At 62.3% G+C, this 168,171-nt stretch carries 165 protein-coding genes and 1 pseudogene; 86 read left to right on the top strand and 80 right to left on the bottom strand.

Annotated features, from left to right (window positions below; genetic code table 11):
• Window positions 1–204: 204 nt before the first annotated feature.
• A complete protein-coding gene (locus B7Y49_RS00830; protein WP_374125655.1) occupies window positions 205–870 on the top strand; it encodes a 2OG-Fe(II) oxygenase in 666 nt (221 codons plus the stop codon).
• A gap of 285 nt (window positions 871–1,155) precedes the next feature.
• Here the strand turns inward: B7Y49_RS00830 and B7Y49_RS00825 are convergent, their stop codons facing one another.
• Both B7Y49_RS00825 and B7Y49_RS00820 read right to left on the bottom strand, forming a co-directional pair.
• Complete coding sequence (locus B7Y49_RS00825; RefSeq protein WP_374125654.1) at window positions 1,156–1,320, bottom strand: hypothetical protein; 165 nt, start codon at window positions 1,318–1,320, stop codon at window positions 1,156–1,158.
• Window positions 1,321–1,585: 265 nt separating this feature from the next.
• Window positions 1,586–1,957, bottom strand: coding sequence for a hypothetical protein (locus tag B7Y49_RS00820; protein ID WP_374125653.1), 372 nt, complete (start codon window positions 1,955–1,957; stop codon window positions 1,586–1,588).
• 290 nt (window positions 1,958–2,247) lie between these two features.
• On the opposite strand from B7Y49_RS00820, the gene rmuC reads away from it, so the two are divergent.
• The gene (rmuC, locus tag B7Y49_RS00815) at window positions 2,248–3,645 is read left to right on the top strand and encodes a DNA recombination protein RmuC (protein WP_374125652.1); all 1,398 of its coding nucleotides are present in this window, start codon (window positions 2,248–2,250) and stop codon (window positions 3,643–3,645) included.
• A 19-nt stretch (window positions 3,646–3,664) separates the two neighbouring features.
• Here the strand turns inward: rmuC and B7Y49_RS00810 are convergent, their stop codons facing one another.
• Genes B7Y49_RS00810 through B7Y49_RS00780 form a run of 7 tightly spaced genes read right to left on the bottom strand, consistent with a single transcriptional unit; the run spans window position 3,665 to window position 8,855 of the window.
• A complete protein-coding gene (locus B7Y49_RS00810; protein ID WP_374125651.1) occupies window positions 3,665–4,465 on the bottom strand; it encodes an RNA methyltransferase in 801 nt (266 codons plus the stop codon).
• 8 nt (window positions 4,466–4,473) lie between these two features.
• Complete coding sequence (locus B7Y49_RS00805) at window positions 4,474–4,746, bottom strand: HPr family phosphocarrier protein (protein ID WP_374125650.1); 273 nt, start codon at window positions 4,744–4,746, stop codon at window positions 4,474–4,476.
• Entirely contained in the window at window positions 4,743–5,150 is a 408-nt protein-coding gene (locus B7Y49_RS00800; protein ID WP_374125649.1) for a PTS sugar transporter subunit IIA, read from the bottom strand. The genes B7Y49_RS00805 and B7Y49_RS00800 overlap by 4 nt, the downstream gene beginning before the upstream one ends.
• A gap of 51 nt (window positions 5,151–5,201) precedes the next feature.
• Window positions 5,202–6,089, bottom strand: a complete 888-nt coding sequence (rapZ, locus tag B7Y49_RS00795; RefSeq protein WP_374125664.1) for an RNase adapter RapZ — start codon at window positions 6,087–6,089, stop codon at window positions 5,202–5,204.
• Window positions 6,090–6,124: 35 nt separating this feature from the next.
• Complete coding sequence (locus B7Y49_RS00790; RefSeq protein WP_374125648.1) at window positions 6,125–6,562, bottom strand: HPr kinase/phosphorylase; 438 nt, start codon at window positions 6,560–6,562, stop codon at window positions 6,125–6,127.
• A gap of 42 nt (window positions 6,563–6,604) precedes the next feature.
• A complete protein-coding gene (locus B7Y49_RS00785) occupies window positions 6,605–8,179 on the bottom strand; it encodes an ATP-binding protein (protein ID WP_374125647.1) in 1,575 nt (524 codons plus the stop codon).
• Window positions 8,148–8,855 (bottom strand): response regulator transcription factor, encoded by a 708-nt coding sequence (locus B7Y49_RS00780; RefSeq protein ID WP_374125646.1) that lies wholly within the window; start codon window positions 8,853–8,855, stop codon window positions 8,148–8,150. The genes B7Y49_RS00785 and B7Y49_RS00780 overlap by 32 nt, the downstream gene beginning before the upstream one ends.
• A 165-nt stretch (window positions 8,856–9,020) precedes the next feature.
• Here B7Y49_RS00780 and B7Y49_RS00775 point away from each other — a divergent pair, with 165 nt between their 5' ends.
• Together B7Y49_RS00775 and B7Y49_RS00770 are read left to right on the top strand one after the other, a co-directional pair.
• On the top strand, window positions 9,021–10,634 hold the full coding sequence (locus B7Y49_RS00775) for a phosphoenolpyruvate carboxykinase (ATP) (RefSeq protein WP_374125645.1): 1,614 nt from the start codon (window positions 9,021–9,023) through the stop codon (window positions 10,632–10,634).
• A gap of 43 nt (window positions 10,635–10,677) precedes the next feature.
• The gene (locus B7Y49_RS00770; RefSeq protein WP_374125644.1) at window positions 10,678–11,121 is read left to right on the top strand and encodes a hypothetical protein; all 444 of its coding nucleotides are present in this window, start codon (window positions 10,678–10,680) and stop codon (window positions 11,119–11,121) included.
• Between the two features lie 789 nt (window positions 11,122–11,910).
• Here B7Y49_RS00770 and B7Y49_RS00765 read toward each other — a convergent pair.
• Window positions 11,911–13,734: pseudogene (locus B7Y49_RS00765) on the bottom strand (DUF885 family protein).
• A 138-nt stretch (window positions 13,735–13,872) separates the two neighbouring features.
• Here B7Y49_RS00765 and B7Y49_RS00760 point away from each other — a divergent pair.
• Window positions 13,873–14,241 (top strand): hypothetical protein, encoded by a 369-nt coding sequence (locus B7Y49_RS00760; protein ID WP_374125643.1) that lies wholly within the window; start codon window positions 13,873–13,875, stop codon window positions 14,239–14,241.
• 51 nt (window positions 14,242–14,292) lie between these two features.
• Here the strand turns inward: B7Y49_RS00760 and B7Y49_RS00755 are convergent, their stop codons facing one another.
• The 3 genes from B7Y49_RS00755 to B7Y49_RS00745 form a co-directional block, all read right to left on the bottom strand.
• A complete protein-coding gene (locus B7Y49_RS00755) occupies window positions 14,293–14,694 on the bottom strand; it encodes a DUF3597 domain-containing protein (RefSeq protein ID WP_374125642.1) in 402 nt (133 codons plus the stop codon).
• A gap of 87 nt (window positions 14,695–14,781) precedes the next feature.
• Complete coding sequence (locus B7Y49_RS00750) at window positions 14,782–15,243, bottom strand: NfeD family protein (protein ID WP_374125641.1); 462 nt, start codon at window positions 15,241–15,243, stop codon at window positions 14,782–14,784.
• Between the two features lie 9 nt (window positions 15,244–15,252).
• Window positions 15,253–16,221, bottom strand: coding sequence for an SPFH domain-containing protein (locus B7Y49_RS00745; protein WP_374125663.1), 969 nt, complete (start codon window positions 16,219–16,221; stop codon window positions 15,253–15,255).
• Between the two features lie 247 nt (window positions 16,222–16,468).
• On the opposite strand from B7Y49_RS00745, the gene guaB reads away from it, so the two are divergent.
• Genes guaB through B7Y49_RS00730 form a run of 3 tightly spaced genes read left to right on the top strand, consistent with a single transcriptional unit; the run spans window position 16,469 to window position 19,662 of the window.
• Complete coding sequence (gene guaB, locus B7Y49_RS00740; protein WP_374125640.1) at window positions 16,469–17,926, top strand: IMP dehydrogenase; 1,458 nt, start codon at window positions 16,469–16,471, stop codon at window positions 17,924–17,926.
• Between the two features lie 3 nt (window positions 17,927–17,929).
• Complete coding sequence (locus B7Y49_RS00735) at window positions 17,930–19,117, top strand: RsmB/NOP family class I SAM-dependent RNA methyltransferase (RefSeq protein WP_374125639.1); 1,188 nt, start codon at window positions 17,930–17,932, stop codon at window positions 19,115–19,117.
• Between the two features lie 44 nt (window positions 19,118–19,161).
• Window positions 19,162–19,662, top strand: coding sequence for a tetratricopeptide repeat protein (locus tag B7Y49_RS00730; RefSeq protein ID WP_374125638.1), 501 nt, complete (start codon window positions 19,162–19,164; stop codon window positions 19,660–19,662).
• 1 nt (window position 19,663) lies between these two features.
• Here B7Y49_RS00730 and rsmA read toward each other — a convergent pair whose 3' ends face one another.
• From rsmA to B7Y49_RS00710, 4 genes are all read right to left on the bottom strand, one after another.
• A complete protein-coding gene (rsmA, locus tag B7Y49_RS00725; RefSeq protein WP_374125637.1) occupies window positions 19,664–20,488 on the bottom strand; it encodes an rRNA adenine dimethyltransferase family protein in 825 nt (274 codons plus the stop codon).
• On the bottom strand, window positions 20,485–21,477 hold the full coding sequence (gene pdxA, locus B7Y49_RS00720) for a 4-hydroxythreonine-4-phosphate dehydrogenase PdxA (RefSeq protein WP_374125636.1): 993 nt from the start codon (window positions 21,475–21,477) through the stop codon (window positions 20,485–20,487). Before pdxA ends, rsmA begins: the two co-directional genes overlap by 4 nt.
• 7 nt (window positions 21,478–21,484) lie before the next feature.
• On the bottom strand, window positions 21,485–22,843 hold the full coding sequence (locus tag B7Y49_RS00715; protein ID WP_374125635.1) for a peptidylprolyl isomerase: 1,359 nt from the start codon (window positions 22,841–22,843) through the stop codon (window positions 21,485–21,487).
• Between the two features lie 75 nt (window positions 22,844–22,918).
• On the bottom strand, window positions 22,919–25,159 hold the full coding sequence (locus tag B7Y49_RS00710) for an LPS-assembly protein LptD (RefSeq protein WP_374125634.1): 2,241 nt from the start codon (window positions 25,157–25,159) through the stop codon (window positions 22,919–22,921).
• 207 nt (window positions 25,160–25,366) lie between these two features.
• On the opposite strand from B7Y49_RS00710, the gene B7Y49_RS00705 reads away from it, so the two are divergent.
• From B7Y49_RS00705 to ndk, 3 genes are all read left to right on the top strand, one after another.
• Window positions 25,367–26,845, top strand: a complete 1,479-nt coding sequence (locus tag B7Y49_RS00705; protein ID WP_374125633.1) for a leucyl aminopeptidase — start codon at window positions 25,367–25,369, stop codon at window positions 26,843–26,845.
• 14 nt (window positions 26,846–26,859) lie between these two features.
• Window positions 26,860–27,300: a DNA polymerase III subunit chi gene (locus B7Y49_RS00700; protein ID WP_374125632.1), complete on the top strand. Its 441-nt coding sequence runs from the start codon at window positions 26,860–26,862 to the stop codon at window positions 27,298–27,300.
• A 110-nt stretch (window positions 27,301–27,410) separates the two neighbouring features.
• The gene (ndk, locus tag B7Y49_RS00695; protein WP_374125631.1) at window positions 27,411–27,833 is read left to right on the top strand and encodes a nucleoside-diphosphate kinase; all 423 of its coding nucleotides are present in this window, start codon (window positions 27,411–27,413) and stop codon (window positions 27,831–27,833) included.
• Window positions 27,834–27,851: 18 nt separating this feature from the next.
• Here the strand turns inward: ndk and B7Y49_RS00690 are convergent, their stop codons facing one another.
• The 4 genes from B7Y49_RS00690 to purM are packed head-to-tail and all read right to left on the bottom strand — an operon-like array spanning window position 27,852 to window position 30,520.
• Entirely contained in the window at window positions 27,852–28,475 is a 624-nt protein-coding gene (locus B7Y49_RS00690) for a hypothetical protein (RefSeq protein ID WP_374125630.1), read from the bottom strand.
• Complete coding sequence (locus B7Y49_RS00685) at window positions 28,472–28,849, bottom strand: MmcQ/YjbR family DNA-binding protein (protein ID WP_374125629.1); 378 nt, start codon at window positions 28,847–28,849, stop codon at window positions 28,472–28,474. The genes B7Y49_RS00690 and B7Y49_RS00685 overlap by 4 nt, the downstream gene beginning before the upstream one ends.
• Window positions 28,846–29,409 (bottom strand): phosphoribosylglycinamide formyltransferase, encoded by a 564-nt coding sequence (gene purN, locus B7Y49_RS00680; protein ID WP_374125628.1) that lies wholly within the window; start codon window positions 29,407–29,409, stop codon window positions 28,846–28,848. Before purN ends, B7Y49_RS00685 begins: the two co-directional genes overlap by 4 nt.
• The gene (gene purM, locus B7Y49_RS00675; RefSeq protein WP_374125627.1) at window positions 29,402–30,520 is read right to left on the bottom strand and encodes a phosphoribosylformylglycinamidine cyclo-ligase; all 1,119 of its coding nucleotides are present in this window, start codon (window positions 30,518–30,520) and stop codon (window positions 29,402–29,404) included. Before purM ends, purN begins: the two co-directional genes overlap by 8 nt.
• Window positions 30,521–30,582: 62 nt before the next feature.
• Between purM and B7Y49_RS00670 the strand changes: the two genes are divergently transcribed.
• From B7Y49_RS00670 to B7Y49_RS00655, 4 genes are read left to right on the top strand one after another with little or no spacing between them, the layout of a single operon-like run.
• Window positions 30,583–31,842, top strand: a complete 1,260-nt coding sequence (locus B7Y49_RS00670; protein ID WP_374125626.1) for a heavy-metal-associated domain-containing protein — start codon at window positions 30,583–30,585, stop codon at window positions 31,840–31,842.
• Window positions 31,839–32,474, top strand: coding sequence for a chromosomal replication initiator DnaA (locus B7Y49_RS00665; protein ID WP_374125625.1), 636 nt, complete (start codon window positions 31,839–31,841; stop codon window positions 32,472–32,474). The genes B7Y49_RS00670 and B7Y49_RS00665 overlap by 4 nt, the downstream gene beginning before the upstream one ends.
• On the top strand, window positions 32,471–34,645 hold the full coding sequence (locus B7Y49_RS00660) for a polyphosphate kinase (protein ID WP_374125624.1): 2,175 nt from the start codon (window positions 32,471–32,473) through the stop codon (window positions 34,643–34,645). Before B7Y49_RS00665 ends, B7Y49_RS00660 begins: the two co-directional genes overlap by 4 nt.
• A 24-nt stretch (window positions 34,646–34,669) precedes the next feature.
• On the top strand, window positions 34,670–36,166 hold the full coding sequence (locus B7Y49_RS00655; protein ID WP_374125623.1) for a Ppx/GppA family phosphatase: 1,497 nt from the start codon (window positions 34,670–34,672) through the stop codon (window positions 36,164–36,166).
• A gap of 170 nt (window positions 36,167–36,336) precedes the next feature.
• On the opposite strand, the gene rnd is transcribed toward B7Y49_RS00655, so the two are convergent.
• Entirely contained in the window at window positions 36,337–37,512 is a 1,176-nt protein-coding gene (rnd, locus tag B7Y49_RS00650) for a ribonuclease D (protein ID WP_374125622.1), read from the bottom strand.
• Window positions 37,513–37,688: 176 nt separating this feature from the next.
• Here rnd and aspS point away from each other — a divergent pair, with 176 nt between their 5' ends.
• The 5 genes from aspS to B7Y49_RS00625 all read left to right on the top strand — a co-directional run bounded on the left by aspS (window position 37,689) and on the right by B7Y49_RS00625 (window position 44,360).
• Window positions 37,689–39,491: an aspartate--tRNA ligase gene (gene aspS, locus B7Y49_RS00645; RefSeq protein ID WP_374125621.1), complete on the top strand. Its 1,803-nt coding sequence runs from the start codon at window positions 37,689–37,691 to the stop codon at window positions 39,489–39,491.
• 39 nt (window positions 39,492–39,530) lie between these two features.
• Window positions 39,531–40,955 carry an APC family permease gene (locus tag B7Y49_RS00640; protein WP_374125620.1) on the top strand — a complete coding sequence of 475 codons (1,425 nt, stop codon included), beginning with the start codon at window positions 39,531–39,533 and terminating at the stop codon, window positions 40,953–40,955.
• Complete coding sequence (locus B7Y49_RS00635; protein WP_374125619.1) at window positions 40,952–41,728, top strand: polyphosphate kinase 2 family protein; 777 nt, start codon at window positions 40,952–40,954, stop codon at window positions 41,726–41,728. The genes B7Y49_RS00640 and B7Y49_RS00635 overlap by 4 nt, the downstream gene beginning before the upstream one ends.
• 10 nt (window positions 41,729–41,738) lie before the next feature.
• Window positions 41,739–42,875, top strand: coding sequence for a glycosyltransferase (locus tag B7Y49_RS00630; protein WP_374125618.1), 1,137 nt, complete (start codon window positions 41,739–41,741; stop codon window positions 42,873–42,875).
• 81 nt (window positions 42,876–42,956) lie between these two features.
• Window positions 42,957–44,360, top strand: coding sequence for a nitronate monooxygenase family protein (locus tag B7Y49_RS00625; protein ID WP_374125617.1), 1,404 nt, complete (start codon window positions 42,957–42,959; stop codon window positions 44,358–44,360).
• 140 nt (window positions 44,361–44,500) lie between these two features.
• Here the strand turns inward: B7Y49_RS00625 and B7Y49_RS00620 are convergent, their stop codons facing one another.
• Window positions 44,501–44,941: a phosphate-starvation-inducible protein PsiE gene (locus B7Y49_RS00620; protein WP_374125616.1), complete on the bottom strand. Its 441-nt coding sequence runs from the start codon at window positions 44,939–44,941 to the stop codon at window positions 44,501–44,503.
• Between the two features lie 20 nt (window positions 44,942–44,961).
• On the bottom strand, window positions 44,962–45,972 hold the full coding sequence (locus B7Y49_RS00615; RefSeq protein ID WP_374125615.1) for a D-glycerate dehydrogenase: 1,011 nt from the start codon (window positions 45,970–45,972) through the stop codon (window positions 44,962–44,964).
• 96 nt (window positions 45,973–46,068) lie between these two features.
• Here B7Y49_RS00615 and B7Y49_RS00610 point away from each other — a divergent pair, with 96 nt between their 5' ends.
• The 26 genes from B7Y49_RS00610 to B7Y49_RS00485 all read left to right on the top strand — a co-directional run bounded on the left by B7Y49_RS00610 (window position 46,069) and on the right by B7Y49_RS00485 (window position 67,522).
• Complete coding sequence (locus tag B7Y49_RS00610) at window positions 46,069–46,560, top strand: SH3 domain-containing protein (protein ID WP_374125614.1); 492 nt, start codon at window positions 46,069–46,071, stop codon at window positions 46,558–46,560.
• 52 nt (window positions 46,561–46,612) lie between these two features.
• Entirely contained in the window at window positions 46,613–47,554 is a 942-nt protein-coding gene (locus B7Y49_RS00605; protein ID WP_374125613.1) for a hypothetical protein, read from the top strand.
• Window positions 47,554–48,093 (top strand): GNAT family N-acetyltransferase, encoded by a 540-nt coding sequence (locus B7Y49_RS00600; protein ID WP_374125612.1) that lies wholly within the window; start codon window positions 47,554–47,556, stop codon window positions 48,091–48,093. The genes B7Y49_RS00605 and B7Y49_RS00600 overlap by 1 nt, the downstream gene beginning before the upstream one ends.
• Before the next feature lie 77 nt (window positions 48,094–48,170).
• Window positions 48,171–48,545 carry an NADH-quinone oxidoreductase subunit A gene (locus tag B7Y49_RS00595; RefSeq protein ID WP_374125611.1) on the top strand — a complete coding sequence of 125 codons (375 nt, stop codon included), beginning with the start codon at window positions 48,171–48,173 and terminating at the stop codon, window positions 48,543–48,545.
• The gene (locus tag B7Y49_RS00590) at window positions 48,536–49,075 is read left to right on the top strand and encodes an NADH-quinone oxidoreductase subunit B family protein (RefSeq protein ID WP_374125610.1); all 540 of its coding nucleotides are present in this window, start codon (window positions 48,536–48,538) and stop codon (window positions 49,073–49,075) included. The genes B7Y49_RS00595 and B7Y49_RS00590 overlap by 10 nt, the downstream gene beginning before the upstream one ends.
• Entirely contained in the window at window positions 49,072–49,857 is a 786-nt protein-coding gene (locus tag B7Y49_RS00585; protein WP_374125609.1) for an NADH-quinone oxidoreductase subunit C, read from the top strand. The genes B7Y49_RS00590 and B7Y49_RS00585 overlap by 4 nt, the downstream gene beginning before the upstream one ends.
• A complete protein-coding gene (locus B7Y49_RS00580; RefSeq protein WP_374125608.1) occupies window positions 49,850–51,085 on the top strand; it encodes an NADH-quinone oxidoreductase subunit D in 1,236 nt (411 codons plus the stop codon). The genes B7Y49_RS00585 and B7Y49_RS00580 overlap by 8 nt, the downstream gene beginning before the upstream one ends.
• Before the next feature lie 117 nt (window positions 51,086–51,202).
• Entirely contained in the window at window positions 51,203–51,520 is a 318-nt protein-coding gene (locus B7Y49_RS00575) for a hypothetical protein (protein WP_374125607.1), read from the top strand.
• Entirely contained in the window at window positions 51,513–52,181 is a 669-nt protein-coding gene (locus B7Y49_RS00570; protein WP_374125606.1) for an NAD(P)H-dependent oxidoreductase subunit E, read from the top strand. Before B7Y49_RS00575 ends, B7Y49_RS00570 begins: the two co-directional genes overlap by 8 nt.
• On the top strand, window positions 52,178–52,402 hold the full coding sequence (locus B7Y49_RS00565; RefSeq protein WP_374125605.1) for a hypothetical protein: 225 nt from the start codon (window positions 52,178–52,180) through the stop codon (window positions 52,400–52,402). Before B7Y49_RS00570 ends, B7Y49_RS00565 begins: the two co-directional genes overlap by 4 nt.
• 4 nt (window positions 52,403–52,406) lie before the next feature.
• Window positions 52,407–52,565 carry a hypothetical protein gene (locus B7Y49_RS00560; RefSeq protein ID WP_374125604.1) on the top strand — a complete coding sequence of 53 codons (159 nt, stop codon included), beginning with the start codon at window positions 52,407–52,409 and terminating at the stop codon, window positions 52,563–52,565.
• Window positions 52,566–52,567: 2 nt separating this feature from the next.
• Entirely contained in the window at window positions 52,568–52,789 is a 222-nt protein-coding gene (locus tag B7Y49_RS00555; RefSeq protein WP_374125603.1) for a hypothetical protein, read from the top strand.
• Window positions 52,790–52,819: 30 nt separating this feature from the next.
• Complete coding sequence (locus B7Y49_RS00550; RefSeq protein WP_374125602.1) at window positions 52,820–52,999, top strand: hypothetical protein; 180 nt, start codon at window positions 52,820–52,822, stop codon at window positions 52,997–52,999.
• Window positions 52,996–54,303 carry an NADH-quinone oxidoreductase subunit NuoF gene (gene nuoF, locus B7Y49_RS00545; protein WP_374125601.1) on the top strand — a complete coding sequence of 436 codons (1,308 nt, stop codon included), beginning with the start codon at window positions 52,996–52,998 and terminating at the stop codon, window positions 54,301–54,303. Before B7Y49_RS00550 ends, nuoF begins: the two co-directional genes overlap by 4 nt.
• Window positions 54,303–56,318, top strand: coding sequence for an NADH-quinone oxidoreductase subunit NuoG (gene nuoG, locus B7Y49_RS00540; RefSeq protein WP_374125600.1), 2,016 nt, complete (start codon window positions 54,303–54,305; stop codon window positions 56,316–56,318). Before nuoF ends, nuoG begins: the two co-directional genes overlap by 1 nt.
• Window positions 56,315–57,376, top strand: coding sequence for an NADH-quinone oxidoreductase subunit H (nuoH, locus tag B7Y49_RS00535; protein WP_374125599.1), 1,062 nt, complete (start codon window positions 56,315–56,317; stop codon window positions 57,374–57,376). The genes nuoG and nuoH overlap by 4 nt, the downstream gene beginning before the upstream one ends.
• Window positions 57,373–57,858 carry an NADH-quinone oxidoreductase subunit I gene (nuoI, locus tag B7Y49_RS00530; RefSeq protein WP_374125598.1) on the top strand — a complete coding sequence of 162 codons (486 nt, stop codon included), beginning with the start codon at window positions 57,373–57,375 and terminating at the stop codon, window positions 57,856–57,858. The genes nuoH and nuoI overlap by 4 nt, the downstream gene beginning before the upstream one ends.
• A 141-nt stretch (window positions 57,859–57,999) precedes the next feature.
• Window positions 58,000–58,611, top strand: a complete 612-nt coding sequence (locus tag B7Y49_RS00525) for an NADH-quinone oxidoreductase subunit J (protein ID WP_374125597.1) — start codon at window positions 58,000–58,002, stop codon at window positions 58,609–58,611.
• Window positions 58,608–58,913, top strand: coding sequence for an NADH-quinone oxidoreductase subunit NuoK (nuoK, locus tag B7Y49_RS00520; protein ID WP_374125596.1), 306 nt, complete (start codon window positions 58,608–58,610; stop codon window positions 58,911–58,913). Before B7Y49_RS00525 ends, nuoK begins: the two co-directional genes overlap by 4 nt.
• A gap of 6 nt (window positions 58,914–58,919) precedes the next feature.
• Entirely contained in the window at window positions 58,920–60,971 is a 2,052-nt protein-coding gene (gene nuoL / locus B7Y49_RS00515) for an NADH-quinone oxidoreductase subunit L (protein WP_374125595.1), read from the top strand.
• Between the two features lie 5 nt (window positions 60,972–60,976).
• A complete protein-coding gene (locus tag B7Y49_RS00510; RefSeq protein ID WP_374125594.1) occupies window positions 60,977–62,506 on the top strand; it encodes an NADH-quinone oxidoreductase subunit M in 1,530 nt (509 codons plus the stop codon).
• On the top strand, window positions 62,506–63,957 hold the full coding sequence (nuoN, locus tag B7Y49_RS00505) for an NADH-quinone oxidoreductase subunit N (RefSeq protein WP_374125593.1): 1,452 nt from the start codon (window positions 62,506–62,508) through the stop codon (window positions 63,955–63,957). Before B7Y49_RS00510 ends, nuoN begins: the two co-directional genes overlap by 1 nt.
• On the top strand, window positions 63,957–64,661 hold the full coding sequence (locus B7Y49_RS00500; RefSeq protein WP_374125662.1) for a biotin--[acetyl-CoA-carboxylase] ligase: 705 nt from the start codon (window positions 63,957–63,959) through the stop codon (window positions 64,659–64,661). The genes nuoN and B7Y49_RS00500 overlap by 1 nt, the downstream gene beginning before the upstream one ends.
• Window positions 64,662–64,674: 13 nt before the next feature.
• The gene (locus B7Y49_RS00495) at window positions 64,675–65,457 is read left to right on the top strand and encodes a type III pantothenate kinase (protein WP_374125592.1); all 783 of its coding nucleotides are present in this window, start codon (window positions 64,675–64,677) and stop codon (window positions 65,455–65,457) included.
• Window positions 65,458–65,658: 201 nt separating this feature from the next.
• Window positions 65,659–67,239 carry a ribonuclease J gene (locus B7Y49_RS00490; protein WP_374125661.1) on the top strand — a complete coding sequence of 527 codons (1,581 nt, stop codon included), beginning with the start codon at window positions 65,659–65,661 and terminating at the stop codon, window positions 67,237–67,239.
• 4 nt (window positions 67,240–67,243) lie between these two features.
• Entirely contained in the window at window positions 67,244–67,522 is a 279-nt protein-coding gene (locus tag B7Y49_RS00485) for a DUF1467 family protein (RefSeq protein ID WP_374125591.1), read from the top strand.
• A gap of 30 nt (window positions 67,523–67,552) precedes the next feature.
• Here B7Y49_RS00485 and B7Y49_RS00480 read toward each other — a convergent pair whose 3' ends face one another.
• Together B7Y49_RS00480 and B7Y49_RS00475 are read right to left on the bottom strand one after the other, a co-directional pair.
• On the bottom strand, window positions 67,553–68,170 hold the full coding sequence (locus B7Y49_RS00480) for a LuxR C-terminal-related transcriptional regulator (RefSeq protein WP_374125590.1): 618 nt from the start codon (window positions 68,168–68,170) through the stop codon (window positions 67,553–67,555).
• Window positions 68,155–69,522: a sensor histidine kinase gene (locus B7Y49_RS00475; RefSeq protein WP_374125589.1), complete on the bottom strand. Its 1,368-nt coding sequence runs from the start codon at window positions 69,520–69,522 to the stop codon at window positions 68,155–68,157. Before B7Y49_RS00475 ends, B7Y49_RS00480 begins: the two co-directional genes overlap by 16 nt.
• A gap of 102 nt (window positions 69,523–69,624) precedes the next feature.
• On the opposite strand from B7Y49_RS00475, the gene B7Y49_RS00470 reads away from it, so the two are divergent.
• The 5 genes from B7Y49_RS00470 to B7Y49_RS00450 all read left to right on the top strand — a co-directional run bounded on the left by B7Y49_RS00470 (window position 69,625) and on the right by B7Y49_RS00450 (window position 73,451).
• Entirely contained in the window at window positions 69,625–70,263 is a 639-nt protein-coding gene (locus B7Y49_RS00470; protein WP_374125588.1) for a hypothetical protein, read from the top strand.
• A gap of 148 nt (window positions 70,264–70,411) precedes the next feature.
• A complete protein-coding gene (locus B7Y49_RS00465; RefSeq protein ID WP_374125660.1) occupies window positions 70,412–70,639 on the top strand; it encodes a DUF1467 family protein in 228 nt (75 codons plus the stop codon).
• Window positions 70,640–70,786: 147 nt separating this feature from the next.
• Window positions 70,787–71,986, top strand: coding sequence for an FAD-binding domain-containing protein (locus tag B7Y49_RS00460; protein WP_374125587.1), 1,200 nt, complete (start codon window positions 70,787–70,789; stop codon window positions 71,984–71,986).
• Between the two features lie 241 nt (window positions 71,987–72,227).
• Complete coding sequence (locus B7Y49_RS00455) at window positions 72,228–72,680, top strand: DUF2141 domain-containing protein (protein ID WP_374125586.1); 453 nt, start codon at window positions 72,228–72,230, stop codon at window positions 72,678–72,680.
• A gap of 6 nt (window positions 72,681–72,686) precedes the next feature.
• Window positions 72,687–73,451, top strand: a complete 765-nt coding sequence (locus tag B7Y49_RS00450; RefSeq protein ID WP_374125585.1) for an SDR family oxidoreductase — start codon at window positions 72,687–72,689, stop codon at window positions 73,449–73,451.
• A 5-nt stretch (window positions 73,452–73,456) separates the two neighbouring features.
• Here the strand turns inward: B7Y49_RS00450 and B7Y49_RS00445 are convergent, their stop codons facing one another.
• The gene (locus tag B7Y49_RS00445; RefSeq protein ID WP_374125584.1) at window positions 73,457–74,335 is read right to left on the bottom strand and encodes an AraC family transcriptional regulator; all 879 of its coding nucleotides are present in this window, start codon (window positions 74,333–74,335) and stop codon (window positions 73,457–73,459) included.
• Between the two features lie 124 nt (window positions 74,336–74,459).
• Complete coding sequence (locus tag B7Y49_RS00440) at window positions 74,460–76,793, bottom strand: hypothetical protein (RefSeq protein ID WP_374125583.1); 2,334 nt, start codon at window positions 76,791–76,793, stop codon at window positions 74,460–74,462.
• An 82-nt stretch (window positions 76,794–76,875) separates the two neighbouring features.
• Here B7Y49_RS00440 and B7Y49_RS00435 point away from each other — a divergent pair, with 82 nt between their 5' ends.
• The 4 genes from B7Y49_RS00435 to B7Y49_RS00420 are packed head-to-tail and all read left to right on the top strand — an operon-like array spanning window position 76,876 to window position 80,912.
• Window positions 76,876–77,169, top strand: coding sequence for an Hpt domain-containing protein (locus B7Y49_RS00435; protein WP_374125582.1), 294 nt, complete (start codon window positions 76,876–76,878; stop codon window positions 77,167–77,169).
• A 40-nt stretch (window positions 77,170–77,209) separates the two neighbouring features.
• A complete protein-coding gene (locus B7Y49_RS00430) occupies window positions 77,210–78,391 on the top strand; it encodes a hypothetical protein (RefSeq protein WP_374125581.1) in 1,182 nt (393 codons plus the stop codon).
• A 35-nt stretch (window positions 78,392–78,426) separates the two neighbouring features.
• Entirely contained in the window at window positions 78,427–79,527 is a 1,101-nt protein-coding gene (locus B7Y49_RS00425; protein WP_374125580.1) for a DUF2336 domain-containing protein, read from the top strand.
• A complete protein-coding gene (locus tag B7Y49_RS00420) occupies window positions 79,524–80,912 on the top strand; it encodes a HAMP domain-containing sensor histidine kinase (RefSeq protein WP_374125579.1) in 1,389 nt (462 codons plus the stop codon). Before B7Y49_RS00425 ends, B7Y49_RS00420 begins: the two co-directional genes overlap by 4 nt.
• Before the next feature lie 46 nt (window positions 80,913–80,958).
• On the opposite strand, the gene B7Y49_RS00415 is transcribed toward B7Y49_RS00420, so the two are convergent.
• Together B7Y49_RS00415 and gltX are read right to left on the bottom strand one after the other, a co-directional pair.
• On the bottom strand, window positions 80,959–82,242 hold the full coding sequence (locus B7Y49_RS00415) for a type II citrate synthase (protein ID WP_374125578.1): 1,284 nt from the start codon (window positions 82,240–82,242) through the stop codon (window positions 80,959–80,961).
• A gap of 39 nt (window positions 82,243–82,281) precedes the next feature.
• The gene (gltX, locus tag B7Y49_RS00410) at window positions 82,282–83,730 is read right to left on the bottom strand and encodes a glutamate--tRNA ligase (RefSeq protein ID WP_374125577.1); all 1,449 of its coding nucleotides are present in this window, start codon (window positions 83,728–83,730) and stop codon (window positions 82,282–82,284) included.
• Window positions 83,731–83,788: 58 nt separating this feature from the next.
• On the opposite strand from gltX, the gene B7Y49_RS00405 reads away from it, so the two are divergent.
• Window positions 83,789–85,978, top strand: coding sequence for a ComEC/Rec2 family competence protein (locus B7Y49_RS00405; protein ID WP_374125576.1), 2,190 nt, complete (start codon window positions 83,789–83,791; stop codon window positions 85,976–85,978).
• Window positions 85,979–86,182: 204 nt separating this feature from the next.
• Here the strand turns inward: B7Y49_RS00405 and lexA are convergent, their stop codons facing one another.
• The 7 genes from lexA to B7Y49_RS00370 form a co-directional block, all read right to left on the bottom strand.
• The gene (gene lexA, locus B7Y49_RS00400; RefSeq protein ID WP_374125575.1) at window positions 86,183–86,863 is read right to left on the bottom strand and encodes a LexA family transcriptional regulator; all 681 of its coding nucleotides are present in this window, start codon (window positions 86,861–86,863) and stop codon (window positions 86,183–86,185) included.
• Between the two features lie 55 nt (window positions 86,864–86,918).
• Entirely contained in the window at window positions 86,919–88,103 is a 1,185-nt protein-coding gene (locus B7Y49_RS00395; protein ID WP_374125574.1) for a molybdopterin molybdotransferase MoeA, read from the bottom strand.
• A gap of 10 nt (window positions 88,104–88,113) precedes the next feature.
• Window positions 88,114–89,442 carry an NAD(P)/FAD-dependent oxidoreductase gene (locus B7Y49_RS00390; protein WP_374125573.1) on the bottom strand — a complete coding sequence of 443 codons (1,329 nt, stop codon included), beginning with the start codon at window positions 89,440–89,442 and terminating at the stop codon, window positions 88,114–88,116.
• A gap of 149 nt (window positions 89,443–89,591) precedes the next feature.
• Complete coding sequence (gene moaC, locus B7Y49_RS00385; RefSeq protein ID WP_374125572.1) at window positions 89,592–90,059, bottom strand: cyclic pyranopterin monophosphate synthase MoaC; 468 nt, start codon at window positions 90,057–90,059, stop codon at window positions 89,592–89,594.
• Window positions 90,056–90,844 (bottom strand): indole-3-glycerol-phosphate synthase, encoded by a 789-nt coding sequence (gene trpC / locus B7Y49_RS00380; RefSeq protein WP_374125571.1) that lies wholly within the window; start codon window positions 90,842–90,844, stop codon window positions 90,056–90,058. Before trpC ends, moaC begins: the two co-directional genes overlap by 4 nt.
• On the bottom strand, window positions 90,841–91,836 hold the full coding sequence (gene trpD, locus B7Y49_RS00375) for an anthranilate phosphoribosyltransferase (RefSeq protein WP_374125570.1): 996 nt from the start codon (window positions 91,834–91,836) through the stop codon (window positions 90,841–90,843). Before trpD ends, trpC begins: the two co-directional genes overlap by 4 nt.
• On the bottom strand, window positions 91,833–92,417 hold the full coding sequence (locus tag B7Y49_RS00370; protein WP_374125569.1) for an aminodeoxychorismate/anthranilate synthase component II: 585 nt from the start codon (window positions 92,415–92,417) through the stop codon (window positions 91,833–91,835). The genes trpD and B7Y49_RS00370 overlap by 4 nt, the downstream gene beginning before the upstream one ends.
• A 142-nt stretch (window positions 92,418–92,559) precedes the next feature.
• On the opposite strand from B7Y49_RS00370, the gene B7Y49_RS00365 reads away from it, so the two are divergent.
• Window positions 92,560–92,967 carry a hypothetical protein gene (locus B7Y49_RS00365; protein WP_374125568.1) on the top strand — a complete coding sequence of 136 codons (408 nt, stop codon included), beginning with the start codon at window positions 92,560–92,562 and terminating at the stop codon, window positions 92,965–92,967.
• Window positions 92,968–92,977: 10 nt separating this feature from the next.
• Here B7Y49_RS00365 and B7Y49_RS00360 read toward each other — a convergent pair whose 3' ends face one another.
• Entirely contained in the window at window positions 92,978–94,507 is a 1,530-nt protein-coding gene (locus B7Y49_RS00360) for an anthranilate synthase component I family protein (protein ID WP_374125567.1), read from the bottom strand.
• A gap of 8 nt (window positions 94,508–94,515) precedes the next feature.
• Complete coding sequence (locus B7Y49_RS00355) at window positions 94,516–96,453, bottom strand: peptidylprolyl isomerase (protein ID WP_374125566.1); 1,938 nt, start codon at window positions 96,451–96,453, stop codon at window positions 94,516–94,518.
• 160 nt (window positions 96,454–96,613) lie between these two features.
• Between B7Y49_RS00355 and tpiA the strand changes: the two genes are divergently transcribed.
• Window positions 96,614–97,351: a triose-phosphate isomerase gene (gene tpiA / locus B7Y49_RS00350; protein ID WP_374125565.1), complete on the top strand. Its 738-nt coding sequence runs from the start codon at window positions 96,614–96,616 to the stop codon at window positions 97,349–97,351.
• Here tpiA and B7Y49_RS00345 read toward each other — a convergent pair.
• The 3 genes from B7Y49_RS00345 to B7Y49_RS00335 all read right to left on the bottom strand — a co-directional run bounded on the left by B7Y49_RS00345 (window position 97,348) and on the right by B7Y49_RS00335 (window position 100,415).
• On the bottom strand, window positions 97,348–97,494 hold the full coding sequence (locus B7Y49_RS00345) for a lmo0937 family membrane protein (protein ID WP_374125564.1): 147 nt from the start codon (window positions 97,492–97,494) through the stop codon (window positions 97,348–97,350). The two genes, tpiA and B7Y49_RS00345, sit on opposite strands and share 4 nt — an antisense overlap.
• Window positions 97,495–97,623: 129 nt before the next feature.
• The gene (locus B7Y49_RS00340) at window positions 97,624–99,012 is read right to left on the bottom strand and encodes a M17 family metallopeptidase (RefSeq protein ID WP_374125563.1); all 1,389 of its coding nucleotides are present in this window, start codon (window positions 99,010–99,012) and stop codon (window positions 97,624–97,626) included.
• The gene (locus B7Y49_RS00335) at window positions 99,009–100,415 is read right to left on the bottom strand and encodes a serine hydrolase (RefSeq protein WP_374125562.1); all 1,407 of its coding nucleotides are present in this window, start codon (window positions 100,413–100,415) and stop codon (window positions 99,009–99,011) included. Before B7Y49_RS00335 ends, B7Y49_RS00340 begins: the two co-directional genes overlap by 4 nt.
• A gap of 141 nt (window positions 100,416–100,556) precedes the next feature.
• On the opposite strand from B7Y49_RS00335, the gene B7Y49_RS00330 reads away from it, so the two are divergent.
• Genes B7Y49_RS00330 through B7Y49_RS00320 form a run of 3 tightly spaced genes read left to right on the top strand, consistent with a single transcriptional unit; the run spans window position 100,557 to window position 102,454 of the window.
• Window positions 100,557–101,348 carry a ceramidase domain-containing protein gene (locus B7Y49_RS00330; protein ID WP_374125561.1) on the top strand — a complete coding sequence of 264 codons (792 nt, stop codon included), beginning with the start codon at window positions 100,557–100,559 and terminating at the stop codon, window positions 101,346–101,348.
• Between the two features lie 31 nt (window positions 101,349–101,379).
• Window positions 101,380–101,823 carry a MarR family winged helix-turn-helix transcriptional regulator gene (locus tag B7Y49_RS00325; RefSeq protein WP_374125560.1) on the top strand — a complete coding sequence of 148 codons (444 nt, stop codon included), beginning with the start codon at window positions 101,380–101,382 and terminating at the stop codon, window positions 101,821–101,823.
• 40 nt (window positions 101,824–101,863) lie between these two features.
• Complete coding sequence (locus B7Y49_RS00320) at window positions 101,864–102,454, top strand: hypothetical protein (RefSeq protein WP_374125559.1); 591 nt, start codon at window positions 101,864–101,866, stop codon at window positions 102,452–102,454.
• Here B7Y49_RS00320 and rimO read toward each other — a convergent pair.
• Window positions 102,451–103,782, bottom strand: a complete 1,332-nt coding sequence (gene rimO / locus B7Y49_RS00315) for a 30S ribosomal protein S12 methylthiotransferase RimO (protein ID WP_374125558.1) — start codon at window positions 103,780–103,782, stop codon at window positions 102,451–102,453. The genes B7Y49_RS00320 and rimO overlap by 4 nt on opposite strands.
• 100 nt (window positions 103,783–103,882) lie before the next feature.
• On the opposite strand from rimO, the gene B7Y49_RS00310 reads away from it, so the two are divergent.
• From B7Y49_RS00310 to B7Y49_RS00290, 5 genes are all read left to right on the top strand, one after another.
• On the top strand, window positions 103,883–104,290 hold the full coding sequence (locus B7Y49_RS00310) for a DUF1761 domain-containing protein (RefSeq protein WP_374125557.1): 408 nt from the start codon (window positions 103,883–103,885) through the stop codon (window positions 104,288–104,290).
• Window positions 104,291–104,368: 78 nt separating this feature from the next.
• Complete coding sequence (locus B7Y49_RS00305; RefSeq protein WP_374125659.1) at window positions 104,369–104,665, top strand: GIY-YIG nuclease family protein; 297 nt, start codon at window positions 104,369–104,371, stop codon at window positions 104,663–104,665.
• A gap of 43 nt (window positions 104,666–104,708) precedes the next feature.
• A complete protein-coding gene (locus tag B7Y49_RS00300; RefSeq protein ID WP_374125556.1) occupies window positions 104,709–105,248 on the top strand; it encodes a DOMON-like domain-containing protein in 540 nt (179 codons plus the stop codon).
• Between the two features lie 100 nt (window positions 105,249–105,348).
• Window positions 105,349–106,566 (top strand): exo-beta-N-acetylmuramidase NamZ domain-containing protein, encoded by a 1,218-nt coding sequence (locus tag B7Y49_RS00295; RefSeq protein WP_374125555.1) that lies wholly within the window; start codon window positions 105,349–105,351, stop codon window positions 106,564–106,566.
• Window positions 106,556–107,704, top strand: a complete 1,149-nt coding sequence (locus B7Y49_RS00290; protein ID WP_374125554.1) for an aspartyl/asparaginyl beta-hydroxylase domain-containing protein — start codon at window positions 106,556–106,558, stop codon at window positions 107,702–107,704. Before B7Y49_RS00295 ends, B7Y49_RS00290 begins: the two co-directional genes overlap by 11 nt.
• 9 nt (window positions 107,705–107,713) lie before the next feature.
• Here B7Y49_RS00290 and B7Y49_RS00285 read toward each other — a convergent pair whose 3' ends face one another.
• Window positions 107,714–108,151 (bottom strand): DUF2141 domain-containing protein, encoded by a 438-nt coding sequence (locus B7Y49_RS00285; protein ID WP_374125553.1) that lies wholly within the window; start codon window positions 108,149–108,151, stop codon window positions 107,714–107,716.
• A gap of 355 nt (window positions 108,152–108,506) precedes the next feature.
• Window positions 108,507–109,685, bottom strand: coding sequence for a VWA domain-containing protein (locus tag B7Y49_RS00280; protein ID WP_374125552.1), 1,179 nt, complete (start codon window positions 109,683–109,685; stop codon window positions 108,507–108,509).
• 131 nt (window positions 109,686–109,816) lie between these two features.
• Here B7Y49_RS00280 and B7Y49_RS00275 point away from each other — a divergent pair, with 131 nt between their 5' ends.
• Complete coding sequence (locus B7Y49_RS00275; protein ID WP_374125551.1) at window positions 109,817–111,295, top strand: methyl-accepting chemotaxis protein; 1,479 nt, start codon at window positions 109,817–109,819, stop codon at window positions 111,293–111,295.
• Between the two features lie 137 nt (window positions 111,296–111,432).
• Here B7Y49_RS00275 and B7Y49_RS00270 read toward each other — a convergent pair whose 3' ends face one another.
• The 6 genes from B7Y49_RS00270 to B7Y49_RS00245 form a co-directional block, all read right to left on the bottom strand.
• Window positions 111,433–111,972 carry a CHAP domain-containing protein gene (locus B7Y49_RS00270; RefSeq protein WP_374125658.1) on the bottom strand — a complete coding sequence of 180 codons (540 nt, stop codon included), beginning with the start codon at window positions 111,970–111,972 and terminating at the stop codon, window positions 111,433–111,435.
• A gap of 90 nt (window positions 111,973–112,062) precedes the next feature.
• On the bottom strand, window positions 112,063–113,409 hold the full coding sequence (locus tag B7Y49_RS00265) for a glycoside hydrolase family 1 protein (RefSeq protein WP_374125550.1): 1,347 nt from the start codon (window positions 113,407–113,409) through the stop codon (window positions 112,063–112,065).
• Between the two features lie 62 nt (window positions 113,410–113,471).
• Entirely contained in the window at window positions 113,472–114,335 is an 864-nt protein-coding gene (locus B7Y49_RS00260; RefSeq protein WP_374125549.1) for a DUF817 domain-containing protein, read from the bottom strand.
• Window positions 114,332–115,186: a MoxR family ATPase gene (locus B7Y49_RS00255; RefSeq protein WP_374125548.1), complete on the bottom strand. Its 855-nt coding sequence runs from the start codon at window positions 115,184–115,186 to the stop codon at window positions 114,332–114,334. The genes B7Y49_RS00260 and B7Y49_RS00255 overlap by 4 nt, the downstream gene beginning before the upstream one ends.
• 111 nt (window positions 115,187–115,297) lie before the next feature.
• Window positions 115,298–115,963, bottom strand: a complete 666-nt coding sequence (locus B7Y49_RS00250; RefSeq protein WP_374125547.1) for a hypothetical protein — start codon at window positions 115,961–115,963, stop codon at window positions 115,298–115,300.
• Between the two features lie 156 nt (window positions 115,964–116,119).
• Complete coding sequence (locus B7Y49_RS00245) at window positions 116,120–117,019, bottom strand: hypothetical protein (protein WP_374125546.1); 900 nt, start codon at window positions 117,017–117,019, stop codon at window positions 116,120–116,122.
• A 185-nt stretch (window positions 117,020–117,204) separates the two neighbouring features.
• Between B7Y49_RS00245 and B7Y49_RS00240 the strand changes: the two genes are divergently transcribed.
• Window positions 117,205–118,110 (top strand): hypothetical protein, encoded by a 906-nt coding sequence (locus tag B7Y49_RS00240; protein WP_374125545.1) that lies wholly within the window; start codon window positions 117,205–117,207, stop codon window positions 118,108–118,110.
• A gap of 4 nt (window positions 118,111–118,114) precedes the next feature.
• Here B7Y49_RS00240 and B7Y49_RS00235 read toward each other — a convergent pair whose 3' ends face one another.
• The 4 genes from B7Y49_RS00235 to B7Y49_RS00220 are packed head-to-tail and all read right to left on the bottom strand — an operon-like array spanning window position 118,115 to window position 122,932.
• Entirely contained in the window at window positions 118,115–118,513 is a 399-nt protein-coding gene (locus tag B7Y49_RS00235; RefSeq protein ID WP_374125544.1) for a RidA family protein, read from the bottom strand.
• A gap of 46 nt (window positions 118,514–118,559) precedes the next feature.
• Window positions 118,560–120,584: a sigma-70 family RNA polymerase sigma factor gene (gene rpoD, locus B7Y49_RS00230; RefSeq protein ID WP_374125543.1), complete on the bottom strand. Its 2,025-nt coding sequence runs from the start codon at window positions 120,582–120,584 to the stop codon at window positions 118,560–118,562.
• Window positions 120,584–122,479, bottom strand: coding sequence for a DNA primase (dnaG, locus tag B7Y49_RS00225; RefSeq protein WP_374125542.1), 1,896 nt, complete (start codon window positions 122,477–122,479; stop codon window positions 120,584–120,586). The genes rpoD and dnaG overlap by 1 nt, the downstream gene beginning before the upstream one ends.
• Complete coding sequence (locus tag B7Y49_RS00220) at window positions 122,480–122,932, bottom strand: GatB/YqeY domain-containing protein (RefSeq protein WP_374125541.1); 453 nt, start codon at window positions 122,930–122,932, stop codon at window positions 122,480–122,482.
• A 130-nt stretch (window positions 122,933–123,062) separates the two neighbouring features.
• Here B7Y49_RS00220 and carA point away from each other — a divergent pair, with 130 nt between their 5' ends.
• The 5 genes from carA to B7Y49_RS00195 all read left to right on the top strand — a co-directional run bounded on the left by carA (window position 123,063) and on the right by B7Y49_RS00195 (window position 129,101).
• Window positions 123,063–124,340 carry a carbamoyl-phosphate synthase small subunit gene (carA, locus tag B7Y49_RS00215; RefSeq protein ID WP_374125540.1) on the top strand — a complete coding sequence of 426 codons (1,278 nt, stop codon included), beginning with the start codon at window positions 123,063–123,065 and terminating at the stop codon, window positions 124,338–124,340.
• Window positions 124,340–124,567 (top strand): hypothetical protein, encoded by a 228-nt coding sequence (locus B7Y49_RS00210; protein ID WP_374125539.1) that lies wholly within the window; start codon window positions 124,340–124,342, stop codon window positions 124,565–124,567. Before carA ends, B7Y49_RS00210 begins: the two co-directional genes overlap by 1 nt.
• Window positions 124,567–127,902 (top strand): carbamoyl phosphate synthase large subunit, encoded by a 3,336-nt coding sequence (carB, locus tag B7Y49_RS00205; protein ID WP_374125538.1) that lies wholly within the window; start codon window positions 124,567–124,569, stop codon window positions 127,900–127,902. Before B7Y49_RS00210 ends, carB begins: the two co-directional genes overlap by 1 nt.
• 78 nt (window positions 127,903–127,980) lie before the next feature.
• Entirely contained in the window at window positions 127,981–128,457 is a 477-nt protein-coding gene (greA, locus tag B7Y49_RS00200) for a transcription elongation factor GreA (protein WP_374125537.1), read from the top strand.
• A gap of 53 nt (window positions 128,458–128,510) precedes the next feature.
• Complete coding sequence (locus B7Y49_RS00195; protein WP_374125657.1) at window positions 128,511–129,101, top strand: rhomboid family intramembrane serine protease; 591 nt, start codon at window positions 128,511–128,513, stop codon at window positions 129,099–129,101.
• Window positions 129,102–129,300: 199 nt separating this feature from the next.
• On the opposite strand, the gene B7Y49_RS00190 is transcribed toward B7Y49_RS00195, so the two are convergent.
• The 5 genes from B7Y49_RS00190 to B7Y49_RS00170 all read right to left on the bottom strand — a co-directional run bounded on the left by B7Y49_RS00190 (window position 129,301) and on the right by B7Y49_RS00170 (window position 131,482).
• Window positions 129,301–129,543: a DUF4170 domain-containing protein gene (locus tag B7Y49_RS00190; protein ID WP_374125536.1), complete on the bottom strand. Its 243-nt coding sequence runs from the start codon at window positions 129,541–129,543 to the stop codon at window positions 129,301–129,303.
• Between the two features lie 74 nt (window positions 129,544–129,617).
• The gene (locus B7Y49_RS00185) at window positions 129,618–130,079 is read right to left on the bottom strand and encodes a hypothetical protein (protein WP_374125535.1); all 462 of its coding nucleotides are present in this window, start codon (window positions 130,077–130,079) and stop codon (window positions 129,618–129,620) included.
• On the bottom strand, window positions 130,072–130,440 hold the full coding sequence (locus B7Y49_RS00180) for a DUF3618 domain-containing protein (RefSeq protein WP_374125534.1): 369 nt from the start codon (window positions 130,438–130,440) through the stop codon (window positions 130,072–130,074). Before B7Y49_RS00180 ends, B7Y49_RS00185 begins: the two co-directional genes overlap by 8 nt.
• Window positions 130,437–130,898, bottom strand: coding sequence for a phage holin family protein (locus B7Y49_RS00175; RefSeq protein WP_374125533.1), 462 nt, complete (start codon window positions 130,896–130,898; stop codon window positions 130,437–130,439). Before B7Y49_RS00175 ends, B7Y49_RS00180 begins: the two co-directional genes overlap by 4 nt.
• 17 nt (window positions 130,899–130,915) lie before the next feature.
• Window positions 130,916–131,482, bottom strand: a complete 567-nt coding sequence (locus B7Y49_RS00170) for a hypothetical protein (RefSeq protein WP_374125532.1) — start codon at window positions 131,480–131,482, stop codon at window positions 130,916–130,918.
• A 164-nt stretch (window positions 131,483–131,646) separates the two neighbouring features.
• On the opposite strand from B7Y49_RS00170, the gene eno reads away from it, so the two are divergent.
• The 4 genes from eno (at window position 131,647) to B7Y49_RS00150 (ending at window position 135,813) form a co-directional block, all read left to right on the top strand.
• A complete protein-coding gene (gene eno, locus B7Y49_RS00165) occupies window positions 131,647–132,927 on the top strand; it encodes a phosphopyruvate hydratase (protein ID WP_374125531.1) in 1,281 nt (426 codons plus the stop codon).
• Between the two features lie 67 nt (window positions 132,928–132,994).
• Window positions 132,995–133,291 (top strand): septum formation initiator family protein, encoded by a 297-nt coding sequence (locus B7Y49_RS00160; RefSeq protein WP_374125530.1) that lies wholly within the window; start codon window positions 132,995–132,997, stop codon window positions 133,289–133,291.
• Window positions 133,292–133,378: 87 nt separating this feature from the next.
• Window positions 133,379–134,437 (top strand): pyruvate dehydrogenase (acetyl-transferring) E1 component subunit alpha, encoded by a 1,059-nt coding sequence (pdhA, locus tag B7Y49_RS00155; protein ID WP_374125529.1) that lies wholly within the window; start codon window positions 133,379–133,381, stop codon window positions 134,435–134,437.
• A complete protein-coding gene (locus B7Y49_RS00150) occupies window positions 134,437–135,813 on the top strand; it encodes a pyruvate dehydrogenase complex E1 component subunit beta (RefSeq protein WP_374125528.1) in 1,377 nt (458 codons plus the stop codon). The genes pdhA and B7Y49_RS00150 overlap by 1 nt, the downstream gene beginning before the upstream one ends.
• Here B7Y49_RS00150 and B7Y49_RS00145 read toward each other — a convergent pair whose 3' ends face one another.
• The 4 genes from B7Y49_RS00145 to B7Y49_RS00130 all read right to left on the bottom strand — a co-directional run bounded on the left by B7Y49_RS00145 (window position 135,814) and on the right by B7Y49_RS00130 (window position 141,137).
• A complete protein-coding gene (locus B7Y49_RS00145; RefSeq protein WP_374125527.1) occupies window positions 135,814–136,470 on the bottom strand; it encodes a TadE/TadG family type IV pilus assembly protein in 657 nt (218 codons plus the stop codon).
• Window positions 136,467–137,093, bottom strand: coding sequence for a TadE/TadG family type IV pilus assembly protein (locus B7Y49_RS00140; protein WP_374125526.1), 627 nt, complete (start codon window positions 137,091–137,093; stop codon window positions 136,467–136,469). The genes B7Y49_RS00145 and B7Y49_RS00140 overlap by 4 nt, the downstream gene beginning before the upstream one ends.
• The gene (locus tag B7Y49_RS00135; RefSeq protein WP_374125525.1) at window positions 137,090–139,027 is read right to left on the bottom strand and encodes a pilus assembly protein; all 1,938 of its coding nucleotides are present in this window, start codon (window positions 139,025–139,027) and stop codon (window positions 137,090–137,092) included. The genes B7Y49_RS00140 and B7Y49_RS00135 overlap by 4 nt, the downstream gene beginning before the upstream one ends.
• 106 nt (window positions 139,028–139,133) lie before the next feature.
• Window positions 139,134–141,137: a pilus assembly protein gene (locus B7Y49_RS00130; RefSeq protein WP_374125524.1), complete on the bottom strand. Its 2,004-nt coding sequence runs from the start codon at window positions 141,135–141,137 to the stop codon at window positions 139,134–139,136.
• 86 nt (window positions 141,138–141,223) lie between these two features.
• Between B7Y49_RS00130 and B7Y49_RS00125 the strand changes: the two genes are divergently transcribed.
• On the top strand, window positions 141,224–141,919 hold the full coding sequence (locus tag B7Y49_RS00125; RefSeq protein ID WP_374125523.1) for a squalene/phytoene synthase family protein: 696 nt from the start codon (window positions 141,224–141,226) through the stop codon (window positions 141,917–141,919).
• Window positions 141,920–141,977: 58 nt separating this feature from the next.
• The gene (locus B7Y49_RS00120; protein WP_374125522.1) at window positions 141,978–142,448 is read left to right on the top strand and encodes an EF-hand domain-containing protein; all 471 of its coding nucleotides are present in this window, start codon (window positions 141,978–141,980) and stop codon (window positions 142,446–142,448) included.
• Here B7Y49_RS00120 and B7Y49_RS00115 read toward each other — a convergent pair.
• The 3 genes from B7Y49_RS00115 to B7Y49_RS00105 are packed head-to-tail and all read right to left on the bottom strand — an operon-like array spanning window position 142,445 to window position 144,646.
• Window positions 142,445–143,158: a hypothetical protein gene (locus B7Y49_RS00115; RefSeq protein WP_374125521.1), complete on the bottom strand. Its 714-nt coding sequence runs from the start codon at window positions 143,156–143,158 to the stop codon at window positions 142,445–142,447. The two genes, B7Y49_RS00120 and B7Y49_RS00115, sit on opposite strands and share 4 nt — an antisense overlap.
• A 10-nt stretch (window positions 143,159–143,168) precedes the next feature.
• Window positions 143,169–144,482 (bottom strand): methylenetetrahydrofolate--tRNA-(uracil(54)-C(5))-methyltransferase (FADH(2)-oxidizing) TrmFO, encoded by a 1,314-nt coding sequence (gene trmFO / locus B7Y49_RS00110; RefSeq protein WP_374125520.1) that lies wholly within the window; start codon window positions 144,480–144,482, stop codon window positions 143,169–143,171.
• Window positions 144,479–144,646 carry a hypothetical protein gene (locus B7Y49_RS00105; RefSeq protein ID WP_374125519.1) on the bottom strand — a complete coding sequence of 56 codons (168 nt, stop codon included), beginning with the start codon at window positions 144,644–144,646 and terminating at the stop codon, window positions 144,479–144,481. The genes trmFO and B7Y49_RS00105 overlap by 4 nt, the downstream gene beginning before the upstream one ends.
• A gap of 193 nt (window positions 144,647–144,839) precedes the next feature.
• On the opposite strand from B7Y49_RS00105, the gene B7Y49_RS00100 reads away from it, so the two are divergent.
• The gene (locus tag B7Y49_RS00100) at window positions 144,840–145,484 is read left to right on the top strand and encodes a lysoplasmalogenase family protein (RefSeq protein ID WP_374125518.1); all 645 of its coding nucleotides are present in this window, start codon (window positions 144,840–144,842) and stop codon (window positions 145,482–145,484) included.
• A 3-nt stretch (window positions 145,485–145,487) separates the two neighbouring features.
• On the opposite strand, the gene B7Y49_RS00095 is transcribed toward B7Y49_RS00100, so the two are convergent.
• The 6 genes from B7Y49_RS00095 to B7Y49_RS00070 all read right to left on the bottom strand — a co-directional run bounded on the left by B7Y49_RS00095 (window position 145,488) and on the right by B7Y49_RS00070 (window position 152,356).
• Window positions 145,488–145,697 (bottom strand): hypothetical protein, encoded by a 210-nt coding sequence (locus tag B7Y49_RS00095; RefSeq protein ID WP_374125517.1) that lies wholly within the window; start codon window positions 145,695–145,697, stop codon window positions 145,488–145,490.
• 125 nt (window positions 145,698–145,822) lie between these two features.
• Window positions 145,823–146,482 carry a peptidylprolyl isomerase gene (locus tag B7Y49_RS00090; protein ID WP_374125516.1) on the bottom strand — a complete coding sequence of 220 codons (660 nt, stop codon included), beginning with the start codon at window positions 146,480–146,482 and terminating at the stop codon, window positions 145,823–145,825.
• A 16-nt stretch (window positions 146,483–146,498) separates the two neighbouring features.
• The gene (locus B7Y49_RS00085; protein WP_374125515.1) at window positions 146,499–146,846 is read right to left on the bottom strand and encodes a DUF952 domain-containing protein; all 348 of its coding nucleotides are present in this window, start codon (window positions 146,844–146,846) and stop codon (window positions 146,499–146,501) included.
• A complete protein-coding gene (gene gyrA, locus B7Y49_RS00080; RefSeq protein WP_374125514.1) occupies window positions 146,843–149,620 on the bottom strand; it encodes a DNA gyrase subunit A in 2,778 nt (925 codons plus the stop codon). The genes B7Y49_RS00085 and gyrA overlap by 4 nt, the downstream gene beginning before the upstream one ends.
• Window positions 149,621–149,760: 140 nt before the next feature.
• Entirely contained in the window at window positions 149,761–151,053 is a 1,293-nt protein-coding gene (locus tag B7Y49_RS00075; protein ID WP_374125513.1) for a cyclopropane-fatty-acyl-phospholipid synthase family protein, read from the bottom strand.
• Window positions 151,054–151,111: 58 nt separating this feature from the next.
• Window positions 151,112–152,356, bottom strand: a complete 1,245-nt coding sequence (locus B7Y49_RS00070) for a TetR/AcrR family transcriptional regulator (RefSeq protein WP_374125512.1) — start codon at window positions 152,354–152,356, stop codon at window positions 151,112–151,114.
• Between the two features lie 164 nt (window positions 152,357–152,520).
• Between B7Y49_RS00070 and B7Y49_RS00065 the strand changes: the two genes are divergently transcribed.
• The 5 genes from B7Y49_RS00065 (at window position 152,521) to B7Y49_RS00045 (ending at window position 157,847) form a co-directional block, all read left to right on the top strand.
• Entirely contained in the window at window positions 152,521–153,798 is a 1,278-nt protein-coding gene (locus B7Y49_RS00065) for an acyl-CoA dehydrogenase family protein (protein WP_374125511.1), read from the top strand.
• Window positions 153,799–153,985: 187 nt separating this feature from the next.
• Window positions 153,986–155,071, top strand: a complete 1,086-nt coding sequence (locus B7Y49_RS00060; RefSeq protein ID WP_374125510.1) for a Zn-dependent alcohol dehydrogenase — start codon at window positions 153,986–153,988, stop codon at window positions 155,069–155,071.
• Window positions 155,071–156,132: a phosphotransferase family protein gene (locus B7Y49_RS00055; protein WP_374125509.1), complete on the top strand. Its 1,062-nt coding sequence runs from the start codon at window positions 155,071–155,073 to the stop codon at window positions 156,130–156,132. The genes B7Y49_RS00060 and B7Y49_RS00055 overlap by 1 nt, the downstream gene beginning before the upstream one ends.
• Before the next feature lie 105 nt (window positions 156,133–156,237).
• Window positions 156,238–157,002, top strand: coding sequence for an SDR family oxidoreductase (locus B7Y49_RS00050; protein WP_374125508.1), 765 nt, complete (start codon window positions 156,238–156,240; stop codon window positions 157,000–157,002).
• A gap of 44 nt (window positions 157,003–157,046) precedes the next feature.
• Window positions 157,047–157,847 (top strand): SDR family NAD(P)-dependent oxidoreductase, encoded by an 801-nt coding sequence (locus tag B7Y49_RS00045; protein ID WP_374125507.1) that lies wholly within the window; start codon window positions 157,047–157,049, stop codon window positions 157,845–157,847.
• On the opposite strand, the gene B7Y49_RS00040 is transcribed toward B7Y49_RS00045, so the two are convergent.
• The 7 genes from B7Y49_RS00040 to B7Y49_RS00010 form a co-directional block, all read right to left on the bottom strand.
• Window positions 157,844–158,647 (bottom strand): dienelactone hydrolase family protein, encoded by an 804-nt coding sequence (locus B7Y49_RS00040; protein WP_374125506.1) that lies wholly within the window; start codon window positions 158,645–158,647, stop codon window positions 157,844–157,846. The two genes, B7Y49_RS00045 and B7Y49_RS00040, sit on opposite strands and share 4 nt — an antisense overlap.
• Before the next feature lie 5 nt (window positions 158,648–158,652).
• The gene (locus B7Y49_RS00035) at window positions 158,653–159,534 is read right to left on the bottom strand and encodes an acyl-CoA thioesterase II (protein ID WP_374125505.1); all 882 of its coding nucleotides are present in this window, start codon (window positions 159,532–159,534) and stop codon (window positions 158,653–158,655) included.
• A complete protein-coding gene (locus B7Y49_RS00030; protein ID WP_374125504.1) occupies window positions 159,531–160,658 on the bottom strand; it encodes an acyl-CoA dehydrogenase family protein in 1,128 nt (375 codons plus the stop codon). Before B7Y49_RS00030 ends, B7Y49_RS00035 begins: the two co-directional genes overlap by 4 nt.
• Window positions 160,659–160,753: 95 nt before the next feature.
• Window positions 160,754–161,935 carry an acyl-CoA dehydrogenase family protein gene (locus tag B7Y49_RS00025; RefSeq protein ID WP_374125503.1) on the bottom strand — a complete coding sequence of 394 codons (1,182 nt, stop codon included), beginning with the start codon at window positions 161,933–161,935 and terminating at the stop codon, window positions 160,754–160,756.
• A 4-nt stretch (window positions 161,936–161,939) separates the two neighbouring features.
• The gene (locus B7Y49_RS00020; protein ID WP_374125502.1) at window positions 161,940–163,253 is read right to left on the bottom strand and encodes an amidase family protein; all 1,314 of its coding nucleotides are present in this window, start codon (window positions 163,251–163,253) and stop codon (window positions 161,940–161,942) included.
• A 121-nt stretch (window positions 163,254–163,374) separates the two neighbouring features.
• On the bottom strand, window positions 163,375–165,405 hold the full coding sequence (locus tag B7Y49_RS00015) for a 3-hydroxyacyl-CoA dehydrogenase NAD-binding domain-containing protein (protein WP_374125501.1): 2,031 nt from the start codon (window positions 165,403–165,405) through the stop codon (window positions 163,375–163,377).
• A 105-nt stretch (window positions 165,406–165,510) separates the two neighbouring features.
• On the bottom strand, window positions 165,511–166,731 hold the full coding sequence (locus tag B7Y49_RS00010; RefSeq protein ID WP_374125500.1) for a serine hydrolase: 1,221 nt from the start codon (window positions 166,729–166,731) through the stop codon (window positions 165,511–165,513).
• A 197-nt stretch (window positions 166,732–166,928) separates the two neighbouring features.
• Here B7Y49_RS00010 and B7Y49_RS00005 point away from each other — a divergent pair.
• The coding region (locus B7Y49_RS00005; RefSeq protein WP_374125656.1) for a class I adenylate-forming enzyme family protein at window positions 166,929–168,171 on the top strand (1,243 nt) is incomplete at its 3' end.

The following is a 168,171-nucleotide window of genomic DNA, read 5'->3' as shown; positions in this document are numbered from 1 at the left end:
CTATGATCTGCTCCTCGGTAAATCTGCTGCGCTTCATCGTCGTCCTCCTTCATGAAGGACTCTAGCTCAGACTGGCGGAGTTTCAGGGGAGCACGTCAGCGGCTTTTCCCTTGCTCCCCTGCTAGCCATGCTTGCACAGTGGAGCAGCGGTCAGCGGACTCTCAAGACGGTGGCGACAGCGGTTTGATTTCGGCAGGAGTGAGTATGCCCTTTGAAGAGCAGTTCGAGGACGACTCTGACGAAAAGGCCCTGCTCGATGTCGAGCGGCTTGGAAATCTGGCACCGGGGTTGGCTCTTGAGTGGGCGAGGTCGAAGCCCTTCCGCCACCTAATCATCGATGATTTTCTGGCTCCGTTCGCGGTCCGCAGGATGCAGGAGCGCTTTCCTCCGCCAGAGCATCCGGTCTGGCTCGACTGGAGGAAGCGATCCCCAAATCAGTACGGAAAGCAGGGAGCCGGCGACGACACGCGATTCGATACACTCGATCCAGTCTTCCGCGATGGCTTAGAACAGTTCAACGACCAACCGTTTCTGAACTTTCTACAATCTGTGACGGGGATTCCCGCCCTGTTGCCCGACGCGCACTTTACGGGCGGAGGAATGCATCAGATCTTGGCGGGCGGTATTTTGGACATTCATACCGACTTCAACTTTTACGACAGGTTGAAACTTTATAGACGTCTAAATGTCCTGCTTTATCTGACTTCAGAATGGCAGCCGGCGTATGGCGGAAGCCTCGAGCTGTGGACAGATGCCCCCTCAAGAGGGGGGCATTGTTTTCAAGACATACCGCCGGAATCACGCGTCGGTCTATCGCGCTTTACTATTATACCGCTCAACCTGCGAAGGGTAAGAACTACGACGATATAACCGATTTCGAGGGATATGTTAGCAAGCCCCTGCCAATGGATTGACGCGTTAGGCTGACCTGCATGCCGCTAGCAGGCTACCGAAAAACAGGGTGACGGGCCGACGTTGTGGGAATTTGTGTGGGAGCAATTCTCCGAGTCCAGAAAAAGCTAATTTATAATAGATAGTTATAGGTTATATTCTACGGACACCCTCTCCGCCATTTATCCAACAATTGGCGACACGTACGCACTCTCAATAAGGCGGTGCTTGTCGTTCAAGCTGGGTGTGGGCGGCTTCGGCCCATCAGTCGAGATCGTCGGCGAAGCGCGGGAAATTCTTTGCGAGTTGCGCGCCGCCATCACCCGTCGGTTGCGCGGCTTCATTAAGCGCCTTGGCAACCTGCCCCACAGTCAACGTGCTCGAAATCACGAGCATCCCCATTTCGGATAATGTGCCGTGCCACGCCATGCTCCCGCGCGCGCCGCCCAGCCGAATGGCTGGCAATCGCGGCGGGGGCAGAGCCGGGGGCATATTCCTTGTACATTTGATCGAGCATCGGCAGTTCGACGGCTTTCGCGTCTACTAGTTCGGCAGCGGCACCCCGTACGTTCACGCCATTGACGATGAAGTTGGCCAGGCGAATGCCCATTCGATCGGATCGGTACGAACCGTAGAGTACCAGAATTGAACTGCCCATGCTGACAATCCCAAATATCAAGGCGGCTTCCAATGGTCACCTAAATCGACTGCGGGATACCTTAGCCAAGACCTGAAGGGGCAGGACAATTGCAATGCCCAGCACGAACGGTATCCACAGGGGGGCCAGAACCCAAATCCATTCCCAATCGATGTATCCTGTTAGCTTCAAGCCGCTAAACAAAATCGCCAGCATACCGAAGAAGCTGAAACCGCCCGCGATAAATCTACTGCGAAATACCCTAGCCAAGACCAGATAGGGCAGGACAATTGCAATGCCCAGCGCGAACGGTACCCACAGGGGGGCCAGAACCCAAAGCCATTCCCAATCGATGTATCCTGTCAGCTTCAGGCCGATAAACAAAATCGCCAGCATACCGAAGAAACTGATACCGCCGCCATTGTTCATTTCGAAGGTCTTTCTGACTGATCGTTTTGAAAGCCGCGGCCTTCGTATGACAGAAGCTTTCGTTTAATCAATCGTTTGAAAGCGGTTCCGTTACGCGACGTGTTCGCTTTCTCACATTCGGAACGTGTTTCCCGTAAACCTCATTATGTTCGTTGATAGATCAGAAAAGCTTGTTTGGGCGCTTCCGGAAAAGAACGACCCGAGGATTGAAAAATGGCGCCCAAGTCGCCCTTGTCCTCGTTTGGCGAACTGGATAAGTTCGTGCTTCGTTCCCTCAAAAGGCAGGCCTTGTGGATCCATTGATCATCGTCGTCGTGATTGTGTCGCTGGTCATCGGCCTTGGCATCGGCTGGTTCCTCGGCGGGCGCGGTGCCGCGCAGGCGCGGGCGGAGCGTGATGCGCGGACCGAGGAGTTTCGCCGTGCGATCACTGATCTGGCCGGTGCCGAGGAGCGGGCCAGGGGCGTTGCCGACTTGGCCGCCACGCTAGAGCAGGTGCGGGCGGAGCGTGATACGGCGCGCACTGACCTGGCGACGCTGAAAGCGCAGGCAGGGGCCTTTGAACAGCGGTTGGCCGAGTTGCGCGAAGCGAAGGACGTGATGGCAGCGCAATTCGCCGATGTCTCCAACCGGCTGCTGAGCGAAGCACAGGAAACGTTCCTGCGCCGCGCCGACGAACGCTTCAAGCAATCCGAGGAAACCGCAGGGCAAAATCTGCGATCGATGCTCCAGCCGGTCAGCGATCGGCTGTCACGGTATGAGGAGACGGTGAAAAAGGTCGAGGTCGATCGCACCAGCGCGTTTGATCAGCTGAAGGGCCAGCTGGAGAGCTTGCGGGTTGGGCAGGAAAAAGTGTCGAGCGAGGCGGCCAAGCTCGTCAATTCACTTCGCAACGCCCCCAAATCGCGCGGGCGCTGGGGAGAGCAGCAGCTGAAGAATGTGCTCGAGACGTGTGGCCTTGCCGAGCACACTGATTTCCAGACCGAAGTGAGCGTTGCAGGCGGCGATGATGAGGGCGGGCGGTTGCGCCCCGATGCGATCGTGCGGGTGCCCGGCGGTCGGGCGCTGGTGATCGACGCCAAGGTCTCGCTTAACGCCTATCAGGACGCCTTTGGCGCGGTCGATGAGGCAGAACGGCTGAAAGGGCTGGCGCTTCACGCCGCATCAATGCGCGCGCATGTGAACGGGCTGGGCAACAAGGCCTATTGGAGCCAGTTCGCCGACGCGCCCGATTATGTGATCATGTTCGTACCGGGCGAGCATTTCCTGTCCGCCGCGCTCGAACATGATCCGACTTTATGGGATTTCGCGTTCGAAAAGCGCGTGCTGCTGGCGACCCCCACCAACCTGATCGCGATCGCGCGTACGGTGGCGGCGGTGTGGCGGCAGGAAAAACTCGCCAAGGAAGCGCGCCAGATCGGTGAACTCGGCAAGGAACTGTACGATCGGCTTGCCAAGGCGGCGGGCGATTTGCGCAAGGTGGGTGGCGGACTGACCAGCGCGGTCAACAATTACAACAGCTTCGTCTCCAGCTTCGAAAGCCGGGCGTTGGTGACGGCGCGCAAATTTCGCGATCTCAACATCGAAACCGGCGCGCGAGAGATTGAGGAAGTCCCCCCGGTGGAAGCACTTGCGCGTTATGGCGACGCCGTGCCGCTGATCGAAGATTTGGGGGAGGCGGCAGAATAGGGCGACCGATGCCGTTCGATTAGCGCTGTCCGCGCCCCAGCACTTCGTACGCCATCACCGCCGTTGCCACCGCCGCGTTGAGGCTATCGGCCTTACCCAGCATCGGGATCTTGACGAGCAAGTCGCATGCGGCGGCATAGTCATCGGGCATCCCCTGCGCTTCGTTGCCGGTCAGCAGAAAGGTGGGAGCGGTGTACCTGGCCGTCCGGTACGACGTTTCGGTGTCGAGGCTAAGGCCAATCAGCTGGCCAGGCCCGGCGCGAAGCCATGCCGTAAACTCGCTCCAGTCGCATTGCACCACCGGTACCGTGAACAGCGCGCCCATGCTGGCCCGCACCGCCTCTACCGAGAATGGATCGACGCAATCACCGATCAGGATCAGCGCGCCCGCCCCCACGGCATCGCCGGTGCGCAATATGGTGCCCAGATTGCCGGGGTCGCGTAGCCGTTCGGCCACCAGCCAGATGCCGGCGCTGGTCCGATCGAGCGAGTCGAGGGTGCGCGTGAATTCCGCGAATACGCCGACCACCGCCTGTGGATTATCCTTGCCCGATAGTTTTGACAGGATGTCGGGCACGGTCTCGATCGCTTCGCCGCCGGCCATTTCGACATCGGCGATGAGCGTATGGACCAACGGATGTTGTGCGCTTTCCCGCGCGTAAAACAGAAATTGCGGCAGGCGCCCAGTCTCGCGCGCTTCGGTGAGGATGCGAAGCCCTTCCGCCAGGAACAGCCCTTCGTCACGGCGATGGCGCTTGTCGCGCAGGTTGCGGACGCGCTTGATGAGCGGGTTGGAATAAGCGGTGATCTCACGCGGCATGGGCGCGCTCAATCCTCGCCGAACTTGGCCTCGACCAGTTCGGCCAGCGCGTCAACGGCTTGCTGTGCGCCATCGCCCTCGGCGCTGATCGTGATATGATCGCCCATGGCGGCGCCCAGCATCATCAGGCCCATGATCGACGTGCCGGTGACGGGCGATGCGTCCTTCACCACCGCGACTTCGACCGGCTGCGCTGAGGCGAGCGTCACGAATTTCGCGCTGGCCCGTGCATGCAGGCCGCGACGATTGGTAATGGTGACCGTGCGGAAAATTTTGCTCACGCTGCGGCTTCGCCCAGCACTTCGGACGCGACCGAGATGTACTTGCGACCCGCTTCGCGCGCGGCAGCGACAGCCTCTGTCACCTTCATTGATTTGCGGGCACCCTCAAGCCGGATCAGCATCGGCAGGTTGATGCCGGCGATCACCTCAACGCGCCCCGTTTCCATCAGCGAAATGGCAAGATTGGAAGGGGTGCCGCCAAACAGATCGGTCAGCACGATCACGCCTTGCCCGGTTTCGACTCCGGCAATGGCAGCGGCAATATCGGCACGGCGGCCTTCCATATCGTCCTCGGGGCCGATCGAGATCGTGGCAATACGCTCCTGCTTGCCCACGACATGCTCCATCGCCGTCACGAATTCCTCGGCCAGTCGGCCATGGGTCACGAGTACCAGCCCGATCATCGCCGCCCGTTCACTTCAGTATCGTCCCCGTCATTGTCACTTGCGTGGCCGCTATCCGATCACCGGTACCGTCGGCGCGCCCTCAAGCGAGTCCTGCGACGCCGCCGCCAAATCGCGGTGCGTAACCGTGGGCGAAAATCCTGCGGCGCGCAACTGCTTCGCCATGCGTTCGGCGACATGAACCGAGCGATGTCTACCCCCGGTACAGCCGAAGGCTATGGTAACATAGGATTTTCCTTCAGCCCTGTAGCGCGGGAGCAACAGCAGGATCAATGAATCAATCGCCGCCATGGCGGCGTCATAGGCCGGATCGGCGGCCACATAGGCGCTGACATCGGCATCCAGGCCGGTGCCGGGGCGGAGTGCATCGTCCCAATGCGGATTGCGCAGGAAGCGCATGTCGAGCACCAGATCGGCATCGCGCGGCAGCCCGCGCGCGAAGCCGAACGACATCACCGACAACGTCGGGGCGCTCAGCCCGTCGCGCGCGAAACTGGCGCGGATCTGCTGCGCGAGCGCGTTGCTCGATAAATCCGTGGTGTCGATCAGTCGGTTTGCCCAGCGTCGAAGCGGGGCGAGCAGCTCGCGCTCGCGGGCAATGCCGTCCGATGCCGGGCGATCAAGCGCGAGCGGGTGGCGACGCCGCGTTTCCGAATAGCGCCGCTCAAGCTCGCCGCCCGCGCAATCAAGGAACAGGGTGCTGATGTCATGGCCGTGGTCGGCTTGCAGCTTCTTGATCCGCTTGACGATCTTAACGGGATCGAACCCGCGCGTCTGCGCGCCAATGCCGATTGCGAGTGGGCGATCATCATCCCCCGATCCGGCTGGCAATTCGGTGGAGAGCAGCCGATCGAGCAGGAGCAGTGGCAGATTATCCACCACCTCCCAACCCAAATCCTCCAGCGTCTTGAGCGTCGTCGATTTGCCGGCGCCCGACATGCCGGTGACGAGCAGAATATCTTTTGGGGGTGCGGTCACGACCCGGCCTCGGCGATGCGCTTGAGCGCGAGTTCCACCTTGATGGGGCCCGAGGCATCATGCCCGTTCAGGATCACCACGGGCACCTCGATGCCGGCGATACGCCGGGTCTGCAGCTCGGCTGGCATCCGTTCGATCGCATCTTCGAGCTCAACAAGCAGCGCGACGGGCACGCGGTCACGGTGGGGCATTTCCAGGATCCCGAGCCCGCGCACTTCGATTTTGCCGGTGATCGTGGCAGGGGGCGTCGCAACCAATTGGCGTCCGGCGCGCATCAGCACGGTATAGTCATCGCTTACCAGGGCCGCACCACGATCGATAAGCCGCAGCGCCAGATCGGACTTGCCTGCGCCCGAGCGCCCCTCGATCAGCACGGCAAGATCCCCGATCGCAATGCAGGAAGCGTGGAGTGTTTCGGAAGAAACGATCGTCATCGAGGCTCCTGAATCCGAGTACATCTACCAGGGCGTTCATCATCAAAATGTTTCGGCACACGGCAAGCGTACGACGAAGCGGGCGCCGCGCATGGCGTCATCGCGCGATTCGACAGCAATTTCGCCTTGATGCCCCTCGACGATGGTCCGTGCAATGGCAAGGCCTAGCCCCGAATGCTTGCCAAATGCTTCATTTTCAGGCCGGATCGATTGGAATCGACGGAACACTTGATCGCGTGCCTCCGGCGGTACGCCGGGCCCGTCATCTTCCACAGCGACCATAATATCACGGCCGTCACGCTGCACGGCGATCGTGATGACTCCGTGATCGGGGGAAAAGGAGATCGCATTATCGATCAGATTCTCGAACACACGCTCCAGCCGACCGTCTTCGCCCATGATCACCACCGGACCATCGATGCGGCGGTCGACCCGCATCTGGACCCCGCGTTCGATGCCGCGTGCGGTGCGCGCGGCGAGCAGCGCATCAATCATCGCGCCGATATCGACGGGCTCGAACTTCGCACGGCTCAACTGCGCATCGAGGCGCGATGCTTCGGAGATATCGCTGATCAGCCGATCGAGCCGATGAACGTCATCGCGGACAATGGCCAGCAGCCGCGCCTGCAAATCGGGATCGTGGACGGTCCCCAACCCCTCGACAGCCGACCGCAGCGAGGCCAGCGGGTTTTTCATTTCATGCGTCACATCCGCAGCGAACGCCTCGGTCGCGTCGATCCGCGCCCGCAATGCCTGGCTCATGTCCGAAAGCGCGCGCGCGAGCATGCCGATTTCGTCACCGCGCGAGGGCAGGCGGGGCACCACCACTTCGCGCGCACGCCCCAGCCGTACCCGAACCGCTGCCCGCGCCAGCCGTCGCAGCGGACGGACAATCGTGCGCGCCAGGAACAGCGACAACAGGATCGATGCTATCGAGACAACGAGCAGCACGATGCTTAGTCGGAATCGCTCGATCCGCACCGTTTGAGTGATGTCACGCGCGTTGATGGCGGTCATCACTACCGCATTGCCCGGCAATGGTGCGGCGGCGGTGATGACCGGCGTACGATCAGGCGCCCGCCATACGGTTGCGACGGCCACAGCACTTTGCTGCGCCGCTGTCACATCTGGCCAGCCCCGCCCGGCACGGCGTTCACGATAGAGTGGCGCGCGCTCCGCACCGACCACGGTATCGATCATCGCATCGAGAAATCGGCCGGCCGTGGGCCCAAACCCCTCACGATCGGGATCGATCAGGATGAAGTTGCGCAGCCCCATGCCGCGCGTGTCCCATATCTGTTTGCCGCGTGCATCGAACAGGCGAATGCGGGTACCGGTGCTCTGCGCCAGCTCAATCGCGAGCGGCTGGCGCCGATCCGCACTCGCCGCCGCCAACGCTTCACCAATCAGGCGGGCTTCGCGCTTGGCTTGCGCAACCCTGCTGTCGACGATGCGACTGCGATAACTGTCGAGGTAAAAAAACCCGCCGGCCAACATCGCCAGTGCAAAAATGTTTACCGCAAGAATGCGCCTGGTGAGCGAAACGCGCCCGGACCAGCGCAGCGATAAGTCATTGTCGTTATCGTCACTCTTCCGAGAATCGATAACCTGCGCCATAAAGCGTCTCAATCGCATCGAATTCCGGAGCCACTTGGCGGAATTTGCGGCGAACGCGCTTGATGTGGCTGTCGATGGTTCGGTCGTCGACATAGATGTCGTCCTGATAAGCCGCGTCCATGAGCTGGTTGCGAGTCTTCACGATTCCCGGCCGCTGCGCCAGCGTTTCCAGGATGAGGAATTCGGTGACCGTCAGGGTAACCGGCAGGCCATCCCACGTCACCCGGTGGCGGGCGGGGTCCATCGCCAGCCGCCCGCGCTGCAGGATCTCGGTTGGCACAGCCTCCTCACCCGGCGCGACGGGCTGGTTGAGTTCGGTGCGGCGCAGGATGGCGCGGATACGCGCGATGAGCAGTCGCTGCGAGAATGGCTTTGCGATATAATCGTCGGCGCCCATCGCGAGGCCGAGTGCCTCGTCGAGCTCATCATCCTTGCTGGTGAGGAAAATCACCGGCATCGCGCTTTTTTCGCGCAGGCGGCGGAGCAGCTCCAGACCGTCCATGCGCGGCATCTTGATATCGAAAATCGCCAGATCGGGAGGATTATCGACCAGCGCCTTCAGCGCGGTTTCGCCGTCCGAATAGACGCGCGTCAGAAACCCTTCCGCCTGAAGCGCGATCGATACCGAGGTGAGGATGTTGCGATCGTCATCGACGAGCGCGATTGTGGCCGTCATCGGCAGCAAAATCCTTTGTTACGCAGAACTGGCCTAGGCCAAAGGGGCCATCGGCTCAACTGTCTGTGGCCATGTTCGGTGTTTGACCGGCTGCACGATGGGCGGTATGCGGCGGGACATTACCAAATATGGCCGCAAAGCGACCCCTTTCTAGGAGAGCAGATCGTGACCGAGCGTACCCCCCATAAGGGCCTGGAGGCCCAGGGTTTCGCCACCAATGCGCAGATTCACTGGAACCTCATCACCGCCCCGCTCGTCGAACATGCGATCGCTCGCGGTGAGGGGCATCTGGCCAATGGTGGCGCGTTGGTGGTGGCAACGGGTGCCAAGACCGGGCGATCGGCCACCGACAAGTTCATCGTGCGCGATGCGGAAACCGAAAACACCGTCTGGTGGGGCAAATCGAATGCGGCGATGACGCCAGCGCATTTCGCCGCGCTGAAAGCCGATTTCATTGCCGCGCTCGCCGATAAGGAAACGCTGTTCGTCCAGGATCTTTTCGGCGGATCACAGCCCGAACACCGCGTGCGGGTGCGCGTGATCAACGAGCTTGCCTGGCATAACCTGTTCATCCGCACGATGCTGGTGCGGCCCCACGAGGCCGACCTGCCGGGCTTTGACCCTGAATACACGATCATCGATCTGCCCAGCTTCCGCGCCGATCCGGCGCGTCATGGTTGCCGCAGTGAAACGGTGATCGCCGTCAACTTCACCGAAAAGCTGATCCTGATCGGCGGCACTGCCTATGCCGGCGAAATGAAGAAATCGGTGTTCGGGCTGCTCAACTACCTGCTGCCGGTCGACGGCATCATGCCGATGCATTGTTCGGCCAATATCGGCCCCAAGGGCGATACGGCAGTGTTTTTCGGCCTGTCGGGCACGGGCAAGACCACGCTGAGCGCCGATGCCAGCCGCACGCTGATCGGCGATGACGAGCATGGCTGGTCCGATACCGCCGTCTTCAATTTCGAGGGCGGCTGCTACGCCAAGATGATCCGCTTGTCCGCAGAGGCCGAGCCGGAAATTTATGCGACCACTAAGCGGTTCGGCACGGTGCTCGAAAATGTCGTGATGGATGCCGAAACGCGCGAGCTCGATCTCGACGATGCGACCTTGGCGGAAAACAGCCGGGGGTCGTACCCGATCGACTTCATCCCCAACGCGTCCGAGCATAATATGGGCCCAGTGCCCAAAAATATCGTGATGCTGACGGCGGATGCGTACGGCGTCCTCCCGCCCATCGCGAAGCTCACCCCTGATCAGGCCATGTACCATTTCCTGTCGGGCTATACCGCGCGCGTGGCGGGCACCGAGATCGGCGTAACCGAGCCCGACGCCACCTTCTCGACCTGCTTCGGCGCGCCGTTCATGCCGCGCCACCCCAGCGTCTATGGCAATTTGCTCAAGGAGCGGATCGCCAAGGGCGGGGTCGATTGCTGGCTGGTCAACACCGGCTGGACCGGCGGCAAGGCGACGATGCCGGGGATCAGCCGGATGCCGATCAAGGCCACGCGCGCACTGCTCAACGCCGCACTCGATGGCAGTCTGAACGATGCCGATTTCCGCACCGATCCCAATTTCGGGTTCAAAGTGCCGACCAGCGTGCCGGGTGTCGACAGCGCGATCCTCGATCCGCGCGAAGCCTGGGCGGACAAGCAAGCCTATGACGCGACCGCCGCCAAGTTGGTCGATCAATTTGTCGAAAATTTCGCGCAATTCGCGGACCATGTCGACGAAGGGGTCCGCCAATCGGCCCCCAAGGTAAGCCAGCCGGCCTGACCGGCCCGCTCCTCCGGGCCTTCGCATGAGAAAGCCCTGACCGATGACCGATCATAGGCCCCGCCTGTTCGATACCGATGCTGCCGTAAGGCACGTCGGTATCGGGCTGCTCAAACGCACCCTGCCGCGCCCCGAATGGACGCATGAAGCGCATTTGGCCGCAACGACCTGGCTGGTGGTCGAGCGCCCCGACATTGATCTCGACGCCGATCTGCGCGGGATCATCTCACGCTATAACGAGAGCGTCGGCGGGGTGAACGACGCGACCCAGGGGTATCATCACACGATCACCTGCTGCTTCCTGACGGCGGTGCGCGATCATGTGCGCGAGAGCGAGGGGCAGGGGCTGGCGCAATGCGTCAATGCGTTGCTGATGTCGCCCCGCGGCGCGCGGGACTGGCCATTGCGGTTCTATTCCCGCGAGCGATTGTTCTCGGTTGAAGCGCGGCTGGGGTGGGTTGCGCCCGATCTGGCAGCAAGCGATTGAAGTCGATTGACTGCTACCGCCCCAATAGCGGACGTTCCGGGTCATCGGAACGTCGGAAGATGAATTTTCTCTTTTGGCGGTTCTTCTATGTAGGAACAAGATGCATCATCTATTTCGGTCACACCCTTATATAAATCAAATCATCAAATAATAACAAAAAAGATACGAAATTAAAAAAATTTCTCAATAATTTGTCTTTATTTCAAATATCAAACTATTTATCGTCGTTAAAAATATAATAAATTTCTGTATTTTTGTTATTATTGTTAGGAGGGTTTGTAATTATAGCACGAACAAATAAGTACTCAATGAGCAAAGCGCTACAAAACAAACCAAAGAGCACGACCCATCCGCCGGATTGACTAAGGATTTTTTCTCCGAGGAATACGAGTAACGTAAAAAAAGCAATACCTACGAACGCCAAAGTTTTTGGTACGCAGAGCTCACATCCACACTGACGGCAAAGGAAAGGCTTACCGCGATTAAAGTGGGCTGCCGAAAATGGTATTGGCCTGCCGCAGGCGGGGCAGTGGGGTCTGATTTCAGTCATCATTACTCCAGCGGAACCCTGTTGCTATTGGGGCACTAACCATTTCAAATTTATACTGAACGGGAGGAGTTTGACACGTGTTAGTTTCGCGCAGGTCGAGCTATGTAGTTCGCCACACGGCGAGCAAACCAATGCCCTCTTCGGCAACTGCCCTCTCAAAAGTTGCCGGGCATCTAACCACCACAATCAGAAATTCACGAAACGGCTAGTCAGATCGTCAGTCGACAATCGCAACCCCGCTACCCCTTCCGCGCCGCAATATGCCGGTCGATCACGCCTTCCAGCACCGTCATCGGCACATTGCCGCCTAGCACCACCGCATCGTTGAACTTGCGGAAATCATAGCTTGGGCCGAGCGCGGCTTTGGCTTTGTCGCGGAGCTGGTTGATGCGGGTGTGGCCGAGCTTGTAGCCGCAAGCCTGGCCGGGCCAGGTGCAGTAACGCTCGACTTCGCTGCGGACTTCGATGGGGTTCGAGCCGTTCTCGGTGACGAAAAAGGCGATGCCCTCGTCGCGGGTCCAGCGCTTGGCGTGGATGCCGGTGTCGACCACCATCCGGCACGCGCGGAACGCGAGCGATTGCAGATAGCCGAGCCGCCCGGCGGGGAAATCATCATAGACTCCGAGTTCGTCGGCCAGCTGTTCGGCATATAGCCCCCAGCCTTCGCTATAGGCGTTGAACGACATCAGGGTGCGGATTAGCGGCTGTTTGAAGGTGTATTCGCCCTGCCAGGCATGGCCGGGGATCGCCTCATGATAGGCGAGATCGGGCAGGCTGTAGCGCGTCCAGCGTGATGTGTTGCCCAGGTTGATCCAGAAGCGGCCGGGTTCCTTGCCGTCGATCGATCCCGCACCGCCATAGGCGCCGGGGGCGCCGGGCTCGGCAGCGGGTGACATGCGCGTCACCTCGACAAAGCCGGGCACCAAAGTCTCGAACGCTTGTGGCATCCTGCTGCGGATATCCTTCAGCTTGTCGCGCAGATACGCCATGATCTCGGCGCGGCCCGGATCGCCTTCGGCAAACAGATAGCGGGGATCCTTGCCGAGCGCGGTCATCCGCGCGCCGACGGATCCTTGGGAATAGCCCTCCGCCTTCAGGATCACATCCATCCTAGCGTGCAGTCTCGCCAGTTCATCGCGGCCCATGGCGTGCACCTCGTCGGGCGACATCGTCGTTGTGGTCGCCGCCTGGAGCGCTCAGGCATAATAGGCATCGCCCTGTGGCAGCTTCCACACCCCGGCATCGCTGGTGGTCAACGCCCTTTGCGCCTCGAGCGCGGAGATCTGCGCGGCGAGCGCAGGGGCGATCCGGTCGGTGGCGATCTTGGCCGCCTTGACCGCGTAGTCGCCGGGCATCGAGGCGGTCCGCCTGGCGATCGAGGTGACGATGCCACATTGCTCGACCGGGCCACTGCGCGCGATCTCGAGCTGCTTCAGGCACTGGACCAGCGCAAAATCGGGCAGGCGGACGCCCATTGCACCGGCGGCGCGCACGCGCTCAGCCTCACCCTCGAGCTGCCCGGCATAGGCGATCATGCGCGCCAAATAGGCATCGGCATCGCCCGGCGTATCGATCCGGTGATCGACATCGAGCAGCTGCGGGATATCCAGATACGCGCCGACATTCTGGGCGACCACATAAGGCGAATTGCGCCATCCCGAGGTGAGCGTGGCGACATCACCATAGGGCAGTGCATAGCCATCGGTCGCGCGTTGATAGGCGGTCTGGACGACCTCGACATTGGTGCGCATGCCCGGGCTCAGCGCCGCGGTATCGATCTTGCGCAATTTGCCGAGCACCGCCTTGGCGTGGCTTGCTGCCGCCGCTTTGCCGGCGGGGCCGCGATCACTGAGCCGGTGCTTCAAAGCGGCGCGCTTGCCCTTGTCGAGTCCCAGCCCGGCAGCGGCTTCGGGGTAATCAGCGAAGATCGTCTCGGCGGTATCAGCGAGCAGCTTCGTGGCTGCCGAATCGGCGCCTGTCGCCCCAAATGCTGTTCCTGGGAGGATGGCTGCAAGCGCGGCCGCGCCGGTGCCTTGCAAAAGATCACGACGATTGAAGGGCATCCGAATTCTCCCAGAACATTGCCCTAACTTATGATCGTCACCATCGGGCTGCGCAACCGATCTGCTGTCGCTCGCGCGGGCGATCGGCTATGGTTGCCCGCGGGACGAACCTCTCGCCCGATCAGGAAGGATTATCCTATGTCGATGCTCGATGGATTGCTCGGTCAGGTCACGCAGAATGTCGATATCAAGAATTTGGCGGCCAAGGTCGGCCTAACGCCTGAACAGGTCGAAGCCGCCGTTGGTGCGCTCGGCAAGGCGCATCCGGCGCCCGGCGATACCGTGCAGACGGCCGCATCGGCGACTGGCCTGTCGCCCGATATCCTCCAGCAGATCGTTGGCCATATCGGCGGTGAGGGATCGCTGGCGCAGTTCGCGACGCTGCTCGGCGGGGCTGGCGCATCCGGCATGATGGGGCAGATCGGCGGGATGCTCGACCGCGATGGTGACGGCAATCCGATCAACGATCTTGCCGGGCTGGCGAGCGGGTTTTTCGGGAAGAAGTAAGCGCTTCGGCGAATCGGCGCGGGGCTGCGATTGGCCCCGCGCCGCTACGCATCAATGCGTCAGTTCTTCGGGGATCGTCCCGCCATTTTCGGCGAGCTTTTTCATCACCTGCTTGTGCAGCCAGATGTTCATCTCCGCGCTGCCGTCCTTTTCTCCCGTATAGCCGAGTTCGTCGGCGAGTTCCTTGCGGTTTGTAAGGCTCGAATCGAGTCCGATCAGCTTCATCAGATCGACGATCGAGGTGCGCCAGTTGAGCTTTTCGCTGTGATGCGACGCGATCTCGTCGAGCAACGCGGTGACGTCGACCTGGACGGGCGCGCTCGGCGCAGGGGTTGCGTCTACGGGTGCCGCGGCGGGGGCGCCTGCCGCAACAGGCGCGGGCGCCGGGGCTGGCGCGGTCTTGGCGGCGGCTTTGCCCCAGATGGCGTCCTTGATCATGCCGAAAATGCTCATGCGTCGTGCTCCTGTAGGCTAGGGGATTATCGATTACCCCCTCAACGTGACAGCACGGCGATGGTTGCCGCGCCATCGTCCGTCGGCTCAGCGCAGCGCCACTTGCGCCTCGACGACCAGCTTGCCGCCGCGCATGCCGGCAACCCGCAGCTTTGTTCCCACCGCAGCATCTGGGCCAAGCGCCGACCAGACACCGTCGCCGACCTGAACCCGTCCTTCGCCATCCGTAATCGCTTCAACCACCGTCACGACTTCGCCGATCATGCGCGCGCCGCGATCATTGAGCATGGGGTCTTCAGTGGCGACCGGATAATCATGATACCAGCGCCGTCCGATCAGGATCGATACGACGCTCCAGACCGCAAAAGCGAGCAATTGCAACGGCAAAGTGAGCGCCGGCAGCGCAAACACCGCCAAACCGGTAATCGCGGCCGCAATCGCGAGGAACACCAGAAACACGCCCGGGATCGCCAGTTCCGCCGCGCCGAGCAGGATTGCGGCGACAATCCAGAGCAGCGCGGCATTGGCAATCAAGTCGTCAACCGACATGCGCGATCCTCACTGGTCGCGCGGCTCGAACGGGCCGCGCACCTTGGCAGGCGGGGTGGGCGGAGACGCCGCATTCTCGCCCAGCGCCTCACGGGCCAGCGCGCCGATGCCGCCCAGCGTGCCGATCAGCTGGGTTGCCTCTACCGGGAACAGGATCGTCTTGGCATTGGGCGATGTCGCAAACTTGCCGACGGCTTCGACATATTTCTGCGCGATGAAATAATTGATCGCCTGCGGGCTGCCCTGTTCGATCGCGGTGGAGACGAGCTGAGTCGCCTTGGCTTCGGCCTCTGCCGCACGCTCGCGGGCTTCGGCGTCGCGAAACGCCGACTCGCGACGGCCCTCGGCTTCCAGGATCTGCGCCTGTTTCTGCCCTTCGGCGCGCAGAATTTCGGATGCGCGCGATCCTTCCGCTTCAAGGATGTTGGCGCGCTTTTCGCGCTCGGCCTTCATCTGGCGCGCCATGGCGTTGACGATATCGACCGGTGGGCGGATGTCCTTGATCTCTACCCGGGTGATCTTGACGCCCCAGGGATTGGTGGCGTGATCGACCACGCTGAGGAGCCGCGCGTTGATCTCATCGCGCTTGGACAGCAACTCGTCGAGATCCATCGATCCCATCACGGTACGCAGATTGGTGGTCGCCAACTGCATGATCGCGACGAACAGGTCGCTCACCTCATAAGCGGCCTTGGCGGCATCGAGCACCTGGAAGAACACCACCCCGTCGACCGCGACCATCGCGTTATCCTTGGTGATGATTTCCTGCTGCGGCACATCGAGCACCTGCTCCATCATGTTGATGCGCTGGCCGACGCCGTAGAAAAACGCGGGGTAGAAATTCAGCCCCGGCCGCGCGACCGTGGTGAAGCGCCCGAAATGCTCGATCGTGTATTGATAGCCCTGGCGCACCATCTTCACGCTCGCCAGCAGATAGCCGATCACCAGTACCAGCAGGCCACCGATCAGCCCCAACATCACTTCCATCACGTACACTCCTGTGCGCCGCGCCAAGTGGCGGCCCGTTTGTCGATCTCGAAGCGCATTTCTACCATTATTCCGGGCTGCTAACAGCGGAATGCGACATGGCGGCATTGTGGACGGCGCTGATGGTGCCAAATGGCATACAGTCCAAACGCGCCCTAGCGCCTTGGGGCAGCTTTGGTTACATGGGCCGCCACGTTACCCCCCGACGTTACCCTTAAGCCTTCAGGAACGGGCACTCATGGACATTCGCCTCGGCCTCACTTTTGATGACGTTCTGCTGTACCCGGCGGAAAGCGATATCGTGCCCAGCATGGCCGATCCGCGCACGCGGCTCACGCGCGGCATTTCGCTCAATATCCCGATGCTGTCATCGGCGATGGATACCGTGACCGAGGCCGATATGGCGATCGTGATGGCGCAATTGGGCGGCATCGGCGTGCTGCACCGCAATCTTTCGATCGAGCAGCAGGTTGCCGCCGTGCGGCAGGTAAAGCGCTTTGAATCAGGAATGGTCGTCAATCCGATCACGATCGATCCGCAAGCGACGCTGGCGGAGGCGCAGGCGTTGATGGCGCGGCACCGGATCAGCGGCATTCCCGTGGTGGAAAAAGGGGGGCGGCTGGTCGGCATCGTCACCAACCGCGATGTGCGCTTTGCCGAGAACCCCAAGCAGCCGGTTGCCGAGCTGATGACGCATGACAATCTCGCCACTGTGTCGCCGGGCGTGAGCCAGGAAGAGGCGCGTCGGCTGCTCCACCAACGTAGGATCGAAAAGCTGCTGGTGGTCGATGACGATTATCATTGCATCGGCCTGATCACCGTCAAGGACATCGAAAAGGCGGTGACCTATCCCGATGCCACCAAGGACGCGACCGGGCGGTTGCGCGTGGCGGCGGCGACGACGGTCGGCGATTCCGGATTTGAGCGGACGCGGGCACTGGTCGAAGCCGAGCTGGACCTCGTCGTGATCGACACGGCGCATGGCCATAACCGCGACGTGGCGCGCGCGGTCGAGCGGGTGAAGGCGCTAAGCAATTCCGTGCAGGTCGTCGCGGGCAATGTCGCCACCGCAGAGGCAACACGCGCATTGATCGATGCCGGCGCCGATGCGATCAAGGTCGGTATTGGGCCGGGTTCGATCTGCACCACGCGCGTTGTGGCAGGCGTCGGCGTGCCGCAGCTGACCGCGATCATGGACTGTGCAGAAGAAGCCGCCAAATCGGGCGTGCCGGTGATCGCCGATGGCGGCATCCGCACCTCGGGCGATGTGGCGAAAGCGCTCGCGGCGGGGGCATCGAGTGTGATGATCGGCTCGCTGCTCGCAGGGACCGAGGAAGCGCCGGGCGAGACGTTCCTGTATCAGGGCCGCGCCTATAAAGCCTATCGCGGCATGGGGTCGGTCGGCGCGATGGCGCGGGGATCGGCGGATCGCTATTTCCAGCAGGATATCAAGGATCAAATGAAGCTGGTGCCCGAGGGCATCGAGGGGCAGGTCCCGTTCAAGGGGCCTGCCAAGGACGTCATCCACCAGCTGGTCGGCGGTGTTCGCGCCGCGATGGGCTATACGGGGGCGCGGACGATCGAAGAGCTGCAAAAGCGCGCGCGCTTTGTGCAAATTACCAATGCCGGGCTGGCCGAAAGCCATGTCCATGACGTCTCGATCACAAGGGAAGCCCCCAATTACCCAACGCGTTAAATCATGACCCCGTCGGCCCGCGTCCAGGCGGCGATTGACCTGCTTGATCAAATCATCGTCGCCGCACGTGAAGGCGGTGCCGCCGCCGACACGCTGATCGCGCGCTATTTTTCAACGCGCCGCTATGCCGGCAGCAAGGATCGCCGCGCGGTGCGTGAGCTGGTGTACGCGGCGATCCGGCTGGCGGGCGAACGGCCTGCGCAAGGCCGGGCCGCGATGCTAGCGGTCGCGCGTACTGATCCAGACCTGGCAGCGCTGTTTGACGGATCGACGCATGCGCCCGCGCCGATCGGGTCGAGCGAGCATCCCGCTGCGGTCGGCGTTGCGCCGGGGTGGTTGCTCGGCAAGCTCTACGCATCGGGCATCGGTGATGAGGAACTGCCCGCGCTCGTGGATCGCGCGCCGCTCGACATTCGTGTCAACCGCGTGCGTGCCGATCCGGCAGCGGTGATCGCGGCGATCGACGGGGCGACGCCGTCGCCGCACGCGCCCGACGGTGTCCGCTTGCCCGCGGGAACGCAGATCGAGGCGCTCGACCTGTGGGCGGATGGCGCAATCGAAGTGCAGGACGAGGGCAGCCAGATTGTCGGCATGGCCGCTGCTGCACAGCCGGGGATGACCGTGATCGATCTCTGCGCGGGCGCTGGCGGCAAGACGCTCGCGCTCGCGGCGGCGATGCAAGGCAAGGGGCAGCTGATCGCATGCGACATCGATCGCGCCCGCCTGTCGCGCCTCGCGCCGCGTGCGGCGCGGGCCGGGATCGATTTCATCGATACGCGCTTGCTCGATCCGGGGCATGAAGCGGAAAGACTTGCTGATATGGCAGGGCTGGCCGATGTCGTGCTGATCGATGCGCCCTGTTCGGGCACCGGCACCTGGCGGCGCAATCCCGAGGCACGGTGGCGGCTGACGCCGACGCGGATCGAGCGATTAATGGCGAGCCAGCGGGGGCTGCTTGCCCTGGGTGCAAGCCTCGTCAAGCCGGGCGGCGCCCTGGTTTATATCGTCTGTTCGCTGCTTGATGAGGAAGGCGCGGACCAGATTGCTGGGTTTGTTGACGCCAATCCGGGCTGGGCGCTTGCCAGCCTGACACTGCCCGCTGGGCGTCCGCATGGGGGCGGCATGCGGCTAACGCCAGCATGGGACTCGACGGACGGCTTTTTTGTCGCAAGACTGCAATCGCCATGCTAGCCAAAGATGAAGTTCTGCCGAAACCATCGAAGTTGGAGACGTTGATGCGCATCTCGACCGTGTCTGTTGCTGTTGCTCTCACATTGGTGTCGCTGTCGACATCGTTGCACGGCCAGCGGCCTGACAGCCAGATTGACGCCAAATCGCTGTCACTCCTCGCGGCGGGTCGGGCGGCGCAGGCGGCGGGTAATCTGGATGGGGCAGCCGATACGCTAGAAACCGCGCTGGCGGTCGATCCGCGCAACCGGGCGGCATTTGTGGCGCTGGGCGATGTTTCCGAAGCGCGCGGCTTGCCCGGCAAGGCGATCCGTTTCTATCGTGAAGCGTTGCTGCTTGAACCGAATGACGTTGCCGCGCTGAAGGGGCAAGGTCAGGCTTTTATTGCCAAGGGGGCAATCGAACGTGCGCGCCAGAACCTCGCCAAGATCCGTAAGATCTGTGTGAAGGGCTGTGCCGAGGCGACATTGCTTGCGGCAGCGATTGCCAAGGGACCACCGGTCACCGTGGTTGCATCACAGCCTGCGAAGGTGTCTGCGGCGCAATAAACTAGCCGGGCGTCGCCAGCGCCCGCGCCAGCGCCACAAATTCCTCGACGCTCACGGTTTCCGCCCGCCGAGTCGGTTCGATTCCCATCGCTTCCAGCGCCTCCACCGCGCCGGGCACGCTTTTCAGGCTCTGGCGCAGCATCTTGCGGCGCTGACCGAAAGCGGCGGCGGTTATCCTTTCGAGCATAGCCAGCGGCACGCCTTCTGGGCTTTCAAGTGGGGTGAGGTGGACGACGGCCGACATCACTTTGGGCGGTGGCGTGAAGGCGGATCGGTGGACCCCCATCGCGATCCGTGCCGTAGTGCGCCACTGGGCCAACACGGCCAAGCGGCCATAATGTTCGCTGTCGACGGTTGCGACGATCCGGTCGGCGACTTCTTTCTGGAACATCAGCGTCAGGCTTTGCCACCACGGCGCCCAGGGGGCCGATAGCCAGTTGACCAGCAATGCCGTGCCGATGTTGTAGGGCAGGTTCGCCACGATATGCGGGCGCCCTTCGAACAAAGATGGCGCGTCGATCGCCATCGCATCTTCCTCAATCACCCGCAGTTTGCCGGGATAGGCATCTCCCAGCTCCGCGAGCGCGGGCATACACCGCCGATCGCGCTCAACAGCGGTAACGCGGGCACCAGCTGCCAGCAGCGCGCGGGTCAGGCCGCCCGGACCGGGGCCGACTTCGAACACCTCGGTGCCATCGAGATCGCCGGGGATGCGCGCGATCCGGCCGAGCAACTGGGCGTCGAGCAGGAAATTCTGGCCAAGCGCCTTGCTCGCCTGCAGCCCATGCCGGGCAATTACCTCGCGCAGCGGCGGTAGCGTCGTCACCCGTTTTCGGCGCGGCGGATGGCAGCGCTGGCGGCGAGCTGGATTGCAGCGATCATCGCGCCGGGTTCAGCGATATCCTGGCCGGCGATGTCGAAGGCGGTGCCGTGATCGGGCGAGGTGCGGACGATCGGCAGGCCAAGCGTCATGTTGACGCCGTCGTCGAAATGGAGCGTCTTCAGCGGAATCAGAGCCTGATCATGATAGCAGCACAAGGCCGCATCATAACGCGCGCGGGCGCGCGGGTGGAACATCGTGTCAGCTGGCAGCGGCCCGACTATGTCGATCCCTTCCTCCCGCAACAGCGCGATTGCCGGCAGCAGGAGATCGATCTCTTCGCGCCCCATCGATCCCTGTTCACCGGCATGCGGATTGAACCCGGCCAGAGCGAGGCGAGGATTCTCGATCCCGAAATTGCGGGTGAGCCCGCGTGCCGTAACGCGCGCCTTGGCGACGATCAGATCGATGTTGAGCAGCGCGGACACGTCTGCCAGTGCAACATGGGTGGTGATCGGCACCACGCGCAGCGTGGGCCCGGCGAGCATCATCACAGTGTTTTCGCGCGAGATGCCGCAGCGTTCGGCAACAAATTCGGTCTGCCCCGGATCAGTAAAGCCGATATGATAGAGCTGCGCCTTTGATACCGGCCCGGTCACCAGCGCGCCAGCGGCGCCTGACCGGGTAAGCCCGACCGCCAGTTCAAGCGCATGCAGCGCGCAGCGAGCGCCATCGACATCGGGATGGCCGGGATTGATCGAGCCGGCATCCTGAATCGACAGCACGGGCAGCGCCGTACCGAACAGCAAAGCTGCATCGCTTGGCTCGCTGACCCGTTCGACCGGGCCGTTCCATACCTTTTCGATCGCGCGCACGTCCCCCACAGCGAAGAACGGCGCCAGATCATGCTGGGCGCGCAGGGCCCAGGCCTTGGCGACAACCTCTGGCCCGATCCCTGCAGGATCGCCCATCGCAACGGCGATCGGCGCGATCATTGCCGGATCAGCGATATTCGACGACGGCGTCGCGCCGCAGATCGCGCAGCTTGTGATCAGCGCGCAGGTTTACCCCGCGCTGTTCCATCTGCGAGCGGACCTGTTCCATGCTTGGCAGGGCGGCCGATTTCGGATCGTCACGCCCGCACAACACCAGCGCGCGCACGCCGTCAGTCGGCGAACCGAATGGCGGTGTCGACTCGCCAATCTGAAGTGCGAGCATCAAATCCTGCAGCTGTGGCGGCAAATCGCGCACACGAACCGCATCGTTATCCACCACTTCGGCGCCAAAGGCCGCTGCGGCTTGGGCAACGTCGCCACATCCCTTGATGCCCTGGGTCATCTTGGCGAAAGCGGCGACCTTTTCGGTTGCTTCAGCCTGGGTGATGCCCGTTTTGAATGCCATGCTGATCTGCCGAAGGTTCAACACGGCATCGCGGGAATCAGCGGTCCCAACTTTGCGGGTGTCGACCAGATACAGGATCGAATAGCCACCAGGCACCGGCACCGGCCCGGCCAGCTGGTTGACCTTCATTTCGACTGCAGCCTGCGCCAGCGTTTCTGGCAGCTGCCCGGCGCGGACCCAGCCAAGATCGCCGCCAACGGCGCGCGTGGTGGCCTCCGACCGTTCCAGAGCAACCTGTTCAAACGGCTTTTCGCCGCGCTGGATGGTTCCCATCAGCGCCCGCGCTTCGGATACCACTTGCTGTTCGCGCTCGGCAGTGGCCGTCAGATAGATTTCCTTGACGTGGAACTCTTCCGATCCCTGATTGGCCTGCAGCCGCTTCAATATGCCCTCCACCTCGGTGTCGCCTACGTTGATGAAGGGTTCCACCTTACGGCGCAAATAGCGGCTCCACGCGAGCTCCGCTTCGATCTGGCGGCGAAGCGATCGCTCTGACGATCCGATCGCCCGAAGATAGATCTTCAATTCGGGGACGGGTTTGTTGAAACTGCGCGCCACACCAGAAAAGCCGCGATCAATTTCTTCCTTGGTGATCGTGACTTCGGCTGCCTTGGCTTCCTGAATCTGGAGCGTTTCATCAATCAGCCCGCTCAACACCTGGCGGCGCAGGCGCTCGCGTTCTTCGTCGGTTGGCTTCACGTTATTGGCCGCAATGATCAGCGCGACCCGGTGGTCGACATCGGTGCCGGTAATGACAGCATCGTTCACGATCGCCGTTGGCTTGCGGACATTGGGATCGAACTTGCCGAAGATCTGCAGATTTGATGGGATGTTCAAGCCGGTATCTGGCAGCTGATTGTCCGCCACCGTCTGCGCGATCGCGGCACTGGCAATCGCCATTCCGGTTGCAACAAGGGCCGAACGGCCGATCAGGCGCATCTTTACGAATGAATGAATCACGGTCTTCGAATTCCCACTAATCGATCGGATACAGGATCGCACGGGCCTGATCGGCCATCACAGCTGAACGCCAGCTTAGCGCCCGAGGTTCTTGAATGCCAGCGTCAAGAGGAAACTGTCCCCGCGCCGAGCGTCCCCGGTGTCCTGATAATCGCGCTTCCACGTCACGCCGAGGCGCAAACAATCATCTTCATAGGCAAAACCGATACGGTGGCGAACCGGATCAAAGCCGTTTGCCTGCGATGTGGGATCCTCGTTGCGATCGGTGAGGTTGACCACCGCCGATCCGAACAGTGACCAGAACCGTGCTACTTGTACGCGCCCGCCAACCCGCGCTTCTTCGCGGTCGCGCAGATCTTCGAGTGACGGGGCGATGTTGCGGTTGAGCCGCAGATAGCCGAGCAACAGATACGTGCCGCGTGTGCCAATCGTGGCGTCAACTTCGTTGCGGCGGATCGCCAGCCCATCCTTGTCGAGCCGGTAGCGGTGCGTAACCGAGATAAGGTCTTTATACCGGATGACGTTGCGGCCGACGATGTCTGACACGCGCTCGCTCAGCCCGGTTCCGTCGGGGAACAATGTGGTGCGCGAACTCAGACGATAGCTTTGGCCGATATTCGCATCGAAGGTGAAATCTGGCAGCGAATAAGCCCAATCGAGACCGTAAGTGACGCGCGTTCCATCCTCGAACCGGTCATAGCCGGGAAAGCGATTGATCGAGAAAAGGTTGGAATCCTCAAGATCAACCGCGCGCGAATCCTCGTTCGGTACGGCTAGATTGCTCAGCGTCGGCGTCGTCACCAACTGAACGCGGGGTGTCAGCCGCTGCGCGCCGCCCATAAACCGGCCGATCAGCGGCCATTTGATATCGATCGCTGCAGCGGCAATGGCCCGCCCGCGAAACCCGTCGCGTCCGCGATAGCTGACGACCGTGGTGTCGAGCGTATCATCGGCGTGGTACACGTCCCCGCGGGCCAGAGCGGTCAGTGTCACTTCCTGGCCGAGCGGCGTGATGCGGCGGAGATCCCATTTGGCGCTGGCAAAGGCGCGCTGCGTATCCTGACCAGCCGCTCGCCCGATCGCGAGCGAGTTCAGTTGAAGCTCGAGCCGCCCGCCATTGAGGCCGACATTCTCGACACGACGACGGTAATCAATTTCGGGGAGCGCAATCGGCTGAAGCCCCTGACGGTCGCCGACCCGCAACGTCTGTACCGCCCAGCCCGCGACCGAGAAATAGCTGTTCTCATCAATCCGCTCGAGTTTCACCGTGTTGCGCAGAATATCAACGCGCGAAATATCATAGCGACGAAGAAAGGTGCGATCGGTTGTGGCGCGCAATGATCCACTGATGCTCCAGTTCGGGGAGAGCTGGAATTTGCCAGTTGCGTCGATATAGCCGCGAAACACATCATTGGCGGTCTGCGGGTTAACGGCGAGGGTATCGGTGCGGTCGCTTACCGTTCCATAAGCGAGGATTCGATACGCGCCGGTCGACGTCAGCGCGCGATAATCGCCCTGCAGCATCGGCAGCACAGCGCTGTAGATGCGCGGGGTAATCGTCAGTCCGCGATTGGGCGCCAGCTTGAAATAATAGGGCAGGGCAAATTCGGCGCCATTGACGCGGCTATATTTCAAGTCAGGCGTCAGGAAGCCATTATCCGTCCCGTCACCGACCGGATTGGAAAAGGCTGGCAAGGGCAATGAGAAAAGGCCGAACACATTGACGCGCGCGCCCTGATAATAAATCCGCTTCTTGTCCGGATTATAGACAACCCGGATGGCGGTGATCTTCCATGATGGTTCCTTGGGGCAGTTGCTTGAATCGACCACCGAACACGGCGTGTAGGCAGCATCATCAAGTGTGACGATTCCGTTCTTACGGCTGCCACGATCAGCCGCGAGCCGCCCGCCCTGATCGAGCACGACCAGCATATTTTCAACCACGCCATCCTTCAGCGAATCGGTCAGTTCGATCGAATCGCCGTAAGCCGCATCGCCGCCCGGATTGGTGACGACGATGTTGCCGGTGGCGACGACCTGCCCGGATTTGCGGTTCCAGACGATCCGGTCGGCGCGCAACCGATCGCCCTGACGGAACATGCGAACATCGCCCGTGGCGGTGATGATGTCTGCGTTGCCGTCATATTCGATGCCTTCGGCACTGAACTGGACCTGATCACCGTCGGTGGGCACCGACGTTTCGCTGGGCGGTGGGATCTCGACAGGGCGGTCCTGCAAATCCTGTGCGGCGGCAGGGCTTGCCGCCATCATCATCGCTGCCAGCGCGCAGGAGGCAAGAAGTACGGAACGCTTCACGCAGGCACAGTCCCCGACTGGCGGAAACGGCCGCCGCCTTTTGCCGCCCTATCGCATTGCCGGGGCGGGCCTGCAATGTCGGTTCATACTTTGCCGCAACCGCTTCACCGATGGTGCTACCGGTGATCTGGGGCATAGCGGCTTTACCAGTTGGAGATCGAAGGCCTAAGGAGGCTGAACGTCCCCATCGACCCTGCAAGGATCACAATGCAAATTCAGTTCGCCGCTACCCGCCCCTCCACTGCGCACGTGCTCGCATTGCCGGTTGAAAAGGACGGGCTCGACCGGATCAATTTCGGCGCGATCACCGCCGATGCGCAACGCCTTGTTCGGGGTGCAGCACGCGCCGCCCGGTTCGAGGGGGAGGCCGGTGGCATCGTCGAGGCATTTTTCGCAGATGGCGATCATGTCGTTCAGCTGCTGCTAGTTGGCGTCGGACCGGGCGCCGAGGCAGATTACGAACGCGCTGGGGGTGCGCTGACAGCGCGACTGCTAACTTCCGGTGTACAGGAACTCGTTGTCGATTTTTCCAGTCTGGGCGGCGCACCCGCGGTCGGCGCGGTGGCGCGCTTCGCTGCGGCGGCGGTGCAGCGCGGCTGGCGGATCGATACCTATCGCACCAAACTGGCCGAAAAGGCCAAACCGACACTTACCACCATCACCCTCGTCGGTGCGCCCGCGGGTGCGGAAGATGCCTGGCACGGGCAGGACGCCGTGACCAAGGGGCTCGACCTCACCCGCACGCTCGTCGCGTTGCCGCCGAACATTCTTTACCCGGTAAGCTTCGTTGAGCGGGTGAAGGCTGATGTCGCGGGCCTCGGGCTCGAAATCAGCGTTCTGGGCGAAGCGGAAATGGCCGAACTCGGCATGGGCGCGCTGCTCGGGGTCAGCCAGGGTTCGGTGCGCGATGCGCAGCTGCTGGTGATGAAATGGAACGGCAAGGGGGCGGGTGATCCCGATCTGGCGCTGGTCGGCAAGGGCGTAACGTTCGACACCGGCGGTATCTCGCTCAAGCCCGGGCCGGGCATGGAAGACATGAAGTGGGACATGGGCGGCGCGGGTGCGGTTGCCGGCGCGATGAAGGCGCTGGCGCTGCGCAAGGCCAAGGCGAATGTGGTTGGCGTGTGTGGTCTGGTTGAGAATATGCCTGACGCCAACGCCCAGCGCCCCGGCGACATCGTGACCTCGATGTCGGGCCAGACGATCGAAATCCTGAACACCGATGCCGAAGGGCGGCTGGTGCTGTGCGACGCGATCACCTGGGTGCAGAAGAACCATCGCCCCAAGACGATCGTCGATCTCGCGACGCTGACGGGCGCGATGATCATCGCGCTGGGCAACGAACATGGCGGCATGTTCGCCAATGACGATGCGCTTGCCGAACAGCTGCTGGCGGCAGGCAAGTCCACCGGCGACATGTTGTGGCGCTTTCCGTTGTCCGATGCTTACAACAAGCTGATCGACAGCCCGATCGCCGACATGAAGAATGTCGGCCCGCGCGGCGCGGGTTCGATCACGGCAGCACAGTTCATCCAGCGCTTTGTCGACAAGGGCGTCCGCTGGGCGCATCTCGACATTGCCGGGATGGTCTGGGCCGACAAACCAGGCGCAACCTTTGACAAGGGCGCGACCGGCTATGGCGTGCGGCTGCTCGACCGGTTTGTCGCGGATAATTTCGAGGCTTGAGAAAAGGGGCGGGCGTGCAGGTCGATTTCTATCACTTGACCGTGCGCCCGCTCGACCGCGTGCTGCCGAAGATTGCCGAAAAGGTCATCGAAAGCGGCGGCCGACTGTTGATCGTGGCCGAGGAGCCCATGCGCCGCGCTGCGCTCGACAAGCTGCTCTGGAGCTACACGGCGGAGAGTTTTCTACCGCATGCGCAGGCGGGCGGTGCGAACGATGCTGCCCAGCCGGTGCTCATCGCGCCTGACGCGACCCCCGCCAATGGTGCGCGCAACATTGCCATTGCCGATTCCCGCTGGCGCGATGAAGCGTTGGAATTCGACCGTGCCTTCCACTTCTTCGACGACGACGCGATCGTCGAGGCGCGAGCGGCCTGGCGCGCGTTGGCCGACAAGCCCGGGGTCGAGCGCCGATACTGGAAGCAGGGCGAGGGCGGCGGCTGGGAACAGGCGGCCTAGGATTGGGACTCAGCGGCGGGACGGGCGTGGCTTGCCGATTGCAGCGCTCGCCGCTAAAGGCGCGGTCGATCTAATCCTACACCACTCCAGACACAGGAACCGCACCAGTCATGGCCGCGACACGCACCTTTTCGATCATCAAGCCCGATGCCACCCGCCGCAACCTGACCGGCGCAGTCACCAAGATGCTGGAGGAAGCCGGCCTGCGCGTCGTTGCGTCCAAGCGCATCCATATGAGCCGCGAACAGGCCGAGGAATTTTACGGCGTTCACCGTGAGCGGCCGTTCTTCAACGACCTAGTGTCGTTCATGATTTCCGGCCCTGTCGTCGTCCAGGTGCTTGAGGGCGAAAATGCCGTCCAGGCGAACCGCGACATCATGGGCGCGACCAACCCCGCGAACGCCGAACCCGGCACGATCCGCAAGGAACTTGCAGAATCGATCGAAGCCAATTCGGTCCATGGTTCGGACAGCGAAGAAAATGCCGCGATCGAAATCGCGTTTTTCTTCAAGCCCGAAGAAATCGTCGGTTGATGTAGCTGCTCGGCGCGCTCAGGGTTTGGTCCAGAGCGCGTCGAGCGTTGCTTGCCCGCCGCTGCCGGTGACGCGCTGGCGCATCACCATGCCGCGCAGTTTTAGGCTGCGCCCAAACAGACCGGGCTCGATCCGCCAGGCGATATCGTAGATCGCCGATTCCTGCCGGTTACCCTCTGGCCCCGTGCATAGACTGTCGATAAGCACCGGAAGGCGGCCCTGGCGCCGGTCATCGCCGCCATCGGTCAGCTTCAACAGCGGCCGCGCAATCCACGCCGCTTCGATCTCGTGTACCGTAACGGTGCTTTGAGCCGTTACGCCCAGTGCCTTGGGGAAGCGGATATCGGTTGATTGCAGCGCGCAATCGACGCCCTTGAACGCGATCTTGCTGCCATTCGCCTCGGTGGCGATCAAGCCGGTGCGGCGCGATGCGGCAAGCGCCGCCTCCCTTGCCGCCGCTCGTTCCTCAGCGCGGATTTCGCGCGCATCGCGGCGTTCCTCAAAGCTGTTCCAGAAGGTCAGCCCGCCGATGATGACCCCCGCGACCGCCACCGCTTCGCCCAGCGACAGCCAGCGGCGACGGATCGCGACTGTTTCGGCGGCTACTTCGGGGGCGGGGGGCGCAACTGGATCGTCGCTCATGTTAGTCCCTCCGTCAGCAACCGCTTTGGTGCAATCAGTGTCCAGCTGACCGTGATCCGGTCGGCCACGCGGTCCCAATCGGTATCGTCCAGATCGAGCCGCATGCCGATCCATCCGCTCGGCCCCAGATAAGGCGGGATGAAATAAAAATCGGGGTCCATCTCGATCAGCATTGCCTGTTCTTCGAACCCGCTGGTCTTTGTATGCACGGCGGTGATGCCGTCGTCGTGATGGTTATGCCAGAAATAGGCGAAGAACTTGCCTTTCGTGATGAAGAAGCCGGGCGAACCATGCGACAGCCGCTCATCGGCTTCCGGCAGCGCCAGGCAAATCGCGCGCACGCGGGCCAGCTCGATGGCGGGGTCAGGACTCATGGTGCGCAGAACGCGGCAAGGACCCGCGGGTACAGCTCATGCTCGGCAACCAGCACCCGGTTGGCGAGCGCCACGACATCCTCGCCGGGAATGATGGCCACCGGCGTTTGACCGAGCACTGGCCCATCGTCGAGCTTGGCGGTCACGAGATGGACAGAAGCGCCGGTATGGCTTTCGCCATCGATCATAGCGCGGGCGTGGGTGCGCAACCCCTTGTATTTGGGCAGCAGCGAAGGGTGGATGTTGAGAATCTTCCCCTCCCATCGTTCGACGAACCCCTCGCTCAGGATGCGCATAAACCCGGCGAGTGCAATGACGTCGATCTGCGCATGCACCAGCAGCCGATTAACCTCCGCCTCGAACAAAGCCTTGTCGTCGGCTGTGGGCGTGAAAACTGCAACATCCTCCGCGCGGGCGATGTTGAGCCCAGCAGCATCCGCCACGTCGCTGATCACCATCACGATTTCATAGGGACAGCCAGCGGCACGCGACGCGAATAACAGCGCGGCAAAATTGGTGCCGCGGCCTGACAGCAGAACGGCAACCCGTTTCTTAGCCATGATGCGTGGCCGACCAGTCGGCGCGCGCGCCCCAGCTTTCGGCAGGGCCATGGACGGTGCAACCGCGTTCGGCCGCGTCGATCCTTCCGATCGTGAAGACGGTTTCGCCTGCCGAAGTCAGCGCATCGCTGACGGTGCTCACCTGATCGGCGGCGACAATCGCGATCATGCCGATCCCGCAGTTGAAGGTGCGGGCCATTTCCTCAGGCTCGATATTGCCCTGCGCCTGCAGGAACGCCATCAGCCGGGGCTGTTCCCACGCTGCGGCACCGATCACGGCATGGGTGCCAGCGGGCAGCACACGCGGCACATTTTCCAGCAAGCCACCCCCGGTGATGTGTGCCAGCCCCTTCAGGCGGCGCTCGGCGAGCAGCGGCAACAGGCTTTTCACGTAAATCCGCGTGGGGGCCATCAGCGCGTCGATCAGCAGCACCTGCTGATCGAATAGCGCGGGTCGATCGAGCCGCCAGCCGCGATCGGCAGCGAGGCGGCGCACCAGCGAAAAGCCGTTCGAATGCACCCCCGATGATGCCAATCCCAGGATGACGTCGCCCGGCGCAATGGCCGCGCCCGTCAGCACCCGGTCACGTTCGACCGCGCCGACGCAGAAACCGGCGAGATCATAATCGCCCGGGGCATACATGCCGGGCATTTCCGCCGTTTCGCCACCGATCAGCGCGCAGCCGGCCTGCAGGCAGCCTTCGGCGATGGACGCGATCACGCGCTCGGCGATGTCGGGCACTAGTTTGGCGGTCGCGTAATAATCGAGGAAGAACAGGGGTTCCGCGCCCTGGACGATCAGGTCATTGGCGCACATCGCGACCAGATCGATACCGACACCGTCATGCGCGTTGTGCTCGATCGCGAGCTTTAGCTTGGTGCCGACGCCGTCATTGGCGGCAACGAGCAAAGGATCGACGAAACCCGCCGCCTTCAGATCGAAAAAGCCTCCGAAACCGCCCAGATCGGCGTCCGCGCCCTTACGCCGGGTTGCCTTTGCCATCGGCCCGATCGCGCGCACCAGCGCGTTGCCGGCCGCAATCGAAACGCCCGCCTGGGCATAGGTATAGCCGCCCGGTTCGCCCGATTTGTCGTCATGTGGATCGTTCATTGCTGCGGCCTAGCCATAACGCGCTTGGATTTCCACGTCTGCTTCGCCAAAAGGGCGCCGACATGGCCATCAACCGACCCCGTTTCGTGCCGACGACGCTCGCCATCGCCGCCTTGCTGGTGGCCGGGCTGATCAATGGCAGTAGCGTCGCGCAGGGCGATGCCGGCCAGCGCCGTTCGTCGCCGGGCGGTTCGGGGAGTTTTGAAGTAGGCGGGGTGGAGGTCGATACATCTGGCAAGACCGCCAATGCCGCTCGCTTGGCAGGGTGGCGCCTGGCGCAGCGCAAGGGCTGGCAGATGCTGTCGCGGCGGATGGGCGGCGGTGGCGGCAATCTCTCCGATTCGGCACTCGATTCGATCGTTTCGGGCATCGTCGTCGAAAATGAACAGATCGGCCCGAATCGCTATGTTGCGCGACTGGGGGTGATGTTCGATCGCAATCGGGCCGCATCGATTTTGGGCGTCGCGGGCAGCTTGTCTCGGTCGCCGCCGATGCTCGTGCTGCCGGTCGAATGGTCAGGCGGCGCAGCGCGCGTATTCGAACAGCGTACGGATTGGCACGAAGCCTGGGCACGGTTCCGCACCGGCAACAGCACGATCGATTATGTGCGCCCGTCGGGCACTGGCCCCGATTCGCTGTTGCTGAACGCCGGGCAGATCAACCGTCCGAGTCGTGGCTGGTGGCGGATGGTGCTTGAGCAATACGGCGCATCCGACGTGCTGATCCCGATCGTCCACCTGTTCCGGCAATATCCCGGCGGGCCGATCGTCGGGCAGTTTCAGGCGCGGTTCGGGCCCGACAACCGGTTGCTGACGCGTTTTTCGCTGCGGGTGGGAAGCGGTGATGCGCTGCCCGCGTTGCTCGACGCTGGCATCAAGCGGATTGACCAGGCCTATCAAAATGCCCTGTCCGCAGGCGTTCTTCGCGTTGATCCCGGTCTGCGGTTCCGCCCGCCGGGTCTCGACGAGGAAGACGAAGCGACCGTCGATGAGTCGGTCGCGGGCGACGAGGCTGTGATAGTCGATGGCGGGGCGGGCGCCATATCAGTGCAATTCGACACGCCCGGATCGGCGGCGGTCGAGGCGACCGAACGTGCGCTGCGCGGCATTCCCGGTGTGCGATCGGCGATCACGACCAGCCTGGCGCTTGGCGGCATATCGGTGATGCGCGTCGGCTATGACGGCGATGTAGCGGCGCTGAAGGCAGCGCTGGAAGCGCGCGGCTGGCAAGTGACGCTGGGGTCGGGCGCGATTCGCATTCAGCGGGCACGCACGCCATCGCCGCAACCTGTTGGGCAGGCCGAAAACGCGACGGCGGGATGAAGCAGCTTTCCCTGCCGCTACCCTATCCGGCGGATGCCCGCGAGGACGAGTTTCTGATCAGCGAATCGAACCAGCGCGCCGCCCAGTCGCTGAAGCGCTGGGGCGCATGGCCGGTGATGGCCGCGATGCTGGTCGGTCCGCGCAAATCAGGTCGCAGTCTGCTGGCGCGGATTTTTGCCGTCCAGAGCGGCGGTATTACAATCGACGATGCCGAGCGCGCGAGTGAGACGACCATTTTTCACGCCTGGAACGCCGCGCAAGCGAGTCGCCGCCCGCTGTTGATCGTCGCGGATGCACCGCCGCCGTCGTGGGACGTGACATTGCCCGATCTTCGGTCGCGATTGGCGGCAACGCCGATCCTGACACTCCATTCGCCCGACGATTCGCTGATGGAGGCGCTGTTCGCGCGCGAATTTGCGCGGCGCGGGCTCGATGCGCGGCCAGAATTGCTGCAATGGCTGGTTGCCCGCGTCGAACGCAGCCATGTCGCGCTGTTGCGGGCGGTCGATGCGCTCGATCAGGAGATCGGACAGAGCCGCAAACGCTTGTCGATTCCGCTCGCGCGGGGCACATTGGCGCCGCTGGGCCTGATCATCGATCGCGCCGTGATTACAGGGAATGATTCTGCATGAACCGCCCCGCCCATATTGCGGAAGTCGATGATGATGACCTGTTCGTCGGCACCAGCGCCGGCGACCGGTATTTCAACCGTGAGCTGTCGTGGCTTGCCTTCAACCGCCGCGTGCTGGAGGAGGCATGTAACCCTGCGCATCCCCTGCTGGAGCGGTTGCGGTTCCTCTCGATTTCTGGGTCGAACCTCGATGAGTTCTTTATGGTCCGCGTTGCCGGGCTGAAGGGGCAACAGCTGCAGGATGTCGACCGGCTGTCCGCCGATGGCCTGAATTCCAGCCAGCAATTGACCGCGATCGTGGCGGGGGCCGATGCTTTGGTCGAAAGCCAGCGCAATGTGTGGCGCGATTTGCGCCGGTTGCTCGGGGAAACCGGCATCGCCGTGCTCGGATCGAAGATGATTGACGAGGCATTGGTGCCTGCCGATCTGGCCTGGCTCGAAACCCATTTCCGCGAGCAGATTTTCCCGATTCTGACGCCCCAGGCGCTCGATCCTGCGCATCCGTTTCCGTTCATGCCCAACAAGGGGCTGGCGGTGATGTTCGATCTGGTGCGCTTGTCGGATGATCAACCGATCCAGGAACTGGTGATGCTGCCCGCGCCGATGCCGCGCTTCGTGCGCCTGCCGGGCGAATCGGCGCGTTACATCGCGGTCGAATCGCTGGTGAAGCGGTTCTCGTCGGTGATTTTCCCTGGCTACCGCGTCATCGGTGCCGCCGAATTCCGCGTGCTGCGCGACAGCGATATCGAGATCGAGGAAGAAGCCGAGGATCTGGTCCGCTACTTCGCCAATGCCATCAAGCGGCGTAGGCGCGGGCGGGTGATTCGGCTGGAACTTGAATCGGGGATGCCCGAACAGTTAAGCGCGGCACTGCGCGACGAATTGGGTGGTTCCGATGCGTTCGTGACCGATGGCGCGGCATTTCTGGGTGTCGGTGACCTTGAGGCCATCGTCGATGAGGATCGCCCAGACCTGAAATTCCCGCCCTATTCGCCCCGTTTCCCGGAGCGAATCCGCGAGTATAGCGGCGATTGTTTCGCGGCGATCCGGGCCAAAGATATCGTGGTCCACCACCCGTATGAAAGCTTCGACGTCGTCCTCGCTTTTCTGCGCCAGGCAGCGAGCGACCCCGATGTCGTCGCGATCAAGCAGACGCTGTACCGCGCCGGCAAGCAGCCAGCCGTCATCAACGCGCTGATCGCTGCCGCCGAGGCGGGCAAATCGGTGACCGCCGTGGTCGAACTGAAGGCGCGTTTCGACGAGGAGCAGAACCTGCTCTGGGCGTCGGCGCTTGAACGGGCAGGGGTGCAGGTCGTCTACGGCTTCATGGAGTGGAAAACCCACGCCAAGGTATCGATGGTCGTCCGGCGCGAGGGTGGGCAGTATCGTACCTACTGCCATTTCGGGACGGGCAATTATCACCCGATCACCGCGAAAATTTACACCGATCTTAGCTTCTTCACGGCGGATCCGCGGATCGGGCGCGATGCGGCGCAAATGTTCAATTACGTGACCGGCTATGTCGAGCCCGAGAATATGGCGCTGGTCAGCCTGTCCCCGCGCGATCTGCGCAAGCGGCTGGTGGATTGCGTCGATGCCGAGATCGCCTTTGCGCGTGCGGGCAAGCCGGGCTCCATCTGGGCGAAGATGAACTCGCTGGTCGATCCGGCAGTGATCGAAAAACTCTATGAGGCGAGCAATGCCGGGGTTGAGATTGACCTGGTCATTCGCGGCATTTGCTGCCTGAAGCCCGGCGTGCCGGATATGTCGGAGCATATCCGCGTCAAATCAGTGATCGGGCGTTTCCTGGAGCACAGCCGCATCTGGGCATTCGGCAATGGCAAGGCACTGCCGAATGACGGGGCGAAGCTGTTCATTTCGTCCGCCGATGCGATGCCGCGCAATTTCGATCGCCGGGTCGAGTATCTGCTGCCGATCGAGAACAAGACCGTGCACGATCAGGTGCTTGATCAGGTGATGGTCGCCAACTTGATCGATAATGAACAAAGCTGGGTGCTGCTGCCCGATGGTAACTATGAGCGCGTTGCGCCGGGTAGTCGCCCGTTCAATCTGCACCGCTATTTCATGACCAACCCGTCGCTGTCCGGGCGTGGAGCGGCACTGCAAGGCAGCGATTCGGTGCCGAAATTGTCGCTGCGGCGGCGTCATTAATGCCAGCTCGCGCGTTCTGACCTGATGGCCACATTGCTTTTCCGTAAACCGAAGGTTGATCCGATCGCGGAGCCGCGCACCGCGATTATCGATATCGGCTCCAATTCGATCCGCCTTGTGGTCTATCAGGGACCGGCGCGATTGCCCGCGATCCTGTTCAACGAAAAGGTGATGGCCGGGCTGGGGCGCGGCTTTGCCGAGACCGGGGCGATCGATGCGGAAGCGCTGCGCGTCGCGCGGATCGCGCTTGCCCGGTTCGCGGCGCTGGCGCGCGAGATGGAGGTGGCGCGGCTGCGCACCGTGGCGACGGCAGCGGTTCGCGATGCGACCAATGGCGATGTGCTGCTCGCGGATGCCCGTGCCATGGGGCTTGAGGTCGAGCTGCTGAGCGGTGAGCAGGAGGCGCTGGGGGCGGGGCTCGGCGTGCTTTCGGCCATTCCGCATGCCGACGGCATTGTCGGCGATCTGGGTGGCGGCAGCCTTGAGCTGGTGCGCGTATGCGGCGGGGAAGTGCATGAACGTGCCTCGTTCCCGCTCGGCGTATTGCGGCTTGGCGCGCTTAGATCAAAAGGGCTGCGGTCATTCGATCGTCGGGTCGGATCGATGATCGAGCAGTCGGGATGGACAGGCAAGGGCACCGGGCTCCCCCTTTATCTCGTCGGCGGATCGTGGCGCGCACTGGCGCGGCTCGACATGCACGTCACCGGCTATCCGCTGCCGGTGCTGCACCAATATGAAATGGCGCCCGCCGCGATTATCCGGAACGGTCGCACGCTCAGCCATATCGCCAAGGGCAAGCTGCGCGCGATCCCAACGCTGTCGTCCGCGCGGGTGCCGACATTGGGCGATGCGAATGCGCTGCTTGGGGTGCTGTTGCGGCATCTCGGCGCGCGTACGACGATCGTTTCGGCATTTGGGCTGCGCGAGGGGCTGTTGTTCGGGGCATTGTCGCCCGAGGAGCGGGCGCTGGACCCGCTGATCGTTGCCGCACGTGATGAAGGGCGGCGGCTTGGCCGTTTTGCCGAACATGGCGATCTGCTTGACGGCTGGATCGCGCCGCTATTCGCGGGCGAGCCGCCACAAATCGCGAGATTACGTCATGCCGCATGTCTGCTCGCTGATGTGGGCTGGCGCGCCAACCCTGAATTTCGCGCCGAACGCGGCGTCGAAATCGCGCTGCACGGCAACTGGGTGGCGATCGATGCGCATGGCCGCGCCTTGCTGGCGCAGGCGCTGTTCACGTCCCTTGGTGGCGGTACGGATGCGTCGCCGCTGATTCCCGCGCTTGCGACCCCCACCGAACTGAAACGCGCGACCGCCTGGGGTCTTGCCATGCGGCTGGGGCAGCGGATGAGCGGCGGGCTGGCCGGGCCGCTGCAGCGATCGCGGATCGATGATGACGGCGCGGCGGTGGCGCTCACCTTGGCGCCGGGCGATGGCGCGCTCTACAGCGAAGCGGTCGAGCGGCGGCACAAGGCGCTCGCCAATGCGCTCGGGCGTCAGGTCGCGTTGCGGGGGTAGGGGGCGTTCGTGTTCCGACCTGGAGGACGTTAGCCGTAGTCGACTCCTAATGCCCGTATGTTTCGAGCGAAGTCGAGAAACATGCCAAAAACGCTGCGCAGCGTGTCTCGACTTCGCTCGACACGAACGGTTAGTTTAAAATCACTAGACGCCAATGCCCACCAACGAGCTCAACCCTCGTCCTCCGCCCGCGTCATCTTCAGCTTGCCGTTCTTGACTGCAAAGGCCAGCCGCCCCTCGACCAGCGCGAGCGCGTCTTTGCCGAATTGTTCGAAACGCCAGCCTTCTAGGATGGCGAGCCCTTCGCGTTGCCCGGCGGCCAGTGCTTCGAGGTCCTCGGTTCGGGCGAGCAGTTTGGCGGCGACATCGATATCGCGCGCGCGGATTTTCAGCAGCAGCTTGAGCAGATCGGCGACCAGCGCGCCTTCCTTACCATTGCCTTGCTTGCGGTCTTCGCGCGCGGGCATGTCTGCCGCGCTCATCGGTTTGGCTGCTTCCAGCGCCGCCATCAGCCGTGCGCCGATATCGTTGTTTGCCCAGGCTGGCGACAGGCCGCGAACGCGCGCCAGATCAGCCTGTTTCTTGGGCGGCGTGCCAGCCAGATCGGCCAATGTTTCGTCCTTGATGATGCGCCCGCGCGGCAAATCCTTCGCCTGCGCCTCAAGCTCGCGCCATTTCGACAGTGCCTTCAGCCGACCAAGCACCTCTGGCTTGCGCCCGGCGATGCGCACGCGCTTCCAGGCTTCCTCGGGATCGTTCGCGTAGTTGGCGGGATTGGCGATCCGCTCCATTTCCTGATCGAGCCACGCGCCGCGACCGGTTTTGCGCAGGCGTTCGAGCATCTTGGGGAAGATCGTCGACAAATGGGTGACGTCACCGATCGCATATTCGATCTGGCGCTTGTCGAGCGGACGGCGGCTCCAATCGGTGAAGCGCGCGCCCTTGTCGACGCTGATCCCGAGATAGCTCTCGACGAGGTTCGAATAGCCGATCTGCTCGCCTTGCCCCAGCGCCATCGCCGCAACCTGGCTGTCAAACATCGGAAACGGCGTCTTGCCGGTCAGATTATAGACGATTTCGATATCCTGCCCGCCGGCATGGAATACCTTCAGCACCTCGTCATTCTCGGTCAGCAGATCGAGAAGCGGCTTCAGATCGATGCCCGGGGCCATCGGGTCGATTGCCGCGGCTTCGTTCGCATCGGCGATCTGGATCAGGCACAGCTCGGGCCAATAGCTGTTCTCACGCATGAACTCGGTATCGACCGCGACGAACGGCGATTGCGAAAGGCGGTGGCAAAGATTGGCGAGCGCGGCGGAATCGTCGATCAGGTCGTGAATGTGCATTCATGACGCCATAACGAGAGTCGTTCGTCTTGACAAAGCCGGGGTTGGCGGGGAAGCGCGGGCAACTGCCAAAGCCGTCATGCCGACGAAAGTCGGCGTGTTGCGGCAACCGGCGCGCCCTATCCCACAAGGCCCCAGCTTGCGCTGGGGCGACGCCAATTGAGAAGTTGCCCACCATGCACGCCTATCGCACCCACACTTGCGCTGAACTCCGTCCCGATCATGTCGGCCAGCAGGTCCGCGTGTCGGGCTGGGTGCACAAGAAACGCGATCATGGCGATCTGGTGTTCATCGATCTGCGCGATCATTATGGCATTACCCAGATCGTCACCGATGTGAGCGGCCCCGCCTTTGCCGTGATCGAGCGGCTGAAGAACGAGAGCGTTGTGACCATCACCGGCACCGTCATTGCGCGCGCGGCTGATGTGGTGAACCCCAATTTGCCGACCGGCGCGATCGAAATCCGCGCGACGGAGGCGGTGATCCAGAGCCATGCGCAGGAACTGCCAATGCCGGTCGCGGGTGATGCGGAATATCCCGAGGATATCCGCTTGCGCTACCGCTTCCTCGATCTGCGGCGCGAGCGGCTGCACGCCAATATCCTGTTGCGCTCGCACGTCATCTCATCACTGCGCCAGCGGATGATCGGGCAGGGCTTTACCGAGTTTCAAACGCCGATCCTGACCGCGTCGTCGCCCGAAGGCGCGCGCGATTATCTGGTGCCCAGCCGCGTGCATCCGGGCAAATTCTACGCGCTGCCGCAGGCACCGCAGATGTTCAAGCAGCTGCTCATGGTCGCAGGCTTCGACCGCTATTTCCAGATCGCGCCCTGCTTCCGCGATGAGGACGCGCGCGCTGATCGTTCGCCGGGCGAATTCTACCAGCTCGATTTCGAGATGAGTTTCGTCACGCAGGACGATGTGTTCGCGGCGATCGAACCCGTGCTGCACGGCGTGTTTGAAGAATTCGCTGACTGGCAGGGCAAGGGTCGGTCCGTGAGCGCGCTGCCGTTCCGGCGGATTCCTTACCGGGAATCGATGCTGAAATATGGCAATGACAAGCCCGATCTGCGTAACCCGTTGCTGATCACGGATGTGTCCGATCATTTCAAGGGATCAGGGTTCGGTCGGTTCGCGTCGATGGTCGAGGGTGGTGATGTCGTCCGCGCCGTCCCCGCGCCAGCGACCGCCGAAAAGAGCCGCAAATTCTTCGACGACATGAACGCCTGGGCGCAGAGCGAGGGCTTTCCGGGCCTTGGCTATGCCACGCAGAAGCAGGGCGTGTTCGGCGGGCCGATCGCCAACAATCACGGGCAGGAAGGGATGAAGGCGATCGCCGATGCGCTCGGCCTTGGCCCGGATGACGGCATCTTCTTCGCCGCCGGCAAGGAAGCACAGGCAGCGAAGCTGGCTGGATTGGCGCGCACCCGCGTTGCTGAACAGCTCGAGCTGATCGACCAGAGCCGCTTCGAATTCTGCTGGATCGTCGATTTCCCGATGTTCGAATATGACGAGGACGCCAAGAAGATCGATTTCAGCCATAACCCGTTCAGCATGCCGCAGGGCGAACTGGAGGCGCTGGAAACCAAGGATCCGCTCGATATTCTGGCCTATCAGTATGACATTGTCTGCAACGGCGTTGAGCTGTCATCGGGCGCGATCCGGAACCACCGCCCGGAAATCATGTACAAGGCGTTTGAAATCGCCGGGTACAGCCAGGCCGATGTCGACCGTGATTTTGCCGGCATGATCAACGCCTTCAAATTCGGTGCGCCGCCGCACGGGGGCTCGGCTCCTGGGGTTGACCGCATCGTCATGCTGCTCGCCGACGAGCCCAACATCCGCGAGGTCATCACCTTCCCGATGAACCAGAAGGCGGAGGACCTGATGATGGGTGCCCCGAATTTTGCGACGCCAAAGCAGTTGCGAGAACTTAATATCCGTACCGTAGAGGTTGCAGCGCCAAAGCCATCCGCATAGCCCAACGGGCTCGGGGCGACGTTTAGGGTAAGGGGAACGATGCTCGACCACCAGTTGCAACCACCCGAACCAACGGCGCTCGTGCGCAGCCTGGGGGTGGTTGGGGTGTTGTTTCTGACACTGTCGCTGACGAGCCCGGTATCGTCGTTGTTCGTGATCGTGCCGGGTATGCTCCGCGCGGCGGGTACGGGCGCGATCTGGGCGATGCTGCTCGCCGGGATGGTCTGCGTCGCAACCGCCTATATCTATGCCGAATTATCGTCGAAATGGCCGGTTGCGGGCGGTGAATATGTGATGGTGGCGCACACGCTGGGGCCGTTGCCCGGTTTCGTGATGCTGGGCGTCAACGTCTTCAACAACATCCTGTTTCCGCCCGCGCTCGCGCTGGGGCTGGCGGCGATATTGGGGATGGTGTTGCCCGGCATTCCCGCCGTGCCGCTCGCGGTCGCGGTGATTGCAGGCGCGATGCTGGTCGCCGTGCTGCAGATCCGGGTGAACGCCTGGGTGACGGGGGTTTTCCTGCTGGTCGAGGTGTTGGCGGTCGTCGCAGTCGTCTGGCTGGGGTTCGGCAACGCCGTGCGTCCGCTGGCGGACATGCTCGCCAACCCGGTGATGCTCGCCGCAAATGGTGCCACGCTGGAGCCCGCCTCCGCCGCTTCAATGGGGCTGGCGGCATCGATCGGCATCTTTGCGCTGAACGGCTACGGCGCGGCGGTCTATTTCGGCGAGGAAATGCACGAAGCGCCGCGCAAGATTGCGCATGCGATTTTCTGGGCTGTCGCGCTCACCTTGCTGCTCGAAATTCTGCCGATGCTCGCGCTGCTGGCGGGTACGCCGGATTTGAAAGCGGCCTTTGCCAGCGACGATCCGTTCGGGCTTTTGGTGAAGATGCGCGCGGGTGACACCACCGCTGCCTGGGTATCGATCGGCGTCGCGACGGCCGTCGTCAATGCGATCATCGCCTGTATCCTCGCCTGTGCGCGCTTCTTTTACGGCACGGCGCGTGATCGTTGCTGGGGCCGGCCAATGGACATCTGGCTTACGGCAATCCACCCGCGTTTCGCCTCGCCCTGGATCAGCACACTGATCGCGGGTGGGGCAGGGATCGCCTGCTGCTTCCTGTCGCTTGAGCTGCTGCTGGTGCTGAGCGGTACGGGACTGGTGGTGATCTATGCCGGAATCGCGCTGGCGATGATTGAGGGACGGCGCAAGGGCATGCTTGCCGATGCGCCGTTCAAGAGCCCGCTTTATCCGCTGATGCCCGTCGTTACCCTCATGGCGCTGGGCTATATCATCTGGCTCAACTGGCTTGATGTTGAGGAGGGGCGCCCCGGCCTGCTGATGACGGGCGCGCAAATTGGCTTGTCAGTGATCTATTATTTGCTGGTGTTGCGTCGCCGGGGGGCTTGGGACGTTCATGTCCCTGATCTGGGCCCAGACCTGGGAGAGGTGAAACCGGTATGACAATCAACCTCGCCGATTATGAAATTGGCGCAAAATATGACGGTGATTACGACGTCGATCTCGCCAAGGTTCAAGAGCGGCTCGCGCATATCCAGGCGGCGCATATCTGCCACCAAAAACGCGCGGCAATTGTATTTGAGGGTTGGGATGCAGCGGGAAAGGGCGGCATCATCCAGCGGCTGACCGCGGAATGGGACCCGCGTTATTTTCAGGTCTGGCCGATCGCAGCACCGAGCCCCGATGAGAAAGCGCGGCATTTCCTCTGGCGGTTCTGGCAGCGGTTGCCGCGTGATGGCGACATCGCGGTATTCGATCGCAGCTGGTACGGGCGCGTGCTCGTCGAACGGATCGAAGGCTATGCCAGCGAGGCCGATTGGCGGCGTGGCTATGATGAGATCAACGAATTCGAAGCGCAGCAGGCCGATTCGGGGACGACGATCGTCAAGCTATTCATCCATGTGACACAGGAGGCGCAGGACGAGCGGCTGAAGGAAAGGCTCGATCACCCCTGGAAGCGCTGGAAGACCGGGCTGGACGATTATCGTAACCGCGCGCGCCGCAACGAGTATCTGGATGCGATGGCCGAAATGTTTCGCCGGACCGATACGCGCTGGGGGCCTTGGCAGGTGATCGACGGCAACAACAAGAAAGCCGGCCGCATTGCTGCGCTGACCTATATCGCCGATCGGCTGGAAGCGACCGTGCCGATGGACCCGCCAAAGCTCGACCCCGAACTCGAGAAAGTCGCCCGCAAAGCGCTCGGAATCGGCTAGGGCGGCGCTGATGTCGCAGCGGCCGCATATCCTGCATCTACATTCCAGCTTCGATCTGGGGGGCAAGGAAGCGCGCGCCATCCGGCTGATGAACGCCTGGGGAGACCCGGTGCGCCATACGATCGTGTCTGGGGTGCCGAATGCGCTTGGGGCGCGGGATGCGATTGCGGCGGGCGTTCCTTATGAAATCGCGCAAGATCCGCCACCGCTCACCGGGCGGCCATCGGTGGCGCGCTATGAAGCGATTGCGCGCTATATGCGCCGCTTCGATCTGGTGCTGACCTATAACTGGGGCGCGATCGACGGTGTGATGGCGCGGCGCGTGTTCGGCAAGGGCGTGCCGCCGCTGGTGCACCATGAGGATGGGTTCAACGAAGATGAGGCGGGCGGGCTAAAGGCCGAACGCAACGCCTATCGACGCCTTGCGCTGGGGGCGGCGCACGCGCTGGTGGTACCCTCGCGCACGTTGGAAGGCATCGCGCTGGGCGTCTGGAAGCAACCGCCCGCGCGCGTTCACCGCATCGTTAACGGCATCGCGGTCGATCGGTACGCAGCCAAGTCCGAGCCTCGCGCTATCCCCGGCTTTCGCCGGAAGCCGGGTGAAGTGGTGATCGGCAGTCTGGCTGGTCTGCGCGCGGTAAAGGATTTTCCTATGTTGATGCGCGCGGCGGGTGGGCTTTCGGGCAAGTTTCGGCTGGTGATCGTGGGTGAGGGCCCCGAGCGCGCCAACATCGAGCAGGCAGCGCGCGCGATGGGAATCGCCGATCGGCTGCACTTGCCTGGGTTTCTGGCTGAGCCGAGCCGGTACATCGGCCTGTTCGATATCTTCGTTTTGTCATCGCGTAGCGAACAATTTCCAATCTCGGTCGTTGAAGCGATGGCATCGGGCTTGCCAATCGCCGCACCGCCGGTCGGCGATGTGCCGACGATGGTGTCCGACGCGAACCAGCCGGTGATTTGTTCGCATTATGGAGAGGTTTACCTGCGCGATGCGCTGCAAAAACTGGTCAATGATGCCGATCTTCGGCGCACGATCGGCGCGGCCAACCAGGCCAAGGCGCAGGCGGAATATGGCGAAGAAAAGATGATTTCGGCCTATGCTGGCCTCTATGCTGCCGCAATGGGCAAACCCGGAATGGGTGGCTGAGTCGCAATTTGCTCGCACCGGACGGAGCTTTCGCTATACTGGTATGTTCTTACGACGAGATGGCGGGATGGAGAGAGTGGCGTGTTCAAGGGCGTAAAGCCGATCATCTATGGCGGGCACGAAGTGTGGCCGCTCGTGGAAGGCGGCAAGGGCGTTGCTGCGACCAACCATGCGAGCGCGGGTGCGTGGGCCGCTGCGGGCGGGATTGGAACGGTATCGGCCGTCAATGCCGATAGCTATGATCCCGAAGGCAAGATCATTCCGCAAATCTATCGCGCATCGACGCGTCGGGAGCGCCACGAAGAACTGATCCAATACGCGATCGACGGTGCCGTCGAACAGGTGCGCCGCGCGGCCGAAATCGCAGGCGGCAAGGGCGCGATCAACATCAACGTATTGTGGGAAATGGGCGGCGCGCAGCGTATTTTGCACGGTGTGCTGGAACGGACGCGGGGCATGGTTTCGGGCGTCACCTGTGGCGCAGGAATGCCGTACAAGCTTTCGGAGATCGCCGCGTCATACGAGGTCAGCTACCTGCCGATCATCAGCTCGGCACGTGCCTTTCGGGCGCTTTGGAAGCGTGCTTATTCAAAGGCTTCAGACTGGTTGTCTGCGGTTGTGTATGAAGATCCCTGGCTGGCAGGTGGGCACAACGGCCTGTCGAACGCCGAAGACCCGCGCAAGCCCGAGGACCCCTATCCGCGCGTGAAAGCGCTGCGTGAAACGATGCGCGAAGGTGGTATTTCGGACGATGTGCCGATCGTGATGGCCGGCGGCGTCTGGTATCTGCGCGACTGGAGCAGCTGGATCGATAACCCCGAACTGGGCTCGATCGCCTTTCAGTTTGGCACGCGCCCGTTGCTGACCCAGGAAAGCCCGATCCCCCAGGGGTGGAAGGACAAGCTGACCCAGATCGAAGAGGGGGAGGTCCTGCTTCACCGTTTTTCGCCGACGGGTTTCTATTCGAGCGCGGTTCGCAATCCGTTCCTGCGCATGCTCGAAGCACGTTCCGAGCGGCAAATTCCCTATTCGACCGAAGTGGCGGGGGATCATCAATTCCAGCTCGACGTCGGTGTGCGCGGCAAGAATTTCTGGGTCACCAAAGGCGATTTGCTGCGCGCGCGCGCTTGGTACGGTGCCGGGTTCACCGATGCGCTCAAGACGCCGGACAATACGCTGGTGTTCGTCACGCCCGCCGAAAAGGCAGTGATCCGTCAGGACCAGTCGGATTGCATGGGCTGCTTAAGCCACTGTGCCTTCTCGTCATGGATGGACAGCGACACCAATTCCACCGGTCGCCTCGCTGATCCGCGCAGTTTCTGTATCCAGAAGACACTGCAGGACATCGCGCATGGCGGCGATACCGATCAGAATCTTATGTTCGCAGGCCACGGCGCGTATAACTTCAAGCGCGATCCCTTTTATTCGAACGGCTTCGTGCCGACGGTGAAGCAGCTGGTCGACCGGATCCTGACCGGGGATTGAGGCGGTTCTTCTTAGACCGTGTTCTGATGAAATGATCCGCCGATGTGCCCCTGCGAAGGAACGGGTCCGGGACGCCAACCGCAACGCATCAGGCTCTGGACCCCCGCGTTCGCGGGAGAACGTACCGTTTGATGTGAAGCTCAGTTCCCGAAATGCTTGTGCGATCGCAGGATGATCACCACTGCGAGCGACAGCAGCAGGATCGCGCTTGCCTCGAACACGATATTTTCGGGCTTCATGTTCTTGCCCTGCAGCACGATCAGCCGGGCCAGCGCGGTGATGGCGATGAAGATCGGGTACACAAAAGGCGCGACGGAGCCGCGGCCGTTGTAGAAGACCGCGATCATGCTGATCACTTCGGTGTAGAGGAACATCAGCAGGATATCGGCAAGCGTGATCGTCTGCGCGAGAATGACGGAGTTCACCTCCCGCGCCACCGCACCGAGCGTCAGCAGCGCGATGATGATGAGCAGTCCGTGCTCGATCAGCGTGAATCCGGCAAGGGTAAGGCTCTTTATCCGCGCCTCGGTCGGGTCGATGCTGGGGCCTTCCAATGGCATCTGATCACGTTCCCTCGCCATGGCGCCAATCAGAGGCGCAGTTAGATCCAGCCTTCGAGCACCTGATCGGGCGGGCGGTGGCCATCTGCCCAGACGCGGATATTGGTGATGACCTTGTCGCCCGTCGCCAGCCGCCCCTCATACGTCGCGGAGCCCATGTGCGGCAGCATGACGACATTGGGGAGAGCCAACAGGCGCGGATCGATCTGCGGTTCGTGCTTCCAAACGTCGAGCCCGGCCCCGGCGAGCCTGCCCGCTTCGAGCGCGTCGACCAGCGCGTCTTCATCGACAATGCCGCCGCGCGCAGCGTTGATCAGGAACACATGCGGGCGCAACAGCGCGATCCGGCGCGCGTCGAGCAAGCTCTCGCTATCGGCGTTGCGCGGGGTGTGGATGGTCAGAATGTCGACCGCTGCTAGCATCGCATCGAGCGATTCGTGCCAGGTTGCGGCCAGTTGCGCTTCCAGCACAGCGGGCAGGCGGTGGCGGTTATGGTAATGGATCGACAGGCCGAAGGCGCGCGCGCGCAAGGCGACCGCCTGGCCGATGCGGCCCATGCCAATGATCCCCAGCGCTTTGCCGCCAATCCGGTGGCCAAGCATCCCGCCCGGGCTCCACCCCTTCCACTGGCCCGAACGGACGAGCTTTTCGCCCTCCGCCAGCCGACGGGGGACGGAAACGATCAGCGCCATCGTCATGTCGGCGGTATCTTCCGTCAGCACGCCGGGCGTATTGGTGACGATAATCCCCCGCGCGCGGGCGGCTTTCAATGCGATATGGTTCACGCCTGCACCGAAATTGGCAATCAGGCGAAGCCGTTCACCCGCCCCCTCGATCAGGCCCGCATCGATATCATCGGTCACGGTGGGAACGAGCACGTCGCAATCGGCCATGGCCGCAGCAAGCTGATCGCGCGTCATCGGGATGTCCTGGCGGTTGTTCGTTGTGTCGAACAACTGCTCCATCCGGTCCATCACCTGATCGGAAAGCTCGCGCGTCACGATCACCTTGGGATGGGGCACCTTTGGCATGGGGCGTCTCATTTCGGGCATTTGTATCGATTGGCGGCTCACGATAGCGCCGTCAACGGTGTTGAAGGAACAGGCTGATTCAAGGTAAACGCCGATTAACCAAAAACGGGGGGCTGCATGCGATTCTTGGCTGGGGTGAAACTGATCACAGCGGTGCTGATACTGGCTGGCATCGCCCCCGATTCAGCCCAATCCCAAACGCGCAAGGCACCCTATTATGCCTCAATCGCGGCGTCAAAGGCCCGTATGCGCACCGGGCCGGGACGTAATTTCCCCGCCAGCTGGTTGTATCTGCGCGCCGACCTGCCGATCAAGATCGTCGACAGCTACAAGGAATGGCGCAAGATCGAGGATCCCGATGGGACGCAAGGCTGGATGCAGGGCAATCTGTTGAGCGATACACGGACCGGCATCATCATGGGTAGCACCGCCGATATGGTGGAAGCGCCTCGTTTCAATGCGCCCTTGCTCTGGCGGGCGGCCCCCGGTGTGGTCGGCCGGATCAGCAAATGTTCGCGCGGCTGGTGCTGGTTCGATGTGCGTGGCCGTGCCGGTTATGTCGAGGCGAACCGGCTTTGGGGCGTGGACAGCGGCGAACAGCTGCCATGATCGCGACGGTTGGCATGGTGCCAACGCGGCATACCCCGTCGGCTAAGGCCGCGTGATCGGTGTTATAACCGGACTGGCGGTAGCGGTGGCGATCAGCGCACCCCATGCAGTTGATACGCTACCCAAATCGTCAATCGTGCTTGAAGTCCCTGCGACGCACCGGTTGATCGAAGGAATCACCACCGATGGCGAAACAATCTGGCTGAGCAGCGTCGTCGATCGCCGAATTCTCGTCTGGCGCGGTACGAAATTGGTGCGCGTGCTGAAGATGCCGCGCGGAACCGCACGCCCGCTCGGAATGGCGTTCGATGCCAGCCGCGACTGGATCTGGATCGCCACGGATTGCCCCCGGATCGTCGCCAGCGATCCCTGCAGTGGTGGCGCCCTGATTGCGATCGATCGGCGGGGCAGGCTGAAGGCCAATCTGCGTCCTGCAGGTGCTGATCCGCATTTCGGAGATGTCTCGGTCCATAAGAGCACCGTGAATGTCAGCGATTCGATGAACGGCGCCGTCTATGCCTGTCGCAGCGATTGCCGTGCGCTCGATGTGGTGGTGCCTGTCGGCGTCGGACGCAGCGCCCAATCCACGGTGCGCTATGATGACGGACGCAGGCTGTTGGTCGCCGATTACAGCGCCGGCATCGCCAGTGTCGACGCGACCGGCGTCCGAACGCCGATCGTCCGGGAGGATGGCCGCCCGTTACGCGGGGTCGATGGCTTGGTGGGCGCGGGCGACTGGATGATCGGCATTCAGAACAGCCAGTCGCCGGGCGTTGTGCTGGTGTTCAAGCTGGCGGCGGATGGGCAGCACTTGGCGGCGCTGCAGGTGCTGGCGGGCGGCGCGGATTATCCCGATCCAACCCAGCTTGCCGTGTCGGGCGACCGCCTATTGATCGTCGCCGATGCCCAATGGGCTGCCTATGATGCCGCTAAGCCCGATGGTCGCCCGGCGCAGCACGTCACCCGCATTCTATCTGTGCCGATCCCGAAATGATGGCGGGAAGGGAAAGTGCCGATCGCGTTGAGGCCGAGGCGCGCGATTTCACCATCGTCCGCGACGACGCAACCGGCCCTGAAATCACCGCCCTGATCGCGCTTCACGTGACTGCCGCGCATGCAGGGACGCCGTCGCAATATGCCTATGCGCTGGGGATCGAGGCGCTGCGTGCGCCGGACATCACGATTTTCACGCTGTGGGAGGGGCAGGCGCTGCTCGGCTGTGCGGCGCTGAAAGATCTCGGGGGCGGCGAGGGCGAAGTGAAATCGATGCGCACCGACCCCGCACATCTGCGCCGCGGCGTCGCTGCCCGCTTGCTGGGGCATCTGATTGATCAAGCGCGGGGAAGGGGATGGCACCGCCTCAATCTCGAAACCGGCACGGTGCCGTCCTTTGATCCGGCCTATGCGCTGTATCGTCGCTTCGGTTTCACCGATTGTGGCCCCTATGCGGACTATGTCGAAAGCCCGCATAACCGGTTCATGACGCTGGCGTTGGGGGCCCAAAACGGATCGGACACGGGTCAGGCGGGATAATGATACCCGCCGCCCTTGCTCCCCCCATGGCATCGTCCTAAAGCCCGCTCCAGCGATTCCGCAGTTGCGAGGGACCCTTGGTCGATCTGTCACAATATCTGCCGATCCTGCTCTTTATCGGGGTGGCGCTCGTCCTGTCGGGGGTGTTCGTGTTCGCGCCGATGGCGGTGTCGCGGCTGACGGGTTCGCACAAGCCGACGCCCGAAAAACTGACCGAATATGAGTGCGGTTTCCCCGCGTTCGAGGATAGCCGCAGCCAGTTCGACGTGCGGTTTTACCTCGTCGCGATTCTGTTCATCATCTTCGATCTGGAAGCGGCATTCATTTACCCCTGGGCCGTTTCGGTGTTCAAGCTCGGCTGGGTGGCGTGGATTTCGATGATGATCTTCATCGCCGAACTGGCGCTGGGCCTTGCCTATGCGTGGAAAAAGGGAGCGCTCGATTGGGAGTAGAACTCGAACGGGCACCCGCGGCTGGCACGTTGCCGGACGTCGCGTTCCTCAACGACATCAACAGCGAACTGGGCGACAAGGGTTTCCTCGTCACCTCGACCGAAGAGCTGTTCCAATGGGCGCGCACCGGATCGCTCTGGTGGATGACGTTCGGGCTTGCCTGCTGCGCGGTCGAGATGATCCACGTCAACATGCCGCGCTATGACCTTGAGCGTTTCGGTGCCGCCCCGCGCGCGTCGCCGCGCCAGTCTGACGTGATGATCGTGGCGGGCACGCTCTGCAACAAGATGGCCCCGGCTTTGCGCCGCGTGTACGACCAGATGAGCGAGCCCAAATACGTCATCTCGATGGGCAGCTGCGCCAATGGCGGCGGCTATTACCATTACAGCTATTCGGTGGTACGCGGCTGTGACCGGATCGTCCCCGTGGACATCTACGTCCCCGGCTGTCCGCCAACCGCCGAAGCACTGCTATATGGTATCATGCAGCTGCAGCGGAAGATCCGTCGCGTCGGGACGATCGAACGGTGAAATCGGCAGCGCCCCGTTACGCGCCAAATGACGGCGTGATCGATGTCGCCCGCGCCGCGTTGGGCGGCATGATTATCGATACACTCGATGCGCATGGAGAGGTGACGCTGACGGTTGATCGCCTGCACTTGATCGATGCAATGGTGGCGTTGCGCGATACGCCGGGGCTTGAATATCAGCAGTTGATGGAGATTGCCGGGGTCGATTATCTCGACCGGGCCGAGCGCTTCGACGTCTGCTACCACCTGCTCAGCCTGACGCGGAACCACCGCATCCGCGTGCGCGTCACGACCGACGAGGAAAAGCCGGTGCCGTCAGTGACGGTGATGTGGCCGGTCGCTGGCTGGCTGGAGCGCGAGGTGTACGACATGTACGGCGTGCTGTTCGACGGCAACATGGATTTGCGCCGCATCCTCACCGATTACGGCTTTCGCGGGCACCCGCAGCGCAAGGATTTTCCGCTCTCGGGCTATGTCGAGCTGCGCTATTCGGAAGAAGCGAAGCGCGTGGTGTATGAGCCCGTCAAGCTCGCCCAGGATTTCCGCAGCTTCGATTTCATGAGCCCGTGGGAAGGCGCGGACTATATCCTGCCCGGTGACGAAAAAGCACCCGTGACGCCGCCCGCTGCCCCGCCGCCGCCGACACCCAAGACGACCGAAACGACCGCGCAGACCGGCGCGGGTAAGCCCGGTCCTGAGGCTGGCCCCAAGCCTGTCGACCCCGATGTGGTGAAAAAGCCGCGTGCGTCACGTGCCAAGAAGGCGAGCCCCGACAATGGCTGACTATATGGAAAAGCTCGCCGGGATCACCGATGCCGCCGATCCCACCACCGGCGATGTCGCGATCGAGAATTACACGATCAATTTCGGCCCGCAGCATCCTGCCGCACACGGCGTGCTGCGCCTCGTGATGGAGCTGGACGGCGAGATCGTCGAGCGGCTCGACCCGCATATCGGTCTGCTCCACCGCGGCACCGAAAAGCTGATCGAGCACAAGACCTATCTGCAGGCGCTCCCGTATTTCGACCGGCTCGATTATTGCTCGCCCTTGTGCATGGAGCATTCTTACGTGCTCGCGATCGAGAAACTGCTCGATCTCGAAGTGCCGCTGCGTGCGCAATATCTGCGGGTGTTCTTTGCTGAATTGACGCGCATTTCCAATCACATGCTCAACCTCGGCAGCCATATGATGGATGTCGGCGCGATGACGCCGAATCTGTGGCTGTTCGAAATTCGCGAGGATTGCCTGAACTTTTTCGAGCGCGTCTCGGGCGCGCGGATGCACTCAGCCTATTTCCGGCCGGGCGGCGTGCATCAGGATACGCCGCTTAAGCTGCTGACCGACATCGCCGACTGGCTCGACACCCGCCTGCCGCGCCTGTTCGAGGATGCGATCAGTCTGGTCGCCGACAACCGCATCTTCAAGCAGCGCAACGTCGATATCGCGGTAGTGAGCCGCGAGGATGCGATCAAATGGGGCTTTTCCGGCCCGATGATCCGGGGCGCGGGCATTGCGTGGGATCTGCGCAAGTCGCAGCCCTATGACGTGTATGACCGGATGAAGTTTGAGATCCCGGTCGGCACGCGCGGCGATTGCTATGACCGGTTCATGGTCCGCGTCGAGGAAGTTCGCCAGTCGATCAGGATCATGAAGCAGTGCCTGAACGAGATGCCCGAAGGGCCGATCGCGTCGCTGGATCGCAAGGTCGTGCCGCCCAAGCGTGGCGAGATGAAGCGATCGATGGAAGCGCTGATCCACCACTTCAAACTTTATACCGAAGGCTTCCACGTGCCCGCCGGCGAAGTTTATGTCGCGACCGAAAGCCCCAAGGGCGAATTCGGTGTCTATCTGGTAAGCGACGGGACCAACAAGCCATACCGCTGCAAGATCCGCCCGACGGCCTTCTCGCACCTGCAGGCGATGGATTTCATGAGCCGGGGGCACATGCTGGCCGATACGACAGCGATCCTGGGCGCGCTCGATATCGTTTTTGGCGAGTGCGACCGGTGAGCGCAGCTTCCTTCCCCCGTCATGCCGGACTTGATCCGGCATCCCGCTTCTTGTTTGTCGCCGCGTCGAAAGGCAGCGGGACCCCGGATCAAGTCCGGGGTGACGGAGTATATGGAAGTGAGTGAAGCGCACCGCATCCCAGCTGGCAGCGCACCTCGCGGGTTCAATCGCGTCGTCGACCTTGCCGACGACGTCGCGAACCGGTTTCGCGTGCCGTTGTCGATCCTGTCGGTCGGCCTGTTCGTGCTGACTTGTGCCGATTATGCTGGCTTTCTGCGACTGCCCAACGTCGTGGTCATCGGTGGGACGCCCGGCCTGATCGTCGCTGTTGCCTTCAACGCCATTTGGTGGGGTTTTCTCTATCCCCGCGCTGAAAAACGCCGCGCCGAACGCACCACCCACTCCCATCCGATGAAAGCCAAGGCAAATGGCTGATCACGCCCATATCCCCGACGAAGCCGAAACCCGCGCGCGTTGGGGCGATTTTGCCTGGACGCCGGAAAACGCCGCCAAGGCGAAGGAAATCGTCGGTCGTTATCCCCCCGGTCGCCAGCAATCGGCGTCGATCCCGTTCCTCGATCTCGCCCAGCGACAGGTCGGCGCGGCGACGCAGACACAGGGCTGGCTGCCGGTGCCCGTCATCGAGTTCGTCGCGCGCGAACTTAGTATGCCCTATATGCGGGTGTATGAAGTCGCGAGCTTCTACACGATGTTCAATCTCGCCCCTGTCGGTCGCTATCACGTGCAGGTGTGCGGGACGACGCCGTGCATGCTGGCGGGATCGGATGACGTGTTTGCCGCGTGCAAGAACCATGGCCTGATCAAGGGCAAGACGACGCCCGACGGCTTGTTTACGCTAACCGAGGTCGAGTGTCTCGGCACCTGCGCCAATGCGCCGATGGTCCAGATCAACGACGACAATTTCGAAGATCTCGACTATGATCGCATGACCAAAGTGCTCGAAGCGCTGGCGCGCGGAGAGGCGCCAACGCCTGGATCACAGATCGGGCGGCAGACGAGTTGCCCGGAGGGTGGCCCGACCAGCCTGAAGGACATGGTGACCGAGAACCACGATTATCGCGGGGAATGGGCATGACGGTTGAGGAAACGCGCTTCATTACCGAGAGGCTGCAAGGCATCCGGAGCGACACGAGCGACGTGAAATCGCGGATGACCAGCATGGAATTGCGCCAGACAGCGATGGAGCACCGGTTGCTTGGTATCGATACCCATCTGGCTGCAGTTCAGCACGATGTGAGTGCGCTGATCATTGATATGCGCCGCGTGAAGCAACGGCTCGAACTGGTGGAGGAATGACGGCATGAACATTCTGATCGCAATCGGCGTCGCGTTGCTCGCGCTGTTCGTCCTCGTCGCGCTGGTGAAGCTCGCCTTTGGGCTGATTGTGCTTGCGCTGATCCTCGGCACCGGTGTCGCCGCCTATTTCGTTGCCGAAAAGCTGATCGGGCAGGGGCGATGACAATGAATAACCGGTATTTGCTCTTGCGTGAGCGACCGATTCTTTCTGGGCTGATATGGTCGATGCTGACCATGGCGATCATTCTGGCGTTCGATGCTTGGTTCGATACCCCGAAGCAGTTTGATCATGCCGGATTCGAATTCGTGCTTTTGCTCATCGGCGGCCAAGTTTGGGCGTTTTGGCTCCGCCGCCACGAGGATGAGGTCGATACTCATGCTCGCTGACCGAGAAACATCCTGCTGGGGAGGGTGGTGATGCCCAATGCTGCAAAGACTGGCGTGCCGATCATTGGGATCATTTTCCTGTTGCTGGCCGTGTTCAGATTCATCAACGGCGATTCGTGGCTCGTCTGGGCCATTCTGGGCTTTCTGTTCGGCGGCTTCGGCATCTTTAACCGATCGGGTGGCGACAAGTCCGGGGGGGATAAGGCGTGAGCCTAGCGGACAAGGATCGGATTTTCACCAACGTCTATGGTTTCCAGTCGTGGCGGCTGGAGGCGGCGCTGAAGCGTGGCGATTGGGATAATACCAAGGCGTTGCTGGCGCTGGGGCCGGATGCGATCATCGATCAGATAAAGGCGTCGGGCCTGCGCGGGCGTGGCGGGGCGGGCTTTCCCACCGGCACGAAATGGAGCTTCATGCCAAAAGAGCCGAAGCCCGATCGGCCGAACTTCCTCGTCATCAATGCCGATGAGAGCGAGCCGGGCAGCTGCAAGGACCGCGAGATCATCCGCCACGATCCGCACAAGCTGATCGAGGGCGCGCTGGTCGCCGGTTTCGCGATGCGCGCGCGCGCCGCCTATATCTACATTCGCGGCGAGTATATCCGCGAGGCGGAGACACTTTTTGCGGCGATTGCAGAGGCTTATGACAAGGGTCTGATCGGCAAGAACGCCTGTGGCTCCGGCTATGATTTCGACGTGTTCTGCCACCGCGGCGCGGGCGCCTATATCTGCGGTGAAGAAACCGCGATGCTCGAAAGCCTGGAAGGCAAGAAGGGCCAGCCGCGCCTGAAGCCGCCCTTCCCGGCAGGGGCTGGGCTCTATGGCTGCCCGACCACGGTCAACAATGTCGAATCGATTGCGGTCGCGCCCACCATCCTGCGCCGATCGCCCGAATGGTTCTCCAGCTTCGGACGCGAGAACAACAAGGGCACGAAGCTGTTCCAGATCAGCGGCCATGTGAACAAGCCGTGCGTGGTCGAGGAAGCGATGAGCATACCGTTCCGCGAACTGATCGAGAAGCATTGCGGCGGTGTGCGCGGCGGGTGGGATAATCTGCTCGCGGTGATCCCCGGTGGCTCATCGGTACCCTTGGTGCCGGCCGCCGAGATCATGGACGCGCCGATGGATTTTGACGGGCTGAAGGCGCTCGGTTCGGGCCTCGGTACCGCTGCCGTGATCGTCATGGACAAATCGACCGATATCGTCCGCGCGATCAGCCGCCTGAGTTACTTCTACAAGCACGAAAGCTGCGGCCAGTGCACCCCTTGCCGCGAAGGCACCGGCTGGATGTGGCGCGTGATGGAGCGGATGCGCACCGGTGACGCCGACGTCAGCGAGATCGACACGCTCTACCAGGTGACCAAGCAGGTCGAAGGCCACACGATCTGCGCGCTGGGCGATGCGGCCGCCTGGCCGATCCAGGGCCTGATCAAGCATTTCCGCCCTGAGATGGAACGCCGCATTGCGGAGAGGCGCGGTGGTGACGCGGCACCGATGATGGAAGCTGCTGAATAATGCCTAAACTCAAAATCGACGGTATCGAGATCGAGGTGCCCCAGGGTGCCACCGTGCTGCAGGCGTGCGAGCTGGCGGGGAAGGAAATCCCGCGTTTCTGCTATCACGAACGCCTGAGCATCGCGGGCAATTGCCGCATGTGCCTGGTCGAGGTGAAGCCCGGCCCGCCAAAGCCGCAGGCTTCTTGCGCGCTGCCAGCGGCCGAAAATCAGGAGATTTTCACCAACTCGCCGATGGTGAAGAATGCGCGCGAAGGGGTGATGGAGTTTCTCCTCATCAACCACCCGCTTGATTGCCCGATCTGCGACCAGGGCGGGGAATGCGATCTGCAGGACCAGTCAGTCGCCTATGGCCGTGGATCGTCGCGCTATGACGAGAACAAGCGCGCGGTGACCGAGAAATATATGGGCCCGATCGTCAAGACGGTGATGACGCGCTGCATCCAGTGCACGCGCTGCGTCCGCTTTGCCGAGGAAGTCGCTGGCGTTGAGGAAATCGGCGCGATCGGGCGCGGCGAGAATATGCAGATCACCAGCTATCTCGAACATGCGGTGACAAGCGAGCTCAGCGGCAATGTGGTCGATCTCTGCCCGGTCGGTGCGCTTACCTCGAAGCCCTATGCGTTCGAGGCACGGCCCTGGGAGCTGAAAAAGACGCTAACGATTGATGTGATGGACGCGGTCGGCACCAATATCCGGCTCGACAGCCGCGGGCGCCAGGTGCTGCGCTGCCTGCCGCGCATCAACGAAGACGTGAACGAGGAGTGGGCGACCGACAAGACGCGCCACGCAATTGACGGGCTCGTGCGCAAGCGGCTCGATCGACCGTTCGTGCGCAAGGACGGCAAGCTCGTTGAGGCGAGCTGGGATGAGGCCTTCGCTGCAATTGCGGCAGTAAAGGCTGGCAAAAGTGTGGCGGCCATCGCTGGCGATCTGATCGATTGCGAAACAATGTTTGCGGCCAAGGCGCTGCTCGCGAAAATGGGTTCGTCGTTGCTCGAAGGGCGCCAGACCGGCATGGCCTATGACGTCACGTCGCTGGCGGCCGTTAACTTCAACACCACGATTGCGGGCGTTGAGCGCGCAGATGCGATCTTGCTGGTCGGCACCAATTTGCGCTGGGAAGCGCCACTGGTGAACACCCGGGTACGCAAGGCGATCAAGAAGGGGGCGAAGGTCTTCGCGATCGGGCCGGAGACGGACCTGACCTATAAGGTCGAATGGCTGGGCAATGGCCTGTCGGCGATGGGCAAGCTGCCTGAGGCGGCGGCGGAAGCGTTCAAGAATGCCCAGCGGCCGATGATCATCGTCGGCGGGGCTGCCCTGAAATCCGGGCATGGTGCCGCGCTGGCGTTCGCCAAGCAGCATAATCTGGTGCGCACGTTGGAGGACGGCACCGCCTGGAACGGCTTCAACGTCGTGCACATGGCGGCGGCGCGGATGGGCGGGCTGATGCTCGGCTATGCGCAACCGGGCGGCATTGCCGATATCGCCGCAGCAAAGCCCAAGCTGGTGTTCTTCCTGGGCGCGGATGAGGTCGATTTCTGGGACTTCGCCAAAAGCTTCAAGGTCTATATCGGCCATCACGGCGACAAGGGCGCGGCGCATGCCGATGTCGTCCTGCCGGGCGCAAGCTATGCCGAGAAATCGGGGACGTGGATGAACCTGGAAGGCCGCGTTCAGCGCGGCGAACAGGCGGTGTTCCCGCCCGGCGATGCGCGTGAAGACTGGACGATCCTGCGGGCACTTTCGGCGGTGATGGGCCACACGCTGCCGTTCGACACGATCGATCAACTACGCGCCGACATGGCCAAAGCTGTGCCTGAGCTCGGGCAGCTTGGGCTTGTGACGTTCGACTGGGCACCCGCCGCACTTGACGCAAAAGGCGAGGGCGAGATCGGCTATCCGATCAAGGATTTCTACCTCACCAACGCCATTTGCCGTGCCAGCCCGACGATGCAGCGCTGCTCGGCGGAACTGGTGCACGGCCAAAGCTTTGCGGAGGCGGCGGAATGACCTGGTGGTTCACCTATCTCGGCATGCCGTTTGAGGGCGCGTGGTTCCTCGCGACGCTGATCGACATCCTGCTGATCGCATTGCCGGTGATGCTCGCGGTCGCGCTGATCATCTATGCCGATCGCAAGATTTGGGCGGCGATGGCGCTGCGGCGGGGGCCAAACGTCGTCGGTCCGTTCGGCATTCTGCAATCGTTCGCAGATGGCCTGAAGGTGTTCCTGCAGGAAACGATCATCCCGTCGGGTGCCAACAAGGGCCTGTTCCTGCTTGCGCCGATCATCACCTTCACGGTCGCGCTGATCGTGTGGGCGGTGGTGCCGTTCCAGGCCGATCTCATCCTGTCGAACATCAATGTCGGGCTGCTGTATGTGCTCGCGGCGAGTTCGCTCGGCGTCTACGGCATCATCCTGGCGGGTTGGTCGTCCAATTCGAAATACCCGTTTTTCTCGGCCATCCGCGCGGCGGCGCAGATGGTTTCTTATGAAGTCGCGATCGGCTTTGTGCTGATTTCGGTGGTGCTGTGGTCGGGCACGTTCAACCTTGCCGGTATCGTCGACGCACAGAAGAATGTCTGGGGCTTTGCGGCATTCCCGGTGAATGGCTTCGCGTTCAACCCGTTGCTCTTCCCAATGGCGGTGGTGTTCTTCATTTCGTCGCTCGCGGAAACCCAACGTGCGCCGTTCGACCTGACCGAGGCTGAAAGCGAGCTCGTCGCGGGATACCAGACCGAATATTCCTCGATGGCATTCGCGCTCTACTGGCTGGGCGAATATGCCAACGTCATCCTGATGTGCGTGCTGAATGCGACGCTTTTCTGGGGTGGGTATCTGCCGCCGGTCGATTGGGCGCCGCTTTATTATGTGCCAGGCATCATCTGGCTGTTCGGCAAGATGCTGTTCTTCTTCTTCCTGTTCAGCTGGGTGAAGGCGACCGTTCCGCGTTACCGTTATGATCAGCTGATGCGGCTCGGCTGGAAGGTGTTCCTGCCGCTGTCGCTGATCTGGGTGTTTTTGGTGAGCGGCTATCTGATGCTCGTTCGCGTGGGAGTTCCAGCATGAATATCGGCCAGACCATCAAGGCCTTCACGCTGTGGGAGTTCGTTCGCGCCCATGCACTGACCCTGAAGTATTTCTTCAAGGCCAAGGCGACGATCAACTATCCCTACGAGAAGAACCCGATCTCGCCGCGGTTCCGGGGAGAGCATGCGCTGCGGCGCTATCCCAACGGCGAGGAGCGCTGCATCGCGTGCAAACTGTGCGAGGCGGTGTGCCCGGCACAGGCGATCACGATCGAGGCTGAGCCGCGCGACGACGGATCGCGCCGCACGACACGCTATGACATCGACATGACCAAGTGCATTTATTGCGGCCTTTGTGCGGAAGCGTGCCCGGTTGATGCGGTGGTCGAAGGGCCGAATTTCGAATTCGCGACCGAAACCCGGGAAGAACTGATCTACGACAAGGCGAAACTGCTCGATAATGGCGATCGGTGGGAGCGTGTGATCGCGGCAAACCTTGCCGCCGATGCCCCGTATCGCTAAGCGCGCTGTGACTTCAGGGACCATCATGATTCACCAACAACAGGTCACCCCGGCGAACGCCGGGGTCTCAAGCGGCTCGGGAGCGCTTCGCCTGTGCGCGACCCCCGTTTTCGCTGGCGTGACGGTTGCGGTGGCGCGCGCATGATCCAGATATTCGCCTTTTATCTGTTTGCCTCGATCGTCCTGATCTCCGGCGCGATGACGATTGCGTCGCGCAACCCGGTCCACTCGGTGCTGTGGCTGATTTTCGCCTTTTTCAACGCGGCCGGGCTGATGCTGCTGGTCGGGGCCGAATTCATCGCGATGCTGCTGGTGATCGTTTATGTCGGCGCCGTTTCGGTGCTGTTCCTGTTCGTCGTGATGATGCTCAACATCGATTTCGCCGAAATGCGGCAGGGCTATGTTCGCTATCTCTGGCCTGGTCTGGCGCTTGCGGTGGCATTGGCGGCGGAGCTGTTCGTGGCACTGGGCGCCTGGCAATCGGGCGGAATCGCGCTTGGTCGGCGGATCGCGCCGATGACGGGTGAGGTGCCCAATATCGAGGCGATCGGGAACCTGCTCTACACGCGGTATCTCTACATCTTCGAGGGTGCCGGGTTGGTGCTGCTCGTTGCGATGATCGGCGCGATCGTGCTCACGCACCGTCAGCGTGGCGGCGTGAAGCCACAAAATATCGCCCGCCAGGTCGCCCGCCGCCCGCGCGATGCGACGCGCAATGTCGATGCGCCCGTCGGCCAGGGGGTCGAGCTGTGATCGGTTTGGTCCATTACCTCGTGGTCGCGGCCATCCTGTTCACGATGGGGGTGCTCGGCATCTTCCTGAACCGGAAGAACATCATCGTCATTTTGATGGCGATCGAGCTGATCCTGCTCGCGGTGAACCTGAATTTCGTCGCCTTCTCCGCTTATCTCGGCGATCTGGTGGGGCAGGTGTTCGCGATGTTTGTGCTCACGGTCGCGGCGGGTGAAGCGGCGATCGGTCTCGCGATCCTTGTCATCTATTTCCGCGGCCGCGGCACGATTTCGGTCGACGATGTCAACCGGATGAAGGGTTAGTTTTCCGTGGGAGCATCGATCCTACTCATCGTTTTCCTGCCTTTGCTCGCGGCCATCGTCGCCGGGTTGGGCAACCGCGCGATCGGCAATGTGCCCGCGAAGGTGCTGACCACTGGCGCGCTGTTCGCCTCGGCAGCACTCAGCTGGCCGATCTTCCTTGGCTTTTTCGCTGGGACGGCCACCCCCAGCGTAACGCCGGTGTTCGACTGGATCCGATCGGGCAGTCTCGACATTGTGTGGTCGTTGCGCGTCGATGCGCTGACGAGTGTGATGCTGGTCGTCATCACCTCGGTCTCCGCGCTCGTCCATCTGTATAGCTGGGGCTATATGGAGGAGGACCCGGATCAACCGCGCTTCTTCGCCTATCTTTCGCTGTTCACCTTCGCGATGCTGATGCTGGTGACTGCCGATAACCTCGTCCAGATGTTCTTCGGCTGGGAAGGGGTGGGGCTCGCCTCCTACCTGCTGATCGGTTTCTGGTTTCGCAAGCCAAGCGCCAGCGCCGCAGCGATCAAGGCGTTCGTCGTCAACCGCGTCGGCGATCTGGGCTTCATGCTCGGCATTTTCGGCACCTATCTGGTTTTCAACACCGTCCAGATCGACGAAATCCTGCGGCTTGCACCCGGCATGGCGGGATCGACGATCGGTTTCCTGTGGTTCCGCGCCGATACGATGACGGTGTTGTGCCTGTTGCTGTTCGTCGGCGCGATGGGCAAATCGGCGCAGCTTGGCCTCCACACCTGGCTGCCCGACGCGATGGAGGGGCCGACGCCCGTTTCCGCGCTGATCCATGCCGCAACGATGGTGACCGCGGGCGTGTTCATGGTTTGCCGCCTGTCGCCGATGTTCGAGACGAGCCCGGTCGCACTGACAGTGGTGACGACGGTGGGGGCCGCAACTTGCTTCTTCGCCGCGACGATCGGGCTGGTGCAGACCGATATCAAGCGCGTGATCGCCTATTCTACCTGTTCGCAGCTGGGCTACATGTTTTTCGCGGCGGGCGTCGGTGCCTATGGCGCGGCGATGTTCCACTTGTTCACCCACGCTTTCTTCAAAGCGTTGTTGTTCCTGGGCGCGGGCAGCGTGATCCACGCGATGCACCATGAGCAGGATATGCGTTTCTATGGCGGCCTGCGGAAATCGATTCCGGTCACCTTCTGGGTGATGATGATGGGGACGCTCGCGATCACGGGTGTCGGTATCCCCGGCGTGATCGAAGGGCTGCCCGCGATCGGCTTTGCCGGCTTCCATTCCAAGGACGCGATCATCGAAGGGGCATGGGCATCGGGGCAGACCGGCGCGTCGATTGTTGGGATGATCGTGGCGCTTATCACCAGCTTCTATTCGTGGCGGCTGATGTATCTGACTTTCTATGGCAAGCCGCGCTGGGCGCAGTCCGAGCATATCCAGCATGCGATGCACGCGCATGACGATCACGGGCATCACGACGATTCTCATGCGCACCACACGCATGACGATCACGGCGACGGCACGGCCGGCTATCATCCGCATGAAAGCCCCTGGTCGATGCGGCTGCCGTTGTTGCTGCTATCGATCGGCGCGATCGCCGCCGGGTTCGTGTTCCACGGCGCGTTTATAGAGCCCGAGGCGGGTGAAGCTTTCTGGAAGGGCAGCATCGCGTTCCGTGAGCACCTGATGCACGAAATCCATGAAGTGCCGCTGTTGGTGAAACTGAGCGCGAGCATCGCGATGCTTGCAGGGCTGGGCGGGGCGTATCTTGCCTATATCGTCCGGCCGTCACTGCCCGGCCAATTCGCGCGCAGCTTCAGCGTCGTGTATGATTTCCTGCTCCACAAATGGTATTTCGACGAGCTGTACGACCTGTTGTTCGTGAAGCCCGCTTTCGTGCTCGGCCGGTTTTTCTGGCGGCAGGGCGATGAGCAGACAATCAACCGCTTCGGCCCGGACGGCGCGGCTTATGTCGTCGCGATGGGCAGCCGGATGGCTGGGCGCCTTCAGACCGGCTATATCTATACCTATGCGTTCGTGATGCTGATCGGGCTGACCGCGGTTGTTACCTGGGCGATTGCAAGCTGATGGCGATGACCGGCCTTCCCATCCTGACGATCATGATCGCGGTGCCCGCCATTGCAGCGGTGCTGTGCCTGTTCCTGAACGCCAGCGGCGCGCGCTGGCTGGCGCTGCTGGCGACGCTGATCGATTTCGCGCTCGGCGCCTATCTCTGGACCCATTTCGATATCGGCGGGCCGCAATGGCAGTTCGTCGAGCATGCCCAACTGCCGCTGTTCGGCCGGTTTGGCTGGGCACTGGGGATCGATGGTTTTGCGCTGTTGCTGATCATGCTCAGCGTGTTCCTGATGCCGATCTGCATCGGCGCGAGCTGGGAGACGATCCAGAAGCGCGTGCCTGAATATATGGCGGCGTTCCTCGTCACCGAAATGCTGATGATCGGCACGTTCGCGGCGCAGGATCTGTTCCTGTTCTACGTTTTCTTCGAAGCCGGGCTGATCCCGATGTACCTGATCATCGGCATCTGGGGCGGTGCGAACCGCATCTATGCGAGCTACAAATTCTTCCTCTACACTTTGCTCGGTTCGGTGCTGATGCTGATCGCGATGCTGTGGATGGCGCAATATGCGGGCACCACCGATATTCCGACATTGCTCAATACCGACTTCCCCGATTACGCGCAGACTTGGCTGTGGCTGGCGTTCTTCGCATCGTTCGCGGTGAAGATGCCGATGTGGCCGGTCCATACCTGGCTGCCCGACGCGCATGTGCAGGCACCCACCGCCGGATCGGTGATCCTCGCGGGCGTGCTGCTGAAGCTGGGCGGGTATGGCTTCCTGCGCTTCTCGGTGCCGATGTTCCCTGAAGCCTCGGCGCAATTGACCTGGCTGATCCTCGCCCTGTCGGCAGTGGCGGTGATCTACACGTCGCTCGTCGCGCTGGTGCAGTCCGACATGAAGAAGCTGATCGCCTATTCTTCCGTCGCGCATATGGCGATTGTGACGATCGGCCTGTTCGCGTTCAACCAGCAGGGCATCGAAGGCGCGATGATCGTGATGCTCAGCCACGGGCTGGTGTCCGCCGCGCTCTTCCTGTGCGTGGGTGTGATCTACGATCGGCTGCATACGCGCGAGATCGACCGGTACGGCGGCCTCAGCATCAACATGCCGCGCTATGCCGTGCTGTTCCTGCTGTTCACGATGGCCTCAGTCGGCTTGCCGGGGACGAGCGGCTTTGTCGGCGAGTTTTTGAGTCTCGCTGGCACCTATCAGGTATCGACCACCGCGACGTTGCTTTGCACGACCGGCATCATTCTGGGCGCTGGCTATATGCTCTATCTCTACCGCCGGATCGCCTTTGGCGAGATCGTGCATGACGATGTCCGCGCGATGCCTGATCTGAGTTTGCGTGAAATGGCGCTGCTGGTGCCAATCGCGGCGGCGGTGCTGTGGATGGGCGTTTACCCCGAAAGCTTTATCGCGCCGATGCGGGATGATGCCGCAACGCTGGTTGCGCGCGTTGCGCGCGCCACGCCAGAAGGCGATTCACAGCCAACAGCCGGTACGCCGGGCGCGGCCACGCCCCATGCGGAGGCGCATTAATGGATTATACCGCCAATCTGGTGATGACCTTGCCGGAGATCGTGCTGTCGATCGGTGCGCTGGTGTTGATGCTTGTCGCGGCCTGGGGCGGGCAGGCGGCATCGCGCGCGATTTCCTGGACCGCGGTGGCCGTACTGGTCGGTGCCGGCATCGCGCTGATCGGCCCCGCATCAAGTGGCGGGACGGCGTTTTACGGGCTGTACCACGCTGACGGCTTTGCCGCCTTTTCCAAGGTGCTGATCTACGGCGCGGCGGCCGTGGCGATCATCATCGCGCCGCGTTTCTTCGATTCGACCACCGGCGATAATCTGCGCCCTGAATATCCCGTACTGATCCTGCTCTCGGCCGTCGGCATGGGGATGATGGTGTCGGCGGGTGATCTGCTGACGCTTTATGTCGGCCTCGAACTGCAGAGCCTTGCCGCCTATGTGCTGGCGAGCTTCATGCGGCAGGATGCGCGATCGGCCGAGGCTGGCCTGAAGTATTTCGTGCTCGGTGCGCTCGCGAGCGGCATCCTGCTTTACGGCATGTCGCTGGTGTACGGCTTTTCGGGCACGACCGTGTTCAGTTCGATCGCAACGGCTTATGGCGAAGGGCATTCGAAGGGGCTGACCTTTGGTCTCGTGTTCGTGTTCGCCGGACTCGCCTTCAAGATGAGCGCAGTGCCGTTCCACATGTGGACGCCCGACGTTTATGAAGGCGCGCCGACCCCGGTCACCGCCTTTTTCGGCAGCGCACCCAAGGTGGCGGCGATCGCGCTGACGGTGCGCGTTGCAGTTGAGGCGATGGGGCCAGCCGTCCTTGAATGGCGGCAGATCGTGATCTTCGCTTCACTCGCTTCGATCGTGCTGGGCGCTGCGGGCGCCATCGGCCAGACCAACATCAAGCGGCTGCTGGCCTATTCGTCGATCAACAACGTCGGCTTTGCGCTGGTCGGCCTTGCCGCCGGATCGGCCGAGGGTGTAGCTGCGGTGCTCGTCTACCTCGCGATATATGTCGTGATGACGCTAGGGAGCTTTCTCATCGTCCTGCAGATGCGGGGCGTTGACGGACAGCCCATCGAGGCAATCGACAGTTTGTCGGGCCTTTCGCGTACCCAGCCGCGGCTGGCGCTGGCGATGGCGATCATGATGCTCTCGCTGGCGGGCATTCCGCCGCTGTTCGGCTTCTACGCCAAGCTCGCGGTGTTCTGGGCGGCGGTTGAGGCCGATCTGTTTGCCTTTGCCGCGATCGGTATCGCCGCGTCGGTAATTGGAGCCTATTATTATCTGCGGATCTTGAAGACCATGTATATCGACGAGCCTGCAGGTCCTGGCTTTGCGCCGATGCAGAGCAAGCTTGAAGGCGGGCTGATCCTTGCTTCCGCCGCGTTCCTTTCGCCGCTTGGATATCTCGCCATCCCTGCCATGGGGGTGTGGAGCATGGCCGCAGCCCAGGTGATGTTCCCATAATCACCATAAGATCGGTCGCCGAAACCGGATCGACCAATGCCGACATGATCGCGCTTGCCGCCTCGGGGGCCGAGGAAGGGCTGTGGTTGCGTGCCGAGCGCCAGACGGCGGGGCGCGGGCGGCAGGGGCGGGCGTGGCAATCGCCACTGGGTAATCTCTACGCGAGCACGCTGGTGCGGCTGCGCCCTGGTGATCCGCCCCCGGCGACGCTGGCGCTGGTGGCGGCCGTCGCGCTGGAGGAAGTGGTGAGCGCCTATTTCGGGCATCACAACGCCACGCTCAAATGGCCCAACGATTTGCTGCTCGGCGGCGCTAAGCTGTCGGGTATCCTGCTCGAGCGGGCCGGGGACGCGATTGTGATCGGGTTCGGCGTTAATCTGGCGCACCACCCGGTCGATCTCGATCGTCCCGCGACCAGCCTCGCCGCGCACGGGGTAACGCCGACGCCCGATGATTTTGTCAGCACTCTCGCCGACGCGCTCGCGCGCTGGATTGCGCGGTGGCGCGGGGAGGGGCTGGCCCCCGTGCGCGACCGATGGATGGCGCGCGCCCACACCCCCGGCACCGCGCTCACCGCGCGCTTGCCCGATGGCAGCGCGGTGGATGGCATTTTCGAACGGCTCGAGGGTGACGGCGCGCTGATCCTGCGCTTGGCGGACGGCACCGCGCGTGCCATTCACGCAGGCGATGTGTTTTTGATCTGAAGGGCTTTTGGCCATGCTGCTCGCGATCGATGCTGGAAATACCAATGTGGTTTTCGCCCTGCTGAAAGATCGGGCGATCGTCGCGCGTTGGCGCATCGCCACTGATCCGCGCCGCACGGCGGACGAATATGCCGTATGGCTGAGCCAGCTGCTTCAGCTGGAGGGGCATGATCGCAGCGACATTCACGGCGTTATCATCGCCACGGTCGTTCCCCGCGCGCTCCACAATCTGCAGACGCTGGCGCGCAAATATTTCGGTGGCGAGCCGCTGATCGCAGGGCAGTCGCCGGTCGAATGGGGGATCGAGATCGATGTCAAGGAACCCGGATCGCTGGGTGCCGACCGCGCGGTCAATACGATCGCTGCCCATGCGCTATATCCCGGCGACTTGATCGTCATCGATTTCGGCACCGCGACCACCTTTGATGTCGTCGATTATACCGGGGCGTATAAGGGTGGCATCATCTGTCCGGGTATCAACCTCTCGCTTGATGCGCTGGTGACGGCGGCGGCCAAGTTGCCCCGTATTGCCATTGAGGCACCTGCCGATATGAGTGTCATCGGCCGCGATACCGTCAGCCAGATGCATATCGGCATATACTGGGGCTATATCGCGATGATGGAAGGGCTGGTCGCGCGCCTGAAGGCGGAGGTCGGCCGACCGGTCAAGGTGATCGCCACGGGCGGTCTGGCGATCCTGTTCGAACGTCAAACCGATGTTTTTGATCATGTCGAACCCGATCTGACCATTCAGGGACTGGCGATGTTGTGGGATCGCGCCCATATAGCTGCCTAGAGCATATGGCAGCGCGTACCTGTTCGAGCACCGATCTGGCAGCGCCGCTTTCCCATTCTCTTCGAAATTCATGCGCCTGACCGCGCACTCCCATGGCCGTTCGCCACCGCGAGTGGCCGAAACAGAAAGAACAAGAACTTAGTGACTGTCCCGAAGAAAGAACTCCTGTTCCTGGCCCTGGGTGGGTCGGGCGAAATCGGCATGAACGTCAATCTCTATGGCTGTGATGGCAAATGGGTGATGGTCGATTGCGGCATCACCTTTGCCGATCCCAATTATCCGGGCGTCGACGTGATCCTGCCGGATCTGGCGTTCATTGAAGAGCGGATCGACGATCTGCTCGGCATCGTGCTGACGCATGGCCATGAAGACCATATCGGCGCGCTGCCCTATCTGGCCGAGGATCTGGGCGTGCCGTTGTTCGCGTCCCCCTTCACCGCCGGTCTGATCCGCGGCAAGCTGGACGAGGAAGGCATTGCCGACCGTGTAAAGCTCAACATCGTGAAGGCCGGCAAGGATTTCCAGCTCGGGCCGTTCGGCTTCCGCTTCGTGCCTGTGGCGCATTCCATTCCCGAGGGTAACGCCCTGTTGATCACCACGCCGTACGGCAAGGTATTCCACACCGGCGACTGGAAGCTCGATGACGAACCCGTCATCGGAGCGCCAGCGAGCGCCGAAGTGATGACCGCGATCGGTGACGAAGGCGTGCTCGCGCTCGTCTGCGATTCGACCAATGTGTTCAATCCCGAAGCCTCAGGCTCCGAAAGCAGCGTCCGCAAGGGGCTGTACGATGTCGTCTCCGCCGCCAAGGGCCGTGTGCTCGTCACTACCTTCGCGTCCAACGCCGCCCGCCTGAAAACGCTGGGCGAGGTTGCGCGCGATACGGGCCGCGCGATGTGTGTGGCAGGGCGCTCGCTCGATCGCATCCTGAAAGTCGCGCAGGCCACCGGCTACCTCACCGATTTCCCCGAAAGCGTCGATTGGGATGCGGCGATGCGCTTGCCGCGCGACAAGGTGCTGATCGTCGCGACCGGCGGGCAGGGGGAGGAACGCGCTGCGCTCGCCCGGGTTGCGTTCGGATCGCATCAGATTTCGCTCGATGCGGGCGATACCGTGGTCTTTTCGTCGAAACAGATCCCCGGTAACGAAGTCGCCATCGGCCGCATCCAGAATGCACTGGCGGCCAAAGGCGTGATCATGATCACCGATCGGCAGGCGCATGTGCACGTCTCGGGCCATCCCGGCCGCCCCGAACTGGCGACGATGTATGGCTGGATCCGCCCGGAACTGCTGATGCCCGTGCACGGTGAGATGCGGCACATGATGGAACATGCACGCTTCGGCCTGTCGCAGGGGGTGCCCCGCGCGCTGGTGCAAAGCGATGGCGATATCGTTCGGCTCGCGCCCGGCGCGCCCGAAAAGATCGGCCATGCACCGGTCGGTCGGCTCGTGCTCGATGGTGACGTGATCCTCCCGGCGGATGGCACCACCATCAACGAACGCCGCAAATTGGCGCTCAACGGCCAGATTTCGGTCGCAGTCGCGGTCGGCAAGAACGGGGCGCTGATGGGGCAGCCCCAGCTCAAGATTCAGGGGATACCGGTCGAGGAAGACCGGGAGCCTTTCCTCGACGAAGCGAGCGATGCCGCTGCCAAGGCCGTGCGCGACGGCGGCAAGGATCGCGACAAGACCCGCGAACAGGTGCGCCTTGCCGTGCGCCGCGTCGCGGGGCGCTGGACCGGCAAAAAGCCGATCGTCGACGTGCTGCTGATCGAGGCCTGATCCGATGCAGATCACTTCCATGCTCGCCATCTATTTCCTGATGTGGGCATTTTCGATCTTCCTCGTCCTGCCCTTCGGGGTGCGGACGGCGGAAGAGGCAGGGGTTGAGCGAATCCCGGGGCAAGCCGAAAGCGCGCCGCATCAATTCAGCTTCGGCAAGATCGCGCTGCGCACGACGATCGTTGCCACGGTGATGTTTGTGCTGTTCCTGCTGAACTATGAATTTGGCTGGGTGCGTGCGGAAACGTTCGATTTCTTCGGCGGGATGAAGCCGGTAACATAACGGCCCTGTCGGTCGCCGCGATCGTTGACGTTAGATCAGACCCATGTCGCGTGCTTTCATCGCGGCATCGGTTCGGTTCGCCGCCCCCAATGCCGCCAGCGCCTGAGCGATATGCGCTTTCACCGTCGATGGTGAAATCGCAAGCGTTCGGGCGATTTCCTTGTTCGTTTCGCCGTCACCGATTAGCCGCAGGACTTCAATCTGGCGCGGCGACAGACGCTCGGTCGACTTCTCCAACGGATTGGCAAACGTCGCCATCTCACCAATGCGTGGGGGCAGGTAACGCCCGCCGGCCAGGACCAGTTCGATGGCAGCGGCGATCATGGCGGTGTTGGCCGATTTGAAAATGAATCCGGCCACCCCGTCATCAAGCAGCGCGAGCATCAGCGCATCGTTCTGCGCTGCCGTGACGATCACGATCCGCGTATCGGGCGCGCGGTGCCTGATTTGGGCAATGCCCTCGCGTGGCAGGGATCCCGCCATGCCCAAATCAACCAGGCACAAATCGGGCTGACGCTCGGCAACCGCCCATGCCGATGGATAATCATCGGCCTGCCATATTGTCGCCAGGGGCCATTTCGTTTCCACCGACATCGCCAACGCATCGCGAACCAGGGCGTGATCATCGGCGATCAGGCAGCTTTCCACAGTCGCTCCTCGCGGGCAGATGGTGCCGCTGCCAGCCGCAGGCGAAAGGCGGCGCCGCGCTGCCATCGCTGATCCAGCATGATGTCACCCTGCATCAATTCCATCATCCGCCGCGATGACGACAGGCCGATTCCAAACCCGCCAACGGCCGCTCCATTACCGCTCCCTTGAACATAATCGTCGAACAGGCGCGGGATATCGTCAGCGCCGATCCCGCGTCCATCATCGATAACCCAGAGGACGATCGATTCTGCCTGTTGGCGCGCACCGAGCAAAATGCGCGCGCCGTTCGAATGCCGGATGGCGTTGCCGATCACGTTGTTCAGCGCTCTTTGCAGCATGGCCGCATCGGCCAACACCCATTTGCTGCTGGGCACCGCGATCAACCGAATTTTTGCGGCACTCGCGGCGGGCAGGTGATGCTCGATGATATTGGCAAACACTGCTTCGAGCGCGACGGGCTCGATCCGTGCCGTGACGGCCCCTGCCTCGAAGCGCAAATGATCCAGCATTGTTTCAAGCAGGGCATCGACCGCGGCAAATGCCCGGCGCGCACCCGTGGCAGCGCGTTCTCGAAGGCGCGGATCACCATCCGATAACGCTCGTTCGAAATACAGGGCAGCGGCCTGCACTGGCTGGCGAAGATCATGCGACGCGGCAGCGATGAACCGCGTCTTGGCATCGCGTTGCGTGGCGGCATCGGCCAAAGCTGCGGCCAGGGCGGTATTGGCACGCTCGGTATCGGCCCGGGCGCTGATCGCCGCCTGAATGGACTGATAGGTCATTCGGTGCAACCCGACCAGGCTGATGGCGACAGCGCCAAGCACAATGGCCAGCGGCACGGCGTAAGGCAGTTGATAGACGAGGACGAAGGCAATCGCGGATGCCATCACGGCCATTTGTTCCATCATCTGCCACGGGCCAGGATCGGCACCCAGCACCATCGCCACAAAAGTGGTGTACAACACCAGCATGACGTACTGCAGCGGCAGATCGGCATTGGGGAGCAGAATCCAGATACTCAAAGCGATCAACGCTGACATCGCAAAGGTCGTCAACCGCGATATCTTGGCATAGGGGCGAAGGGCAGCTTCAGTGCTCGGCCCCTGAATCGCAAATGCCACGGTCAGCAACATTGGAGAGGCGATAACGAGGCCCATTCCCGCCAGCCAAGGATTGAGCACTTCTGGCGCCACACGACCGTGAAACGTGATGCCGATGAAGATGATCGTCCCTGCCAGCGTAAACACGCCCAAAATCGCGCGCGACGCCCGAGCGGTCAGCTGGGTGGCATAAGCGCGCCCGGTTTCGTCGAAATTGCGGAGTAGCCAGCGTTCGAAGGCATCGATCATTGTTCTGGCCGCCTCCCCCATGCGGCCTATCCATGTGGTTGATAGCGAAGGCGGGAGATAAGCGTCTAGTCTGATTATTAAAGTTGGCGTGAAGGGCGGGTGATGGCCGTTGGACGGGTTCCCGATTCGACTGATCTGCGCGGTGCCGGCAATGTATTTGGTGGCTTTGACCCGATCGGCCCGAACACCCTGAATGCTATTTTGACCTGTGTTCAGGAAGTGCGCCGACGCTTGCCGCAGCGGCCCAAATGCAATTCTTCGACGCTGCTCATCCAATATGGCCAGCGCATCATTGCCGGGACAGCGCCAATTGACCGGCCGTTAACTCGCGATCAGCAGGCAACGGGGCTAGCAGATAAGGCGGCCGACAGCGACGCCGGCTTGGCTCTGTGCGTCGACCAACCCTCGCGGTCTGCGGTGGCGACCCTGCTGACGCTCAAGGCGAGTTTGGCAACGGGGCAGCCATTTGCCTTTCTTTTCCTGCAAGGCCATGATTCTCGATCGGTTGCGACGCCGGGCAGTCGGATCGATCGGCCATCTCCAGATGATGGTCGCGCCAATGCGCATACAGCCGTCGCTGTTGGGTATGACGACGCGCAGCAGGCCTTCATGATCATCGAGGCGTCACCCGAACGCACCCCAGCCGATGGCAATATTCTATTCCTGTCCTACGCCTATGTGACCCATCCGGTACTGGCACAGGATGTTTGGACGATCAGAACCCTGAACGGAGGCGCCTGACGACGACGGCGGTATCGTCGTTTCCGGTTTGAGAACGGTGTGCGCTGGATTGGCAAGAAGCCGATCGTTGATGTGCTGCTGATCGAGGCCTGATCCGATGCAGATCACCTCGATGATCGTCATCTATTTCCTGATGTAGGCATTCTCCATCTTCCTCGTCCTGCCGTTCGGGGTGCGGACGGCGGAAGAGACGGGGGCGGAGCGAATACCCGGCCAGGCCGAAAGCGCGCCGCATCAGTTCAGCTTCGGCAAAATCGCGCTGCGCACGACAATCGTTGCAACGGTGATGTTCGTGCTGTTCCTGCTGAACTACGAATATGGCTGGGTGCGCGCGGAAACATTCGACTTTTTTGGCGGGATGAAACCGGTCACCTGATCGCTCGGGCAGCGGCGCCTGATCGAAATGCCTTACTGACAGGGATGAGCGCCAAGCCTAGGGCCGCTGGATGACCAGCAACCCAACCCCAGCCGACACCGTCCGGTATCGACGCCATGGCTTGATCCGCATCGGCGGGGAAAAATCATGAGTTACAGCTTTCCGCCCACGCGTGCGGCAGGGATGCAGCGATTATCCGGCTTTTTGCCTCGATCGGGGAGGGATTACGCGGCGGGGCGCAATACCGATAACGGGCCCGACGGACACGCTCATACGTCGTTACTCTCCCCCTATCTGCGTCACCGGCTGATTGCCGAGCGCGAGGTCGTGCAGGCCGTGTTGGCGCGCCACGGGATCGCCACGGCGGAAAAATACATCCAGGAAGTGCTTTGGCGCACTTATTGGAAGGGCTGGCTGGAAATGCGGCCCAGTGTCTGGTCGCGCTTCCTTGAAGAACGCGATCACGCACGGCAACATTATCCCGATGCGCGCGCGATCGCTGCTGCTGAAAGCGGTACGACGGGCATTGATGGTTTTGACGATTGGGCACGCGAATTGGTCGCGACTGGCTATCTGCATAACCATGCCCGGATGTGGTTCGCGTCGATCTGGATCTTCACGCTTCGGTTGCCTTGGGCGCTCGGTGCGGATTTCTTTTTGCGGCATCTGATCGATGCCGATGCGGCCAGCAACACGCTATCATGGCGCTGGGTCGGCGGGCTGCAGACGGCGGGCAAGGTCTATCTCGCCAGCGCTGACAATATCGCGCGCTACACCGGCGGGCGGTATGCGCCCAAGGGGCTCGCGACCGAGGCATCAGCGCTGGTCGCGGCGCCGATTGCTACTCCTGCCGCGCTTGCTGAGCTGCCTGATCGTTATGAGGGTAAACCAGCGCTGCTCTTGGTGACGCCTGAGGACATGTCTCCCGAAAGCTGGATTGCCAGTAACACCCCGATCGCCGCCGTTGCGGTGACGACGGCGTCGAACCTTGCCTGGGGGGATCGATCAGCTCGATTTGTGGCCGGTGCCGCCGATGATGCTGCCCAGCGAATCGGTGCGCATTACCGATGCTCGGTCGATCGGCTCTCAATACTCGATGCCGATGCGGTGATCGCCGCCGCACAAAAGGCGAAGCTGCGCCACATCGTGATGCCCTATCCGCCAGTCGGCCCGGTGGCGACGGCGATGAAGGCCTTTGAGCCCGCCCTCGCAGATGCCGGCATGACGCTTCACGTGCTCCGCCGATCCTGGGATTCGCGGTTCTGGCCGCATGCAAAAAAGGGCTTTTTCGTCTTCAAGGAAGCCATCCCTGCCGAATTGCTGGCGGAAGGACTTGTCACTCGATAGGGCGCGGCGCCGACGGTCGTAGTCGGTTCGACCAATCCCCAATCTCCCAGGGCCATCCGATTTAATCGAGCCTGTTTCGGTGCCAGGTTTTGCCAGGCCTTGAGCGGGGTGGGTGCAGCGTGACGCGCTCCGCACAGGCGACCGCCGATTGCGCAAATGCGTTCAAGCCTTTCGGGATGATCACCGCCATATGCGCGGTACGTCGAAGCTCGCCGTGGCTGGAACAAAAAGGACATATGTCATGCAATTCAGGATGTTCTGCGCGGTAACCGCAGTCTTCGTTTCTGTCTTCGCGCCCAATACCGCCCAATCACAAGACGACCGCGCTCAAGCCGGAATCGTCATGCAGGTCGATGCGCTGAAGACAGGTGCAGGCTTAGTGTATTGCGATCTGTACAACACTGAAAAGGGTTTCCCCAACAAACCGGAGCGCGCCATCGCCCGCGTTAAAGTGAAGCCGACGGGGAAAAAGGCGGACTGCGTTTTCCGTGATGTGAAGGAGGGCCGATACGCTGTGGCGCTGTGGCATGATGTTGATGATGACGGCAAACTCGACACCAATTTTCTGGGCATCCCCCGCGAACCGGTCGGCAGTTCAAATAATGCGAAGGGGCGCTTTGGCCCCCCGAAGTTTCGCGACGCGGCCTTCGATTACAAGCCGCCTTTGTTGAAGCAGACCGTTCGACTGGAGTGACCGTCGATGAACATCAGCGGTAACACCGTGCTTGTGACGGGCGGGGGGGCTGGCATTGGCCTCGCCATTGCAACCGTGTTCGCGCGGCGTGGCAATGATGTCATCATTTGTGGTCGCGATGAGCGCAGGCTCCACGCCGCAAAGCAGGCCGTTCCGTCGCTTCACACCCTGGCCTGCGATGTTGCCGTTCGGTCAGAGCGTCATCGCCTGTTCGAATGGGTGACGACCGAATTTCCGAACGTCAACATGGTGATCAACAACGCTGGTATTCAGCGCGAGACCAGTTTTCTGACCGGCGCGCCTGAGCTGTTCGACGGTGAAAGCGAGATCGAGACGAACTTGACTGCGAGCATCGAACTGTCTGCGCTATTCGTCCCGCATTTTCTGACGCTGGACGGCAGAGCAGCGATCATCAATGTCACGTCGGGGCTGGCCTTCATTCCGCTCAAGTCCGTGCCGGTATATTGTGCGACAAAAGCGGGCTTGCACTCGTTTTCGATGTCGCTCCGGTCGCAGCTAGCGCCGACGAACATCAGCGTTTTTGAGCTCATCCCGCCGATTGTAAAAACCGAGTTGCATCGCAGTGACCAGTCACGAAAGCAGGCGACGAAACAAGGTATCGCCCCGGCGCGCGTCGCCAAGAAGCTGGTCAAAGCGATCCGGAACGACCGGTTTCAGATTCCCGTGGGACAGGGGGGCGACCTGATTTGGGCATCTCGGCTGGCGCCGCATTTTTTCCATCGGATGCTGAACAAGCTGGTCGATTCATGACGCGGTCATGCACCAAGCGTGGCGCCATCGGGAATCCCGAATGGTTCGGCCCCGGCGATCCGGCGTGACCATTGGGACGGTGCAATGCCATATTGCGCCCGAAAGGTTCGGCTGAGATGCGCTGTGTCGGAAAAACCGGCATTATGGGCTGCGGCCAGGACCGAGCTGCCGCTGGCAAGCGCCCGAGTGGCAAGCGCCAATCGTAATTGCTTGCGATAAAGCGCTGGCGTTAAACGGTAATAGGCTTTGAACTGTCGACTGAGTTCCGATCCGCTCAGGCCGACGGCATCGGCAATGTCGGTTATCCGCACCTGGTTCCGGTGATCGGCGCGAAGCATTGCCGCGGCACGCGCAGCCGCGTTGCCGTGTCCATTGACGGTTTCAAGTGGGGCAAAGGCAATGCCCACCCAATCGAGTATCGTATCGAGCAACGGCGCTTCGATTGATCGGGTCGAAACACCGTCGAGCAGGCAAATGGCAAACCGCATGAGCATCTGGGCGAGCGCCTGTGGTGCAGGCTGGGCTGCCGCACCGATCGGCGCAAGGTCGAGCGATGCGGCGAGAACATATTTGTCGGGGATGAAAACGGTGAGGAAGTCAGATCCGGGTAGATTGTCTCCACGATGGGCGAACCCGGCGTCGATCCACATCCAATCGCCGCTGCGCATTTGCAAATTTCCGCCGCCAAATTCGACCGCGCAACCACCGTCCCCCCAGGTCAATGTCAGGCTGGCGGATGGCGGAACGATCGACCAGCTCGTCACTTCTCGAAGATTACGGCCGATCATCACCCAGCAGTCGCTATCGCGGGATGCACCATAATGTCGGCCCGATGATAGGCCCATCAGGCGTGCCAACGCCGCATCGATCGCTTCATTCTCCAAGACGAAAGCTCAACGACATAAAGACTTAGCGCCACATGAATGCATCAATTCGTGCCAGCACGTCACCCCCGGCAACTCTCAGGATTGCGCCCCGATCCTGTTCAAATCGGCGTTGACGCAAACCCTAACTCCGGAGCCGCTCGATCGCCTGCGCCAGTGCCACATAGAGCTTGCCCATGTCGGACGACAGCAAGGTCACCCCCATCGGCGATCCGTCACGCTGGGCGAGCACGGTGCGCAGCATCGCTTCGAAATCATGGATGTAGCGGTTCACTTGTTCGCGGAAACCGCCGTCGTCATCATAAAGCCGGGCCACGTCCCGGGCCTCACCCGCATCGAGCAGCCGCACTGCGCGCCGCGTGAACACGCCGCGATCGCCCTTCAGATAAGCCGCCCAGGCGCTGTCGCTGACCTCGGTCGAGAAACTCTTGGCGATATCGATCGCGCCGGAGTTCAGCGCCTCGATCAGAAGCGACGCACGGCGCGCGAAACTGTCGCTGTCGGCCTTGTCGCGTTCGGCTCGGGCATCCTCGATGCGGTTTTCGACCAAGGACGTCGTCTCGGCGATGGTCAGCATCTGGCGCGTCAGGCGGTCGGAGGCGCGGGCTGCTGCCTCGACGGCATTGTCTGCCGCTTCGGCAATTGCGTTGACCTGCTTTTCTACGGCATTGCCCACCGCGCGCTGCATCGCCTGCGCACTGGCGAGTTCGAGCGACTTTGCTGCGTCCGGGATCACGGTCGATAGGGTTTCGCGGGCGCGGTCGGCAGCGGTGCTGGCGGTATCGCGCACCCTGATCAGCGCTTCGACAAGCCGGGGGGCAGCCTGTTCGGCAAAGTCGTGCGTCCGGCTGATCGCTTCGTCGAGCGTCCCGCCGATGGCGCTTGCCTTGTCGCGGCCATCCTCCAGCGTTTGCAACAGCAGGGCCGACAGTTGATCGAGCGTGTGGCGCTGCGTCTGGATGACCTGAGCAATTGCCTCGATCGCGTCATGCGTGCTTTCCGCCGCTGTCACCAGCGCGAGCAGTTCGGGCTTGGCGCCCGCAACGACGTTGCGGCTGCTGGCGATCCGAGCATCGAGCCGCGCGAGCGCCTCGGGCAGGGTTTCGTCGATTTCGCGCGCGGCGGCGTCCATCGAGACGAGCAGGTCCTCAGCGGTAGCAATCACCTTCCGCGCCATATTGTCGCCGATCTTCAGCGTCTCGGTCATCGCGTCGGTCGATCCACCGAGAGCGCTGATCGAAGCAGCAAGCATCTGGGTCCGCTCGATGCCGGTGCTGTGGAAAGTCGCGACCTTGGCTTCGACAGCGGTGAACCCGGTATCCACGTCGCTGACCAGCGCTTCGCTCGCTACGCGCTGCTCATTCAGGCGTTCGGCGATTCGATCGATCATCGTTTCGATCGAACCAATCCTGGCAGCAAGCGCCTCAACCGCCTCCTTGCCTGCGCTATGGAGCGTGGCCTGGTTGACCTCCGCCATGGCGATCATCGCTTCGCCCTGCGCGGCGATGCCCTTCCGTGCCTCATCAACGGCGGCAGCGGTGCGCTCGAGCAGATTGTCGACCGTGCCGGCCATCTCTGCGGTGACGGTTTCGAGTCGCGATCCGGCGGTTTCGCTCGTCGTTTCCATCCGCGCCATATGTGCGGCGAGTTTCTGTGCGGCCATGCCGGCAACGGCGTTGGCCTCGCGCCCGCGCTCGGCCAGTGCCGCCATTTGCGCATCGAGTGCGGCGGCATGATCACTGGCGACCAGCGCGGTCGCTTCCAGCGTCTTGGCCATACCGGCAGTCTCGCCATGCGCCTTGGGCAGCGACGACAGCAAGGTGGAGAGATTGTTCTGTGCGATCGTGATCGCTTCGGTCAGCTTGCGGGCTTGTTCATCAGCGGTTGCGATCTCATGTCCCATGCCGTTGCTGATCGCGACCAATCGTTCGCTGGCGCCGTCGCCCATCTTCATCAGATCATTGGTTTGTTGGGCAAGCGCCTGGCGATTGGCGTCGATCTGGCGCGAGACAATGGCGATCGTGCGCTCAAGCGCCGCGGCCTCAGCGCGCATCTGGCGAGCGGTGACGCCGAAACGGTGCGCTTCTGCGGTGCTCGATCGCATGGCGAGCAGCCACAAAATACCGACCAAGGCCGGGGGCACGCACAAGGCGGCGACGAATTGTACCAGATCAAGCGGCGCAAGCCCCAGCTCGAGCCGCGGCCAGCTGAGCCAGAGCATCGTGCCGAGCCAACCGGCGATCGCCAGGATTGCGACGGCGAGGCCAAGCGCGCGGCCAAGCCCGCCTGCCGGTGGCACTTCATCGATGGCCGTCACGTCTGCCAGATCCGCAGCGATCGGCGCGGTTGCTTCAGACAGGGGAGGGTCGACTGCCATGTTGGTAAGGACAACGTCTCCTTCGCCGGCTGCTGCCGCCGCGTTCAGCCGCAAATCGATAATGCGTGAGCCCCCGTTCATCGCCCTCGTTTACCACGATTTTGCGGGGCGCAAAGGAAATAGCATAACCTTGCCTTAAGGGTTGGGGGCTATCCTTAGGGCTATGGCATATGATCCCGGTGCAATTGATGCGACATTGGCGGCAGCAGTAGGGGACGAACCCGAGCTGATTGCCGAACTGCGTGAAGCGTTTGTCGATAGTGCGTATCGCGCCGTCAAGGCCATGGAAACATCGGTCGCACCGAGTGATTGGCGGGCTGCGGCGCTCCGGCTGAAGGGCCTGGCGGCCAGCTTTGGTGCGGTACGCCTGCTGGCAATCGCCACCGAGGCAAGCGAAAGCCTGCCCCACGCCCCGCAGATGCTGCAGCGCGTTCGCCGCGCCGTGGAACGCATTTAGCCCCTTTGCCAAGCCGTGCCGGAGGCCTTAAGCGCCTCAAATGCTTGCAGGGCTGATTTTCGCTACCGACGACGCACATGATCGTCCCGATATGCTTGCGGCGACGCTGCCGTTCGGCGGCGCGACGCTGATCGAGTTTCAGGCGCGGTTATTGATCGGCGCGGGCGCCGGGCAATTGATCATCGTTGTCACTCGGCTCAGCCCCGAAATGGTCGGTGCGGTATCGCGGATGAAGCGACGCGGCATCGCCGTTGATGTGGTGCGATCCGCGCGCGAAGCCGAGGCAAAGCTCCATCCCTTGGCGCGGGTGCTGGTTGTCGCCGACGGGTTGGTGACGACCGAGCCAATTATTGCGCTGCTGAGCGGGGAAGGCAGCGACACCCTGCTCGTCACGACCGATGCCGATGCCCTGCCGGGGCTCGAGCGGGTGGGGGGCGATGCGATTTGGGCGGGGCTCGCCCGCGTGGAGGCACAGCGCATCGCCGATGTCGCCGCGCTGCCGCGCGATTATGATTTCGAATCTACCCTGTTGCGCGTGACGGCGCAGGCCGGTGCTGATCATTTGTTGCTGCCCAGCGGGGATGCGCGCGAGGGGCACGGCGTCGAACGGGATTCCGCTCGCTTGCGGCTACGCAACGATGCGGTGGTTGCCGCATTCGTGTCGAATCGCCTTTCTTGGGTCGAGCGTTATGTCATCTCACCGATCGCGCGGCGACTGCTGCCGCCGCTGATCGCCCGGTCGACACCGTCGCTGGTGGTTGGAGGTGTGTCAGCTGGCTTGCTACTTGCGGGGCTTGGGGTGATCGGCTGGGGCTGGCCGTTTTTTGGCCTGTTGGCCGTGCTGGCATCGTTTCTGGGGCTGTCGATTGGTGCAGTTCTGGCATGGATGCGTGATGAGCAGCCGGCTGCCACGGTTTTGCGCGGCACGATCGCAGGGGGATCGGCGCTGACGATAGTGATGCTTGGCTTCGTCAACAGTGCCGCTGAGGGTACCGGCACCGGCATTGCGCTCGCCGGCGGGCTGACGGTGTTGGCGGGGCTGGCCGAGCGCGGTGCCAGCGATCGCATCCGCCGCCGCTGGTGGGGCAGCCCGGTTGCGTATCCGCTTGTGCTGCTGCCCTTTTATGTATGGGGCTATGCCCAGACCGGGCTGGCGCTGAGCGCCACCTACGCGGCATTGTCACTTGCAGCGGTTATTGAGGCTTTGCGAGAAAAGCCTTAGCTTGAATTTAACGCTACATGCTTACGTCGGGAACCATGTCGATCGACCCTTCCGACATGAACGATGGTACTCTTCGTGGTGCCAGCCAGCTGCTCGCGCGCGGAGCCGCTGATGACGTTTGCGCCGACCGCCGGGTTACGGCGGCGCTCGACGATTTTTTTGTGGAAGATCAGGCCCGACTCGATGATCGGGTGCGGGCGGCGCTGGCGGAATCACTTGCCGGACTGACGGCGGCAATCGAGGCTGAATTGCGCCAACATGCCGGGCGGTTGCTGATCGGGCGCGATGAGCCTGAGCTCGCCAACCGGTTGGTCGGCGATCCGCCCTGTGTCCATTCGGCGCTGTGCCGGGCGGGGTTGCTGCGCGATGATGAGCTGATGCGCGAGCTACTGGCCCGCGTTCGGCAAGAGATATTGTGTGAAGCGCTGGCTCCCGTCGCACCCGATGATCCAGATCGGCCAAGCTTTGTCGCGCGGCTGGTGAGTAGCCCCGATGGGATCGTTGCGGCGGCGGCAACCGCGCTGCTCGCAGCTGATGCACGCCGCCGTGCCGCGATCGAGCCCGGTGCCGCCCCGCGTAGCGATTTGCCGGCAGAATTGCACCACCGGCTCGTCTGGTGGGCGGCGGCCGCGCTGCGCCAATCGATGCCTGCATCGCCCGCGCTTGATCGCGCGCTCACTGAGGCGGCACTGCGCAGCCTCGCCGCGCATGACGAGGGCGACCGGCTGGAAGCATCGGCCATGCGCCTGGCAGCAGCCTTGGGCGCACAGCCCCACGAATTGCCCGATTTCCTGATCGAATCCTTGGGTGACAGGCGGATCGCGCTGTTCGTCGCATTGCTCGCGCATGCACTTGGTTTCGGCTATGCTTTGGCTCGTGATATTGTCCTCGATCCCGTTGCTGATCGGCTGTGGCTGGTCCTGCGCGCCGTGGCGCTAGAGCGCGCGTCAATCGCCGCGATCGGGCTGGCGCTGTGCGAGGCCGATCCGCGCCGTGATGTCGAAGGATTCGCGGATCAGCTCGATTCGATTATGGCCGTGTCGCCGCCCGACGCGCGCACCGCGCTGGCCGGGCTCAGCCTTCACCCTGATTTCCGCGATGCCCTGCTGGTGCTCGCCAAAGCGCAACCGCGATGAACGTGATCGATCCCGCCTTGCCGCCGGTGCGCGGTCTGGTCGACGCCGCCGGCCGGTTGATTGAGGCTGATTCGCGGCTGCATGATCTGAATGCGCGCGCGGGCGGAGCGATTGGCGCACCGATCGCGGTGCCACAACTGGCAACGCTCGTCCGACTGGTGCAGCGGCTCCGCATTCTGGTGTCACGCGCCGTGGTCGCCGCCGATGGCGATGACGATATCGATATGTGGGTCCGTGCCGATCCTGATCCCGACAGCGGCGGTGTTCGCCTGTCGATCACCGGATGGAAAGCGCGCCAGCCCTGGCAGCCCGTGGCCGATCGTGACGCGCGTGACCGCGATTTCGTTCGGAGTGCTGCCAACTGGCAGTGGGAGACCGATTCGGCGCTGCGACTTACTTATATCTCAGCCGATGCCGGCGCGCGCCACGGATTCGATGCTGGGCCGATGCTTGGCCAGCCGTTAACGCGCCTGTTCATTCTGGCAGAGGACGCCAGCGGGATGTTCCCGATCCTTGGCGCGCTCGCGATGCGGCAGCGTTTTGAAGACCAGCCCGCGCAGATCCGTGCCACCGGTCGCCCGGTACTCCTGTCGGCAGCGCCGCGTTCGGATTCGGCGGGTATTTTCGCCGGTTTTGCCGGTGCAACCCAGATGGTCGAAGCACAGCGACCGCCCGCGCCGATCGTGCCGCAAACCGCCGATCAGGGCCTGCCCGAAGCGTTCAGCACGCGGCTCGACAAAGCCCTGCGCGCTCCGCTGGGACGGATCATCGCCAATGCTGATAGCATTAACGCCCAATCCGAAGGGCCGTTGCGGCAGGATTATGCCGATTATGCCGCCGATATCGCAACTGCAGGGCGACATCTGCTCGGGCTGGTCGATGACCTTGTCGATCTGCAGGCGATCGAGCGGCCGGACTTTATCGTGGCGCATGAGGCGATTGATCTTGCCGATATTGCACGCCGTGCCGCCGGGCTGCTCGGCGTGCGTGCGGCAACGAACAATGTGCGGATCGATCGACCAAGCACACAGGAATCGCTGCCCGCGACCGGCGAGTTCCGCAGGGCATTGCAGGTTCTCGTGAATCTGATCGGCAATGCAGTGCGCTATTCGCCACAGGATGGCATGGTGTGGATCAGGGCGGAACGCGACGGCGATTTTGCGGCTGTTGTTGTCGCCGATCAGGGCAAGGGCATCGCCCTCGCCGATCAGGCACGCATCTTTGAAAAATTCGAACGCATCGACGTGACCGAACCCGGCGGCAGCGGCCTTGGTCTCTATATCGCCCGCCGCCTGGCGCGCGCGATGGGTGGCGACGTCACCGTCGACAGTGCCCCCGGGCAGGGCGCGCGGTTCGTGTTCACGCTGCCGTATCGAGGGAGCTGATCCGCGCGGCTTTCCCGCAGCGGACCAGTCCTTCTTATCGGCAGGATTAGCGCGCGCTGAGCGGCGGATAATCGCGGAACGTTGGCCCGGTATAGAGCTGGCGCGGGCGGCCGATCTTCTGCTCCGGGTCGGCGATCATTTCGTTCCACTGCGCGACCCAGCCGACGGTGCGGGCGAGCGCAAACAATGCGGTGAACATCGTGGTTGGGAAGCCGATGGCTGACAGGATCACGCCCGAATAGAAATCGACGTTCGGGAACAGCTTCTTTTCGATGAAGTACGGATCGTTGAGCGCCATTTCTTCGAGCTGGAGCGCGACATCGAAGATCGGATCGGTGACGCCAAGCGCGCCGAGCACTTCGCGGACGGTCTGCTGCATCACCGTCGCGCGCGGATCGTAATTTTTGTACACGCGGTGGCCAAAGCCCATCAGGCGGAACGGATCATTCTTGTCCTTGGCGCGCTCGATATAGTGCGGGATCCGGTCGGGCGTGCCGATTTCGCGCAGCATGTTGAGCGCAGCTTCGTTGGCGCGGCCATGCGCCGGGCCCCAGAGACAGGCGATGCCCGCCGCAATGCACGCAAACGGGTTCGCGCCCGACGAACCGGCGAGCCGCACGGTCGAGGTCGAGGCGTTCTGCTCGTGATCGGCATGCAGGATGAAGATGCGGTCGAGCGCCTTTTCGACGATCGGGTTCACTTCATATTCCTCGGCCGGCACCCCGAAGGTCATCCGCAGGAAGTTGCCGGTGTAGCTGAGCGAGTTCTTCGGATAGACGAAGGGCTGACCAACCGAATATTTATAGGCTGCGGCCGCAATCGTCGGCATTTTGGCGATCAACCGGTGGCTCGCGACCATGCGCTGATACGGATCGGTGATGTCGGTCGAGTCGTGATAGAAAGCACTAAGCGCGCCGACCACGCCGCACATGATCGCCATCGGATGCGCATCGCGGCGGAAGCCCCGGTAAAAGGTCATCAGCTGTTCGTGCAGCATCGTGTGCCGCGAGATGGTGTAGGTGAACTTGTCGAGTTCGTCGCTGCTCGGCAGTTCGCCGTTCAACAGCAGGTACGATACCTCCATGAAACTCGACTGCTCGGCCAGCTGGCCGATCGGATAGCCGCGGTGGAGCAGCACGCCCTCATCGCCATCGATATAAGTCAGGCCCGATTCGCAACTTGCGGTAGACGTAAAGCCGGGATCGAACGTGAACTTGCCGGTCTGCGCATAGAGCTTCCGGATATCGACCACTTGTGGCCCGACCGAGCCGGACACCACCTTGTAATCATGATCGGCCCCATCGACCGTGAGCTTTGCGATGTCAGTCATAGGTCCCTCTTCTTGCCTGATTTCTTACGCCCGAACTGATCAACCGCCATTGGCCGCCACAGCGGCCATCTGGTCAGCAATCCGGCCGAGACTTTCGGTCCGCCCCAACAGGACGAGTACGTCGAAAATCCCGGGTGATGTCTTACGCCCCGTCAATGCCGCGCGCAGCGGCTGCGCGACCGCGCCGAGCTTCACCCCGGCATCCTCGGCAACCTGCTTGACGGCAGTCTCGAGCACTTCCGTATCCCAGTCATTCACGGCGTCAAGCGCGGCGTGAACGCGGGCGAGCAGATCGGCCGCTTCGCCCGCCAGCAAGCCTTTTGCCGCCTCGTCCATCGTCAATGGCCGCGTGCGAAACAGGAAGCCGGCACCGTCGGCCAGTTCGAGCAAATTGGCGGCGCGCGGCTTGAGAAAGGGCATCGCCCGGCGGAGCAGATCGTGCCCCTCCGCGCCTACATCATGCCCCAGATGCGGGGCCACCAGATCGGCTAGTCGCGCATCATCAGCGATTCGGATGTAATGACCGTTCAGGTTCTCCAGCTTCTTCAAATCGAACCTGGATGGTGATTTGCCGACTCCGCTCAGGTCAAACCATTCGGTTGCCTGTTCGCGGCTGATGATCTCGTCGTCCCCATGTCCCCAGCCGAGCCGCAACAGATAATTGCCCAGCGCCTCGGGCAAGATGCCAAGCTCGTCACGATATGCATCGACCCCAACCGCGCCGTGCCGTTTCGACATCTTGGCACCATCCGTTCCGTGGATTAGCGGGATGTGAGCGTAGACGGGCGCAGGCCAACCACCCTCGATCGCATCCATCGCGTGCATGATCGGCAACTGGCGGAATGCGTTGTTCAGATGATCGTCGCCGCGGATCACATGGGTGACCCCCATATCGTGATCGTCGACCACGACGGCCAGCATATAGGTCGGCGTGCCATCCGACCGGAGCAGGACGAAATCGTCAATCTCCGCATTCTGGACGGTCACATCGCCCTGTACCTGATCGCTGATCGTCATCGCGCCCTCGCGCGGTGCTTTTAGCCGGACAACGAAGGGCGCGCCCTCTGGTGCTTCGGCCGGATCGCGGTCCCGCCACCGGCCATCATAGCGCAGCGGCTGCTTCGCTGCCTGCTGTGCCGCGCGCATTGCGGTCAATTCGTCAGCGGTCGCAAAGCACTTATAGGCGCGGCCCGCAGCGAGCATCTGGTGCGCGACTTCGGCATGGCGATCGGCGCGCGCGAACTGGAATGTCGCTTCCCCGTCCCAATCAAGCCCGAGCCACTGCATGCCATCGATAATGGCGTCGATCGCCGCCTGGGTCGAGCGGGCGCGATCGGTATCCTCGATCCGCAGCAGAAACTTGCCGCCATGCGCACGCGCAAACAACCAGTTGAACAGCGCGGTACGCGCGCCGCCGATGTGCAGGAAACCGGTGGGAGAGGGGGCAAATCGGGTGACGACCGGCAATGTGGCGGCGGGGGCATTCATGGCTGTAAAAATTTCAGAACTTGCGCCACGTTGCGGCTTCTCCCAGACTTGAAAATCGATGGCCAGTACAGCCTCGCGCGCCCCTAGCACGGTGATCGCCCCGCTTCAAACGGCGGCTTGGCGGCGCGCATCGTCTTTCATCGCTGCGGCAGCCAATCGCCTAGAACAATGGCTGGAGGCGGAGCGTGATCAGCTCGTGCTCTGGCTGCCGGTAATGCTCGGCACCGGCGCGGCCCTTTGGTTCATGTTACCCGATCCGAATGCCTGGGCGCTAATGGCTGGGGCGCTTACGGGCGTGATGCTCATCGCGCTGGCGGCGGGACGAGGCGGGCGTGCGACGCGAACGGTCTCGGTCGGGTGTGCGGCAATGGCGATCGGTCTTGGGCTGACCTGGTCGCGCGCCGAACGGGTCGCGAGTCCGCCGCTGGCGCGGCCGATGATCGTCCGGTTCGATGCGCGCGTCGAACGGGTCGATCCGCTGCCGTCGCGCGAGCTCGTGCGCCTTCGGTTGGCACCGCTTGCGATTGTCGAGAATATGGGGCGATCACGGGCGGGCAAACTCCCCTCGCTTGTGCGCGTCAACATTGCGACGGCGGATATACCCGCGGGCCTGTCGCGCGGGGCGGTGGTCCGGCTGGGTGCGCGGTTGATGCCGCCGCCGCCGCCATCGGTGCCGGGCGCGTATGACTTTGCCCGGGTGGCGTGGTTCGATCGGCTCGGCGCGACGGGGAGAGGTTTTGCGCCGATCACCGTCCTGTCGCCCGGTGATGTCGACCAGGGCGGGCTGCGCGCGCGCTTGTCGACGCATATTCGCGAACGGATTGGCGGCGCGCCCGGGGCGATTGCGGCGGCGCTGGCGACGGGCGACCAAGGGGCGATCCCGCCGGACGATGCGGAAGCGATGCGCCGGTCCGGGCTGGCGCATCTCCTCTCGGTCAGCGGGCTTCACATTACGGCGGTGGTGGGCGCCGTGATGTTCGTGATGTTGCGGCTGCTCGCGCTCAGCCCCTGGGCGGCGTTGCATCTACGCTTGCCGCTCATGGCGGCTGGAGCGGCGGCGCTGGCCGCGATCGGCTATACCGTGCTGACCGGGGCCGAAGTGCCGACAATCCGCTCCTGCGTCGCCGCGCTGATGGTGCTGCTGGCCATTGCGCTGGGGCGCGAAGCAATGACGCTGAGGCTGGTTGCATCCGGCGCCGTCATCGTGCTGCTGTTCTGGCCGGAAGCGCTGGCCGGGCCGAGTTTCCAGCTTTCTTTTGCCGCCATCACCGCGATTGTAGCGCTCCACGAGCATCCTCGCGTTCGCGCCTGGTTTGCACCGCGGGATGAAGGGCGCGGGAAGTGGCTGCTGCGGCAGCTTGCCGCACTTTTGATGAAGGGCATCGTCGTCGAGGCAGCGTTATCGCCCATCGCGCTTTATCATTTCCACAAGGCTGGATTGTACGGATCGCTCGCCAACATCGTCGCCATTCCGCTGACGACCTTCATCATCATGCCGCTGGAGGCGCTGGCATTAACGCTCGACCTGTTCGGCATCGGCGCGCCAATCTGGTGGCTGGTGGAGCTGGCGCTGCAATTGCTGCTGATGATCGCGCATGCCGTTTCAGCGGTGCCGGGAGCAGTGGCCACACTGCCGAGCATGCCCGGCGGGGCATTTGCGCTGATCGTCATCGGCGGGCTCTGGATTGCGCTGTGGCGCACCCGCGCGCGCTGGGCAGGCGTGCTGCCGCTGCTGATCGGCGCAGGCTGGAGCCTGATGACGCCGCCACCCGATCTGCTGATCACCGGCGACGGTCGGCATGTCGCGCTACGCACCGAAGAAGGCAATGTCGCGCTGCTGCGCGACCGCGCCGGGGATTATACACGGTCGATGTTGGCCGAGGCGAGTGGCGTAGACGGCGAACCTCTGCTGTTGTCGGAACAGCCTGATGCACGGTGCAGTCGCGATCTGTGCATTGCCGACCGGATAGCGGGCGGGCGGCGCTGGCGGATCGTGGCGACCCGCAGCCCCTATCGCATGTCCGTAGATGAGCTAATCGCGGCGTGTCGCAATGCCGATATAATCATCAGTGATCGCCGCTTGCCCCGACGCTGCACGCCACGCTGGCTGCGGCTCGATCGACCGGCGCTGTACCGGACTGGCGGGGTATCGATTACGCTCGGATCTGGCAGCGTTCGTACCGTGTTCCAGCCGGGTGACCGTCATCCCTGGCTACCGATGGCTGGTCGCGGTGCCAGCAACCGGTAACGGGGTTGTCCGTTAGAGCCTCATGACTTTGGATTGAATCACTACAACTTTCCGTTCGTGTCGAGCCCTTCGACTGGCTGGGAAGCCAGCCGCTCAGGACAGGCTTCAGCCCAAGGGGCTGAAGTCGAGACACCCTGCACACAGCTTATGGCATGTTTCTCGACTTCGCTCGAAACGAACGGGTCTACGTAAAGTCATCAGACTCTAGTCGTAGCGGCGGAGCAATCCGGCGAGCTTGCCCTGCACGCGCACCTGGCGCGGATCGTAACGCTGCGGATCATAAGCGCGGTTGGCGGGATCGAGCCGGACCATTGCGCCTTCGCGTCGGAAATATTTCAGCGTCGCTTCGCTTTCTTCGATCAGCGCGACCACGATCTCACCGTCGCGCGCCACATCGGTGCGGCGGATCAGCGCGTAATCGCCGTCGAGAATGCCGGCATCGACCATCGAATCGCCGGCTACTTCAAGCGCATAATGTTCGCCATTACCGAGCAATGCCGCAGGTACCGACAGCATCGAGTGGCCTTCGAACGCCTCGATCGGCACACCCGCCGCAATCCGGCCGTGCAGCGGGATTTCGATAACGTCGTTAGCCGGTTCGGGCATCGGACGGATATTGGCCGGGATCGTTGATGCGGTGCTCGGCTTGGCAGTGCGCGTATTTTCGGGGCGATCGGGCATCCGCAGCACTTCGAGCGCACGCGCGCGGTTGGGCAGGCGCCGGATGAACTGGCGCTCTTCAAGCGCGCTGATCAGCCGGTGCACACCCGACTTTGATTTCAGGTCGAGCGCTTCCTTCATTTCCTCAAACGAAGGCGAAACGCCGGTATCGGCAAGGCGATCATTGATGAAGCAAATCAACTCGTGCTGTTTGCGCGTGAGCATGGCGTTCCTCCGTCCAGAACAGACAACGAACGTTTAGGCAACGAAAACGATCAAGTCAAGCAAGGGGTATGATGTCAACGACATCGCCCGGTTCGGCTGCCAGGGCAAAGGGCGCACGCACGATTAGGCACGCCGCGTCCGCGAGCGTTTTCAGCATCGAACTATCCTGCTTGGTCGCGGCGATGACGCGCCCGTCCTCCCAGCGCGCGCGCAGATAATCCTGTCGCTGGTCATTGGCCGGGAGGGCGGTGCCAAGCGTAGCCGTAACTGTCGCGGCCAGGGGGGTACTCGCCCCGCCAATGGCGGCGATCAACGGACGCAGGAACAGGTGGGCCGTGACGAAGGCTGATACCGGATTGCCCGGCAGACCTAGGATCACGGATGAACCGATTTTGCCCGCCAGCATGGGCTTGCCTGGGCGAAGCGCGATTCGCCAGAAATCGATGCTGCCACCCGCCGCTTCGATCGCGGGGCGGATCAGGTCATGATCGCCGACTGACGCCCCCCCTATCGTTACGATGATATCGGCATCGATCGCGGCAATCGCGGCCGTGATCTGGTCGAGCCGATCGGGCTGGATCGGCGGTAGTGCGATGTCGACGGGCAAGTCGGCGAGATGGGCCGTCAACATTACCCCGTTCGCCTCGGGCACCTGGCCTGCCGCGATCGGCGCGCCGGGCGGCACCAGTTCGTCACCGGTCGTCAAAATGGCGATCCGCACCCGCCGGTTGACCGCGAGCGTGCCATGTCCCGCGATCGCTGCGAGCGCGATCCGCGCCGGGGTAAGCCGCGCACCGCGCGCAACCAGCAGTTCGCCCTCGTTGAAGTCGAGTCCGGCTGTGCGGACATTGCGCCCAAGCGCGGGTGGGCCTTCGCCGATCAGAAGCACGCAGTTGCCGTCGCGCGCTGCTTCCTCCTGCACCAGCACGGTATCGGTACCTCCGGGCATCGCCGCTCCCGTGAAAATCCGAACCGTCTCGCCGGAAGAAACGGTGCCTGCAAAGCCATGCCCGGCGGCGCTCTCTCCGATTAGCGTGAAAGGACCGGGCAGATCGGCAAAGCGTATCGCATAGCCGTCCATCGCCGACAGATCGGTCGCCGGTTGTGATCGGCGCGCTACGATATCGCTCGACGCCCAGCGACCAGCCGCAAGCGAAAGCGCTACCGTTTCGCTTTCCACCCGCCTTCCGAGCGCCAGCAGCCGCTCTTGCGCGTCGAGAACAGGCAGCAGGCCAGCCATGCCAGAGCGCCTAGTGCAGTTTCAGGCGCGGGCGGATGACCTGGTTGATCCTCCCCATCGCGATTAGCGCCACGCCCTTGATCCAGCCATGAATGGCGACGATGTGCATGCCATACAGCGACACATAGATGAGCCGCGCAATCCGCCCCTCCACCGCCATCCGCCCGCCGACCAGATTGCCCATCAGGCTGCCCACGGTAGAAAAGCGCGAGAGCGACACGAGCGATCCCTTGTCCTGATAGACGAACCCGCGCAGCTTGCCGCCGCCAATCAGCGCACACAGATTGTGGAACGCCGTTCCCGCCATCTGGTGTGCGGCCTGCGCACGAGGGGGAATGGGGCGCTCCTCGCCTTCGGGCACGAAGCGCGCGCAATCGCCGATCGCGAAGATGCGGTCGTCGCGGGTGGTTTGCATCGTCTTGGTCACGATCAGCTGGTTGCCCGGCGTCGTTTCCAGCCCGCCGATCCCTTGCAGGAAATCCGGCCCCTTCACGCCCGCGGCCCAGACCCGCAGATCGGCCGAAATGAACGTGCCGTCCGACGTCGCGATCCCTTCTTCTGTAATTTCAGTCACTTGCCGTCCGGTGAGCACGGTGACACCGATTGCCTCGAGTTCTTCGGTGGCGGCTTGGGACAGGTTTTCGGGCAGGGCAGGCAGGATGCGCGGACCGGCTTCCACGAGCGTCACATCCAGCCGCGTCTCGTCGAACACTTCCAGCCCGTAATAGGCCAGACCCTTGGCGGCGTTGAACAATTCAGCGGCAAGTTCGACCCCTGTCGCGCCCCCGCCGACGATCGCGACCCGCACGCGGGCATCGGCGGTCGGATCGGCGCTCATCGTCCGCGACACCCGCAGACATTGGTTGAGCAGCCGTTTGCGGAACCGGTCCGCCTGGGTGCGATCATCGAGGTAGATGGCGTTTTCGCGCACGCCCGGTGTACCGAAATCATTCGAGACAGAACCGACCGAAATGACGAGATAGTCATAGCGGATCCGGTGCCGCGCGACGATTTCGCGCCCGGTCTCATCCAGGATCGGCGCGATCACAACCTGCCGCGCCTCGCGGTCAATCGCCTCCAGTGATCCGTCAAAAAACCGGTAGTTCCAACGATAGGCATGGCTGCGATAGCCGACCTCGTCCAGATTGGCGTCGAGCGATCCGGCGGCGACTTCGTGCAGCAGCGGCTTCCAGATATGCGTCTGATTGCGATCGATCAGGATGATGTCGAACTTCTTGCGCCCGAATTTCTTGCCGAGCCGCGCGACAAGCCCGAGCCCGCCGGCACCGCCGCCGACCACGACGATCTGGATCTTTTTCGTTTTCTGCGTGTGAGTCACGGAGCTGGGCGAAGGCGCGGACGGCGCTGTCGCCACCGTCATCTCTTGGTCCCCTGCGGCATCAGCCATTGCCGTTCGATCCCTTGCTATCGCCTCGCGCAAAGCGTGCGCGATATTGCAGTGCAGCACCAGCGCTAAATTGCCGGTGGCTACGCGCGCCAGTCGCCTGATTTGCCGCCGCTCTTCTCGATCAGGCGAATCGGGCCGATCTCCATGCCGCGGTCGATCGCCTTGGCCATGTCGTAGATCGTTAGCAGCGTGACCGACACAGCCGTCATGGCCTCCATCTCGACACCGGTCTTGCCGGTCGTCGCGCACGTTGCGGTAACGGTTATGCCGGTCTCGTCTGGCAGGAGATCGACGGCAACGCGTGTGAGCGGTAGGGGGTGGCACAGCGGGATCAGATCGCTGGTGCGTTTGGCGGCCATGATGCCAGCCACACGCGCGACTGCCAGCACATCGCCCTTCTTCGCCGCACCGTCGCGAATGGCAGTAGCTGCCTCAGACGTCATCGTGATCCGCCCGCTTGCGACCGCCTGCCGCGCGGTATCTGCCTTGGCGCCGACATCGACCATGTGCGCGGCGCCCTGCGCATCGAGATGGGTCAGTTCGCTCATCCGCCGATCAGCGCCCGGGTTGCTGCCTCGACATCATCAGCGCGCATCAATGCTTCGCCGACAAGGAAGCAGCGCACGCCCTTTTCGGTCATCGCGTCGAGATCGGCGCGGGTCGATAGCCCGCTTTCAGCCACAAAAGTGCAGCTGGCCGGTGCCTTGGCGATCAGACTGTAGGTGTGCGAGAAATCGACCGAGAAATCGTGCAGATTGCGGTTGTTGACGCCAATCAGCCGCGATTTGAGCCTCATCGCGCGCTCAAGCTCCTTGGCATCGTGGACCTCGACCAACACGTCCATCCCGCACTCGATCGCCGCCGCCTCGATCTCGGCGAGCGCCTCGTCATCGAGCGCGGACATGATCAGCAGGATGGCATCGGCGCCAAGCGCGCGTGATTCGGGCACCTGCCAGGTGTCGATCATGAAATCCTTGCGGATCACCGGCAGCGTGACGACGTCGCGGGCTGCGGCCAGATAGGCATCCGCGCCCTGAAACCAATGCTCGTCAGTCAGCACAGACAGGCACGCGGCCCCGCCTGCCTGATAGGCGATGGCATGTGCGGGCGGATCGAAATGCTCGCGGATCAGGCCCTTGGAGGGGCTGGCCTTCTTGATTTCTGCGATCAACGCCGGACCATGCTCGGCACGCGCATCGAGCGCCGCTCGAAAGCCGCGCGGGGGCGTTTGCTCTGCAATCCGCGCATCAAGATCTGCAAGCGAGATGCACGCCTTGCGCGCCGCCACATCGGCACGTTTGGTCTCGAGGATACGGGTGAGAATCGTCGTCATGAATAGGCGATCCAGCAATCGAGCAGCGTGTTGGCAAGGCCGTTATCGAGCACTTCGCGCGCTTCCTCCACGCCCTCGGCCAGCGTCTCGACGCGGGCGGCTACCATCAGCGCGGCCGCCGCATTGAGCAATACGGCATCACGATACGCGCCGGTCTCCCCAAGCAACAGCCGCCGAAGCGCTGCCGCATTATGCGCGGGATCACCGCCGCGCAGTGCCGATATCGGGTGGCGGGGCAGCCCTGCATCTTCGGGCGAAACGCGTGACGGCAACGCGATGGCCCCGATGCTCTCGACGACGCTTGGCCCGGCACCGGAAAGTTCGTCCAGCCCTTCTTCGCCCGACACGACCAGTGCCGCCTCGGTGCCCAGTTGAGCCAATGCCTCGGCATAGACGGGCACATAATCGGGCCGCGCGATCCCGATCAGCTGACGCGATACGCCCGCCGGATTGGCGAGTGGCCCCATCAAGTTGAAAATCGTGCGCTTGCCGATCCGGCGGCGAATGGGCGTGATGCGCTTCATCGCCGGGTGGTGATTGGCAGCAAACAGGAATGCGATGCCCAGATCGCGCAGGCTTGCCTCGGCCAGCCGTCCGGCACGGTCCATGTCGAGCCCAAGCGCCTCGAGCGTATCGGCTGCACCGGCCTTGCTCGACGCTGCTCGGTTGCCGTGCTTAGCAACGGGCACGCCGGCGGCTGCCACCACCAGCGACACAGCGGTCGATACGTTGAGCGTATGGTGCCCGTCACCGCCAGTGCCGCAGACATCCACCGCGCTGCCGGGTGCCTCGATCGGGATCAGCCTTGCCCGCAGCGCGCGGGCGGCCTCTGCAATCTCGATGCTCGTTTCGCCGCGGTCACTCAGCGTGATCAGGAAATCGGCGATCGCGTCTTCGGATGTCCGCGCGTCGAGGATATCCGCAAAGGCCTGGGCGGCGACGTCCTGCGCCATCGGCGTCGCGGGGTCGGGCAGGCAGACGAGAACCGTCATGCCAGCGCCTTAGGCCGAAGCCCTGCTATGGCCATGAAATTAGCGAGCATGGCATGGCCGTGTTCTGTCGCGATGCTTTCGGGGTGAAATTGCACGCCGTGGATCGGCAGCGTGGCGTGGCGAAATCCCATCACCGATCCGTCGTCCGCCGTCGCGTTGACGACCAGATCGGCAGGAATATCCTGCACGATCAGCGAGTGATAGCGCGTCGCTGTGAAAGGCGAGGGGAGGCCCGCGAACAGCCCGGTGCCGTCATGCGTTACCGGCGATGTCTTGCCGTGCATCAGCCCGCCGCGCACCACTTGCCCGCCGAAATGCTGGCCGATCGCCTGATGGCCCAGACACACGCCGAGCAGGGGCTTGCCCGCATCAGCGCACGCCGCGACCAGATCGAGCGAGATGCCTGCCTCGGTTGGCGTCTTGGGGCCGGGCGAGATCAGAAACGCATGGGCATTGCTGGCGATCGCTTCCGCGGCTGTCAGCGCATCATTGCGGACGACGCGCACGTCGCTGCCCAGCTCCATCAGATAATGGACCAGGTTCCAGGTGAAGCTGTCATAATTGTCGATGACGAGGATCATGCGGCGGGCTTGTAGCCGATGCATTCCCCAGCGCAACCGGTTGACGCATCGTCGCAATAATGTGGACATCGAGCGGGACTATTGTAGGTCTTGATCATATCGGAAACGGATCGATTCTGTTCCAAATCTGGGAGTACGGAGTATGCGTCGTCGGATCATCCTAGCCCTGCTGTCACTGTCGTGCGGCAACGCAGCGCTCGCGCAGGACGCACCGATTACGAGTGCTCCGCCCGCCAAGATCCGCAGCATCACGCTGACTCCCGGCGCGACATGCCCCGAATCGACTAACGGTGAAATCGTTGTCTGCCAGACGATTGACGAGCCTTACCGGATCCCCAAGGAACTCCGCACACTGGCACCTTCCGCCAGCAACCGCGCATGGGCTAGCCGCGTTGCCGGCTTGGACGACGCATCGCGCGACGCAAGCGGCCTTCCAGACAGCTGCTCGACCACGGGTACTGGCGGCCAGACCGGCTGCACCCAGCAGCTGATCCAGCGCTGGTCCGCCGAGCGCCGTGAAGCCCAGCAGGATCGCCGCGAACCGCGCTGATCGCTTGACGTTACTGCCCGAAACCAGCGGATGAAGCGCGACTGATCGCCTCTCGGGCAGCCGCGAGCAAAGCGCCGGCCTTCGCCTCGCATTCGCGCTGTTCATAGGCAGGGTCGCTGTCAGCAACGATTCCGGCGCCTGCCTGGACGTGCATTACCCCATCCTTGACGATCGCGGTGCGCAGGACGATGCAGCTGTCCATTGACCCGTCGGGCGAGAAATAGCCGACACCGCCTGCATAGGCGCCGCGCACTTCAGGCTCCAGTTCGGCGATGATCTGGCAAGCGCGAACCTTGGGCGCGCCGGACACTGTGCCGGCAGGAAAACCGGCGAGCAGCGCGTCGATCGCATCATGCCGCGCATCCAGCCGCCCGATAACGTTGGAGACGATGTGCATGACATGGCTGTAGAATTCGACGGTATAGCTGTCGGTTACCCGCACGCTACCGGCTTCCGCGACACGCCCGGTATCGTTCCGGCCCAGATCGAGCAGCATCAAATGCTCGGCGCGTTCCTTGGGATCAGCGAGCAGGCTGGCGCGGTTCGCCTCGTCTTCAGCCGCCGTTTTGCCGCGGGGGCGGGTGCCGGCGATCGGGCGGATCGTGATTTCGCCATCGCGCACGCGCACGAGGATTTCTGGGCTTGATCCCGTAAGGGAAAATCCCGGCAGATCGAGATGGTACAGGAAAGGCGAGGGATTGATCCGGCGCAGCGCGCGGTAAAGCTCGAACGACGGGAGCGTGAAGGGCAGGGTGAAGCGCTGGGCAAGCACGACCTGAAAGATATCACCCGCGATAATGTAATCCTTCGCGGCCGCCACCATCTCGCCATAGCGCCCCGCGGGCAGCACCGGGGTCAGCGCGACGTCGCTGGGGCCACACCGCGCCGGGGCAGGCAATGACGCATTGGCAAGGCGCGCCGCGGTGCCTTCGATCCGGTCGATTGTCGCAGCGATGATCGCATCGGCGTTGTGCGAAGCATCGGGCCATACCGGTGCGACGATGAACAAGGCATCGGCGAGCCGATCAAAGATCAGGATCACCGTGGGCCGGACGAACATCATGTCGGGCAATCCCAGCGCATCGACATCCGGGCGGTTCAGCTTTTCGACAAGCCCTACGGTTTCATAGCCGAAATAACCGACCAGACATGCCAATGCGCGGGGCAATTCGGCGGGAACATCCATCAGGCAATCGGTTACCAGCCCGCGCAGCGCTGTCAGCGTCGGTTCGGCACATGGGCTAAAGGCGTCGCGATCGGTCTGCCAGTGCGGGTTGATCGCGGCCTGATCGCCATCGGCGCGAAACACCAGGTCGGGCGCCAGACCGATCAGGCTGTGGCGCCCTCGAATCGCGCCGCCTTCCACCGATTCGAGCAGAAAATCACCACGACCCGGCTCGATCAGCTTCAACGCGGCGGCGACCGGCGTGTCGGTATCGGCAATCTGGCGCCGCCAAAGCAAGGCGGGGCGACCAGCCGCAAGCGCGGTATGCGCCGCTTCGATTCCGGCGATTCCCGGTGTTACTGCGCCCAAGCCCATGCCTGTGCTCAGCGCTCGCCCAACAATTCCTTGCGGGTCTGGGCAATCATCGCATCGTTCTTCTTCACCCCGACATCCTTTTGGACGGCATTGGCGAATTGCCGGACGAATTCGCGACCGATCACCTTGCTCAGATCGCCCCGCATCGCCCGCAACAATTGCGGGTTGGTCACGGCGCCCGCGCGCTCGATCTGGTCGAGATAGATGACATAATAGCCCGACTGATTGGGGGCTTCGAGCAATTTGGCGGTTTTGCCGGCCATGCTGAACAGCAGCACCAGCGGCGGCGGTGCGCCCTTGGTATCCGCCGCAAGCTGGGCGCGCGAGGATGCGACCGGGCGAATATCGGGTAGCTTGATCGGTGATTGCGCAACGGCCTGAGCAAGCGGCACGCCCTTATTGGCTTTGGCGACGATATCCACGGCAATCGCCCGCGCCTTGCGGAGCGCGCGGCTGATCGCGAAATCACGAACCACCAAATTGGAAATCTTGGCGAGCGGCGGCGGCGCAGCGGGCAGAATGCGATCGAGCGAGACGACGGCAAAGCTGCCATCCTGGCCCACGGGTGCCAATTGCGGATCGTCGCCTTGTTCGGCGGCAAAACCGGCGACGACGACCTGGGCGAGTCGAGGGTCTGGCGTCACCGTGCTGTTTTCGGGATCACGGCCATCGGCGATGATCGGTACAGTGCTGGTTGCCTGCAACTTTTGGTCGCTGACAATTTCAGCGAATGTGGCATTGTCAGCGATCGCATCATCGATCCGGTCGCGCAGATCCGTCAGCATGGTGGCGAGCTTTTGCGCACCGATTTCCTTGGTCAGATCGGCGCGCGCCTGATCGAGCGATTTGGCCGCGATTTGCTGAACACTATCTACGCGTATAATCGTCCAGCCGAGCGGCGACTTGATCGGCCCGACGATGCTACCGCGTGCCGCAGCGAACACTGCATTGGCGATCTCGGTAGAGGTCTGGGCTGTATAGCCCGCTTTGTCGATGTCCTTCAGCGTGGCGGCTTCAAGGCCGGCCGCGCGGGCGGCGACATCGATGCCGACCCCGCTTTTGACCTTTGCGACCAGTGCATCGGCACCCGCTTTGTCGCCGATAACCACCTGTGCGAGCGATCGCTTTTCGCTGGCTGCAAAGCGTGCGGCCTGGGTCTTGTACGCGGCGGCAATTTCCGCCTCCGTGGGCGTGGCGGCTGCCTTGACGCGATCGGGGGTGATCATGGCGTAGCGGATCACGCGGCGCTCGGGCACGGTATATCGCGCGGCATTGCGCTTGTAATAGGTCGCAACCTCAGCCTCAGTGGGGCGGTCGCCGGGGCCGATGGCATTGGTTGGCACAAAGCCGACCAGCCCGGCGCGCTTTTCAAGCAGCAGCGCGGCATAGGGAGAGGCAAAGTTGAGCGGCACCTGGCCCGCGCCTTCGGTCGGGCTGATCAGTTGCTGGCCCAGGGTGCTGCGCACGATATCGGCACGGATCTGGGCATCGGTAATCCGGCGCTGGCTGAGCAGTGTTTCATATTTCGCCTGGCTGAACTTGCCGTCCGGCCCCTGCAGATCGGGGACACTGGCAATTTGGCCGTCGACCGCACGCTTGCTGACGACCATGCCGACCTTTTGGCCGAACTGCCCCAGCGCCACGGCGTCGATCAGCCGCTCAAGCGCAGCGTCATAGCCGCCGCCATTAACGAACTGGATGATATCCAGTGTCGGCTGGCGCTGGCGGAAATTCTGCATTTCATCTTGTGTGCGGCGCTTCACCTCATCGACGCTGACATCGGCCGTGCCGACCCGAGCAATGCCCGTGCCCGAAGCAACGCGTGTACCGCTCGACAAACCGGTCACATCACCAAGGGCAAAGGCAACCGCGATGATCGCCAGGAATGCGAAGGTGACGATCAGCCCCAGGCGCGAATTGATGAACCGGCGGAAAAAGCTAAGCATGCGTGGGGAAAACCGTTCATGGCCTGTGGAGATGTGGCAACGCTTTACGCAGCGTTGCGGGTCGCTTCAAGCTTGTGCGTCACTGTACGAGCGTTATCGAAGTGGTCAGGCAGTCCATGCCGAACTCGCACCATCGGTCCGTTGGGGAAAATAGCACGAAATGCGCAAGCTGATTGTCGGGAACTGGAAAATGAATGGCAGCCTAGCATCTCTGGCTGAAATCGATGCGATTGCACAGGCTGGACAGGACTATCCGAAGGTTGATGTCGGTCTCGCGCTGCCCGCCACGCTGATCGCACCTGCAGCGGCGCACGCGGGCGGTCTAATCATCGGGGCGCAGGATGTGCACGCCAGGCCATCGGGCGCCTTCACCGGATCACTGTCGGCCGCCATGCTGTGCGAGGCGGGCGCGCGGTTGACGATCGTCGGCCATAGTGAACGCCGCGCGATGCAGGGCGAAACCGATGCCGATGTGCAGGCCAAAGCGATGGCCGGCTTGGCGGCGGGCCTGCACGTCATCCTCTGCGTCGGCGAAACGCTGGCTGAGCGTGAAGCAGGCCATGCCGAGTCCGTTGTCGCTTCCCAGCTCGAACTGTCGCTGCCCGGCGATGCCGATCCTGCCAAACTTGCCATTGCTTATGAACCGATTTGGGCGATTGGTACGGGCAAGGTCGCCAGTGTCGCCGATGTCGCGGCAATGCACGCGGCGATCCGCGCTAAGCTGGCCGAGCTAACGGGACCGAGAGCGGCTCAATTTCGCCTGTTATATGGCGGGTCCGTCACTGCCGATAATGCGCCGGGCTTGCTGGCAACCGCTGATGTCGATGGTGCCCTGGTTGGCGGCGCCAGCCTGACCGCAGCGAATTTCGTCCCGATTATCGCTGCCGCTGCGCTCTAAACGGCGCGCCGACCCGTGATCAGACGAAACACGATCACGATCGCCGCAATCACCAGTAACAAATGGATCAAACCACCGGCAATGTGAAATCCGACGCCGAGCGCCCACAAAACGAACAGGATCAGTACCAGGGTCCACAGCATGTCGGTGCTCCTTCAATCGGCCGGGCGAATGCCGAGCGGGCGATGGAGGCTTAACCCGCCACGTTGCCAAAGCGTTCCTTCGGCGCAAAGGCCAATGACGCTTGGTCGTCTTCCGGCCAAACCGGTCGATTAGCCCCCCGAATATCGCGCCTTCAGCATTGCCCAGCTCGCCCGCAGGCCAAGCGCTTCGCCGCCCTTCGGCCGACCCGGCTTGGCCACGGGCCGCCACGCGAACGTGTCCAGATGCACCCAGGGTGTATCCTTCGGCACAAAGCGGCGCAGGAACAGCGCGGCGGTGATCGAGCCGGCAAACCCGCCTTCTGGCGCGTTGACCATGTCGGCGATGTCCGATTTCAGCATCTCGTCATACCCGTCCCACAGGGGCAGCCGCCAGAGCGGGTCGAGCACCTCTCGACCGGCCGCCAGCATCGCGTCGCCGATGGCGTCATCATTGGCGAAGGTGGCGGGCAAATCAGGGCCGAGCGCCACCCGCGCCGCGCCCGTCAGCGTCGCAAAATCGAGGATCAGATCGGGCTTTGCCTCCCCCGCCTTGGTCAGCGCATCGCCCATGATCAGGCGCCCCTCGGCATCGGTGTTGGTGTTTTCGACCGTCAAACCAGCGCGCGTCGGCAGGACATCGCCGGGGCGAAACGCATTGCCCGCGATCGCGTTCTCGACCGCCGGGATCAGCAAATGCAGCCGCACCTTCAGTCGGCTCCCCATGATCAGCCCGGCCAGCGCCAATGCGTGCGCAGCCCCGCCCATGTCCTTTTTCATCAGACGCATGCCCGCCGACGGTTTGATATCAAGCCCGCCCGAATCGAAGCATACGCCCTTGCCGATCACCGCCAGCCGGGGATGCGCAGGATCACCCCATTCGAGCTCGATCAGCCGGGGCGCGCGCTGTCGCGTTGCGGCCTGGCCGACGATGTGGATCATCGGAAAGCCTTGCGCGAGGGCATCCCCGCGCGTGACGGTGATCGTTGCGCCGTGCATCGCGGCGAGTGCTATCGCTTCGGCTTCGAGTTCGGCGGGCCCCATATCGGACGCACCGGTATTGACGAGATCGCGCACCTTCGCGGTTGCCTCAGCCAACCGCACGGTTTCCTCGATCCGTGCAGGATCACCGGTCAACAGCACGCGGGGCGCCTCTGGCTCGGGTTTGCGGTAACGATCGAACCGGTGCTGCGCGAGCATCCATCCGAGCCCCGCCGCGCCGACCGACCCGTCCTTCAGTCGATAGGTGCCCTCGGGCAGCACGTCACCCTGCGAAGCGATCCGCCAGGGCGAGTTTTCCGCCTCGTTACAGATTAGCAGCGCGTGCCAATCCTCCGGGCCGTCGCCGGGCAGCAATGCACGATTGCCCGGTTTGCCGGTAATCTTGTGTGCGCCCACCACGCTGCGGATGCGCGGCGGCTGTTTGGTAAGCCAGTTTTCGAATTGATCGGGGTGGACAACTTCGATGAACCGAGCAGGCTGGCCGCGATCGGGCTGAAGGAGCGCAGAAAAGTCCGTCATTGCGTGGGCATCACCAGAAACTGTTCGAACCGGCCATTCTCGCCGGGCTCGCTGTAGGTGATGATGTTGAGCGTCTGCCCGTCAAACACCACCCGATAATTGCGATTGATAAAGCCGCCACGCGCACGCGGCTTGCGAACCGCCTCGAACGACTTGGGTTCGCCAAGCGCGGTCAGCGACTGGCGGTAATCGCCCAGCGCGATATCGGTAAAATAGTAATTGGCATTCTCGGTCATCAGCTTGCGATCCAGGGTGCCGGTGCGCAGCATATCAAACAGCTTTCGTGCCGACGCCGTTTTGGTCGCTTCGGTGGTATCGACCGGGGCAGGCGGCAGGATCAGGTCAGTGACTTGTCCAGCGATGGCTGTGAAAGCGTTGCTGAAATCGCTGTTGACCAGCACCGTGATGGCGACCTTGTCGTCCGGAAAAACGATGTTTTCCGAAAGGAACCCCACCGCTTCACCGCTATGTTCGACGAAACGGTGGCCGTTGGCGGTACCGACGGTGACGCCCAATCCATAATTGGTGGCACTGCCATCGGCGAGTTTGGTCGGCGTTTCTTGCGCGGCCCAATCATCGGCGGGCAGCAGAGACCGGTTCATGCGGGCGATATTCCACTTCGCAAGATCAGTGGCCGACATCGACAATTCACCGGCCGCGAACAGCCAGCCGGCGGCGGCTGGTTTCTCGACACGCACCGGCCCCAGCGCGAATCGCTGATAGCCCTGCGGGTAATTGGGGCCGATCGCCACATCCTGGCTGATCACCTTCATCCCCAGCGGTTTGAAAACGTGTTTCTGGAGAAAATCGAGCATCGGCATGCCCGCCACCTTCTCGATGATCATGCCGGCCACGACATAGCCAGTGTTCGAATATTGCCACTGTGTGCCGGGCACATAATCGAGTGGCTTTTTCGCCCAGCGATCGACGATGCCTTGCGGGGTCGTTGGCGTTGCCATTGCGGCAAAGCTGTAATCCTGCGGCCAATAATCTTGCAGCCCCGATGTATGGTTCAGCAGCTGTCGCAGCGTGATCTTGTCGCCATCGCTGATGCCCGCCAAATACTGGCTGACCTTGTCATCAAGGCTAAGTTTCCCCTGATCCTCCAGCAGCAACAGCGCCGCGGCGGTAAATTGCTTTGAGACCGATGCGATCTGATAGGGCGCATCGATACGCGCCGTGCGGATCGTTTCGGATTGCTTGCCATAGGCTTTGGAGAACACGATCTCGCCGCCGCGAACAATCGCGATCGAGGCGGAAGGAACGCCGGTGCGCGATAGGCTCTGCGCGACGATGGCGTCGATCTTCGCGACTTCGGCAGGCGTAATCGGCTGGGCGTTCAGCGATGCGGGTAGGGCGGCAGCGAGCAGGGCAAGCGCTGGAATGGCAAAACGAAGACGCATGGGATGACACTTCCATGAAACGTTGACGGCGCGACCTTACAGATCACGCGGCCGCGCGCCAGAGGGACGCTTGTCGATCTGGCCGATAGCGCTACGCTGGTTGGGTGATCCCGTCATCGGGGCGAGAAACGAGGGGAATGAATGATGCAGCCGATCAGCGTGCGCCAGATGACGACCGCGCTTATTCTGGCGGCCGGCGCCGCGCTCGGCATTGTTACAATTCTGTCGGTGCTCGGGCCGAATTATGCGCAATATGCACCCGCCACCTGCACCACCACGCGCTGTTTCTGCGAAATGCCGCGCGTCGGTTCGCTGATCGTCCAGCCCGCGAACAGTTGGTCATCCTATGGCTATGTGTTTGCCGGTTTCTTGATGATCGTTCTGGCGAACGCGCGGCAATGGTCGTCCGCGATGCCGCGCAGCGCCGCGACGGTCTTCGGCATTACTGCGATTTCGGTGGGGTTGGGATCGGTGCTGCTCCATGCAACGCTGACGCTGTGGGGCCAGTTTTTCGATGTGCTCGGCATGTATCTGGTCGGGTCGTTCATGCTGGTGAGCGGGCTTTCGAAATGGCTACGAATCCCCGATAGTCGAGCGATCATGCTCTATGTGGCGCTATGCGCCGCGCTGGTCACGGCACTGATCGTCGAGCCCGAGGTCCGGCGCTGGCTGTTTCTGGTGCTGCTGGTATCGGCGATCATCGTAGAAATGGCGTTCGCGCGGCCGCGTCGCGCAGGAGTGATCATCGGTTTTTACATCGCGGGGATTGTTGCCAAGGCAGTGGCGTTCACGATCTGGAACCTCGATCAGAACGGCATCGTCTGCGCGCCCACGAGCCTGTTGCAGGGCCACGCAGTATGGCATTTGCTTGGCGCGACATCGATTTTCCTGACCTTCAGCTATTATCGCAGTGAGCGTCGCGGCGGGGCTTGAATCAACGTGTATATGCACCTAAATTGGGTGCATGGATGACCAAACCCTTCTAACGCCCCAGCAAATCGGCACCGATTGCGTTTGTTTGAACACCCAGCGTGCGGCGCGAGCCTTGGCGCGACGCTATGATGCGGCACTCCGGCCGATTGAACTGACATCGGGGCAGTTCGCCATCCTGGCGGGGCTCAATCAGGAGGGATCTGCGAGCATCGGTGCGCTGGCCGACGGGCTTGGGCTCGAAAGGACCACCCTGACGCGCAATCTGTTGCCACTCGAAGCGGACGGCTTGATCCGATCGGCACCGGGCGATGGGGATAAGCGGGTACGCGGCCTGACGTTGACCGCGCAGGGGCGCGCCAAGCTCGCGCTGGCAATGCCACTCTGGCGGGCCGCGCAAGCCGATACGATCGATCGTCTGGCCCCGCATGGTTGGGCCGATATCCGCCCGGCGCTTGATCAGCTGGCTTCGATCTAACTTTTTGTAAGCTGAAACGTGTAACTACAGGAGAATGACTATGGCGACTACCTACGAACGACCCCAACGGGCAGGGCAAATCATCCTTGTGGTGCTGCTGATATGGGCGGCGGCGATCTCGGCGGCGGCCATTGCCGGTTGGCTGACGGCGATGCCGAACATCGGGGTGCCGTTGATTACGGCGACCGGCATTACGCTGCCGATGATTGCCTATTCGACCAGCTCTGGCCTCCGCCGCTGGTTCGAGGAGGTCGGATTGAGGCGGCTCACCTTGTTCCACGCCTGGCGGATTGGTGCGGCGGGGCTGTTTTTCGTGTTCGGCGCCAATGGTGCGCTGCCGCCAACCCTTGTGCTCGATGGCGGGACGGGTGACTTGCTTGCGGGCATATTCGCGCTGATCGCACTGGCGCTGCCCTTCGTCCGCTGGCGGTACTGGGCAGTGCACTTGTTCGGCGCGATCGACCTGATCGTGGCGATGGCGACGGGCATCTTCTTCTCATTCACCGATCCGCCGTCGATGGCGAATGTCCGCTTGCTGCCCTTCGCGCTGATCCCGATGTTCGGCGTGAGTGTTACCTTCACCGCGCATCTGATCGCGTTCGACCTGCTGCGGCGGGGCAAGACGGCTTAAACCGGCACCCCGTACAAATCGTGCTCGTCGGCATCTTCAATGGCGACGGGCACGATATCGCCTTGCGCCAAATGTCCAGCATCGCGCAGATGAACCTCACCGTCGATTTCCGGCGCATCGGCCTTCGACCGGCCAGTAGCGCCGCCGGTCTCGTCATCGACCGCATCGATGATCACGTCGAGCGTGCGGCCGACTTTGGCCTGCAGCTTCTCGGCTGAAATGCGGGCGGTGAGTTCCATCAGCCGAGCATAGCGTTCTTCCTTGACTGCTTCCGGCACCGGATCGGGCAGGGCGTTGGCGCTGGCTCCTTCCACGGGTTCGAAGCGGAATGCACCGACCCGGTCGAGTTGCGCTTCCTCGAGCCATTCCATCAAATAGGCGAAGTCCGCTTCGGTTTCGCCGGGGAAGCCGACAACGAAGGTCGACCGGATCGCAATATCGGGGCAAATCGCACGCCAGTTGCGAATACGCTCGAGCACCTTGGCGTCGTTCGCCGGGCGCTTCATGGCGCGCAGCACATTGGGGCTGGCATGCTGGAAAGGGATGTCGAGATAAGGCGTCACCAGCCCCTCGGCCATCAGCGGGATTACCTGGTCGACATGCGGATAGGGGTAGACATAATGGAGCCGCACCCACGCCCCTAGCGACCCAAGCTCACGCGCCAGATCGGTCATGTGGGCACGCACCTCGCGGCCATACCATTCGCGCGGCTGATGGCGGATATCAAGCCCATAGGCCGATGTATCCTGGCTGATGACCAGCAGTTCGCGCGTGCCCGCTTCAACCAGCTTTTCTGCCTCGCGCAGGATCGCATCGGGGCGGCGGCTGACGAGATCTCCCCGGAGCGACGGGATGATGCAAAAGGCGCAGCGGTGGTTGCAGCCTTCGGAAATCTTCAGATAGCTGTAATGGCGCGGGGTGAGTTTCAGCCCGCTGTCTGGCACTAGGTTCAGGAAAGCGCTGGGCGGCATCGGCGCTGCCTCATGAACCGCGCCGACGACTTCCTCATATTGATGCGCCCCCGTGACGGCGAGCACGTTAGGGAATTTCGCGCGGATCATCGCCGCTTCTTTGCCCATGCAACCGGTGACGATCACTCGGCCATTCTCGGCGATCGCTTCACCGATCGCTTCCAGTGATTCCTCCTTGGCGGAATCGAGAAAGCCGCAGGTGTTGACCAGGACGACGTCGGCACCTGCATAATCGGCCGACATCGCATAGCCGTCGCTGCGCAGCTTGGTGAGGATCCGCTCGCTATCGACCAGATTCTTGGGACAGCCGAGCGAGACCATGCCAATTTTCGGCGGGGAGGGGAGAATTGTTGCCATGCGAAGCGGCGCACATAGGGGTTTGCGCGCGTTTTGAACAGGGCGCTTCCCGTCGCCGTTTCGTGCGGCTAGCTTTCATCGAGGCAAGGGGGAGAATAACATGGGAACGCCAATTCACTGGATCGCGATCTTGGTGGCCGCCGTCAGCGGTTTCCTGATCGGGGGCATTTGGTATGGGCCGCTGTTCGGCAAGGCATGGCAGGCGGAGCGAGGGTTGTCGGACGAGACCATGAAGAATGGCAATATGCCGCTGATCTTTGGACTTACTTTCGTGCTGAACCTGATCGCAGCGTTCATCCTCGATCACACGCTCGCAACCTATCCCGGCCTCGATTTTGCGACGAAGGTGATGATCGCATCGGGCGTGGCGCTTGGCTTCATCATCCCGGCGATCGGGGTGAATTACCTGTTCTCACGGCAGTCGCTGAAGCTGTTTCTGATCGATGGCGGATATTGGCTGGCGATTTACACGGTGATGGGCGTGGAGTTCGCGTTGATCGGGATGTGAGTGGTGGGCGGTTGACCCCTCAAAGATCCTTTCGGCTTCCCCGGCGAAGGCCGGGGTCCAGTAGCGAAAACGCTGATGATCAATGAGCAAGCCTATGTCTACATCATGGCCAGCCAACGCAACGGTACGCTATATCTCGGTTCGACCGACAATCTGGCACGGCGCGTTTGGGAACACCGCAACGGCATGGTCGAAGGCTTCACCAAACGCTACGGGTGCAAAATGCTGGTTTGGTACGAAGCGCACGAAGACCTGATGAGCGCCCGCCAGCGTGAATACCGGATGAAGGAATGGAAACGGGCTTGGAAGCTGCGCGAGATCGAGGGGCTCAACCCGGACTGGAACGATCTGTACGATCGGATCGCGCTGCCATGAACGGGGTCGCTACTGGGCCCCGGCCTTCGCCGGGGAAGCTGTGATGGGGGTTTATGAGCTAGTGCCTCATCCGGATTTTCCGAGCCGTGTGGTGCCTAGCGTTACGGTATCAACTCAGCAGTCGGCGGGCTCGTTATTGCTTCAGTATTCGGTTGCCGGAAGGTTGGATTTGCTGCGTTGGCCGGCCCCCGCAAGCCCTCTCCGGACTGACGAGCTTTGGAAGCATACGTGTTTCGAAGCCTTTATAGGGCATCCTCAAGCTGGCTATACCGAATACAACTTCTCGCCATCTGGCGCATGGGCTTCTTATTTTTTCGACTGGTATCGTAACGGGATGCGTGCAGCGACTTGGCTTCCCGATCCGGTAGTTCATGCCTCGCGAAACGGATTGTTCAAGCTGGGCACGGAAATTGATCTCACCGAACATTGGAAGGACGGCGCTTCCCATTTGGCGCTGTCCGCCGTCATCGAAGAGACCAATGGCACGAAATCATACTGGGCACTTGCGCATGCGTCCGGGGCTCCGGATTTCCACCACGCCGATGCTTTTGCGGTCGAATTGCCGAAAGCCGACCCCTCTTGACCCATCCCGCTTCCCCGGCGAAGGCCGGGGTCCAGCAGCGGGCCGGTCGCAATTGGGCCCCGGCCTTCGCCGGGGGAGCAGGGGAGTGTAAAACAGCACCATGAAATTCGGTATCGATCGCCTCCTCGCCGACCCCGCCCTTCGTAAACCGCTGGAGGGCGAGCGTGTTGCCCTGCTCGCGCATCCTGCTTCGGTCACTGAAAACTTGACCCATAGCTTGGATGCGCTTGTGGAGTGCGGCCTCAATGTCTCGGCGATGTTCGGGCCGCAGCACGGGGTGCGGGGCGATCTGCAGGATAACATGATGGAGTCGCCTGACTTCACCGATCCGACTTACAATATCCCCGTGTTCAGCCTGTATGGCGAGGTCCGCCGCCCGACCGGCCAGTCAATGAGCACCTTCGACGTGATGCTGGTCGACATGCAGGACCTCGGCACGCGCATCTACACCTTTGTGACGACGCTACTTTACGTGCTCGAAGCCGCCGCCGAACATGGCAAGTCGGTCTGGGTGCTCGATCGCCCAAACCCCATCGGCCGCCCGGTCGAGGGGTTGACGTTGCTCCCCGGCTGGGAAAGCTTTGTGGGCGCGGGGCCGATGCCGATGCGGCACGGGATGACGCTTGGGGAGCTCGGCCACTGGTTCATCGCGCACTACAAGCTCGACGTCGATTACCGGGTGATCGAGATGGAGGGCTGGGCGCCTGACGCCGCGCCGGGCTTCGGCTGGCCGACCGATCGGGTGTGGATCAACCCCAGCCCCAATGCGCCCAACGTCAACATGGCGCGTGGCTATCCCGGCACGGTGATGCTGGAAGGGACGACGCTGTCAGAAGGACGCGGCACGACGCGGCCGCTCGAGCTGTTCGGCGCGCCTGATATCGACGCCAAGGCGGTGATCGCGAAGATGCAAGCGCTTGCGCCCGAATGGTTGAGGGGCTGCATTCTGCGCGATATCTGGTTTCAGCCGACCTTTCACAAACATGTCGGCCAGCTCTGCAACGGTGTCCATATCCATGCCGAAGGGCCAGGGTACGATCACGCCGCCTTCCAGCCATGGCGGGTACAGGCGCTGGGCTTCAAGGCAATCCGCGCGCTTTACCCGGGTTACGACCTTTGGCGCGATTTTCCTTACGAGTATGAATTCGGCAAGCTCGCGATTGATGTCATCAATGGCGGGCCGGGCCTGCGCGAATGGGTGGATGATGCGGGTGCGAGTGCAACCGATCTCGATGCCCTCACGCTGCCCGATGAATTGGCTTGGGCCAGCCTACGCGCGCCTTTCCTGATCTATCCCGAGACGCTCGGTGGCGCTTGATATCGCCCAGATCGAATCGCTGGTCCGCAGCGCAGCGGCGTCGTTACAACGCGGCGATGCAGCGCAGGCGCGGCAGTCACTCGAACAGGTAACCGCAACGGGCCGGGGCAACATCCAGATCTGGCTGCTGCTTGCCCTGGCCTGCAAAGGCACCAACGATGTGGCAGCGGAAGAGCACGCGGTAGATTCTGCGCTAAAGATCGACCCCGCCAATATTCGCGCATTGATCCTGAAGGGCGATTGCTGCGCTGCCGGTAAAGACCCTAGGGGGGCGACAAGCTTTTACGAGCGCGCAATCGGCCTTGCACAGGGCAAGCAACTGCCCGCCGATCTGGCGCGCGAAGTGGAGCGGGCCGAAGCTCTCTCCAAGGCTGCGTCCGCCGAGTATCGCACCTATCTGGAGGATTGGATTGGTCGTGGTCCCGCAATTGGGGGGCAGCGGTTCCGCACGGCGCTCGACATCATGTTCGGCGATAAACAAATCTATCTTCAGCAGCCGACCATCTTTTACTTTCCGGGCTTGCCGCAGATCCAGTTTTACGAGCGGGAGCAGTTTGACTGGATTGCCGAGGTGGAAGCAGCAACCGACGCCATGCGCGAGGAACTGAGCGAGCTGCTTGCAACCGAAGAAGGGTTTCGCCCTTACCTCACCACCAGTGCCGACCGCCCGCGTACGGAATTTCATGGCCTGAACGATAACCCCGAATGGAGCACGATGCATCTGTTCGAGAATGGCGGGCCGGTGAACGTCAACGTCGCGCGGGCACCGCGCACTTATGAGACACTGATCAAGGCGCCATTGTGCCATATTACCACCCGCGCCCCAACGATCATGTTCTCGCTGCTGCGTGCGGGTGCCAGGATCCCGGCGCATACCGGGCAGATTAATACGCGGCTGATCTGCCACCTGCCGCTGATCGTGCCCGAGGGTTGCGCCTTTCGCGTCGGCAATGAGGTGCGCGAATGGGAGGTCGGCAAGACGATGATCTTCGACGACACGGTCGAGCATGAAGCCTGGAACGAAGGCCCGGATGACCGCGTCGTTGTGATTTTCGATATCTGGCGGCCCGAACTGACGCTCGACGAGCGCCAGGCGGTGGTGACGATGTTTGAAGGGATTGATCGTTACGGCGTCTAGCGGAGGCCGTTACCAGCCGGACCGATCCTCTGGATAGCTCATTGCGATCGTTACCGCCGTGCCCGAAGCTGGAATAGCAATCTTGTTGACTTCGAAGCTCGGCGGGCCACGCAATTGCTCGGCATTGGTGAGCGCGGTGCCTTCACCAAAGCGCCCATCGGTCATCGTCATTTTCTTGTCATCATTGGCGTCATGGAGCACCGACACGACATAGTCGCCCGCGGCCACATCCTTGATCGTGACGGTTACGTCTCCCGCTGCAGAAACTTTCGCTTCGCCGGCGAACGGTGGATTTGCGCGAAACAGCGTTGCCTTGTCATAAACGGCGACGAGCAGGTTGCCACCCTTTGCCTTTACGCCGGTAACCTTGACCGTCAAATCGCCTGCAAACGCGGGAGACGCTGATAGCAGCGAAGCCAGAACGCCAAAGGCCATAACAACACGCATCGCGTTCTCTCCAACCCAGTGTGTTGGTTGGATACTACAGTAAAGCGATCTGCGTCAATCGTGTTGATGCGCGCACGGAGCGCGGCTGGCATCATCAGCAGCGCTAAAGATACACCGCTCAGGATGGTTGGCTGCTCGCTTTGCCCCGACCGGCAAGGTCACGAACCGGGTGGTGTTGGATCCCGATCCAAGACGCTCACCAGCCCCAGGCTAAACATGAACGATACCATCGCGACGATGACCAGGTAAGCGTACCCATAGGTGACAAGATCAGGCATTTTTGCACTCCCTCGATGAAAGTCGGGGAATTTTTACCGCTGGGTTTCAATCGTTGCTTTGATCTCCGTCAATCTGATCACCGTTTCCGCGTCAGTTCCCGCATCGCGTCGTCCAACCCTGACAGGGTTAGCGGGTACATGCGGTCGGTCAGCAATTCCTTGATGATCCGTACGCTCTGCGAATAACCCCATTGCTCCTCAGGCACCGGGTTCAGCCACACTGCGGCGGGGTAGGTGGTCGTCATGCGGTGCAGCCAGATCGCACCGGATTCCTCGTTGAAATGCTCCACCGAACCGCCGGGATGGGTGATTTCATACGGGCTCATCGAAGCATCGCCGACGAACACCAGCTTGTAATCATGCCCGAATTTGTGGAGCACATCCCACATCGGCGTGCGTTCGGAAAAACGTCGGCGATTGTCCTTCCACACACCCTCATAAGGGCAATTGTGGAAGTAGAAGAATTCAAGATTCTTGAACTCGGTGGTGGCGGCAGAGAACAGTTCCTCGCAGAGCTTCACCCACGGGTCCATTGAACCGCCAACGTCGAGGAACAACAGCAGCTTCACCGCATTGCGGCGTTCGGAGCGCATAACCACGTCGAGCCAACCCTGCCGCGCGGTGCCATCGATCGTCGCATCGATATCGAGCTCGTCGGCGGCTCCTTCACGCGCGAACTTGCGCAGCCGCCGCAGCGCCACCTTGATGTTGCGGGTACCGAGTTCCTTGGTGTTGTCGAGATTGCGGAACTCGCGCTGATCCCAGACCTTCAATGCGCGCTTGTGCTTGCTCTCGCCGCCGATCCGCACGCCTTCGGGGTTATAACCCGAATTGCCGTAAGGGCTGGTGCCGCCGGTGCCGACCCATTTATTGCCGCCCTGGTGGCGACCCTGCTGCTCCTCGAGCCGCTTCTTCAGCGTCTCCATAATCTCGTCCCAGGAGCCGAGCGCCTTGATCGCCTCCATCTCCTCAGCGCTCAGGTATTTCTCGGCAACCGCCTTTAGCCAATCGGCAGGGATTTCCGCCGTTGTCTGGCCAAACGATGTGGCAATGCCACGGAAAACCTTGGCGAAGACCTGGTCGAACTTGTCGAGCAGTCCTTCATCTTTCACGTACACGGCACGCGACAGATAATAGAAATCCTCGGGCGTCCGGTCGATCACATCGCGGTCGAGCGCCTCGAGCAGAGTCAGATGCTCCTTCATACTGGCCGGAATCCCGGCGGCGCGGAGTTCATCGAGAAAATTGAGAAACATTGTCGTCTTGGTCCATCGCGGCTGAACTGCCGTTCCTGCTTACCCTAGCGAACCGTGCGCCCTGTTCAAAGTTAATCGAGCCTTAGGACTTTGGACATAATATCGGGCACGTTTGAGGAGCTACGGGCACGATGGATGAAGCCGTCAATGTGAAAGACATTGTGCGTGCTGTTGCGCGCAGTTGCGGCGCGCTTGTTATCGAATGTGCCGATGTAGGCGGCCATGTCGCCACGATCGCTCGGCGCAAAAACGCCCGCATTGCCGAACTGTCCCGGCTCGATGCGGTGACGGCGGCCCTGGCTCGCGATCAGGCGAACGTCGCCGCATCGATCGATCACGCCCGGCAATTGTCGCAGGAAGTGAAAGCAAAACTCACCGATGGGCGAACGGCGATCATCGATTCAGTGTCGGGCTTTACCGATTTGACCGATCTGGTGCTGCGGCTAAACGATCGGATGGAACGGATTGTCGAGGCACTTGCCGATGTGCAGGATGTTTCGCACCTGATCGGCGGTATTGCTCAACAGACCAATATGCTCGCGCTGAACGCCGCGATCGAAGCGGCGCGGGCGGGCGAGGCGGGGAGTGCCTTTGCGATTGTCGCCACCGAAGTGAAAAAGCTCGCGCAGCACACGCGCGATGCGACTCAGCGGATCAATGGCACTGTTGCCGCGCTGGCGGATCAGGCAACGGCCTTTGGCAATGAAATCGCCTGCGGCGTCGAGCAAAGTCGCATCGCCACCGCCAAATTCGAAGCGATCGAGCGCACCGTCGTTGATATCGGCTCGATCGTATCCCTGGTCGATCACCAGACCCATGGGATCGGCGAAAGTGCCGGGCAGATGGAACACAGTATCGCTGCGGTGCAGGAAGAAATGAAGGTTTCGGCAGCGGCGACCCGGTCGACCGGGGCCGCGTTGAACGACGTTCACGCCCGGCTCGAAAAGCTTGAGGTTGTGGCCAATAGCATGCTCGATCAGCTGGCCGGCAGCGGTATTCGCATCGATGATACTGATAATATCGTCACCGCCCAACAGGTGGCCGCCGAGATCACCGCATTGGTGGAAGGCGCGCTGCAACGCGGCGACTTGACTGAATCAGCGCTATTCGATTTTCACTATCAGCCCGTGGCCGGTACCAATCCGCCGCAGTTCACCACGCGCTTCAACGCCTTTGCCGATCGGCATATCCGGCCAATCCTTGATCGAATGAAATATGAAGGGCAGCAGGCAATCGGGTCAGTCATCAGCGATATCAACGGCTATCTGCCGACGCATTTGAAGCTTCGGTCCCAGCCGCAGCGGGCCGATATTTCCTGGAACAACACCTGGTGCCGCAATCGTAGAATCATGATGGATGATTGTACGCGCCGCGCAGTGGCCAACGAATCACCCTTCATGCTCAACTGCTATCGGATGACGCTCGGCGAGGGCGAATTCCTGCCGCTCAAAAGCGTCTTTGTACCGTTGCGCTTCAACGGCAGACGCTGGGGCAATTACGAATTCGCTTATGTCGATGCGATGTCAGCCACGGCCGAAATGCTCTCGCCGGCAGATATCGATGCCGCTTTGGCGAAATTCGAGACTATTGAGGCACGGAACGCCGCTTAGAGTGCGTTGACTTTACTTTGAATCAACTCCCACGCCGTTCGCCCTGAGCGAAGTCGAAGGGCAAGCGCGGCGCCTGGACTTCGACTTCGCTCAGCCCGAACGGAGGGTGAGGTTCAATCGACTAAAGGCATCCAGCTTTAGCGGGCGTACACGTCAATCAATGCGCCGACATAATCGGGGCTGCGGTTCGTCAACTCGGGGGCTTCGCGCCCGCCATAGATGAACCCGTCGACCGGGTAGCTCGTCGATCCAAGCCCCGATGTGCCCCGATACCAAACGCGCACTGCGCTCCAATCGCCTGCATCGGAAACATCGGTTAGTGTTACGTCCTGCTCGACACGACCGCGCACACCGTCGATCCGCGACCAGTTGGCGTGGGTTACCATCACCACGCGGTCGTCGATCACTCTGCTGATCACGGCGACATGTCCCAGTGGCAGCCGCGCCGATCGGGCAAAGACGATTACCGCGCCCTCAAGGGGCACATAGCCGCGGCGATATTTGCCTGCGGCCTTTTCCCACCACGTCCAAGCATCGCCATAGATTTGGATGCCCGATGCAGCACGCGCAAAGGGCACGCACTCGCCGACATAATCGAGCAGCGACGCCTGTGCCGGGACACTGGCGAGCAACGCTGCGGCGGCGAGGGCAGCGAGGGGGCGGAATAGCGCAAGCATCGGCACGGCATGCACCGCAGCCTGTGGAGAAAGCGTGCTACCCCGTGGTTTATGCGGCGTTTACTCACCCGATAGACGGGCAGGCCTCGCCTACTTGCCGAGCCGCCGACTGGACCGGGCCATCGCGCCGAGATGTAGCGCGCTCGGTTTGGGCGTCCTTTTGAACGTCTTCAGGTCCACCGCCACGAGCCCGAAGCGTTGCTTATACCCAAACACCCATTCGTAATTGTCGAGCAGCGACCAGTGAAGGTAGCCGCGCACATCAATGCCATCGTCGATGCACGCCCGCATGCTTGCAACTGCGCGATCGATATAGGCGATGCGCCGCGTATCATCGTCTGTGCCGATCCCGTTCTCGGTAACGTAAATCGGACGACCGGTCTTGCGCGCGGCATAGCGGATGGTTGCGCCGAGTGCCTCTGGGTAGAATTCATAGCCAGCAGCGGTCAGTTCAGCGCCTTTGGGCGTTGGCATAATGCCGTTCGCGTCGACGCGGATCCGGGTATAGGTTTGCACACCGACAAAATCGGCCTTCGCCGCTTGCGCGATCCAGGGCCCGTAGATCTGATCCTCGATCTCGGTTGCCCGGTGCCCTTCACCCACGCCTTGCACATCCTGCATACTAATCGTCACGCCAACCGGAAAATTCCCCGGCCCGGCCTTGATCGCCTGGAAAGCCTGTTCATGCGCCGCGACCTGATTGGCCTCGCTTTTTGCCAGATCGGCGAAGAGAACCGAGGCGAAGCGATCCGATCCACTGGCCTTGGCGCATGCCGCCAGCATGGCGCGCACGGCAGGCCCGATCAGCTTGGATTCGGGCCGCGCCTGAATGAGGCGCGCGATATTGGCTTCGTTGAAGGTTGATGCCGCCGCCATCAATGGCCCCAGCTTCGCCGTCGCCCGCTCGGCGAAGCGGGCGAACAGGGCGGGGCTGTCAGGATGCTCGAACCCGCCCATCGCCGCGAACCAGCGCGGCACCGTCCAGTGGCTGAAGGTAATGACAGGGGCCAGGCCCTTGGCATGGCAGGCTTCCATCACCCGCTGATAATGGTCGAGCGCGGCGGCGCTGAACTTGCCGGGTTCGGGTTCGATCCGTGCCCATTCGATGCCGAAACGGTGCGCGTTGAACCCGAGCTTGGCGGCCAGTGCAATGTCCTCGCCATAACGATGATAGCTGTCACAGGCATCCAGCGACGGTTCCTGAAACAAGGTCGGCTTTACATTCTCCGCGAGCCAGAAGTCCGAATTCGTGTTGTTGCCTTCGATCTGGTGTGCGGCCGTCGCGGTTCCCCACCAAAATCCATTCGGTAAGGTTTTGCGCGCTGCAGTTGCACGCCCAGGCGCAGCCGCGATTGATGATGCCGCTGCAAGGCCCAGCCCGGCAGTAACCAGCGTTCGGCGTGATAGATCGGTTTGCTCGGCTACCGGCTTGGTCATCGTCGCTCTCCCGTCGTTGCTAGGTCCGCAATTTTGGCGGCCTGATTTGGCGACAGGCTATCCTAACGATCGCGGCCATGAAAGCGTGGTTTCGGTTCATGCAGTGCCGCGACCAGCACGAATGAAATGATCATCAGCAGATACCACGCCCCCAGCTTCGCGGGGGACACCAGCGTCCAGCCGTCGCGCTGTGTTGGATAAAGCCAGGCATTGGAGAAGGTGGCGATATTCTCGGCGAACCAAATGAACATCGCGACCAGAAACCAGCCGAGCAGCAGCGGCATTGATCGCGCGGTTCGAAATGGTGTGAACCACACCTGCGTCCGCCAGAACAACAGCCCCGTCATCGCAAACAGCGCGAGTCGAATATCCGGTAGCCAATGGTGGGCAAAGAAATTGACGTAGATGGCCGACGCTAGCACCCAGGTCGTCCAGCGCGGCGGATAATGATCGTACCGGAAGGCGAATATCCGCCAGACGCGGGCGATATAGCTGCCGACCGCTGCGTACATGAAGCCCGAGAACAATGGCACCGCGCCGATTTTCAGCAGGCCCGGTTCGGGGTAGCTCCACGATCCAACCTGAGTCTTGAACAGCTCCATCACTGTGCCGATCAGGTGAAAGGCAAGGATGACCCGTGCTTCGTCCAGCGACTCGAGGCGAAGGGCGAGCATCCCCAGCTGAATGGATAGCGCCGCGATCGTCAGGAAATCATAGCGCGCAAGTGGCGCATTGGCCGGGTAAAAAAGGTATGTGCCCAGCAACAATGCGAGCATCAGCCCGCCGAACAAGCACGCCCAGCCCTGCTTGAATCCGAACAGGCAGAATTCATAGGAACCGGCCTGCCAGCCATGGGTTGGCTGCGCCGCTTCGAGGCGGGCACGGATGCGAGCAAAGCGGGTTGCGCCGCTCGGGCTTTCGCTCACCCCTTATTCTGTTGGCGCTTCGCCATGAAAGCGAGCCGCTCGAACAGCATCACATCCTGCTCGTTCTTCAGCAGCGCGCCGTGCAGCGGCGGGATCGCCTTGGTCGGATCGCGGTTCTGCAGCACGTCGAGTGGCATATCCTCGTGCAGCAGCAGCTTCAGCCAGTCGAGCAGCTCGCTGGTACTTGGCTTTTTCTTCAGGCCCGGCACTTCGCGAACGTCGTAGAAAATGTCCATCGCCTTGCTGACCAGGATCTTCTGGATGCCCGGGAAATGGACGTCGATGATCGCCTGCATCGTCTCACGATCGGGGAATTTGATGTAGTGGAAGAAGCACCGGCGCAGGAACGCGTCCGGCAGTTCCTTTTCATTGTTGCTGGTGATCACGACGATCGGCCGTTCAGCAGCGCGAACGGTTTCCTTGGTTTCGTAGACATGGAATTCCATCCGATCGAGCTCTTGCAGCAGATCGTTGGGGAATTCGATATCGGCCTTGTCGATTTCGTCGATCAGCAGGACGGGTGGCTTTTCGCGTGTGAACGCTTCCCACAATTTGCCGCGGCGGATGTAATTGGAAATGTCGTGGACGCGTTCGTCCCCCAGCTGGCCGTCGCGCAGACGCGCAACGGCGTCATATTCATACAGCCCCTGCTGCGCCTTGGTGGTCGATTTGATGTTCCATTCGATCAGCTCGGCATCGATGGCCTTGGCGATTTCATAGGCGAGTACGGTCTTGCCGGTGCCAGGTTCACCCTTCACCAGCAGCGGGCGGCGCAGCGTAACGGCCGCGTTGACAGCGACCTTCAGGTCGTTGGTCGCGACATAGCTCTGGGTGCCTTCGAAACGCTTCATGCCATCATCCCCATTTCACCCAGTTCTTCGGATTCGAATATCGGGTCTGGAGATAGAGGTTTTTCACCCGCACACGCAAGCAGGACGGGCGGCTATGGTGTCAGGATCAGTTCAGTGGCGGTCGCGTGCGCTGGCTCGGGCTTCTAAGAGATCCCAAAGCCCCCGGTGCTGCGCCAGCACTTGCTGGACGCCAAAGGCCATTGCGCGCTCGATCGAAGGTGTTTCGGCAGCAGCGGCAACAATTGTGTCGGTTTCTTGCGGTAGCGGTAGTTCATAGCTGGGCGTTGCAATGCCAAAACGCTGCGCGGCAGCATCAAGCACCCGCCGCATCGCTGCCCAATCGATCACAAGTGCTACCGCGGCACCGATGGCGCAGCCGGTACGATCCGATTGCGCGAGCATGTCGAGTGCATGGCGCTGGCCTGCTACCGCGCTTTCCGACTCGGCCTGACCAGGCGTTGATGGCAGCGGCCCTGCCGCCGATGCGAGTTTGGCAAGCAACGCGCGCTCGACCGCAAAACCCTCGAGCGACACGTCAAGCCAGCCTTGCAGTCCCTGCTGACGATTACTCTCCAAAGCATGGTCTAGAATCCCGGGCTGGCGACCGTGGAGCGTGCACAGTGCATGGATGGCATCGGCCAGATCACGGACGGGCACTTGCGGGGAAACAAGGCGGTGGCTGAACGGGTGTTTATGGCTGCCATCGGCATCGATCAGCGCGGCAACGATGCTTTGCCCCGTGCCGAGTGGCGTCGCCAGCCGCGTTGCAAGTTTCACAGGGGGTGCCGGATCGGATGCCATTGCTTTGTCTTGATCCCCAAGAATGATGCCGGTTGTGCCGGCACGTCCGGCTATCGGGGAAACTCTTATACCAAGCGCGTAAAGACGCGGTTTACAGCGGCTTAAGTGTGTTTCAACGCTTGGTGCAGCGGTTCACAGGACGATCACGGCCACGCTGACCCCCTCGATCACTGAACCGCGTCGAATGGGATTGAAGGCGATGCTGATCGGGTTAGACGGCGCGCCGCTGATCAGCAGAGCAGCATCGCACCGGACCGGCTGGCGCGTTTCGATGGCGTTTTCGAGAGCTTGGCCGACCGTCGGTCGCGTCGCGGAATCGATCAGGGCGATGAAGCGACTGCCAAGTAGAGTGGCTGACTCGAGACCGACCAATGTGGCGATCCCGCCCAGGGGTGGCTCAAGATAGCCGCGAAGATTGATTCGGCCGATTGCTGCCTTGCCGGTCACCATCAGCGCTCCGAAGACCGCTGCCTGTTCGGCGCGCAAGGCGGCAAGCTCCTCCACCAGTGTGATGTCGCGGACTTGCAGAAACGCGCCCGATTCAATCGCATCGATAGCAATGACGACCGATCGCCCCGCATAGGGCGCGGCAATGTCGATCTTCTCGCCAATCCCGGAGGCCATGACGCGTCTGACAGCATCAACGAGCAATGCCGAGCTAGCGCTGCGCACGGCATTGGCGAGCGGTACACCGGTACGGGCGCCCTCACCGAAATAGCCGCGCGCCGCCCGACTGGTGGCGATCAAGGCCAGATCATGATCGACCAGGAGAATGATTTCGCGGGTAAGATCGAGCAGCGGTTCGAAGGCGATACCGGGAGTAGCGCTTTCCACCGGAGCCGATTGGTGCGGCGCGCATAATGCCTGCATGGTCTCCATCGATGTCAGCACAAAACGCGGACGCCCACGGTGCAGGACGTATACCGGCTCCCGGCTCGCGCGTTCTTGCCAATGCCCGAAATGGCGAACCAGATCGGATGCAGTGACGACATTGGTGCCATTGAGCGGCGGGGGCAGGGCCGGTGAAATCATGCGATCATATCCACGGCCAACGCCTTCAAACGCAACGGGATCGCTCCGTTTTGGATGTTGCTGTCGTACAATCTGTTGTTCTGGTTGGGATGACGCTCAACTGGCGTTGGCGATGACCGGCACATCGCGGTAACATCACCTCAGAAGATGGAATGGAGAACAGTGTGCGACGTGCGGTAAATATGATGGCCGCTTTGGCACTTGGCGCCAACGCGCCCGTGCCTGACCAGACGCCGGTCACCGAGCTGATTGTGCAACCGGGCGAGATGATCGCGGCGACGATAGAGCGCGCGCCAGCACGGCTGCGGATCGTCTCGGGCGGGCCCGATCGACTGCTCCTGAACGCCGATTTTATCATGCAATCGGGCTTCAAGCCGGCGCCGCTGATGGGTAACGCCAATCTCAACATTGCCGGCAAGCGTGCCTTCAAGGGCAAAAACCGCCCACTCGATTTCACCATTGCTGGCGTCGCCCATAAGGGCCGCGCATTCTGGTTTTTCGACGCGCCGGCGATGCCGGGCGACGGGACGATTGGTCCATGGGCGCTCCCGCAATCGCGCATCACGCTTCAGTTCGGCGCGACCGATGCCAGCAGCCAGCGTCATGATTTTCCGTTGTTTGGCGGAATCAATTCATCGAGCGTTACGGGCTATAAGGAGGAAAGCTTCGGCATGGCCGTCGGGTTCGATCTCGATGACCCCACCGCTCATCCGATTGCATCGGCGGCGGCAGGGGCCGCAATCGCCCGCGCTTATGGGGGCACGCTGAGCGGCGCGACATGGGATGTCGAAATCCTGCTTGGGGTGAAGCGCCCCGTGCGACTGATGACGCTTCAGCGCCCACTGGTGATTGGCCCCTTGTCGATCAAGCAGATCGCCGTCCGGGTACGCGACCGAATTGACGCGGCGGGGCGCGGCGAGCCGATACCTGACAATACGGAGGATCCGTCGGAGATCGTCGTGTCAGCCCAGAAAAAGGGCCAACGCCCAGCATTCACCCTAACGATTCCTCGCGCAACGCTGGCCGGTTGTTCGCGCTTGACCTTCGACAAGGCGGCGACGCGCATCGAATTATGGTGCCGCCCCGCCTGATTGATCAATCAGCGAACGCAATCGCCTCGACTTCGATCAGAAAGGCCGGATCGACGAGCGCGGATACACCGACCATCGTCGCAGCCGGGTAAGGGCCCGCGCCAAAGCAGGCGGCGCGTGCCGCTCTGACGATGTTGGCGCGCTCCGGTGTCAGATCGACGACGTAGAGCGTCAATTTGAAAACAGCCGTGATCGGCAGTTCTGCCGCCGCCATTGCAAGCGCGACATTGGCAAAAACCTGGGTAGCCTGTGCCGCCAGATCGCCGCGCCCGACAAGGGCGCCATCGGCATCAAGGGCAACCTGGCCCGACAGATGCACTTGCCGCCCTGCCGGAACCATCGCGACATACGAATAGCTGCCCGGTTGTGCGAGCGCCGGGGGGTTGAGAAAGGCAACCGTCATCTTTTCAACCCCAAAAAGCTGATGCTACAATTCCGATGGCGACGTTTTACTGATCCAGGAACGACCGCATCTTGCGGCTGCGGCTCGGGTGCTTCAGCTTCCGCAGCGCCTTCGCTTCGATTTGCCGAATCCGCTCGCGGGTCACCGAGAACTGCTGGCCGACTTCCTCGAGCGTGTGATCGGTGTTCATGCCGATGCCGAAGCGCATCCGAAGCACGCGTTCCTCGCGCGGGGTAAGGCTGGCGAGCACGCGCGTGACGGTTTCCTTGAGGTTCGCCTGGATCGCGGCGTCGACCGGGATCACCGCATTCTTGTCCTCGATGAAATCACCCAGATGCGAATCCTCCTCGTCGCCGATCGGCGTTTCGAGCGAGATCGGCTCCTTGGCGATTTTCATCACCTTGCGGACCTTTTCGAGCGGCATGGAAAGCCGCTCAGCCATTTCCTCCGGCGTCGGTTCGCGGCCCTGCTCGTGCAGGAACTGGCGGCTGGTGCGCACCAGCTTGTTGATCGTCTCGATCATGTGCACCGGAATCCGGATCGTTCGCGCCTGATCAGCGATCGACCGCGTGATCGCCTGGCGGATCCACCAGGTCGCATAGGTGCTGAACTTGTAGCCGCGGCGATATTCGAACTTATCGACCGCCTTCATCAGGCCGATATTACCCTCCTGGATCAGATCCAGAAACTGCAGCCCGCGATTGGTGTATTTCTTGGCGATAGAAATCACGAGGCGCAGGTTCGCCTCGACCATTTCCTTCTTGGCGATTCGCGCCTCGCGCTCGCCCTTCTGCACCATGTTGACGATGCGGCGGAACTCGCCGAGCGACATCCCCGTTGCCTGGCTGATTTCGCTGATTTCGATGCGGACGCGGTCGACCGCGTCACCTTCGTTCGTAACGAAAGCGGCCCATTTCTTGTCGAGCTTGGCCACGCTGCCAAGGAAACCCTCATCGAGCTCATTGCCGATATAGCGATCGAGGAAGTCCTTGCGCGGCACCTTGTGACGCTCGGCGAGGCGCAGCATTTGCCCGCCAAGCGCGGTGAGGCGACGGTTGAAGGCGTAAAGCTGATCGACCAGATATTCGATCTTGGCATTGTGGAACTGGACGCTCTCGACTTCGGCGGTCAGCTCCTCGCGAAGCTTCTGGTATTTCCGCTCGTCTGCATTGGTCAGTTCGCCACCCGCCGCCATCGCATCGAGGCGACCGGCCTGCATCTTCGAGAACTTCTTGTAGAGCGCCGTGATGTTGGCGAATTTTTCCAGCGCCTGCGGCTTTAGCTGCTCTTCCATCTGGGCGAGCGAGAGGGTGTTGTCCTCTTCCTCGTCATCCGACGGACGCGGCGTGCGCCGCTCGGTCATCGAATCCTCTTCCTCGTCGGCGGGCGCTTCCTCGGGCTCGGCCTCTTCCTTGAACGAAGGACCGGCATTCTTCTCGGAAATCTCGCCATCGCCTTCTTCGCCGTCCTCGGTGAGCGATTCAGGCGCGGGGTCCTTGGACAGCATCGCGTCGAGATCGATAATCTCGCGCAGCTGCATCGTGCCTTCGTTGAGCGCGGTCGACCAGTCGATGATCGCGTTGAAGGTGATCGGGCTTTCGCACAGCCCCAGGATCATCGTGTCGCGACCGGCCTCGATCCGCTTGGCGATGGCGATTTCGCCCTCGCGGCTCAGCAGTTCGACCGCGCCCATCTCGCGCAGGTACATCCGCACCGGATCGTCGGTGCGATCGATGATTTCCTTTTTCTTTTCGAGCGCAGGCGCATTGTCCTCAGCGGCGTCGACCGATTCGACTTCCTCCTCGGCCGCCTCTTCGCCGTCATTATCCTCGCCGGCTTCTTCATTCTCGACGATGTTGATGCCCATTTCGCTCAGCGCCGAGGTAATGTCCTCGATCTGATCGGACGTCATGTCCTGCGGCAGGCCCTCGTTGAGCTGATCATAGGTGATGTAGCCGCGCTTCTTGGCGCGCGCGATCAGCTTCTTGATCGATGCATCGTTCAAGTCGATCAGCGGCGCGTCACCAGATTCTGTCGTGTCGGTCACGTCCGCCATAGTCGCCTTCGCCATCAATTGCCCTCAGTATCAAGAGTTCGTGCGTCTTCGTTTGCTTGGCACAGATTTGCAAGCCGCGCTTCCAATGCGTGGCGTTCCTTTACCAGCGAGACCTGCCGTTCAAAGGCCTCGTCGGAGAAACGCATGGCGAGCGCTGCTGTTGCGTCGGCCAGCGCCCCATCGACTTCCGGGCGCGCGACCAGAATTGAAATTGCCTCATGCAGATCAGCGCTTACGCGTGCCGGTGCCGCATTTTTCTGCGTGAATGTATAAGGTGTTGCGTCTGCCCGGAGCAAATCTGTCGCCATTTGATCAAACCCGGATTTGGCCAATATGGTGCGTAACCGCTCGCTATCAAGCGCCTGATCTTCAAGCGCGACATCGATCACGGCTTCGAACAGCCGACCAAGTGCCCCGCCCGCGAATCGCAGCGCGCCGAGCATTTCGACATGACGGGCAATTTCGGCGGGGTGTCGGATCAGGCCGGCCAGCACTGCCTTGGCGAGAATGGGGTCGATCCCGCTTGCCTTCACGCCCTGCGCCTGGGGGTGATCACCGCCCGCTGGCGGGGCAGGGCGCCATTTGCCACCTTTCATCGCGCCGCCCCGCATCGCGCCACCCGCCGGGCGCGCCGCGTTCCAGACGCGGGGTGGGGGCGCGAAATGTGCATCGAAGCGTCGCCGGAAATCGCTGAGATATTCCTGCCGAACCGACGGATCGGCGATCGTCTGCGCCAGATCGGCGAGGCGTTTTTTCAATCCGGCGCGTTCCTCGGGCGTGCCGAGCGGGCCGCTGGCGAGTTCGTCCGCCCATAGCCGATCGACCAGCGGCTGCGTTTCGCCGAGCAGCGCCTCAAACGCTTGCGGCCCTTTGGCGCGGACCAGATCGTCGGGGTCCTGTCCGGGCGGCAGCGTAACAAAGGCGAGGCTGCGGCCCGGCGCGAGCATCGGCAAGGCGCGGTGCGCGGCGCGCACGCTGGCCTTTTGCCCCGCATTGTCGCCGTCGAAGCACAGGATCGGCACCTCGCTCAGCCGCCACAGCCGCTCGAGCTGGGCTTCGGTCAGCGCCGTACCAAGCGGCGCGACCGCCTCGCCAAACCCGGCCTGGGCCAGCGCGATAACGTCCATATAGCCTTCGACGACGATCACCCGGCCCGATTTGCGGCTCGCCGCGGCGGCGCGATCGAGATTGTAGAGCGTGCGCCCTTTGTCGAAGAGGGGCGTGTCGGGCGAGTTCAGATATTTCGGCTCGCCGTCCCCGATCACGCGGCCACCAAAAGCAATAACCCGCCCGCGCGGATCACGGATCGGGATCATCAGGCGACCACGGAACCGGTCATAGGGTTCTTTATCGTCGACCTGGATCAGCAGCCCCGCCTCAACCAGCAGCGGATCGCCAAAGTCCTTTAGCTGCGCCTTCAATTTGCCACGGGAATCGGGGGAAAAGCCAAGCCCGAACGCCTTGGCCGTTTCCGCCTTGATACCGCGCCTCTCCAGCACCGCGCGCGCCTCACCACCCGCGATGCCCATCAGTTGATCGGTGAACCAATGCGCGGCCGCATCCATCGCTTCGTATAGCCCCTTGGCCGCCTCTGCCTTTTCGGCGGCGCGCGGGTCCATCGCGGGCATCTCCATCCCCGCGGCCTGCGCGAGCTCCTTTACCGCGTCCATGAAAGGTAACCCGCGCTGATCGGTCATCCAGCGGATCGCGTCGCCATGTGCCGAGCAACCGAAGCAATGGTAAAACGCCTTGTCGTCGTTGACGTAAAAGCTCGGCGTCTTCTCGTTATGAAACGGGCAACACCCGCGAAACTCGCGCCCCGCCTTTTGCAGCTTCACGCTCTTGCCAACGAGGGCGGACAAGAGCGTGCGTGCGCGCAGTTCGTCGAGGAATTGCGGGGTGAGGGTCACTTACGCCAGCGCCGCCTTTACCAGCCCGCTCGCCTTGCTCATGTCGAGGCTGGTCGCGTGGCGCGCTTTCAGTTCGGCCATCACGCGGCCCATGTCCTTCATGCCCTCGGCACCCAATTCAGCCTTGATCACCAGAATCGCCGCGGTCGTTTCCGCCTCGCTCATCTGCTTGGGCAAAAACGCCTCGATCACCGCGATTTCAGCGGCTTCGGCATCGGCGAGTTCCTGGCGGCCGCCCTTCACATACATCTCAATCGATTCGCGGCGCTGCTTCACCATTTTTTGCAGCACTTCGACCACCAGCACATCATCGTCATCGGGCGACTTGCCGGTGCGGGCTTCGATATCGCGGTTCTTGATCGACGACTGGATCAGGCGGATGGTGGCGGTGCCGGCCTTGTCCCCGCCCTTCATGGCGGTGACGAGCGCGGTCTTGATGTCGTCGCGAATCATTTTCGGTCCTTTTCGGTAATCCTTAAGCTTAGCGCGATGCGGCGGTTTTTAACAGATTGACGCTTCGGCCATGCGTCTCTAGCGACGGCGTTTTAGCGACATCGAAAGCTTAACAGGAGCGCCCCTATCCATGGCTGACGCCAAACCCATGTCTGTGCCCGCGGCAAAGCCCGAAGGCGCCACCGGCGTTCTGGTGCTCGCCAATGGCGATGTGGCGTGGGGTAGGGGCTTTGGCGCGGAAGGCGCGGCGGTAGGCGAGGTGTGCTTCCACACCGCGATGACCGGCTATCAGGAAATCATGACCGACCCGAGCTTTGCCGGGCAGATCATCACCTTCACCTTCCCCCATATCGGCAATGTCGGCGCGAACCCCGACGATATCGAGGCGGATGATCCCCATGCACTCGGCATGATCGTACGCGAGGATGTGACCAACCCGAGCAATTTCCGCAGCGTGGAACGCCTCGACGTCTGGATGAAGAAGCACGCGCGGATTGGGCTTTCGGGCATCGATACGCGCGCTCTCACGCGGCGCATCCGCGGCGGCGGCGCGCCCAACGGCGTGATCGCGCATGCGGCGGACGGCGTGTTCGATATCCCCGCGTTGCTGGCGATGGCGCAGGGCTGGCCGGGGCTGGAGGGCATGGATCTCGCCAAGAGCGTGACGCGCGAAACGCATGGGATGTGGGATGGCGGCGTTTGGCGGCTGGGGGCGGGGTATGAGGGGCCATCGCCTGGGGCAGGTGCCTCGACTTTGCTCGGCACAAACGGTGCTATTGTAGATGGGCTTCCCAATCCCCCGCTTGTCCCGAGCGAACTCGAGGGGCGCGCCACACCAAACCGCCCTCACGTTGTCGCCATCGATTACGGCGCAAAACGCAACATCTACCGCAACCTCGTCCACGCCGGCGCGCGCGTCTCCGTGCTGCCTGCTGACGCGACCTTCGACCAGATCATGGCGCTGGAGCCCGACGGCTTCTTCCTCTCCAACGGCCCCGGCGATCCCGCCGCGACCGGCGAATACGCTGTCCCTGTCATTCGCCAGCTGCTGGAAACCGGCAAACCGCTGTTTGGCATCTGCCTGGGCCACCAACTCCTCGCCCTCGCAGTCGGTGGGCAGACGACCAAGATGTTCCAGGGCCACCGCGGCGCCAACCACCCCGTCAAGCGGCTCAGCGACGGCGCGGTTGAGATCACCAGCATGAACCACGGCTTTGCGGTGGAACGGGAGTCGCTGCCGACGGGGGTGCGGGAAACGCATGTGTCGCTGTTCGACGGCAGCAATGCGGGGATCGAGCTGGAAGACGGGCGGGCGTTCAGCGTGCAATATCACCCCGAGGCGAGCCCGGGGCCGCAGGATAGCTTGTATTTGTTCGAGCGGTTTGTGGGGATGATGGGAGCGGCATAATGGCAACCGTGAGAACCTTCCAGGTCGAACATCTCGATAACGCTCGACCGCACGATGAGGTCGAATTGGCCATCGTCCGATTAGTCGATTGTGGACGCGAGAAGTTCATCCAGATCGACACTTACGGTCGGGAAACGCGTGAAGTTCCGCGCAAGCTTTCGCAAACTACGCGGCTAGATAAGGCGGCGTTTGAGAAACTTGTCGAACTCGGGAAGAGCCACTTTTAATGCCCAAACGCACTGACATCTCCTCCATCCTCGTCATTGGCGCTGGCCCGATCGTTATCGGCCAGGCGTGCGAGTTCGATTATTCGGGCACGCAGGCGATCAAGTCGCTGAAGGAGGATGGCTACCGCATCATCCTCGTCAATTCGAACCCCGCAACGATCATGACCGATCCCGAGCTGGCCGATGCGACCTATGTCGAGCCGATCACGCCCGAGATCGTGCGCAAGATCATCATCAAGGAGCGGCCCGATGCGGTGCTCCCCACGATGGGCGGGCAGACCGCGCTCAACGCCGCGCTCGCGCTGTTCAATGATGGCACGCTGGCCGAATTCGGGGTCGAGATGATCGGTGCTGATGCGGAGGCGATCGACAAGGCCGAGGACCGCCAGAAATTCCGCGACGCGATGACCAAGATCGGTCTCGAATCCGCGCGCTCCGGCATTGCGCATACCCTCGACGAGGCGTTGGCGGTGCTCGAACGCACCGGGCTGCCCTCGATCATCCGGCCGAGCTTCACGATGGGCGGCACTGGCGGCGGCATCGCCTATAACCGCGAGGAGTTCGAGACGATCGTCCGCTCGGGCCTTGATGCGTCGCCCACCACCGAAGTGCTGATCGAGGAATCGCTGCTCGGCTGGAAGGAATATGAGATGGAAGTCGTGCGCGACAAGCACGATAACGCCATCATCGTCTGCTCGATCGAAAATGTGGACCCGATGGGCGTCCACACCGGCGATTCGATCACCGTCGCCCCCGCGCTGACGCTGACCGACAAGGAATATCAGATCATGCGCAACGCGAGCATCGCTTGCTTGCGTGAGATCGGGGTGGAGACGGGTGGCTCCAACGTGCAGTTCGCGGTGAACCCCGCCGACGGCCGCCTGATCGTGATCGAGATGAACCCGCGCGTGTCGCGCTCGTCGGCGCTGGCGTCAAAGGCCACCGGCTTCCCGATCGCCAAGGTCGCGGCGAAGCTGGCGGTGGGCTACACGCTCGACGAGATCATGAACGACATCACCGGCGCGACGCCCGCGTCGTTCGAGCCGACGATCGACTATGTCGTCACCAAGATCCCGCGTTTCGCGTTCGAAAAGTTCAAGGGCGCCGAGCCCCTGCTCAACACCGCGATGAAATCGGTCGGCGAGGTGATGGCGATCGGCCGCAACATCCATGAATCGATGCAAAAGGCGCTGCGCGGGCTGGAGACGGGGCTGAGCGGTTTCAATCAGATCGATCACCTTGTCGGCGCGCCGCGTGCGGAAATTGAGGCTGAGCTGGCCCGCCCCACGCCCGATCGTTTGCTGGTGGCGGCTCAAGCGTTGCGCGAAGGCTTCACCGTCGCCGAGGTCCACGCCATCGCGAAGTACGATCCCTGGTTCCTCGAACGGATCGCCGAAATCGTCGCTGCCGAGAACGAAGTGGCGAACAACGGCCTGCCGCGCGATGCGCAGGGCATGCGCCGCCTGAAATCGATGGGCTTCTCCGACAAGCGCCTGGCCTATCTTGCGCTCAAATCGGCGAATCTGCGCGAAGGCACCGAACGCGGCATCGCCCGCGGATCGGGGCTGATCCATGACGTCGTGCAGGCGATGACGGGCGGCGTGACCGAAACCGAAGTCCGCGCACTCCGCCATAAGCTCGGCGTCCGGCCCGTGTTCAAGCGGATCGACACCTGCGCGGCGGAATTCAACGCCAAGACGCCGTATATGTATTCCACCTACGAAGCCCCCAGCTTCGGTGAGCCGGAATGCGAGAGCGAACCGACGGCGGCCCGGAAAATCGTCATCTTGGGCGGCGGGCCGAACCGGATCGGGCAGGGGATCGAGTTCGATTATTGCTGCTGCCACGCCTGCTTCGCGCTGCACGATGCCGGCTATGAAACGATCATGGTCAACTGCAACCCGGAAACGGTGAGCACCGATTATGACACCTCCGATCGGCTCTATTTCGAGCCGCTGACCGCCGAAGACGTGCTCGAGATCCTGCACACCGAGCAACAAAACGGCACCTTGGTCGGCGTCATCGTCCAGTTCGGCGGGCAAACCCCGCTCAATCTCGCCAAGGCGCTGGAGGATGCGGGCATCCCGATCCTCGGTACCAGCCCCGATGCGATCGACCTAGCCGAGGACCGCGAGCGCTTTGCGGCTTTGATTACCAAGCTCGGCCTGCGTCAGCCCGCCAATGGCATCGCGCGCAGCCGCGATGAGGCGATCGCGGTCGCCCAGCGCATTGGTTATCCGGTGCTGATGCGGCCCAGCTACGTCCTTGGCGGGCGCGCGATGGAGATTGTCGACGGGCCCGAACAGCTCGAAAACTATATCCAGACGGCGGTGCTCGTCTCCGGCGACTCGCCGGTTTTGATCGACCAGTATTTGCGCGACGCGATCGAGGTCGATGTCGACGCGATCTGCGACGGCACCGATGTGACGGTGGCCGGCGTGCTCCAGCATATCGAGGAAGCCGGCGTTCATTCCGGCGACAGCGCCTGTTCGATCCCGCCTTACTCACTCTCGCCAGAGATCATTGCCGAGATCGAACGCCAGACGACCGCACTCGGCGCGGCATTGTCGGTCAAAGGGCTGATGAACATCCAGTTCGCAGTGAAGGACGGGCTGGTCTACCTGATTGAAGTCAACCCGCGCGCCAGCCGGACGGTGCCGTTTGTGGCCAAGGCGATCGGCGCGCCGATCGCGAAAATCGCGGCGCGAGTCATGGCGGGCGAACTCCTCGCTGATCTGCCCAAGGTGAACCGGCACATCGATTATTATGCAGTCAAGGAAGCGGTGTTTCCCTTCGGGCGCTTCCCTGGTGTCGATCCCGTCCTCTCACCCGAAATGAAAAGCACGGGTGAAGTCATGGGAATCGATCCAGATTTCACGCTCGCCTTTGCTAAGGCTGAGCTGGGTGCGGGGACGATCCTGCCGAAATCAGGCACGGTGTTCATCAGCGTGAAGGACAGCGACAAGCCCGTCGTTCTGCCCGCCGCCCGGCTGCTGGTGGCGCAGGGCTTTTCCATTGTCGCGACTGGTGGCACCGCCGATTATTTGACCCGACATGGCGTACCGATCGAGCGCGTGAACAAGGTGGCGCAGGGGCGGCCGCATATCGTGGACCGGATCAAGGACGGCGGCATCGCGCTGATCTTCAACACGACCGAGGGCTGGCAATCGCTAAAAGATTCGCAACCGATCCGTGCCTGCGCGCTTGGTCAGAAGATTCCGTACTTCACGACGGCGCCTGCCAGCGTCGAGGCGGCCAAGGCAATTGTCGCACTTTCGACGCAAAGCCTTGAAGTACGGCCCCTGCAATCCTATTATTCTCCTTCGCACAATTGATCCCCACATTGATGATGCGTGCGGGCGGCTCCCTTGAGTCGCCCGATAACAGGGAATCGGGACGAAGGACTTCAAGGGATGGCGACGGTCGAAAAGATGCCGATGCTGCAGGAAGGCTATGAAAAGCTTTCGGTAGAACTCAAGCGGCTCAAGGCGGAACGACCCCTCATCGTGGATGCGATCGAGGAAGCGCGCGCACATGGCGATCTCTCCGAAAACGCCGAATATCACGCGGCCAAGGAACGTCAGGGCCAGATCGAAGCTTCGATCAGCGATATCGAGGACAAGCTGAGCCGCGCGCAGATCATCGATCCCAAGGAAATGTCGGGCGACAAGGTCGTGTTTGGCGCAACCGTCACCCTGCTTGATGAAGACGACAAGCCGATCAAGTACCAGATCGTTGGCCAGACCGAGGCGGACGCCAATGTTGGCCGCATTTCATACAATTCTCCACTCGGCCGCGCGCTGATCGGACGCAAGGTCGATGACGAGGTCGAAGTGACGGTGCCGTCGGGCGATCGTTATTACCTGGTGTCGAAGGTCGAATTCATCTGACACGCTCGGCGCTTGAGGAAACTCCGGCTACCTTCGTTATCGCCGCGGTGACGATGGTTGTCTCGACACTGATCACGCTGTTCGGTGTCGAGGGCTATGCCGCGATTAGTGCAGGGTTCATTCCGATCAGCCTCTCGCTGGCGCTCAATGCACCGCACGGCATCGTCCTGCTTCCCTTCTGGCTAACGCCGCTAACGGCCACGCTCGTGCATGGCGGCTTCCTCCACCTTGGCCTTAACTTAGTGATGCTCGTCTATTGCGGGCGCATGGTGGAACGCGCGCTCGGCTGGCCGAGCGTTGCCATTCTCTATCTAGTCGGTGCCTATGCAGGCGCGGCGGGCCACTGGGCGTTCGAATCGTCCTCCGCGACACCGATGATCGGCGCCAGTGGCGCGATTTCGGCGATCATCGCTGCCTATTCGATGTTGTTTGCTGAACGGCCAGTAGCTGCGATCGGCCCGATCCCATCGCGCGTTGTCCGCGTTGTTTGGCTAGCTGCGGGGTGGATCGTCATCCAGCTGCTGATCGGTTTTGCCTCTGGCACGGACGGGGGTGGTGTCGCCATCGGCGCGCATATCGGTGGTTTTGTGGCCGGATTGATGCTCGCGAGACCTTTGTTGCTGTGGCGGTATCGCGACGCCTGAGCTTCGAAAACGCACAGCTGGTTTTTTTGTCGAAATCTAAACACTTCCGTTCGTGTCGAGCCCTTCGACTGCCTGCCAAGACAGTCGCTCAGGATAAACTTAGGCCTAGCGGGCCTAAGTCGAGACACCCTGCGCAGCGCCTGTGACATGTCCCTCGACGATGCTCGGGACGAACGGGTTTGTAGTAGGCGATCTAGGGTCAGTCGCCGCCAGTGCCCGGTGCAGGGGCAATCAGGTCGGGCTGGACGAGCCGGTGGAGGTGGACCAGCACATATTTCATCTCGGCATCGTCAACGGTGCGCTGGGCCGCCGCGCGCCACGCCTTTTCGGCGCTTTTATAGTCGGGGAAAATGCCGACGATATCGATCGAGTCGAGATCGTCGAAATCAAGCGTCATCGGATCGGCTACGCGGCCTCCGAAAACGAGATGCAATTTGCTCATGGCGTTAAACCTTGCTTGGAAAAAGCGTCCGCTTAACGCCAGTTGCACCGCGTTAGAAGCCCCGGATTGGACGCTCAGTCCTTCGGTGGCGCCGGTTGGTTCGCCTTGGTGGCAGCGTCGCCTGCGGTCTTCACAGCTGTGATGACCCCGTCGATGAGCTTGCCGACCTGCGCGCGCGCGGCATCACGGCTGATGCCGGCCGCCATAAGCTCGGCAGTGCCCGCATCGCGCGCTGCCCGGGCTGCGGCCGCTGCGCTTTCGGTCAGGCGCTTGCCGACCGGGCCGAGCATTTCAGTTTCGCGGTCCGTCCGGGGGAGCAATGCACCCGCCAACACGCCCACGGCGATGCCACCGGCCAACACGGCGAGCGGGTTGCTGTCGATCCCCGCAGCAGTGCGTCGCGCCGCTGCCTGAGCGGTGTCGACGACGGTTTCGATTGCACTCGATGCCGCATGGGTGGCGCTGTCGAGAACGCCCTTGGCGCTGGTGGACGGGCCGGAGCCTGGCGTCGTTCCCTGGGTTGGATGGTCAGTCATCTGTTTTCCCTTCCCGGGGCGCGGACACCCCTTCATCGTCATCATTACCCGTTGAACGCAGCGCTGGCGAGGCGGTTGCACCGTGTTTGTCGGCGGCAAAGGCATCGATCAGCCAGTCCCGTGCAAAAATCGCGACCAGTGTCGCCCCTATGCCGATCAACGGTCCCGGATTTCGTTTGGCCGCGGCCAGCGCTCCATTGGCGATGTCGACACCCGTATCACGCAGCTCGCCAATCGCATCGCGGATCAGTGCGCGCGGGTGAAGCCGCGCCTGAATGTCAACCATTGTTTCAGTCAGGCGTGCCCGCGCGCGCGCCGCATCGATCTCTGCCGCGCTCCGCTCCTCGTGATCGCTGCTCACGGGGCTTTGTCCTTGATGTCGGTAACGGCCCTGAACTTGTTCATCGCCAGCCATGCCAGCAATAGTGCGACGGTGATCGATCCACCCACCACCGCCGCTGTCGCACCGATCGCCCCAAGCGACGGCCGCAGGATGACGACAAGCCCAACCAGCAGCGCAATGATCGCCGATTGGGCGAGCAGGAAGCTGGTGAGGATCATGATAATCGCGGTGCGCGTTTCGGCCAGGCGACTGAACAAATTCGCCCGATAGAGCCGCAACTCGGCGCGCACGAACCGTTCGGCATCATCCACCAGTCGCCCGAACAGCGCGACAAAGCTGTCGTCCTCGCGATCGGCAGGCGAGTCACTGTGACCAATGTTGCCCAACGTCATGTCGTCCACGGCCGGCGACGAACGTGCGCCGCCCGGTTCGTTATCTGGTATCGGCCTGCCGTCGTCAGGCTTGATCGTCGGCATCCCCCAGTCGCCTTGAATCAGGCGTCGGGGGCGCGGGGCGGTGTGTCGCCATCTGCCGCATCAAGCCCTGCCTTCACCAGCCGTGCAACGACGAAGCCCAGTGCTGCCGCAATGCCAATCGCCACAGCCGGGCTTTTGCGGACAAACGCCGTGGCATCGGCAACGAGATCCTCGATTTCCTTGGCCTTCAGGCTTTCGGAAAAACCAGCGATGCCTTCGGCAGCCGTCCGGGCATATTGGCCATATTGGGCACCAATTTTTTCATCGACGGTGTCGGCAGCATCGCCCATCAGGCGCGAAACCTCATCAAGTGCGCCGCCCGCGCGATTTTTGCCTTCCGATACATAGTCGCGTGCCTTGTCGGTCGCCTGACGGGCAAGTTTGGCGGCACCGTCCTTGATGGACTGGGTGGCATTTGGTCCGACGTCTGCATCATCCCGATGTGACGAAGATGCGTCATCGGTACCGGGTTCAACGGCCAATACGGGCGCTCCAGCGCTGCCTGGTCCCTCCTTCAACGGTGCTCGCTTCACCGGGCGTTTGGGCGCTGGGTCCATACTGGTATCTTTGATGTGATCGGCCATGATGAATTGCCCTTTCCCGTTTCAAAAACGACAACTGTCGTCAGCACTTTGCGTTCCACGGTCGCCAAGCCATTCGCTAGGCAATTTGCTCCAGCCAAGCGAAGCGGTTAGAGCCGCGCCACCGACCATTCGCGCTGCAGCATTAGCATTAGGAGTATCGTTCCATGACCGCAATCATCGACATTCACGCACGCCAGATTGTCGATAGTCGCGGCAACCCGACGGTCGAAGTCGATGTGATGCTGGAAGACGGCAGCTTTGGCCGGGCTGCAGTGCCATCGGGGGCGTCGACCGGCGCCTACGAAGCGGTCGAGCGGCGCGATGGCGACAAGGGGCAGTGGCTCGGCAAGGGCGTTCAGGGGGCGGTTGATGCGGTGAATGCCGACATCGCCGAAGAACTGGTCGGCGTCGATGCCGAGGATCAGCGCGAGATCGACCAGATCATGATCGAGCTGGACGGCACGCCGAACAAGGCGCGGCTGGGCGCAAACGCGATTCTGGGCGTCAGCCTGGCGGTCGCCAAGGCGGCGGCCGATGCGCGAGGGATGCCGCTGTACCGCTATGTCGGCGGCGTTTCGGCCCATCTGCTGCCCGTGCCGATGATGAACATCATCAATGGCGGCGAACATGCCGATAACCCGATCGATTTTCAGGAATTCATGATCGTGCCGGTGGGCGCGGACTCGATCTTCGATGCGGTGCGCTGCGGATCGGAAATTTTCCACACGCTGAAAAAGCGTCTCCACGAAAAGGGTCTCGCAACCGCGGTGGGCGATGAGGGTGGCTTTGCGCCCAACATCGCCAGCACCACCGATGCGCTCGACTTCATCATGGGGTCGATCGAGGCGGCGGGGTATAGGCCGGGAGATGACGTGATGCTCGCGCTCGATTGCGCGGCGACCGAGTTTTTCAAGAACGGTGCCTATCATATCAGCGGCGAGGGCAAGGTACTGAGCCCCCACGAAATGGCCGCCTATCTTGCAGATCTCGCCGCGCGCTACCCGATCTTCTCGATCGAGGATGGCATGAGCGAGGATGATTTCGAGGGCTGGAAGGCGCTCACCGACTTGATCGGCGACAAGGTGCAGCTGGTTGGTGACGACCTTTTCGTCACCAATCCGGAACGCCTGTCGATGGGAATCGATAAGGGGCTGGCGAATTCGCTGCTCGTGAAGGTTAATCAGATCGGCACGCTGACCGAGACGCTCGCCGCTGTCTCCATGGCGAACCGGGCGGGCTACACCGCCGTGATGTCGCACCGTTCGGGCGAGACCGAGGATGCGACGATCGCCGATCTCGCGGTCGCCACCAATTGCGGGCAGATCAAAACCGGCAGCCTCGCGCGGAGCGACCGGCTTGCCAAGTACAACCAGCTGATCCGGATTGAGGAGGAACTGGGCGATATGGGCCGTTATTCCGGGCGCAGCATCCTGCGAAAAAATTGAGTGCTGAATCTACGGGGTTGATCCGTCGCGGCGGCTAAGGCAGAATCGACTTATGTCAGGCTCATCCATGATCCGCACCATCCTGCGACGCGCTGGTCCGCCCGCGTTGGCACTCACTGTCATGGCCTTTTTCGGCGGTTATGCGGTGGTGGGGCCCAACGGCATTCTCGCTTATGGCGACTATAAGCGTGAACTCGCCGCGCGCGAGGCGACATATGCCGCGCTCGACAAACAGCGGGCAGTGCTGAAAAACCGGGTCGGCCTGCTCGATCCGCGGCGAGCTAACCCCGACATGGCTGAGGAACTGGTGCGCAAGCAGTTGAAGCTGGCGCATCCCGACGAAGTGATTGTTCCACTCAATTGATGCAAAACCCTAGCGTCAGGTGATTGCGCGCGCCGGGTGACTGCGCTTATAGCCTCCACTCCCCAGGAAGAAGAGGTCTGACCGACCGTGGCAAAATCACCCGCGCCCAAAGCTTCGTCAAACCACAAGAGTGACCCGCCCGTCCCAAACCGCGAACGCCCCGACGAACCGACCCGGTTTGCGGCGAACAAGGATCAGCTGCTCGAATTTTACAAGCAGATGCTGCTGATCCGCCGGTTCGAGGAAAAGGCCGGGCAGCTTTATGGTCTCGGGCTGATCGGCGGGTTCTGCCATTTGTATATCGGGCAGGAGGCGGTCGCGGTTGGACTGCAATCGGCGCTGACCAAGAATGACAGCGTCATCACCGGCTATCGCGATCACGGTCATATGCTGCTGTGCGGCATTCCGCCGAAGGACGTGATGGCTGAACTCACAGGGCGCCAGGCCGGCATTTCCAAGGGTAAGGGCGGTTCGATGCATATGTTCAGCGTCGAGCATAAATTTTATGGCGGGCACGGCATTGTCGGCGCGCAGGTGTCGCTCGGCACCGGGCTTGGCTTTGCGCACAAATATCGCGGTGACGGCGGCGTCTGTCTTGCCTATTTCGGCGATGGCGCCTCGAACCAGGGCCAGGTCTACGAAAGCTTCAACATGGCTGAGCTGTGGAAGCTGCCGGTCATCTATGTGATCGAGAATAACCAGTATGCGATGGGCACCAGCGTCAACCGCTCCTCATCGGAAGACCAGCTGTTCCGACGCGGCGAAAGCTTCCGCATTCCGGGCCTTCAGGTCGACGGGATGGACGTGCTTGCGTGCCGGGGTGCTGCCGAAACCGCGCTTGAGTGGGTGCGCGCGGGGAAGGGGCCGATCATCCTCGAGATGAAAACCTATCGCTATCGCGGCCATTCGATGTCCGATCCCGCCAAATATCGCTCGCGCGACGAAGTGCAGGCGGTGCGTGAAAAGTCTGATCCGATCGATCACTGCAAGAAGGAGCTTGAGGCGCTGGGCGTTACTGAAGCCGATCTGAAAGTGATCGAACAGGACATCCGCAAGGTGGTGAACGAAGCTGCCGACTTCGCCGAAACCGCGCCAGAGCCCGATCCGGCCGAACTCTATACCGACGTGCTGGTGGAGCGTTACTGATGGCGATCGAGATAAAGATGCCGGCGCTGTCGCCGACGATGGAGGAAGGCACGCTCGCCAAATGGCTCGTCAAGGCGGGCGATGTGGTGAAATCGGGCGATATCATGGCGGAGATCGAAACCGACAAAGCGACGATGGAATTCGAAGCGGTCGACGAGGGCACGATCGGTGAGATCATGGTTCCCGAGGGGACTGACAATGTTAAGGTCGGCACCGTCATCGCCACACTGAACGCGGAAGGCGAGGAGACGCCCGCACCGGCGTCCGCGCCGGTCGCGAAGGCCCCTGAACCCGAAGCATCAGCGCCGAAAAAAGCGGATACCGGCACCGCGCAACTCGTTAGCGACAAAACCGCCGTCATTGCCGATCCGGGCATTCCGGCCGGGACCGACATGGTCAAGGTCACGCTGCGCGAGGCACTGCGCGATGCGATGGCTGAGGAAATGCGCGCCGATGAGCGTGTGTTCGTGATGGGCGAGGAAGTCGCGCAATATCAGGGCGCCTATAAGGTCACCCAGGGGCTGCTCGACGAATTCGGCGACAAGCGCGTCATCGATACCCCGATAACCGAATATGGTTTTGCCGGGATCGGATCAGGCGCGGCAATGGGGGGTCTGCGCCCGATCGTCGAGTTCATGACGTTCAACTTCGCGATGCAGGCGATTGATCACATCATCAATTCTGCCGCCAAGACCAATTACATGTCTGGCGGTCAGATGCGCTGCCCGATCGTATTTCGCGGCCCCAATGGTGCGGCGAGCCGCGTCGGCGCGCAGCATTCGCAAAACTACGCCCCCTGGTATGCCAGCGTCCCCGGCCTGATCGTGATCGCGCCCTATGACGCCGCCGATGCCAAGGGGCTGTTAAAGGCGGCGATCCGCAGTGAAGACCCCGTCGTCTTCCTCGAAAACGAGCTGCTTTATGGGCGTTCGTTCGAAGTGCCGGCGGGTGATGACCATATCGTGCCGATCGGCAAGGCCCGGATCGTCCGCCCGGGCAACGACCTGACGATCGTCAGCTATTCGATCGGCGTCGGCCTTGCGCTGGATGCGGCCGAAAAGCTGGCGGGTGAGGGGATCGATGCCGAAGTCATCGATCTGCGCACGATCCGCCCGCTCGATCGGCAGGCGGTGCTCAACAGCCTGGCCAAGACCAATCGCATGATCGTGGTCGAGGAAGGTTGGCCAACCTGCTCGATCGCGAGCGAAATCATCGCCATCGCCATGGAAGATGGCTTCGATGATCTCGATGCGCCGGTGCTCCGCGTCACGAATGAGGACGTGCCGATGCCCTATGCGGCTAATCTCGAAAAGCTGGCGCTGGTGGATGTCGCAAGGGTGGTCGCTGCGGCGAAGAAGGTCTGCAACCGGGGCTGATCAGCAGGTCGACGCCGTGACTCCGGTGACCGCATAAACCTGGCTGGTGTCGCGCCTGTCGCGAACGATCATGGAGGCGATTTCGGTCATCGATGTATCGGGGGCCAGGCTGGTCCGCACGATCGGGCGATATTCATAATAGACTTCGATGAACATCGTCGCCCCATTGTCGGGCGCGGTCACCTGGCGACCGGTGGGGCCGAGACCGGTAAGGCCCGTGGTGCCGGTGCCGGCGGGATATTTGCGGGCATAGGTGGTCTTCGCGCCATAACAGCGGCGCCAGCCAATCTTGTAGGTGCCGGCGGTGTTCGGGCTCGCGGTCGGCTCCAAGCTGGTCACGATCACCCGGCCATTGGCCTGCAGGTTCAGCTCGCCCGCTTGCAAGTTCGCGCCGGTGAACAGATCGTTGATATCGGCTTCGGTAATTGTCTTGGCGGCAAGCTGACTGCCGGTGCCGATGCGTGCTGCGTTATCGGCCAGATGAAGCGCGATCTGGCTCATCCGCATCTTGGTGGTGATATAGTTGGTCAGCTCAGCCCCCGTCAGGCTCATCAGCAGCAAGATGGGCAGGGCAAAAGCGAATTCGAGCAGCGCCAGCCCGCTTGTGTCGCGGTGCAGGCGGGCAAGGAACTGGGGCAGGGGCGCCATGCGGATCATGGGCAGTTCCTTGTCACGGGCGTGCCATAGCTCGCCTGTTCGTCATAGGGCTGGTTCTTGAGGATTGTTGATGCCTTTACCGTGGTGGTGCTGGGCACGCTGACCAAATTGTAGAGCGGAAACATCCGCCGGTAACTGACGTCGACCGTGTACATCACGGCATCCTTGGCGCCGCCTTGCCCGGCATTGCCGCCATCGGCATCCCAGGTGCCATTCAGATTGGCGTCCTCGTAGGGCTCGCCAGCATCGCAGCGGGTATTGGCATTGGTATCGGTCCAGGTTTCGGCCTGCGCGGCAGCGGCCTTCGAGAATGTCTTGTAGAAGCGCCGGGTGATCGTGATGGTCGAGTTGTTGGCGAGAGCGCGGACCTGCGCGCGGACCTTGTTGTCGATCGCGGACTGCGCCGATGCTTCGTCATTGCCCTCCAGCGCCGAATCCCGGCCGACTTTTTGCACGACGCCCTGCAAAACCGATCGCACGTACAACGTATGCGCGACATCGAAGGCGCCGAGCAACGTCAGGACGAGGATTGGCGCCACAAAGCCGAATTCAACGACCGTTGCTCCGCGCGTATCGCGGGCAACGCACCGGAGGGAACGGGGCAGGCGCTTTGCCAGGATCATCGTGTCAACCTGAGCTGGGAGATTTCCGACGCGATTGAGCCAAAGGTGCTGTCGAGATCGGTTTGGTTGCGCGCCGAGTAAAACCGGCCGCTCGTGGCACACGCCCGCAACGAGTTTTCGATCGTGGTGTTCGATGCGCCGAACCAGATCACCCACAGGGTAATGTTCTTGTTCTTCACCGCTGAACACAAACCGGCCAGCCGCGCGTTCACCTGCTGCGTCAACGTGCCCGAAGTGTTACAGCCACCGGTGGGAACAGTGTTTGGATCCGTCTGACGGCGGTCGAACCACGACACCCCATAGGCGGTGTAGTTGCCAACACCCGTGCAGGCTTCACCGTCAGTCATGAAGATTAAATGGCGTTCGATTTCGCCGCCGCTGGGGGTCAGCGCGTTTTCGCTCGCGAAAATCCCGGTGGGCGACATCAGGCGGGCACCCCATAACATGCCGATGTCATGATAGGTATTGCCGGTCGGGCTTAAGCTGTTCACATAGTTTTCGAAGGCGGTCGGATCATTCCATTCTGCCAATTTACGCGATTCTGCTGGGCAGTAATAATCTGATCCGTTCCCATATTCGGTCGTCGTGGTGATATCGGCAAGGTTCCAATTGCTGCCGTTGCCGGAAGTGTCCTGACGGGTGTAGATAAGTCCGGGTAACAGAGGCGCCCACAGCGTTGATTCATCGCCGCTATTGGGAACCAGATCGATATTCAGATCATTGGCATCGGCGGGAATCGGATCATAGTCCGTCTCACGAACGGTTTCGCGTTCCTCGATGCAGCCGTCCCACGTGATCGTCTTGTTGGTAAAGCCTGTCCCGATCGGCAGCACGAAGCTGTTGTTCCAGTTGGTGCCGTTTTTCAGCGCTGACACGTCATGGGTGATTTCGCCATAGTGCCAGGTGTTTGACGGCGGCGTCCCATTAGTGCCGGTGTAGTTCGTTGTGGTCGTCGTTTTGCGCGTCTTGCACTGTCCGCCCGATTTGCTGCTCCAGGATCGGCGTGTGTAGACGATCGTCGTGTTTACCCGGCTGTTGCCGTTGATGGCATCGGACGACGAGCCCTTGGATGCCAGCGCCGTATCGTTGCACTGCGCGCTCGGTGTGTTGTTGAAAGTAACGTTGGACGTCGACGTGCTTGGGTTGCCCACCTGCGTCCAGCCAGCGGCCGTCCCTGGAATGGAAATTTTCTCGCGGGACTGGTATGTCCAATCGTCCGCAAAATAGGCGGTCGGCAATAGTTTCCCGACATTGACGTTGACGGAATAGGGGACGAAGCCAAACCTGACTTGCACCGCCGTAACCCCGCCAGTGGGCGCGCCTGTCGTGCAGGTTTCGGATGTGTTTCGCTGGGCAACGGATTCGTAAAAGCACTTCACCGCTCCGCGCAGCGCCTGGATCTTCGTCTTGCTGTCGGTGGAAACTGCCTTGCTGCCCATCGATCCGGTTACGTCGAGCACGAACATGATATCGGTATTGGGCAGGCTCATGGCGGCATCGCAAACGATAGTCAGCGTCTCTGTGGTCTTGCCGATGACCCGGGTCAGCGTCATTGGCACTGTAGCCGAAACGGTGCCGGTCACCTTGCCGTTGGACTCGGTAAAGGTGCGGGTGAGCTCAGTCGATCCATAGGCAGTTGACGAGATGTTGGCGTCAAAAAAGCGCTCTGCAGTCGTGCGCGGTGCGTTATTGTTCTGTGACCAGATGCCGCCGCCCATCGCCTTGCGGCCGGCCAGCGCCCCGGCGTCGCACGCGTGCTGCAGCCGTGTTTTGGTGATGTACATGCGGCTCATATCGATGCCGCCGCCGACAAGGCCGGCGAGCGGGATCAACGCGGCCGCCATGATCGCCAGCGTGTTGCCGCGAACGTCGCGCCCCAACCGGCGCAAAAAGCCAATCGGTTGCCCGATTGCCGTTGATGATTGATCCGCCATGCTCTTGCCCTGTCCACTGACCAACTGGTCCAGCGGGCAGCTATGGACGGGCAATGGCTAATATTGCCTAAACCGCCGTTCCCCATGGGCAAAGCGAATGGCGCGGTCATCGCGTTAGCCGCAGTTGCGAAATCTCGGACGCGATCGACCCAAAAGTGGTGTCCAGATCCGCCGAATTTCGGGCCGAATAGAAGCGGCCAGTGGTCGCACAGGCGCGCAATGCATTCTCGATCGTGGTGTTCGATACGCCAAACCAGATCACCCACAAGGTGATATTCTTGTTCTTCACCGCCGCGCACAACCCCGCGAGGCGCGCATTGACCTGCTGGGTGAGCGTGCCCGTGGTGTTGCATCCATCGGTGGGTGCGCTGGCGGCGTCGGTCTGTCGGCGATCGAACCAGCCGACCCCATAAGCGTTATAGTTGCCGACCCCGGTGCATGCCTCGCCATCGGTCATGAAGATCAGGTGCCGTTCGATTTCGCCGCCGCTGGGGGTCAGCGCGTTCTCGCTGGCGAAGATGCCGGTGGGCGACATCAGCCGCGCGCCCCACAGCATCCCGATATCATGATAGGTGTTACCCTCCGGCGTCAGGCTGTCGACATAGGTTTCGAACGCCGTGGCGTCATTCCACTCGGCCAGTTTCTTGGCCTCGGTCGGGCAGAAATATTGCGATCCATTGATATAGTCAGCGGTGGTCGTGATCTCGTTCAGGTTCCAGCTGCCACCGCCTGATGTTTCGTTGCGTGTGTAGATAAGGCCGGGGACGGCCGGCGCCCAGAGCGTGCTGGCATCCCCGGCACTCGGCACCAGATCGATATCAAGGTCCTTCGCCCCGGCCGGGATCGGGCTGTAGCTGGCGGCGCGCACCGTGGCGCGTTCCTCAATGCACCCTTCCCAGTCGAGTGTCACATTGGTGCCGTCGGCACCGATCGGGCGAGTGAAGCTGGGGTTCCAGCCGCTGCCATTCTTCAGCCCGCTGACGTCCACGGGCAGGCTGCCATAGGTCCAGTCGCGGAACGTATCGACATAGGTGGTTGCCGTATCCGTGCGTAAGCGGCGGCAGCTGCGGGTGTTGCCGCCAGTGTCGGGTGCGCCATTCCAGCTCCATTCGCCGTCATCGGTCCCGGACGTCGCGTCGCCATCGCTGTTGAAGACGATGCTAACTTCGGTGACAGGCGAAGGTCCGCCCGATGTAACGGGTGTCGGCGTAAACCCGTTGAAGCTCGTATTATTCATGAATCTCAAGCAATTATTTCGCGAAATGCTGCTGCCGTAAACCTCCCAATAAGGCCCAGTGACATAGGAACCCGGCGGCCGCATGTTGGCGCGTCGCGTCTGATAATTCCAAGTGTCGGCGAAGAAGGTCGACGGCAGCAAGCGCCCGACATTGACGTTGGTGGCATAGGGCACGAACCCGAAACGGACCTGTACGGCGGTGACCCCGCTGGTTGGCGCGCCGATCGAGCACGTCTCACTGGTGTTGCGTTGCGCGACCGACTCATAGAAGCATTTCACCGCGCCTTTCAGCGCCTCCATCTTGGTTTCGGTGTCGGTTGAAACCGCTTTGCTGTTCATCGATCCGGTGACGTCGAGAACGAACATCACATCGGTATTGGGCAGGCTCATCGCCGCGTCGCACAACACGGTCAGCGTTTCGGTGGTTCGCCCGATCACCCGGGTCAGTGTCATGGGGACGGTGGCCGATACCGTGCCGGTTACCTTGCCGTTGGACTCGGTAAAGGTGCGCGAAAGACTGGTGGCGCCATAGTCGCCGTTCTGAAAATTGGCATCGAACAGGGCATTGGCGGCGTTGCGTGGAGCAAAATCATTCTGTGCCCAGATGCCGCCACCCATTGCCTTGCGCCCGGCCAGCGCGCCGGCGTCACAGGCATGTTGCAGGCGCGTCTTGGTGATGTAGAGCCGACTCATGTCGATCCCCCCGCCAACCATGCCCGCCAAGGGGACGAGCGCAGCAGCGGCAATCGCCACGGTATTGCCGCGCACATCGCGCGCGAGCCGACCGAGAAACCCGCGGATCGGACCTTGCCCGGCGGATCTCCCGCCAAATGGCCAAATGTTGCGCTGCCGCGACTGGCCTGTGGTCGACATGATGGCGCACTGCCCCCTGATACTGCATGACTGGTGCTAGCGATGGCCCCCGAAGCGCTAACCACCCCTCAAGCGAGGGAGTGAAAATGGCGGAAACTATCTTTGCTGCACCGATACTTGACGTCGCTGATCCCGAACGCGCGCTGGCGCTGAGCTATGCCCCGCGCACAGCCCGGGCGGGGCTGGCTGCGTTATGGGCGCTTGACGAGACGTTAGGCGGCATCTTGCGCGGCGGGCGCGATCCGATGGTGTCGCAACTTCGGTTGACCTGGTGGTATGAGGCGCTCTGCAGGCTCGATCAGGCACCGCCACCGGCCCAGCCATTGCTTCAGGCACTGGCTGCAGAAATACTGCCAAGGGGTATTACCGGGGCCGAGCTCGCGGCGATGATCGACGGGTGGGAGGCGTTGCTCGATCCGGATCCGTTGGGGGACAATGCCATTGCAGCCTATGCCGAAGCACGCGGCGGTGGGCTGTTCCGGGCGGCGGGGCGGGTGTTCGGCAGCCCGACCGATGCGCTGGTGGCGGCCGGGCAGGGATGGGCGCTCGTCGATCTGGCGCGTCACTGCGGCGATCCTGTGCTGGCGGCGCGTGCGCTGCTGTTGGCGCGGTCGCCGCTTGACACTGCTCTGGCCCGGCCCTGGCACCGGCAAGCCCGGCCGTTGGGGATGCTCGCCTGCCTGGCCCGGCGTGATGCTGCCCGTACGCAAACCCCGCTATCGCAACAGGGATCGCCGTTGCGACTGGCGCGGATGTTGGCGCATGCGCTGACGGGTCGATAGGCTTTCGCCTGTGCTTTCAACACGGTATCAAGAACCTCGAACAACGGGGAGCACGACGATGTGGCGGTATCTGGCAGCAGGCGTCGGTGCAGTGTTGCTGATCATTGTTGGTTATACCTTTGCGACCTCGGGGGCGGCGCAGCGCAGTGGACTGCCCAATGCACCGCTTGCTGCGATGGCTGGGCAGGACGCGGAATTGCCCGATAGCGTGCCTGAAGCATCCGCCAAAACCCGCGAACAAAAGCGCTTTGGCCGGTATGACAAGGACAAGGACGGCGCGATCACGCGTGCGGAATATCTTGCCTCGCGGCGAAAAGCCTATGCCCGGCTGGATACCAATGGCGACGGGCAGCTCTCTTTCGACGAATGGGCGGCCAAGACGACGGCGCGCTTTGCTACCGCCGATGCTGACAAAAATGGCGCGATGAACCCGACCGAATTCGCAACGACCGCCCCAAAACGCCGCGCCAGGGTCACCCCGAAATGCGCTTGCCCTGCACCTTCCCCCCCGAGCGAGGATGAGGGCTAGGCGCCGCCCTGCTCAGCCAGCCAGGCGTCCTTTTGCGCTTCAGCATCGGCATTGGTGATGACGCGTTCGTGGATATGGCCGACCGCCCAGGACAGGCCGTGATCGATATAGACCTTTACCCCGGCATCGGTCAGTTCGCGAAAGAATGAGACGTCCTCACCCATCCGCGCCGTCGTGCCGGGCAGCAGCTTGCGATCGAACGGTGCCCATTGCGCCCAGCCGACGCCCTTTTCGACATGCGCCTTGACCTGGTGAAGCACGTTCATGTCGATCAGGCACAGCGCGAGCCCGACATGATAGACTTCCTCCACCGTGCCTGCCTGCGCCAGCGCGGCGGTAGTCCACACATGCTCCATCTCCCCCTTGTCGTTCAGCCGAACCGCGACGGGCCCGGTTGGCTCGCTGCGCCGGGGCTGGTTGCAGCCGACGACCGGCAGCTTGTGCCGGAGCAGCCGCAACAGCGTATCGCGCGGGAAGACATGATCGCTGTCGAGCCAGAGCAGATAGCGCGCCTGCCACATGATCGCCCGCTTGAGCAGCTCGGTGCGGCTGTGCGGCAGATCAGAGGAAGAGATGGAGAAAATCTCGATCTCGAGCGGTCCTGTCGCCGGGGGCGGGGCCATCAGGCTATGCGCCACCATCCGGGCGAGGCTGATGGCGAATTCGCCCTTAGTGTCGCCGTAACGGGGAATGCAGATCGCGATCTTCATCGATGCCTCCTTAAGCCGCCATCCATGCTGCCAGCGCGGTGCGCGCGCGGCCGGTATACATTCGTTTGCGATCTGCCTTTTTGGTGCGCCCCTCGATCGGCGGGAACAGCCCGAAATTGACGTTCATCGGCTGATAGGTCTCGGCCACCGCCGCGCCGGTGATGTGGTGGAGCAGCGCGCCAAGTGCGGTCTCGACCGGTGGCGGGGTCAGCGCGCGCCCGGCAAGCTCGGCGGCGGCGAAACGCCCCGCGATCAGTCCGATCGCCGCACTTTCGATATAGCCTTCGCACCCGGTGATCTGCCCCGCGAAACGGATGTTGGGACGCGATTTCAGCCGCAATGTGGGATCGAGCAACTCGGGCGACCGGATGAAAGTGTTGCGATGCAAGCCCCCCAGCCGCGCGAACTCGGCATTTTCCAGCCCCGGAATCGTGCGGAAAAGCCGTACCTGCTCGGCATGTTTCAGCTTGGTCTGGAACCCCACGATGTTCCACAGCGTGCCGCTGGCATTGTCCTGCCGCAACTGCACCACCGCATATGGCCAGCGCCCCGTGCGCGGATCATCGAGCCCGACCGGCTTCATCGGGCCGTAGCGGAGTGTATCCACCCCGCGCGCGGCCATCACCTCGATCGGCATACACCCCTCGAAATAGGGCACATCCTCCCATTCCTTGAACTCGGTTTTCTCACCGTCGATCAGGCCGTGATGAAAGGCCAGATACTGATCCTTGTTCATCGCGCAGTTGATGTAATCGGCCGTTTCGCCCTTATCCCAGCGCGATTGCATCCAGGCGAGCGACATATCGATGCTGTCGCGGTGGACGATCGGCGCGAGCGCATCGAAAAAGGCGAGCGCATCCTTGCCGGTCGCAGCGCCGATGCTGTCGGCAAGGCCGGGCGCGGTGAGGGGGCCGGTCGCGACAATCGCCAGCCCCTCGGCAGGCAGCACATCGATGCGTTCGCGGACGATGGTGACATTGGGATGCGCGGAGAGTGCCGCCGTTACGCCAGCCGAAAAATCATCGCGGTCCACCGCCAGCGCTGATCCGGCCGGAACGCGGTGCTTATCGCCCTCGCGCAGGATCAGCGACCCCAGGTCCCGCATTTCGGCGTGGAGCAGCCCAACCGCATTCGCCTCGGCATCATCCGAGCGGAAACTGTTCGAACAGACGAGCTCGGCAAGGCCCACGGTCTGGTGCGCTGGGGTCATTTCCCCCGATCCGCGCATTTCCGATAGTTTCACGCGAAAACCGGCCTCGGCGAGCTGCCAGGCGGCTTCGGACCCGGCGAGGCCGCCGCCGATGATATGGATGTCATGAATCATGGAATGGGGCGATAGCGGGCATGGGCGATCATGGCAAAGTTGCGGATCGTTGGAAGGTGAAGTTGCGGAAGTTGCGGGTCTCCATCGCTTTTGGTTGCGGGGCAAAATTCAGGAAAAATGGCGCGTGCAGAGGTGTTTATTCCGGGGATGAGTGCGATGTTCATGGCTTGTTCTTACATCGGCTTGCGCCTTGTAGGAAAGGCGCATTTCAAAGCATGTGTTCCCGCGAAGGCGGGGACCCAGTCTGGAAGTGTGGGGTTGGGAATGTCCCACATGCCCAAGGATTGTCCGGGGGACAATTCGCCCCCACACTCGCCTTCGCTCGGGTACAATGTCGTAGTTGGTGAAGGGGCGGCAATGAAAGACAAATGGCTATTGGGCGCAGCATTGATTGCCGGGGCGAGTTATTTGCCCGCTGACTGGCTGCTCGCCGATGGCCCTCTGCTCGTCGTGTGGAAAGGCGCGGGTGTTGCACTGCTGGCGCTTTGGGCGGCACGGCAGGCGCGTTCGCTCGAAGGGTGGTTGCTCGCCGCGATCATGGCGCTGGGGGCGGCGGGCGATGTGCTGCTCGAAGTGGCGGGGCTCACCACGGGAGCGATAGCGTTTCTTGCCGGGCATCTGGTGGCGATCGCTCTGTATGCGCGCAACCTGCGGCCGCTGCGCTGGCAGGCCGACGCGCCGATCGCCGTCGGGCGGCTGTTGATCATTCCATTGCTGGCGTTCGTTTTCCCCGCCGATCGCGCCGCCGCGCCGGGCATCGCGCTCTATGCCACCGGCCTTGGTGCAATGGCAGCGATGGCGTGGCTGAGTAGTTTCCCGAGGAATTGGGTATCGTTCGGCGCACTGCTGTTTGCGGTTAGCGACTTACTGATCTTCGCGCGACTGGGGCCACTGACGGGGTCGATCATCCCCGATCTGCTGGTATGGCCGCTGTATTTCGGCGGGCAGGCGATGATCGCCTGGGGTGTGGCAGCGGCGCTGGCGCGGCGCCGGGCAAAGTAAAACCTAGCCCTGCTCGTCGATCACGTTCTGGATCGCTTTGCGCAGCGCATCGCGCGTCTGATACAGCCAGTTGCCAGAGCCACGGCCCTTCGGCTCTTCCCAGCGTTCGGTAATCTCCACGGCAAGACCATCGGCGTCGAGTGGTTCGCCTGCCGCACGCTTGCGGGCGATGGCTTCCTCGATTTCGGTGCGAAGAATGTGGTCGATATCCATGATTCAGCAGCTCGTCGGCATAGGGCTTAGTCGATTCGGTCGCTGGGGCGCCGTAACCTGCATAATGCTATGATGGCTTTGAGAGCCTTTGGGAATATGGGCGATGGACGATGGCTGCGAAAGCGCTAACGCGGCACCGCCAGCAGCCAGGGCTTTACCTGGCCGGTTGGCTTTGGCGCGCCATCGAGCCGCCTTGCCGAGATGATGCGGATGGGCCGCACCAACATCTGCCCGCGCATCCCGTCACTGCCCCCCGCCGTCGGCTGGGCAAGGATTTTGCGCACAATGTCCATGCCCTGCACGACATGTCCGAATGCCGCATAGCCCTTATGCCCTGGCCGCGCATCCATTGCGGGGGCAGGCCCAACGCAGATGAAGTAATTGCCGCCCGCCGATTTCGGGTCCTCGCGCCGCGCCATTGATATCGTGCCACTCAGGTGGCGCACACCGGTCTGGTCGGTGGTTTCGAGGGGGAAGGGGGGCAGGATGCGGCGGGCATCGGTCTTGATTCCGCCCTGGATGAAGCCCTGGCGCGGATCATATTTGGCGCGGGCGGCGCGGTAGAACAGCGTGCCGTCGAAGCGCTTGTCGTCGACATAGGCGAGGAAATTGGCGGCGGTTGCTGGCGCGCGCTTCGTTTCGAGTGCGATGACGATGGGGCCGATGCTGGTCGTCAGCTGCACACGGGTAAGTGTGGCGGCGGCGCGAGGCTTGCGGGCCGACGCACCATTGCTCGCGATCGATAGTGCCAGGCTGGTCGCCAGGACAAACCCGAAGCGGATCATGCGCGCCACAATCGCCTCAGCCCGCGACTGGCAGCTGGACCGCGCCGGTATCGTCGCGCGTCAACTCGCCATAGGCCAGTACCGCCGACAGCGGCAGCGGCGCATAGATGTGCGGGAACAGTTGCCCGCCGCGCGATGGCTCCCATTTCACGACATCGTTAAGCGCATCGAGATCGACCGAGGCGACCCACAGCCCGGTCTGCCCGGCGAAATGCTTGTCGACCGTTTCGGTCAGCTGGGCGTGCGTAGAGAGATGGATATAGCCATCCGCCAGATCGATCGGCGCGCCGGCAAAGCTGCCCTCATGCTCCAGCACCACCATCTGCTCGGCAGTCAGCACCTTATAGGCAACAGGCGTCTTCATTCTGCGTCGGGCGTGTCGGGCGTTTTCGGGGTGTCCGGGGTCTCCGGGGTGTCCGGGGTCTCCGGCGTTTCAGGCGTCTCGGGGGTATCGCTCATCTCGGCTTCCTCATCATCGCTGTCGGTAATCTTCGCCGCGCTCACCACCAGCTCATTCTTGCCAACGTCGAACAGCTTCACGCCCGCCGAGTTGCGCCCGATCACGCGCATGGTCGCGAGCGGCATACGGATCAGTTTGGCCTGGTCAGTCACGAGCATCAACTGATCGCCCTTCGCTGCCGGGAAGCTGGCGACGACCGGGCCGTTGCGGGCGATATTGTCGATATTGGTGATGCCCTGCCCACCGCGCCCGGTACGGCGATATTCGTAAGCGGAGGACAGTTTGCCATAACCGTTCGCGCAGATCGTGAGGATGAACTGCTCGCGCTCGACAAGCTCCTCGTACCGCGCCTGGGTCATCGCGATCCGACCGTCTTTGTCACCCTTCCACGGCGCGAAACGCAGATAGTCCTCGCGCTCCTCAGGCGATGCGCCGACCTTGTGGAGGATCGACAGCGACATAACCTCATCGCCCTCGGCCAGCCGCACGCCGCGCACGCCGGTGGAATTGCGGCTCTGGAACTCGCGGACATCATCGCCGGGGAAACGGATCGCCTTGCCCGCGCGGGTGGCGAGCAGCACATCATCGGCTTCGTCGAGCAGTGCGACGCCGATCAGCCGGTCATCCTCATCCTCGCCCTCGAACTTCATCGCAATCTTGCCGTTCGACGGCACATTGGTGAACGCGTCCATCGAGTTGCGGCGGACATTGCCCTTGGCAGTCGCGAACATGACGTGGAGCTTGCCCCATTCCGCCTCATCCTCGGGCAGCGGCAGCACGGTGGAGATCTTCTCGCCGTCCGCCAGCGGGAGCAGATTGATCATCGGCCGTCCGCGCGTGGCGGGGCCGCCCTCGGGCAGCTTCCACACTTTCATGCGGTAGACTTTGCCATGGGTGGAGAAGAACAGGACGGGCGTGTGCGTGCTCGTCACGAACAGCTCGGTGACGATGTCCTCGTCCTTGGTCGCCATGCCTGCGCGGCCCTTGCCGCCGCGCTTCTGCGCGCGGAAGGTATCGAGCGTGGTGCGCTTGATATAACCCTGCATGGTGACGGTGACGACCATCTCCTCGCGCTCGATCAGGTCTTCGTCGTCGATCCCGTCGGCGGCGGCGGCGATTTCGGTCTTGCGCGGCGTCGCGAACATCTGGCGCACCTCGACCAGCTCGTCGCGCATCACGGCATAGAGCTTCACCCGGTCGCCCAGGATCGCGAGCAGCTCGGTGATCGATTCCGCGAGCGTGTTCAGTTCGTCGCCAATCTCGTCCCGACCAAGCGCGGTGAGCCGGTGGAGCCGCAGCTCCAGAATGGCGCGGACCTGCAGGTCGGAAAGCTTGTAGGTATCGCCCTCCACCTCGGCCTCGACCGCCTCGACCAGCCGGATATAGGGCAAAATCTCCGCCACCGGCCACTCACGCGCGGCCAATGATGCACGCGCGATGGCGGGGTTCGCCGAACCACGGATGATCCGCACGACCTCGTCCATATTGGTGACCGCGATCACCAGCCCGAGCAAGATGTGCGCGCGCTCGCGGGCCTTGAGCAGCTCATATTTCGAGCGGCGGGTGATCACTTCCTCGCGGAATTTGACGAACGCCTCGATGATGTCGCGCAGGTTCAGCGTCTCGGGCCGGCCGCCGCGGATTGCGAGCATGTTGGCGGGGAAGCTCGATTGCGCGGGCGTGTGGCGCCACAGCTGGTTGAGCACCACTTCGGGGGTCGCATCACGCTTCAGATCGATGACGATGCGGACGCCTTCGCGATTCGATTCGTCGCGAATGTCGCTGATGCCCTCGACGCGCTTTTCCTTGGCGGCCTCGGCGATCTTCTCGACCAGGCCGTTCTTGCCGGTCTGGTAAGGGATTTCGGTGAGGACGATCGAGCGCTTGTCGCCGCGCCCTTCCTCGATCTTATAGCGCGAGCGCACGATGATCGATCCGCGACCCTCGGCATAGGCATTGCGGCAGCCGGTGCGGCCAAGGATGATCGCGCCGGTCGGGAAATCGGGGCCGGGGACGATCTCCATCAGCTCTTCGATCGTCAACGGATCGCCGCCATCGACTGCACGGTCGATCATCGCGAGGCACGCATCGACGACTTCGCCGAGATTATGCGGCGGGATGTTGGTCGCCATGCCGACGGCGATGCCGCCCGCGCCATTGACGAGGATGTTGGGGAAGCGCGCGGGGAGGACCGTTGGCTCTTCGCGCGAGCCGTCATAGTTGGGCGCGAAATCGACAGTGTCCTTGTCGATATCGCTCAGCAGCATCATCGCCGCCTTGGTCAGTCGCGCTTCGGTATAGCGCATCGACGCGGGCATATCGGGGTCCATCGACCCGAAATTGCCCTGGCCATCCATCAGCATCACCCGCATCGCCCAATCCTGCGCAAGCCGGGCGAGCGCCATGTAGATCGAGCTATCGCCGTGCGGGTGATAGTTACCCATCACGTCGCCGACGATCTTGGCGCATTTGCGATAAGGTTTGCCGGGGACGAAGCCGCCCTCCTGGCTGGCATAGAGGATGCGGCGGTGAACGGGCTTCAACCCGTCACGCACATCGGGCAGCGCGCGCGCGACGATGACGCTCATCGCATAATCGAGATAGCTCGACCGCATCTCGTCGACGATGCTGATCGGGGTGACGTCTGATGGGTCGGCGAGCAGTGTCTCGTCGGTCAATTTATGGCGCTTTCGGATGGTGTTTCGTTTGTGTGACGGTTCTAGCCCGCCTGACCGCCTTTGTCACGCTCGCGCGCGTGCGCAGGCGAGGGCTTCGAGCACCAGAAGCGCATCTTAACCTGTTCGACCGAATCAGTCCGTCAGATCGTCCGGCGATCGAACGGCAGGCCCGAAAGTCCCGCCTGCCGCTTTTGCGCCAGTGTCTGGAAGTCGCACAGCACGCCGCGGTAGAAGCCGGTGCACGACAGCGCGAAATAGAGCAGCCACAGCCGGGTCCGGGTCAGCCCCGCCTCGGCAATTGCTGCTTCGCGATTGGCGTAGAGATTTTCGCTCCATGCCTTGAGCGACAGGTAATAATGCTCGCGCATGCTCTCGACGTCGCGCACCTCGAAGCCGTGCCGCTCGAGATCAGTCGTCGTCATGCCGATATAATCGAGTTCGCCACCGGGGAAGATATAGCGGTTGATGACCTTCATATAGGCAGTGCGCTTGCGGAATTTGGTGATGTCCAGCGTGGCGCGCCGGGTTGTCGCCTGATGGAAATACAGGCCATGCGGCACCAGCAACCGGTGCATCTGGCGGTAATGCGTGTCGTAATTGTCGATGCCGACATGCTCGAACATGCCGACCTGGGCGATCTTGGTATAGGCGCCCGGCGTTTCGATCGTCCGGTAGTCGCGCAGCTCGATCGTCACGCGGTCGCTCAGGCCGCGTTCGGCGGCGCGCGCGACTGCACGGTCATGTTGGGCCTGCGATAGCGTCACGCCGTGCACCCGGGCGCCGAAATGCTCGGCGGCATGGCACGCCAGCCCACCCCAGCCACAGCCGAGATCGAGCATGTGATCCTGATCGTTCAGCATCAGCTTGCGACAGATCAGGTCCATCTTGGCCATCTGCGCATCGGCGAGGCTGGTTTCGGGCGAGGCGAAGACGGCGCTCGAATACTGCATCTCGGGATCGAGAAACAGCGAATAGAAGGCGTTCGACACGTCATAATGAAACTGGATCATTGCGGTATCATCCCGCCCGCGACCGAACAGCGCGCCGACCCGCTGACCAAAGCTCAGCTCTTCGCCCGTCGACTCGAACGAAAAGGCAAACGGCCAGGCCGCCTTCAGAATCAACCCACGGTCGACCGACCGGGCCAGCCGCACCGCGCGGAGGTGATCCCAGCGTTGTAACGCCTCAAGCGGACTGCCGCCGGTGATGTCGATCCCGCCAGCGATATAGATTTCCACTAGAGTCATCAGCTTGGGGCTGCGGATCAACGATCCGATCACTCCGGGCGAGGCGATGACGATGCGGATATCGTCGCGGGCATTGGGGCCAAGCGGCAGCACTTCGCCGTTCCACAGCTGCACGCTGGCATCGGCCTGAAGATGCTCCGCGATATGCGCGATGATGGTTCGTGCGCTTTCCAGCAACCTGCTCATAGGGTATGCTGTTGCTGCGAACTGAGACGAAATCAATGCAGGATCGCGGTGACGTAAACTAAATCGCCAGCACCCGATCGTCGAACAGACCAAACATCAGCGTCGACGCATAATAGGCAATCGCGCGGTCGCGCGGCATCGTGCTGGCCCATTTGCGCATGTCGAATGCCGCATTCTGCAACGCCATCAGCGCTTGGGCGGCGATAAGGGGGTCGATGGCACGGATTGAACCTTCGGCAATCCCGTCGTTCATCATCCCGGCGTAGCGCCGCGCGATCCGGTTTGATCGCGCAACCATCGCGCTGCGCACTGAGCGCGGCAGGCCGGACAACGCCGTGGTACGCATCAATGGCCCGCGTTCGGAAAACTGGATTTCAAGCAAGGTCGCGATCGTGCTCGACAATTGCTGCCAGTAACTGCCGGGCACCTCTTCCGACAGCCGCTGTGCATTGGTGATCGTGTCCAGGCTCCTTCGGTAACAGGCGATGACCAGATCGTCCTTGGCATCGAGATGGTGGTAAAAGCTGCCTTTGGTCACATTTAGTTGTGATGCGATTTTCTGCACCGATGCACCGCGATAGCCGAGTTCGTTGATCAGCCGGGTGGCGGCGAGCAGAAACGCCTCGCGACCGCTTTCACCCTCATCATGATCCAGATCGATGCGGGATGGGGTCCAGCGTGCCGTATCGGGTGCGATCCCGTTGGCAAACACCGCCATCAGCCGCTGTTCAACGCGGGAAAACTGATCGGGATCGTACCGAACCAGCCACACCGGCAGCCAGAACGTGTTTTCGAGCAGCACATGCGCCCGCGCGCCGAACAGATCGGTATGCGCCCGCGTCTCGCCCGGGCCCCATAGCGCGCGCGTGCGGCGAAACACATCGCGCCACCCCGCCATCAGCCGGCCACGCACCGGCTCCTCCATCGCGCGCAAATCGGAAAGCACGGCAAACGACGTCGCTTCCCCGCGCTGAATCCGCGCCAGCCGATCCATGTTAAGGGCCAGATACCGCGCCACGCGCTGCTGCGGCGTCGGCAATTCCATCGCATCCGCCAGCATCGCCTGAAGCTGATCAAGCGTGTATTCGAAGCACGCGGCGGCCAGATCTTCCTTGCGCTTGAAGTAATAGGTTACGCTGGTGGTATTCAGGCCGACGCGCTGGGCGACATCGGCAAAGGTCATGCCCTTGGCGCTTTGTTCGTTGATCGCCTGGGCGGCGGCAGCCAGGATCGCATCACGTTTGGCGCGAAAGCGTTTGGTGCTTCCGTCGGCATTGTCTTGAATTGTTGCCCCAGCCTCCATCGCACGAGCTTAACAGCATCTTTTCGAAGAAACAGTCCTTTTTGCAACAGGGTGAAACCAACCCATTTGAAGCAAGAAAAGCTGAAAATGCCCCTCTACAGCGGCTTTACCGAAAACGCGGTACGGTCTAAGCCACGATCTACAAAGCAGTTGGAGAGAGTGGCATGGATTTCACCCTGAGCGAGCGCGAGACCTATTTCCGGGACCGGGTGAAGGGCTTTATCGATCAGCAAATCCGGCCGCGCGATCACATCTACGAGCAGCAATCGCATGAAGGCGAACGGTGGAAGGTTATCCCCGTCATCGAAGAGATGAAGGTAAAGACCAAGGAAGCCGGGCTGTGGAATTTCTTCATGCCGCCGCATTCGGGGCAGCAGCATGTCGATGACAGTTTCGAATTCGAAGGCACCCAGCTTACCAACCTCGAATATGCGCTTTGCGCCGAGGAAATGGGCAAGATCGGCTGGGCCAGCGAGTGCTTCAACTGCTCCGCGCCCGATACCGGCAACATGGAAGTGCTCCACCGTTATGGCACGCGCGAGCAGAAGGAACAGTGGCTCAAGCCGCTGATGCACGGCGAGATCCGCTCGGCGTTCCTGATGACCGAGCCTGCCGTTGCGTCGTCGGACGCGACCAACATCGAAACCAGCATGGTCCGCGACGGCGATCATTATGTCATCAACGGCGTCAAATGGTGGTCGTCGGGCGTTGGCGATCCGCGCTGCAAGATCGCGATCGTGATGGGCAAGACAAACCCTGAAGGATCACGCCACAGCCAGCAGAGCCAGATCCTGGTGCCGATGGATGCGCCGGGTGTCACCATCAAGCGGATGCTGAGCGTCTATGGCTATGATCACGCGCCACACGGCCACGGCGAAGTTGAGCTGAAGGACGTCCGCGTGCCGGTCGAAAACGTGCTGCTCGGCGAGGGGCGCGGCTTCGAAATCGCGCAAGGCCGGCTCGGGCCGGGCCGTATCCATCACTGCATGCGCACGATTGGCGTGGCAGAAGTCGCGATCGAGGCGATGGCCAAGCGGCTGCTGACCCGCGTCGCGTTCGGCAAGCGGATCGCCGATCACTCGATCTGGGAACAGCGGATCGCCAAGGCGCGGATCGACATCGAGATGACCCGGCTGCTCTGCCTGAAGGCTGCCGACATGATGGACAAGGCCGGTAACAAGAGCGCGCAGCAGGAAATCGCGATGATCAAGGTCGCCGCGCCCAACATGGCGCTGTCGATCCTTGACGATGCGATCCAGGCCCATGGCGGTGGCGGCGTGTCCGACGATTTCCACCTGGCCCATGCCTGGGCGGCGATGCGGACGTTGCGTTTTGCCGATGGTCCGGATGAAGTCCACAACCGGGCAATCGCGCGGAATGAGTTCGGCAAGTACGCGGACTTGCCAGAAGCGGTCGCGGCGAAGGAAATGGTGCGGCGCTAGGCGAGTATTCTCAAACCGCAACCGTCACCCCGGATACTTCGACAAGCTCAGCAGAGCCTTGTTCCGGGGTCCACTCCTCCACCATCGCTTCGGCTCATGAGGCGTGGTGGGCCCCGGAACAAGTCCGGGGTGGCGGTTGGTTGTCGGCCGACGTTGATTGCAATTTGCGACTGAGGGAAAATCGTACGTGAAAGCAGCCGTCCTTTACGAACCCAAGATGGACCTCGTGATCGAGGATATCCGCATCGACAACCCCGGCCCGCGTGAGGTGCTGATCCGTACCGTCGCGTGCGGGGTGTGCCGGTCGGACCTGCACTTCGTCGATGGCAGCTTCCCGCACCCGATGCCGACGGTGCCGGGGCATGAGGCGGCAGGGATCGTCGAGGCGGTCGGCAGTGATGTCGCGCGGCTGAAGGTCGGCGATCATGTCATCACCTTTTTCACCGTCTTTTGCGGCAGTTGCGAGATGTGCGTCACCGGCCGCCCGTCGCTGTGCGTCGATCCGTCGACCAAGCGCGCCAAGGGGGCGGAACCGCGGATCAGCCTGAAGGACGGCACCCCGCTCGCGCCGTTCCTTAACCTGTCGGCCTATGCCGAAATGATGCTGGTGCATGAAAATGCCTGTGTCGCGATCAGCAAGGAGATGCCGCTGGATCGCGCGGCACTCCTTGGCTGCGCCGTCATCACCGGCGCGGGGTCGATCTTCAACGACAGCCGCTTGCGCAGCGGAGAGACGGTCGCCGTCATCGGCTGCGGTGGCATTGGCCTGGCCGCGATCAATGCCGCCAAAATCGCCGGTGCCGGGATGATCATCGCGATCGATCCGGTGGCGGACAAGCGCGCGCTCGCCGAGCGGCTGGGGGCCACGCACGGCTTCGATTCGAACGAGCCTGATCTCGCCAAGAAGATCGCCGGGCTAACGGGCGGCGGGGTTGATTACGCGATCGAGGCGGTCGGGCGCCCGAATACCGCCGAACTCGCCTGGGCGCTGCTCAAGCGCGGCGGCACCGCGACGATCCTCGGCATGATTGCCCCGGGCAATATGGTCAGCATCCCCGGCCCGAGCTTCCTGACGGGCAAGAAGCTGCAAGGCTCGCTGCTCGGCTCCACCCGTTTCCCGATCGACATGCCGCGCCTTGTGCAGCTCTATCTCGACGGCAAGCTCGATCTCGACACGATGGTCGCTGAACGGATTACGCTGGAAGGGGTCAACGATGCGCTGGCGAAGCTGCGTACCGGCGATACCGTCCGTTCGGTCATCGAGTTCGCCTGATGACGATCGCCGATGCCGCCCCCCAGACGATCGAGGTGCCTGAAAAGGACCGGTTCGACGAGGCGAAGTTGACCGCTTGGATGGTCGCCCATGTCGAGGGGTTCGCGCCGCCGCTGACCTATGCCAAGTTCGCAGGCGGACAGTCCAACCCGACCTTCAAGATCAGCGCGCCATCAGGCGAGTATGTGTTGCGGCGCAAACCGTTCGGCAATTTGCTGCCCTCGGCGCATGCGGTTGACCGCGAGTACCGCGTGATCGCCGGGCTGTATCCGACCGGTTTCCCGGTTGCGCGGCCTTATGGGCTTTGTACCGACCCCGATGTGCTTGGCACCGACTTCTACGTCATGGGCTTCGCCGATGGCCGCAATTTGTGGGACGGGACGCTGCCGGACTATGCGCCTGATGAGCGGACCGGCGTCTATAACGCGATGTGCGATGCGCTCGCCGCGCTCCACAATACCGATCACGAGGCGGCGGGGCTGGGCGATTATGGCCGCCCCGGCAATTATTTCGAGCGCCAGGTCGCGCGCTGGACCAAGCAATATCGCGCGTCCGAGACCGAGCATATGGAATCGGTCGAAAAGCTGATCGACTATCTCGCCCGCACGGTGCCCGAACAGACGCGCACATCGGTGGTGCACGGCGATTTCCGCATCGACAACATGATCTTCCACAAGACGGAGCCGCGCGTCATCGCGCTGCTCGATTGGGAATTGTCGACGCTGGGCGATCCGCTCGCCGATTTCAGCTATTTCCTGATGAGCTGGGTGACAGCGCCTGAGGGTAGGTCCGGCGTGATGGGCCACACCGGTCCTGAAACCGGCATCCCGACGATCGAGGACATGGTCGCGCGCTATTGCGCCGCCACCGGCCGCGACGGCGTGCCCGATCTCAACTGGTATTTCGCCTATAATCTGTTCCGGCTGACGGGCATCGTCCAGGGCATCAAGAAGCGCATCGTCGAGGGAACGGCCTCCAGCGCGCAAGCGGAAAAATCCGCGGCGGGGGTGTACCGGCTGGCGGATGCCGCCTGGGGTTTCGCGCAGATGGCGGGGGCTTGAGATCCAGTGTTCCTGCGCAGGCAGGAACCCGGAGCCACGAGCGATGTGCTTAGTAACCCTGGGCTCCTGCCTTCGCAGGAGCACTAGCGGGGAGAGGGAATTGAAATGAGCCAATTCGACCTAACCGGCCATGTCGCCATTATCACCGGCTCGTCGCGCGGGATTGGCAAGGCCAGCGCATGGGAACTCGCTGAGCACGGCGCCAAGGTCGTTATCTCCAGCCGCAAGCAGGATGCCTGCGATGAAGTTGCCGCCGAGATCAATGGCAAGTTCGGGGAGGGGACCGCGATTGCGATCGCTGCGAACATCTCCGACAAGGCGGGGCTCCAGCATCTCGTCGACGAAACCCGCGCCGCGTTCGGCAAGGTCGACATCCTCGTCTGCAATGCCGCGTCGAACCCCTATTATGGCCCGCAGGAGGGGATTGCCGATGATCAGTTCCGCAAGATCCTCGACAACAATATCGTCTCCAACCATTGGCTGATCAGCATGGTCGCCCCCGAAATGCGCGATCGCAAAGCAGGGAGCATCATCATCATTTCGTCGATCGGCGGCATTCGCGGCACGCCGATCATCGGCGCCTATGCGATCTCCAAGGCCGCCGACATGCAGCTCGCGCGCAATCTGGCGCACGAATATGGGCCGTTCAATGTGCGGGTAAACTGCATCGCGCCCGGCCTGATCCGCACCGATTTCGCCCGCGCGCTCTGGGAAAACGAAGCAGCGGTAAAGGCCCGCAACGCGACGACCCCTTTGCGCCGGATCGGTGAGCCGGAGGAGATTGCCGGCGCCGTCGTCTTTCTCGCCAGCCAGGCCAGCGCGTTTATGACCGGGCAAACGATCGTGATCGATGGCGGGGTGACGATCTAACACCACCCGTCACACACACCCGGTTCGTTCCGAAGGGGAATCTAATGCCACGTTTCACCGACAAATCGATCATCGTCACCGGCGCAGGCTCGGGCATCGGCCGTGCGGCATCGATCTTGTTCGCCAGCGAGGGCGGCAAGGTGATCGTCGCCGACAAGACCAGCGGCGCGCATGAAACCGCGAAGATGATCACCGACGCCGGCGGCACTGCGATCGGCGTGATGATGGACGCGGGACTAGAGGAGGACGTGATCCAGACGGTCGCGCTCGCCGTTGAGCATTTCGGCGGACTCGACATCATGTTCGCCAATGCCGGCATTTCAGGCGGGATGGCGAACATTTTCGATACCGATGTCGCGCTGATTACGGAGGTGCTGCGCGTCAACCTGATCGGGCCTTATCTCGCGATCAAGCATGCTGCCCCCAAAATTGCCGAGCGGGGCGGCGGGGCGATCGTGCTGACTGCCAGCGTTGCGGGGATCCGTTCGGGGGCGGGCTCACCGGCCTATTCCGCGTCGAAGGCAGGCGTCATCAATCTCGCGATGGTCTCGGCCCAGCAGCTGTCGGGCTCGAACGTCCGCGTCAACGCCGTTTGCCCCGGGCTCACCGAAACCGGCATGACCAAGCCGACCTTCGATTACGCCCGCGACGCTGGTAAAATGGACCGGGTCGGTCGTCTCAACCCGTTGCGCCGTGGCGCCCAGCCCGAAGAATTGGCCAATGTCGTCGCTTTCCTCGCCTCGGACGATGCGAGCTATGTCAACGGCCAGGCAATCGCGGTCGATGGCGGGCTCTCCTCGAGCCACCCGGTCACCAAACAGGAATATGGCAAGACGGCGGTTTAGGCCGGGATCAGCTTCGATCGGAAGAACGCGATCACCTCGTCGGCGTTTTGTCGTGTCGGCTCGTGTGGCGCATCGATCAGATCGCCGGTGAAGACGCTATGGGGCGGCTTCCCGGCTTTCATCAGCGGGCTGTTGGGGTTGGCGCAATCATCCGGCAGTTGGATGTTGGTCACGGCGCTGCTGAATACGGTACGGAGGGTTTCGAAGCGTTCCGGGTGAGACAGCGTATCTCCTACGAAGCGATAGGCGCGAATCTCAAGGCCTTCATCCAGCGTCCGCTGCTTGACGCAGGCGAGATCGGCTTTCGATATGTCGAGGCCGGCCGGCTTGGTCACCGGCATGCCAGGCTGCGACAGCACCGGCGCGATCACCGCTGGATCGACCGCCATCGACAGGGCGAAACCGCCGGTCAGGCACATGCCGATCGCGCCGACGCCGCTGCCCCCGCATTCCTGATGCAACTGACGGGCGAGTGGCTTCAGCCAATCGACGATCGGGCTGGATTTGTTAGCGGCGAACAGGGAGAATTCGCGGCTGACGCACAGATGGAGCAACCGGCTTCGCGTGATGGCCTCGCGGTTGGTCGCATCGGGGGTGCCGAGCAGGATCGGCGCATAGGCGCGCATCCCGGCCTCGGCGATCCAGCGGCAGAAGCGCGCGAGCGAGGGTGTGAAGCCATAGACTTCGTGGATCACGATCACCGCCGGGCCGGCATCGCCGATGCAGAGCACCGGCTTGGTCTTGCCCGCAAAGGTAAAATCGCGGCGAGTGAAATCAGCAATGTCGGTCGTCAACGTCATCGCCGTTACTCCCGGAGCCGGATCAGCCCTTCCTGGGCGCAGCTCGCCACCAGCCTACCGTCGCGCGCATAGATGCGACCCCGGTTGAACCCGCGCGCATGGCCCGCCCAGGGGCTGTCGCACGCGTAAAGCAGCCATTCGTCGGCGCGGAACGGCTCGTGAATCCACACCGTGTGGTCAAGGCTGGCGGTCTGCAGCTTGTGCGTCATCCAGTTGACGCCGTGCGCCAGCGTCGCGGTGCCTAGCAGCGACATGTCGCTCGCATAGGCCAGGATCGCGCGGTGCAGCGCCGGATCATCATCGACCGGCGCGACGACGCGGAACCAGCTGTTTTGCTTGGGCTCCTGCTTGACCGGGTTGAACCAGCTGCGGGGGCTGACCGGGCGGATATCGACCATCCGTGGCCGCATGAAATTGGCGCGGAACCGCTCGGGGATCTTGTCGATCATGGCGAGGCGCAAGTCACGGTCGGACGCCAGATCCTCGGGCATCGGCACGTCGGGCATTGCATCCTGATGCGCGAGGCCGCCTTCGGGCACCTGCAGCGAGCAGGTCATGCTCAGGATCGGCTGGCCCTTTTGCATCGCGATCACGCGGCGTGTGGCAAAGCTTTTGCCATCGAAATCGCGCAGCACGCGGTAGATAATCGGATGCTCCTCTGCCCCCGGCCGCATGAAATAGGCGTGGAGCGAATGCGCAGCCTTTGGGGAATCGGTCGATCGCTGCGCTGCCTGCAGCGCCTGCGCGATCACCTGCCCACCGAACACGCGGCCGAAACCGTCATTGCCGCGCTTGCCGCGATACAGATCGGTATCGATCTCCTCGACATCGAGCAGATCGACCAGATTCGGTCCCCCTCCCCGTGCCGGGGAGGATTTAGCCTTCAATACCCCGCCGCCCGCGCAATCTGATCGGCATGGAAATTCGCGTCGCCGAACATCTCCGCCAGCACACGGCCGCGCTTCATGTAAAAGCCGATGTCATATTCGTCGGTCATGCCGATGCCGCCGTGCATCTGCACGCCTTCCTGCACCGCGAGTGTCGTCGCCATCGCGGTCATTGCTTTGGCGACAGATACCGCTTCGTCAGCCTTGGCATCGCCCGCATCGAGCAATTGCTGCGCCTTGAGGACGGCCGCACGTGCGACCTCCATCTCCGAATAGAGGTGCGCGGCGCGGTGCTGGAGTGCCTGGAAGCTGCCGATCCGCACGCCGAACTGCTTGCGCTCCTTCAGATAGTTCACGGTCATGTCCATTGCGCCCGCGCCGACACCGAGCAACTCGGCCGACGCGCCAACGCGACCCGCGCGCAGCAGGCGATTGAGTGGATCGCCGCCATGATCGACCTCGCCGATCACCGCATCGGCATCGACTTCGACTCCGTCGAACTTCAGCCGCGCAGCAAGCGAAGAGTCAGCCAGCCGCTCGGCTTCTGACGTCAGCCCGGCGGCGTTGCGGTCGACTGCGAAGAGCGTGATCCCGTTCGTATCATCAGCCGCACCCGCCGTTCGCGCGGCGACGATGATGACATCGGCGACATGGCCATGCGTGACGAACTGCTTGGCGCCGGTCAGCTTGAAGCCATTGCCCGATCGTTCGGCCTTCATGCCGACCGTGGCGCGGTGCTTGGCGCCCTCGTCGATCGCGAGCGCTGCGACGGTATCGCCGCTCAGGATGCCGGGGAAAAAGCGTGCGGTATGCGGCGTGCCCTTGAGCGCCTCGACAGCGGCGACGGCGGTGGCGAGGAAAGGAGAGGGCGAGAGGTTGCGCCCGATCTCCTCGAGCACCACGCCTGCTTCGACATGGCCGAGCCCGAGCCCGCCATCGTCCTCGCCGATCAAAATGCCGGTCAGGCCAAGCTCGGCGAACTGCTTCCACAAATCGCGGCTGAAACCGGTGGCATCCTTGGCATCGCGTAAAGCGCGCATATGCTTGACCGGCGCATGTTCGCCGATGAACCCGCGTGCGGTGTCCTGGAGCTGGATTTGTTCTTCGTTGAGATAGAGAGGCATTGTCGTCCCTTGTGTTCCCGCGCAGGCGGGAACCCAGAGTTCCCTGCGCTGCGCTCAGTAAACCTGGGCTCCTGCCTTCGCAGGAGCACGGCGCGTTAAACGCTCGGCAATTCCAAAATCCGCTTTGCCACGATGTTCAACTGAACCTCGCTGGTCCCGCCTTCGATGGAATTGGCCTTGGTGCGCAGCCAGGCGCGCGGACCTGCGCCGCCCGACGAGCGATCGCTCTCCCATTCGAGCGCGTCGGAGCCACCTGCAGCCATCATCAGCTCATGGCGCGACTTGTTCAGCTCAGTGCCGTAATATTTCATCATGCTCGGCTGAGCAGGATGCGCCTTGCCCGCTTTCAGTTCGTCGATGAACCGTTCGGACATCATCCCGAACGCCTTGGACCGTACCTCGAACTGCGCAATCGCCGCGCGCAGCAGCGGATCGGCAAGCCGGCCTTCGTGATCGAGCCCGACGGTCGCGATTGCGCCCTCGATCAGCGGATTGCCGCCGGTCGAGCCGAGGCCCATGCCCGAAATCATCTCGCGCTCATGCCCGAGCAGATATTTGGCGACGTCCCAGCCTTTATTCTCTTCGTGGACGCGCTGGCTCTTGGGCACCTTCACATTGTCAAAAAACGTCTCGCAGAAGGGTGAATAGCCGCTGATCAGCAGGATCGGCTTGGTCGAGACGCCGGGTGAGGCCATGTCGAACAGCACGAAGCTGATGCCGCCCTGCTTGTTGGTCTTGTCAGTACGGACCAAGCAGAAAATCCAGTCTGCCTTGTCGGCATAGCTGGTCCAGACTTTCTGGCCGTTGATGATGTAGTGATCGCCCGCATCCTCGGCGCTGGTGGCGAGGCTGGCGAGGTCTGACCCGGCATTCGGTTCCGAATAACCCTGACACCAGCGGATTTCACCGCGCGCGATCTTGGGCAGATGCTCGAGTTTCTGCTCCTCGGTGCCATATTTCAGCAATGCTGGCCCGAGCATCGAAATGCCGAAGCTGTTCAGCGGGTTACGGCACTTCATTGCCGCCATTTCTTCACGCAGAATCTTGGTTTCGGCAGGCGAAAGGCCACCGCCGCCATAGGCGACCGGCCAATCGGGCACGGTCCAGCCGCGCGACGCCATCGCGTCCATCCATTCGCGCTGACCGGGCTGATAATCGGCATTGCGGCCACCCCAATTGGCGTCCTTTTCGCTGCGGACCGGCTCGCGCATTTCGGGCGGGCAGTTCACCTCGAGCCAGGCACGGGTCTCGGTGCGGAAGGTTTCCAGGTCGCTCATCGTCTCAGCTCCTCATCAAATCATGCGCGGCGCGCGCGACGGCAATCGCCGTCCAATCATGGTTGTAATCAGCGATCACCTGCACGCCGATCGGCAGGCCATCGGCGTCGGTGCCGATGCGCACGCTAGTCGCAGGCAGCATTGGGAAAGTGGCAAGACCCGGATAGGCAAGCTGCGCGCCGGCGGGCGTCATGGCGCCGTCCATCTGCAACAGCCGTTCGGCCAGCGGCGTATCGTCGTGCGGATAAGCGGTGGTGCCCCACACCGGCGCGATCACGGCGTCATAGTGATGGAACAGCCGCCCCCAGTCACGACGGCACTTCGCCTGCGCATCGATCAGCGAGAACCAGTCGGGCAGCGCCATCGGCGAGCCACCTTCAGGCGGTGCACCGCGTGCCATCGCCGTCAGCAGCATGCGGACGTAATTCATATATTGCAGCGTCAAATCGGGCAGCAGATCGCTGGCATGATCAACCGTTGCGCCAGCTGCTGCAAAGGCGGCACCCGTCGCCGTGATCGCCGCCTTGATCGATGCCTGGGCCGGGGCAAGCGGGTGTTCGGGCAGCAACAGGATGCGCCATTCGCCTGGGCCGCGCGGGGCAGGGCGGGCGAGCGTATCGCCGCCCATGACGTCGAACAGCGCCTCCAGATCATCGGCATCGCGCGCCAAGGGGCCGATGACGTTCAGCGCAACGCCACAGCCTTCCGTGCGCGGGAAGTTATGGCCGAAACTTAACAGCGCATTGTAAGTCGGTTTGTGGCCCCAAACGCCACAGAATGCCGCGGGGGTCCGGATGGAGCCACCGATGTCCGAGCCGATCTCGATCGGCACGAACCCCGCCGCAAGCGCCGCCGCCGCGCCGCCCGACGATCCGCCGGGGACGCGATCAGGATTGATCGGGTTGCGGGTGCGGCCATAGACGGGGTTGTTGGTCTGAATATCGGCAAGCGCCACGGGCACATTGGTCTTGCCTAAAATCACCGCGCCCGCGCGCTTCAGCCGCTGGACCGCGACCGCATCCTCGCTCGCGACGAAATCGGCATGCTCGGCGAAGCCCCAGCAGCTGACAAGTCCGGCGACGTCGAAGCTTTCCTTCACCGTCATCGGCACGCCGAGCAACGCGCCCGCGGTGTCGCCCGCCGCCACCCGCACATCAACCGCGTGCGCCTGTTCCAGTGCCCGGTCGAAATCGCGGACGACGACCGCGTTGATATCGCCATCGCCCGCTTCGATCCGGGCAATCGCCGCCTCGCATTCGGCGAGTGCGGTTGTCTCTCCCGCACGGATCGCAGCGGCGGTGGCGAGGGCCGTCTTCACCTAAATCCTCCCCGGGACGGGGAGGTGGCGGCGCGAAGCGGCGACGGAGGGGGCGGGCAGCAAGCGTTGTACTCGAGGCGGTCCCCCTCCCCGTAAACGGGGAGGAATGTCGCAGCAGCGGTCACTTGAACCGCCCGCCGCTCTCGGCATTGCTTTTCAGCAGTTCAGCCACCTTGAAGCCGTGCTTCTCCAGCCCCGCGACGATCTTCTTCGCGCCTTCGGTATCCGCCCAGAACATCGGCCCGCCGCGATAGACCGGCCAGCCATAGCCATAAATCCACACGACATCGATGTCGCTCGCGCGCTGCGCCATCTTTTCTTCAAGGATCAGCGCGCCTTCGTTGACCATCGTGTAGAGCGTGCGTTCGATGATTTCTTCATCGGTGATCTCGCGCCTGGGCAGGTTCGAACGGCTGCGGAAATCCTCGATGATCTCGGCGACCCGCGGGGAGGGGGAGGGGTTCCGCTTCTCGTCATAATCGTAAAAGCCCGCCGACTTTTTCTGCCCCCAGCGCCCTTCGGCGCATAGCGCATCGCGGATGCTTTCGATGCGGGTTTCGTCGCGGTGCCAGCCGATATCGACGCCGGCGAGATCGCTCATCTGGAACGGCCCCATCGGCATGCCGAATTCGACATGGACGCGGTCGATCTGCTCAGGGGTAGCACCCTCCATCAGCAGTTTGTTCGCCTCTACCTGGCGCGGCATCAGCATGCGGTTGCCGATAAAGCCGTGGCACACGCCGGAGACGACGGCGACCTTCTTGATCGTCTTGGCCAGTGCCATCACGGTTGCGAGCACATCGTCCGCTGTCTTTGCGCCGCGCACGACCTCGAGCAGCTTCATCACATTGGCGGGCGAGAAGAAATGCATGCCGAGCACGTCCTGCGGGCGGCTGGTGCTCGCGGCGATCTCGTCGATGTTGAGGTAGCTGGTGTTCGACGCGAGGATCGCGCCCTGCTTGACGATCTTGTCGAGCTTGCCGAACAGCTCCTTCTTCACGTCCATGCTCTCATACACCGCCTCGATCACCAGATCGCAGTCGGCTAGGTCTTCCAGGTTGAGCGTTGGGGTGAGCGCGCCCATCGCGAGCGCGACCTGCTCGGGCTTCAACCGGCCCTTGGCGGCGGAGGCCTCGTAATTCTTGCGGATCACCCCAGTGCCGCGATCGAGCGCTTCCTGCTGCATCTCGACGATCGTCACGGGGATGCCAGCGCTCAGGAAGTTCATGCTGATGCCGCCGCCCATCGTGCCCGCGCCGATCACGCCGACCTTCTTGATCGGGCGCAGCGCAATGGCGGGGTCGATGCCGTCGATCTTGGCGGCCTGACGCTCGGCGAAGAACAGATGGCGCTGCGCGGCGGATTGCACGCCCATCATCAGCTTCATGAATTCTTGCCGCTCGAACGCGATGCCCTCGGCAAAGGTTGAGCCATCGGTGGCTTTCTCCACGCAGGCGATGTTGGCGGCGGGGGCATCGAAGCCGCGGAAGCGCTTGGCGTTTTCCTTCTTGAAGGCAGCGACCGCCTCGGGATCGGCCTCGGCGGTCTTTTCGCTCGCGCGGGGCAGGGGGCGGACGCTCGCGACTTCGCGCGCAAAGGCGATGGCATCTGCGGCGAGCGAGTTTTCGCCCGCCAGCCGGTCGATCAGCCCCGCGGTCATCGCGCGTGCGGCGGAGATCGGATCGCCCTTTGCAGTCATTTCCAGCGCCAGCGCGACACCGGCCACGCGCGGAATCCGCTGCGTGCCGCCGGCACCGGGCAACAGGCCGAGCTTCACCTCGGGCGTGCCGATCTTGGCCGAGGGCACCGCGATCCGGTAATGGCAGCCAAGCGTCACCTCGCACCCGCCGCCCAGCGCAGTGCCGTGGATCGCGGCGATGACGGGCTTTTCGCTCGATTCGATCATGTCGATCACCGTCGGCAGGCCGGGTTCCTGCATCGGGCGGCCGAATTCGGTAATGTCGGCGCCTGCAAAGAAGGTCTTGCCGTCGCAGCGGATCACCACTGCCTTGATCGCCTCATCGGCGGCGGCTTCCTTCAGCCCCGCCTCCAGCCCCTGGCGCACGGCCGCGCCCAGCGCGTTGACCGGCGGGTTGTTCGAAATGATGACGAGCACGTCGCCGTGGCGTTCGGTGGTGATGGGTGAAGTCATTTCATTCTCTCCATTGTTCCCCCGCGAAAGCGAGGGTCCAGAGCCGCAGGCGCGGCGTTTGTGATTCTGGGCTCCTGCCTTCGCAGGAGCACCCGCTGGTCAAGGTCAGGTCAACGCACTGTAAATCAACGTCTTCAGCTCCCGCCGAATGGGGTAGGCGCTCGATGGGCGCAGCTGCGTCATGAACACCATATGGATGCGCTCCACAGGGTCGATGAAGAACGCGGTGGAGAACATCCCCCCCCAATAATATTCGCCTTCGGAGCCCGGGATCATCGACCGCGCGACATCGATATTCACCGCAAAACCAAGCCCGAAGCCCGTCCCCGCATTCGCTGCCTCGCTGAACAGGGACTTCGACATGCTCGCCAGATCCGCGCCACCGGGCAGGTGATTGCGCGTCATCAAGTCGATCGTCTTGCGCCCGACGATCCGCACCCCGTCCAGCGTCCCGCCATTCAGGCACATGCTGCAAAAGCGGTGATAATCGAGCGCAGTCGATACCAGCCCGCCACCGCCGGACAGGAAGCGCGGCTGGCGGCTCCACGCGCTCTTCTCACCGCGATCGAACATCACCGGTTTGCCGCCGGGGACGAAATCATAGCAATCGGTCAGCCGGTGAACCTTGTCCTCGGGCACCGCAAAGAAGGTGTCGTGCATGCCGAGCGGCGCAAAAATCCGCGTGCGGTAAAATTCGTCGAGCTTCATCCCCGATACCCGCTGGATCACCGCGCCCAGCACATCGGTCGCCACCGAATAATTCCACGCGGACCCCGGCGAAAACTCCAGCGGCAACTTGCCCAGCGCGCCCACAAACTCATCGAGATCGAAATTGCCGTGCCAGTTCTCCAGCTTCCCCTCACGGTACGCCGCATCCACGTTCGACCGGTTCTGGAAGCCATAGGTCAGCCCCGCGGTATGCCGCAGCAGATCGACCATCCGCATCGGCTCGTCGGTCGGCTTGGTCATGAAGGGCACGCCGGCGCCGCCGCCATTATAGACGCCCAGCCCCTTGAATTCGGGGAGCACGTGGTGAACCGGCGTGTCGACCGCGACCAGCCCTTCCTCCACCAGCATCATGAACGCGATCGAGGTGACCGGCTTGGTCATGCTCGCAATCCGGAACAGCGATGTCTCGTCGATCGCCGCGCCACCCTCCCGCGCCGCACCTTGGCTCGAAAAATGGACGATCTCGCCATCACGGGCGATCAAAATCTGGGCATTGGGCAGCTTGCCCGGCGCGACATAACGATCGCGCAGCAGCGTATCGATGCGGGCAAGCCGCGCGGAATCAAGGCCGTGCGATTCGGGCTTGGCGATCTTCATGCCTGTTCCATACCCTGCGCCATACCCCTGCTTCGAAACTTGTGATCCCCTATTGCCTTGAGTGGCGCGTGAATCAACACTAACCTTGGGCAAAATGGCAGATAAGCCAAACCCGAAATTCAAGAGTTGGAGAAGATACCGTGGCCGATACGTCTCTCAACGAGCCCCTTATTGCGCTCGATCCGTCCTGGCCGAAAATGTCGATGGCGGAAATTGACGCCATCCTGACGGCGCCCGGCGCGCGGTTTGAGATGGAGACGGTTGAGATTGGCGGCGTCCCCACCCGCACCTGGAAGAATGCGCCCGCCAACCTCGCGCTGCTCGTCCAGATGGCGCGCGCCTATGGTGCCCGCGAATTCACCATTCATGAGGATGAGCGCGTCACCTATGAAGCGCAGTACCGCGCCGTCGCCACCTTCGCCACCAAGCTTCAGGCGATGGGCGTCGGCAAGGGGGACCGGGTCGCGCTCGCCATGCGTAACCTGCCCGAATGGCCGGTGATCTTCTTCGCCACGGTGAGCATCGGCGCGATCATCGTGCCGCTCAACGCGTGGTGGACCGCGGGTGAGCTCGATTACGGCATCAATGATTCGGGTGCGAAGCTGCTGATCCTCGATGATGAGCGGCATGAACGGCTGTCGGGCCATTATGAGGCGTTTGCGGGGGTCGAGCGCATCCTCGTCGCCCGCGCCACCGCACCGCTCACCGGCAAGGCAAGCCGCCTCGAAGACCTAATCGGCACCCCGCATGACTGGGCAGCTCTGCCCGAAGTGCCATTCCCCCAGGTTGCCATCGCGCCGGAGGATGACGCGACGATCTTCTACACCAGCGGCACCACCGGCAACCCCAAGGGCGCGCTCGGCACGCACCGCAACCTCATCACCAATATCTTCTCCAGCGCGTTCGGCGCGGCCCGCACCTTGATGCGCCGCGGCGATGAAATCCCGGCACCCACCCCCAAGACGCTCCTCACCGTCATCCCGCTCTTCCACGTCACCGCGTGCAGCGCCGCGCTGATGGGCGTGGTCGCGGCGGGCAGCACGATGATCTTCATGCGCAAATGGGATCCCGTCCGCGCGATGGAGATTATCGAGCGCGAAAAGGTCCACGCTACCGGCGGCGTGCCGACCATCGCGTGGCAATTGCTCGAACATCCCGATCGCCCGAAATATGATCTTTCGTCGCTGGAGGCGATTTCGTACGGCGGCGCCCCCTCCGCACCCGAACTGGTCAAGCGCATCTATACCGAATTCGGCGCGCTGCCCGGCAATGGCTGGGGCATGACGGAGACGATGGCGACCGTCACTGGCCATAGCGCCGAGGATTATCTCAACCGCCCGACCAGCGCCGGGCCGCCAGTCGCCGTCGCCGATCTGAAGATCATGGATGAGGACGGCGTGAACGAGCTGCCCGTGGGCGAAGTCGGCGAGCTATGGGCGC

Source organism: Sphingomonas sp. 28-62-11 (genome assembly GCF_002278865.1).
Taxonomy (GTDB): domain Bacteria; phylum Pseudomonadota; class Alphaproteobacteria; order Sphingomonadales; family Sphingomonadaceae; genus Sphingomonas.
Note: the sequence above shows the minus strand (reverse complement) of the source record. Positions and strands in the feature narration are given on the sequence as shown.

Coding starts and splice junctions, on each gene's coding strand:
- B7Y49_RS00070 (WP_374125512.1), bottom strand. CDS start 152,356: ATGGAGGCTGGGGCAACAATTCAAGACAATGCCGACGGAAGCACCAAA.
- moaC (WP_374125572.1), bottom strand. CDS start 90,059: ATGAGCGAACTGACCCATCTCGATGCGCAGGGCGCCGCGCACATGGTC.
- B7Y49_RS00485 (WP_374125591.1), top strand. CDS start 67,244: ATGCAGATCACTTCCATGCTCGCCATCTATTTCCTGATGTGGGCATTT.
- B7Y49_RS00275 (WP_374125551.1), top strand. CDS start 109,817: ATGGATGAAGCCGTCAATGTGAAAGACATTGTGCGTGCTGTTGCGCGC.
- B7Y49_RS00360 (WP_374125567.1), bottom strand. CDS start 94,507: ATGGGCTTGGGCGCAGTAACACCGGGAATCGCCGGAATCGAAGCGGCG.
- rapZ (WP_374125664.1), bottom strand. CDS start 6,089: ATGTCGGGCGCCGGCAAATCGACGACGCTCAAGACGCTGGAGGATTTG.
- trpC (WP_374125571.1), bottom strand. CDS start 90,844: ATGACGACGATTCTCACCCGTATCCTCGAGACCAAACGTGCCGATGTG.
- B7Y49_RS00100 (WP_374125518.1), top strand. CDS start 144,840: ATGAAAGACAAATGGCTATTGGGCGCAGCATTGATTGCCGGGGCGAGT.
- B7Y49_RS00790 (WP_374125648.1), bottom strand. CDS start 6,562: ATGACGATCGTTTCTTCCGAAACACTCCACGCTTCCTGCATTGCGATC.
- B7Y49_RS00750 (WP_374125641.1), bottom strand. CDS start 15,243: ATGTCGGTTGACGACTTGATTGCCAATGCCGCGCTGCTCTGGATTGTC.
- B7Y49_RS00810 (WP_374125651.1), bottom strand. CDS start 4,465: ATGCCGCGTGAGATCACCGCTTATTCCAACCCGCTCATCAAGCGCGTC.
- B7Y49_RS00490 (WP_374125661.1), top strand. CDS start 65,659: ATGAACGTCAATCTCTATGGCTGTGATGGCAAATGGGTGATGGTCGAT.
- aspS (WP_374125621.1), top strand. CDS start 37,689: ATGCACGCCTATCGCACCCACACTTGCGCTGAACTCCGTCCCGATCAT.
- B7Y49_RS00635 (WP_374125619.1), top strand. CDS start 40,952: ATGACAATCAACCTCGCCGATTATGAAATTGGCGCAAAATATGACGGT.
- B7Y49_RS00825 (WP_374125654.1), bottom strand. CDS start 1,320: ATGGCGTGGCACGGCACATTATCCGAAATGGGGATGCTCGTGATTTCG.
- B7Y49_RS00030 (WP_374125504.1), bottom strand. CDS start 160,658: ATGCCTCTCTATCTCAACGAAGAACAAATCCAGCTCCAGGACACCGCA.
- B7Y49_RS00475 (WP_374125589.1), bottom strand. CDS start 69,522: ATGATCGATGCCTTCGAACGCTGGCTACTCCGCAATTTCGACGAAACC.
- B7Y49_RS00615 (WP_374125615.1), bottom strand. CDS start 45,972: ATGCCCGAAATGAGACGCCCCATGCCAAAGGTGCCCCATCCCAAGGTG.
- B7Y49_RS00665 (WP_374125625.1), top strand. CDS start 31,839: ATGAAGCAGCTTTCCCTGCCGCTACCCTATCCGGCGGATGCCCGCGAG.
- B7Y49_RS00300 (WP_374125556.1), top strand. CDS start 104,709: ATGGGGGTTTATGAGCTAGTGCCTCATCCGGATTTTCCGAGCCGTGTG.
- B7Y49_RS00415 (WP_374125578.1), bottom strand. CDS start 82,242: ATGACTGACATCGCAAAGCTCACGGTCGATGGGGCCGATCATGATTAC.
- B7Y49_RS00830 (WP_374125655.1), top strand. CDS start 205: ATGCCCTTTGAAGAGCAGTTCGAGGACGACTCTGACGAAAAGGCCCTG.
- B7Y49_RS00115 (WP_374125521.1), bottom strand. CDS start 143,158: ATGAAGATCGCGATCTGCATTCCCCGTTACGGCGACACTAAGGGCGAA.
- greA (WP_374125537.1), top strand. CDS start 127,981: ATGGCGACGGTCGAAAAGATGCCGATGCTGCAGGAAGGCTATGAAAAG.
- B7Y49_RS00105 (WP_374125519.1), bottom strand. CDS start 144,646: ATGAACATCGCACTCATCCCCGGAATAAACACCTCTGCACGCGCCATT.
- gltX (WP_374125577.1), bottom strand. CDS start 83,730: ATGAATGCCCCCGCCGCCACATTGCCGGTCGTCACCCGATTTGCCCCC.
- B7Y49_RS00455 (WP_374125586.1), top strand. CDS start 72,228: ATGCAATTCAGGATGTTCTGCGCGGTAACCGCAGTCTTCGTTTCTGTC.
- B7Y49_RS00610 (WP_374125614.1), top strand. CDS start 46,069: ATGCGATTCTTGGCTGGGGTGAAACTGATCACAGCGGTGCTGATACTG.
- B7Y49_RS00175 (WP_374125533.1), bottom strand. CDS start 130,898: ATGCCGACGATCAAGCCTGACGACGGCAGGCCGATACCAGATAACGAA.
- B7Y49_RS00065 (WP_374125511.1), top strand. CDS start 152,521: ATGGATTTCACCCTGAGCGAGCGCGAGACCTATTTCCGGGACCGGGTG.
- B7Y49_RS00310 (WP_374125557.1), top strand. CDS start 103,883: ATGGGAACGCCAATTCACTGGATCGCGATCTTGGTGGCCGCCGTCAGC.
- trmFO (WP_374125520.1), bottom strand. CDS start 144,482: ATGATTCATGACATCCATATCATCGGCGGCGGCCTCGCCGGGTCCGAA.
- B7Y49_RS00135 (WP_374125525.1), bottom strand. CDS start 139,027: ATGGCGGATCAATCATCAACGGCAATCGGGCAACCGATTGGCTTTTTG.
- B7Y49_RS00510 (WP_374125594.1), top strand. CDS start 60,977: ATGACCGGCCTTCCCATCCTGACGATCATGATCGCGGTGCCCGCCATT.
- B7Y49_RS00130 (WP_374125524.1), bottom strand. CDS start 141,137: ATGTCGACCACAGGCCAGTCGCGGCAGCGCAACATTTGGCCATTTGGC.
- tpiA (WP_374125565.1), top strand. CDS start 96,614: ATGCGCAAGCTGATTGTCGGGAACTGGAAAATGAATGGCAGCCTAGCA.
- B7Y49_RS00780 (WP_374125646.1), bottom strand. CDS start 8,855: ATGACGGCCACAATCGCGCTCGTCGATGACGATCGCAACATCCTCACC.
- B7Y49_RS00685 (WP_374125629.1), bottom strand. CDS start 28,849: ATGAGTCCTGACCCCGCCATCGAGCTGGCCCGCGTGCGCGCGATTTGC.
- B7Y49_RS00335 (WP_374125562.1), bottom strand. CDS start 100,415: ATGCGTCTTCGTTTTGCCATTCCAGCGCTTGCCCTGCTCGCTGCCGCC.
- B7Y49_RS00025 (WP_374125503.1), bottom strand. CDS start 161,935: ATGAGCGACCTGGAAACCTTCCGCACCGAGACCCGTGCCTGGCTCGAG.
- B7Y49_RS00735 (WP_374125639.1), top strand. CDS start 17,930: ATGACCCCGTCGGCCCGCGTCCAGGCGGCGATTGACCTGCTTGATCAA.
- B7Y49_RS00340 (WP_374125563.1), bottom strand. CDS start 99,012: ATGACGGACTTTTCTGCGCTCCTTCAGCCCGATCGCGGCCAGCCTGCT.
- B7Y49_RS00630 (WP_374125618.1), top strand. CDS start 41,739: ATGTCGCAGCGGCCGCATATCCTGCATCTACATTCCAGCTTCGATCTG.
- B7Y49_RS00580 (WP_374125608.1), top strand. CDS start 49,850: ATGGCTGACTATATGGAAAAGCTCGCCGGGATCACCGATGCCGCCGAT.
- B7Y49_RS00800 (WP_374125649.1), bottom strand. CDS start 5,150: ATGATCGGGCTGGTACTCGTGACCCATGGCCGACTGGCCGAGGAATTC.
- trpD (WP_374125570.1), bottom strand. CDS start 91,836: ATGACGGTTCTCGTCTGCCTGCCCGACCCCGCGACGCCGATGGCGCAG.
- B7Y49_RS00095 (WP_374125517.1), bottom strand. CDS start 145,697: ATGGATATCGACCACATTCTTCGCACCGAAATCGAGGAAGCCATCGCC.
- B7Y49_RS00295 (WP_374125555.1), top strand. CDS start 105,349: ATGAAATTCGGTATCGATCGCCTCCTCGCCGACCCCGCCCTTCGTAAA.
- B7Y49_RS00285 (WP_374125553.1), bottom strand. CDS start 108,151: ATGCGTGTTGTTATGGCCTTTGGCGTTCTGGCTTCGCTGCTATCAGCG.
- B7Y49_RS00125 (WP_374125523.1), top strand. CDS start 141,224: ATGGCGGAAACTATCTTTGCTGCACCGATACTTGACGTCGCTGATCCC.
- B7Y49_RS00255 (WP_374125548.1), bottom strand. CDS start 115,186: ATGAAGCGTTTCGAAGGCACCCAGAGCTATGTCGCGACCAACGACCTG.
- nuoN (WP_374125593.1), top strand. CDS start 62,506: ATGGATTATACCGCCAATCTGGTGATGACCTTGCCGGAGATCGTGCTG.
- B7Y49_RS00435 (WP_374125582.1), top strand. CDS start 76,876: ATGGCATATGATCCCGGTGCAATTGATGCGACATTGGCGGCAGCAGTA.
- B7Y49_RS00040 (WP_374125506.1), bottom strand. CDS start 158,647: ATGACGTTGACGACCGACATTGCTGATTTCACTCGCCGCGATTTTACC.
- B7Y49_RS00160 (WP_374125530.1), top strand. CDS start 132,995: ATGATCCGCACCATCCTGCGACGCGCTGGTCCGCCCGCGTTGGCACTC.
- carB (WP_374125538.1), top strand. CDS start 124,567: ATGCCCAAACGCACTGACATCTCCTCCATCCTCGTCATTGGCGCTGGC.
- B7Y49_RS00785 (WP_374125647.1), bottom strand. CDS start 8,179: ATGGCGCAGGTTATCGATTCTCGGAAGAGTGACGATAACGACAATGAC.
- purM (WP_374125627.1), bottom strand. CDS start 30,520: ATGAACGATCCACATGACGACAAATCGGGCGAACCGGGCGGCTATACC.
- B7Y49_RS00440 (WP_374125583.1), bottom strand. CDS start 76,793: ATGAACGGGGGCTCACGCATTATCGATTTGCGGCTGAACGCGGCGGCA.
- B7Y49_RS00470 (WP_374125588.1), top strand. CDS start 69,625: ATGGCCGTTGGACGGGTTCCCGATTCGACTGATCTGCGCGGTGCCGGC.
- B7Y49_RS00190 (WP_374125536.1), bottom strand. CDS start 129,543: ATGAGCAAATTGCATCTCGTTTTCGGAGGCCGCGTAGCCGATCCGATG.
- B7Y49_RS00325 (WP_374125560.1), top strand. CDS start 101,380: ATGGATGACCAAACCCTTCTAACGCCCCAGCAAATCGGCACCGATTGC.
- B7Y49_RS00555 (WP_374125603.1), top strand. CDS start 52,568: ATGAATAACCGGTATTTGCTCTTGCGTGAGCGACCGATTCTTTCTGGG.
- B7Y49_RS00210 (WP_374125539.1), top strand. CDS start 124,340: ATGGCAACCGTGAGAACCTTCCAGGTCGAACATCTCGATAACGCTCGA.
- B7Y49_RS00015 (WP_374125501.1), bottom strand. CDS start 165,405: ATGACTTCACCCATCACCACCGAACGCCACGGCGACGTGCTCGTCATC.
- B7Y49_RS00660 (WP_374125624.1), top strand. CDS start 32,471: ATGAACCGCCCCGCCCATATTGCGGAAGTCGATGATGATGACCTGTTC.
- B7Y49_RS00120 (WP_374125522.1), top strand. CDS start 141,978: ATGTGGCGGTATCTGGCAGCAGGCGTCGGTGCAGTGTTGCTGATCATT.
- B7Y49_RS00705 (WP_374125633.1), top strand. CDS start 25,367: ATGCAAATTCAGTTCGCCGCTACCCGCCCCTCCACTGCGCACGTGCTC.
- B7Y49_RS00525 (WP_374125597.1), top strand. CDS start 58,000: ATGATCCAGATATTCGCCTTTTATCTGTTTGCCTCGATCGTCCTGATC.
- B7Y49_RS00050 (WP_374125508.1), top strand. CDS start 156,238: ATGAGCCAATTCGACCTAACCGGCCATGTCGCCATTATCACCGGCTCG.
- B7Y49_RS00430 (WP_374125581.1), top strand. CDS start 77,210: ATGCTTGCAGGGCTGATTTTCGCTACCGACGACGCACATGATCGTCCC.
- B7Y49_RS00195 (WP_374125657.1), top strand. CDS start 128,511: ATGGTTGTCTCGACACTGATCACGCTGTTCGGTGTCGAGGGCTATGCC.
- B7Y49_RS00240 (WP_374125545.1), top strand. CDS start 117,205: ATGGCCGCTTTGGCACTTGGCGCCAACGCGCCCGTGCCTGACCAGACG.
- B7Y49_RS00055 (WP_374125509.1), top strand. CDS start 155,071: ATGACGATCGCCGATGCCGCCCCCCAGACGATCGAGGTGCCTGAAAAG.
- B7Y49_RS00370 (WP_374125569.1), bottom strand. CDS start 92,417: ATGATCCTCGTCATCGACAATTATGACAGCTTCACCTGGAACCTGGTC.
- B7Y49_RS00330 (WP_374125561.1), top strand. CDS start 100,557: ATGATGCAGCCGATCAGCGTGCGCCAGATGACGACCGCGCTTATTCTG.
- B7Y49_RS00570 (WP_374125606.1), top strand. CDS start 51,513: ATGGCTGATCACGCCCATATCCCCGACGAAGCCGAAACCCGCGCGCGT.
- B7Y49_RS00450 (WP_374125585.1), top strand. CDS start 72,687: ATGAACATCAGCGGTAACACCGTGCTTGTGACGGGCGGGGGGGCTGGC.
- B7Y49_RS00620 (WP_374125616.1), bottom strand. CDS start 44,941: ATGGCGAGGGAACGTGATCAGATGCCATTGGAAGGCCCCAGCATCGAC.
- B7Y49_RS00355 (WP_374125566.1), bottom strand. CDS start 96,453: ATGCTTAGCTTTTTCCGCCGGTTCATCAATTCGCGCCTGGGGCTGATC.
- B7Y49_RS00600 (WP_374125612.1), top strand. CDS start 47,554: ATGGCGGGAAGGGAAAGTGCCGATCGCGTTGAGGCCGAGGCGCGCGAT.
- rpoD (WP_374125543.1), bottom strand. CDS start 120,584: ATGGCGAAGGCGACTATGGCGGACGTGACCGACACGACAGAATCTGGT.
- B7Y49_RS00185 (WP_374125535.1), bottom strand. CDS start 130,079: ATGACTGACCATCCAACCCAGGGAACGACGCCAGGCTCCGGCCCGTCC.
- B7Y49_RS00245 (WP_374125546.1), bottom strand. CDS start 117,019: ATGATTTCACCGGCCCTGCCCCCGCCGCTCAATGGCACCAATGTCGTC.
- B7Y49_RS00755 (WP_374125642.1), bottom strand. CDS start 14,694: ATGAGCATTTTCGGCATGATCAAGGACGCCATCTGGGGCAAAGCCGCC.
- B7Y49_RS00770 (WP_374125644.1), top strand. CDS start 10,678: ATGACCGATCATAGGCCCCGCCTGTTCGATACCGATGCTGCCGTAAGG.
- B7Y49_RS00150 (WP_374125528.1), top strand. CDS start 134,437: ATGGCGATCGAGATAAAGATGCCGGCGCTGTCGCCGACGATGGAGGAA.
- lexA (WP_374125575.1), bottom strand. CDS start 86,863: ATGCTCACGCGCAAACAGCACGAGTTGATTTGCTTCATCAATGATCGC.
- B7Y49_RS00265 (WP_374125550.1), bottom strand. CDS start 113,409: ATGACCAAGCCGGTAGCCGAGCAAACCGATCTATCACGCCGAACGCTG.
- rimO (WP_374125558.1), bottom strand. CDS start 103,782: ATGGCAACAATTCTCCCCTCCCCGCCGAAAATTGGCATGGTCTCGCTC.
- B7Y49_RS00565 (WP_374125605.1), top strand. CDS start 52,178: ATGACGGTTGAGGAAACGCGCTTCATTACCGAGAGGCTGCAAGGCATC.
- B7Y49_RS00730 (WP_374125638.1), top strand. CDS start 19,162: ATGCGCATCTCGACCGTGTCTGTTGCTGTTGCTCTCACATTGGTGTCG.
- B7Y49_RS00345 (WP_374125564.1), bottom strand. CDS start 97,494: ATGCTGTGGACCCTGGTACTGATCCTGTTCGTTTTGTGGGCGCTCGGC.
- B7Y49_RS00760 (WP_374125643.1), top strand. CDS start 13,873: ATGTCGATGCTCGATGGATTGCTCGGTCAGGTCACGCAGAATGTCGAT.
- B7Y49_RS00820 (WP_374125653.1), bottom strand. CDS start 1,957: ATGAACAATGGCGGCGGTATCAGTTTCTTCGGTATGCTGGCGATTTTG.
- pdxA (WP_374125636.1), bottom strand. CDS start 21,477: ATGATCGCGCCGATCGCCGTTGCGATGGGCGATCCTGCAGGGATCGGG.
- B7Y49_RS00075 (WP_374125513.1), bottom strand. CDS start 151,053: ATGAGCAGGTTGCTGGAAAGCGCACGAACCATCATCGCGCATATCGCG.
- B7Y49_RS00405 (WP_374125576.1), top strand. CDS start 83,789: ATGGCCAGTACAGCCTCGCGCGCCCCTAGCACGGTGATCGCCCCGCTT.
- nuoH (WP_374125599.1), top strand. CDS start 56,315: ATGACCTGGTGGTTCACCTATCTCGGCATGCCGTTTGAGGGCGCGTGG.
- B7Y49_RS00670 (WP_374125626.1), top strand. CDS start 30,583: ATGGCCATCAACCGACCCCGTTTCGTGCCGACGACGCTCGCCATCGCC.
- B7Y49_RS00280 (WP_374125552.1), bottom strand. CDS start 109,685: ATGTTTCTCAATTTTCTCGATGAACTCCGCGCCGCCGGGATTCCGGCC.
- B7Y49_RS00495 (WP_374125592.1), top strand. CDS start 64,675: ATGCTGCTCGCGATCGATGCTGGAAATACCAATGTGGTTTTCGCCCTG.
- B7Y49_RS00365 (WP_374125568.1), top strand. CDS start 92,560: ATGCGTCGTCGGATCATCCTAGCCCTGCTGTCACTGTCGTGCGGCAAC.
- B7Y49_RS00220 (WP_374125541.1), bottom strand. CDS start 122,932: ATGATTCGCGACGACATCAAGACCGCGCTCGTCACCGCCATGAAGGGC.
- nuoG (WP_374125600.1), top strand. CDS start 54,303: ATGCCTAAACTCAAAATCGACGGTATCGAGATCGAGGTGCCCCAGGGT.
- B7Y49_RS00745 (WP_374125663.1), bottom strand. CDS start 16,221: ATGTTGGGGCTGATCGGTGGCCTGCTGGTACTGGTGATCGGCTATCTG.
- B7Y49_RS00235 (WP_374125544.1), bottom strand. CDS start 118,513: ATGACGGTTGCCTTTCTCAACCCCCCGGCGCTCGCACAACCGGGCAGC.
- B7Y49_RS00045 (WP_374125507.1), top strand. CDS start 157,047: ATGCCACGTTTCACCGACAAATCGATCATCGTCACCGGCGCAGGCTCG.
- B7Y49_RS00460 (WP_374125587.1), top strand. CDS start 70,787: ATGAGTTACAGCTTTCCGCCCACGCGTGCGGCAGGGATGCAGCGATTA.
- B7Y49_RS00140 (WP_374125526.1), bottom strand. CDS start 137,093: ATGATCCTGGCAAAGCGCCTGCCCCGTTCCCTCCGGTGCGTTGCCCGC.
- B7Y49_RS00550 (WP_374125602.1), top strand. CDS start 52,820: ATGCCCAATGCTGCAAAGACTGGCGTGCCGATCATTGGGATCATTTTC.
- B7Y49_RS00655 (WP_374125623.1), top strand. CDS start 34,670: ATGGCCACATTGCTTTTCCGTAAACCGAAGGTTGATCCGATCGCGGAG.
- B7Y49_RS00170 (WP_374125532.1), bottom strand. CDS start 131,482: ATGGCCGATCACATCAAAGATACCAGTATGGACCCAGCGCCCAAACGC.
- B7Y49_RS00145 (WP_374125527.1), bottom strand. CDS start 136,470: ATGATCCGCATGGCGCCCCTGCCCCAGTTCCTTGCCCGCCTGCACCGC.
- B7Y49_RS00690 (WP_374125630.1), bottom strand. CDS start 28,475: ATGAGCGACGATCCAGTTGCGCCCCCCGCCCCCGAAGTAGCCGCCGAA.
- B7Y49_RS00425 (WP_374125580.1), top strand. CDS start 78,427: ATGTCGATCGACCCTTCCGACATGAACGATGGTACTCTTCGTGGTGCC.
- carA (WP_374125540.1), top strand. CDS start 123,063: ATGGCTGACGCCAAACCCATGTCTGTGCCCGCGGCAAAGCCCGAAGGC.
- B7Y49_RS00420 (WP_374125579.1), top strand. CDS start 79,524: ATGAACGTGATCGATCCCGCCTTGCCGCCGGTGCGCGGTCTGGTCGAC.
- guaB (WP_374125640.1), top strand. CDS start 16,469: ATGGACATTCGCCTCGGCCTCACTTTTGATGACGTTCTGCTGTACCCG.
- ndk (WP_374125631.1), top strand. CDS start 27,411: ATGGCCGCGACACGCACCTTTTCGATCATCAAGCCCGATGCCACCCGC.
- B7Y49_RS00395 (WP_374125574.1), bottom strand. CDS start 88,103: ATGGCTGGCCTGCTGCCTGTTCTCGACGCGCAAGAGCGGCTGCTGGCG.
- B7Y49_RS00010 (WP_374125500.1), bottom strand. CDS start 166,731: ATGAAGATCGCCAAGCCCGAATCGCACGGCCTTGATTCCGCGCGGCTT.
- B7Y49_RS00560 (WP_374125604.1), top strand. CDS start 52,407: ATGAACATTCTGATCGCAATCGGCGTCGCGTTGCTCGCGCTGTTCGTC.
- B7Y49_RS00090 (WP_374125516.1), bottom strand. CDS start 146,482: ATGATCCGCTTCGGGTTTGTCCTGGCGACCAGCCTGGCACTATCGATC.
- B7Y49_RS00085 (WP_374125515.1), bottom strand. CDS start 146,846: ATGAAGACGCCTGTTGCCTATAAGGTGCTGACTGCCGAGCAGATGGTG.
- eno (WP_374125531.1), top strand. CDS start 131,647: ATGACCGCAATCATCGACATTCACGCACGCCAGATTGTCGATAGTCGC.
- nuoI (WP_374125598.1), top strand. CDS start 57,373: ATGAATATCGGCCAGACCATCAAGGCCTTCACGCTGTGGGAGTTCGTT.
- B7Y49_RS00640 (WP_374125620.1), top strand. CDS start 39,531: ATGCTCGACCACCAGTTGCAACCACCCGAACCAACGGCGCTCGTGCGC.
- B7Y49_RS00320 (WP_374125559.1), top strand. CDS start 101,864: ATGGCGACTACCTACGAACGACCCCAACGGGCAGGGCAAATCATCCTT.
- rnd (WP_374125622.1), bottom strand. CDS start 37,512: ATGCACATTCACGACCTGATCGACGATTCCGCCGCGCTCGCCAATCTT.
- purN (WP_374125628.1), bottom strand. CDS start 29,409: ATGGCTAAGAAACGGGTTGCCGTTCTGCTGTCAGGCCGCGGCACCAAT.
- B7Y49_RS00270 (WP_374125658.1), bottom strand. CDS start 111,972: ATGCTTGCGCTATTCCGCCCCCTCGCTGCCCTCGCCGCCGCAGCGTTG.